The following is a 230,686-nucleotide window of genomic DNA, read 5'->3' as shown; positions in this document are numbered from 1 at the left end:
GTTCAATGATGGTGTCGGCGTCGTAGGCCCACAGCGGGCAGCCGAAGCGCTCCGGCAGCGCGCGCAGGCTCTGCACGTTCAGTGCATGAGAAAGGTCATTCAGATCGTGTGGCATGGATATATTACCGAGACGTTATCAGATACCTGCATTGTGCTGGCCCACAGACTATAATTCCAATATCCTTTTTCGCAGACTCTATTCATTTTTGATATGGAATGAACCGCCTATGACCGCCGTCTCCCTGCGCCACATTGAGATTTTTCACGCGGTGATGACCACCGGCAACCTGACGGAAGCGGCGGCGCTGCTTAACACCTCGCAGCCCACCGTCAGCCGCGAGCTGGCAAGGTTCGAACATCTGGTGCAGATACCGCTGTTCGAGCGCGTGCGCGGGCGCCTGTATCCCACCACCCAGGGGTTGCAACTGTTTGAAGAAGTACAGCGCTCTTATTACGGATTGGATCGCATCGTCAGCGCGGCGGAGGACATCCGCCACTATCGGCAGGCGCAGCTCTCCATCGCCTGTCTGCCGGTGTTCTCGCAGTCGCTGCTACCCGCGGTTTGTCGGCCGCTGCTGGCAAGCTATCCCGAACTCAACTTGCACGTCATTCCACAGGAGTCGCCGCTGTTGGAGGAGTGGCTGTCGGCCCAGCGCCACGATCTGGGGCTGACCGAAACCACCACCACGCCGGCCGGCACCGAACGGCAGACGCTGATGCAGCTCAACGAAGTGTGCGTGCTGCCGGCCGGGCACCCGCTGGCGGACAAACCAACGCTGACGCCGGAAGATTTTCGCGGCCAGCCGTTTATCAGCCTCTCCAGCACCGACAGCTACCGGCAACTGCTGGACCCTCTGTTCCAGGAACGCCGCATTGCCCGACGCATGGTGGTGGAAACCCACAGCGCCGCCTCCGTATGCGCCATGGTACGCGCCGGCGTGGGCGTCTCCATCGTTAACCCGTTGACGGCGGTGGATTACGCCGACAGCGGCGTGGTCGTTCGGCGTTTTAGCCTCGACGTTCCGTTCACCGTCAGCCTGATCCGCCCGCTGCACCGCCCGTCGTCGGCTTTGGCGGCGCAATTCACCGAACAGTTAATCGCCTTCGCCGAAAAATTTCCCGTGCGGTTACAGCGTTGGCTGGCGCACAATCTCTGACCCAAAATAGACTTGACGAAAGGAAAGCGCTTTCGCAACCTCAATCCAGTTAATCGGCTGAGAAATGCTTACTGTTGACTCCCCTGATAATATATGTAGAAACCTTACCCTCACAAGGTGATGGATTTTGTGAAAACGCATGGACACAGCGAGGGATTGATATGGCAAATATTATTTATTTGAAGCTTACGGGTGAGAAGCAGGGGCTTATATCTGCCGGATGTTCGACCGCAGATTCTATCGGTAATAAATACCAGTCGGCACACGAAGACGAAATCTTCGTCTATGAACTGATAAATCAGGTAACAAGGGTAGAGAATGTATCTTTACACCCTGTAGAAATCAGGAAGCCTGTAGATAAATCCACACCACTTCTGGCTCAGGCACTAAACGATAATGAAAAGCTGAAATGTGAATTTCTTTTTTACCGGACTTCTCTATCTGGTGGTAATGAACTTTATTTCAAAGTTAAACTGAGTGATGCCGTCATTACGGACCTTCGCTTTTTTTATCCCAATTCATTAACGAATAATGAGATGCAACCACAAGAGAATGTTTCTTTCAAATTTGCATCAATAGAATGGGAACACGTTGTTGCCCGTACCAGCTCTTATATATTATGGAATAATGTAGAGTACTGATATGACAGCAGCAGCCTTGCTATATGGATTTTATGATGAGAGTGAGCGACTGAGAAGGATCGCTCTTCTTGCATCTTCTTTTTTCATTGAAGATAAAACTATTCGCATGGAGTATATTAAAGAAATAGATGATTTCATTAATACACTCCGCGTAAAAATCACCTCTTCCACATCAGAGCTTAACGAACAGAATGCTATTTTAGAAGAGATAAGAAAAGAACGAGAATCCACAGAAAAAGAGTATCAGAGATTAAGAACAGGCGATTATATAAAATATATTGTTACCGACATATTTGAAGATCAGGGTGTACTAAAATATGCAAAAATCGCATCAGGTGTAGTATCAGGCGGATTCCAGACATTTGCAGGGTATAAACTAAATCAGTTTGGAAAAACGTTCCATATAAAACATTTTAAATCTTTTGGCGTTTTACTAATAGCGCACGGCGCTAATAATATGTACGAAGCGGCATCTCCGTTATTTAATGATGGAATACATAAATCTGGCACATTAAGAAATATATATAGATATATTACAAATTCTTTTGGGTATAACAACGATGATGGTGATTTACTTTATAGCGCAGGAGATCTTTCATTAACCTTATACGCTGCATTCAGAACACCAGTACTATTTGAAAATCCAAACCGCCTTGTATCCAGAGATTTTATGGATAGCCCAAGAACTATAAAACTATTCTACTACGTGAATAAAGATCATATTTCTAAATTTTCATCAGCAAACAACCTGATGAAAATGTATATGGTCGGTAATTCGGCCAGAAAAGTTTACGCCGAATTCAAGGACGGAAATTACATCTATAGTAAAAATTAGCATTCATTCACTAAAAATGGAATGTTTCAAGCACTGGATTATTCCATCGGATAAAACAATAGCATGACTCTGAGAAACATCAATTTCAGAGTCATTTTCATGCTAATCTTGAAAAATACGTTTTTACTTTTAATAAAACAAATCATCATTACAATAAAAAGAAAGGAAAAAACCTTTAAGCTTTTCATCAAAAATTTATCTTCTAGATAATCACCTATTGCAAAAAAAAGACATAAAGCAATGGTAATCACGATTCCGTCCCAGCATGAATATGCTGTTAAAAAAATATACTCCCGCAATGACTCTGCGGCTTTTACATTCCGACTTTTTCTGTAAGGATTCTCTTTAGTAGTCATATAATTTTTTTTGAGAACAAGCAACTCTCTCCTGGAGAGTCCTGCTTTTGCGATCAAATTCCGTTTATTCATCATTACTATCCTTTTTCTCCATTAAACCCTTACTATCAAATCTAGGCTCAATCCTGATCATTGAACTTTCCAATGGACCAATTTTTTAAAGCAAGTATCCCAGACTCATCCCTGTATTCGCCACCGTTTCCTCCAACAATTTGCACAGCGACGAGGCTATACCAATCTGAAAAGTCGAGAATTTACTAGATTTCACTGGTCATGGTTAGCAATCAACATACTTCAGTCCTGAGATTAAATTGTGCAAACAGATCAGCCCCTCCCCAAAGTCACCTGAAAATCGCGTCCATCCAAAAAAGTATTGCAGTACCAGACCGGGGCTAACCACAACGTTATAAGGACTAACGCTTAAGAAGGGCAACGTACTGCCCAGCTTCTCATTCAGTTGATCTTCATACCCTACATCGTTCGAGTGGCAGAAAAACGGCAAGAAAATCCCCCGTTACGCCACCTCACGCAGCGCGCCCAGGTCAATCTGCACCCCGACCCGGCTGCCAGTTGGGCGCAGGCTCGCCACCGAGCGGTTCAGTTCGTCCACTGATAGCTCGATCGCCTTCACCCGTACCCGGTAACGCACGACGTTGCCCAGCAGGCTATGGCTGAGCACTTCGCCCGGCATCCCCTGCGCCGGTGCGCACAGCAAAATCGACTCCGGCCGCAACGCCACCTGCCCGGCATAGCGCTCGCCGGTCAGTTGCATCGCCGCCTCCGGGCTCAACAGGTTGTAGCTGCCGATGAAACTGGCCGCGAACAGGCTGGCAGGCTGGGTATACAGCGCTTCGGCATCGCCGTTCTGGACGATTTCGCCTTTGTTCATCAGGACGATACGGTCCGACATGGTCAGCGCTTCTTCCTGATCGTGGGTGACGAAGATCGCCGTCAGATTCAGTTCCTGCTGAATGCGGCGAATCTGCTCGCGCAGATGCCGACGGATGCGGGCATCCAACGCCGACAGCGGTTCATCGAGCAGCAGCAGGCGTGGGCGGGTTACCAGCGAACGCGCCAGCGCCACGCGTTGACACTGCCCGCCGGACAACTGATGCGGGTAACGGCGAGCGTAATCCCCCAGTTCCACCAGCGCCAGTGCGTCGGCGACGCGCTGACGAACCGCCTCCGCCGCCAGTTTTTGCATCTTCAGGCCGAACGCAACATTGCCTTCCACCGTCATATTGGGAAACAGCGCATAGTTCTGGAACACCATGCCGATATCGCGCTTCTGCGGCGACAACGGCACGATGTCGGTGCCCTGTAGCAGGATTTGCCCGCTGTCCACCGGGGTCAGCCCCGCCAGACAGCGCAGCAACGTGGATTTGCCGCAGCCGCTCGGCCCCAGCAGGGTGACGAATTCCCCTTCGTCCGCCGAAAAATGGATATCGTGAAAAACCCGGGTCGGCCCGTAGTGTTTATTGAGATTTTTGACGTCAAGGTAGGCCATATCAGCGTTGTCCTCGGTTCAGGTAGTTAGACAGCCAGGTCACCAGCAGCACCACCAGGAAATAGGAAATCACCAGCGCACTGGTAAAGTGCCCGCTGTCGTTGCGTTTGTTGTAGAGATAGACCTGCAACGTTTCATAGTTGGTGCCGGCCAGCAGATTGGCGAACACGAATTCGCCGATCAGAAACGAGAACGACAGCAACACGGCGATCATCACGCCCTTGCGCAGGTTGGGCAGCACTACCCACAGCGCGGCCTGCCAGGTGCTGGCACCCAGCAGGTGAGCGGCATCCAGCAGTTCCTGCAAATTAATCGCCTGCATATTGTTGGCGATGGCGCGGTAAATAAACGGCAGCGCGATGGTGAAATAGCAGCCGATCAGGATCCACGGCGTTCCGGTGATCGCCAGCGGCCCGGACGAATACATCTGCAGCAGCCCGACGGAAGAGACCACCGGCGGCACGGAAAACGGCAGCAGGATCAGCACGTTCATCAGCGCGTCCAGCCGCGGGAACGCCCAGGCGATCACGAACATGGCGGGCAACACCAACAGCAGCGAAAACAGCAACGCGCCAAAGCAGATCAACATCGAGTGGCCGAGGGACGCCAGAAAGCGTGCATCGCTCCACAATTCCACAAACCACCGTAGCGTCAGGCCGCGCGGCAGAATGGTCGCCCCCCACTCGGTGGCCAGCGCGTAGCCCAGCGTAGCCAGCAGCGGCAACATCAGGATCAACAGCACCAGCCAGACCACCATCTGGTGGTAGCGCTGTTCAAAACGGGACATGGCGTCCTCCGGTCAGGCCGTTAGCGGGCGGCAGATTATCGTGAAGCATAGGTATAACTCCGGCGCAGCAACCACTGGTGCGCCACAGTAATCAGCGCCATCAGCAGTACCAGCAGCATAGAGAGCGCGCTGCCCAGGTTGGGGTCGAGCGTGATGTCGCCGGAAACCAGCGACGCAATGCGAATCGGCACCACGTTGAAGTTGCCGGTGGTGAGCGCATAGAGCGTGGCGTACGCCCCCAGCGCGTTGGCCAGCAGGATCACGAAGGTGCCCAACAGCGCCGGCGTCAGCACCGGAATGCCGATGTGCAGCCAGTAGCGCCAGCGGCTCGCGCCCAGCAACGCCGCCGACTCTTGCCACTCGTCGCGCAGGCCGTCGAAAGCCGGATAGAGCAACAGGATACCCAGCGGGACCTGAAAATAGGTGTAAATCAAAATCAGGCCATCCCGCGAATAGAGGTTGAAACCGTCAATCAGCCCGTAATGCTTCAGCAGCAGAGTAAGAAAACCGTTCAGCCCCAGCATGATCACAAAGGCGAACGCCAGCGGCACCCCGGCGAAATTGCTGGTCATGTTGGAAAACGCCATCACGAAGCGCTGTAAGCCGCCCTCGCCCAATTGGCGCAGCGAATAACCGCCGATGAGCGCGATGACCAGGCCGTACAGGCTGGACCAGAAAGCAATATCCAGCGAGAAACGGATCGCCTGCTGGTAAAACGGCGACGTCAGGATATCGACATAGTTCGCCAGCCCCCAGGCGCTTTCGGTTTCGCTGTAAAAACTGTTGACCGCAATCCAGATCAGCGGCGCTATCTGGAACGCGAAAAACACCACAAAGAATGGCAGCAGAATCAGCGCCGCCAGCCAGCTTTTTCTCACGCGTCGGCCTCCATCCCGGCGTCGGCGAGCAACGCCCGGCACCAGGGTTTATCGTGTTTCACCCCCAGCAGTCGGCACACCGTGCCGCACAGTTCGGTCTGTTGCGGGTTGGCGTCCGGTTGCAGTGAAAAGCCACGCCCGAACACATACAACGGCACCTGCCGTTCCTCCGGCAGAATGCCGCCGTGGGTACGATCATCGTTCATGCCGTGATCGGACGTCACCAGCACCTGGTAGCCCTCTTCCAGCCAGCGCGGCATCCAGTGGGAGAGGTAACCGTCCGCCATGCGCGCCCGGTTGCGGTATTGCGGCGTGGACAGGCCGTGGCGGTGGCCGGCGTCATCGATATTCATCGGGTGAATCAGCAGAAAGTCCGGCTGATGGCGCAGCCGCAAGCTTTCCGCGTCTTCGAACAGATGGGAGTCGGGATAGCTGTCGTCATGGTAAAAGTGGCCGTACTGGATGGGCAGCGCCGGCTCGACCGTGTGGCGATCCCGCGCGGCGTCAAACGGCGTGCGGTTATACAACTCGCTGACCCAATGATAAGCCGCCGCCGCGGTAGTCAGCCCGGCGTCGCGGGCATAGTGGAAAATACTGCGCTCGCGGCTCAGCCGGGACACGCCGTTATGGACGATGCCGCTTTGCACCGGCGCGATGCCGGTGAGAATGCATTCGTACAGCGGGCGCGACAGCGACGGCAGCTCGCACTCCAGTTGATAAAGCTGCCCGCGTTCCGCGGCGCATTCCGCCTGCAGATACCCCATCGCCTCGCGCCCCACCTGGAACGAGAGGCCGTCCAATATGACCAGAATCGTTTTCATCCCGAACTCCAGACCGCAATTACTGCTTCATATTGATAATGACGTTTTCCTGCCACAGGCGCGGCAGCATCTTGACGGTCTTGTCCCAGGCTTCGCCGTCGGCGATCGGACGGGCGCTCTGGTACTGAGCTTCCGGCAGCAGTTTGGCTTTTACGTCATCCGGCAGCGTAATGTACTGAGCGCGGATCGGGCGGGCGTAGCCGCGTGCCAGGTTGATCTGGCCGGCGTCGGAGAAGATGTATTCGCGCGCCAGTTTAGCGGCGTTCGGGTGCCTGGCGTATTTGTTGATGATGGTGGTATAGCCGGAGATCACCGAGCCATCGGACGGGATCAGCACGTCGAAACGATCTTTGTTGATCTTGTCGCGGTAATTAAGGCCGTTGAAGTCCCATACCACGCCGACCTGCACTTCCCCTTTCTCGATATTGGCGATGGCCGGGTTGGTCAACCCCAGACGCCCTTCCTTCGCCAACTGGCTGAAAAACGCCAGCGCCGGTTTCAGATTCTTTTCATCGCCGCCCAGCGCGTAGTTGGCGGCCAGCACGCCGGTGGAAGCCTGAGACGCCGCGCCGACGTCGCCGATGGTAACCACATACTTGCCTTTCAGCAGATCGGCCCAACTGTGCGGAATCTCTTTCACCTGCTGTTTATCAACGATAAAGGCGATGGAACCGGTATAAGCCAGCGCCCAGTGACCATCTTTGTCCTTCGCCCAGTTCGGCACCTGCTCCCAGGTGGTCGGCTTGTAAGGCTGGGTGACGCCTTTCTGCACCGCCACCGGGCCGAAAGCGATCCCCACATCGCCGATATCCGCGCTGGCGTTCTCTTTTTCGGCGGCAAATTTGGCGATTTCCTGTGCCGAAGACATGTCGGTATCGCTGTGCTTCAGGCCGTATTTGGCGGTGAGGTCGCTCCAGGTGTCTTTCCAGTTGGCCCAGCTGTCCGGCATCCCGACGCTGTTCACTTCACCCTCGGCGCGAGCCGCCTTCTCCAGCGCCGCCAGATCCTGCGCCAGGGTCACGGAGGAAAACAGCGCGCTGCTGATTAATACGGAAGACAACAATTTTTTCATCATCATGCTCCAGATTGAGAAAATGTTCGCTATTCTGGTCTAGTCCAGCAATAACCAAGCCAATTCATCACACGGCGATGAAGTTTTTATGTCGCCGTTATGACAACGGCGTTGCAGCCGAATGTCGCCCAACGCGGACAACAGGTTCTCCCGACCAGCAATCCCTGCTATGGTGCAGGTTGCACTAGGTTAAGGCTTTCAGGCGATGACAAAACACCCCACCACCGCCGTCACCCAGATTGGCGATGCATTAACAGCGCGGATTCGTCAGGGCGAGTTCGCCGGCAGCCGTCTGCCGTCCGAGCGGACGCTGAGCGAGCAGTTTTCCACCACGCGCATTACCCTGCGCGAAGCGCTGACGTTGATGGAATCCCAGGGCATCATCTACCGCGAGTTGCGGCGCGGCTGGTTCATCTCGCCGCCGCGGCTTAGCTATAATCCGCTGCACAGAAGTCACTTTCATGAAATGGCGGAAAAGCAGGGTCGCCGGGCGCAAACCGATGTGCTGGACGCCGGCGTGATACCCGCCGGCACCGCCGTCGCCCGGCACCTGGAGGTGGCGGAAGGGACGGAAATCTATTGTATTCGCCGTTTGCGCCGCCTCGACGGGCGCGCGGTGCTGTATGTGGAACACTACCTCAATCCGGCCTATTTTCCGGACCTGCTGAGCGGCGACCTCACCCAGTCGCTCACCAACTACTATCTGTCGCAATACGGTATTCGCTATGGTCGGGTGCGTTTCATCATGCTGCCTACCCCGCTGCCGAGCGTCGCCGCGCCGGTGCTAAAGCTGGCGCCCGGCAGCCCGGCGCTGTTTATCACCCGCATTAACCGCGACCAGCACGACCGCATCATCGACTGCGACTACGAATACTGGCGTTACGATGCGCTGTATATCGACGTAGAGGCGTAAACCGTAACGGCCGCCAGGCGGCTGGAAAGAGCAGACAGGCGCAAGCGCGCCCGTCCGATAGCATGAAAAAGCGTAAATGGAGGTGTTGAATCGGTTAGTGCGAGGTCAGCGGCGAATGGAGACAATCGATAAAAGCGCGCTGGAATTCGCCAAGCTCGTTCTGGCTTTTCCCCATCGCCTCAAAGAACGCCAGCGGCGGGTTGTAGCTCATGCCGATGTAATAGGCGCTGGCTTTCATCGGCGTTAATACCTCGTCCATGGTGCTTTTGATAATGCCGTCAGCCGAATAGGTGAATGCCGTCGCGCCGGCGGTCACCACCAGTTGCATCTCCTTGCCCTTCAGTTTCCAGCCGGAGCCAAACGCCCAGCCGTAACTCCATACCTGGTTGAGGTAGGCTTTGAGCATCGGGGTCAGGTTGAACCAGTGAATGGGGAACAGGAAGACGATACGGTCGGCCTGCCCGGCGGCCTGCTGCTCGGCAGCCACATCAAAGCGACTGATGTCGCTGCCATAAAGACTTTCCAGATTACGCACCACCACATCCTGATGCTTACCCGGCACGGGTGAGACAGTGAACACATTGATGACGCCGCGGGTGCGCGCCACCCTCGACTATCTGCCGGCGGCATTCGCCGGCGATAACGCGCTCCATGTGCCGCTGCACACGCTGAATGATTATGTCTACACCGCCTAACCCGGCGGTATGCAAACCTGACGGCAACGCCATCGTGGAAAATACGGCGCCAGTCAACCGCTCACCGAAGCGGGCTTGAGCCGCCCGCCGTTTCCGACCACCAGCGACGCCGCGACCAGCAGCAAAGCGCTGCCCATAAACGTCGCGCTGATAGAAAGCGAATCCAGCAGCCAGCCGCCCAGCGCCGCGCCCAGCGTAATCGCCAGTTGAATCGCGGCAATAATTAATCCGCCGCCGCTGTCGGGGGAATCCTCAATGCCCTGGGTGATCCAGGCCGACCAGGCGACCGGGATCGCCGAATTCAACGTCCCCCAGAGCACCAATACCAGCGCCACGCTCCAGAAAAGGTGCCCGACGGCCAGCAGACCGAGTGTCATCACCGCCAGCACCAGCGGCAACCAGCGCAACATCCGATAGAGATGCCGGCTCAACATCAGGCTGACTGCCGTGGTGCCGACAAAACCGGCCAGACCCAGTGCGAGCAGCAGCGAGGATAACTGCGGCAGGCTCACGTGGGTGTAGGTTTCCAAAAAAGGCCGAAAATAGGTAAAGGCGCTAAAGGCACCGGCGAAGGTCAGCATCACGCCCATCATGGCGAAGAGCACATGGGGCCGCCGCATCAACCGAAAGGGATTCTCCGGCCGTGACGTCGAACGCATAGACGGCACGCTGCCAGCTATCCACAACAGGTTGACGGCCACCAGCGGCACCAACAGCCAGAATACCCCGCGCCAGCCGATGATGCCGCCCAGATAGCTGCCGATCGGCGCGGCAAACGCCGTCGCCACCGCGTTCCCGGTATACATGATACCCAGCGCCTTCGGGACGGCTTCAGCCGGAACCAGACGCATAATCGTGGCGGCGGCCAGCGCCCAAAACCCGCCGATGACCATGCCGAGCAATGCCCGCGCCACCATCAGCACCGCAAAATTGGGGCTCAGCGCGATCACCACCAGCGACAGTAACATCAACGTCGCTAACCCCATCAGCACGTGGCGTCTGTCCAGTGTGCGGCAAAGCGAGGCAATCATCAGGCTCGTCGGCACGGCGAACAGGCCCGAAATCGAGATAGCGAGGCCCGCCATGCCGTCGCTGGCCCCCAGATCGTCGGCGATCGGCGTCAACAGGCTAACGGGCATAAACTCGGCGGCGATCAGCAACGCCACGCACAGCGACATGGCGCCAACGGCGGACCACCGCCCGGTGCCCGCCGCAACAGAGCCGGAGGCATCCGGCGATAAACGAGAAGGAGTCATAACATTACCTGAAACTAAAAAACCCTGGATGTGGCGTCACTTGACGGCTTCAACGGTGACGGTCGCGGAAGGGTGAGCGGTCAGATGCGCTATGCCCGACTCGATTCGCCCTAATTTGATCAGCCCGGTTGAATAGCCGAAATCTCGATAGAAAATGGCCAGGTTTCCCCATGGCGCGTAATAAGTCAGATAGCCGACGTCGGGGTCGATGCCTTTGGGCGCCCCTTGCGTGGTTAATTTTCGCGGCAGATAGGCAATCTTCTCGGTGCCGGCATAGTCCTCCAGCGTCAGCGTCAGCGGCAGCATGGAGAAAAAATCTCTGGCGCTCGGGCTCTCTTCCAGCGTGGCGATAAGCGTCTGGCCGGCCAGGGTCATCTTGATTTTCATGGTGTCTTTCACCGTCGGGTTATCGATACGGTAGCGCACGTCGGCGGCTACCGCGCCGGTGCTCGCCTCAGACGAACGGATAAACACGCCCGCCACGGTAATCAGCGCGACAATGGCCAACAGAAACACCGCCATCGTGTTGCGTGCAGAGAAAATCATCACTCTCACTCCTGCAAGGGAATCACTCCTGCAAGGGAATCACCCACGGCAGACAAAACCGGGTATCGGACGCGATAACCAAGCGGCGGGAATTCCCCCGCCGCCCCGAACCGGCCTTACTTCAGATTGCTTTTAAAGAACTGCTCAAACCTGGCGAACGGGATCTTGCCGGCCTGATTGTCGTACAAGTCCACATGATTGGCGCCGGGCACCACCACCAACTCCTTCTGCTTGCTGCCAACGGCCTTGAAAGCATCCTCGGCAAAATAACGCGAGTGGGCGTTTTCACCGGTGACTATCAAGGTCGGAATGGTGATTTCGCCGGCATAGCTCAGCAGCGGCATATTCATAAACGAGATAGGCGTCGTCGCTGTCCAGGCACCGGTTGAGTTCACGGAGCGCTCATGGAAGCCACGAGGCACGCGGTAGTAATCGAAAAACTCTTTGAGCACCGGATGTGGGTTCGCGGGTAATGTTTCCGGCAAGATGCGCTCACCAGCGGTGACTTTCCCGTCTTTATCGACATAGATATCGTGAGAAGCATGAGCAAAGGTGCCGCTTTCCGCATCTTTCCAGCGCTGCTCATTGAGGTATTGCAACACGGCGCGGCGGTCAGCGGTGGTGTAGCGATCTTTACCATCGCCGACACCGTGCCCCATCGCCCGGCTCATGTCGTACATCACGCTGGTGGCGACCGCTTTCACGCGCGTATCGGCAGCGGCCGCATTCAACGCCATACCACCCCAACCGCAGATACCGAGCAAACCGATACGGTTACGGTCGACTTCTTTTTGCAGGCCGAGAAAATCAACGGCGGCGCTGAAGTCTTCGGTGTTGATGTCGGGAGAGGCGACATTACGCGGGCTACCGCCGCTTTCACCGGTGTAGGAAGGGTCAAACGCCAGCGTGACAAAACCGCGCTCGGCGAGGGTTTGCGCGTACAGGCCGCTTGATTGTTCTTTTACGGCGCCGAACGGCCCGCTCAGGGCGATGGCCGCCAGTTTACGGTCGCCCCTGTCTTTCGGGAGATAGAGATCGCCGACCAGCGTAATGCCGTATCGGTTTTGAAACGTGACCTTGCGGTGATCAACCTTGCTGCTTTGCGCAAAGGTTTTATCCCACTGAGTCACCATAGAAACAGGTTCATTAGGGTTGCTGCTGTCTGCATAGCTCATAGAAGAAGCGCCGGTCAATACCGCGCCCAACAACAAGGCTGAGGCGATAGCCGTCAGTTTCTTTGGGAGGACATTCATGAAAAAGCTCCTTTAAAAACACATCATGGGTTCGTGGTCTGGGTGGGAGGGCGGGCGATTTTTCAGCCTGCGAACCGCATTGTAGTTAGCACACACGGTGATGATTAGAGGGGTTAATTTGATAACATTAATGTGTTTATGTTATGAATCCTCATGCCGGACAGAAAGCGACATCAATGTCCCCTACATGCAAAAAGGCACATAACGATGGCAAATCGAGAAAACTACAACGATCTCTATCTGTTTATGCTGGTGGCGCGGGAAGGCAGTTTCACCCGAGCCGCCACCCGGCTTGGGCTGGCGCAATCGGGAGTCAGTCGCGCCATACGTGAACTGGAAACGCGTCTGGGCGTGCAGTTGTTAAGCCGTACCACCCGCAAACTGTCGCTAACGCAGGCGGGAGAGCAGTTGTATCGCACTGCGCTGGCGGGTTTTGATTCGCTTGATCTGGGCCTGGCTACCCTCGCCCATTTCCGCGATACCCTTTCCGGCACGGTGCGTATTAATGCCAGCCAACATGCCATCGACAAGGTGCTGCTGCCGAAACTGGCGGCATTCAGGTTGCGCTATCCGGATATTCAGTTGGAGCTCATCAGCGAGAGCCGTTTTGTGAACATCATTGACGAACGGTTTGACGCGGGGATCCGCTTAGGCGCCGAGGTCGATGAAGGCATGATTGCGGTGCGAATAGCACCGGATATGGAGATGGTCGTGGTGGCGACGCCGGATCACTTTCGCCATTACGGCTTTCCGCAAACACCGGCGGATTTGGTGGTGCACCCCTGCATTGCGTATCAGCTTGCCGACGGCAGCCTTTACCACTGGGAACTCTGGCAGGATGGAAAACCGTTGAAGCACAAGCCGCAAGGGCAATGGGTCCTCTCCGACAGCTATATGGAAGTCGCCGCCGCCCGGTTGGGGCTGGGGCTGGCGTATGTCCCCGAGGAACTGGTGGCCGATGATCTGGCACGAGGGACACTGATCCGGGTACTACAGCGTTACAGTCACCGTCTGGCGGGATTACACCTCTACTACCCCCACCGTAATGTGTCGCCGGCACTGAGAATGGTCATCGATGCGTTGAAACTCTGAGCCTGCCTCGCATCCGATTGGTAAGGGGATGCGATGGCGCGGAGCGTGTTCTCCGGTTACCACGCGGTCTGCCAAAGAAATGGGATTCCCGCTATACCCATCATACTTCACGTTGCAGGTGTGTTGACTTTCCTCACTCACCCCGGTCACTTACTTGTGTAAGCTCCCGGGGATTCGCTGCGTCGCCGCGTTACAAGGCTCAATGAGCCTTGCCCTGACGGGCCAACGCTTTGCGTTGTTCAACACGTGAGCGTGTTGTCCTGCAACTCGAATTATTTTGGGTATATACTACCGCTTCGCCTGTATATTCCCTGATGGTACGGCCATAGCGTTTTGCGCCTTTGCCGACGTGACGTTTTTATCTAGTCACCCGCCATAACGACCGAGAGGCGTGCCGCCGCCCGGAGCAGCGAGGGGGACGATTTAATCAACACCTGTCTGGAAACACCCGTAAATGACTCAAAAACCCATCAGTGAAAACCCGGTGAAATCAGGCGCTGAGACCGTATCCGTCAAGCCTGCCCACCGTCAGAGATTCTCCATCGCCCCGATGTTGGATTGGACTGACCGCCACTGCCGCTACTTTCACCGGTTGCTGAGTCAGCACGCGTTGTTGTACACCGAGATGGTGACCACCGGTGCAATTTTGCACGGCAAGGGCGATTATCTGGCCTACAGCGACGAAGAGCATCCGCTGGCATTGCAACTCGGCGGCAGCGACCCGGCAGCACTGGCGCAGTGCGCGCTACTGGCGGAACAACGCGGTTATGACGAAATCAACCTCAACGTCGGTTGCCCGTCCGACCGGGTGCAAAACGGCCGTTTCGGCGCCTGCCTGATGGCGGAAGCGCAACTGGTGGCCGACTGCGTCGCCGCCATGCGCGAACGTGTCGGCATTCCGGTGACGGTGAAAACCCGTATCGGCATCGACGATCAGGACAGCTACGAATTTTTATGCGATTTCATCCGCACAGTGTCCGAACAGGGTAGCTGCGATACTTTTATCGTGCATGCCCGCAAAGCCTGGCTTTCCGGCCTGAGCCCGAAGGAAAACCGCGAGATCCCGCCGCTGGATTATCCGCGTGTCTACCAGCTTAAACGCGATTTTCCGTCGCTGACGGTGGCGATTAACGGCGGCATCAAAACGTTGGCCGACGCGCAGCAGCATCTGCAACACGTGGATGGCGTGATGGTAGGCCGCGAAGCCTACCAAAATCCCGGTATGCTGGCGCAGGTCGACAGCGAACTGTTTGGCGTCGACCGTGCGGTGCCGGATCAGGTGGCGGTAGTGCAGGCGATGTACCCGTATATCGAACGCGAACTCTCCGGCGGCGCTTCGTTAGGCCACATCACGCGTCATATGCTCGGTCTGTTTCAGGGCATACCCGGCGCACGTCAGTGGCGGCGTTATCTGAGTGAAAATGCCCACAAACCCGGTGCCGATGCCGCGGTGGTGGAACGCGCATTAGCGCAGGTCAAACGATGAATGTTCGGCGGACAGGTTCTAAACACCAAACTGTGCGCCAGTAAATATTTTTTCTTTACTGAGGCTGCTAACATGCCGCCCATCGTCCGGTTCGCTGTGTTGCAGGCAGCCGGACACACCCTTTCATCATCGTCAGGAAAACAATAGCCGCCCAGCGGCACTCTCCTGACGGCTCCCCACTGTACCCTACATACAGTTGATGAAATTAGGCTGATGGCAAAACCGCCGGCGGAATAATACCGGCTCTTAACGAGCCGGTATTATTTCAACTCGGTTTACCACAACACCTCCCCGGTAACGCCCATGCTTTCTTATTCTGCCGTTAACGTCGCCGTCTACGGGCGTTTATGCAGCCTTACGCGAAAACCGGCCGGGGTCATGGTGAAGGCAAAACTCTCGATAACGTCCGACGCCGGCTGTTGCGCCTCAACGCGAAACTGGCTGCATAGCGCATGAAACCCCAGCTTGATTTCCATTAACGCCAGCGACCGCCCTGGGCACATGCGCGGGCCGCCGCCAAACGGCTGAAGGTCGGAAAACGACGCCTGCCCGCGCTCAAGCCAGCGTTCAGGCATAAAATCGCGAGGTTGCTGAAATAACGTCTCATCAAATCCATTCGCATGTAGCATCAGAAACAGATACGTCCCTTTCCGGATAAAGAAATCAGCAATCACGGTGTCCTTCACCGGCTCAAGGTAAAGCAGTGGCGCCACCGGTTTCAGTCGCATGGCTTCATACATCACGGCGGTGAGCACCGGCATCCGGGGTAAAGGCCACGGCAACACGCCCCCAGAATCTTCAGTCGCCTGGCGGCATTCCTCAACAACCTGCGCCTCCATTGACGGTGACGAGCAAAGCAGAAAACTCATCCAGGCCAGCGTATTGGCGGTGGTATCTTCCCCCGCCAGCAGCAACGTGAACGCATTCGCCAGAATGTCTTCATCTGTCAGCGACCCGTCTTTTTTCTGCTCGTTAATCATAATTTGCAGCATATTTTCAGGGGCATCGGTAAGTTGCGGGTTCTGCTCAAGGCGTTCACGCTGATGATCAATAAAGGCGTAAAGGCGCTCACGAATCAGGCTCAGGCTGGCATCAAACTGCTTGTCCCGCTCTCTCCTGATATAGCGCCAGAGCGGAATGGGAGATCCACAGCGCTGATTAATGACGGGAAACATGCGGCGTAAACTTTGCGACAGCGGATTTTCTCCCTGCTCGAGAATGTTGATGTCCTCACCGAAGGCCAGCAACGACGTTACATCCACCGTATAGCGCTTAAACTCATCCACCAGCGAAAACACCTCCCCGGTTTGCGCCAGCCTGGCGAAACGTTCGGATAAGCGCGCGGTGATCTTCCTGAGACTCGGGTAGAAATATTTCAGATGCGCCGGCTGGAACATCGGCTCCGTCAGTTTCCGCTGATGCTCCCATCGGGCGCCCTCGGAAGAAAAAACACCGTTCAACCCGGCTTCCTGAAACACCGATTCAATACTGCTTCTGCGTCGAAACTCATCGGGGCGGGCCTTCATGATGGTACGAATCCACTCCGCATCCGCGATCACCATCGCCGGTTTCCATCCCAGCCTCAAACGGTAAAAAGGGCCGTAATGCTCTTTCCATCGCAACAACTGTAAGTGGACGTCATGCCGCTTTAAATACTCAACATGCCCGAGGAGGCCCCTGGTCGGGGGCGTCGGCAGTCGTTTGATCGATTTCATACGCGATATCCTTCCTTGTTCAGGTGATACATAACCAGTGAAAAAGCCGCTATCGGGATCCCAAAGAGATAAAGAAAACAACAAGGAACGACATAACGACGCCGCAGTAGACGGCGGCAAAAACCGGTGCCCGGTTTTTGCAGGCATGATGTTGGATGTTATCGACAAGAACAGCAGGCAAAGCCTGAATCTCGGCCAGATGGTAGCGATGGATGATGAAAAAACAAACAGTCTGCTACGGCTTTTTTGTTAACAAGTGAGACACCGCCGGGGAAACCGGGAGGTTAAGCGGGGGCGCCTTTCCCAGCCTGGTCATGCCGGGTAAGGCGCACGTTCCGATGTTTTAACGCTTATTGCATCATGACGCGGAGCCGGGAATCAGCAGGCATGACCCTTGCGTACTGCGGCTTTCCAGCGCCCGATGGGCAGACTGCGCATCTTCCAGCGCAAATTTCTGGCTCTCCGGTACATCCACATTGATAGCGCCGCCGGCAATCAGCCCAAACAGCTCGCGGCTGGCGTGCTCCAGCTCCTCGCGGCTCGTAATGTAGCTGAACAACGACGGCCGGGTTACGTACAGCGATCCTTTCTGGTTGAGGATGCCGAGATTCACCCCGGTTACCGGGCCGGACGCATTGCCGAAGCTGACCATTAACCCGCGCCGCTTCAGACAGTTCAGCGAAGCTTCCCAGGTATCCTTGCCGACAGAGTCATACACCACCGAGACTTTCTCTTCACGCGTCAATTCCATCACCCGCTGGGCGATATCTTCCTTGCGGTAGTTAATGGTAGCCCAGGCCCCCGCCTGTTTCGCCAGTTCTGCTTTCTGGTCGGAACCGACGGTACCGATCAGTTTCGCCCCCAGCGCCTTCGCCCATTGGCAGGCGATAAGCCCGACGCCGCCGGCCGCCGCGTGGAATAAAAACACCTCGCCCGGCTTGACTTCATAGGTCTGGCGCAGCAGGTAATACACCGTCAGCCCTTTCAGGAACGACGCGGCCGCCTGCTCAAAACTGATGTTATCCGGCAACAGCGCCGCCTTATCCGCCGGCACGTTATGCCGCTCGCTGTACGCCCCCAGCGCCGACTGGGCATACACGACGCGATCGCCCACTTTCAGGTGTTTGACACTCGCCCCGACTTTTATCACCACCCCGGCCGCTTCCGTGCCCAGACCTGAAGGCAGCGATGGCGGCGAGTACAACCCGGAACGAAAATAGGTATCGATGAAATTGATGCCGATGGCGCGGTTTTCTACCTGCACATCGTTAAGACCCGGCTCACGCGGCGTATAATCCACATACTCCAGCACACCAGGACCGCCGTGGTCGCTGAACTGAATACGTTTAGCCATGATTCTCTCCTCGCTCTATTTTGTCTGCCCGGTGATGTTATCGGACGATATGTCATTCCTGTATTAGGATATACAATGCTCCCACCCCTTAAGGTAAATCAACCGGTAAAGAACGCGTTTCATGGCAGAAAAAAAACCAACTAAACCAGCAGAATTCCGCGACCGTCAGGTAGAAGGGCTCAAACTCCCGCCCCATTCCATCGAAGCGGAGCAGTCGGTGCTAGGGGGATTGATGCTCGACAACGAGCGCTGGGACAACGTTGCCGAGCGCGTCAGTGCCAATGACTTTTTCAACCGCGCCCACCGGATGATCTTCAACGAGATGCAGCGTTTGCTGGAAATGAGCAAACCCATCGACCTGATCACCCTGTCGGAGTCGCTGGAGCAAAAAGGCGAGCTGGAATCCGCCGGCGGGTTCGCCTATCTGGCGGAATTAGCCAAAAACACCCCCAGCGCCGCCAATATCGGCGCTTATGCCGACATCGTGCGTGAACGTGCGGTGGTGCGTGAAATGATCGCCGTCGCCAACGAAATCGCCGACGCCGGCTACGACCCGCAGGGCCGCAGCAGCGAAGATCTGCTGGACCTGGCCGAATCGCGCGTGTTTCAGATAGCGGAAAACCGCGCCAGCAAAGATGAAGGCCCCAAAAGCATCGACCGCATTCTGGAAGACACCGTTTCACGCATCGAGCAGCTTTATCAGCGCCCGCACGACGGCGTTACCGGCGTTTCCAGCGGTTATCAGGATCTGGACAAGAAAACCGCCGGCTTGCAGAAATCCGACCTGATTATCGTGGCGGCGCGTCCTTCCATGGGGAAAACCACCTTCGCCATGAACCTGTGCGAAAACGCCGCCATGACGCAGGAAAAACCGGTGCTGATCTTCAGTCTGGAGATGCCCGGCGAGCAGATCATGATGCGTATGCTGGCGTCGCTGTCGCGCGTGGACCAGACCCGCATTCGTACCGGCCAGCTCGACGACGAGGATTGGGCGCGTATCTCCAGCACCATGGGATTGCTGCTGGAAAAACGCAACATGTACATCGACGATTCATCCGGCCTGACGCCGACCGAAGTGCGCTCGCGTGCGCGCCGGGTGTTCCGCGAACACGACGGCCTGAGCCTGATCATGATCGACTACCTACAGTTGATGCGGGTACCGTCGTTGTCGGATAACCGAACGCTGGAAATCGCCGAAATTTCCCGTTCACTCAAAGCGTTGGCAAAAGAATTGCAAGTACCGGTCATCGCGCTGTCGCAGCTTAACCGCAGTCTGGAACAGCGCGCGGATAAACGTCCGGTCAACTCGGACTTGCGTGAATCCGGCTCCATCGAGCAGGACGCCGACCTGATCATGTTTATCTACCGTGATGAGGTTTATCACGAAAACAGCGATCTGAAAGGCATCGCGGAAATCATTCTAGGGAAGCAGCGTAACGGGCCGATCGGCACCGTTCGCCTGACCTTTAACGGGCAGTGGTCGCGTTTCGACAATTACGCCGGGCCACAATATGATGATGAATAAACTACGATGATGCATAAACCACGCGGACAAATCCATCACCGTCGATAATACATACACGCACTAAGGACTCAGAATGAAAACGGCAACCGCCGTCATTGATCGTCAGGCTTTACGCCATAACCTGCAACGTATCCGGCAGATGGCGCCGCAAAGCCGGCTGATCGCCATCGTCAAAGCCAACGCTTACGGGCACGGCGCGGTAGAAGCCGCCCGCGCTTTTTCCGATGCCGACGGTTATGGCGTCTCCCGCCTCAGCGAAGCGCTGGCGCTGCGCGCCGCCGGCATCACCAAACCCATCCTGCTGCTGGAAGGCTTCTTCGCAGCCGATGAGTTGCCGTTGCTGGCCGAACATCAGTTGGAAACCGCCGTACACTGTGAAGAACAGCTCGCCGCGCTGGAACAGGCGCACCTGCCGCATCCGCTGACGGTATGGATGAAGCTCGATACCGGTATGCACCGTCTCGGCGTGCTGCCGCAACAGGCCGAAGCGTTTTATGCCCGGCTCAGCCGCTGCACCAACGTGGTGCAGCCGGTGAATATCATGAGCCACTTTTGCCGTGCGGATGAACCACAAACAGACACCACCCAACGCCAGCTCGACTGTTTCGACGCCTTTGCACGGGGCAAGCCGGGCCGCCAGTCGATCGCCGCCTCCGGCGGGATTTTGCTGTGGCCGCAGGCCCACCGCGACCAAATCCGCCCCGGCATTATCCAGTACGGCGTCTCGCCGCTGGCCGAAGGCGACGCCAGCCAATGGCAGCTTAAACCGGCGATGACGTTAACCTCACGTCTGATCGCAGTCCGCGAGCACCCTGCCGGCGAGCCGGTGGGATACGGCAGCACCTGGAGCAGCCCGCGCGACACCCGCCTCGGTGTGATCGCCATCGGCTACGGCGACGGCTACCCGCGCGATGCGAAAAGCGGCACCCCGGTGTGCATCAACGGTCGCGAGGTTCCGCTGTCCGGACGGGTGTCGATGGACATGATCACCGTCGATCTGGGACCAGACGCCCAGGACAAGGTTGGCGATGAGGTCATCTTGTGGGGCGGGCCGCTGCCGGTGGAGAAAATCGCCGCCCACAACGGCATCAGCGCCTATGAATTGATTACCCGCCTGACCGCCCGTACTCAACTGGAGTACATCGGCTAACCCCGGCGTTATCGGTTATTGCCGCGACGTAAAAAGCCCGAGCCCCGGATCATCCGGGGCTCGGGCTTTCTCCATCACCGCTGACGCGATCAGCGCAGCGGTTAAACAATCAGTGACTCAACACCCCATCACTGAGCGTTCAAGGATTAGTTATACAGCTCGGCAACGGCACGCATCTGATCGTCGCCGGTGGCGGAGATGATGTGGAAAGATTTAGCGCCGGCGGCATCGGCTTTGGCCGCCAGTTGATGCTGCAAATCGTCCAGGCTATAGCCGGTCACGGATACGGTTCCCTGAACACGGCTCTGTGCTGATTGCACTTCGGTAGCGGCCAACGCACCGAAAGAAACGGTAGCCAGAGCAATAGCGGCAACAACGGTTTTGATTGATTTCATGGTAAGCCTCTTCACATTATTCGAGTTGGGAAGGCGTGCTTGCCTTCGATGTGAAGCAGAATAGCGCCATTATCAGGCTGTTAAAATCGAGTTAATTTGCCGACGGCGCTCAAAAAAACTGAACAAAAAAAGCACCAAAAGATAAGTAAAAAGTATCTCATGGTGCGCAATAACGGTTCATTATCCCAAAATATACCGTTAACTATATTTATTTACGTTACATTACGCAACAAAAGCAAACTTTTATTCTGATTTACCCAACCATTCAGAAATTATATTCCGGTACTCTCCGGTCGATTTGGACAAATGCAGCCATTGATCCACATATAACTTCCAGCTCAGGTCGTCACGCGGCAGCATGTAGGCTTTCTCACCATATTGCATCGGCGAGGCGGGGTTCACCGCGCACAATTGCGGATAACGTTTCTGCTGGTACAACGCTTCCGAAGCATCGGTCATCATCACGTCCGCCTGTTTGTCCACCAGTTGCTGGAAGATGGTCACATTGTCATGCAATGCCAGACTGGCCTTCGGCAAATAAGCGTGAACAAAGGCTTCGTTGGTGCCGCCGGCAGGCTCAATCACCCGCACCGACGGCTGGTTAATCTGCTCGACCGTCTGGTATTTATCTTTGTCGTCGCAACGCACCAACGGGATCTTGCCGTCAACATCCAGAGGGTTGGAGAAAAAGGCTTTTTTCTGGCGTTCCAGCGTGACGGAAATCCCGCCCATGGCGATATCGCACTGACCGGACTGGAAATCCGGCATCAGGGTTTTCCAACTGGTTTTCACCCACTCCACCTTCACGCCCAGGCTTTTCGCCAGCGAGCGGGCCATCGCGATGTCGATCCCTTCGTAATCGCCATCAGCGCGCAGCGACGTGTAAGGCTTGTAATCGCCGGTGGTACACACTTTCAGCACGCCACGTTCCTGCACCTGGTCAAGATGAGACGCCGCGCCGGCACTGCCGGCCAGCCCCAATAACAACATCAGTGAAAATCGTTTTTTCATACACGTTCCTTACACGCCTGTCTGACAAAAACGCCACTGTAGCACGCCGTTTCCACCGATGCCGGTTTTGACCCTTTTTTTTCACTCCGTTATAACTCATTGATTTTTAATGACGATAAAGAACGACTTAAAAAAAGGGTTTCGCAGGGAAAAACGCTATTTTTCCTTTTCACATCAAGCCATAAGCGATAAATTGCTACGGTGCACTGCCGTATAGGCAGCTTAGAAAATATTCGTCAGTCAATTATCGACATCCTGACCGTGCACTGCCGTATAGGCAGCTTAGAAAGACAATCTGATAACGGCGCACCTCTCCACCGCGTGCACTGCCGTATAGGCAGCTTAGAAAATCTGATTCCGCCGACGCACTGGTGACGGTTTGTGCACTGCCGTATAGGCAGCTTAGAAAACGGTGATGTAGATCGGATTCGGCGCATCATCGTGCACTGCCGTATAGGCAGCTTAGAAATGACCAGTGCCGAGCAGGAACGCCTGGAGACGGTGCACTGCCGTATAGGCAGCTTAGAAAAATTGACCATCGCGCAAGCGGTAACGGATTCGGTGCACTGCCGTATAGGCAGCTTAGAAAATGCTGACGTTTGGGGGCAGGTTGCTGAGTCGGTGCACTGCCGTATAGGCAGCTTAGAAAGGGGTGTGGACTATCGGATATGGTTGGACGCAGTGCACTGCCGTATAGGCAGCTTAGAAATCGCCTACTTCAAGAAGCGCATTCATTTCGATGTGCACTGCCGTATAGGCAGCTTAGAAATTGGAACCGTTAAGTATCAGGAGTTCTGGGTGGTGCACTGCCGTATAGGCAGCTTAGAAAAGGGTGTCGGCGGCGTAGTTTAGCCATCAAGCCAGTGGTCAAGGAGAGGTGGCGCTTGCACCTCTCCTTGTCGTGCGTGCGATGAAATAGTAGAGATACGCGATTGCCTATCCCGCACGAAACCGCTCACCGCCCCAACATAAATCAGGCCGCAGCAAAATCCTTGCTGTTTGCCAACAGCCCGAAAACACTATTCCGCCGCCAGTACCGACTGCGCCCCTTTGCGCTTTTTGATGGCATAACCCGCGCCCAACGCCAGCAGCCAGAACGGAATCAGCCACACGGAGATCTGAATGCCCGGCGTCATCGCCATGATCACCAGAATCCCGGCCAGAAACAGCAGGCACAGAATGTTGGTCAGCGGGTAGCCCAGGCTTTTGAAGCGGGTTTCCTGATGCGCACGCTGCTTCGCCTGACGGAATTTCAAATGGGTAATGCTGATCATCGCCCAGTTGATCACCAGTGCAGACACCACCAACGCCATCAACAGTTCAAACGCTTTGCCCGGCATCAGGTAGTTGAGCAGCACGCACAGCGCCGTCGCCAGCGCAGAAACGCCGAGCGACACCAGCGGAATGCCGCGGCGGTTGACCGTGAGCAGCGCGCGCGGCGCATTGCCTTGCCGCGCCAGCCCGAACAGCATCCGGCTGTTGCAATACACACAACTGTTGTACACCGACAACGCAGCGGAGAGCACCACCAGATTCAGCACGTTCGCCACCAGATTGCTATCCAGTGCGTGGAAAATCAGCACAAACGGGCTGCCGCCCTCCACCACTTTCTGCCACGGATACAGCGACAGCAGCACCGCCAGCGCACCGACATAAAACAGCAGGATGCGATAAATCACCTGATTAGTGGCGCGAGGAATGCTCCTGTGCGGGTCGTCCGCCTCGGCCGCGGTGATCCCCACCAGTTCCAGCCCGCCGAAGGAGAACATGATCACCGCCATCGCCATCACCATGCCGCTAATACCGTTCGGGAAGAAACCGCCGTGCTGCCACAGGTTGGCGACGTTGGCGTCCGGCCCGCCGTTGCCGCTCAGCAGCAGATAGCCGCCGAACACGATCATGCCGATAATCGCCGCCACCTTGATGATGGAAAACCAGAACTCCAGCTCGCCGTAGACCTTCACATTAGTCAGGTTGATGGCATTAATGGCGACAAAAAACACCGCCGCCGAGACCCAGGCCGGCACTTCCGGCCACCAATACTGAATGTAGATGCCCACCGCGCTCAGTTCCGCCATGCTCACCAGCACATACAGCACCCAGTAATTCCAGCCGGACATAAACCCGGCGAAATTGCCCCAGTATTCATTGGCGAAATGGCTGAATGAACCGGCCACCGGCTCCTCCACCACCATTTCGCCCAGTTGGCGCATAATAAAAAACGCAATCACGCCGGCGATGGCGTACCCCAACAGCACCGACGGCCCCGCCATGCGAATCGTCTGTGCAATACCAAGAAACAACCCGGTTCCTACCGCTCCGCCCAGCGCAATCAGTTGGATATGGCGATTTTTCAGCCCGCGTTTGAGCTGGCTGTGTTGTTGTGTGCCCATTTGCCCTGTCTCCCCAGAAAGTGGGTGAATATATTTTATGTCACCTCATTCCGAGCAATTATCAGGCCAACTAGCGCCACCGCTGCCGGTCTCGCCTGTTTACAGTACTTAACAAACTGAATCGGTTTTGAAAAAACATTAAATTCACATTTCTTGCAGCAAACCGGCGATGACATTCATCCAGCGCAAGAAACATTAAAAACCTGCATGTAATCCACAAAAAATCAGCCGGAGATACACAATAATGAACCAAGGCGGTGCAACGCCGCCGGCGGAAAAACAGGCTGGTAGCATCACGATGCCAAACAACGAACTTCCGGCAGTGAAAAAAGCTGCTAGTCTGTAGGTTTGGTACTTCTGGCAAGGCAGGGTTATGTACAACATTGATGATTTTGATTTGAAGATCCTCACACTGCTGCAGGCAAACGGACGCCTGACCAATCAGGAACTCAGCGATCTGGTTGGGTTGTCTGCATCCCAGTGCTCTCGTCGTCGCATTGCCCTTGAGCAGGCGCAACTGATCCTCGGGTATCACGCCCGGCTGGCGCCGGATGCGGTGGGGCTGGAGTTGATGGGGTTGATTGAAGTACGGCTGATCAATCACACCCAGGAATGCGTAGACAGCTTTCACCAAATGCTGGGCGAAGTCGACGCGATTATCGATGCCTACAAAACCACCGGCGACGCGGATTACATGCTCAAGGTCGCAGTGGCGGACTTGCCCGGCCTGAGCGCGCTGATCAGCGAAATTCTGGCACGTAACAAAAGCGTGGCGCACCTGAAAACCTCGGTAGTGCTCAACCGGCTGAAAGAGAACGGATTAATGGCGCCGCCCGTCTCTCCGCTCTAATTCGGTGCACAGGTTGCTTCATTTCGGTGCAGGAAAACACGATTCCCGCATGAAAAACCAAAATCACGCACAATAATTACGAAAACCACACACAATACGCACAATACGTGCAAAAATTTTCATTCAGTGCTTTCAATACGTTAAGGCTTTTTTCGCCTAAAAAAACAACGACACGCCCGACCGGGTGCGGCAACTGGTGTGCTTTTTGCTTGAAAAGACAGGGTTTCCTTCTTTTATCAGGCACGTTTCCATGGATAACGTCATTACACCACCACCCGTTTCACACACACTGCTGGAAGACGTTCTGGCGCTGCTTATCGGCACCCTAATGGTCTCTTTCGGGGTGATTCTGCTGCGCCAGGCGGGCGCGCTGACCGGCGGTACCGCCGGGATGGCTTTCCTGCTGCACTACGCGACCCATATCTCGTTCGGCACCGCGTTCTTTCTGCTGAATCTGCCGTTTTATTACCTCGCCATTCGGCGTATGGGCTGGCAGTTCACCCTCAAAACGTTCTGCGCGGTGGCGCTGGTTTCGCTGTTTTCCGACCTGCACCCGCTTTTTATCCACTTTGATCACCTGCAACCGATTTACGCCACGCTGTTCGGCAACCTGATCATGGGGCTGGGGTTTATCGTACTGTTCCGCCACCGCGCCAGCCTGGGCGGGGTGAACATTCTGGCGCTCTATTTACAAGACAAAAGTGGAATCCGCGCCGGAAAATTCCAGATGGCGGTAGACGTGAGCATTGTGCTGACTTCCCTGTTCGTGGTAAGCATACCGATGCTGATCGCCTCGGTACTGGGTGCGGCGGCGCTGAATCTGATTATCGCTATGAATCATCGCCCTGGCCGTTATACCGCCTAGCGAACAGCCTGACTTTTTATACCTGAGGAGAGTGACCAACGTGTTCCAGAATGTCGACGCCTATGCTGGCGACCCTATCCTGTCCCTGATGGAGAAGTTCAAGCAGGACCCCCGTACTGATAAAGTGAACCTCAGCATCGGGTTGTATTACGACGGGCAGGGCGTCATTCCTCAGTTGCAGGCGGTCAGTGCCGCAGAAACCCAGTTGCAGGCCGAGCCGCAACACGCCTCGGTCTACCTGCCGATGGAAGGTCTGGCGCCTTACCGCAGCGCGGTGCAGACGCTGCTGTTCGGCGAGCACCACCCGGCGCTTACCGCACAACGCGTCGCCACCATCCAGACGCTGGGCGGTTCCGGTGCGCTGAAAGTGGGTGCGGATTTCCTCAAACGCTATTTTCCGGATTCCGAAGTCTGGGTCAGCGACCCGACCTGGGAAAACCACATCGCCATTTTCTCCGGCGCCGGTTTTCAGGTGCATACCTACCCCTATTTTGACGCCGACACGCTGGGCGTGAACGTGGACGCGATGATAAGCGCGCTGAAACAGCTGCCGCCGCGCAGCATCGTGCTGCTGCACCCGTGCTGCCACAACCCGACCGGCTCAGACCTGACTCACGCCGAGTGGGACAGGGTTATCGAAGTGTTGATCAAAGGCGAGCTGGTGCCGTTTCTTGATATCGCCTATCAGGGCTTTGGCGGCGGCATGGACGACGATGCCTACGCCATTCGCGCCATCGCCGGTGCCGGCCTGCCCGCGCTGGTCAGCAACTCGTTTTCCAAAATTTTCTCGCTGTATGGCGAGCGCGTCGGCGGGTTGTCCGTCGTGTGTGAAGATCAGGACGCCGCCGGCCGGGTGCTGGGCCAGTTGAAAGCCACCGTGCGCCGCAACTACTCCAGCCCGCCGAACTTCGGCGCGCAGGTGGTCTCACGCGTGCTGAACGACGGCACGCTCAACGCCAACTGGCACGCAGAAGTGGAAGCGATGCGCCTGCGTATTCATGAAATGCGCCAGACACTGGTGGACGAGCTGAAAAAAGCCTTGCCGGGCCGCAACTTCGACTACCTGCTGACCCAGCGCGGCATGTTCAGCTACACCGGTTTTAGCGCCGCGCAGGTAGACCGCCTGCGGGAAGAGTTCGGCGTGTATCTGATCGCCAGCGGCCGTGTCTGCATCGCCGGGTTAAACCACCACAACGTACAGCGCGTCGCCGCTGCCTTCGCCGCCGTACAGTAAGTTATTCCTTTCACTTTTTTTACGCCCTTTCCCCCAGCCGGTAACGGTTGGGGGATTTTTTATTCCTGCGCGGGAATAAGGCTGTTGACACACAGCCGGGGTATGGCTGACAAATACGTTTGTCGAATGTATGAGAGGGCGGTGGTTCATTTCGTGCGGGATAAACCGTGTCGCTTCTTTGCTACATCATCGCACGCACGACAAGGAGAGGTGCAAGCGCCACCTCTCCTTGACCTCTGGCTTGATGGCTAAACTACGCCGCTGACGCGGTGCCTTCGGCGTTCGCCTTCGCTGTTCGGACCGCCCATTACGCGTTTACTCGCCCCATCCCTGGGGCTCGCCCTTCGGGCCAGCGTAAACGCTGTTCAAAAACGCTCCCGGCGTTTTTGTCAGACGCGGAATGGGCTTGCACGGCATCCATGCCGTGCATCCGGCGAAGTCGCCCACCTCAGCGTAGTTTTAACGCCAGTAACCCCGTCAACCGCTGCCTGTGCGGCAGTGAATCCGGCGGTGCTACGACCAGCTCTCCGCGTAATTTCTAAGCTGCCTATGCGGCAGTGAACATGGAAACATTCGTGTTCGCGTAGATGCCTTGTTTCTAAGCTGCCTACTCGGCAGTGAACTTCTGGTCAGCAGCAATACCGGTGTTTGAATATTTCTAAGCTGCCTACTCGGCAGTGAACCATGGATAGACAGTCATTTCTGGGAACGTTTTTTTCTAAGCTGCCTACTCGGCAGTGAACCAGTTCGTGATCCATGGCATCATCGTGTAGCGTTTCTAAGCTGCCTACTCGGCAGTGAACACCATTACGACCAGCGGCGCGGATAGACGCGCTTTCTAAGCTGCCTACTCGGCAGTGAACGTCGGCGATGTTCCGGTGTATGACGAAGAGCTTTTCTAAGCTGCCTACGCGGCAGTGAACTTACAGCAGCAATAAATCAGGCTCGAAGCGAATTTCTAAGCTGCCTACGCGGCAGTGAACGCTGGGGTACGGGACATCTGACAATAGTAACGTTTCTAAGCTGCCTACGCGGCAGTGAACAGCTAGAATTCACAATCAGCTTTCGTGCTGGATTTCTAAGCTGCCTACGCGGCAGTGAACGCCCGTTAGGCGCCATCGCTGGCGCTGAGATATTTCTAAGCTGCCTACGCGGCAGTGAACGCACAGTCTGGAACTTCGTACGCCTGCCAGGCTTTCTAAGCTGCCTACGCGGCAGTGAACCTGGGTAACCTGTTCACTCAGTTCATTTCCCATTTCTAAGCTGCCTACGCGGCAGTGAACTCCAGTAATCATTTCAGGATGTGCGCCAACCGTTTCTAAGCTGCCTACGCGGCAGTGAACGCATTTCATTGATTGCGGTCGCAGGCCGATCATTTCTAAGCTGCCTACGCGGCAGTGAACCCGGTATGAGCGTTTTCACTGCGCTGCGCACATTTCTAAGCTGCCTACGCGGCAGTGAACTGTAGCGAATAATCGCTTATCACCTGATTGTTAAAGAGAAATAGCCGTTTTCCCGGAAAAACCCTTTTTTCTGGCGGCCAGATTGCGGTATTAAAAATCAATACGTTACAACTGGCCGCAAAAAAAGGGTCAAAACCACGGGATGGTGGCGATGGCGCTTAAGCCGTAGCTGGAGAACACCCCGGCGACTGGTTTCTCCTGCAACGGGCCGTGCTCGACAAACAGTAAAAACGTTTGTCCGCTGGAAAGGCTGCGCAGCGGCAGATACGGCAGCGAGGTGCGTTTTTCCGCCGCATAGGGAATGCGGGCGGCGGCTTCATCCGCAGTCATTCGGCCTTTACTCACCGCCCGGCGGCGCAGGCGTTCAGCGCTGCTTTTTACCTGCACCCGGCGCACGGTGCGGTACTGCGCACCCGTTGGCACCGTTAATACATCGGTGATGGTGCTATAGTCGCGCAGCCCTGTGCGCCAGCCGGTTTGTTCCAGTGCCGTCAGTGCCTGCACGCTGCCGTGCAACCGCAGCCGTTCCCCCAGCGTTTTGCCCGCATCCGGAAAGCTCACGCCAATATCGCCGGTCGCACGCTGCCCCAGCGTCCGGTGCAACTTGGCGAACAGCGCGCTCAGCAACTGCACCGCGCTGAACTCCAGATCAGGCAACACCCGAATCTCGATATAGTGATCCATAGGGTTACTCGCCTTTCTCGCCGAACACCCCGCCGCGAATCAGTGTGGCGATCACGTAGTGCTGCTGCGCCACCTCCGGCACGTTGCCCTTGATCACCCAGTTATCCAGCAGGGTGTAAAAATCCATCTTGTCTTTCGGCTGGCGATACGCACGGCCACGGCTGGTGACGGAGCCATAGGGTTCAACCGCAATCGGCCCGGTTTCCGCCGCTTCCGGGTGCCAGTCATCCACCGTGCGCAGCGCATTGCCGATTTTCTGCGAGTGCATCGCCGCCACGCCGTTAACCTGATACAGAATTTTGCTCTTGCCGTTGCGGGCGCGCTCATCCAGCACCAGTTCCTGCGACGGGAACACCTCCTGCCCGTTGCCCAGTTTCACCTGCGCTTCCACGCGGAAAAACGCCGAATCGCTGCCCGCCAGCGCCTGCTCAATGGCGTGGGCCAATTCGGCCAGTGCGTCTGAAGGTTGGCTAAACTGGCGCAGCGAGTAGTCTTCGCCGTTGAATTCCCAGCGCTTATCGTCGTGCGTCACCACCACCTGCACCGCTTCTGCGCCGATACGGTTGCGCCACAAAAAACGACCACTGGCGATATTCTCGGCGTAACGTGCCGCGAGCACGCCAAAGCCCTGCTCGCGGGCGTAACCGTTAATCAGGTCAGTCAGCGCCTGTTGATAATCCTGATCGTTACAGACCGACGGCAGCGCCAGATTACCCAGCACCCGCAGGGTGAAGGCCACTTTCAACGTGTCGGCATCAAACGGCAGCGCCGCCACATCCACCGTTTGCAGGTTGGGTTTTTGAATTTCGGCATCCAACTTGGCCGGGTCACTGCTGATGGCGTTTTTTAACCGGTTGGAGATGGTGCCGCGTACCGATTTTTCCTGAATTACCACCGGCTGCCAGTTCTCCTGCTGCCAGTTGCCCGCCAGCATCAGCGCATCGGAATTCGCCAGTTTGCGCTCAAACGCCAGTACCGATGCGGTTTTCAAGGTAGTTGCTGCTTTTGCCATGGTTTCAATCCTTGTCTCAGTAGTTGAATTCAAGTTCTGGGTAATCATCATCTGCTGCGCTGCCTGCGTCGTTGACGGTTTGCAGGCAGCGGTAGGTGTGGTGTTGATAGTGATAACGCCAAAAGAGGCGGTCGATGTCGTCAATGCGGTGCACGCCGCACCACTCACCAACGCCGTAAATCGCTTCGGCAAAACAGAACGGGGTGGACGGGTCGCGGGTTTTCTCCACCTCGCCGGGGTTGTACAACGGCGAAATGGCGCGGTAGCCGGTCATCAGCGGCACCAGATAACCTCTGTCAGGCTTGGGCAGCGGTTGCCAGCTCACCGCATCATCAGAAGATCGCACCGCCTGATATTTCAGGGCGGCGAAATCGAGCCAGGCATCCAGCATGTCGGCCTGCGGATTGGTCTGTTGCAGGGTTTCAAGATGCGACGGCAACAGCGAGGTGCAGTCCAGCAACACAAAGCCCGGCAGTAAACGGCGCATCAGGCTGCGGGTGGCTGCGCCCCTGGCGGGGATGTCGTGGAAGCTTACCTGTTCGATATCCACAATCAGCCCGCCTGCCAGCCGCTGCTGTTGCGCCTGTTGCCGCACCTGCTGGCGAAGCGCCTCACGCCCGTCTTCACCGGGCAACATGCCGTGGCATTCGATAAGCAGCGACACGGTGAGGTGCATTCGCCCCTCTTCGTTAAAAGCGGCGGTTTTTTCCTCTTTAGTCAGCGGGTTACGCGTCAGCGCAAAGCTACGGTTCCAGCCGCTGCCGTAAGCATGAACCTGATACTGATGGCACACCACACCGCAGCCTTCCAGCCGCAAACCGTGAGATGCCTGCAACTGGCGCGACAAGGCGTGGGTAAAGCCGAGAAAATGGCTGATGGCGGGAAAGCCGTAGGTGTGCCCGGCAATGGCGTTGGCGTTTTCCACCTGAATACGCCGCAAAATCATCAGGCTGCTCATGCCCGTTCCTCCTTCAGCGCGCGTTCGGTTTCCCGCAGGCGCTGCTTAAACAGCGCGGCGGTTGACCACTCGCGGCGTTCCACCTCGCCGAAAATCAGTTTATCGTGGTGCAATCGTGCATTCAGCCATTGGCCAAATTCATGGGCGACCTGTTCTTTCCAGTCCCCGCCGTCGCGTGCATAGCGAAAAGCGTCATCATGCCGACAGCGCCTTGGGTCAAGCCACAATCGCAGAGGGAAATTCAGTTGGGAATACGTGCTCCAACCCGCCTTGCCCAGGTTTTGTACCGTGGCGACATAGTCAAATAGGGCGTTGATCAACCGGTCGAGGTAACGCCTGCGCTGGTTGCGAATCTCACGGTTGTTTTCCACCTCTTTGACGCTGAGCAGGAATTGCTGCATCTCCCGGCGCGCAGTGTAGGTCAGTGCATCCACCTCACCCCGTTCACGGAAGATGGTGTCATGCTCCAGCGGCAGTTTGATTTGGCTGAGCCACTGTGACGGCGCGCTGCTGAGCAGATAGGAGCGACCACTGCGGGCAGAATTAAGCGCGGAAATATTTTGCGGCTTGGTGCCGCCCATATTCTGCACCGCAATACCGGGGTAGCTGACATCAACTTCATCGTGCCAGCGCTTTTGTCGCCGGGCCTCGCGGATGGCTTTAGCCTGCTCGGCAAAGCGCACCGCGTTCAGGCGTTGGTCCAGCGCCTGCGACAGCGAAGAGGAATAAAGCGGACTGAGTAAGTGGTATTCGCCGTCACCCACCGGAAAATAGATCTGCTTTGCCAGCTTGTGGGAGCTGGGTTGTTTATCGCTCAACACCTGCCCGAACCCAGCCAGCCACTGTGCAAGCTGCTCTGCGTTTTCCGCCAGCGCTTCCAGCGCGCGGTGGTCACCCCGCTGTAGCGCCGCCACCAGCGAATCACCCTGATGCTCGGTTTGCAGCAGTTTGGCCACATCCAGCGCCGCCGCGTTGCCGACCGCATCAATCGCCGGTTGCGCCAGCGACGCGGTAGAGAGCACATCCGTAGCCGTTTCAGGTTCAGTGCTGAACACACTGCTGCCTTTGGCATCACTGTGGGTGAATTTCAGCGCGTGGGTCACCAGGCTAATCTGCCCGGCGCGGCTGGCGGCATCCGTCAGCCAGGTGCGCGCCTCGTAAGCCTGTTCTATCTCGCGCCGCTGCTGCAAAAGCGCCACTTCCGCTGCGGCCAGCGCTTCGCCGCTTAACGCCGCCCGCTGCTTATCAGCGGCTTTATCGAAGGCATCCAGCTTGGCCTGCTTTCGGGTTTCGATATAACTGACAATAAACTGCGTTAATTCACTCTCTTCCATGCCTCCTCCTGTCATCATGATTGTTCCCCAAACACCCCGAGCCACTGATGCCAGCACCACGCCCGGTTGTCGCGGGTGCTGATACTGATTTCACCAAAGCGGTCGCTGACTCTGGCGAGTTCCCACTGTTTTTCCTCGGCCAGTTGCAGATAAAGCGCGGTGTAATCCATCTCTACCCAGAGGCTGACGCCATCGGCCATGGCCTGTTCCACTGAGCGAATCTCATCGATTTTTTTCCAGCCGCTCGGCCCGTCGTCCTGCAACATAAAGACCGGATCGTCGCCTTCATCTTCCAATCGCAGCCAGTAACGCTGCTGCGGGTCTGAACGGCGAAACGGCGTGTGCCGTTGCAGTTCGCCGTTCCAGTGCAGCGGTTTGCGCCACCACAGCACAGCCGTTGGTTGTGAAGACGACCCGTTTTTTGGCCCAAACAGTTTTGTTGCCAGCGCCGCGTGCTCCAGCGAAATCAACGTAAACGGTTCTTTCAGTACCGGTGGCTGTTGAATTCGCGGCGCAGCGCTGATGGTCTGGTAATCCTCCGGTTTGAGGATCTCCCGCAGATCGTGACTGGCGAGTGTGAAGCCGTGCTCCGATTCAAAACCGGGGCGAAGGAACACCACTTTTTCGCCTTTCAGCGCCCGCACGTTGTGGCTTAGCAAATAAAAATTGGGTGAGGTCGGCACATACTCGTCACGCTGGCGGTGGCGCAGAATACGCCCGGCTAACTGAATAACAGAACGCATCGAGCTGGGTTCGGCGATGGCCCAGTCGTAATCGTGGTCTCGCCCCACTTCCGCCACCGAGGTGGCCAGCACCACAAACAGGTGATGCTGCTGCGGCTGCTGTTCGATGGCGTCACGAATTTCCGCCACCTGCCACAGTGCCTGCGGGTCTTTGCGCATCAGTGCTGCATCCAGCCGCGCTTCGATGTGGGAGCGCATCGCCAGCGGGTGCTGGCTGTGATAAACGCAATAATGCACGCAGTAATCCGGCGGGGAAGGCATCTCCATCAGCGCACGCGCTACTGCCACCAGCGGGTTGATGTTTGCCATGCGAATCAGCCCCAGCGACACGGTTTTGCCGCCGGAATGCGTCTGGTGATGGTGCTGATGCAGCGCAAACACCCGCTGGTGCAGGGTTTGCGCCAGCGCCCGGCACACCGCGCTCGCCTCTCGCGTCGGGCTTGCCACCGGTTCAATCTCCGCCCAGCGCAGCCGCTGCTCCTGCTGATGCAGCTTGTCGATGCGCCCGGCGACAAACGCCTTGTGTTGATCGGCAAAAGCCTGGGTATCGGCAAGCTGATGGCACTGGCTGTCGAATTCATCAAACCAGCCGCAGCAAATACTCAGCGGCGTGCCCGGCTCGCCGTACGCCTGCTGCCAGGCTGCGCGGCCTTTCAGGTAGGCTTCGAACAGCGCGCGGATCAACGCCGGCGGCAGCGTGGCGGATGACAGTAATACCCGTGAGCCGAGCATCCCCGCCCAGTTCACCAGCCGACACAGCGCGGGCAGGTCTTCCAGCCCAAAATCGTCCGGCTCGTCCAGCACCAAATCCGAGGTGAGTAGCCGCAGCATCGGCGCAATCTGGTGGCCGCCGCGCAGGCTTTCGGTCGCGGGCATCAGGTGGTCGATGGTGGTGACCAGCACCGGCGCACTCAGCAGTTGATGCAGCGTCGGCGATTTTTCCAGCCAGGTTTTCAGCCGACCGTCATCCAGCGAGCCGTCGTAACTGACGTACTGATGCTCGCTAAACAGCGACTCAGCCGATTCGCTGCCGGTTTGCACCACACGCGTTTCCTGCTCCTGCTGGCGTAGCTCATGCAGTTCCTGCACCGCTTGCGAGCCAATCAACACCGCCAGGTCGTCTTCATCCAGCGTCAGGCGCTGGCGCAATGCGTCGCCGGTTTGCAGCGTCAGGGTGCGCAGGCCGAGCGCCACCGAAAAGCGGCACCCGACGGATTCCTCTGCCAGCGCGTACATAATGCGGGCATTCGCCAGCGTCTTGCCGCGCCCGGTAGAGGCCATGTTGACGCCAAAGAAACCGTGGCGGGCCGCCTGCTCACGCATGGCGCAGACCTGATCAAATGCTTTATCCTGCCAACGGAAACGCGCATCGGTGCTGCGCTGGCGAAAGCCTTTGTGGCGGGTGATGGCCGGCAGCGTATCGCGCAGGTGCGGCAGGCTGCGCCCAAGCAGCAGCGCATTCTGCGCCACGCCGACGCAGTGTTCGTCCAGTTGCTGTTTGAGCTTGCCGGTCTTTCTATCGGTATTAGCCCACACGGTATAGCGCGGGTCTTGCCAGCCGGAGGTGGCATCGGAAGAGGAGTAATGGTGGTCTGCCAGCATCAGCGACAGCCGTGCCAGATGCACCGTCAGCCGCTGGTCCAGTTGGCCGAAGGTCATCAACGAGGGTAACTTCAGCGCACGGGCAGCGAACTTGCGCGCCTTTTCACACCAGACGCGGCTTTGCAGCGGCGTGCCGTGCGGGAACTGCCACACCTGTTGCCATTCCTGCTGGCTGATATCCGGGCGCAGGTGATTAACGGCATTCCAGCAGGGCGATACCTGCCCAGTCAGCCACTGACTCACATCGGCTAGATCAGGGCTGGGATTGTCGCTCTTGTCATCCCAGAACATCGGCAAACGGTGGTGCGAGACAATCAGCCAGCCCACCACCTGCGCCAGCGGCGGCAGGCTTTTAAACGGTGAGGAGTGGGGGATTTTCTCATCCTGCTGCACGCGCGCCAGCAACGCCGCTTCCCCCTCCGGGCGGATGGCGGCCAGCGCCGTCAGCCAGCCGGTATCGTCCCGCTCGCCGACAAACGCCTGAAACAGCCGCAGCGACACCCACTCGTGGCGAAGCGGCTGGCTGCGCGGCCCCTTGCCCCGCAACCCGGCCTGAAACAGCGCATTGGCCTTGCCGATGTCGTGAAACAGCCCGGCAATCGCCGCCAGCAGGCTGAAGGCTTCGGCGCTGTGCCACGGATTTTCATCCTGGCTGCGCAGAATATCACGCTCGGTGCGGTTGGTCGGCACGCTGCCTTGCGGGTTGAAACGCCGCAGGTTGCCGACAATCCACAGCAATTCGGTGTGATTGGCGCTGCGAATCCAGTGGCAGGCCACCGCCGTGTTGCGCCGTGCGGTTTTACGCAGCAGTGTGCGTAGCGTTTTCAGCCCCTCTTCGGTGATGGCGGTCTGCCAGGTGCGTTCCCCTTTGCGCTCGGCGAACTGGTCCAGCACCCGGCGGGTTTCCACCAGCGCCCGCTTGTTGCATTCGGAAATCAGCAGGATGTTCATTGCGCCCCCTGACTCCCGGTTTTCGCCACCTGGCTTAATTGCTGCGCCACCTGTTGCAGGCTGTCGATCATCACATCCAGCGCCTCGGCCTGACGAAACGACGTCAGGCAGCGCTGGCGAAATTCCTGCTCGTCTTCCCCTTCCATCGCGGCGATAAACGCCTGCGGCAGAATCAGCGCGTCTTTAATCAGGTCCGCCACATCGAACACCAGCCCGCCACGGCGGGTTTTGCCGTGCAGCACCGCCAGCCCGTGCGGCAATCCCAACACCCACAGCGCCACCGCCGCCAGCCCGTAAGCCAGATAATTACCGTGGTCGAGAAAACGGTTCGCCAGATCGGTGCCGCCGCCGCGTTTGGCGCGGGTAAAATCACCGTAACTCACCGCATTGGCCGCCAGCCGGTACAGCGATTTGGTCATCATCGCTTCCTGCACCAGCACATCGTTACTGGTGCGACAGTTCGCCAGCCCTTGCTGATAGCGGTTAAGCAGCGCTTCCACATGCTCGGGTTTGATGGCGAAACGCGACTCACGCGCCAGCCGCCCGCTCAGCCAGTGCTGACGAATCTGGCCGATGCGCACCTGCTGAAAGGCAATCGCCGCCGCCAGCCGCTGCTCTTCGTTAAACCAGAAGCTGACCCAATCCTGCAAATAGCCGGTGGGGCGGTATTCGCTCTGCGGCGACAGCCACGACACCGCCACCTCCGCTTCATTGGCGGCGAACAGCGGCGTGCCGCCACTACCGCAAAACCCGACCATCACCCCGGCACGGGCAAATTCCCGCATCGCCGCCTGCGTGACCGAGGTACCGGTGCCGAGCATCACCACGCTGGTATTGGCAATCGGGATATTCCAGTACAACGACTGATTCCCTTCTTCAGTGACATATTCCACCCGCCCGCCATTGACCAAAATACGGCAATGCTGGAGGTAATAAATATTGGCGCGTTTGGAATGCAGAATGGTTTTTAAATCCGACGGGCTGAATACGTTATCCATAAAACCGTTTCTCTGTTGTCGTGATAAAGCAAACCCACCCGCGTAATAACACGCAGGCTAATAATTAATTGGGAAATACGGATACCCAAAATAATTCGAGTTGCAGGAAGGCGGCAACGCAGCGAATCCCCGGGAGCTTACCCAAGTAAGTGACCGGGGTGAGCGAGGAAAGCCAACACACCTGCAACTTGAAGTATGACGGGTATAATCTACTGGAAAGTAACGAGAATTAACCTATCACAGCCACAACGGGAAAGTGAATGGCGCCGAAAAGACTTTTCTTATTTTTATACCCTTTTTTTCAGCCGCTATTTTCGGCACTGAAAAATCAATCAGTTACCGACAGCCGAAAAAAAAGGGTCTGACGACGAAAATCGACAATTGCGGGTCAGAATACAAAGGGTTAGAGTCAACGGGCTACAGTTCACTGCCGAGTAGGCAGCTTAGAAAGGCGCGCAGCGTATGGCGTGCCATCCGGGTTTGTTCACTGCCGAGTAGGCAGCTTAGAAAGACATTGAGCGTTATCTGTCTATCGACATCAAGTTCACTGCCGAGTAGGCAGCTTAGAAAAGTGCGGGTTTCTTTTTGCCGGAGATTTTATGGTTCACTGCCGAGTAGGCAGCTTAGAAACCCAGATAACAAGGTGACAACCGATGATCCTCTGTTCACTGCCGAGTAGGCAGCTTAGAAAGAGTATAAAAACCTCATTGATATCATCACGCAGTTCACTGCCGAGTAGGCAGCTTAGAAAAGCAAGTATGCACGTCACAAACTGGCGAATGAGTTCACTGCCGAGTAGGCAGCTTAGAAAGGTGAAACAGTCAGCGCCTTGTAATCGAGATCGTTCACTGCCGAGTAGGCAGCTTAGAAAAGCGAGAGACTCTGCGGGCCGAAACACTACAAGTTCACTGCCGAGTAGGCAGCTTAGAAATGAACAAACGCGCACCCTTCAAGGCACTGAATGTTCACTGCCGAGTAGGCAGCTTAGAAAAAAATCTTTCGGGCAGACAGAAAAACTTTTGCCGTTCACTGCCGAGTAGGCAGCTTAGAAATGGGGTAATTCACCGAGATTGTATGACATTTAGTTCACTGCCGAGTAGGCAGCTTAGAAACCGCACTGCCTGTAGTGCCGGATGGATTGCACGTTCACTGCCGAGTAGGCAGCTTAGAAAGGAGCGTTGTTCCTGCTGTCAGATTGGCTATTGTTCACTGCCGAGTAGGCAGCTTAGAAAAGCATTGAGCCGACATCCGTCGACGATAACGGGTTCACTGCCGAGTAGGCAGCTTAGAAAATGCCGTTGTCCAGCACGATAACGGCTTCACCGTTCACTGCCGAGTAGGCAGCTTAGAAAAGACTCGGCGGGAACCCGCTCGACCCATGGCAGTTCACTGCCGAGTAGGCAGCTTAGAAATGAGTCAGTTTGGCGGCGGTTAAGGCGGCGGCGTTCACTGCCGAGTAGGCAGCTTAGAAAGAAGTCACTGGAGTCTTTGCGGGTACCCGAAGGTTCACTGCCGAGTAGGCAGCTTAGAAACACTCGCGGCACTGGTAGGCTGGGTATTAAGGGTTCACTGCCGAGTAGGCAGCTTAGAAATGTCTCTAAAACTGTCACTAACCTTGACATGTGTTCACTGCCGAGTAGGCAGCTTAGAAAGTCAATCCACCCCTGATAATTAGGCAGTAGTTGTTCACTGCCGAGTAGGCAGCTTAGAAAGGTCGAGATTACCATGAGCACCAATATCTTATGTTCACTGCCGAGTAGGCAGCTTAGAAATCTGAGTCTTGTTTATAATGACTATTCTTCTGGTTCACTGCCGAGTAGGCAGCTTAGAAAACCCTGGCCAACCCGATGAAACCGCAGTGGAAGTTCACTGCCGAGTAGGCAGCTTAGAAAACCATATCCAGCTGTGGTTGCATCGCGGAACTGTTCACTGCCGAGTAGGCAGCTTAGAAAAAGCAGATGCTCAACACGCCAGTGTGTTGCCGGTAACGCGAATTATTTAGGTTATGCCGACTGATTTAAATTAAAACAGGGTTTCTTTTTATTACTTCGACCACAAATTCTACCTCCTTGGTTGACACTATTTTAAACCTTGACTACTACTTAACTATTAAGGCTAGATTGACGTCCACCCTTAACGGAAAAAGAAATGAATTGCACATTTTGTGCAACCAGAAATGGTCATCACCGGTAGCTATAACTAAATGCGAATAAAAAAACTGATACAAATAAATCTTTTGCATTTAATCCTATTCATTTCTCTTGCCAGTATGTTTGTTACGCTATTGAATAGCTATTTAACTTTTTATCACGTTCAAAAAAAACTACTGTTTGAACAAGCCACTAAAGTCAATGCCAGTTATTCAGCCAAACTCGCCATGACTGTGGATAATTTTTTTTCTGTTTCAGAAGAGCAATTATCTTATAGCGCCAGGTTGATCGTCAGTCATATCCAGTCGGGTAATTTACGTGCCCTGCAAACTGACTTGCAACGTATTCATCAGTTAAGCCATGCGTTTAATTCAATGGTGGTGGTGACAGCAACCGGCCAGATCATTGCCGCGTCGCCAATATCGCTGAATTTGACCGGCATCACATTAACCTCCAGCCAGCATCTTATTGCACAAAAAGAAAAAAATTTATTATCAGCTCTCCCTATACCTCGTTGAGCGGCAATTATATTATTTTTATTTCCCAGCCTATTTTCGATGACATGGGTAATTATCTTGGTTATATCGGCGGCTCGCTGTATTTAAATAACCGCCGCATTCTGAATGAGTTCATGAATACACAATTCAGTAACGATAGTTTCAATACTTATGTGATTGATAAAGAAGGCACGATAATTTATCACCACGATCTCACACAAGTTGGCACCAAATTTAGCGACCCCGCGACTTTGTCTTCGGTTAACGGTCAGGATAAAGGCAGCTTTATGATGCCGGATGAGCAGGGCATTCCCTCGCCAGCTTCATTTATCCGTACGCAAAAATCAGGCTGGATTATTATCACTCAGCAGTCATTTCATTCCATCAAAGAAGCGCTGAATAACGTGATGGTCAATGTACTCAAACAAGGTACGCCGCTGGGGATCGTGACATTGATGATACTCAGCATTTTGACCTATTACATCGCCAAACCGCTGCGCCAGTTGGCTAAATCCGCCAGCAGTATGGAACAACCGGGGGTGATAAACAAAATACGCTCAGTCAAAGCCTGGTATCTGGAAGTAGAGCAGCTCAAGCGGGTATTGCTGATGGGTACCGTGCTGCTGCACAAACGTATCGGCCGCCTGAGCTCCGAAGCCCATACCGATCCGCTTTCCGGCATGTTAAACCGGCGAGGAATGCTGGAAAGCATGGAAGAGGTTCGCGGCGAATATAAAAAAGTCTCGGTAATCGCTATTGATATCGACCATTTCAAAGTGATCAATGATTCTTTTGGTCATGACATGGGTGATGAAGTGATCCGTAAGCTGAGCCAACAAATCCGTAAAAATTTCCGGAAAACCGATTTGGTCTGCCGAATCGGCGGCGAAGAGTTTTTAATCCTGCTGCCGGGCGCCGACATCCATGTCGCGACGGTGATCGCCGAACGGCTGCGTAATAATGTCGCCAATACCATTTATATGCCGAGATCACAGCATCATCAGGTCACGATCTCGGTTGGCGTAACCACCTTTAACCCGCAAAAATCAACGCTGGATGTTGCGATCAAAACTGCGGATAACGCGCTGTACAAAGCGAAAAACAGCGGGCGTAATCAAGTCGTGGTGGAATATCTCTCCGACGATATATCGCTGGTACAGCATTAAACATCGCGCCAGGCTGTCGGCCCCCCGCACAGACCATTAACCCTGCTTATTCCCCCTGCAACGTCACCACCAGCGATCGGCTGCCGCCATGATTGCGATGCTCGCACAGATAAATCCCCTGCCAGATACCGACATGCAGCCGACCGTTACGCACCGGCAGCATCAGGCTGCTGCCCAGCAAGCTGCTTTTCAGATGGGCCGGCATATCGTCGCTGCCCTCATAGGTATGGCGATAATAAGGCTCGTCTTCCGGCACCAGGTGGTTAAACGCGCTTTCGAAATCCTGCCGTACCGTCGGATCGGCATTTTCATTGAGCGTCAGCGACGCGGACGTGTGGCAGATAAAGACATGCAGCAACCCCACCTTCACGGTACGCAAATCCGTCACCTCTCCCAGCACCTCATCGGTGATCAAATGAAAACCACGGGAGCGGGGTTTCAGCCGAATATCGTATTGTTTCCACATTTCGCGTCTCCTGTGGTGGTGAATCATTGGCATAAAAAAGCGCGGCAAGCCGCGCTTAACAACCCATTTTGGTCTGGAAGGCTCAGCCGCGCGCCAGAATCGGTTTCAGGAAACGGGCGGTGTGGGATTGCTCGCACTGCGCCACCGTTTCCGGCGTGCCGGAAACCAGAATCTCGCCGCCGCCGCTGCCGCCTTCCGGCCCCAGATCGACAATCCAGTCGGCAGTTTTGATCACATCCAGATTGTGCTCAATCACCACAATGGTGTTGCCCTGATCGCGCAACTGATGCAATACCTCCAGCAGTTGCTGGATGTCGGCGAAGTGCAGCCCGGTGGTGGGCTCATCCAGAATATACAGCGTCTGACCGGTGCCGCGTTTCGACAGCTCACGTGCCAGTTTCACGCGCTGCGCTTCGCCGCCGGACAACGTGGTGGCGGACTGCCCCAGCCGGATGTAGGACAAACCGACATCGATCAGCGTTTGCAGCTTACGCGCCAGCGCCGGAATGGCATCAAAGAATTCACGGGCGTCTTCAATGGTCATCTCCAGCACTTCGTGGATGCTCTTGCCCTTGTATTTAATCTCCAGCGTCTCGCGGTTATAGCGTTTGCCTTTGCATTGGTCACAAGGCACGTAAATATCCGGCAGGAAGTGCATTTCCACCTTGATCACACCGTCACCCTGGCAGGCTTCGCAGCGCCCGCCGCGCACGTTAAAGCTGAAACGTCCGGGGTTATAACCGCGGCTGCGCGCTTCCGGCACGCCGGCGAACAACTCGCGGATCGGCGTAAACACGCCGGTGTAGGTAGCCGGGTTGGAGCGCGGGGTACGGCCGATCGGGCTTTGATCGATGTCGATCACCTTATCGAATTGCTCCAGCCCCTGAATGTCACGGTACGGCGCCGGTTCGTTCAGTTCGCCGCCGTTGAGCTGGCGCTGGGCGATTGGGAACAGCGTATCGTTGATCAGCGTCGACTTGCCGGAGCCGGACACCCCGGTAATGCAGGTGAACAACCCGACCGGCAGCGTCAGGGTGACGTCTTTCAGGTTGTTGCCGCGCGCGCCAATCAGCTTAAGCACTTTAGCCGGGTCCGCCGGTACACGCTGCGCCGGGATCTCGATTTTGCGCGCCCCACTCAGGAACTGGCCGGTCAGCGATTCCGGCACCGCCATGATCTGCGTTGCCGTCCCTTCGGCAATCACCTGCCCGCCGTGCACGCCTGCGCCGGGGCCGATATCGATGATATGGTCGGCGGCGCGGATGGCGTCTTCATCGTGCTCCACCACAATCACGGTGTTGCCGAGATTACGCAGGTGGATCAAGGTCTCCAGCAGGCGTTCGTTGTCGCGCTGGTGCAAACCAATAGACGGCTCGTCCAGCACGTACATCACGCCGACCAGGCCCGCGCCGATCTGGCTGGCCAGACGAATACGCTGCGCCTCGCCGCCGGACAAGGTTTCCGCCGAGCGCGACAGCGACAGGTAATTCAACCCGACGTTGACCAGAAAACGCAGACGATCGCCGATTTCCTTCAGCACTTTTTCGGCGATTTTCGCCCGTTGGCCGCTCAGCTTGATGTTATGGAAAAACTCCATCGCATGGCCGATGCTCATATCGGCAATCTGCGGTAGCGTGGTCTGTTCTACATAGACGTGGCGCGCCTCTTCACGCAGGCGGGTACCGTTACAACTGGCGCACGACCGGTTGCTGATGAATTTCGCCAGTTCTTCACGTACGGCTGTCGATTCGGTTTCTTTGTAGCGGCGCTCCATATTGTTGAGCACCCCCTCGAACGGATGACGGCGCACCGAGGTATCACCACGATCGTTGATGTACTTAAACTCGATATTTTCTTTGCCGGAGCCGTACAGAATCACTTTTTGAAGCGCCGGGCTGAGGCTATCGAACGGCGCTTCGACATCAAACTCGTAATGCTCCGCCAGCGAACGCAGCATCTGGAAATAGTAGAAATTACGGCGATCCCAACCGCGGATCGCGCCGCCGGCCAGCGACAGCTCGCCGTTTTGCACCACGCGCGCCGGGTCGAAAAACTGCTGCACGCCCAGCCCGTCGCAGGTCGGGCAGGCACCCGCCGGGTTGTTGAACGAAAACAGCCTCGGCTCCAGCTCATGCATGCTGTAACCGCACACCGGGCAGGCGAAATTGGCGGAGAACAGCAGTTCCGGCGCGTTCGGGTCATCCATATCCGCCACCACGGCGGTGCCGCCGGACAGCTCCAGCGAGGTTTCAAACGATTCCGCCAGACGCTGCGCCAAATCGTTGCGCACTTTAAAGCGATCGACCACCACTTCGATGGTGTGCTTTTTCTGCAACTCCAGTTTCGGCGGGTCCGACAGGTCGCACACTTCACCGTCGATACGGGCACGGATGTAGCCCTGCGTCGCCAGGTTTTCCAGCGTTTTGGTGTGTTCGCCCTTGCGTTCTTTCACGATCGGCGCCAGCAGCATCAGCCGTTTGCCTTCCGGCTGCGACAAGACGTTATCCACCATCTGGCTGACGGTCTGGGCATCCAGCGGAATATCGTGATCCGGGCAGCGCGGCTCGCCGACGCGGGCGAACAGCAGGCGCAGGTAGTCGTGGATTTCCGTGATGGTGCCGACGGTGGAACGTGGGTTGTGCGAGGTGGATTTTTGCTCGATGGAAATGGCGGGTGACAACCCTTCGATATGGTCCACATCCGGCTTTTCCATCAACGACAGGAACTGGCGAGCGTAGGCCGACAACGACTCCACATAACGACGCTGCCCTTCGGCATACAGCGTGTCGAACGCCAGCGAGGATTTGCCAGAACCGGATAACCCCGTCACGACGATCAGTTTGTCGCGTGGAATAATCAGGTTGATATTCTTCAGGTTATGGGTACGGGCACCACGAATTTCGATCTTATCCATGCACACTTTTCCCGCAATAGACGCTGTTTTTTATCCTTTATCTAAAAAAGGAAGCCAGTAGAAACGGCCGATTATGGCACAAACAAAACTGAATGGATATCCAGTACCTGACAGCAATTTCTGCAACAGTGGAAAAAAGAATGCGGTTCGCCTCGCGGGTATTATCTGGCTCAATGGCGTGATATAGTTTTTCGTTTAAAATTTAAATATGTGATTGTTCAGGAGACACCAACATGGCCAGCAGAGGCGTTAATAAAGTGATTCTTATCGGGAATCTGGGTCAGGACCCGGAAGTCCGTTACATGCCGAACGGCGGCGCGGTCGCTAACCTGACTCTGGCCACGTCGGACAGCTGGCGCGACAAACAGACCGGCGAGCAGAAAGAGCGCACCGAGTGGCACCGTGTCGCACTGTACGGCAAGCTGGCTGAGATCGCCGGCGAATACCTGCGCAAAGGCTCCCAGGTGTATATCGAAGGCCAATTGCGTACCCGCAAATGGCAGGATCAGGGCGGTCAGGACCGCTACACCACTGAAGTCGTGGTTGATATCTCCGGCAGCATGCAAATGCTGGGCGGCCGCGCTGGCGGCGGCGCTGGCGCTCCGGCCGGTGGCAACATGGGCGGCAATACGGGTGGTGGTAACGCGCCACAAGGTGGTTGGGGTCAGCCGCAACAGCCGCAGCAAGCCAACCAGTTCAGCGGCGGCGGCGGTCAGTCCCAGTCCCGTCCGCAGCAAAGCGCGCCGATGCCGAGCAACGAACCGCCGATGGATTTTGACGACGACATTCCGTTCTGATAACCATCATCAATACCGGGGCCGACACAGGTTCCGGTATGGATGAACAGGTTCAAGGATGAACCCAGTTAGCACATGAATCAGGAAAAGGATGAGGATACTGCTTATGTCACGTTCATTTGAATTACAGAGAATTTCCGAAGCTCATCGTCAGGCAATGTTGCAATCTGTTGAGCAGTCATCAAACCGTGTTGGTGCAGCAGGTATGGCAGCAGCAACCGTCAGAACACTCTCCCCATCAGATCTGAATTCACTGATTAATCAAGCAATGAATCAGGTGCTACGCTCCAGTGAATGTGAGCGATAAAAGTAAAATTAGCTTACTGACAGAAAAACTTTCAGGTTAACAAGGGACGTTATTTTAGATCGATGGAAAACGATAATTCGTTGGTTATAACTAATGAAAAATCATGGGTTTTTCAATTACTGGTAAAAAATCCAGAAGACAGTATTGGCCTGATAGCCTACTCGTTCTATAAACTTGAAAAAAACCAATTCGCTGAAAAACTGCGCGCTAATGGTCAATCCCTTTACCGCCAATAGAAAACAGTAAACCACAATAAATAGAGCCATATTAATTATGGGCCGAACGCCCTGCTCTTGCAGGGCATTGGTTTATATGGTCACGATTCTTTCGCATCCATCGCATCACCAATAGCGTAATAATGCCCGCCCGCCACATGATGCAGGCTGCGCCATTTTGGGTCAGCCGTTTCAAAATGCCAGTGACCCTCACTGAATACGCGTGAATCGGCCCAGGCACCGATAACTTCTCCGATAAACAGATCGTAGGTTTGCTGGTTGTGCGGCTCAGGGATCAGTTTGCACAGCAGCCAGGCGGCGCAACCGGCCACCAGCGGCACATCCAACTCGTGAGTGCGAAACAGCTCCACCTGACAGCGCGCCAGCTTGTCCGGAGTATCCCGCAGGCTGATACTGCCGAGCTGATTGGTCAATTCCAGTTGTGCCGTCGTCGGCACCTGAATGGCAAAATAGCCGCTGTTTTCCAGCAGTTCACGCGTTTTAGTCGCTTTATCCAACACCACGGTCAGCTTAGGCGGTGCAAAATCCAGCCCACAGCACCAGGCTGCCGCCATCACATCTTCTACCCCATCATGGCAGGCCGACACCAACACCGTCGGCCCGTGGTTAACCAGCCGATAGGCTTTTGCCAGCTCAACCGGTGACATCGTGCTATTCATAGTGGCTCCTGCGTTATGCACATTGCTCTCCACTTTACACCAGATGCTCAGAGCCAATCACCTGCACACCTCCAACCGGGTTCAACGCCGCCGCCAACAAAGCGTCCGCAATGTTTTCCGCAGGGTTAATACGCAAAGCCCGTGGTAGCACCGGATGCAATACATGCAACAGCTGTTGTGCCGCCCATTCACCAGCACGTCGATCGTGTCGCTCGCCGCCAATCAACCCTGGGCGCACCAGCGTCAGTGAAGAAAACCCCACCCCAGCCAGATCGCGTTCCACTTCACCTTTCACCCGGTTGTAGAAAAACCGCGACGTGACGCTCGCCCCTCTGGCTGAATTCAGCACGTAGGCAGGCGTACCGTGCTCCTGAGCCAGCCGCGCGACTGCCAGCGGGTAGTCGTGATCGACCCGGTAAAACGCCGCCTGACTGCCCGCCGCTTTGATGGTGGTGCCCAGCGTACAAATCACCGCATCCGCCCGCCACCAGTCGGCATCTTGCGGCAAGTGTTCAAAATCCACCTGCGGCGCCAGCAGCTTGTCGTGAGCCGGTAATTCACGCCGCACCGGTGCCGTCACCTGCGTAATACGCTTGTCTGACAGCGCGTTTAATAACACCTGATGGCCGACCAGCCCGGTTGCGCCCACGAGTAGTAATTTCATGCGTATTCTCCCTGTTTGGCGGTGAACCTCGATCAGGTATGATAATTCATGTTTAACAACAGCTCACCAGCGAAATAATGCTGAATACAGCAGTGAAAAGATAAGGTATCGCCAGCCACTTAACGACCTTATCACTTAAAAAAACATGAAATTTCTTTTTTCATCACGTTACCCCACCATTCATCATGGCTAATTTACGTATTATGCCGTTTAACTTCCGAATACTCTTTTCAGCTCGCACATCATCAGCAATACTGTCTTTTATTAACTATACCCAAAATAATTCGAGTTGCAGGAAGGCGGCAATCGAGCGAATCCCCAAGAGCTTACACAAGTAAGTGACTGGGGTGAGCGAGGGCAGCCAACGCACCTGCAACTTGAAGTATGAAGGGTATAAACCTCTGCACTAAAAATAGGGTAAAGAGGGTCATTCAATAAAGGAAACCCCATGCTCCACGCCGCTATCCATTACCTGACAAAACAATTGAATCAATACCTGAAAAATACCCTAAATCTGCATGATGACGTCGTGGTGATTGCTAATCCGGCCGATGACGACGGCAAAATGTTTCCGCTGACGAAAAATAAACTGGTGGTCTTTCTGTCGAATATTGAAAAAGAAACCGTGACGTATCGGAATAATGCCGCTAATCCTGGGAATCGTTTTGCTGTCAGTACGCCGCCGTTATTTGTACGGGTGTCGATAGTGGTGGCGGCAAATTTTACCGGCACGCAATACGCGGAAGGATTGCAGGTGATCGCCCATGCGATGGCATTCCTTCATAAAAACGCCTTGCTTAACCGTTATAACGCCCCAGATATGGATCAGGAAATTGAGCAACTATTACTGGAAATGGACAGCCTGCCGCGTCATGAGCTCGGAAATATGTGGACGATGTTAGGCAGCCGTTATTTGCCGTCGGCGGTATATCGCCTGCGGGTAAAAATCGCCGACAGTCAGGCCATTCAGGCTCAGGCAGACGGCATCAGGCAATTGCAGACCACCGTAGCCAAGGATTAACCGCCATGAGCGATTACAGCCCGTTATTTCAATTGCGTATCGAGCATGAGTTTTTTGCCGGCGGTAGCGGGCTGCCGTTTTATGGCGAATTATCGGCCTCCAGTCAACAGGCTGCGGCGCACGCCGGGCTGCTGATTAAGCCGTTGGCAGACGGGCTGCTGGTGCTGGCGGATCGGGCGCAGCGCGCCGCCTTGCAGATAACCGACGCCCTGATGCTGCGGTGGTGGTTTGGCAGCCGGGAGCCCGACTTTTTCAGCTATACCGCGTTGAGTGGGTCGATGGAACGCGAAACGCCGTACTTTCATTACACGCTAAGCGGGGCGGAAACCGGCGAAGTGCGTCTTCAGGCGGCCGACAACACGGCACCGAAGGATGAGATGCCGTTGCCCCTAAATCTGCGCTCCCGGCCAAAAGAGCGGGCCTGGCTGGTCGATATCGATATTCGCGCGGCGGCGATAACGGCATTCCTTAACCAGCGAGCCGCGCCGTTATTGATTATGCCGTTTCGCAGCCAGCGACGGCGCTGGAAATATCTGTTCACCGCGCCTTATGTGAATAAGTACTCGCGTATTCAGGATAGTCGCCAGAAGAATCGGTTCGATTATCTCGGCACGGAAGTACTGGCTAATGGTCAACACGCTCAGGCATTTATTTCCCGTGAGCCGTTAATAATACAAAAAAGGTCTGATTATTATTTTCAGCTTTATCAGCAAGACACATTATTAATGGAGCGATTACCGGTAGCCATGCCACGACATCAATGTCGGTTGAATACCCATATATTATCTGAAAGCGTATTTGAAATTATTGTTAACTGACGCGACCCCAAAAATAACAGGGCAATAAGAAATATCGGCGCAAGCACTATCCTCTTTACTGGTATCGCAAGGCGCGGGTGGTGATACCCAAAATAATTCGAGTCGCAGGAAGGCGGCAAGAGAGAGAATCCCGATGAGCTTACTCAGGTAAGTGATTCGGGTGAACGAACGCAGCCAACGCACCTGCAACTTGAAGTATGACGGGTATATATATCAAGCAGAAGGAATAAAACTATGGGCGTGATGAAAACCCCAGGCGTTTATATTGTTGAAAAAAATGCCTTCCCTAATTCAGTGGTAGAAGTCGCTACCGCGGTGCCGGCATTTATCGGTTATACCGAAAAAGCGGAAAACGGCGGCGTATCGCTACGCAATAAAGCATGGCGTATTACCTCGATGTCCGATTTTCGCCATTATTTCGGCGGCGCGCCGCTGCATAAATTCGATATCGTTGAAAAGACCGATAAAGTCTCGGGTGATGCCGCCTTCAGTCAGGCCGGCAAAACCTATGCCCTGACGCTGGCGAATACCCGCTATCTGCTGTACTACAGCATGCTGTTCTTTTTCCAGAACGGCGGCGGCCCTTGCTATATCGTCTCGGTAGGTGGCTATCAGAACGCCATCGACGCCGATGCGCTGAAAAACGGCATCACGCCGCTGCTCAAAGAGCCGGAACCCACTATGGTACTGACGCCGGAAGCGGTGTGTCTGAAAGAGGACGACTGCATCAACGTACAGCAGGCGGTGCTGGCGCATTGCGGCGGCACCATGAAAAACCGCATCGCGATTCTCGACGTTTGGGAAGGCTATAAAGACAGGCAAGACCCCAGCGGCGACTGTATCGCCAACTTCCGTTCCAAACTGGGCATCAATTATCTGGATTACGCCGCCGCGTACTACCCGTGGCTGAATACCTCGATTATTCAGGACAGCGACATTAACTTCACCCATATCAACAATCTGGACATTCTGACCACCGCGCTCAATGCCGAGATTGCCGGCGCGTTCAAAGAGCTGGACGGGCTGAGCCCCGAGCAGTTAAACAGCGGCAGCAACAAGTTAAAAGCGGCCAAAAAACAGCAAATGCTGGATGAAGTCGCCAAACTGACGGTGGAACAGAGCGACGCGGAAAAAGCGCTGCTGCATAAAATTCTGTTCTCTATCAGCCCTATCTACAAAAGCGTACTGGAGAACATCCGGCGTCAACAAAACCTGCTGCCGCCCGCCGCGTCGATGGCGGGCATCTACACCATGGTGGATAACGCTCGCGGCGTGTGGAAAGCCCCGGCCAACGTCAGCCTGAACGCGGTGGTATCGCCCAGCGTGAACATCAGCGCCGACGAACAGGAAGACCTGAACGTCACCACCCAGGGGAAATCGATCAACGCGCTGCGTACCTTCACCGGCGAAGGCACGCTGGTGTGGGGCGCACGCACGCTGGACGGCAACAGCCTCGACTGGCGCTACGTCAACGTGCGCCGGACCATGATCATGCTGGAGGAGTCAATCAAACAGGCGGCCAAAGCCTACGTGTTCGAACCCAACACCGCCAATACCTGGGTTTCGATGGAGAGCATGATCGAAAACTTCCTGTTCGGTATCTGGAAACGCGGCGGGCTGGCCGGCGCATCGCCGGAAGATGCCTACAGCGTGGATGTCGGGCTCGGCAAGACCATGACGCCGCAGGACATTCTGGAAGGCATTCTGCGTATTACCGTGCTGGTGGCCATCAGCCGTCCGGCCGAGTTTATCGAAATCACCTTCCAGCAGCAGATGCAGAAATCCTGACGCTGACGGCATCACGTTTTGACGACTGTAGGTTTTTGATGACTTCAGGTTTTTGATAACAACAGGTATTTGATAACTAAAGGTTTTATCACCCTCTTCAAGGAGAACACTTATGGCAGATGACGGTTCCGCTCAGTCAAACACCGTATGGCCGATGCCCAAATTTCACTTTGAAGTGAAATGGGACGGCGGCGCGGGCGCCAGCATGGTGGCGTCGTTTCAGGAAATTACCGGCCTGGATATCGAAGCCCAGATAATCGAATACCGCGCCGGCAACAGCCCGGTATTTTCCACCATCAAAATGCCCGGGATTATCAAATCCGGCAATGTGACGCTGAAAAAAGGCATTTTCGTCAAAGATAACAACTTCTACGACTGGTTTTCGAAAATCAAGATGAACACCATCGCCCGCACCGCCGTCACCATCAATTTGCTGGATGAAAGCGGCAGCCCGGCCATGACGTGGAAGCTCAAAAATGCCTGGCCGACCAAAATCAGCGGGACGGATTTGAAATCAGACGGCAATGAAGTGGCGGTTGAAACCATCGAACTGGCGCACGAAGGGCTGGAAGTCGCGGTGTAATCGCCTATTCGCGGCGTGAGGGCCGGTTAATGCGGCGGGTCGCCGCCGCGTTAATTCGCTATAACCCATTGAAGTATAAACACGGTAATACCGATGCAAACACAATCGCCCGGCGGCGACTGGCCGCTACCCGCGTTTTATTTCAGCGTGAACATCGACAACAGCGGCGACGACCAGGCGTTTCAGGAAGTCTCCGGCATCGAAGCGCAGATTGAAACCGAGCCCTTCACCGAAGGCGGCAATAGCAGCGTCTACCATTTGCCGACTGCGGTAAAACAAGGCCCGCTGAGGCTACGCCGCGGCCTTGGCGCCACCGACTCCCCCCTGGTGCGCTGGTGCAAAAGCTGTTTTGAAGGGTTGTTGAATAGCCCGTTGGTCACCAAAGAGGTGAGCGTCAGCCTGTTGGACGAACGGGGCGACCCGTTGCGGGTATGGCTGTTTTATAACGCCTACCCCATCAGTTGGAAGATCGAGAGCTTTCACGCCACCCGTAATGCAGTAGCGATTGAAGAGATTGTCCTGTGTTTCAGCCGTTCCAAACGCAAACAGTAACCGCAAACCATATAAGGCAGCCCCATCATGACGATAGAAGTACGACAACTGACGATTTACTCCCGTGTCATCCCGCCGCATGACGCCGAGGAAACGGCGCAACCGCAACCGGGCGCGGAAAACCGCGACGACGGCAGCCAAACCGGCCCGCACGCCGCCGCGTCGGGCACCCTTGCGTTGCATCATCTGCACACCGAGCCGCGGGAACGCTAACCGGAGCCGTCTATCATGCAGAAGCTGACCATCCGCACTCTCGATAAAAAACAGCAATTTGACGTGATGCTCAATCCCGCCAGCCTCCGTCATGAGCATGGCATCAATTACACCAACCGGCTGGCGGCGGGTAACCGCACGCTCGGCAGTCTGGCACCGCGCCTCGATTTTGCCAGCTACCAGAGCGAGAGCCTCAGTTTCGAGCTGATGATTGACGGCACCGGCGTGGTGGAACAGCCGCAGAAAACGGACGTCGCCGGCTACATCACCCGGCTTAAAAACGTGGTGTACCGCTATGTCGGCGACAAACACGAACCCAGCGTGGTGGTATTAACCTGGGGCACGCTGTCATTCAAAGGGCGACTGACCCGCCTTGACATCCGTTATTCGCTGTTCGATGCCGCCGGAGCGCCGCTACGCGCCACCGTCGGGTTGCGTTTCGACAACTATCTGGACAGCAGCGAGCAGGCGCTGCGCGCCAATCGCTCCTCGCCCGATCTTACCCACAGCGTGGTGGTCAAACAGGGCGATACCCTGCCGCAACTGTGTTACGCGGTCTATCAGGGCAGCGCCTATTACATGGCGGTCGCCCGTTATAACGACCTGAACAGCGTGCAGCATCTTGTGCCGGGCACCCGGCTCTATTTTCCCCCACTGGCCTGATGGAGCGACGACATGGCGGATTCCCCGGCAACACGCAGCGACGGCGTAGTGACCTACACCATCAAGAGCAACGGCACCGAGGTAGGCAACGCGATTCAGGTGTTGTCGATTCACATCTGTAAGCAGGTGAATCATATCGCCCGCGCGGAGCTGACGATTCAGGACGGCGATATGCCGCAAAACCGCTTTTCGCTCAGCAGCGGCGAGCTGTTCAAACCGGGCAACATGCTGACCATCGCCGCCGGTTACGCCAGTCAGGAACAGGTGTTGTTCGAGGGCATCATCATTCGTCACGGCATCAGCCTCGGCGGCGACGGTCATTCGCGACTGCGGATCGAATGCCGGGACAACGCCATCGGCATGACGGTGGCGCGGCGTAACAACAACTACCTTCGGCAGAAAGACAGCGATATTTTCAGCCGCCTGATTCGCGCCTGCGCCGGGCTCCGCGCCCGTGTCGACACCACGCAAACACAGCACGACGAACTGGTGCAGTTCAACTGTACCGACTGGGATTTTCTGCTGACCCGAGCGGAAGCCAACGGGCTGGTGGTGTGCAACGACGACGGCACCGTCGCCGTCACCGCCCCGCCCCTGAGCGCCTCGCCGGTGTTAACCCTCACCTACGGCGACGACCTGATGTCGCTGACGGCCGACATCGACGCCCGTCATCAGTTTAGCGCGGTCACCGGCGTCGGCTGGGACATCAAAAACCAGCAGCCGTTGCAGGAAAAAGCCGCCGCGCAGTCCGTCAGCCGGCAGGGCAACCTGAGCGCCGACCAACTGGCCGGCGTGCTGGGGCTGACGGAGTTCCGGCTGCAAAGCGCTACGCCGTTACCGGCTACCGCACTGCGGGAGTGGGCGAGCGGTCAGCAAGTGAAATCCGCCCTGTCGCGCCTGCGCGGCACCCTGACTTGTCAGGGCTGCGCCCGCGCCCGCATCAACACGCTGATCGAACTGGCCGGGGTCGGCGCGCGTTTCAACGGCCACCTCTATGTCGGCGGTGTTCGCCATCATATTCAGGACGGACAATGGCTGACCTACATCGATTTCGGTATGCCGCCGGTCTGGTCGGCCGAACACCGGGACCTGACGCCGCCGCCCGCTGCCGGCCTGCTGCCCGGCGTGGACGGGTTACAGATAGGCATCGTCAAAAAAACTGGACGGCGACCCGCAACAGCAGCACCGCGTTCAGGTGTCGGTGCCGGTGATGCAGGCGGAAAACGACGGGGTGTGGGCCCGGCTGGCCAGTTACTACGCATCGGCCGGCATCGGGGCGCAGTTCATGCCGGAGGTGGGCGACGAGGTGATTCTGGGTTACTTCAACAATAACCCGTCGGACCCGGTGATCCTCGGCAGTCTGTACAGCAGCAAGAACCCACCGCCGGTCACGCCGGAAGCCAAAAACACCCTCAAAACGCTGCTGACCCGCAGCCGGTTAACGTTGCAGTTCAACGAAGAGGACAAGGCCATCACCCTGACGACCCCCGGCGGCAATCAGGTGATGCTGAGTGACAAAGACAAAACGGTGACGTTACAAGACCAGAACGGCAACCGCGTCACGCTGGATTCATCCGGCATCACGCTGGATAGCCCGAAAAACATCACCCTCAGCGCCAAAGGGAAAATCGAACTCAGCGCCGGGCGCACCGTCGATATCAGCGCCAAAGCCGACGTCACCGCCGCCGGGATGAACGTCAGCCTGTCGGCTAAAACCGGCCTGACCGCCAAAGGCAACGCCACCGCCGAACTGTCCGCCTCCGGCCAAACCGTGGTGAAAGGCGGCATAGTGATGATCAACTAGCGCCAGACAGGTACAGCACGCAACAAGACAACGTTGTTGGTTATCGACAAAAAATCAGGAGAAACACCTTATGCCGCCCGCCGCTCGCCTGACTGATTTACACGCCTGCCCGATGGTAACGCCGGGGTTGCCGCCGGTGCCTCATGTCGGCGGGCCGGTGATCGGCCCCGGCGTACCGACGGTGTTGATCGGCAAGCTGCCGGCGGCGGTGCTGGGCGATAACTGTGTGTGCGTCGGGCCGCCGGACGCCATCGTAAAAGGCTCCGCCACCGTGCTGATCGGCGGGAAACCCGCCGCCCGTCTCGGCGATACCACCGCCCACGGCGGCAACATCGCGCTGGGCGACTTTACCGTATTGATAGGAGGCTAACCGTGGATAACGATAACGCGTTTCTCGGCACCGGCTGGGGGTTCCCGCCGCAATTCGATGCCGCCACCCAGAGCATCGTCATGGCCAGCGGCGACGACGATATCCGGCAAAGTCTGGCGTTGCTGCTCTCCACCCGACCCGGCGAACGTATCATGGCACCGGAATACGGCTGCGATATTCAGGGCATGGTATTTGAAGACCTCACCCTCTCCACGCTGACCGACATAAAAAGCCGGATTGAGCAAGCCATCCTGTTTTTTGAGCCCCGCATCCGGCTACAGGCTATCGCCATCGATAACCCGCCGGCTCCCGACGGCACCGTATTAATTCGCCTTGATTACACCCTGATCGCCACCAATACCCGCAGCAACATGGTGTACCCGTTCTATCTGCGGGAAGGCACGCTGGTCGTCGCGCCCTAGCGGATGTTTCCCGCCAGCGCCGTTTTGCCCCTATCCGACCCTGTTTAATCTATCCGACCTTGTTTAATCGAGACCGATGCCCATGACCGTACACTGGAATCCACCGTTGCCGCCCCCCGCCGCCTCGCAACGCCGGCGCCTGCCGCCCGCGCTGGAAGAAGGGGCGTTTCTGGCCGATGAAATGTCGTTTGAAACGCTGCTGGTGCTGGCCAGCGACATCGCCGCACAGCTGAGTTTCGACGCCGGCAACGGCCCGACGGCAGGCAACTGGCAGACGCTGTTTGCCAAAAGCGAAGTCACCGGTATGGCGATCATCCTGTCGTTCGACACCGCACTGGAACAGAGCCGGTTTCGCCAGGCGCAGTCGCACGGCATGGGTAACACGCTGGCTTACCTGATTGCGCTCTACGCCAATCTGGATCGCTGGTATCGCGCCTTCCTTCCCGTCCACACCACCAGCGCCGACCACATTAAGCTGACGATCCAGACGATCCTGAAAACACAACTGGTGAGGCCGTTCCAGTACGTGGTGATTCTGGCGCAGGCGCTGGACGGTTACCGCCAATCGTTGCTGGCCGACCCGCGCCTGACGGCCCTCGACCCGCTGTGGGGCATTCGCCATGACAACGGGCGGTTTATCGCCAGCGAGCAGCAACAGTTGCTCCAGCAGCAGTTGCCGGGCATCCAGGTGCTGGAAGAGCAGCTACAGCTCTGCTTTTCCGCCGCGATCAACGCCGTCAGCCAGTTGCAGGCCGACTGCCGAAGCCATCTGCAACAGGCGTTATCCCATGCCGATCACTCGCCGGAAGTGGCGCTCTACCTGACGTTTCTGACCTTGTTTACCCGGGCGCAGGCCCGGCTCAACCGGTTCACTACCCGGCATCTCGACTTTTACTACCGCCGGGTGCTGCGCCAGCAACCGCAACCGCTCGCGGCCGACGCCGTATTTCTAAAATTAACGCTGGAATCCCCCTCGGCATCGCCGGTATTACTTGAACGCGGCGTCGTTTTCAGCCGCGGACAGGATTCGCGGCTGCACGACAGGCTTTATTGCAGCGATCAGCCGTTGCGGGTCACCGACGCCGAAGTCAAACAGGTGCATTCGCTGTTGCTCAAGCGCGACCCGCTGATGTCGCCGGAACGAGAGTTGGATTTCATCACCGCCATCCACAGCGACAGCCTGTGGCCGTGGGACCATCAACAGCCCCGCTCCCGTACCTTGCTGTCGCTGTTTGGCGAAACGCCGGCGTTGCAGCGTCACCCGTCACCGTCTGCGCCGGGTTTCGCCATCATCGACCCGGTGCTTTACCTGCCCGAAGGACGGCGGCAGGTCAGCCTCACCGTCACGCTGGTCGATGCACAACGGTCACAGTTGGCGCAACAACTCTACTTGCTACGGGATGCCGCCTCTGCGGCGGTACTGCGCAAGCGGCTGACAACGCTACTGCTGACGCTGGCGCACGCCATGGCGCCGTTACTGCCGGACGCCGCCGCGCCGGCGCTGCTGGATGCGCTGACGGCGGCGTTATCCTCCCGCCAGTTGCAGGCGTTGCAACAGAGCGATGACGACGACGCCATCAGCCTGTTGTACCAGTATTTTTTGACCGGCGTACTACGCCAGACCCAGGACCCGGCCTGTTACTGCCGGGCGCTGGGGCATCTGTTCAGCCGTCAATGTCTGAGCCGCCGCCGCTGGCTCAATGACGAAGAGCAACGCCGCATTCTGGCGCGCAGCCGCCGGTTACTGCCCGCCGCCAGCCAGTTGCTGCTGGAAAAGTTGTTCAACGGCCACCGCCAGGCCAACTTTTACCGCCTGTGCAGCGAGCTGTTCACGCTGCGCATCAGCACCGAAAACGGCTGGCAACCCATCACCGCGTATCGTCTCCATCCGCTGTGCGCCGACGACGACGGCCGGTACGGTTTTCGGCTGACGTTTACCCTGTTGCCGGGGTTCGACGCGGTGATCCCCTGCGATCCGGCGCTGCACGGCGACATCTGGCATTATCACGCCCCGGCATTGCAACTGGCCATCAAACCGGAAACGCCGTTTTTCCCTTACTCGGTATTGCGTGATTTTGTGCTCGGCCCGCTGACGCTCAGCACGCAGGTATCCGGCGTTCGAACGTTACAGCTTTACACGCCGGATGGTCAGGCCGACGCCGGCAAGCCGTTTTATCCCTTCGGCGCACAACCCGTCGGCCAGTCGGCGCTGACGATCGCCAGCTACGAATTGGCCCGCAAGCAGGTGCAGGAGGTGACGCTAGCCATCGACTGGGCCAATCTGCCGGGCGGCAGCGGCGGTTTTCGTCAGCACTATCGCGGTTATCCCGGCGATGACGATAACCGCCGCTTCAATGCACAGCTCTCGGTGCTGCGCGAAGGCGAATGGCGCCGGGTCGGCGCTCCGACGGCGCTGTTTGCCGAAACGGCCGGCAGCGAGCGGTTACGCCCCGACATACAACTGCACGCCGACCTGAAACAGACGTTTCAGCCGACCCGCCCGGCCATCGACGCCGACGATTTTCGCTTTGACCACACCAGCCGCAACGGTATGCTCCGCCTGTCGCTATGCGAGCCGGAACACGCCTTCGGTCATCATCAGTACGCGTTGTTGCTGAGCCAAACGTTGCTGCACAACGCCAAACGCCGCACACCGCTGCCGTTGCCCAATCCGCCGTATACCCCGGCGATAAACCGGCTGACACTCAGCTACCGCGCTTGCTCGCGCCTGTACCCCGGACGTACCGACCCTACGCCCGCGCCCGATAGCCATCTGCTGCATCTGCATCCGTTCGGCCACGAGGTGCGGTATCCGGCGGCCAACGGCGACGACGCAGCGCGCGCCGTCACGTTTTTTCCCCGCTACGACGATGACGGCAGCCTGTTTATCGGGCTACAGGCTTCATCGCTCACCGGTATGCTGAACCTGTTTTTCCAGCTTGATGATCAGGCCGCGCCCACCGCTATCCGCCATCGGCAGGCGTTTCAGTGGTGTTATCTGGTGGATAACGTCTGGCGCGAGTTACCGCCGCATCAGGTCATCGCCGACACCACCTGCGGCTTTATCACCTCCGGCATCATCACGCTGGAGCTCCCGCCGGACATCAACGATCGCCACACCATCATGCCGGACAGACTTTATTGGTTGCGGGTGAGTACCCGGCAGGGCATCGGCGAATACGCCAACTGCCTGCACGTCGCCACCCATGTGGTGCGGGCACGCCGCCAGTGGCCGCAAGGGCAGGACGATGACGACGACGTCACGCCGCCGCCGGCCGTCGAGCCCGGCTGGCGGGCGCTGTCCCCACCGGCCGGGCTCGGCCCCCTCAGCCTGATGCTGCCGCTCAACGACGGTGCGCCGCGTGAATCCACCCGGCAATTCCGCCAGCGCGTCAGCGAACGACTGCGCCACAAAGGACGGGCGTTAACCGGCTGGGACTATGAACGACTGGTGTTACAGCACTTTGCGGATATCGAGCAAGTGCGTTGTTTTCCCCATACCCGTTTCGGCGTTCCGGGTCATCACCCCGGACAGGTGTTGCTGCTGGTGCGCCAGCGGCATTCGCCCTGCCGGCACCAGCCCTGCGATGCCCTGCACACCAGCGCCGCATTGCTGCACCGGATACAAAGCTGGTTGCAGACCATCGCGCCGCCGGGCGCCGACATTGCCGTCCGTTCGCCGGTGTACGACAGGGTTCAGGTACGCTGCACCGTCGCCTTCCAGCCAGGGCACCATCCGGGGCAGGCGCTGCGCCGCCTGAACCGTGATATTTCCGCGTATCTCTGCCCGTGGCGCGAAGACAGCATCAGTCAGGGCTTTGGTTTCCCGGTGGCGCTGCATCAAATCGAGTCGTTCATCGCGCATCTGGATTACGTGCGTTTCGTCACCGGCTTTTCGCTGATTACCCTGCGCCAGCGCAGCGCCGACACGCACGACAGCCGGGCGTTGCAATGGCAACTGTTTGACAGCGCGGCAGGCGCGCCGAAAAACAATACCGGCGTTCCCACCGCAAACAGCCCGCATCTGACCGGGCTAAGTCCGCGCTATCCCTGGAATATTATCCTGCCGGTTGAACAGCATGACCTGCGGCTCAGTGCAGATCTCAGGCCGCTGCCGCCGGAAAAAATCGGTATTGGCGATCTGATCATCGGCGACAGCTTTATCACCGTCCGGTAATCCGTGATGACGGCACGCCCGGTGCGGCAACACGGCAGACAGCGAAACAAGGAGTAGGTAAGTGGCAAAACGAAATCGCGGCACCTTGAAAAACTACTTCCGTCAGGGCGCTATGCCGTCGGCCGAACACTTTGCCGATCTGATCGACTCGTCAATCAACGCCCTCGAAGAAGGGTTCGATAAAACGCCGGAACAGGGGGTGAAGATCGCCGCGTTGGAGCCTCACGCCAGACTGATGACGTTTTACCGCGACAGCGATCCCACGCGGGCGTTGTGGTCGGTCGGCCTGCAACCGGACGGCGATCAGTTGCGAGTCCACCGCCACCCAAGCGATGAGCAGGACAACACGGCGGATACCGATCCGCTGCTGACGCTTACCCCGGATGGCCGGGCGGGTATCAACACCACGGCACCGCGCCACGCGCTGGATGTCAACGGGGTGATCGGTGCGCAAGGGCGGGCCGGAACGCAATGGGCCGACAGGCTGCCCGCCGACGGCGAATGGCACGATCTCACGCCGAAACTGGAAGGGTGCCAGGCTTTTGAGGTGGTGGCGGGCGTCGGTATTCGTCATTCCGGACGCTACGCGCTGATCCATGCCATCGCGCTGAATACCTGCGCCCCCAGCGGTTTTTGGTTCAACCTGTTCGGCCGCAAAAACCGCATCAGCGCCCGCCACGCCTATTACCATTCGCGGGCCGACAAGCTGACGCTGCGCTGGCTGCGCGACGACACGCCCGCATACGGCCAGGACGGCGTGCGCCCTTATCGGTTGCAAATCCGCACCCACACCGGCTATGGCGACGGCATCGTGATTCGCTATCACCTCACCCGGCTGTGGCATGACGCCTACATGCACGACTGCCTGCTGCCGACGGACGAGGAGTGAATATGGCGCAACCGTCATGTATTCCACGGCAAACGCCGCTTGACGACCCCGACGGCGTCGCCAGCCTGGTGCGCACCGGGCTGGCGCAACTCCAGCGGCTCAGCGGCAACCGCTGGACCGACTACAACCTCCACGACCCCGGCGTGACCCTGCTGGAGCTGTTGTGCTTTGCCCTCACCGACTTGATGTATCGCGCTGATTTCGACGTCGCGGATTATCTGACGCAGCCCGATGGCCGGCTCGATTTCGCCGCACAGGGGCTGATGCCGCCGGAGAGGATTTTTCCGGCGCGCCCCTGTACCCGGCAGGATTATCAGCGTGTGATACAGGATGCGGTGGACGACGTGGAGCGGGCGTGGGTCACGTCGGATGCCCAGGGCCGCCACCGGATCGACCTGCTGCTGAGCGAATCGGCGCGTCAACGTTGCGAGCGCTATCCGGCGCTGCGCGACGATATCATCACGGCGGTGACGCAGGTTTACCACCGCAACCGCAACCTGTGCGAAGACCTCGCCGACGTTCGCATCATCGATAGCCGCGGGCTGACGCTGTACGCCGATATCGAGCTGCAACGCCACGATAATGCCGAGGTGCTGGCGGCGGAAATTTACGTGCAGGCCGCTCAGTGGCTGCGGGGCGAAAGCGTCACTAACGGCAGCGTAACGGATGATCGTCACGATGAAGCGTCGTTGATCGACGATCACCCGACGCCCGACGCCGACCCGATTGCCGCCGCCAAACCGGTATCCGCACTCTATACCCGGCTCATCAGCATTGAGGGCATCAGCCACATCCGGCAATTACGGTTGCTGCCGTCGTTGGCTGACGAAACGGCTGCCGACGGTGCCGTGACGCATCTCAATCCCGGCGACTGGATCCTGCTGCCGAAAAAGCACGACGACATTCACCTCAGCCTGACCCATCAGGGTCACCCGCTGCCGATTGATTTCAGCGCCATGAGCATCCGGCTGGTGCGGCGTCAATTGCAAAGCGGCACCCTGCGTGAGCAAGTCCGCCGTCAGGCCGCCGCGCTGACCCCGCCGCCGCAAGGCCGCTGGCGTGCGCTGGCGGACTATCGCTCTATTCAGGCGCTGTTTCCCGCCGTCTACCGGCTGGACGCCCCGCGCTTTCCTGCCGCGATGAACCAGCAGGAACAGCGCCAGATACAGCAATTTCGCGGTTACCTGCTGCTGTTTGAGCAACTGATGGCCAATTTTTGCGCCAATCTGGCTAACCTGCGCGCCCTGTTTTCGCCCGCCATCGATACCGGGCGCAGTTATGCCTTCGGCCTACTGAACGATGAGCAGTTCCGCGGGGTGGATGACCTCTACCCGGACGACGCGGCGTCGCGCTTTTCCGCCCTGCTGGCCGCTATCGACCACTATCCGGACCGCAAAGGGCGAGTGCTCGACTACCTGCTGGCGTTGTACGGCGAAACACTGGACGCCCGGTTGTGGCATCAACCGGGCGATGCAGCGGATGACGATGCCCACAACCACCGGCAGCTTGATTATCCAGGCCGGTTTATTCAGTCTATCGACCACCTGACCCGCGATCGCGGCGCCGGTTTCAATACCTGTCGGCCGATGACTCACCGTAAAAATCGCGGCGGGTTCGCCGAGCGCATAGCGCTGCTACTCGGTATGGATGATGCCGGGGCCTGGCCCTATAGCCAGGCGCTTACCCGGCAAGGATGGCGGTTCAGCGACGCCGCCGAGGTGCCGCACCACGCCGGAAGCCCGTCGCCGCTGCAATCGCTGGACCCGCCCGCGCTCGACAGGTTGCTGGATGTCCCGTTGCGGGAAGCGCCGGTGCCCGGCAGCGCCGAGGCGGCGGCAACGGCACGCGATCTACATGCACTGTGCCGCCATCTGTTACCGGTCACGCTGTTGCAACACGGCGTGACGCTGGCGCGCTACCGTATTGCGCCGCCGCGCACCGGCAGCCGCTATCAGGCGTTGTTCCGGCTATCGCCGACGGCGGACGCACGCAACACGCAGTGGCTGTATCTGGGCGACAGCAGCCGGCCGGCGCAACTGGTGCACTTCATCAATCAATTACGCCGTACGCTGATTCAGCTTAATCAACAGTGCGAAGGGGTGTATGTGGTGGAGCATCTGCTGCTGCGCCCGACGTTGCATCCCGGCCACCTCGGCGGCGACCGGTTTAACGGGCAGCTCAGTCTGATCCTGCCCGGATATACCGCCCGTGGCGGCGATCCGGTCTTCCGGGGGCAGGCGGAGGCACTGATCGCCCGTCAGTGCCCGGCGCATCTGTTGCCGCGCTGCCACTGGCTCGGTCTGGATGCCATGAACACGTTCGAACCCTTATGGCTGACCTGGCTCGACGCCCGGCGTCACGTCCCCGGTCAGCCACCGTGCGACGAGGCCGCCGCCCGGCTGATGGCGTTGCTGCAATCGTTGAGTTCGCCCTCGCCCTTTTCTCAACCCTCATTTTCTCAACCCCCATGTTCTCAACCACAAGGACCGGACGCATGACGCAGCCACACCGGATTCACACCGCCAGCCTGACGCTCGATTTTTGCCATCCGTCCGAGGCGGAACGATTCGAGCGCGATGCCCCGCATTTCGTGCAACACCAATTGTTGCCGTTGATTGACGCGCTGTTTGATCAGTCTTCGCCGCCGCATCAACTGTGGGTTATCGACCAGCTAACGCTCGATCTGGGCGCGCTGCCCGCGTCGGATCTGGCATCAGCGCTGCTGGCGGCGCTACAACAACAACTGGCGGAGGCGTTGCGCGCACAGCAACCTGCCGCCGCACCTGCCAGCCACGCGCACGAAGCTGAGACGACGGAAATTGAGACGACGGAAATACAGATACTGGACCGCCCGGCGGCACAATGGCGTCAGCTACAGTTTTTCCTGCAACACGGCGTGATGCCCTGGCATTATGCCGATCGGCACGGCTGGCGGCAGGCCACCCACCACCGGCACTGGCTGGCCGATGCCGTGCGCCGACATTACGGCGATATCAACCGGTTACTGAGCGCCAGCGCCCGACCGGCCGACCTGATCGCCCGGCTGGTATCGCAACTGCCGGCCACCGCGCTCCACAGTTGGCTGGAACAATTGACGCCCGCCCATCAGGACATGGCGCTGTGCTGTCTGGCGGCGCAGCCGGAACCCGAGGCGATGCCCGCCACGCTGCGGGGACGGTTGCATCGCTACTGGCACCGGCGCATCCATCAGGCATTAAGTCGGCACCGCCTGCGTCAGGAATTACTGCCCGTCTGGGCGACGCTGCTCGGCACCCAGCGCCCCCGGTTTCTGCTGGCGCTGTATGCCTGCGGGCAACAACCCGACGTCGTACGCGCTATGGCGCAGGCGCTGGATGACAACGCGTTCAACGACTTGCTGACGCTGCTGGCGCCACAGGCGCAGCCGTTTATTCAGCAGGTGCTCGGGCAGCCGGCATGGTTTAGCCGGCCCGACGAGGCGAGCGCGACAGAACAGCCGCCCTCGCCGCATCCACTGTTGCGGGAGTTCACCCTGCATTACCTGCTGGTACAACGCGGCGGCCAGTTCAACAAACAGCGTTACATGGCCGGGCTGATTGGCCGACTGGCGGCGCACCACAATATGGAGCGAACCGACGTGCTGCAAACGCTCTATCTGCGCCTGGCCGCCTGGCCGGGCGATCGTGCGCTGAAACAGCCGTTGCTGTCGCTGCTGACGACCTTGTGGGCAGAAATGGCTCCGCTTGCCCGACCGCTGCCGCGCCGGTCGGCGCTCATGCCGGGCGCACAGCCGGTACAGCGTCCGGCAACGGTCTGCGCTATCACCGGGCAACCCGACGCCGATATCGACGCCCGTCTCCAGAGGCTCCGGCGCCAATGGGCCGCCGCGCTGCAACAGGCGGATGAGGCGGCGCTGAATCAGGTGTGGCGCCAATGCCCTCCGGCGATGCTATCGCTGCTACGCCCGGCATTGATCGCCAGTGGGCAGCAGAGCCAACTGCGTCAGCGCTGGGCGGTGCGTTTTTCCGCCGCGGCGCGTTATCGCCTGTTGACCCTGCTGGAACCGGCAGACGCCCCCTTTATCCGCGACCTGCTGGAAGAGGTGCGCGTCGGCCAGTCGGCTATCGCCGCCCGCTCGCCTCAGTCGCCCGGCGACCCGTTGCTGACGCATAGCCTGTGGAGCCTCACGTTCAGTTACCTGCTGGCTGGGCGCGGCGGCGAGTTTAACCGCAACAGTTATCTGGAAACGCTGCTGCGGCAACTGGCGGCGCACCATAACCTGTCGCATTCGGCGTTAGTCGACGCGTTGTTGCAGCATGTACGCCATACCCCGGCCGATACCGAGGTACGCCGGGCGTTACTCTCGCTGCTCCACCGCCTGCACGACGACGAAACACCGGCCGCAACACCGCTCTCGCCGCCGTCGCCCCCCACACCGCCACCTGCCGCGGCACCGTGCCGGATCGATGCCGATTTCCCGACGTCGCCGCACCCATTACTGGATGCCGTCTGCTACCAATACCTGCACGAGGTATTGGTCCACGGCGATCCGGCACGCCGTTATGTTTCGCCGGACCGGGCGCGCGCCGCATCAGCGCCTGCCGGTGTCGACCTGTTGCGCTGCCTGCAACAGTTACAGGCGCATCACCCGTTGCTGGTGCAACGTTGGCTGGCGGTCTCGACACACTATCCTGCCGGTTGGCAACGACTGTGCGCGGCGCTGCGTCCATCGCACGCCGCCCGGTTGCTGGCGCTGTTGATCATGCTGCGTCAGCCGTCGGCCAGCCTGCGTAGCCTGGCAGCGGCGCTCGACAACGCGACCCGACGCCTGAGCCTGGCCCAACAGCAGGCGTTTTATGGGCAGATGATCGCATCCCTCGCCGCCAACCATACGCCGGATTGGGTGGCGATACGCGATGCGGTCAGCCATGCCGCTCCGCACGCCGCCATGACGCCGCCACAAACGGCACCTGCCGACCAGCCGACGGCCACGATGCCGGCGCAAACCCAACCCCCCCGCCGCCGACACTGGACGACGACGGCGCGCTGGCCGTGTTGCAGCAGTTCGCCGGGGGCACCCCGGCAACCCTGACCGACCGCGAGATAGCCGCGCTCTGCGCCGCGCTGGCGCGCCTGCTGCCCTCGCAGCCGGAGGCGATCCGCCGCATTTTGCTGCCGGTGCTGCATTCCGCCGCGCATAGCGAACGGCTGGCGACAGCGTTGCCCGACACCCTGCACACCGCCTTACTGCTGCTGTTACGCCGCAGTGATTTTCTGGCGTTGCAGCCGTACGGCCGGTTTATCGCTAACCTCTGTCATCGCCACCCGGCCTACTACGGTGCGTCGCAGGCACTGGAGCATCTGCTCTGGCGCGCGCTGTATCACTCGCTGTTCACTGCCGGTTCATCGGCCGATATCGCCACGTTTATACGCGACTTTCTGCACCGGTTAGCCGCCGACTGGCAAACACGCCACCACACGTCATCACCGGCGGTGTTTTACCGCTTTCTGCTGGAGCAGGCGCAGACTGAACCATTACCGGCCACCCGCACGCTGGCCGATCGTGTGCAACGGCTGATTACCGATGCCGGCCTGCATCAGGACACACCGCCTGCCGCTACCGCCACGGCCGTACCGTCGCCCGAACAGACTCTCGCGTTGCCGCCGCCCGCGGACCTCGCCGACAACGACCAGATAGCGCCGCCGGTAACGACCGCCACCCTCCCCGACTGGCGGGGTGACGACGCCCTGCCCGCCGACGAACCGATCGCCATCGCCAACGCCGGGCTGGTGCTGGCCTCGCCCTATCTTGCCCGCCTGCTGACGCGGCTGGCGCTGGTGCAGGACGGCGCGTTTCCCGAGGAACTTGCCCGCTATCAGGCCATTTACTGCCTGCAGTATCTGGTCGACCCGCAACCGTTGTACGCCGAATACCAACTGGCGCTGAATAAGCTGCTGTGCGGCCTGCCGCTCAATGCACCGTTACCGTTAACCATGCCGCCGGACGCCGCCGCCCGCGACACGTTGGACGCCTTGCTGGCTGCCATCCTGCAACACTGGAACGCGTTAGGCCATACCACGGCGGACGGGCTGCGTCAGACCTTTTTGCAACGCGAAGGTACCCTGTGGCGACAGGCGGATAGCTGGAAACTGGAGGTGATGCCGGGCCCGTTCGACATGCTGCTCGACCGGCTGCCGTGGGGATATTCGACCATTAAATACCCCTGGATGGACAGGCCGCTGCACGTGGTCTGGCGCTAAACGCGACAGACGGCCCCATCTCACGGATTACCGCCAGGAGCCTATCCCAGTAGGCGTTATTGGCGCAGCCAGTTTGGACTCGGACAGCGCGCAGAAACCGGAGCGTACACGCAGTACGTGAGGATTTCGAGCACTGCCCAGGGCCAAAATGGCCAGTGAAATAGCCCTAATGGGATAGGCTCTAAGAGAGAACCTTTAAAATGAGCATTCATCGCATCACCCGGCACAATGCAACGCCGGCGCGGCCGTCGGCATTACGGTTTTCATGGAAAGTACTGCTTGCGTGGGGAGCACTGCTCTCACCGGTCGTCGATGCTGCGCCGATGCCTGTCGCACCGGCCCCCGCCGCCGTAGCACCAGCGCCGACTTACACCCAGTGCCGTCAGGCGCTGGAACGGATGGATAGCCGACGTTTTACCCATATTACGCAAGATACACTGGCGCTTATTTATCACGATGACCCGGCGTATCAGGCAGGCAACCCGGTTGCCGACGGGCGGCCCGGCCCCAGGACTCGTCAATGGCTGGCGACGTTCTGCGGCGAGTTCAACATCACGCCGCCGCCCAATAACAACGCCTTCGCCGACACCTTGCTGGTGTCGATGAGCAAGGTGTCGGAGCTGGGTCAGCTCTTTCCTTACTGGCGCAGCCACATGAGCGCACCGGAACTGTTGCAGTGGCCGATGCGGCAAACCATCGCGTTCCTGACGGCGCAGGCTGACGAAGACGCCCCGCCGCCGGCAGCAACGCCGTTGCAGTACTACGCGTTAACGGGGGATGACCTGCGCACGCTGACGGCGTACTCGCTCAATCAACCCGCGCTGGAACAGTGGTATCAGACGCCCAATCTGGTCGCGCCGGATAAAGAGACGCTGGCACGGCTGACCACGCTGAAAGATATGCCGTTTGCCGACCATTATCAGTGGGAGGTGGCGATGAAGCTGGCCGGGCTGAGCCGCCTCAGCCCGCAGGACCGGCAACGCATTGAGGCGATCGCCCGCAAAGACGGCGTACCCACGTTAGCGACAGCGCCGATGGTCTGGCGCGCCCCCGCTGACTGTGGTTGTGAAGATAGCACCCCAAACATTAACGGCGACGACGCCACCTTCTATGGTTTTTATCCATACTGGCAACCGCTGGCCGAGGGACAAACGCTTAACTTTCGCCAACTGGACCGTATCGGCTATTTTTCCGCGGCGATCGTGCCGGCTACGCGCGGCCCACAACTGGTGTTGCCGCCCAACTGGCGGGAAAACCGCCCCTATTCCGATTTCATCCGGCTGGCGCACCGCTACCGTACCGCTATCGACCTGGTGGTGTCCTCGCCGAGGGCGTTGTCGCCGTCAGCGCTCGCCGGCCTGTTCACCCCATCGCTGGTGGCCCAGTTGAGCAACAGCGTGCAGACGCCGCTTGACGGCTGGGCTAACCGGGCCAAGCCCTGGCTCACCTTTGGCGTAAGCACGCGGGATACGATGGCGGACGGCGTCACGCTGGACGTCGACCTGACGCCGCTCGCCGGTCGCGCCGGTCAACTGCGCTTTATTCGCTTTGTGCAGGCATTACGGAACGCGCTCACGCCCGCCGGACACGACGACAATGCGCCGCCGCGCTACGCCATTAACCTGATGGTGCCGGTGGAGTCGCTGCTAAAGCAACAGGGGTTCTATACGCTGGATAATCTGCAAGCGCTGCTGCCGTATATCGACCGGTTTATTCTGCAATCGGATACGCCCGATGGCGCGGGGGAATCGCGCCGGACACGCGACCAGTTGAGCGACCTGCGCCAGTTTCTCAGTCAGCAACCGCAAACCGGCGTTGCCGAATTGTACCGCAAAATGGTGCCTGTCCTGATTACCGACGCCAACCGCCGACAACCCACCGAACTGGCGGAACTGGTGCGCTACAGCAGTTGGAGCTTTCTCAGTGCGGCATACTGGCCGCTGCCGCTCGACGACGCCAGCCAACAACTCATCAGCCGCACCTACTACCCCGCCGCCAGCCTGCCGACCCCGCTGGCGCAGTTGGTTTCCGCCGCCAATGCGGTGATCGACGTCGTCTGCCCCAACCGCTGGGTGCTACGCCTGATCCTGTTTATCACCTTCTGGGGGATTGTCGTTACCGGAGTCGTCAGCCTGTGGCTGTTCCCGGTGCGCAAGGTCACCGAGTCGCTGTGGTTCGCAGGGTTTGTGGTGCTGTTCGCGGCAACGCTGATGCTGGCGCTGGTGGCGGATCCGTACTGGCAGCAATACCAAACGCTAATCCTGCTGCTGTTCGCCGCCGTGGTGGTCGCCATCGCCATGCTGCAGCGCGTGCGGAAAAACCGGCGGGAGCGAAATCCGTGAGTACGAAAGCAGCGACAGGGAAATGACCCGGAGCATTATCGTCCACGATTCAACGGCCGGGAGATGCTCTTCCCCTGCTGCTGCCCGATGCACACCCAACTGCCATGATGCGCGGGATACCAGACAGGGAGCCGTGTCGGAACGATTAACCGCTTTTTTTCTTGCTTTCCGATACGGCAAAATCCATCACAAACTTCCGCAGTAATCTTGTCAGTTCCGTGCGTTCATGATCCTGCCATTCTTCAAAAACATGGCGGTATATCTGCGCGCGCGTGGCGTCAATTTTATCGGTCATCGCTTTGCCCGCTTTAGTAATAGCGGCTTCATTCACCCGCTTATCCTTGATGTTCTTCTGGCGTTGCGCCAGCCCCGTCGCCTCCAGCTTCGCGACCTGACGGCTCACCGTGGTGTAATCGCGGCCAACACGGTCGGCGAGTTCGACTACGCCAATTGGGCCAAAACGGCTTATCTGCACCAGTAGCGGAAACAGCGCGCGATCAAGCTGAATGCCGGATTCTTTTATCATCAGTTCATCGCGTTGAGGGCGGTTAAACGCACCGACGATAGTCAGCAGCGCATCATGCAAGTCATCGAAGGTTTCACAATTATGTGTATTTTGCACATTTTCCATTGACATTATCCCAGGGCAAACATAATGTGTGCATAATACACGCATTATCCTATTAACTGAAGGTGATAACATGAAAGCAGCCATTGTTACTGAAAAAGGGAAACTGCCGGTGTACGGTGATTTCCCTGAACCCCAAGCCGATGACAAGCATGTGGTGGTCTCGGTGAAAGCATCCGCGGTGAGCCAATTGGCCAAATCACGCGCGGCAGGCACCCATTACAGCGCATCGCTACAGTATCCTTTTATCGCCGGGATTGACGGCACGGGATACCTCAGTAACGGCGATCCGGTCTACTTTCTGGCGTTTACTTCGCCCTGGGGAAGCATGGCGCAGAGAACGCAGGTGCCAGTCGAGGGTATCGTGCCGCTACCTGCCACAGTGGATCTGGTGCAAGCCGCCGCGCTGGCCAACCCCGGAATATCTTCCTGGACGGCATTAACGCGCCGGGCGCAACTGCGCAAAGATGAAACGGTACTGATAAACGGCGCAACCGGTACATCCGGCGGACTGGCCGTCCGCATCGCACGTCACCTTGGTGCCGGAAAAGTGATTGTTACTGGCCGCAACCATGAAGCGCTGGAGAAACTGCGTGCGGAAGGTGCCGATGTGGCGATTACGCTGGATGCATTGCCAACAAAACTGCCGGCATTGATGGCTGAGGGTATCGACGTGGTTCTGGACTATCTCTGGGGCCAGAGCGCACTCGATATCATGACGGCTGCCATTGCCGGCGGGGAGAAAGTGGTGCGTTTTGTCCAAATCGGTTCGCTGAGCGGGCAGGATATTCCGCTACACAGTAAATTATTGCGTTCTTCAGGGCTGACGCTGATGGGTAGCGGGCTTGGCAGCGTATCGAATTCAGAACTGGTTGCTTCTGTCGGCGAACTCCTAGACGCCGCCGCACGGAGCGATTTCTCCATTCCATTCCAGCGACGTCCGTTAAGCGAAGTGAATCACGCCTGGGTTGAGGATGACAGCCGCTGCCGCACGGTGTTTACCCTCTGATAGTAAGCGGGTTAGGTTGGGATTTTGTCGACACGGTATCCTCTCCCCTGAACAGCAATAGCATGTTTCTGGCACATCGGGAGGCGAACTACGATGGGTGGGCTAACACACCATTAAGCGTAAGATCCAGATGGGCTTCTACTAACGTTTGTTTATTGATACGTCGGCGGCCGGGGACATTAATATGCAATATCATCAGATGCAAAATCGAGCCCATTATCACCTCGGGGGTGCTTGTTGCCGGCCCGGCACGAAACTCCCCGGCTGCAACGCCATCAGCCAGTAGTTTACCTATTGCTCCGGCGAGCGGCCCGACAAACTCTTGGTAATAGCGGTCAACGATCTCCGGAAAACGGGAGCCTTCAGTCAGTGACAATCGTAGCAATTGTTGGATTTTTTTATCTTTGGAGATCTTTTCGAAGGCAAACAAAAGCAACGCTCGCAGACGCTCAGAGCAACTGCCTTTAAAGGATTCTGCGGTGGTCAGAACGTCCCGGTAAGGCTGAGAGTGGTGATGAGTCATCGCCTCGAATAAGGCTTCTTTCGTCGGAAAGTAGAGGTAAATGGTCCCCTTACTGATACCGATACGTTTGGCAATGTCATCAAGCCGGGCTGCGGCATAACCTTTGATGCTGAACTCTTCAAAAGCGGCTTCCAGAATTTCATAGGGACGCTGCGCTTTTTGTTCAGCCCGCGTCATCTTGTTTAACATTTAACCGTACTCCTTAAGGTTTTCGTGTGTCGGCGCTCGCTCATGTCCCGCTACGATCATGACACACTTCAATACCACTGAAAATCAATACGAAAAAGTGAAGCCATTTTTAACGGGCATCAAACGTGTTGCACAGCTACGATGTATTGCGCGTTTAATTGACTGACCAGTCAGTCAATGATACATATAACGTCTATTTTCTACGGTTTCAATGATGAGGATCCCATGCAACGGTTTTCGATGATCGCGTACGGGTTAGCCTGGATAGCACTGACAGGGTGTGACGGGCAAAAACAGGCGCTGACGCCACCTCCGCAGCCGGTAAAAGCACTACAGGTGCAAAAGGTCCGGTATCAAAATGAGGCTCAAATATCGGGGGAAGTGACAGCGCGCTTTCAGGCCGATCTGGCATTCCGCACAGAGGGACGGGTTATTGCACGTCTGGTTGATGTCGGAAGCCGGGTTCAGAAAGGACAGGTCCTTGCCCGCCTTGACGATATCGAAAAAAAAGCAGACGTGGATGTTGCCCAGGCAACGTTGCATTCGGCACGCGCAACGCTTCAGCTAAAACAACGTATTTTTAGTCGCGACCAAAAGTTGCTGACAATCCACGCTATCTCACAGGCCGAGTGGGATCAGGCGCGTGAGGATTTAAGCAGTGCGCAGGCTGGGGTGGTCAGCGCGCAGTCTTCACTTGATACGGCGAAGGATGCACTAACGTATACCGAGCTCAAGTCCGATGCTGATGGTGTGATTGTTTCGCGGCAACTGGAAGTCGGACAGGTAGTCGCTTCAGCGCAAACCGTGCTCACTCTGGCTCATGATGGCCCCCGTGATGCGGTATTTGATGTACCGGAAGCCATTTTACTCAATGAGCACCCCGGAGATGACATCAGAGTGAGATTGATCTCGGCGAGAGAGGGAGAGGCTTTAACCGCGAAAGTGCGGGAAATTGCACCGATGTTGAATGAGGCCAGCGGCACCGTGCAGGTTAAAACGACATTACCCGTCTCTGCGCAATGGCCGCTCGGCGCACCAGTTGTCGGCAACATCGTGGTCAACGAGCAACCGGGCATTTTACTGCCACCCGGTGCGCTGACATCACATCAGGGCAAACCCGCTGTCTGGGTGATAGAGGAAGGGAAAGATACGGTTTCCCTGCATGAGATCTCGGTTGCACGCTATCGCTCGCAAGACGTTGTCGTGACCGCCGGTCTTACGCCCGGTGCGTGGGTGGTGACTGAAGGCAGCAAGTTTCTGATAGCAGGGCAGCACGTTTCCAGGGAGCTACCGTGAAATGAACCGACAACAATGGTTTTTGATAGGTACTCTGGCAATAGTACTGGCATCAATCGCGGGGTGTGATGATAAAGCAGCCGTCAATCCCTCGCCGCGTTATGTGTTATCTGCCACGGCGCTTAAGGAATCCGCCGGCGGGATGAGCCTGGCCGGGACGGTGCAACCGCGTATCACGTCCGCGCTTTCCTTTCAAACGCCGGGCCGGGTCGTGTCCCGGCATGTTGAGGTGGGCGATGAGGTGAAAGCCGGGCAGGTACTCGCCCGGCTCGACCCCCTGGCGTTGGCGTTCGCTGTACAAAGTGCGCAGGCTAGCGTGCAAGATGCCCAGGCAAAACTGCAAAACGCCGTTATCACGGCGAAACGTCAACGGAGTCTTGCTGCGGTAAACGTCACCAGCGTTGAGAACCTTGAGGAGGCCGAACAAAGCCTTACCGCCGCTCAGGCGGCGGTCGATGTGGCACAGGCCAGACTACGCAAAGCCAGTGAGCAGTTAAGTTATGCAGAACTGAAAGCACACTTTGATGGTGTCATCACCTCAGTGTCGGTTGAGACCGGGCAGACGGTGGCTGCTGGTCAGACGTTATTGCAGATAGCTTATCTGGGTGAACGCGATGCCGTGGTTGACCTGCCGGAGTCCCAGCTAAAAGACGTGACTCTGGGCCATCGGTTTGAGGTCGCGCTGCAGATGGATCCCGCCGTGAAATGGACTGGAGAACTGAGAGAGATTGCCCCGGCGGCAGATGCGGCGACGCGCATGCGCCGGGTGAAAATTGCCATTAATGACGCGCCTGAGGCGTTTCGTTTAGGCACCGTGGTGACCGTTTCCCCCCTGATGGCACGAAATACTGACAAGCCGCTGATTGTCCCCGCTACCGCCATCCTTGAACGACAGCAGGCGCATTTCGTCTGGGTGATTAACCCATCCAGCCTGACCGTCAGCCTGAGAGAAATTCAGTTAATGCCTGCGTCACAGGGGGATTAGGTACGTGTATTGGGTGGATTGCAGGAAGGTGAGCAGATCGTTATTGCCGGTGTGAACAGCTTGCAACCAGGGCAAAAAATCCGCATTGAGAGGACGTCTACGCTGTGAACAAATTTAACCTTTCGGACTGGGCGCTGGAGCACCGTTCCCTGGTGTGGTATTTCATCATTATTTCTGCGGTGATCGGTTTCTTTTCCTATCAGGAACTGGGAAGAGAAGAAGATCCCGCATTTACCATCAAAACGATGGTCATACAGGCGCAGTGGCCCGGAGCCACTGCGGAAGAAATGACGAATCAGGTGACTGACCGTATTGAAAAAAAACTACAGGAAATCGATACATTAGATCACACCCGCAGCCAGACAACGGCTGGACAAACCATTATTTTCGTCGATCTGAAGGAAGATACGCCGTCAAAGGACGTTCGTGCCGTCTGGCAACGGGTCCGCAATATGATGGCGGATATCCAGGGCAATTTTCCTGTCGGTATACAGGGCCCTTTTTTAAACGACCGCTTCGATGACGTGTTCGGTAATATTTATGCCTTCACCAGCGATGGCATCAGCCAACGCCAGTTGCGTGATTATGTCAACGATGTGCAAAAGAAAGTCCTGACCATCCCCAACGTCGGACGCGTTGATATCCTTGGCGCGCAGGATGAAGTGATTTACCTTGAGTTCAATCCCCGCAAAAGTGCCGAACTGGGCGTAAGCCGCAGTGACGTTATCGCGGCATTGCAGGCTCAGAATGCCGTGACTGCGTCCGGCTTTATTGAAGCGGGATCGGACCGTATTGCATTACGCGTGGATGGAGGCTTCGCCTCCGAGCAAAGCCTGCGACACATCAACTTACGTATTAATAATCGCTTCTTCCCGCTTACCGACGTGGTCAACATTACCCGTGGTTATGTTGATCCACCGACCTCGCTATTTCGTTACGACGGCAAACCCGCCATCGCGCTGGCGGTAGGCATCAAGTCAGGCAGCAATTTGCTAGTGTTCGGCCATGCGCTGGATCGGATTATCGACCATATTATGCACGACCTGCCGGCCGGGGTGTCGGTGTCCAAAGTGTCCGACCAACCCGCGATTGTGGATGACGCCGTGTCCGGCTTTACCCGTGCCTTATTTGAAGCGGTGGTCATTGTGCTGGCGATCAGTTTTATCAGCCTCGGCGTCAGGGCTGGCCTGGTGGTGGCCATTTCCATTCCGCTGGTGCTGGCCATCACTTTCCTGGTGATGTATTACTCCGGCATTTCATTACAACGCATATCCCTGGGTGCACTGATTATCGCGTTAGGACTGTTGGTGGATGATGCGATGATTGCGACAGAAATGATGGTGGCCCGTCTGGAAATGGGGGATAGCCTCAGAAAAGCGGCAACGCATGTCTACACCTCCACCGCTTTTCCGATGTTAACCGGAACGCTGGTCACGGTAGCCAGTTTCATTCCCGTCGGTTTTAATGCCAGTAATGCAGGCGAATTTCTGTTCACGTTGTTTGTGGTGATCGCTGTTTCACTGATCGTGTCCTGGGTTGTCGCGGTACTGATCGCCCCGCTGTTGGGCGTAGCACTGCTGCCGAAGACGATAACAAAGAAAGCCGAGCACAAGAGCCGTACCGACCACGCGTTTTCCCGCATGCTGCAATATTGTTTGCGCCATCGGTGGTTAACCATTGGCAGTACCTGTGCGGCCTTTATCGTTTCCGTTCTGTGTATGTCGCTGGTGCAACATCAGTTTTTCCCCAGTTCTGACCGGCCGGAGCTGATCGTGGACTGGAACCTGCCGCAAAACGGCTCGATCGAGGAAACCAGCCGACAAATGGCGCAATTCGAGCGGGAGAAATTGCAAAATAATCCCGATGTCGATCATTGGTCGAGTTATATCGGCACCGGCGCACCGCGCTTTATTTTATCCTTCGATATTCAGCCTTCTTCGGTGTCGTTCGGCCAGATGGTGATTGTGGCGAAAGACATCAAAACCCGGGACCGTTTGCAAAAAGAGTATCGCGCCTACTTTGCACGCACATTCCCCGGCACGGATGCCTACGTCAAACTGCTGGACGTAGGCCCGCCAGTGGGTAAGCCGGTGCAGTACCGGGTCGCCGGGCCGGACATCCAGACAGTACGTACCGAGGCGCATAAACTGGCCGCTGTTATCGGACAGAACCCCTCATTGACCAACCTGGCGTTCGACTGGAATGAACCTGCCCGAGTGGTCAAGGTAAACGTACTGCAGGATAAGGCCCGTCAGATGGGGGTTTCCTCGCAGGCTATTGCCCAGGCGCTGAATGGTCTGACCGGTGGCGAGGTGGTCACGCAGGTTCGCGACGATATCTATCTGATCAACGTATTGTGGCGAGGTCAGGCAAAAGATCGCGGTTCGGTGGACGCGTTGCTGGATTTGCAGCTCGATGGAAACAATGGTCGGCAGGTCCCACTATCCTCCGTCGCGACGTTCAGTTATCAGCTTGAGCAACCGACTATCTGGCGGCGCGATCGGGCTGCCACCATCACGCTGAAAGCGGGCGTCAGCGGAGATATTCAACCTGCAACCATTGTGCAGGCTCTTGAGCCAAACGTGGAGGTGTTACGACAGAGCCTTCCTCAGGGCTATACGATAGAAACAGGAGGAGCGGTTGAAGAGAGTGCGAAAGCACAGGCACCGATAGTGAAGGTGGTCCCCGTCATGCTTTTTGTCATTGCCACCATTTTGATGATTCAGTTACAAAGTTTTCATCGTCTTTTTTTGGTGTTTTCTGTGGCCCCGTTGGCCTTGATCGGCGTGGTGGCGGCATTGCTGCTGAGTAATGCCCCTCTGGGCTTTGTCGCCATTTTGGGTGTGTTGGCGCTGGTGGGTATTTTAATCCGCAACTCGGTCATTCTGGTCGTGCATATCGACACCTTACGTTCCGAAGGAATATCGCCCTGGCAGGCAGTTGTACAGGCTACCGAACATCGTATGCGGCCGATCATGTTAACCGCCGCCGCCGCCACGCTTGCTCTCATTCCCATCGCGCGCGAGATTTTCTGGGGGCCAATGGCTTATGCCATGATGGGCGGCATTATCGTCGGCACCGTCCTGACGCTGTTATTCCTGCCCGCGCTTTATGTCACCTGGTTCAACATTACACGTGAGGAGCCGACGAAATGACGCGTTTGACTGTTTATCCCGACGGCGGTAACCGCCGCGCCTTCGCCCTTTGTCAGGTGGCAATGGTATGAACGTTTCCATGATCTCCCAAGCGTCATATTTGTCCAGACACATCCTGACGCTAGTGACGGCAGCCATCATCACCTCATTGTGTGCAGGCTGTACGTTGACACCGGAATATCATCGTTCCGCCATGCCTGTAGCGACGCAGTGGCCGGTAAAAGAGGCGCATACTGCGTCGCCCGTTGCGACGGTATCCTGGCAAGAATTATTTGCAGATCCTAAGTTACGGCAGGTCGTGCAACTGGCATTGGATAACAATCGGGATTTGCGGATTGCGGTGTTAAATATCCAGAAAACCCATGCACAGTATCAGATTCAGCGAGCTGAACTGGTGCCGCAAGTAGGCGTTTCGGGCGCGGAGAAAGCGCAACGTACCCCTGCGTCGGTTTCTTACACTGGCATTGGCGGTGTAACCCGAGCCTACAGCCTTGATGTCGGTATCAGCGCGTATGAGTTGGATCTTTTTGGCCGCGTCCGCAGCCTCAAGGAAGAAGCACGGCAGGCCTATTTATCGACCGACTGGTCCCGCCGGGCCACGCAGATTAGCCTGATTGCCGACGTGACAGGAAACTATATGTCTCTTGCTGCGGATCAGGATTTACAACGTCTGGCGCACGAGACATTACGCAGTCGCCAGGAGGAATATGATCTGCAAAAGAGTCTGACCATCGAGGGTAAATCCTCACCACTGCCGTTGCATCAGGCGGAGAGTGAGCTGGAAAGCGTGCGATATCAGACACTCCTGGCCGACAAGCAAGTCATCTCCGATCGCAATGCGCTGGAGTTGCTGGTGGGTAAACCCTTGCCTGAGGATTTGTTACCCTCGGCATACTCGCTCACCGGAATGACGAGCGCAAAGCCCGTTTCTGCCGGATTGCCCTCAGACCTGCTGCAACAAAGGCCGGACATCGTTGCCGCGGAACACAGTTTGCTTGGTGCGAATGCCGATATCGGTGCTGCCCGTGCCGCTTTCTTCCCTAGTATTAGTCTGACCACCTCAGCAGGACGGGCCAGCAACGCACTGGGTGAGTTGTTTGATGCGGGTGGGCGCAACTGGAATTTTGCGCCGCAAATCAACCTGCCGATTTTCAGTGGTGGCCGACTTATGGCGCAGTTAGAGACGTCCAACGTTGAACGCGATATTGCCGTGGCGAAATATGAAAAAACCATCCAAACCGCATTCCGGGAAGTGGCGGATGCGCTGGCTGAACGCAGTGTCGTGGATAGGGAAACCGACGCACAGCAAAAAAATGTGGCGGCTTCTCAGGCGGCGTTCGATTTTGTGCAGGCACAGTATGCCAATGGTGCAACGGGCTATCTGAACGTACTGGATGCGCAGCGCACGCTATACGCCGCTCAGCAATCCCTTATTCAGAGCCGACTTTCACAGCAACACAGCCAGATAACCTTGTATAAGGCGTTGGGTGGGGGATGGACGCCCGGTACCCTGCAGGATTCGAATTAGCTATCGCATGATCGTTACTTGTCTGCGTCTGACCACCATTGCTGCCAGCCGTTGCCTGTGAGCATCAGGTAAGAATATCGCTGTATCCCTCCCCCGTCAGATACAGCGATTTATCTTCTGGCAATCCCCCGCACCGATTCCCTGACAACCAGATGCCCGGCCAGCTCGATACGCTGAGCGACGCCAAGGGCCTGTGCAGGCAGCAGTTGTTGAGTCAGCAGGTGCAGCGCGGCGCGCGCCATCTCTTCGAACGGCAGACGCACCGTGGTGAGCGACAGCGGCAACATATCGAGCGGCAGGATGTCGTCCATCCCCATTACCGAGATATCGTCCGGCACCCGCAGACCGTGCTGGCTGAGCGCATCGGCCACGCCGATAGCCTGATTATCGGCGGCGCAGAAAATGGCGGTCACGCCCAGCCGGTCCGGATGGCGCACCAGCCAGTCGAGCAGCGCGTCACGGGCAGTCAATGGCTGAAAATCCGGCAGTGACAGAACCAATCGCTCATCCGGTGCGATAGCGGCCTCTGCCAACGCGCTGCGATAGCCGCGCTCACGCTCGCGGATGGTCTGACGCGAAGGCCAGGTCAGGTGCAGGATACGACGATGCCCCTGTGCTATCAGATAGCGCACCGCCGCCGTCGCCGCATAGTAGTTGGCCGGCATCACGGTGTTAAGCCGCATGGTCGGGTCTTCGCCGTTGATCAATACCGCCGGTACGCCGCTTTCCGCCACCGCGTTCAGCAACGTAGGATGGTCGTCATTGACGATCAGAATGCCGTTGGCCTTGCCGCCCCGCAGCGCCTGCAACAATTGCTGTTCGTTGATGCTGTCCGGCTCGCCGACAAACGGACTGAGCTGGATATTGCGCTGCTGGCACAGGGTTTTCAGCCGGTTAATCAGCGTCAGCGACACCAGATTAAGGTCGCTTTCCAGCATCAGATTCCGTGGCGTCGCCAGCATAATGTGCCGCAGCGGCTCCGGGGCCTCGGCCGTTTTGTTCATCTTATGCAGCGGATAGCCCTGCTCAACGGCGATCGCCATAATCTGCTGGCGTACTTTGGCGCTGATGGGCGCAGTGCCGTTCAGTACCCGCGATACCGTACTGATCGACACGCCCGCGCGCTCGGCGATGTCCTTAAGCGTCGTCATTTATTTCATTCCTGTGCTGGCGATACCGGTGGTGATGTATTTTTGCAGGAACACAAACACCGCCGTCACCGGCAGCAGCGACAACATGGTCATCGCCAAAATATAGTGCCACTGTACCGAGAACTGCCCCTGAAACGCATTCAAACCGATTTGCAGCGTGAAGTTATCCTGGCTGGACAACACAATCAGCGGCCACAGGAAATCGTTCCAGCGCCAGATCACCGAGAAGATCGCCAGCACCGCCAGCGCCGGCGCGGTGAGCGGCAGAATGATCTTCCAGTAGATGCGGAACTCGCTGGCGGCATCGATACGCGCGGCTTCGATCAGCTCATCCGGAATCGTCAGCATGTACTGGCGCAGCAAGAATACCCCGGTGGGCGTGGCGACCGTCGGGATAATCACCCCCCACAAGTTGTCGCCCATCCGCAGGCCGATCACCACCAGAAAGGTCGGCACCATCACCACCGACAGCGGGATCATCATGGTAGACAGAAACAGCGTCAGCACCGTGCCGCGCCCACGAAACTCGTATTTCGCCAGCGCAAATGCCGCCATCGAACTGAGCAGCAGCGTCAGCAACGTCGCCATCACCGTCACGAACACGGTGTTCTTCAGGTAGGTGGTGAAGTGGAATTTCGACATCGGCGTGGTGTAGTTGTCGGTTTCCAGATGTAGGGTTTTCTGCGGCGTCAGGTTTTGCACCGGCACCCGTATCACCTCTTGCGGCGCTTTAGGATCGACCATTTGCGCCAGCAAACCAATGCGCCGCACCATCGCCAGCGTCTTGTCGCTGCCGTCGTCCTGCTTCGCCTGCCACAGTTCCAGCGGTTTCGGGTAGTCGGGCAACGTGATGGTACTGGCGGCCTCCGGCAGAAAACTGGGCGGAAAACGGTTGATTTCCGACGGCGTTTTCAGCGACGACATCGCCGCCCACATCACCGGAATCAACACCAGCAACGTACCGACCACCAGCCACACCCAGCTCAGGATGTCGGTGATGTGAATCCGCCCCGGATAACGGGTGCGGGTAAGAAACGTGATGATCTTCATCATGCCGACTCCCGGTTATTTTTTGCCTTCCAGACGGCGGGTGAGCAGAAACTGCAACGCCGTCAGGATCATCAACACCAGCCCCATCAGCACCGAGGCCGCAGACGCCAGCCCGTACAGCGACGCATTGGACGAAAACGCGGTCTGATAGATGTACTGCACAATAAAGTTGTTGGCGGTGCCCGGCCCGCCGCCGTTGGTCAATACCCAGGCTTCATCGAAAATCTGCACGCTGTGGATGGTCAACAGGATCACCACCACCAGGATATTCGGCGCCAGCAGCGGCAGCGTCAGCGTATAGAAACCGCGCCAGCGCGAGGTGCCGTCCACCGCCGCCGCCTCATAGATATCGCGCGGAATGGCCTGTAACCCGGCCAGCAGGATCAGGGTATAAAAGCCGACGTGGAACCATACCGACACGAACACCACCCAGAAACGCGCCAGCGACGGCTCCAGCAAAAAGGTCACCGGCTGACCGCCCAGCGACGACAACACCAGATTCAGCAACCCGTTGCGATTGAGGAACCACTGCCACACCAGCCCGACCACCACCGGCGACAGCAGCACCGGGTAAAAGAAGATGGCGCGAAAAAAACCGCGGGCGATGATCTTACGGTTGAGGATCAGCGCGGTCACCAGCGCGACGCCGAGCGTAAAGACTACATTGAAAAAGGTGAAGGAGGCGGTGTTGTAGATCCCGGTCCAGAACAGATCCTGCTCGCAGGTCGACGGCACCGTATACTGCTCGCAGCGCAGCAGGGTGGCAAAGTTCTGCAACCCGACGTACGGCCGGTCCCACAGCAGGATGTTGGTGCCGCCGGTGAAGGCGTAGCACACTGCCAGTAGAATCGGAATGAATACGAACACGGCGAACAGCAACATGTTCGGTGCGATGAAAAACCACGGCATTACCCGGCGACCGCCGAATTTTTGCAGCAGATTGACCGATCTTTCCACCGGCGTCACCAGCGTATCGATCAATGACGCACCGGGCTGAATCAGCGATTTTCGGTTCATGGTTGTCTCCTGCAATCAGGCGAGTTGTTCAGTCAGGCGCGGCAACGTTTGACCGCTTTCGGCGTCAAACAGGTGGCAATAGCCCTCAGGGAAGCGAACGAACACCAGCTCGCCGGTACGGAATTCGTGGTGCCCCGGCAAATGCACGATCATCTCATCCTCGATGCCGGCACAGCGGCCATAGATAAAGGTTTCATGCCCCATCATTTCGCAGCGGTCGATGCACAACGACACGCCCTCGTCATGCTCTTTCACCAGTTGGCAGTGCGACGGCCGAATACCCAGCTCCACCGTTTTTCCCTCTTCGCCGCGAAACGGCAGGCGCAGCAGGTCGCCGGACGGACAACGCACCTCTACCCCGTCGTCCGAGGCACTGCTGATGGTGGCGCGAAACATGTTCATGCGCGGCGAACCGATGAACCCGGCGACGAACTTGTTTTTCGGCCGGTTGAACAGCTCTAGCGGCGTCCCTACCTGTTCGATGCGGCCGCCGTTGAGTACCACGATACGTTGCGCCATCGTCATCGCCTCAATCTGATCGTGGGTGACGTAAATCATGGTGGTGCGTAACTTTTGGTGCAGGCGGGTCAGTTCACCGCGGGTTTGCACCCGCAGTTTGGCGTCCAGGTTGGATAAGGGTTCGTCGAACAGGAACAGGTCCGGGTCGCGTACGATGGCGCGGCCGATCGCCACGCGCTGCTGCTGACCGCCGGACAACGCCCGAGGCTTGCGATCCAGATAGGGTTCCAGCCCCAACATGCGGGCGGCCTCCTCAATGCGCCGCTCGATTTCATCTTTCGGGAAATGCAGATTTTCCAGCCCGAACGCCAGATTTTTACGCACCGACAAATGCGGATACAGCGCGTAAGACTGAAACACCATCGCGATTTTTCGCTCCGCCGGGCTGAGGTCGTTAACTTTACGATCGCCGATCCACAGCTCGCCGTCGGTGATGGGCTCCAGGCCGGCGATCATCCGTAATAGCGTGGACTTGCCGCAGCCTGACGGCCCGACAAACACCATGAATTCCCCGTCGCGGATGGTCAAATCCACGCCTTTGATAATCTGTATCGACCCATAGCTTTTATGGACGTTTTTCAGTTCCAGACTCGCCATCACCGTTTCCTCCAACCTGTTTCTGTTTTCAAACCCAGTTCTGTTTTTCAAACAGAATGTCGCTGCGCCAGCAGCATCAGCATGACCAGCGCCTGCCCGTACGGCACGGCGACATTGGGGATATCGTGATAAAACTGCAGGTCGTGCCCCATCGCCGTCCCATCCGACACGCCCTGCACCACACCCTGTTCATCAATTTGCGCCACTACCGCCGCCAGCCCTTTATCCAGCACCTCCTGCGGGAAATCCGCCAGCATACCGAGCCGACGCGCCGTCAAAATACCGGCGATGAAGCCGGCGCTGGCGGACGTTTCCAGCGGTGAATCCGGATCGTTAAGCAGCGTGTGCCACAACCCCGACGGGTGCTGACACACCGCCAGCGCGCGCGTCTGCTGGGTGAGAATCGCCTCCAATGTGCGGCGTACCGGCACCGAGAGCGGCGAATCCGCCAGAGAGCAAATTTCCGGCAGCACCAGCGTGACCCAGGCATTACCGCGCCCCCAGAAGGCACCGGCGTAATGATGGCGGCCCAGGAACGTCCAGCCGTGATACCACAGCCCGGTGGTGGCATCCGCCAGGTAGCGGGCATGGGTCAGCAACTGGTACTCCGCCTCTTCCAGCAGTTCGCGGCGTTTGAGCACCCCGGCGCTGACCACCAGGAACAGCCCGGCCATAAATAACGTGTCGTCCCACAGTTGCCCGGTATTGGGGCGCTCTTTCACCGTGTGCTGGAAACCGCCGTCCTCGGTTTTCGGCAGCGAATGCAGCAGCCAGTCGGCCCACTCTTCCACCGCCGCCAGCCAGTGTGGACGCGGGTTATCGCGACACAGCAACGCCAGCACCAGCATCGGTGCGGTGGAGTTGATTTGGCGCGGCGGCAGCCCGGCCTGCAATTTTTGTTCGTACCACTGCTCCAGCGCCGCCAGCATGGCGTGGTCCTGCCGCTGTTGCGCCAGTTTCCAGAAGCCGTACAACCCGACGCCGACTTCCCAGTCCCACTCTTCAAACTGGATAGTCAGCGCGTCGCGGGTCTGTGCACCGTCGGTCACGCTCACGCTGTTGATGGCCTTCAGGCGGCAGAACGCCAGCGCCACCTTGTCCAGCAGCGCATCAATCTGCCGGCTGCCGGCGGCTGCGCTCATAGCTTGTGTTGTCATGTTACCGATCCTCCTCGGTACGCTCGGGAATCACCGACACCGTGTCGGGAAAAACAAAAGGATGATGATTGACGGCAAAACCGCTCGCCGGATGCCAGCGCATCAGGCCGTAATCCGGGTCGTCGAACTGTACGGCGCCGTCGTCCGTCCACTGTGCCTGACGGCGGCGAAAGCGCGCGATAAACGCCGGAAAATCCGCCGCGCCCTGCCCGCTATCCACCGCGATATACCAGACGTTGCGCTCGCCTTCGGCACGCAATTCGCTGTCCGGCTGCCCGCCGTCCGGCGTGTAAGGTTGCAGCCCGGCCGGATTGTGCAGCGCCGCGTAACCGTTGCCGCCGCGCACAAAGCACCAGTTCGGCTCCACGACGACCTCGTCCAGCGCGGTACGCGGCAGGTAAAGGTGAGTCCAGCGACGCAGATCCTGCTGCAAGTCGAAGACAATCCAGCCGCGATTGCGGTGCTGCATCACATGCGGCAGGCGGCCGTTACCCGCCCAGTAAGACGGGCGATGCACGCCGTCCGGGCGATCCTCGCCGGGATGGTTCACCCACAGCCGCGCGGCATAATGACGGCCGAGACGGATATCCAGCACATGCTGCTGATGCCCCGGCTGGCCGGGGTGGTGGTCGAATACCGAAGAAAACGCCACGTCCGGCTGTTTCCAGGCGATGACGCGGGCGCTGCGGTTCAACCCCTGCACCCAACGCGCCTGCGCCCCCTGCGGCAATTGCCAATCAGCAATAGCGTAGGTTTCCTCCGGCGGCTGGTACTGACTCAGGCACAGCAACGGCAAAGCCGCGCAATGCGGAATCAGCCAGCCTTCGCCCCAGACAAGCGCGCACAGCCCGGACAACTCGGTCAACATGCCGGAGCGCAGCTCCTTGTCGTACGCGCGCCCCATCGTGCCGACCGCCACACCGTTTTGATGTACCCAGGCGGTCATCAGCATAATGCGGTCGATCACCGTGCGGGCGCGTTCGCGCAGGCTGTCGTCGCAGGCCAGCTCGGCTAACGCCACCAGCCCGATTAAATCGATGGGGTAGTACGCCGCGGAATTCCACTCCACCAGCCCGTGTTCCAGAATGGCGTCGAACCATCTGTCCAGCCGTTGACGGGCGATGGCCTGCTGTTCGCGTCCTTTACGGCCGCTGCACACGAACACCGCATCGGGAAAGTTTTGCCCGGCCAGATACTGCGCGACGTGGAAGCACAGGCAGTGGTTTTCGCTCCAGAACCACATGGTGTCGTTGCCCGGTTCGTCGATCCAGTAACGAAAACCCAGGATTGCGCTGCGTACGCGCCGCCAGTCATGGGCGGCCAGCCGCTGGCCCTGATAGCGTTGCCACAGCCAGATCAGCGGCACCAGTTGAAAGTCGGCGCAGTCTTCCCGGCGGCTGATTTTATGCAGCGCCTGATTGAGGATAGGCATCATGTTCGCCGTTCCTTCGCCGGTGGCGAACATCGCCAGTGCCCGGCCGATGCGCTCAAAGCCGTGCAACGCGGTGTGGCGCAGCAGGTAATCGCGCCGGGCGGCCAGCGTCGCCAATGCCGGCATAGCGCGTGCAGACAACGTTTGCGTCGGCAGACGCCCGAAACTGACCGTGCGCGTCAGGGTCATGCCGTCACACAGCACACGGCAAACCAGGTCGTAATAGCCGACCAGCCCCGTCGGCAGCGTGACCTGCCAGCCGCTATTGCCCGCCGCCAGCGACAACGCCTGCCGCCAGGGCGGCATCGACTCGTTAACGTTGCACACCAGTTGATGATGTACCTCGACCGCTTCCGGCAAGGGGGCGGCGGCACGCAAGGTCAGGGTGTCGCTGTCGGTCAGGTTCTCGACCAGCGACAGGTTGTTGATCCAGTTGTCCAGCGCCCACATGCGTTCGCTGCAGGACGCATCCGGCGCCACCTGCCAGCGCAGCGGCGTTTCGCCGAGATAGCGCAGGCTGAATAAATAGTCGGTATCGCGCTCGCATAGCTCTTCGGCATGCACCACCAGCGTGTTCAGCCCCAGTTGTAAGGGCAGCGTCAGCTCGCATTGCTGCTCGGTGTTGCGGCTGAACGGGGTAAAACGGCAAATCCGTCGGCCATTCAGCCAGAGGGTCACGCCGCCGCAGGTGGAGAGCTGGAAGGGCGCTGTTTGCAGGCTATCGCTGTACAGATAACACCGGGCGAAGCGTTGTACATGGGTGGGGCACGGCCAGAAATCGCTGAAATTGACCGACTGGCTGCCATCGCCGCCGCTCCACAGCGTGCGAAAACGCAGTTGCTCCGGCAGGTTGACCTCACGCAGCGCCGTTTCCCGCAAAAAACGGACCCGACAAGGCAAGACGCCGACATCGACAAAGCCATTAATAAAGCGATAGTTGACATTATCCGGCAAGGTATCCGCTTCTGCAGGATAATATTTTTCCTCCAGGTCGGTAATCATAAACCGGTTAACCACGCTGTTTTTCTTTAACATCCAACCGATATTCATGGTGAATCCTTGTTACCGAGCGAATGAATAAATGAAATATCCAAAAATTTATTACCCAATAAAAAATACCAATGGCTAAGAAATACCTGATGAACTTTATTTGCACTGTTATTGTGCGCACTGCGCCTTTATTTGGCGCAACTATTTGGCGCAACGTCTTTTTCAATACCAGACTCAATATGAGCACGCAATTAATGCAAATTTGCATAATTTGGTAATTTGCATGTTAACATCGTATTTTTGCATTATAGAGTAAATTATCGCGTGAACAATATGCGATTCTTATCACAAAAAGACATTGACTCAGCGATTAGTCGAAATATATTTAATATGCTTCACAAAAAAGGACGCTATTTTTGTTCATGATGAGTCGCCAAATGGGCCATTCATGCAAATTTGCATTAACACCCAAAATAATTCGAGTTGCAGGAAGGCGGCAAGAGAGAGAATCCCGATGAGCTTACTCAGGTAAGTGATTCGGGTGAACGAACGCAGCCAACACACCTGCAACTTGAAGTATGACGGGTATATACATCAGGGACTGTCGGATATATCCGGGGTCATCAGTCAATAATGCCAACGCGCCTGCAACCTGACCCATGCCGGGTCAGCTATTTATAATGGGTGGGAGAGAATGATGAATCGCTATCAGCACGCACTGTTGTTTTCCTTCATGACGCTGGGCGCCGTTGCCAGCAGCAATGCCATCGCCGAAAAAACACAGATTACGTTTTTATATAGCGACGATGACCCGGAACTGGTCCATTTCATGGAACAGAAGGTGAAGACGTTTTCACAAAACAACGATCACATCGACGTGAATTTCGTCAGCACCGGCTATAACGCACTGCAAACACAATTGCCGATGCAACTGGCCGCCGGTCTCGGGCCGGATATCGCCAAAACCACCCAGATGGGCCTGCTCTCCTACACGCTTGACCTGCGCCCGTATCTGGCCGACCCGGCCGGTTTTGAAAAACGCTACGGTGCCGGCATTGAAAAAATCATGCGCATCAAAGGGGTACACAAGGATAACGCGCTGCCCGGCTTCGTCGCTTCCTGGACGGCCGACCTGCCGTTCGTTAACGTCACGCTGTTCCAGCAGGCCGGCGTGCCGCTGCCGCAACCGGGTTACACCCTGGAACAATTGATGCAGGCGTCAAAACAGGTGGCGGCCAAAACCGGCGTCGCCATTCCCTTTACCATCGATCGTAGCGGCTTTCGTTTCTCCGGTCCGGCTTATTCTTACGGCACGCGCTACGAAAAAGACGGTCTGATCAACTTCCCGGATGCCGCCGCGCAGGCGTGGATCAAGGATTTGAAACGTTGGTCGGACGAGGGCATTTTCCCGCGTGAAATGTGGGGCGCCGCCGGCGGCGGCCAGTACAAGAGCATGGCGGATGACTTCGTGAACGGCAACATCGTCACCTACTTCTCCGGCAACTGGCAGTTGAACCAGTTCAGCAAGCAAATCGGCAACGGTTTCGACTGGAAAATGCTGCCGGCTCCCTGCAAGGAAAAATGTATTTCGATGGGCGGCGCCACCTTTATCATGCCGTTTAAGACCAGCAAACACCCGAAAGAAGTAGCGGAGTTTATGGAATGGCTGGGCAGCGACGCCATCCAGCGTGAAATCGGCGAGCACTTCAACATTATTGTCGGCGCCGATATTCCCGATCTGCACTATCAGACCAAGGATCAACACGTGATCGACGGGTTGAACACCGCCCGTGCCGAGATCGCCAACATCCCGGCTTACGTATTCGACTGGGAAAAAATGGAAAGTCTGGGCGGCAACGAGCTGTACCCGATTATCCTGACCCGTTTCACCCAATATCTGAACAATCAGGTGTCCTACGACGAGTATCTGCGCCTGACGGAAAACGACGTGAAACGCCTGAACCAGACCATCGCCGCCAACCGGCAGCAGCAGAAAGCCCAGTAACGGACCAGTAACGGAGAAGTATGAAACACCCGTTGATTCAGTTGCCGATTGATGGCGATGTCCCGTTTGACTGGCAGAGGGAAAGCACCCTCTGCCTGCAACGGTGGCCGAATGAAGACCGTTTTCTGGTTGTCACCGGCACCTTCACCCGGTTGCTGTGCTGGCGGCAGGGACGGCTGCAACACTACGGCGGCAGCCTGTTTCCGGTAGGCGACCCGGCCAGCCAGGCACGTCTGGGGTTATGGGGCGTACAGGCGATGTTGCAGGCGGTAGAGGGCATGACGCCGATGACGCCGCTGGCCGGCACCTTGTTTACCCGTTTCAATAACCATATCGAACAGGTCGTCGAGTGGTCAAAACAGGCCAAAGGCGACGATTACGCCGCACGGGCAAACGATATTCTCGCGCAGCCGGATGACCCGCTGGCAGTACCGTTACTGCAACGCTGCGCCCGCGAGCTGGCGGCGCTGTTGCGCCTGCCGGAGGTTCAACCGCCGGAGCTGGTCTGCTTTAGCGGCGCGCTGGCGGCGGCCTGTCTGCCTTATTTTACCCTGGAGGCACGCCCATGACCGCCGCACCTTATGCCGGAGAAAGGCCTTATACCGATGAAAGGCTTTACGCCGGTGTCGATGGCGGCGGCACCGGCTGTCGGGCGCGCATCTATCGGGCTGACGGCACGCCGCTCGGTCAGGGCGTGGGCGGGCGCGCCAATCTGTTGCTGGGGGTAGAAACGGTGCGTCAGGCGGTGGATGACGCACTGGTGCAGGCCCTGAAGCACAGCGGATTGCATGAGCAGGACCGTACGCGCCTGCATGTCGGGCTGGCGCTGGCCGGCGCCGAACACCGCAGCGCTTATCAGGCATTTCTGGCCCTGCCGTCGTCTGATGCCGTACAGGTATTAAATACCGATGCGTTGGGCGCCTGTCTGGCGGTCAATCAGGGTGACGATGCCGGGGTGGTGATCGCCGGCACCGGTTCTTGCGGGCTGGCCTGGCACCAACGCACCATCACCGCCTACGGCGGCCATGAATTTCCGATTTCCGATCAAGGCAGCGGGGCGCGCCTCGGGCTCGCCGCCCTGCAATACCTGTGGGGCGTCAGGCAAGGTTGGGCCATGCCGTCGGCATTAAGTCAGCAACAGGCATTACCGTTTGATAACGACGCGGACGCCGCAGTCTGGCTGGATCAAGCCAGGCCGGGCGACTACGCCCGCTTTGCGCGGCCGGTGTTTGACTGCGCCCGTCAGGGCGATGCACTGGCGACCAGCCTGTTACAGCAGACCGCGTACGAAATTGAAGGGCTGCTGGCCGCGGTGGCGACGCAGTCACCGCCCCGGATGGCGTTGATGGGCAGCATCGGTCTGAACATCCGCCCCTGGCTGGCCGAACGCTGGCAACAACGGCTGTCGCCGCCCGATGGCGATGCGCTGGACGGCGCGCGGCTGATCGCCGTGCACGGCTACGCGCTCTACGCCTGATGCCTCGCTCCTGACCTTCACTTCCCCTGCGCCACCCAGGGGCGAGCGGCTACATGCCTCGCGCCCCTGTACGCCAACACCACTCAAATCAAACCAGAATAACGACGATGACATCATGCGGTCGTGCTCTCCCGGCAAGTTAGACACCTCATTCCCCTGATGTGTCAGACACATTTTTTTACTTCTCCCGCCTCCTCATCAAAATTGTTATGTTATAACATTTAAATAAATGGGAGGACGATGTGACCAGTCTTTACGCTTTTTCCGCTGTGGCCCGGCTGGGTATCGCCGGTGTTGTGCTGGCGCTGTTATGGGGTTTGATTCATTGGGCGGTAGCGCTGGCATGATTGCACCATACACGATCACACTGCATACACTGATGTTTGGTTACCCAGGCCAGCCCCCGCTGGGCACGCTGGACGGATGCTTTGACAGCGGTTCGCTAACCGCGATTATCGGCGCTAACGGCACCGGCAAGTCTACCCTGCTCAAAACGCTGGCGGGTCTGCTGCCACCGCTCGGCGGTCATTTCTGTATGGCGCCGCAGGCACGCCGTCAACTGGGCTACCTGCCGCAACTGACCGAGTTCGATCGTCAGTTTCCGCTCAGCGTCAACGATCTGGTGCTGATGGGCTGCGCCCCGCATTGCGGTATGTTCGGCCGTATCTCCGATGCGTGGCGAAAACACGCCCTCGAGGCGTTGGATACCGTCGGTATGGCGGCATTCGCACAGGCACACATCGGCACGCTCTCCGGCGGCCAGTTGCAACGCGTACTGTTTGCCCGGCTGCTGGTGATGCAGTCGCCGGTTATCCTGCTGGATGAGCCTTTTACCGGTATCGATGCCCAGACCACCCGTACATTGCTGACGGTTGTCCGGCAGTTGCATCAGGAAGGACGCACTATTCTGGCGGTGCTGCACGACCTGGAACAGGTGGAAACCCACTTCCCCCGCGTACTGATGCTCCGCCCGGAAGGCCATCGCTGGGGCGACAGCCACGAGGTGCTGCCCTCCTCATCGTCTTCCACGGCTACCCCGCCGCAACTGAGGCTGGTGCCATGACGTTGATACACCTGTTGACCGAACCGTTCGGCGATTTCGGTTTTATGCGTCGGGCGCTGGTGGGCTGTCTGGCTCTCACCCTGAGCGCCGCGCCGCTCGGCTGTTTTTTGCTGCTGCGCCGCATGAGCCTGATCGGCGATGCGCTGTCTCACGCGGTATTGCCCGGCGTAGCGGCCGGCTACCTGATTTCCGGCATGTCGCTGGTGGCGATGGGCGTGGGCGGCTTTATCGCCGGGCTGGCGGTGGCGATGCTATCCGGCGTGGTCAGCCGCCACACCGAACTGAAGGAAGACGCCAGTTTCGCCGGGTTCTATCTCGGCTCGCTGGCGCTGGGGGTAACGCTGGTGTCGCTGCGCGGTTCCAGCGTCGATCTGCTGCACGTGCTGTTCGGCTCTATTCTGGCGATCGACGCCGATGCACTGATCACCATCGGCCTCATCAGTTCCTGCTCGGTGCTGGTGCTGGCGTTGATCTACCGGGCGCTGGTGATCGAATCGTTCGACGTCACCTTTCTGAAGATCCTGTCGCGCCGATCACGAGCGCTGATCCACGGCCTGTTTTTATCGCTGGTGGTGCTGAATCTGGTGGCGGGCTTCCAGTTGCTCGGCACGCTGATGGCGGTCGGCATGATGATGTTGCCCGCCGCCTGTGCCCGCTTCTGGAGCCAGCGCCTGCCGGTCATGCTGTTGACCGCGGTGGGTATCGGCGCCTGCGCCAGTCTGGTGGGGCTGACCTGGTCGTATTACGCCGACTTGCCCGCCGGCCCGGCGGTGATCCTCACCACCACGCTGTTGTTCTGTTTTTCGGTACTGTTTGGTTCCAATGGCGGCATGTTGCGTACGCGCCGCTGACACCGGATGGTTGTGCATGGCAAAGAGACAAAGAGGAAAAAATGAAACGTTCTGTTTTGGTTATGACGCTGTCCAGCCTGCTGCTAAGCCCGCTGGCGATGGCAAAAGATCTGAATGTGGTGGCCAGTTTTTCGGTGCTGGGCGACATGGTCAGCCATATCGGCGGCCAGCACGTCCACGTGACCGACCTGGTGCAACCGAACGGCGACCCGCATGAATTCGAACCGTCGCCGAAAGACAGCAAAACCCTGTCGCAGGCCGACGTGGTGTTCGTCAACGGGCTGGGGCTGGAAGGCTGGCTGGACCGGCTGGTGAAAGCCTCCGGTTACAAAGGCGAGGTGATCACCGCCGCCAAAGGCATCAAAACGCTGAAAATGGAAGAAGACGGCAAAACGGTGACCGACCCGCACGCCTGGAACAGCATGAAAAACGGCATCACCTACGCCAACAATATCGTCGATGCGCTGGTCAAAGCAGACCCCGAGCACGCCGACGATTACCGCAAACAGGGCGACAGCTATATCCAGCAGCTACAACAACTGGATGAGTATGCTACCCAGACGTTTTCCGCCATGCCTAAAGAAAAACGCAAAGTGCTGACCAGCCATGACGCATTCGGCTATTTCGCCGCTGCCTACGGCGTGCATTTCCTGTCGCCGGTCGGTTATTCCACCGAGTCGGAGGCCAGCAGTAAAACCGTGGCTAAACTGATCAAGCAGATCAAGAAAGAACAGGTGAAGCTGTACTTTATTGAGAACCAGACCGACCCGCGCCTGGTGAAACAGATTGCTGACGCCAGCGGCGCGCAACCGGGCGGCGAGCTTTACCCGGAAGCCCTGACCGACGGCAACGGCCCGGCCGCCACCTACACGGCCGCGTTCAAACATAATGTCGATACCCTTGCCGCCGGCATGAAGTAAGCGAGTAAGTCGTCATCAGGTTGCCCGGTATCGCCGGGCAACCCGGAACGTGCCCCTTGCCGCCGCACCACGCCAGCACCTCACTCACTATCTGCTTATCCAATCTGCTTATCCAATCTGATTATCGTCCGATAGCCCCTCATACCGGTTTCGATTATGCTGATAGCGCGATAACGCTCCGGTTCATCGTGCGAAGGCCTACCACACTCGCTCCCGCCGTCATCTGACAGACAGCATCGATAAACTCAGGTCACAGAAGGAATACTATGTTGAAGTTCGGCGTATTTTGCGGTTCAGCTCCCGGTAACAACGCGATTTATCAGCAACAGACGCAATCTCTCATCCGCTATCTGGTCAGCCAAAACGCCGGTCTTGTCTACGGCGGCGGTAAAGTGGGCCTGATGGGACTGGTGGCGGATACGGCACTGGCTTGCGGCGGTCAGGTAACCGGGGTTATCCCTCAGCATCTGGTGAATAAAGAACTGGCACACCCGGCGCTGACCGAGCTGGTGATCACCGAAGACATGCACGAACGTAAAGCGAAAATGGCAGAACTGGCGGATGTGTTCATCGCGTTACCGGGCGGCGCCGGTACGCTGGAAGAGATCATCGAGCAATGGACCTGGGCGCAACTGGGGCTGCACCATAAAGCCTGCATCCTGTACAACGTCAACGGCTACTACGACGGCTTTATCGAATTCGTGGCACGCACCGTTCGAGACGGGTTCATGAAACAGGATTACCTCGACATGCTGATCGTCTCCGACAATCCTGAAACGGTGTTGGACAAAGCCTTGTCTTACCAACCGCCGAAAGCCAAGTGGGATAAATAAGCGGCGCGCGGGCTGAGAAGCCTCCGCCTATGCTCGTCATACTTCGTTAGCCAAACGCGCCGGTTCCCTCAAAAAGAGCCGGGAAAACCGCAGAACAATCACCACCTCCCGAGGAGGTGGTTTAAAGCTGACAAGAAAAGCCGCTGTTCAGCGGCTTGCTACATTGACCAGTTGCAGATTGAACGGCTGCGCCCGTAACTGGCGCTCTACGTCTGGCGGCAATGCGCTGTCGGTAATGATATCGGTCAGTTCAGACAACGGCGAGACGCAAAACAGCGAGTAAGCGCCGTATTTGCTGCTATCGGCCAGCAACACCCGGCGACTGGCGTTCATGCCCAGATCCTGCTTGATGCCGGCTTTTTCTTCGGTAGGCGTGGTGATGCCTTTTTCCAGACTCCAGGAGTTACAGCTGATAAACGCGATATCCGGATAGACGCTACGCAGCAAACGGCGACCGTGCTCGCCGATGCAAGACTGGCTACTGTCGTCGATACGTCCGCCGATGATCGTCACTTCAATCTGCTTAAACTCGGAGAGAAACAGCGCAATCTGCAAATCGGCGGTGATCACCCGCAACGGCAGATGCGTCAGGTTACGCGCCAGCTCCAGCATGGTGGTGCCGGCATCCAGCACCACCGCGTTGCCCGGCTGCACCAGTGTGGCGGCCTGCCGGGCGATAGCCTGTTTTTCCGCCAGGCTACGCTGCAGCTTTTCATTGGTGGTCGGCTGGGAAGGGATAAAGCGGTTGAGCGTCACCCCGCCGTGGCTACGGCTGATGACGCCCTGCTCATCAAGCTTGATCAAATCGCGGCGAATCGTCGCCGGAGACGCATCAATGACCGTCACAAGTTCATCCACCGTCACCAGATTATGGCTTTTCAGATAATCCAGAATCTGATCCAGACGGCTTTGTCCTTTCACTCGTTCTCCATTTACACGCAACGTATCAGTCAATGTGTACCCCACGACATATTCAACGGATTCTCGACTCCACGATTCTATCAGGCCAGTTGCATCGCCAGTTTGATGGAGATCGCCATGCTGTCAGACTTCGCTTTACCTGTCCAGGCGATATCAAACGCGGTGCCGTGGTCCGCGGAGGTGCGGATAAACGGCAACCCGGCAGTGATATTCACGCCATCATAAAAGCCCAGCAGCTTAAGCGGAATATGCCCCTGATCGTGGTACATCGCCACCACCATGTCGTATTGCCCCTCATACGCCTGCAGGTAGACGGTATCCGGCGGGCACGGGCCGTACGCGTCGATGCCTTTGGCTTTCATCGCCTCGATGGACGGGCCGACAATCTTAATTTCTTCATCACCGAACAAGCCGTTTTCGCCTGCGTGCGGGTTGACCCCGGCTACCGCAATGCGCGGCGCCTGATAACCCACGCGTTTCAGGAACGTATCCGCCATCGCTATTACGGTTTCCACCCGCTCGCGGTTCAGCGTATCCAGGAATTTGCGCAGCGCAATATGGGTAGTAACGTGAATCACTTTCAGTTTGTCGGTGTACAGCACCATCGCGTAGTCACGGCTGTTGGTCAGTTTCGCCAGCAGCTCGGTGTGCCCCGGATAAAGATGCCCGGCGGAGTGCAGCGCTTCCTTGTTGAGCGGTGCGGTGGCAATGGCATGTACCTCACCGGCCATCGCCAGCTCGGTCGCACGTTTTACGCAACGATACGCCAGATCGCCGGCCTGTGGCTGCACCACCCCTTGCTTCAGGCCCTGCGGGTCGTCCAGCGGTTCGTTGATCACGTTAATGACGCCGGGCGCGAAACGTGCATCGGCAGGACGTTCGATTTCATTGAGCTCCACCTGCGGCACAACGCCTAACGCCAGAATACGGCGCAGCGTCTGTACGCAGCCCACCACCACCGCCGGCGCGCCGGACAGATCACCTTCGGCCAGTGATTTGATGATGATCTCCGGACCGATGCCCGCCGGGTCGCCCATGGTTACCGCAATAATTTTACTCACACACGCTCTCCTCAATAAAACGCAATACATTCAGCAGGGTGGCTTCATCGCCAAACCCGCCCGCTTTCGTCATTACCGGAATATCGCCCACCAGACTGTCCAGCAAACGTCCCCAGGGGACGCAGGAAGCAATCTGTCCTTTGATGCGGAATCCGCTGGCCCGTAGCGCGGTCGCCGCTGCAATGGCGATATCCCCACCGGATAAATAGAGCCCGCCCGGTCGTTGCCGCTGCACAATACGCCGCGTCAATTCCCCCAGACGACGGCTGATGGTCTCGCCCAGTTGCTGGCGACTCATGCCGTAGCGCTGACACAGACTGTCTACCTCAAACCGCTGATTATCGTCGCGGCAGGTTCGAATCACGCAGTGACGCCCCGCCGCCAGCACCGCCGCCGCCTGCCGACCGGTCTGCGCCAGCATCCCTTCGTCGGCCGTCAATAACCCGGCGATATCCAAATCGATCAGCTCGACATCAGGCCGCTGGCTGACCGCCTTAATCTGCAATTGAGCGATTTCGCTCATCGAACCAATCACCGCCAGCAAAGCACGGCACGGTGTCGGAAACGCCAGCGACTGCGCCAGCGCCTCGCTCAACCCGGCCGACCCGACCAGCAACGGCTTTTCTGCCAACCGGGCGGCGGCGGCAACAATCCGCTCGAGATCCTGCTGACACTCCGCATCCAGCACCACCAGCCGGACTCCGCTATCGCTGAGTTGTTGCAGCCGCGCGGCCAGAAAGTCGGCGCGCACCTCGTGCAGAGAGAGCGTCGCCTGAGCCAGCGCCGTCTGTTCCGCCAGCCGCTCACCGATAGATGCCGAACGCACCGGCGTTTTCGGGTCGCTGGCGAACTCGGTATCCGTCAGTAATACGCCATGCACCCATACCTGACCATCGCGGGTAATGCGGCCCAACGCCGGGGCGGCAGGGGCAATCAATGCCAGCGATAAATCGGCGGCGTTCAATACCGCTTCAATTTCTGCACCTGGGTTACCACGCAAGGTGGAATCCACTTTTTTAACGATCCAGCCGCGGGCGCCGGTTTTACGCCACAGTGCCACCGCCTGCGCGGTGCGCTCCGCCGCCAGCGACGCCGTAACAGCACGGCTATCGGTATTGACCACCAACGCGTCATCCGCCTGCCCGGTATGGATCGCCGTGGCGTCAAACATCACATTCACCCGCGCCCCTTGCAGCGCCAGCCCGACGCCTGCATCGTTCGCGCCGGTAAAGTCATCCGCCACCACCATGATGCGGGTGAGGTCACGCCCGTCGTCCGGCATAGCCGTTCTCCAATCAGTTCGATTACCTGAAAATGATTATATTGAATCACGTTTGATTATATGTGAGCAACATCAAATTATTCAAAACCAATTTAACCTATAAATTAGCCCACAGAATGCGAGAAAAACGATTTTTTTCCGTCACAAAATGGAGATGTGATTGAAAAAAATCACATCTATCCAGCTGAAGTCACAGCAAAAAGACAAGGTATCAGTATGAATATCAACAGCACCCTCATCAGCGGTTATCAGGCACTTCAGGATCTGAGCTACCTCCTGCGCGGCAGGCAGCACGTACTGTTGGTGACGGACAGGAATATCGTGGGATTGGCCGGAGTACAGGCGTTGATCGCACAACTGAAGGCCGGCGTGCCGCAATTTTCCCTGATTGATAACGTGCCGGCCGAACCCAGCCAGCATGATGTAGCCGCCGTGCTGCAGCAGTTGCCCGCCACACAGCCGGACCTGATCGTCGGCGTGGGCGGCGGCAGCGTACTGGACGTCGCCAAACTGCTGTCGCTGCTGTGCGCCGGCGAGGAAGGCATCACGCTCGATAGCCTGCTGGAAGGTCGCAAACCGACGCGCCGCACCACCTCCCTGCTGATCCCGACCACCGCCGGCACCGGCTCCGAAGCCACGCCGAACGCCATTCTGGCGATTCCGGAGAAAGAAACCAAAGTCGGGATTATCACCCCGGTGATGCTGCCGGATTACGTCGCACTGGTGCCGGAACTGACCACCAGTATGCCGGCGCACATCGCCGCGTCGACCGGCATTGACGCCCTGTGCCATCTGATCGAATGCTTCACCGCCACCATCGCCAACCCGGTGGCCGACAACTATGCGCTGATCGGCATGAAAAAGCTGTTCGCCAATATCGAAACCGCGGTGAACGAGCCGGACAATCTGGAAGCCCGCCTGAATATGCTGTGGGCCTCTTACTATGGCGGCGCCGCTATCGCCCATTCCGGCACCCATCTGGTACATGCCATGTCTTACCCGTTGGGCGGCAAATACCACATTCCACACGGGGTGGCGAATGCCATTCTGCTGGCGCCGTGCATGCGCTTTGTGCAGCACGCCGCAGCAGAAAAATTCGCGCAAGCCTATGACCTGCTGCCGGACGCCGACCTGTCGCTCTCTACCGAACAGAAAGCCGCGGCGCTGGTGGATTACTTCACCGCGCTGGTGAAACGACTAAACCTGCCGTCTTCGCTGCAACAGTTGGGGATAAGCCCGGATCACCTGCCGTATCTGGTGGAATCCGCCTTGCAGGTACAACGGCTGATGAAGAACGTCCCGACCGCCGTGACGGCGCAAGACGTTCACGCCATTTATTCCACACTGTTTTAACTGTTTGTTTTAAAAGCGTTTGTTTTAAAAGCGCTTGTTTTAAAAGCGATTGTTTTAAAAGCATTTGCTTTAACAGTATTTGCTTTAACAACGTCGCTCTGGATGATGAAAATACCGAGGAACAATAACGATGACTAGACCGATTACAGGCGTACTGACGGCAATCGTCACGCCTTTTGACCATCAGGGGGAATTTAGCCCCACCGCCATGCGCCAACAGGTTCAACGCCAGATGCGTTACGGCAACGGCATTTTCTGTAACGGCACCAACGGTGAATTCTTTGTGTTGCACACCGATGAAAAAGTCGCCGTTACCGAAACCTGTGTGGATGAAGTCGCCGGCAAGGTGCCGGTCGTCGCGCACATCGGCGAAATCTCCACCCGAGAAACCATCAAGCTCGGCAAACGCATCGCCGCGCTGGGCGTGGATGCCGTCTCCGTGATCACCCCTTACTTCGTGCCGCTCAAACAAAGCGAACTGATCGACCACTACCGTGCCGTGGCGGACGCACTGCCGGTGCCGGTATTCATGTACAACATCCCGGCGCGCACCGGCAACACCCTGCAACCGGAAACGGTGCGGATGCTGGCGGAGCACCCGAACATCATCGGCATCAAGGACAGCGCCGGCAGCTATGAAAGCCTGAGCGGCTTCCTGCAGGCGGTGAAAGATATGCCGAACTGCGACGTGCTCAACGGCCCGGACTCACTGATTCATCAGGGGTTTGTCGATGGGTGCTCCGCCTGTATTTCCGGTCTCGCCAACGTAGCGCCACAAGCCATCAGCCAGATTTGGCACCGTTTCCACGCCGGCGACATCGAAGGCTCCCGTCAGGCGCAAGAGCAAGTGAGCGAACTGCGTAAGACGCTGTACGCGGTGGCGTTCTCGCCTGCCGTGGTGAAAAAGGCGCTGGTATTGATGGGGCAGGACGTCGGGGTCAGCCGCTACCCGATTGCGTTCTCAGCACAAGACGAAGAAACCATTCGCACCATTATCAAACCGTTCTCGCAGTGAATGAACACTTACCCTTACTCTTACAGGATCGAAAACCATGAACCATTTTGATCTGACAGACACACTGATCATCGTCGGGATGATTGTGTTCTATATTGCCTTGACTTCCTGGCTGACGCTCAAGTTACGCAGTAACTCCAGCTCGGAGTTCATGGAAGGCTCACGCTCGCTGCCGGCCTTTATCGTCGGCATCCTGCTGATGACTGAATTTATCGGCGCAAAATCTACGGTAGGTACGGCGCAAGCCGCCTTCGAAAGCGGCATCGCGGCCTCCTGGTCGGTGATCGGCGCCGCCATCGGCTTCCTGTTGTTCGGCATGATCCTCGTTAAGAAGATCTATAACACCGGCCAGGTCACCATTTCCGCGGCCATTGCCGAGCGTTACGGCACCTCCACCAAAAACATTATTTCGATCATCATGATCTACGCCCTGCTGTTGGTGAACGTGGGTAACTACGTCAGCGGCGCGGCGGCGATCGCCACCGTATTGAAGATCTCCCTGCCGGTCGCCGCGCTGATCACCGCGATCGTCAGTACCTTCTACTTCTACTTCGGCGGGTTGAAAGGTGTTGCCTACGTCACCCTGATCCACAGCGGCCTGAAATACATCGGGGTGATGATCATCCTGTACGTGGCACTGAAAATGACCGGCGGCATCACGCCGATGGTCGAGAAGATGCCGGAATACTACTGGACCTGGGACGGTGCGATCGGCGCCGGCACCATTTTCGCCTGGCTGATTGGCACCATCGGTTCCATCTTCTGTACTCAGTTCGTTATCCAGGCTATCTCGGCCACCAAAGACGCGGCTTCGGCCAAACGCGCCACCTGGATCGCCTTCTTCTTCTGTATGCCAATCGCACTGGCGATTGCGGTGATCGGCGTCGCCGCCAAGTTCGTGCACCCGGAAATCAAGAGCCTGTATGCGATGCCCGTCTTCCTGCAGGATATGAATCCGTGGCTGGCAGGTCTGGTAACCACCTCACTGGTCGCGTCCATCTTCATCAGCGTGAGTACCGTAGCGCTGGCGATCGCTTCCCTGATCGTGAAAGATTTCTACGTACCGTACTACAAGCCGACACCGGAAAAAGAGATGAAGATGACGCGCGTATTCTCGCTGATCATCGGATTCCTGCCGCTGATTTTCGTACTGCTGGTGCCGGAAGTGCTAAAACTGTCGTTCTTCACCCGCGCGATTCGTCTGTCCATCTCGGTGGTGGCGATGATCGCCTTCTACATGCCATTCTTTAACAGTGCCCGCGGCGCGAACGCCAGCCTGATTTCCGCCTGCGTCGCGACCTCAGTCTGGTATGTGCTCGGCAACCCGTACGGCATCGACAACATGTATGTCGCTCTGGCTACCCCGGCTATCGTGATGTGTCTGGATCGCCTGATCCCGAACAAGAACGCCGGAAAGCAAGAAAAGAAAATATCCGCCTCTCAAACAGGAGCCTAATCCGTCATGACGACTGAAGAAACCATTACTATTGAACGTGACGGCCTGGTCCGCCCGGCAGACGCCGATAACCAGCGTATTGACGCCTACATCCCGTCCGAATGCCCGCAGAACCATGCCGCTAACCTGCTGCATCTGCCCAACGGCGATGTGCTGTGCGTCTGGTTCGGCGGCACCCAGGAAGGGGTGTCGGACATCTCGATTTATCTGTCGCGACTGGTGAAAGGCAGCGGGCAATGGACGCCCGCGGTTAAACTCTCCGACGACCCGACCCGTTCCGAGCAGAACCCGGTGTTGTTCCTGGCACCGGACGGCGTACTGTGGTTGCTGTATACCGCGCAGAAATCCGGCAATCAGGACACCGCCATCGTGCGTTACCGCCAGTCGCTGGATCAGGGCTACACCTGGGGCGAAATCGGCGTACTGCTGGAGCAGCCCGGCACCTTTATCCGCCAGCCGATTACCGTGCTGCCCAACGGCGACTGGCTGCTGCCGGTGTTCTACTGCCGCATCCAGCCGGGTGAAAAATGGGTGGGCAACGATGATATCAGCGCGGTGAAGATCTCCAGCGATCAGGGAAAAACCTGGCGTGAATCAGTGGTGCCGAACAGCACCGGCTGCGTGCACATGAACATCACCCTGCTCAAAGACGGCACCCTGTTGGCGCTGTTCCGCAGCCGCTGGGCCGATTTCATCTACCGCAGCCACTCCACCGACGGCGGCGAAAGCTGGTCCGAACCGGAGGCGACGGAACTGCCGAACAACAACTCGTCCATTCAGGTGACCACGCTGGACAACGGCCATCTGGCGCTGGTGTTCAACGCCATGAACGCCGACGGCGCCACCGAGCGTCGCCTGTCGTTGTATGACGAAATCGAGGACGAAGAAGAAACCGACGCCAAAATGCCGGATATCTCGTCCGGACGCAGCGCCTTCTGGGGCGCGCCGCGTGCGCCGATGACGCTGGCGATTTCCGAAGACGGCGGAAAAAGCTGGCCGTGGCAGCGCAATCTGGAAGTGGGCGACGGTTACTGCATGACCAACAACTCGACCGACAAACGCAACCGCGAGTTCTCCTACCCCAGTATCAAGCAGGGGCCGGACGGCAAGCTGCACATCGCCTTTACCTACTTCCGCCAGGCGATTAAGTACGTCTGCGTCAGCGAAGAGTGGGTCAAAGGCTAATAGCGCTACCCGCACCTCCCCGTTTCCGGGGAGGTAATCAGTGGCTACCCACACCTCGCCCGGCCCGCTGCCGGCAAGATAGCGCGGGTAGCCGCACTGTTCATTCCCGTTCAGGGAGACTCTCGCCGCCTCCCTTCTACTTGCTCACTACTTGCTCACTACTTGCTAAGGAACCGCTTATGATCGCCGGTAATCTAAATCATCTGCCGCTGGCAACGTTGCCTGAACCGCTGTTTCGCATTCTTTCCGGCTTCACGCTCGCGCAGTTAAACGCACTGCCGGAAGGCAAATACCAGCCGGACAACGTCGACTGGTTCTATTCCATCGGCACCGTATCCACCGCCCCGAAAGCCGAACGCCATACCGAATTCCATCGCCGTTTTCTCGATATTCAGTTGATTCTCGAAGGCGCAGAGATCATCGGCTACGACCTGAACGACGCCGGCTTGCGCCCTGCCACCGAGCGCAAACCGGACCTGTTCATTCTGGAGCAACCGCAGGTGCCGCACGCCATTCGGCTGGCCGCCGGTGATTTCGTCACCTTCTATCCGGGCGAACCGCATCAGGCGCTGTGCGCCATCAATGACCAGCCGGCTCCAGTGAAAAAAGCGGTGTTCAAAGTACCGGTTGAATTACTGAACACGCAGGGGTAAGCCGTATGTCAGCACAGAAACAGGCGGTGATCACCGGCAGCAGTTCCGGGATCGGTGCCGCCATTACCGCTACCCTGTTGGCGGCGGGGTGGAGGGTTATCGGACTGTCGCGCCAGCCCGGCCCGCATCAGCACCCGAACTTCACGCATTGTCCGCTGGATATCACCGATACGCCGGCGCTTATCACCTTACTGGACAGCCTGCCCGCCGTCGATGCGGTGATTCATGCCGCCGGGGTGATGAAAGCCGCCACGCTGGGTTCGCTGTCCTACGCCGACAGCGAGCAGTTGTGGAAGCTGCATATTCAGGTAGCGGAAATGCTGGCCGACCGGCTGGTGAGCAAACTGCCGCAGGGCGGGCGCATCATCCTGCTGGGCAGCCGCACATCCAGCGGCGCCGCCGGGCGTAGTCAGTACGTCGCCACCAAATCGGCGATGATCGGCATGGTGCGAAGCTGGGCGGCAGAGCTGGCGCCGCGCGGCATCACCGTGAATATCGTGGCGCCGGGCGCCACCGAAACACCGATGCTGAAACAGCCGGGGCGGCAAAGCTCGCCGCCGAAACTGCCGCCGATTGGCCGGTTTATCCAGCCGCAGGAAGTGGCGGATCTGGTGGCCTATCTGCTGTCGCCTTCGGCGTCGGCCATTACCGGGCAACAACTGGTTATCTGCGGCGGTGCGTCGCTATAACGCAGTCATGCTGGCCGCACGCTTAGCGGCCGGCATGGCCCAACGCCAGCCGCGGCATGGTATCTGCCGCCATCGAACCGGCAATGGTAAACCGGCTGACGGATTGCTTCAGCTCATGTGAATGGGTTTCCAGATAGGTGGTATCCGTCGCAGTTTGCTCGACCATCGCAGCGTTTTGTTGCGTTGTGCGTTCCATCTCAGCCAGTGACTGGGCGATTTCCTGCGTGGCGATGGACTGCTCCGCCGAGGTATCGGCAATCTTCCTGATGAATTCGCTCGACAGATCCACCGCCTGATTAATTTTCTGCATCACCTCGGACGCCTGGCTGATTTCACTATAGCCTTCGCCAATTTTCCCTGACGACGCATCAATCAGGCTTTTTATCTGGTGCGCCGATGCGGTGGTTTTCTGCGACAACATGCGGATTTCCGCTGCAACCACCGAGAAACCGCGCCCCACTTCCCCGGCCCGCGCCGCCTCTACCGCCGCATTGATCGCCAGGATATTGGTTTGGAATGCAATATCTTCAATCACTTTGGTGATCGACGAAATGCTGTCGGAATGCTGCTTGATGTTTTCCATGGTATTCACGATTTTACTCACCAGTTGGTAACCCTGATGCGTTTCACCGGCCGCATTTTCGGATAACTGGCTGGCCTGTCTGGCGCTGGCGGCATTGTCCTTCACCGACTCCGATACTTGCCCCATTGCGGCTGAAGTCTGCTGCAAGGCCGAGACTTGCATGTCGGTACGTTGCGACAACGCCACGCTGCTTTTGCTGATATTCTCGCTGGCCACCGTTACGCCATCGGCGTGCTCCAACACATTAGCGACAATCGCGATTAATGACTGGCGCATGGTTTCAATCGCGGCCATGACACTGTGCTGCTGTTGATCATGAATAACGGTTTTCTCGGCTAAATTACCGGATGCGATGGCACGGGTCATCGACAGTAATACTGCGGGCTCCGCGCCCAATGACTGGAAAATCCGGCGTCGCGTCGTCAGCATCGCCAGCGCACCCAATAATATAGCGACGATTAAAATAATCGGCATTGCCACGGTAAAATATCTTGCGGTTTCTCTTGCAGTATGTGTCAGCCGATTGTTTTGTGCGGCTTCATAATTAATAAAGGCATTCACATCGGCCAGCCATTGCACAAATGCGCCACGCCCGTCATTCAGCAAGACATTACGGGCTGCATCCACATTGCCTTCATTTTTCAACGCAATCAACCGCGCAATAATCGCACTGGTTTTATCATTTGAACGCTGTATGTTCTGGTATAACGATTTTTCCTGATTATCGGTCGGCAGTTGGCCCAGCATGGCATCAAGCTTGACATCAGACTGTTGATAAAATGCCGACAGCTCATTGATATGATTAACTATTCCCGGAAGCTCCTGCTTATCGGCAATCAATAAATCCCGCACAGCGATTGACCGATCATGAACGCTGCCACGCAAATTCACCGCATAGAATTGCTTAACGCTATTCTCATCATTAATTTCAGTTAATGTATTACTAATATAACGAATGGTGAGCAGCCCTAAAACCCCTAACAATACACTCACTAATATCGGAATAATAAATCCGATGACAATTTGTTTTTTTACCGTCATGGTATTTTTCATATTTCCTCCGGTGCCAACTTAACCGCTTACTGTGTGTTTTAATAATATGATAACATTTTTAGCTCATACTAAGCCAAATGCACACCATAATCGATAGCTCAGAACATCGACTCACACTATTAATACAATTGGAGACAATTGTCATATAACCAGAATAATTCGAATGATGGCAGGAGATATGCGCTACTTTTCAATTTTCCAGGTAATTTCTCGGTATGACTCAACCCATCCATGGGTCTCACGACGTTATATCCGCAGAGGAATAATCACGGCGATGGCTTCATACCGTACATCGGCTTATGCCTCACCGCCCCTATTCTGCGGTAGATCGCGTCAGACGGTATTCCCTCAATAATCACCCTTTATCCACAAATGCCCGGTATTTCTCCAGCAATTCCAGAAAGTCCTCCAGACCGCATAACGACAGGCTTTCTTCATCGTAATAACTCATGCCTTCTTCCAACTCATCGGTTTCAAACGCCAGTTGGTTGGCACGAACCATCACTTCTTCGCTATCCAACAATAAGGTGTATTCATGACCGGCGCGCTCCCACTGACGCTCACTGCCGGAGAGCTCACGCACCGCCGCTTCCACTTCGTCCAGCACGGCCTGTTGGCCCTTAACCTCTTCATTTAGCCAATGCCCGACTGCTTCATGGCCCATCGACATCCGGACCACCACCTGCCCGGTTACACCACGCACAAACTCATAGTCCATGATCGTTCCCCTCTGCCTGATTCACTATCGCGTGCCACAACAGTAAAAAAAGGGAGACCTTTCGGCCTCCCTTCCTTTTATCGCGACGAACTATAGCGGTTTACACGGCGGTCTGGAAGATCACCTTGTCCGCTTTGTTGGTGTACTGCTGCAACTGGTCGAAGTTCAGATAACGGTAAGTGTCATCCGCCGTCTTGTCCACCTGCGCCATATACTGCTGGTACTCATCCGGCGTAGGTAAACGCCCCAGCAGCGAGGCAACCGCAGCCAGTTCAGCAGAGGCCAAATAGACATTGGCACCCGCACCCAAGCGGTTCGGGAAGTTACGGGTGGAGGTCGACACGACGGTCGCACCGTCTGCCACGCGCGCCTGGTTACCCATGCACAGCGAACAACCGGGGATTTCGATACGAGCGCCGCTCTTACCGAATACGCTGTAGTAGCCTTCTTCGGTCAGTTGTGCGGCATCCATACGGGTCGGCGGCGCTACCCACAGACGGGTCGGCAACTGTCCTTTATACTGATCCAGCAATTTACCGGCGGCACGGAAGTGACCGATGTTGGTCATGCAGGAACCGATGAATACTTCATCGATTTTATCGCCCTGCACCGTGGAGAGCAGACGCGCATCATCCGGATCGTTCGGCGCACACAGAATCGGCTCTTTGATCTCGTTCAGATCGATGTCGATAACCGCGGCATATTCCGCATCGGCATCGGCTTCCAGCAACTGCGGATCCGCCAGCCATTTCTCCATGCCCTCAATACGACGCTCCAGCGTACGGCGGTCGCCGTAGCCTTCAGCAATCATCCACTTGAGCAGAATGATGTTGGAATTCAGGTATTCGATTATCGGTTCTTTGTTGAGCTTGATGGTACAGCCCGCCGCAGAACGCTCCGCCGAGGCGTCGGTCAGTTCGAACGCTTGCTCAACCTTCAGATCCGGCAAGCCTTCGATTTCCAGGATACGACCGGAGAAGATGTTTTTCTTACCTTTCTTCTCCACGGTCAGCAAACCTTGCTGGATAGCGTAATACGGGATCGCATGTACCAGATCGCGCAGGGTGATCCCCGGCTGCATCTGGCCTTTAAAGCGCACCAGTACCGATTCCGGCATATCCAGCGGCATCACGCCGGTTGCTGCGGCAAACGCCACCAGACCGGAACCCGCCGGGAAGGAAATGCCGATCGGGAAACGGGTATGGGAGTCGCCGCCAGTGCCGACGGTATCCGGCAACAACATACGGTTCAACCAGGAGTGGATCACGCCGTCGCCCGGACGCAGCGACACGCCGCCGCGGTTCATGATGAAATCCGGCAGGGTGTGATGGGTACTCACGTCAACCGGCTTAGGATAAGCGGCGGTGTGACAGAAAGACTGCATCACCAGATCGGCGGAGAATCCCAGACAAGCCAGATCTTTCAGTTCGTCGCGGGTCATCGGGCCGGTGGTATCCTGAGAACCGACCGAAGTCATCTTCGGCTCGCAGTAAGCGCCCGGACGAATACCGTCGGTGCCGCAGGCACGGCCGACCATCTTCTGCGCCAGCGAGAAACCGCGGCTGCTCGGCACGACGTCTTTCGCCTGGCGGAACACATCGCTGTGCGGTAAACCCAGCGACTCGCGCGCCTTAGACGTCAAACCGCGACCGATAATCAGCGGAATACGGCCGCCTGCGCGAACCTCGTCCAGCAGGACATCGGTTTTCAGTTCAAAATTGGCCAGCAGTTCGTTGCTGTCGTGGTGACGGACTTCACCCTTATACGGATAAATATCAATCACATCGCCCATATTCAGTTGGGCAACGTCGACTTCGATCGGCAGCGCACCGGCATCTTCCATGGTGTTGAAGAAAATCGGCGCAATCTTGCCGCCCAGCACCACACCGCCGCCGCGCTTGTTCGGCACGTTCGGGATATCGTCACCCATGAACCACAACACGGAGTTAGTCGCGGATTTACGGGAAGACCCGGTACCGACGACGTCGCCGACGTAGGCTAACGGGAAGCCTTTTTTGCTCAGCGCGTCGATCTGCTTGATCGGGCCGACCACACCAGCCTGATCCGGCTCGATGCCTTCGCGGGCGTTTTTCAGCATGGCCAGCGCGTGTAGCGGAATATCCGGACGCGACCAGGCATCCTGCGCCGGGGAGAGATCATCGGTATTGGTTTCACCGGTCACCTTGAATACCGTGACGGTAATTTTTTCCGCCAACTGCGGGCGGGAGAGGAACCACTCGGCATCAGCCCAGGATTTGACAACCTGCTGCGCGTGGGCATTGCCGGCTTTGGCTTTTTCTTCCACGTCGTAGAAATTATCAAACATCAGCAGGGTGTGGGATAACGCTTTGGCGGCAACCGGAGCGAGGGCAGGATTATCCAGCGCTTCGATCAACGGCTGAATGTTGTAGCCGCCTTGCATGGTGCCCAATAATTCAGTGGCTTTCTCAGGGGTGACGAGGGGAGAAACCGTCTCGCCTTTGGTGATGGCAGCCAGGAAACCGGCTTTGACGTAGGCCGCCTCATCAACACCCGGCGGAACACGATTAACTAACAAATCGACTAAAAATTCTTCTTCTCCGGCGGGGGGGTTTTTCAACAATTCCACCAGTGCCGCCATCTGCGAAGCCTCTAGCGGTTTGGGTACGATCCCTTGTGCAGCCCGCTCGGCTACGTGCTTGCGATAATCTTCTAGCACGACGTTCTCCTCGCTCTCATTGTCTAATTATGCCCGGCGCTCAGTTCCAGCTTTAGGCTGATTATCAGCGTATGGATAGGTAAGGTCAGAGTGCCCGGTCCAGCCCGTCCACCATATCAGAGTTTGAACCGTTTGTTAATTCGTTTACATTAAGGCAACATTTCCACTTGCCGCCTAAGGTGGTATGTTGCGTTTAGCCGCGAGTCCGAACCTTCTGCCTTGAGGCCAGCATAGCAGTTGGCGGTAAAATCAACCACCGACTACCCCACAGAAATGATAAGGATAATAAAAGAAAATACGCGGGCAACACCGGCTACCGGCTCAACCGTCAGGGTATACTGCGTCGTCAGTCGATCGGTGCAAAGCAGAAAAAATGACTATGCTTTACGCGCCATTCACGGCATTGTCTTTCTTCACATTTTAGCCACAGTACAGAAACCATCATGTCCGCCGATAGCCCTATTACCCACTCGTTGGCACAGCTGATTGCCACTTCTCAACCTGATGCCGCAACCCTTGAACTCGCTCGCGATGGCGTGACGGATTTTCTCGCCTGCGCGCTGCCGGTCTGGTACGGCGCGGTGGCAGACAGCGGGCTTGCGCCGTTGAAAGCGGTTTATTCCGGCCACGACAGCCAGACTCGCAGCCTGCTGCTCGGGTATGCCGGGCACGCGCTGGATTTTGACGATTTTCACTCCGGGTTTCGCGGCCACCCCGGCACGGTGATCCTGCCGGCGTTGCTGGCGCTGGCCGGCGAGCAACCGGCGATCGCGGAAGAACAGTTTCTCACCGCTTATATTATCGGCGTCGAAACCGCCGGACGGCTGGGGCTGGCGGCCGGGCCGCGTCATTACAGCCTGGGTTATCACAATACCGCGACGTTAGGCGCTATTGCAGCGGCGGCGGCCAGTTGCCGTCTGATGAATGCGACAACCGCTCAAACCGCGAATGCGCTCGGACTGGCGGCGTCGCAGGCGGCCGGGCTGCGCGCGCAGTTCGGCTCCGCCATGAAGCCGCTGCATGCCGGGCTGGCGGCACGTGCCGGGTTAAGTGCCGCGCAACTGGCGCTGGCGGGATTCCACGGCAACCCCGATACCGTGCTGGAGGCGTTTCTCGCCGCCCACGGCGATGGACGGCACCACGATGACGCATTAGTCACCGGCTGGGGCGCACCGTGGCGTATGGCGTCTCCCGGGCTGACCTTTAAACGTTACCCGACCTGTGGCGGTACCCACAGCGCGGCGGAGGCGGCGTTTCTTCTGCGGGAACAGTGGCTAACACGTTCTGGACGACAGCCAGGCGACCTGCCTGACGCCGTTGATGGTATTACCGTGATGTTTCCCGCCGGCGGCGACGCAGCGCCGTTTATCCGACAAGCCGCCACCGGCGTTGAAGGGCGTTTTAGCCTCGAATACGTGATTGCCGCCGCGTTGCTGGAAGGGGAATTACGGTTGGAACGCTTTACCGAGGGGCCGGTTGATCTTCGCATCGCCGCACTGGCAGACAAGGTATCGCGCCGGGTGGACCCCAACGCACCGCCGGATGAGCAGAACCCCGACGCCCGCTTCCATGACGTCAGTATGCTGATGAAAGATGGGTCATGTTTTAACGCCAGAGTCAGCTGGCAACAAACCGCCGCGGTAAAAACTGATGTCGCGGCCAAGCTGCGTCAGACGCTGAGCCTGCTGCCGTGGCTGGCGGCAGATAAGGTGCTTAGCCACAGCCCGTTACGCACGCCCGGTTCTTTGGCCGCGCTGGTTCAGTTGCTGTCATAACCGGCGGCGCTACTCCAGCGCTATTCTTCATCTGGGCGCCCGTTTGGTCGGCGCCCGGTACTCACCGCTGCGCCGGCGACGCTACCAGCCAGCGATCCAACCACTGGAACACCGCCTCTTGTTGTTGCTGATAAAACACATGCCCCAACTCCGGCCAGATACGGGTTTCCAGCCGTTCATCGGCATGTTGCGACCGCCACACCTGATGCATTCGATCATAGGCCGCCTGCACCGCCTGCTGCGGGAACAAGTTATCTTTGCCGCCGTTGAAGAACAGCATCGGCCGGGGTGCAGCGATACTGGCGACATCAGGGAAATCAAGATGTGCAGGTAGCCCGGGATGCAACATATAGAAGGCGGATTGACCGCGCAGTACATTGTTGCCGGGCACCATCAACCCCTCATAGGTGCCGATCCAGGAAATGGCCGCCGTGGCGGCCGCCTTATCCGACAACGCCGCCAGTTGCCAGGCACGGTAAGCTCCCATGGAAAACCCGACGACACCCACGCGTTGCGGGTCAACCGAGTGCAACGACGCCAGAAAATCCAGCGATCGCATATCCTCGTAGGCCATGTTGCCAGCCAGTGAGCGCCCCAGATTGAAAAAATTACTGGCCAGTGCCTGCTGTTGTTCGTACTTAAGCGGCCCCCGGTCGCCCCATCCCAGCGCATCTACCGCCAGCACCACATATCCCCGCTTCGCCAGCTCATCGCCGACAAACCGGCCGGTGAAGTAACGGTCAGCCCACGCGTTGGCGGAAGCGACTCGCGTATCGTCGCCCCATGGGCGGATCATTTTCTCTTTGCCGATATCGAATTTCGAACCGTGATCATGCAGCAACAATACCGCCGGATGCGGCCCCGGCGTTTTTGGCGTCAACAGTAGACCCGGCACCCGGCTTTCATCGGTAAGGTTGAATGCAACCTTTTCGGCCACATAACTCTCACGGTCCAGCCTGTCGACAACCTGCGGTTCAAAAGCACGGTGAGAATCGGGCGTCAGCAGCAATGAACGCACCACCTGGCGGGCATGTCGTCGCCATTGGTCGAAGTGGTCATAACGCCCGGACGACCACGCATCAGGGTACGTCAGTTGCTGCTTCAGTTGCGGGTAGAACGTGGGCAACGCGTCATCCGTCACCGACGTCGTTGTATAGGAATGATCATTTGCCATAAGCGGGGCACTCGCCAGACAGCACATCAGAACACAGAGGGTACGACGTAATCCGCATCTTTTCATTCTTCTCCCCCTAAAATAAAACACCGTTTCTTTTCGGTGATTTGGATTGTAAGTGAAGCAGATAACACGGGCATGACGAGATCGGAATTCTGGGAGGCAGGTAAAAAAATCCGGCAACAAGTGCCGGATAGACATTGAAATGACAAGACGTATCGCGCCCCGCCGCGCTGGCGACGGGGCAACGGATTATTTCTTCTTGGCTTTCGGGTTCGGCAGGTCGGTGATGCTGCCTTCAAACACTTCAGCGGCCAGACCTACGGATTCATGCAAGGTCGGGTGAGCGTGGATAGTCAACGCAATATCTTCCGCATCGCAACCCATCTCAATCGCCAGACCGATTTCACCCAGCAGTTCGCCGCCGTTGGTGCCGACAATCGCCCCACCGATCACACGGTGCGTTTCTTTGTCGAAAATCAGCTTGGTCATACCGTCGGCGCAGTCGGACGCGATCGCACGACCGGAAGCGGCCCACGGGAATACGGCAGTCTCATAGCTGATGCCTTTTTCCTTCGCTTCTTTCTCGGTCAGGCCGACCCAAGCCACTTCCGGCTCGGTATACGCGATGGACGGGATCACCTTCGGATCGAAGTAATGTTTCTTACCGGAGATAACTTCAGCCGCGACGTGGCCTTCATGCACGCCTTTGTGCGCCAGCATCGGCTGGCCGACGATATCGCCGATAGCATAGATGTGCGGCACATTGGTGCGCATCTGTTTGTCGACGCGGATGAAACCACGGTCGTCAACTTCCACGCCAGCCTGACCGGCATCCAGCAGTTTGCCGTTCGGTACACGACCGATAGCCACCAGCACCGCATCATAACGCTGCGCTTCCGCCGGCGCTTTCTTACCTTCCATCGACACGTAGATGCCGTCTTCTTTGGCTTCTACCGCGGTCACTTTGGTTTCCAGCATCAGGTTGAATTTCTTGCTGATGCGTTTGGTGAAGACTTTAACGATGTCCTTGTCGGCAGCCGGGATCACCTGATCGAACATTTCCACTACGTCGATCTGCGAACCCAACGCGTGATACACCGTACCCATTTCCAGGCCGATGATACCGCCACCCATCACCAGCAGACGGCCGGGAACGGTTTTCAGCTCCAGCGCGTCGGTCGAATCCCACACGCGCGGGTCTTCATGCGGAATAAACGGCAACTGAATCGGGCGGGAACCGGCTGCGATAATCGCGTTGTCGAAATTCACCGTGGTGCTGCCGCCTTCACCTTCCACTACCAGGGTGTTCGGGCCAGTGAATTTACCGAAGCCGTTGACGACCTTGACTTTACGGCCTTTCGCCATACCAGACAGACCACCGGTCAGTTGATTAATGACTTTTTCTTTCCAGGTGCGAATTTTATCGATATCGGTTTGCGGCTCGCCAAACACGATGCCGTGCTCAGCCAGTGCTTTCGCTTCTTCGATAACTTTCGCCACATGCAGCAGTGCTTTGGAGGGAATACAGCCTACATTCAGACATACGCCGCCCAGCGTGGAATAGCGCTCGACCAGCACGGTGTCCAGACCCAAATCTGCACAACGGAACGCCGCGGAGTAACCAGCAGGGCCCGCGCCAAGTACCACCACCTGAGCTTTAATTTCAGTACTCATCATGACCTCTTAATTAATTTCCGGCGGGTCTGTGACGTCATTATTGTTGAGTCTTAACGCCCTCTTCCACCGGGACGTGTCTTCGCCGCAGTAGTTTACAAAATTGTTAATAACTTTGAAACGACAAGCGACTAACGATTTGTCCTTAATCACTGATAGCTGTAACACATGACAGCTTATCAGAAAAAAGCCGGCCGTCAGGCCGGCTTTTCGATTACATCACCAGACGGCGAATATCGGACAAGGTGTTGTTGATGATGGTAATGAAGCGTGCACCATCGGCACCGTCAATGACACGGTGGTCGAAGGACAGAGAGATCGGCATCATCAGACGCGGAACAAACTCTTTACCATTCCAGACCGGTTCCATGGCAGACTTGGACACACCCAGGATAGCCACTTCCGGCGCATTGACGATCGGTGCGAAATGCGTCGTACCGAGGCCGCCGATGCTGGAGATGGTGAAGCATCCGCCCTGCATTTCGCCGGCGGTCAACTTACCGTCACGGGCTTTCTTGGAGATAGTCATCAGTTCACGAGACAGCTCGATGATACCTTTCTTGTTCACATCTTTGAACACCGGAACCACCAGGCCATTCGGCGTATCGACCGCCACACCGATGTTGATGTATTTCTTCAGCGTCAGACGCTGGCCGTCTTCAGACAGTGAACTGTTGAAGCGAGGCATCTGCTCAAGCGCAGCGGCAACGGCTTTCATGATGAACACGACCGGCGTGATCTTCACATCCAGCTTACGCTTCTCAGCTTCCACGTTTTGCTGTTTACGGAACGCTTCCAGGTCGGTGATATCGGTTTTATCGAAGTGCGTAACATGTGGGATCATCACCCAGTTACGGCTCAGGTTGGCACCGGAAATTTTCTGGATGCGACCCAATTCCACTTCTTCAATTTCACCAAACTTGCTGAAATCGACTTTCGGCCACGGCAACAGACCCGGCAGAGAACCGCCGGTTGCACCCGCCGCCGGAGCAGATTCGGCGCGTTTCACGGCTTCTTTCACATACGCCTGTACGTCTTCGCGCAGGATACGACCTTTACGGCCAGTACCTTTCACTTTCGCCAGATTGACGCCGAATTCGCGTGCCAGGCGACGAATCACCGGGGTAGCATGAATGTAAGCATCGTTCTCGGCGAACTCGCTCTTGCCGTCGGTTTTCGCCACAGCCGGAGCTGATGCAGCCGCCGGTGCGCTGGCAGCCGGAGCGGCTGCCACTGGCGCAGGAGCCGCAGCCGGTGCCGCGCCTTCCACTTCGAACACCATGATAAGCGACCCGGTTTTTACCTTGCTGCCGGTGCTAACCTTGATTTCTTTCACAGTACCCGCGAACGGTGCCGGCACTTCCATTGACGCTTTGTCGCCTTCCACGGTGATAATCGACTGTTCTGCCGCCACTTTATCACCGACTTTCACCAGCACTTCGGTCACTTCGACTTCATCGCCGCCGATATCCGGCACATTGACGTCTTTAGCACCACCGCTCACCGCCGGCGCGGCGGCAGGGGCCGGAGCAGCAGCAGGCGCTACACCCGCAACCTCAAACACCATGATAAGCGAACCGGTTTTCACCTTGTCGCCGGTCTTGACGCGAATTTCTTTTACCGTACCCGCGAACGGCGCCGGCACTTCCATCGACGCCTTATCGCCTTCCACCGTAATCAGCGACTGCTCTGCCGCCACGGTGTCGCCGACTTTCACCAGTACTTCGGTCACTTCAACTTCGTCGCCGCCGATATCCGGTACTTCAACTTCTTTCACAGCGCCGGCAGCGGCTGGCGCCGCGACAGGTGCTGGCGCAGCAGCGGCCGGAGCCGGTGCGGCAGCCGCCGCACCTTCTGCTTCGAAGACCATGATCAGTTTGCCGGTCTCGACTTTGTCGCCTACCGCCACTTTAATCTCTTTAACCACACCCGCCTGCGGAGAGGGGACTTCCATCGAAGCCTTGTCGCCTTCTACAGTAATCAGCGACTGCTCGGCTTCCACTTTGTCACCCACTTTAACCAGCACTTCGGTGACTTCAACTTCATCTGCACCGATATCCGGTACCTTGATTTCGATAGCCATTACTCTTTCCCTCTTATGCTACGCGCGGGTTAACTTTTTCAGGGTTAATGTCGAATTTCTTGATGGCTTCAGCCACGACAGATTTTTCAACTTCACCGCGTTTAGCCAGTTCGCCCAATGCAGCAACGACCACGTAGGACGCGTCCACTTCGAAGTGGTGACGCAGGTTTTCACGGCTGTCGGAACGGCCGAAACCATCGGTGCCCAGTACGCGATAATCGCTGGCCGGAACGTAGGTACGTACCTGCTCGGCAAACAGTTTCATGTAGTCGGTAGACGCCACTGCCGGTGCGTCGTTCATCACCTGAGCGATGTACGGTACGCGCGGCGCTTCGGTCGGATGCAGCATGTTCCAGCGCTCGCAGTCCTGACCATCGCGGGCCAGTTCCGTGAAGGAGGTGACGCTATACACATCGGAACCGATGCCGTAATCCTTCGCCAGAATCTGTGCGGCTTCACGCACATGACGCAGGATAGAGCCGGAGCCCAGCAACTGAACCTTACCTTTGCTGCCCGCCACGGTTTCCAGCTTGTAGATACCTTTGCGGATGCCTTCTTCGGCGCCCTGCGGCATCGCCGGCATGTGGTAGTTTTCGTTCAGCGTAGTGATGTAGTAGTAAATGTTTTCCTGTGCTTCGCCATACATACGAACCAAACCATCATGCATGATGACCGCTACTTCATAAGCGAAAGCCGGGTCGTAGGAAATACAGTTCGGAATAGTCAGCGACTGAATATGGCTGTGACCATCTTCATGCTGCAAACCTTCGCCGTTCAACGTGGTACGGCCGGAAGTACCGCCGATCAGGAAGCCACGCGCCTGCTGGTCGCCCGCTGCCCAGCACAGGTCGCCGATACGCTGGAACCCGAACATGGAGTAGTAAATGTAGAACGGGATCATCGGCAGATTGTTGGTGCTGTAAGACGTTGCCGCCGCCAGCCAGGAGGAGCCTGCACCCAGTTCGTTGATCCCTTCCTGCAGGATCTGGCCTTTCTGATCTTCTTTATAGTAAGCGACCAGTTCGCGATCCTGCGGGGTGTACTGCTGACCGTTCGGGCTGTAGATACCGATCTGACGGAACAGACCTTCCATACCGAAGGTACGCGCTTCGTCGGCGATGATCGGAACCAGTCTGTCTTTGATAGACTTGTTCTTCAGCATCACGTTCAGTGCACGAACAAAGGCGATGGTGGTGGAGATTTCTTTGGTCTGCTCTTCCAGCAGAGAGCTGAAATCTTCCAGCGTCGGCAGGTCCAGCTTCTCATCAAATCGTGGCTGACGGGACGGCAGGTAGCCTTCCAGCGCCTGACGACGTTCGTGCAGGTATTTGTACTCTTCGGAGTTCTTGTCGAAGGTAATGAACGGCAGTTTTTCGACATCAGCGTCAGCAACCGGCACATTGAAACGGTCGCGGAAATAACGCACGCCGTCCATGTTGATTTTCTTGACCTGGTGAGCAATGTTCTTGCCTTCAGCCGCATCACCCATACCATAACCTTTGATGGTATGAGCCAGAATAACCACCGGCTTACCTTTGGTTTCCTGTGCTTTTTTCAGTGCAGCGTAGACTTTCTTCGGATCATGACCACCACGGTTAAGAGCCCAGATATCATCATCGCTCCAGTCTTTAACCAGTGCGGCGGTTTCCGGGTATTTACCGAAGAAATGCTCACGCACGTAAGCACCGTTTTTGGATTTGAAGGTCTGGTAGTCGCCATCAACGGTTTCGTTCATCAGCTGAATCAGCTTACCGCTGGTGTCTTTACGCAGCAGTTCATCCCAACGGCCGCCCCAGATAACCTTGATCACTTCCCAGCCCGCACCACCGAAGATGCCTTCCAGCTCGTTAATGATCTTGCCGTTACCGGTAACCGGGCCATCCAGACGCTGCAGGTTACAGTTGATGACAAACACCAGGTTGTCCAGCTTCTCACGGGTCGCGATAGTGATAGCGCCCTTAGATTCCGGCTCATCCATTTCACCGTCGCCCAGGAAGGCGTAAACGGTTTGTTTGGTGGTATCTTTAAGACCGCGGTTATTCAGATACTTCAGGAACTTGGCCTGATAAATCGCGTTGATTGGGCCCAGGCCCATCGATACAGTCGGGAACTGCCAGAATTCCGGCATCAGTTTCGGATGCGGATAGGAAGACAGGCCGTTGCCATGAACTTCCTGACGGAAGCTGTTCATTTGATCTTCGGTCAGGCGACCTTCCAGGAAGGCACGCGCGTAAACGCCCGGGGAGATATGTCCCTGGAAGAACACCAGGTCACCGCCGTCCTGTGCGTTGCGCGCACGGAAGAAGTGGTTAAAGCACACTTCATAGAAGGTGGCGGAAGACTGGAAAGACGCCATATGACCGCCCAGCTCCAGATCCTTCTTAGACGCACGCAGTACCGTCATCACGGCATTCCAGCGGATTGCGGAACGAATACGGCGCTCCAGATCAAGGTTCCCCGGATAAGCGGGCTCATCTTCTGCCGCGATGGTGTTGATGTAGTGACTGCCGGCACTGCCCGCAGCCACTTTCACACCGCCTTTGCGTGCTTCGGACAGTACCTGATCAATCAGGAACTGAGCGCGCTCAACACCTTCTTCACGGATAACCGATTCGATCGCCTGCAGCCAGTCACGCGTTTCGATCGGATCCACGTCATTGTTCAAACGTTCTGACATGGTGTATTCCTTATCTGTTTCTAATCAGTGGATTTGTCTGGAGCCTGTCTTCTTGTACTCTGTTCCTGTAGGAGAAAGCACAGGAAGACAGGCCCTTCGTCTTGTTACCGCAAACGACCGCCGGTCGGCGGCCTAATCCTTGCGTTGCTGGAGCCGACGCAACGATCGTTCCCGTCGGCTATGTTCCCGGTTAAGTTCCAGCAATACTTCCTCAATAAAAGCCAAGTGACGATGTGATGCTTCGCGGGCTTTTTCCGGCTCACGAGCGACAATCGCTTCAAAAATCCTGGCTCGATGGCTACTCACCTGCGTCAGAACTTCACGACTCAGATAAAGCAACTCAAAATTCTGCCGGACGTTTTGTTCCAGCATCGGCCCCATACAGCGCAGCAGGTGCAACAACACGACGTTATGCGCCGCCTCGGTCACCGCCACCTGATAGTGCATGACCGCCTCGGATTCCCCTTCCAGATCGCTGGCTTCACGCGCCGTTTCAATCTGGGCATGGCAATCACGAATACGCTGCAGATCTTCTTCCGTGCCACGCAAAGCGGCATAGTAAGCAGCTATCCCTTCAAGGGCATGGCGGGTTTCGAGGAGGTCGAACTGAGATTCCGGATGATTACTTAATAGTTCCGCCAGCGGATCGCTAACGCTCTGCCAAAGGTTGTTCTGGACGAAAGTACCGCCGCCCTGACGGCGCAACAGTAACCCTTTGGCTTCCAACCGTTGAATCGCCTCGCGCAGCGAGGGGCGGGAAACATCAAACTGTTTTGCCAGTTCGCGTTCCGGCGGTAGCTTCTCTCCGGGGCGCAAGGTTCCCTCAAGGATCAGAAACTCCAGTTGCTGTTCAATCACATCTGACAGTTTTGGTTGACGGATCTTGCTGTAGGCCATGTGAATTCTTCCCGGCGAAAAAGCGCGGAGTCAATTGGTAATACCAATTTTAAAAACGTGAGGCACAAAGTAACAAAGTATTCACCTTCTGTCCATACGGACGTTGCGCGAAATCACCAATCACCCCACTTTTTAACAAATGCCTCAATTCTTGTGGCAAAAGCACGAATCGGTCAGTGGTATGACCATTCTGGAAAGGTCTTCGTTTTAACTTTTTTGAAACCCTAATCAGGCAAAGCTGAACCGTTCAACCGTCGACAAATTGACTAAAAATTCACAAAAAAAGCATACCCATTCAAACACAACAATAAGTCGGACCTTTTTATTCTATAATATTCCTAAATATTCCTAACATATCGCACCGTTATGACAGCGAAAAGGCAACCACGCCGATTGGGCCCCCTATCTCAATAAAATCGTAAAACCTTACCGTACAGATGACGCGGATCATGACATCACACTTTTACGTCATGCCCCGTAAGAAATCAGTGCAATTCTCTGCACTTATCACTATTCTCTGACGCGCGATAGCGTTGGCGGCGATTTAAGTTTGTCAGCGTCGTAAATATAAAATTACACACACGTAAAAAGACAAACAAACCAACGCCCACTGTCGGTGAACGGTTTGTCTTTTCATCGGCAGAGGGTAGAAAGCATGCAAGATCAACAAGACGGTACGCTGCAACGCGGCCTAAAAAACCGTCACATACAGTTGATTGCTCTGGGGGGAGCGGTTGGAACCGGGCTGTTCCTCGGTATCGCACAAACGATCAAAATGGCCGGGCCGTCTGTTCTGCTGGGTTATGCTATCGGCGGTTTGATTGCATTTTTTATCATGCGCCAGTTGGGTGAAATGGTAGTGGAAGAACCGGTAGCGGGTTCATTCAGCCACTTTGCCTATAAATATTGGGGTAATTTCGCTGGTTTCGCCTCCGGCTGGAACTACTGGGTACTTTACGTACTGGTTGCCATGGCGGAGTTGAGCGCCGTCGGCATCTATGTTCAATACTGGTGGCCGGGTGTTCCCACCTGGGTTTCCGCTGCCGTATTTTTTGTGCTGATTAACGCCATTAACCTCGCCAACGTGAAAATGTACGGTGAACTGGAGTTCTGGTTTGCCATTATTAAGGTCGTGGCCATTATTGGTATGATCGCATTCGGCAGTTGGTTATTGCTGAGCGGGCATGGCGGGCCAGAGGCATCCATTACTAACCTCTGGGCCCAGGGCGGTTTCTTCCCCAACGGCATCAGCGGCCTGGTGATGGCGATGGCGGTGATCATGTTCTCTTTCGGCGGCCTGGAATTGGTCGGGATTACCGCTGCTGAAGCAGACAAACCGGAAGAAAGCATTCCGCGCGCCACCAATCAGGTCATCTATCGCATCCTGATTTTCTACGTCGGCTCACTGACTGTTCTGCTCTCGCTCTATCCGTGGGGCAAAGTCGTCGAAGGCGGCAGCCCGTTCGTGATGATTTTCCATGCGCTGAACAGCGATTTGGTCGCCAACATCCTGAATGTCGTGGTGCTGACGGCGGCGCTGTCGGTATACAACAGTTGCGTTTACTGTAATAGCCGCATGCTGTACGGCCTGGCTAAACAGGGGAACGGACCGCAATCGTTGCTGAAAGTAGACCGCCGCGGCGTGCCGGTAGTAGCGATTGGTATTTCTGCGCTGGCAACCGCGCTGTGCGTACTGATCAACTACCTGATTCCGGGCAGAGCGTTTGAGCTCTTGATGGCGCTGGTGGTATCCGCGCTGGTCATTAACTGGGCGATGATAAGCCTGGCGCACCTGAAATTCCGCGCCAGTAAAGAGCGAGAAGGCGTGCAGACTCGCTTTAAAGCGCTATGGTACCCGTTTGGTAACTATCTGTGTCTGGCTTTTATGGTCGGCATTCTGGTTATTATGTCCCTGACGCCGGGCATTCAGATTTCCGTGGTATTGATACCCGTCTGGCTGTTGGTACTGGCCATCGGCTATCGTTTCAAACCGCGTCAATAATCCTTTCTATTGTCAGCATGGCCGCCAGGCCATGCTGTTTCCAAGCCGTTATACCAGCGTACCGTAGATAGTCAGCAACGCGACCACCACCACCAGTACCAACGTTACCTTCTTCGCCAGCGACACCGCCGCCCTCGGCGTAGCAATCGGGTCGTCATGCACTTCCCGCTCCAGAGAAAACTGAGCCAGTTTGGTCAGCACCCAGTATTGAGAAGAGCGGGCGTCCATCATGGCGGCAAACCAAGCCGGCAACGCCTTCTCACCATGCCCTAATAGCGCATAAGCGGCACCGGCCAGCCGAACAGGAATCCAGTCCAGCCAATGCAGCAGAGTATCAACGCCGGAATTCGCTCTTTCCAGCGGTGTATGATGACGAGCCAGGCAGCACTGTCGGGCACGCAATACCGTGTAGCCGACCAGTGCCACCGGGCCATAAGGACCGGCGGCGACGAACCAGAATAACGGCGCCAGATAAAAACGAAAATTTAGCCACAACAGCGCGTTTTGTAGTTCCCTTAGCCGCTCACGCTCGCCGGCATCACGCGGCAGGCCATGCACTAATGCCAGTTCCTCGGCCATTTCCCGGCAGGCATCCGCTTCACCGCGCTGGGCAGCCTGAATATAGCGATGATAGTGCCGACGTATTTCCCCCGCGCCAATGCACAATAACCCGACGGCAATCCACAGAAGCAAAATCGGCAAACCAAACAACCATCCACTGAGTAACCACTGCGCCGCCAGGACTACCGCCATACCCACGATGGTCAACAACAACGTTTGCGCCAGTGATGGCGCAGAAAGATGACGGAACACCCGCTCCAGATGGTGATCCAATTGCCAGTGGTCGCCACGCTTAAACAACCGCTCCCACCCCAGGACCAGCAATAGGCTAAACAGCGTCATCAGTAATTACTCCCCTTGTTCCGGTGGTGTCTGCCATAACCGTTGATATCGATCCCAGTCGAACGCAGGGCCGGGGTCGGTCTTGCGTCCTGGTGCGATATCGCTATGCCCGGTAATGCGATCAGGCGTAATGCCATAGGCCGCGCTCAGCAACTGCGTAACCTCGGCCAGACAGGCATACTGTTGAGTGGTAAACGGCAGCGTATCGGTGCCTTCCAGCTCAATACCAATCGCGAAATCATTACAACGCTCTCGCCCTTCAAATTGCGATACCCCGGCATGCCAGGCCCGTTGATCGAATGCCACATACTGTACAATTTCGCCGTTACGACGAATCAGACAATGCGCAGATACCCGCAGGTGGCATATTGACGCGAAATAGGGGTGAGTATTCCCATCCAGCGTACCGGTAAAGAGTTGATCAATGTAGGGTCCGCCAAATTCGCCTGGGGGCAAACTGATGTTGTGAATCACCAGTAATGAAGGGAGTTCACCTTCCGGACGCGCATCCTGATGCGGTGACGGAACGCGTCTGACATCGGTCAGCCAGCCTTGTTCGACTTTCATCAATGCTCCTGTTATCTGACGTGCCATTCGGTAAACCTTCCACACCACGGCCTGTTGCCTTGTAACCCCCTGCCATCGAACTGCCAGGCCTGCCCGGTTGGCGCGCTCATTATCCAGATATCTTACCGCATCCGCCCTATTCCTGACGTGTTAAAAAACCATTTCGGTTTACCAACGAATATCCTGTCAAAATATACCCACAACCCATGATGTTCTGCTGTTCTTCTGGTATGCTGCGCCCCTTCTTTTCGGCAGAGCAGCGATCGGCTTGCCGCCACAGGCAAACGTTTTCGTTGCTTATTCATCGCCGGAAAGCTTTTCAGCTTTTATTTTGTCATTACAGCCCGAATCGTTCTCCGTCGCGCCAGCATATTGTGCTGCTGACAGTGCTTTGGGCAACAGAGAGAATCGCCATGAAGAAAATCCTTGCCGCCTGTGCAATCAGCACATTGTCATACAGTTTGCCCACCGTTGCGCAAGAGCGCGCGCCGCAATACCTCTCCGACTGGTGGCACCAGAGCATCAATGTGGTAGGCAGCTATCACACTCGTTTCGGACCTCAGTTAAACAACGATGTGTATCTGGAATATGAAGTGTTTGCCCGTAAGGACTGGTTTGACTTCTATGGCTACATTGACGTACCGAAAAGCTTTGGTGCGGGCAACACGCCTGATCGTGGTATCTGGGACAAAGGCTCTCCATTATTCATGGAGATCGAACCTCGTTTCTCGATTGATAAGTTGACCAACACACAGTTAGGTTTCGGCCCGTTCAAAGAGTGGTACGTTGCCAACAATATTATCTACGATCAGGGCCGCAATAATGACTCACGTCAAAGCACCTGGTACGTAGGTCTGGGCACCGATATCGATACCGGTACTGACCTGTCGCTGTCCGCCAATATCTATGCCAAGTACCAATGGCAGAACTACGGCGCGCTGAATGAAGATCAGTGGGATGGCTATCGTTTCAAAATCAAGTATTTCTATCCGCTCACCTCATTGTGGGGCGGTAAGCTGACCTATATCGGCTTTACCAACTTCGACTTCGGTTCAGACCTGGCTAATGCAGCGGGCCCGTCGCGCACCAGCAATGCCATCGCTTCCAGTCATATCCTTGCGTTGAACTACGATCACTGGCATTACTCAGTGGTTGCCCGTTACTTCCATAATGGCGGCCAGTGGGCAGACGGCACCGAGCTGGATTTTGGCCGCGGTCCGTTTAATGTTCGCTCTACAGGGTGGGGCTACTATCTGGTCGCGGGCTACAACTTCTAATCGTGACTATTATGTATCCCGGCTACGGCCGGGATATTAAAACCCACCGCAATAGATTATGTTACTTGCCATCCGGAAACAGGGTTGTGCTCGACATCTCTGCCGACGCCTGTACGCTCCGGTTGAACGGCAGTGCCAGTGACGCCGGGCAAACGCCACAAAAAAACAACACACTGAATTACAATAGCTTTAAAAAGATATCACTCACTAAACGGGATAATAGACATTCCGGATTTCCGTCGGAGTAGCATGATGACAACACGTCGTTATAGTCAGGAACAGCGCCAGGCCGAACTGCTCAGCCGTATTGAGCAAGATATCCCAGCCAACGTACATCTGGCCTTATGTGAAGATCTGGGGGGCGAACTCAACCCGGAACACGACATCACCGCCCAGTTATTGCCGGCGGACACCGCCGCCAATGCGGTCATTATTACCCGGGAAGCCGGTGTTTTCTGTGGCTGTCGCTGGGTGGAGGAAGTTTTCCGTCAGTTGGGTCACGGCGTGACCATCGACTGGCTGGTCCGTGACGGCGATGCCCTGACAGCAAACCAGCCGCTGTGCCGACTGCAAGGCCCCTCCCGCCAACTGCTCACCGGTGAACGCACGGCCCTGAATTTCCTGCAAACGCTCTGCGGTGTGGCAACCGAAGTCGGCCGCTATGTCGCACAACTGACAGGGACCAAAACCCGATTGCTGGACACGCGAAAAACGCTGCCGGGTCTGCGTACCGCGCTTAAATACGCGGTACTGTGCGGTGGTGGCAGCAATCACCGCCTTGGTTTGGCAGATGCGTTTCTGATCAAAGAGAACCACATTATTGCCGCCGGCTCCATCAAACAGGCCGTTGAAAACGCCCTCCAGTTGCGCAGCGACGTGCCGGTAGAAGTCGAGGTAGAAACACTGGAGGAACTGCAACAGGCACTGAACGCCGGTGCAGACATCATCATGCTGGATAACTTCACGCTGGCCGCTATCCGCGAAGCCGTCACCCTGACCAATGGCCGTGCGTTGCTGGAAGTATCCGGCAATGTGACGCTGCAAACGCTGCCGGATTACGCCGCCACCGGTGTCGACTACATCTCGGTAGGCGCGCTGACCAAGCATGTCCAGGCGCTCGATTTGTCGATGCGCTTCAGTTAATCCTTCCCGCTCCATCATCATTTCGCTCCATCAGCCCGGCCTCGCCCGGGTTGATGATTATCCTCGCGCCGTTATTGCTTTTCCGCCAGCACCGTTCGCTTTACACCACGCATTTTGCGAGCCGACTCGCCTGTTTTCTGTAACGACATACCGCTGAACACTGCCGTTTACCAAACGGATTCCTGATTAAAAACATCACTATCGCCAGCTATGTCGATGGTCATTATCCTGCCGACACCAAGCCACACCAGGGAACCAATAACATGACACAACAAGGATTTTCACTGATTGAACTGATGGTCGTTATCGTCATCATCGCTATTTTGAGTGCACTGGGTATTCCGGCCTATCAGGGCTATCTGCAAAAAGCCGCCATGACCGACATGCTGCAAACTATGAGCGCCTATAAGACCGCAGTCGATCTTTGCAGCCTCAGCAATGCTGGATTGGGCGAATGCAACGCCGGTAGCCAGGGCATTCCCACATCGGCGACATCGCGTTATGTCAGCGCGGTCACCATCAACCAGGGTGTGATTACTCTCACCGGCCAGTCGACCTTGCAAGGGCTGAGCGTGGTTATGACGCCGACGCTGGATACTCAAAACGGAGCATCCCGCTGGACAAGAACCTGCCGTACCAGCACCGAGTCCGATAGCCTGCGGCAGGCATGTGAAGATGTCTTCCGTTTTGACGCGACGGCCGGGTGATAAACATGACGCAAGATAAACAACACCAGGAGCTACAGCTACTTTGCCGTCGCTATCATGCCTTACTGCTGGATATGGACGAGCAAGTCATTTCCGTTGCCGTAGCCGGGCCGGTTGCAGAAGAGCTGGTCGCCGCGCTACGTTTCGCCAGCCACCGGCGGGTTCTGGTAGAACAATGGCCCGCCGCACGACTGGAACAACAGCTTACTTCGCCACAGGCCGAAGAAACGGCGGCACCTTATCAAACCGATACGGCAATATCCGAAGAACAGGATGATGCGCCGGTTGTCCAGTTCATCAATCAAACGCTGAAACTGGCGATCCAGCGTCGTGCTTCCGATATCCATCTGGAACCGCTGCCTGCCGGTTATCGCGTCAGGTTGCGTATCGACGGGGTGTTGCATGAAATTCCATCCGAGCAGGATTTGCCGACAAACCGTATGATCGCTCGGCTGAAAATCCTGGGGAAACTCAATATCGCCGAACGGCGTTTGCCGCAGGATGGCCAATTCACTCTCCGACTGGAGACGGATACCTATTCGCTGCGCATTGCCACCCTACCGGTCCAGAACGGTGAGAAAGTTGTGCTCAGGATATTGCAGACTCAGCAACAGGCGCTGGAACTGGACGAACTCGGCCTGCCTGAGCAATGGCTGCAACACTTCAAGCAAACACTCAGTCTGCCGCAAGGTCTGATTCTGGTTACCGGCCCTACCGGTAGCGGTAAAACATTTACGCTGTATAGCGCTATCCGCTGGTTAAATGACGTCACCCGCAATATTTGCAGTGTGGAAGATCCGGTAGAGATTCCATTAGCCGGCATCAATCAAACGGCTATCCATACACAGGGTCAGTTGGATTTCGCCCGGGTATTACGCGCGCTACTACGCCAGGATCCCGATGTTGTCATGATTGGCGAAATCCGTGATGCCGAAACCGCCGAAATCGCCGTTAAGGCCGCTCAAACAGGCCACCTGGTACTCTCCACCCTGCATACCAACTCGGCTCTTGATACGCTGATCAGGCTGGGACACCTCGGCATTCCCGGTTATCTGCTGGGTGCGGCACTCAAACTGGTGATAGCCCAACGGCTGGTAAGGAGATTATGCCCACACTGTCGGCAGTGGGTGGCAGACATCACAACCCTGCCGGACAGTCTATGGCAAGGCCCACTGCAACATTGGCAGGCAACAGGATGTGAACACTGTTTTTCCGGTTACTACGGCCGGGCGGCCATTTATGATTTATTGCCGATCACCCCTGAGCTTCAGCAGGCTTTATCCTGTTCTCCATCGCTATCTGATAACAACCCAACGCGCGCTCTGCACCGGGAAAACCGATTATTCTCCGCCGGGTTAGCGTTGGTTCATGCAGGCATCACCTCACTGGAAGAACTCTACCGTGTTGTAGGCAATCACATTGAATAGGGGCGTTTATGGCAGTACAAAAACTCTACTACTGGCAAGCACTACGCAGCAATGGCGAGCACTGCTCAGGCGAACGTATCGGTACCGGACGAAGTGAGATTTACCAGTATCTGCTGGAACTGGGCTACCAGCCGCTACGGCTGAAAACCGGGCAATACCTGACCCAGCGTTACTGGCAAGGCCCCCAGCTCGCTATCATCATCCGGCAACTGGCGACCTTGCTGCAAGCCGGATTGCCCTTACTGGATGCATTGGACTTGCTTGGGCGCCGGCACGAGAAAGCCGGCTGGCGCTGCCTGTTGCAGGAAATTCGCCAACAAGTCAGTCAGGGGCGCGCACTCTCAGAAGTGCTATCGGATTATCCCGCCGCCTTCCCGGTCATGTGCAGTTCACTCATCTCCGTTGGCGAATTAACGGGAAAACTGGATGAATGCTGCGCCAGATTGGCAAACTATCAGGACATGCAACGCCAGTTGACGGGAACAGTGATAAAAGCCTTACGCTATCCCGCGTTTGTGATTGCGGTGGGGATACTGGTTACATTACTTATGCTGACGTTGGTATTGCCTGAATTCGCTGAGCTATACGCCTCTTTTGACGCGCCGCTTCCCTGGCTAACACGAATGTTGCTGGCGTTATCCGATGTCCTGGGCCGCTATGGCGTGTTATTTATCGCCCTTAGCGGCGTAATATTACTGGCTTACCGACGATTGCGGCGGCGGCAAGTCGAATGGCAAAAACGGGAACAACGACTATTACTGAAGCTACCGTTGCTCTCCACACTGATACAAGGCCATTGCCTAAGCCAGATCTTTCATACACTGGCGATGACGCAGCAAGCGGGATTGACGCTCTTATCTGGTCTCAGCGCCGCAGCCACCTTGAACAACCCGGTGTATCGGCAATCGCTAACGGAAATCCAAAAGCAACTCGAGCAAGGCATTCCACTGGGGCAAGCCATCCATAACTATCCGGTGCTTTATCCCGCTCCCTGCCACCAACTTATCAGTGTTGGTGAGGAAACCGGGGCTCTCGATCAGTTATTTGCCCGGCTGGCAGGCTGGTATGAGAGTCATACACGACAATTTGCAGATACGCTAACGCAAACACTGGAGCCATTGTTGCTGGTCATCGTTGGCGGATTGGTGGGAACACTGGTTATCGCCATGTATCTGCCGATTTTCCAGTTGGGCAATGTACTGGCAGCCACCTGAGCCCGCCAGTACATAACCATGCCGATCAACCGTTAAATACGGGGTTTTCCTGCTCGGCGACACGAATAAAAGTGGTGCGTTTAGTCAATTCCTTCAGACGCGCTGCTCCCACATAGGTACAGGCGGAACGCAATCCACCAAGAATATCACGGACCGTATGTTCTACCGGGCCACGCAACGGCAGACGCACCGTCTTCCCTTCCGCCGCACGGTATTCAGCAACGCCACCGACATGACGCTCCATCGCAGAAGCAGAACTCATGCCGTAAAACAGCATCATTTTACGACCCTCTTCCTCAATAATCTCGCCGCCGCACTCTTCATGGGCCGCCAGTAACCCACCCAGCATCACGAAATCAGCGCCGCCGCCAAACGCCTTGGCCACATCACCCGGCACAGTACAGCCCCCGTCACTAACAATCTGTCCGCCCAGACCATGTGCAGCATCGGCACACTCGATCACCGCCGACAATTGCGGATAACCGACACCGGTTTTGACTCGCGTAGTGCAAACAGAACCGGGACCAATCCCCACTTTGACGATATCCGCCCCCGACAACAACAGTTCCTCAACCATTTCACCCGTCACCACGTTACCGGCACAAATGACCTTGTCAGGAAAAACGTCGCGCACTTTCTGGACAAAATTGACGAAATGCTCCGAATACCCATTAGCGACATCAATGCAGATAAACTTCAGTTCCGGCGATAATGCCAAAATCTGCGTCATTTTCTCGAAATCATTATCAGAGGTTCCGCTCGATACCATGACATAATGCAGCACGTCAGCAGCAGTACCGTCGATGAACCGTCGCCACTCGGCCACGGAATAGTGCTTATGTACGGCGGTCAGCAACTCAAATGACGCCAATGCCTGCGCCATTTGGAAAGTCCCCACCGTGTCCATATTAGCCGCAATCACAGGGATACCTGACCAGCCACAACCGGCATGCAAAAAACTAAACTCACGCGTCAGTTCAACGTCGGCACGGCTTTTCAATGTCGAGCGTTTGGGGCGGATAAGCACATCTTTAAAACCCAGTTTAATATCTTCTTCAATACGCATGATGAACGACCTGATGAAGTGAGGATCCTGATCCAGGGAGGAATGCGCGATAATCTGCCATTCTTGATGATCATACGCCCGAATAATCCAGCAACAAGACTGCGATTTTTCCGCAATTTGGGCTAGAATCCGATAAATTTACCCGGCCATTTCCGGTTGATTATCATGACATACATCGTCGCGCTAACAGGCGGCATAGGAAGCGGAAAAAGTACAGTTGCTCAAGGCTTTGCCACACTTGGAGCAACCATCATTGACGCGGACGTCATCGCCCGTCAGGTTGTTGCGCCGGGACAACCGGCATTGGCAACCATTGTGGAACATTTTGGCCGGGAAATATTACAACCCGATGGTGTATTAAATCGACGCGTCCTGCGTGAACGTATTTTTTCCAGTCAGGAAGACAAGCGCTGGCTCAACGCTTTACTGCACCCGTTGATCCAGCAAGAAACTCGGCGTCAGTTGGCAGCGGTTGCCACCCCTTATGCCTTATGGGTGGTTCCATTGCTGGTGGAAAACCAACTGCAAGGAAAAGCACACCGCGTTTTGGTGGTGGATGTTCCCCTGGAAACGCAAGTGCAGCGCACCATGGACAGGGATGGCGTATCCCGCACACAAGCGGAAAAGATTTTGGCTTCACAAGCCAGCCGTGAACAGCGGCTGGCTTGTGCCGATGATATTATCGACAATAACAGCAATCCGAGCTTACTGGCTCCGCGGATTGCCGCTCTACATCAGCATTACCTTGAGCTGGCCGCATCCGCAACCGACAGGACGACCCATAATGAGTGACGTTTCCTCAACAGTTCTTTTTGAGTATCCGCTGAATGAAAAAATGCGTACCTGGCTACGCCTGGAGTTTTTACTGCAACAAATGTACGACAATTACGATTTGAAGGATATTGGCATTGCTTTGACCTTCTTCCGTGCCGTGTCGGAATTACTGGATATTCTCGAGCGGGGAGATGCCCGCCCAGACCTGCTCAAAGAGCTGGAACGCCAGCAACAGAAACTGGCGCAATGGGGTGAGTTGCCGGAAGCGGATATCATACGTATTAATACCCTGCGCCAGAAATTACGCAATCTGTCAGCCGAACTGATTGCCGCGCCGCGCATGGGGCAAGGGCTACGTGAGGACAAGCTAATCGGCATGGTGCGTCAACGCCTGAGCCTGCCAAGCGGGTGCTGCAGCTTCGATCTGCCCACATTGCATATCTGGTTACACCAGTTACCCGAGCAAAAGCAACGACATACCAACATCTGGCTGGATAGCGTATCGCCACTGAAGCGTTCACTCGACAGCATACTAGAGCTGATTCGCCATGCAGGCGCGTTCAAAGAGCAAATCAGCCTGAACGGCTTTTATCAGGATAATGCGACTGATGCCGACCTGCTGCGCTTACGGATCAGTCTTGAACACCAACTCTACCCACAAATATCCGGCCATAAAACCCGTTATGCCATCCGTTTTCTGCCATTAGAGAGTGATGGGCAAACCCCTGCCCGTCTGGAATTCGAGCTGGCATGTTGTTAGTCAACACCTTGTGTTCTGGAGAGAAATATACCGTGGATAACGAGATGACCGTTGTAAAATGCCCAACCTGCGCCAAACCGGTGGAGTGGTGTGAAAATAGCCCTTACCGGCCATTTTGCAGTAAACGCTGCCAGTTGATCGATTTAGGCGAGTGGGCCGACGAAGAAAAATGCATACCCAGTAAGGAAGACATCTCAGACAGCGATATCTGGGGTGAAACGAACCACTAGTCCGGCAATCATCCGCTCCGCTATTCATACCGCGATTCATGCCTATTGGCATGAATCGTTGCTGAAAAAACAGGTAACCGTGTTTACACGATACCCGCTTTCAACTGGCGAATCATCTCAGCATTGGCCGGCGGAAATTCTTGTTCATCCAGCTCGTCAGCGGTTAACCAACGAGAGGGCTGACCTTCACGACCATACGGCTCACCATGCCACTGCTCGACTAAAAAGAAATGCAGTGTAATCAGTCGCTCTCCAGCCGAAAACGTTTTACTGCCCAGCGGCGTCGGATGCATTACGTCAATCCCGGCCTCTTCGTGTAGCTCACGCACCAGCGCTTGTTCCGGTGTTTCACCCTCTTCAACCTTGCCGCCTGGGAACTCCCATTTACCGGCCATGTGCACGCCGGCCGGACGACAGGCAATGAAGAACTCCCGCTGCGGATTGCGGATAATCCCCACCGCCACAGATAAAGTTTTTTGCATCATTATCCTTTCTACCAGTAAAAAGGCGGTCGATGACCGCCTTTGGGATATGTCATTACATTATCCGCCTTACTTCTGAAGGCGACCGTGGCACTGCTTATATTTTTTGCCCGAACCACATGGACAAGGATCATTGCGACCAATTTTACGATCGGCATAAGGTGAAGTGCCAGCGGCTTCATCCTGATGACTCAGCTGCTGTTGGCGAGCCAGACGCTCAGCTTCTTCACGACGTTGCTGTTCCATCACTTCAACTTCTTCCGGCATACGCACCTGAACCTTGCTCAGGGTACTGATCACTTCATATTTGAGACCTTCCAGCATAGAAGCAAACATCGCGAAGGACTCACGCTTGTATTCCTGTTTCGGATCTTTCTGGGCATAACCACGCAGGTGAATCCCCTGACGCAGATAATCCATCGCGGCCAGATGCTCTTTCCATAGCGAATCCAGCGTTTGCAGCATCACGCCTTTTTCAAAATTGCGCATGATATCGCTGCCGACAATGTCTTCCTTACGACGATAAACTTCGACCGCCTGCTCGTAGATCCGCTCACGCAGCGTCTCTTCATGCAATTCCGGCTCTTTATCCAGCCATTCTGCAATCGGCAGTTCGAGATCAAAATCATTTTTCAGACGCTGTTCCAGCCCCGGAATATCCCACATTTCTTCCAAAGACTGAGGCGGTATATGTGCGTCGATGGTGACCTTGAACACATCCTCACGAATACTGTTAATGGTTTCGCTGATATCAGAGGCATTCAACAGCTCATTACGCTGGGTGTAGATAGCACGACGCTGGTCGTTAGCCACATCATCGTACTCAAGCAGTTGCTTACGAATATCGAAGTTGCGGTTTTCTACCTTGCGCTGTGCGTTGGCGATGGCCTTGGTGACCCATGGGTGTTCAATCGCCTCGCCCTCTTTCATACCCAGTTTACGCATCATATTGGAAACACGATCCGATGCAAAAATACGCATCAGCGCATCTTCCATCGACAGGTAGAAGCGGGAAGAACCCGGGTCCCCCTGACGACCGGAACGACCACGTAGCTGGTTATCAATACGGCGGGATTCATGACGCTCGGTACCGATAATGTGCAAACCACCTGCGGCCAGCACCTCATCGTGACGTTTTTGCCATTCCGCTTTGAGCGCCGCAATCTGCGCATCATCCGGACCTTCCAGTTGCGCTATTTCAGCCTGCCAACTGCCGCCCAGCACGATATCGGTACCACGGCCCGCCATATTGGTAGCAATAGTCACAGCCCCCGAGCGACCGGCCTGCGCTACGATATCTGCCTCCATGGCATGGAATTTGGCGTTCAATACGTTGTGCTTGATGCCCGCTTTGGTCAACGCATGCGATACCACTTCAGATTTCTCGATGGAAATGGTCCCCACCAGCACCGGCTGCCCCTTGGTGGAACGCTCCTTGATATCTTCAATGATAGCGTTGATTTTTTCCTGTTCGGTCATGTACACCAGATCCGGCATGTCCTTACGGACCATTGGCCGGTTGGTCGGCACAACTATCGTATCCAGCTTGTAAATAGAGCTGAATTCAAACGCTTCGGTATCTGCCGTACCGGTCATCCCGGCCAGTTTTTCGTAAATACGGAAGTAGTTCTGGAAGGTGATCGAAGCCAGCGTCTGGTTTTCATTGTTGATCTTAACATTTTCTTTGGCTTCCACCGCCTGGTGTAAACCATCAGACCAACGACGCCCCTGCATGGTTCGGCCGGTGTGCTCGTCAACGATAATGACTTCGTCATCTTTCACAATGTAGTCGACGTCGCGGGTAAACAACACATGAGCACGCAACGCCGCCGTTACGTGGTGCATCAGCATGATATTAGCGGGCGAATACAGTGACTCGCCTTCCTCCATAATGCCGCCTTGCACCAGCAACTCTTCGATTTTGACCAGGCCGCGCTCGGTCAGGTTGACCTGACGGGCTTTTTCATCCACCGAGAAATGACCTTCACCGTGGAAGGTATCGGAGTCTTCTTTTTCCTGACGGATCAAATACGGAATGATTTTATTCACCCGCATATAAAGCTCGGAGCTATCCTCTGCCGGACCCGAGATGATCAACGGAGTACGCGCCTCGTCAATCAGGATCGAGTCCACTTCGTCCACCAGAGCATAGTACAGCTCACGCTGCACACGTTCTTCCGGGCTGAACGCCATATTGTCACGCAGGTAATCGAAGCCGTATTCGTTGTTGGTGCCGTAGGTGATATCAGCAGCGTAGGCCTCGCGTTTGGCAGGTGCCGGCATACCCGGCAGGTTGATGCCGACGGTTAACCCTAAGAATTCGAACAACGGACGGTTATTTTCGGCGTCGCGCTGCGCCAGATAGTCGTTGACCGTCACCACATGCACACCACGCCCCGTCAAGGCATTGAGGTAAGCCGGCAACGTAGCCGTCAGGGTTTTACCTTCACCCGTACGCATTTCTGCGATGCAGCGCTCATTCAGCACCATACCGCCTATCAGCTGTACGTCGAAGTGACGCATACCAAAAACGCGTTTACTAGCCTCACGTACCACAGCAAAGGCTTCCGGCAACAGCGACTCCAGGGTTTCCCCCTTCTTGATTCGGTCACGGAATATCTGGGTTTTCGCCTTCAGCTCATCATCGGAGAGTTTCTCCATATCAGGTTCGAGGCGATTGATCACATCCACAATTTTGCGCATACGGCGCAATGCACGGTCATTACGGCTACCGAAAACTTTGGTCAATAACTTGATTAACATAGTAATTTTAATCTCAAACAGTGCCGGTTTATTGATGCCGGCACGACATCAGAAAAGGGATCTACGGCCACAGCCGTAGCATAAAACACGAGCGGAGTCAGGAAACAACAGGCCCGGCACGAATGCCCTGCACCTGTGCCAGCCACAGGCCTGTATGGTGAGAAGGTAAACAATAAGTGGGTATCTGATCGGTACAGACAGCATTTTGCGGCGTCGCCTCACGCGTGAGCAGTGCATTCAGCGTTTCCAACAGTACCTGATGGTGCAATCGGGAAACATCTGCTGCTTCAATGACCGTAACAGGTGGGGTAAACGCAAACGACAGGTGACGGATCACCGTCCGGATGGCATGCTGATGCCAGAAATCGTTACTGAATGGCGAACGGCGACGTGAATCTTTTAATGCCGCCAGATCAGTAAGATTGAAATACGATACGTTTGGACGACTGATTGCCGCAGCCGAATTAGGCTCAGTAGCGGCGTCGCGCGATTCCGTGAAGTTAGCAGGTAGGCCAAGCGTCGCCGCAACCATCCCTAGCAGCAGGTGAGGCCAGAAATAACGTCTGCCAAATTGTCGCCAACGATTTAAAATACCAATCACAAGTTTCTTTCCGTCGGAGCCTGCGTTATGCGTGATAATCGTCCACAATCACTGGAATCATTTTTCGATGGCGCATCACAACTCGGGTCGGGGCCGCTGCACAATATTCAGCAACGTGCGCTCGCTCTGCTGAAACTCAATCGAGCAGTGCATGCTCTGCTGCCCACAGCCCTGCGCCCATATTGTCGGGTAGCCAATTATCGCAACGGGCTGTTGGTACTGGAAACCGCCAGCGCCAACTGGCTAATGCGACTACGTTATGAACACCCCGCGCTGCTTTCCGCGCTGCGCGCACAAATACTACCATCATTGGTCACAATCGACATCAGGATTAATCCAGCACTGGCCGCAAAAATGCGTGAAAACGAGAAAACGCACGCCGCATCAACAGTGGATGAAACCACTATAACAACGCCGGCGAGAACGCTTAGCACACAGAGTGCGGAGATATTGAAGGAACTGGCGGAGCAAAGTCCGGAACGACTACAGAAAATATTAAAACGACTGGCTTCGCTGGCCGGAGAGAATACCAGCAAAAACCAGTCGTCATAATGTTATATCGCGGTAGGCTCAGGCCAGAACGGTAGACGGTGCTTTGAAAGCCAGCGGCATTTCCGCTTCATCTTCAAAGGTTACGTATTCCCATGCTTCCTGTTTAGCCAATACAGCCTGCAACAGTTTGTTGTTCAGGGCATGACCAGATTTGAATGCGGTGAATGCGCCGATAATATTGTGACCACACATAAACAAGTCACCAATCGCGTCCAGCATCTTATGGCGAACGAATTCATCGTCGAAACGCAAGCCGTCTTCATTCAGCACACGATAATCATCCACGACGATAGCACTATCGAGACTGCCGCCCAGACACAGGCCACGGGACTGTAAATACTCGATATCGCGCATAAACCCAAAGGTACGCGCACGGCTAATCTGGCGCACAAACGCATCCGCGGAGAAATCCAGCTTGAAGCGTTGCGAGCCGGCATCAATAACCGGATGTTTAAAATCGATCGTGAAATCAAGGCTGAACCCGTTGAACGGCTTCAGTTCCGCCCATTTGTCGCCGTCTTCTACGCGCACAGGCTGCTTGAGTCGAACAAACTTCTTGGCACAGTTCAGTTCTTCGATACCCGCATCCAGCAGCAAGTAGACAAACGGGCTGGCACTACCGTCCATGATCGGAATTTCAGGCGCATCCACTTCAACAACGATGTTGTCGATACCTAATCCCGCCAGAGCGGCATTCAGATGCTCCACCGTCGAAATACGCACGTCATGCTCATTAACCAGGCAAGTACAGAGCATGGTATCACGCACGGATTTGGCATCAGCCGGAAAATCAACCGGTGGATTCAAGTCAGTACGACGATAGATGACCCCGGTATTCGCCGGTGCAGGACGCATAGTCAGGGTGACTTTTTTGCCGGTATGAAGACCGACCCCTGTCGCCTGTACGATACGTTTTAATGTACGTTGTTTGATCATCGTATTATCTCGCATTCATCTGAACCTACGGCCTTAGCTTACACTAAGGCCGGCGGCACAGTTTAGCACAAAGAGCGGAGATTCCAAACCAGACCTTAGTCAGCCTGCTTACGCAGGAAAGCAGGAATATCAAGATAGTCCGGCTCTTTGTTGGTCTGTGCGCTCTGGTCATTGACTACTTTGGCCGCAGGTTTTTCCTGCGTCAGCGGCGCCATGCCATGTTGCTGATAGCGATGATCCATCACCGGCTGGCTGCTCTGCTTGTTGGTAACCAGCGTGATTTCAGGACGTTTGTCCATGCCGATACCGGTAGCCACCACGGTCACACGCAGTTCGTCGTTCATATCCGGATCCAGCGACGTACCAATCACTACCGTTGCATTATCAGATGCAAATGCACGAATAGTGTTACCTACCGTCTCAAACTCATCCAGACGCAGATCGAAGCCGGCGGTGATGTTAACCAGCACGCCACGTGCGCCGGAAAGGTCGATATCTTCCAGCAACGGACTGGAAATCGCCATTTCCGCCGCCTCTTCCGCACGATCTTCACCGCGAGCCACACCGGATCCCATCATGGCGTAACCCATTTCGGACATCACGGTACGCACGTCGGCAAAGTCTACGTTCATCAGACCCGGACGAGTAATCAGCTCGGCAATACCCTGTACCGCGCCTTTCAGCACGTCGTTAGCTGCACCGAACGCATCCAGCAGGGAGATGCCGCGTCCCAATACTTTCAACAGCTTGTCATTGGGAATCGTGATCAGTGAATCGACATGCTTAGACAGCTCCGCGATCCCCTGCTCGGCAAACGCCATGCGTTTTTTGCCTTCAAAATTAAACGGCTTGGTGACGACCGCGACCGTCAGGATACCTAAATCCTTAGCGACTTCCGCTACCACCGGTGCAGCACCAGTACCCGTACCGCCGCCCATGCCGGCTGCGATAAACACCATGTCCGCACCTTCCAGAGCAGAACGCAACGCTTCGCGATCTTCTTCAGCGGAATTGCGACCTACCTCTGGGTTAGCGCCGGCACCCAAACCTTTGGTAATACCGCTACCGATTTGGATAGTCTGGCCAACCGCTGTTTTGCGCAGTGCCTGGGCATCAGTGTTAACCGCAAAGAATTCAACACCTTCGATGCGTTCACGCACCATGTGTTCGACAGCGTTGCCGCCGCCACCACCGACGCCGATGACTTTAATCACCGCGTCGTTGGTTAACTCCATTGGTTCAAACATAGTTTCTCTCCGTCTTGTGCCTGTATTACTTCAAGATCAAAAAAGTCGTGCTAATGATCTCTTTTGATAACCGTCAAAATTCTTTTCTCAGCCAGCTATTCAGGCGTTTAAACCAGTTGCTGACCGAAGTCCGTTTCTCAACCTCGTGTTCGCCACTCAGATGAGACTCTTTTCCGTAGTGCAGCAGCCCCACCGCTGTCGAGTAATAGGGCTCCTGCGCATAATCCGTTAATCCGGTGATATTCAGCGGCTGACCAATACGCACCTGTGTATGGAACACACGTTGCGCGCAGGCCGCCAGGCCGTCAATTTGCGCCGCACCACCGGTCAGCACGATGCCGGCCGCCAGATGATGTTTTACGCCTTGCTGACGAAGTTGCTCTTGTAGCTGCAACAACTCGTCATTCACCAGATTCAATAACTCGGTATAACGAGGTTCAATCACCTCCGCCAAAGTCTGACGCTGTAGACTACGCGGCGGGCGCCCGCCGACGCTCGGTACTTCCACGGTTTCGTCCTTGCTGACGATAGAACCGAGCGCGCAACCGTAACGCACCTTGATTGCTTCAGCATCCGTCGGCGGCGTGCCGAACGCATAGGCTATATCGCTGGTGACAACGTTGCCAGCATAAGGAATCACTTTTGTGTGGCGCAGCGCGCCGCCGGTATATACCGCCATATCCATGGTGCCGCCGCCGATATCCACCACGCATACGCCCAGTTCACGTTCGTCTTCGGTCAGCACCGCATAGCTGGATGCCAGCCCGGCGAAAATCAGTTGATCAACTTTAAGGCCGCAACGCTCCACTGCCTTAACAATGTTCTTCGCCATATCATTATGACAGGTGATCAGGTGCACCTTGGCCTGCATCCGAACGCCGGAGAGACCGACCGGGTTTTTAATCCCTTCCTGATAATCAATGGCATATTCCTGCGGGATAACATGCAGAATACGGTGCTCATCACGAACCCGGACAGATTTAGCCGTATGCACCACGCTTTCTACATCATCCTGCGTAACTTCTTCTTCGGATATAGGCACCATGCCAATCTCGTTCTGGCAGCTGATATGCTTGCCGGACAGCGCCAGATACACGGAAGAGATCTGGCAATCAGCCATCAGTTCCGCCTGATCGATGGCGCGCTGCACGCATTTCACCACCGATTCCAGATCGTTGACGCCGCCTTTATCCATGCCCCGTGACGGGCAACTTCCCACACCGATGATATTGATCATGCCATCAGGCAGAACTTCACCGACCAGTGCAGCGACTTTTGCTGTACCGATTTCCAGCCCAACTACCAGTTTTCTGTCCGTCGACTTGATCATTGCTGTTTAGCCTGTGCCTGATTCTGTTGCTGATTACCGTTCTTTTGCTGATCAATGTCTTTTTGCTGATCAATAAATGCCGGGCTCCAACCTACTGCAGCGCCGGTGTCATACCGTAAATCCACATAATCAATCCGCTTGTTTTCATTTTGAGCCTGCCGCTGCAGCAAAGGGTAAAGCTCCAGAAAACGCGCCAGACGACGATTTCGGTCATCACGCCCCAATTCAAGGCGAATATCATCGTCCAAACCAACCTGCCATGAGTGACGCGCGGTCATCGCCACCATCTTCACCGCAAACTTTCCTGCCGCGAGCGTCTGGCTTATCTCGCGATATCCCTCCAGCACATCCTCCTCACTCCCTTCGGGACCGTATAGCATCGGCATCTTTTTATTACCGATACGTTCGGCCGGCACGCTAAACGCGTTTCCCTCACTGTCTACCATAAGCTGGTCATTCCAGCGCGCAAAGGGAGCAAATTCAACCAGATGAATCTTTAATTCATCCGGCCACTGCTTACGTACGCTGGCCTGTTTTATCCAGGGCACACGTTCTATCTGCTGCTGGATGACATTCACGTCCTGGGTCATAAACGTACCTGGCGACCCGAGCGACAAAATCGCCTGACGAATATCATCATTGGTGGTGTAGTGCCGCTCTCCGGTCACCACCAATTTGGACAGCGGCAAACGGCTGGCATCTTTCATCCACCCCAACACCATCCAGCTTCCCCACAAGATAGTGCCGGCCACCATCAGCAGGAAAAAGATGCCCGCCAACTGGCCGCCATTACTGCGTCGCGCGCCTTTTTCCTGCTCACGTCCGCGTGTATTCAACGCCGCCTGCGACATACTAATTCGCTAACGCCACAACAGGTACGCGGCGGTCCCCGTTGTCTGCCATGACTGAGCACGAAATGTCGACGCAACCAGCCTCAACCGGCCATAGGCCGGTTTCGTAGCAGTCAGCGGCGCGTTTCGTCATTACCATCACTAACTCAGTCATCCTGTTCTCAGTCTTTGGCCGCTGCCTGCAGGCGATTTTCCGCCAGCCGACGAGCCAGTTTGCCAATGTTGCCGGCGCCCTGAACCAGCACCAGATCATCGCCCTGCAGCGCTTGTGCCAGCAGTTCAGGCAGCGTCTCCACATCCGGCACCATAATCGGGTCGATTTTGCCGCGACCACGAATAGTGCGACACAACGACCGGCTATCTGCGCCGGGAATCGGCGCTTCGCCAGCCGGATACACATCCAGCATCAGCAGCACATCCACTTGCGACAGCACGTGCGCAAAATCATCGTACAGATCCCGCGTACGGGTATAACGGTGCGGCTGAAAAATCATCACCAGACGTTTATCCGGCCAGCCGGCACGCGCCGCTTTAATGGTGGCGTCCACTTCCGTCGGGTGATGGCCGTAATCGTCCACCAGCATGGCGCTGCCACTTTTACCGTTCACCGGCTGCAACGGGAATTCGCCCAGAAAATCGAACCGCCGTCCCGTCCCCTGAAAACGCGCCAGCGCCCGCAGAATAGCCTCGTCGTCGATGCCTTGTTCCGTTGCCACGGCAACTGCAGCAGCGGCATTAAGCGCGTTATGGCGCCCCGGTGCATTCAGCGTTACATTCAGCAGCGGTTTACCCTGACGAGCCAACGTAAACAGTCCCTGAGCACCGACTTGCCGGTAGTCGGCAACCCGTACATCCGCATCGTCGCTAAAACCGTAAGTCGTAATGTGGCGCCCGACTTTCGGCAACAGCTCCCGAATCACCGCATCGTCAAGGCACATCACCGCATGACCGTAAAACGGCAGGTTGTGCAGGAAATTGATGAACGTCTGCTTGAGGTTCTCAAAATCGCCCTGATAGGTATCCATGTGGTCAGCTTCGATGTTAGTCACAATGGCGACCATCGGCTGCAAATGCAGGAACGACGCATCACTCTCATCGGCCTCTGCAATCAGGTAACGGCTCGACCCTAAACGAGCGTGCGTTCCTGCCGCCTTAACCAGACCGCCATTGACAAACGTCGGGTCCAGCCCCGCTTCCGCGTAGATGCTGGTGACCATCGCGGTCGTCGTCGTCTTGCCGTGCGTCCCGGCAATGGCGATGCCATGACGAAAGCGCATCAATTCTGCCAGCATTTCTGCCCGGCGAATCACTGGAATACGGGCCTCATGTGCCGCGATAATCTCCGGGTTGTCCGCCGCAATAGCGCTGGACACCACCACCACGCTCGCCTCGCTCACATTTTCCGGACGATGGTGGAAATAGATTCGGGCCCCCAAATCAGTCAATTGCTGCGTCACGGCATTAGGCGCCAGATCGGAACCGCTGATTTCGTACCCTTCATTAGCCAGGACTTCGGCGATACCGCCCATGCCGGCACCGCCGATGCCGACAAAATGGATGTGCCGGACGCGGTGCATCTCGGGCACGATTGAACGCAGTTTCGCCAGTTCTTGAGTATTCACTATCTTCTATCGCAACCTACATCAATGCCGACAACGGTCGGCCATCATCAATTAATTCCGGACGGCCTGAGCCGACCGCTGCATCGCCGCTGCCGCTACTTCAGCCGCTACCCGCTCCGTCGCATCGGGGATCGCCACCGTTCGGGCTCTCTGCGCCATATCGCGTAACGTGGCCCTATCCCAGGCGGACAACACCACGCTTATCGCCTCTACGCTCAGAAAGGCCTGCTCGATAATCTTCGCAGCCCCCGCTTGTTCCAGTGGCAATGCATTCCAGTACTGCTGCCGATCCTTATGCTGGAACGGCACAAACAACGCTGGCAACCCGGCTGCGGCAATCTCGCTGACCGTCAGCGCGCCGGAACGGCACACCACCACATCAGCCCACGCATACGCCGCCGCCATGTCGTCGATAAACTCGGTGATCCGGTGCTGAGGCTCGCCCGCTTTCTCATAAGCCGCCTGCACCTCCGCCTGTGCGCCTTTACCGGTTTGATGCCAAATGGTAACCGCATCATGTAATCGCGCCGCGACACCAGGCAGGGTTTGATTCAGCACTCGAGCTCCCTGGCTTCCACCAACGACTAGCACCCGCACCGGACCGCTGCGCTCAGCCAGCCGCTCTGTTGGGGAAGGCAGCGCCAGCACATCGCTACGCACCGGATTTCCCACCACATCCGCATCAGGAAAAGCGCCGGGAAATGCCTGTAATACTTTTTTGGCAATGCGCGACAACCAGCGGTTAGTCAATCCGGCTATCCCGTTTTGCTCATGCAGAACAACCGGGATACCACATAACCAGGCCGCCAGACCGCCGGGGCCGGACACATAACCGCCCATGCCCAACACTACATCCGGCTGATAACGACGCATAATCGCCTGCGCCTGCCGTACCGCCAGGAAGATACGCACCGGTGCCAGTAACAACGCTTTCAATCCCTTGCCGCGCAGACCGGAAATGCGAATAAAATCGATGTCGATGCCGTGTTTCGGCACCAAATCCGCTTCCATCCGGTCCGCCGTGCCCAGCCAGCGCACCTGCCAGCCTTGCGCCATCAGATGATGCGCAACCGCCAGACCGGGGAACACATGCCCGCCGGTGCCGCCAGCCATCACCATCAAACGCTTGCCTTCGCCACTCATCGGGCACCTCTCGTAAACGCCTGCGCTTTGGTCAGGCGCGTTTCATAATCAATTCGCAACAACAACACAATGGCCGTCGACATAATCAGCAAACTGGAACCGCCGTAACTGATCAGCGGCAATGTCAGCCCTTTGGTAGGCAACATGCCGGCGGCGGCACCAACGTTCACTAACGTCTGAAAACTGAACCAGATACCGATGGAGCAAGCCAAAAAGCCTGAAAAACGCTGATCGATTTCCAGCGCCCGCCGTCCGATCGACATCGCCCGAAAAGCGACGAAGAATATCATTAACAACGCCAGAACCACACCGATATAGCCCAGCTCTTCCCCCAAAATGGAGAAGATAAAGTCGGTATGTGCTTCCGGCAGATACTCCAGCTTCTGGATGGAATTGCCGAGTCCTTGCCCCCACAATTCACCGCGACCAAACGCCATCAACGATTGCGTCAACTGATAGCCGCTGCCGAACGGGTCGTCCCACGGATTCCAGAACGAGGTGACGCGGCGCACGCGGTACGGCTCCGCAACAATCAACAGCCCGACGGCGAAGATGCCACAGCCGATGATCGCCAGGAATTGCCACAGTTTTGCCCCGGCCAGAAACAACATCGCCAACGTCGTAATAAACAAAACGACCACGGTACCGAGGTCCGGTTGAGCCAGCAGCAGTACCGCCAACACCACCATGACGCCCATCGGCTTGCAGAATCCCCAGAAATTGTTCCGCACCTCATCCACTTTGCGCACCATGTAGCTGGAGAGGTAGCAGAACAACGACAACTTCGATAACTCGGCCGGCTGAATACGCAACGGCCCAAGGGAAATCCAGCGTGAAGCCCCGTTTACCGAGCTACCCACCGCCAGCACAATCAGCAGCATCACCAGAGATACCAGCAGCAAGACCACGCTGTAACGCTGCCAGACTTCCATCGGCACCCGCGTGGTCACCAGCGACAAACCGAACGCCAGCCCGAGATACAGCGCGTCGCGCTTAGCGAACAGAAACGGGTCGCCGGCCAACCGCTGCCCAACCGGCATCGACGCCGAGGTCACCATGACAAAGCCGATCACCGCCAGCCCCAGGGTCAGCCATAGCAACGTCCGGTCGTACAGCACGGTGCTGAGGCCATCGCTTTCGCGCGTCCCCATCACCCAGCTTTTCAGACGTTCGACCACGCCGGCCCCGATAACACGCATTATCCCAGTTCCTCCGCCAGACGAGCGAACTCGTCGCCGCGCTGTTCAAAGCTGCGGAACTGATCAAGACTGGCGCAAGCCGGCGACAACAACACCATATCGCCGGGCTGAATACGACCGGCGATGAGCGTCATCGCCTGCTCCATGGTATCGGTCCGTTCAGCGATGTCCGGGCGCAACGCCGCCAGTTGTCCACCGTCCCGGCCAAAGCAATACAGCCGGATACGGTCGCCTTGCAGATAACGCAGCAGCGGTGAGAAATCCGCCGATTTTCCGTCGCCGCCCAACAGCAAATGCAACAAGCCATCGACGTGCAACCCGCTCAACGCCGCTTCGGTGCTGCCAACGTTGGTCGCCTTGGAGTCATTAACCCAGCGCACACCGTTACGCTCCAGCGCCAGTTGGAAACGATGCGGCAGACCGGTAAACGTGGTCAGCGCAATCAACGCCGATGGCCGGGGAATACCCACTGCATCCGCCAGCGCCAGCGCCGCCAGCGCATTGGTGTAGTTATGCTGACCGACCAGTTTGATTTCTCGGGTATTCAGTACCCGTTCGCCTTTCACACGCAGCCAGGTTTCCCCCTGCTGCCGATTCAGATGATAATCGCCCACATCCACGCCGAAACTCAGACAGCGGTCATCAGCGCCGCGCACCGGCATCGTCAGGGCGTCGTCCGCATTGACAATACAAACCTTGGCGTTTTCATAAATACGCAGCTTGGCGGCGCGATATTGCTGCAACCCCAACGGGTAGCGGTTGGTATGATCCTCGGTAACGTTGAGAATCGTGGCAGCCGCAGCATGCAAACTGTAGGTGGTTTCCAGTTGAAAACTCGATAACTCCAGCACATACAACCGGCTTTCTTGCTTGAGCAATTCCAGCGCCGGCACGCCGATGTTGCCGCCCACGCCGACGGCCCATCCAGCGGCACGCGCCATTTCGCCCACCAGCGTAGTCACCGTGCTTTTGCCGTTGGAGCCGGTAATCGCGACAATCGGTGCCTGCGCTTCACGGCAGAACAGTTCGATATCGCCGATAATCTCGATGCCGGCCGCCGCCGCGTCGCACAACACCGGTGTCGCCAGTGCGATGCCTGGGCTGGCGATAATCAAATCGGCGGACAGCAACCACTCTTCATTTAGGCTGCCAAGATGACGTTCAACGGACTCAGGCAATTTATCCTGGCCCGGCGGACTGATACGGGTATCCACCACGCGCGGCACCACCCCGCGTGCAAGGAAAAAATCAACACAGGAGAGCCCTGTCAGCCCTAACCCGATAATGACAACCTTTCTACCCTGATAGTCCATTTTTACCGCACCTTGAGCGTTACCAGACCGATGAGCATCAGCATCAGTGAAATAATCCAGAACCGCACGATCACCCGCGGCTCCGGCCACCCTTTCAGTTCATAGTGGTGGTGGATAGGCGCCATACGGAAAATCCGCTGGCCGCGCAGTTTGAAAGACCCCACCTGCAAAATCACCGACAGGGTTTCCACCACGAAGACCCCGCCCATGATCACCAGCAAAAACTCCTGACGCAGCAGTACGGCGATAGTGCCCAACGCGCCGCCCAGCGCCAGTGAACCGACATCGCCCATAAACACCTGCGCGGGATAGGTGTTGAACCACAAGAACCCGAGCCCGGCGCCGACAATCGCGGTACACACCACCACCAGTTCGCTGGCGTGCCGGATATACGGAATATGCAGATAGCTGGCAAAATTCATGTTGCCGGTCGCCCAGGCCACCAGCGCAAAACCGACCGCCACAAACACCGTCGGCATAATGGCCAGCCCATCCAGGCCATCGGTAAGGTTAACCGCGTTGCTGGTACCGACAATCACGAAATAGGCCAGCACGATATACATCACGCCCAATTGCGGCATGACATCTTTAAAAAACGGCACCACCAGTTGCGTCGCCGGCGTGTCTTTGCCAATCGCGTACATGGAAAACGCCACGGCCAGCGCCAGTACCGACTGCCAGAAATACTTCCAGCGGGCAATCAACCCACGGGTGTCTTTACGCACCACCTTGCGGTAGTCATCCACAAACCCGACGATGCCGTAACCCACCAACACCAGCAGTACGCACCAGACGTACGGATTAGCCAGATTGACCCACAACAGCACCGAAATAATGATCGACGCCAAAATCATCACGCCGCCCATGGTCGGCGTACCGCGCTTGCTGAAATGGGACTCCGGCCCTTCGTTACGTACCACCTGACCGATTTGCAGACGTTGCAGCCAGGCAATCAGGTGCGGCCCCATCCACAGAGAAATGATTAATGCCGTCAGCAGGCTGACAATGGCCCGAAACGTCAAATACGAAAAGACGTTAAAGCCGGAATAAAACTTGACCAGATGCTCGGCCAGCCAAACTAACATGTAGCATTCTCCTGTAATGCGCGTACTACCTGTTCCATCGCAGCGCTGCGTGAACCTTTAATCAACACGGTAATGGTATTATGTTGTGTTACCAGTGCCCGCAAACGGTCAATCAACGCCGTTTTATTATCAAAATGCTCGCCGGTGCCGCTGGTTTCGCCAATCAGCGCACTCAGCGAACCCACACTCAGAACCTTATCGATATTCGCCTTGCGCGCCGCTTCGCCCACCTGACGGTGACAGGCCTGCGCGTCTTGTCCCAGCTCAGCCATATCGCCCACGACCATGACCCGGTAACCCGGCATCTCTGCCAGCACGTGCACCGCCGCCGTCATTGAGCCGACATTGGCGTTGTAGCTGTCGTCCAACAACAATTTTCCCGGCGCCAGCGCAATCGGGAATAACCTCCCCGATACCGCCTGTAATTGCGCCAGGCCGGTTTTTACGGCTTCCGGCGTTGCGCCCACCGCCAGCGCCAACGCCGCCGCCGCCAGTGCGTTAGCAATATTGTGACGCCCCGGCAACGGCAAGGTCACCGGTATATCGCCCATCGGCGAATGCAGGACGAAATCCGTCCCCCGTTCGCTGATACGAATATCGCCAGCGTGAAAATCGACGCCGTCACGCTCCTGCGGGGAAAAACGCCACAGCGTTTTCCCTGCCAGCACCTCATGCCAGCGGGTCTCATCGTGGCTGTCCGCATTGATAATCGCCACGCCCTGAGCCGGCAAACCGCCAAAAATCTCGCCTTTGGCCTGCGCGACCCCTTCCAGCGAACCAAATCCTTCCAGATGCGCGGCGGCCAGGTTATTCACCAGCGCCGCTTCCGGTCGCACCATCGCCGTAGTGTAAGCAATCTCGCCAATATGGTTGGCACCCAGCTCAATCACGGCATAGTCATGCTCTGGAGTCAGACGGAACAGCGTCAACGGCACGCCGATGTCGTTGTTGAAGTTGCCGGCGGTGTACAGCACATTGCCGCACTGACGCAAAATGGATGCGGTCATTTCCTTGACGGATGTTTTTCCTGACGACCCCGTCAGCGCGACTACGCGCGCCTGACTTTGCTGCCGCACCCAGCCTGCCATCACGCCCAGCGCCAGACGCGTATCGTCTACCACCAATTGAGGCACTTCTATTGGTAAGTGCTTACTCACCAATAATGCGGCTGCCCCATAATTAACGGCATCAGCCGCGTAATCATGAGCGTCAAATTTTTCGCCACATAACGCGACGAACAAACACCCCGCCGTGAGTTTGCGGGTATCCGTAGATATATCACTGATAATCAGGTCTTTTCCCATCAGGCGGGCACCCAACACATCAGCTAACTGCCGCAGCGAGACGCGGATCATACGATAACCCCCAGCAAACGAGCGACCGTAATACGATCCGAATAATCCAACCGCTCATTTCCAACCAGCTGGTAGTCTTCATGCCCTTTACCGGCGACCAGCACCACATCGTCGGCCACCGCCTGCATCACGGCACTGGTAACGGCTTCCGCCCGACCGGCAATCACCTGTACCCGACCGGCATCCAGCAGCCCGCTCAGAATATCGGCCACAATCGCCTGCGGGTCTTCACTGCGCGGGTTGTCATCGGTCACGATCACCCGGTCCGCCAGTTGTTCTGCAATCGCCCCCATAAGTGGGCGCTTACCTCTGTCGCGATCACCGCCACAACCGAAGACGCACCATAGCGTTCCCCGGCAATGCAAACGTGCCGCCGCCAGGGCTTTTTCCAGCGCATCCGGCGTATGGGCGTAATCGACCACCACCGTTGGGCGCCCGTCGGCAAGAAAAACTTCCATTCGACCGCAGACCGGTTGCAGCGCAGAACCCGCTTCCACTAGCTGTTCCAGCGGGTATCCCAGCGACAACAACGTCGCCAGCGCCAGCAACAGGTTACTGACGTTAAATTCTCCCATCAGGCGGCTATTGATCGTACCGCCGCCCCAACTGGAGTCGAACGCAACAGTAAAACCGCTGTCGTGATAATCGATGCGTGTGACTTTGAGCCAGCGTGCACGGGCGCCGTCAATCTCACCGGTTACACTTACCGCCACCGCATCCGGCAATCTGCTTAACCAACGACGCCCCACCTCGTCATCAGCATTGATAATCTTCTGCCCCACCTGATGTTCGGCAAACAGCCGCCATTTGGCAGCCTCGTAATTCGCCATGTCGCCGTGGTAATCAAGATGATCGCGACTCAGGTTAGTAAAGACCGCGGCGGCAAACGACAATGCCTCTACGCGATGCTGCACCAGACCATGAGAAGACACTTCCATGGCGGCGAAATTAGCCCCTTGCGCGACCAGCTGGCTCAGAATCTGCTGAACATCCACCGCGGAGCCGGTCGTGTTTTCCGACGGCACGACATGCCCCAGCAACCCATTACCCACAGTCCCCATGACGGCGCTGGTTTTACCCAATGCCTGGCTCCACTGCGCCAGCAACTGGGTGGTGGTAGTTTTGCCGTTGGTGCCGGTGACGCCGACCAATTGCAACGAAGACGATGGTTGACGGTAAAAACGTCCGGCCAGCGCGGATAAACGCAAGTTCAAGTCATCAAGATAAATCACCGGCACACCGTGCATTTCGGTCAGGGTGCCATCGGGCGTGGCATCATCCGCCTGCGCGACAACCGCCGCGACGCCTTGCGCAATGGCCTGCGGAATATAGTGCCGCCCATCCGTTTTATGGCCGACTATCGCCACAAACAGATCCCCGGCAGCCGCCACGCGGCTGTCTAATGTCATTTCCCGCAGCGCGCGCTCTGGGGCATCTTTCACCCACGGAGCCAGGACATCGCGCAAGTTACGATCTGTCACCTGAACCCTCTTTTCTGTTGATTACAAACTCACTTTTTTCGCCCGTCTGCAACGCATCCGGTTCGATATTCATGGTGCGCAGAACACTCCCCATGATCGCCCCGAATACCGGCGCCGACACCGCACCACCATAGTATTTCCCCGCCTGAGGGTCATTAATCACCACTACCAGCGCAAAGCGCGGGTTACTGGCTGGCGCCACCCCAGCGGTATAAGCGATGTATTTATTGATATATTTGCCATCCGGGCCGACTTTTTTCGCCGTACCGGTTTTAATCGCGATGCGATAGCCTTTCACCGCCGCCTTGGTGCCGCCGCCGCCCGGCAACGCGACACTCTCCATCATATGCACCACGGTACGGACAATCTGTTCGGAAAAGACGCGCTCTCCCGGCACCGGCGGATCCACCTTGGTGATGGAAAGCGGGCGGTAAATACCGAAGCTACCGATGGTGGCGTAGACGCGCGCCAGTTGCAGCGGTGTGACCATCAGGCCATAGCCAAACGAGAAGGTAGCGCGTTCAATATCCGACCAACGCTGCCGATTCGGGTACAACCCCAGACTTTCCCCCACCAGCCCCAGATTGGTGGCTTTGCCCAGACCGAAACGGGAGTAAGTGTCCACCAACGCGGAAGCCGGCATCGCCAGCGCCAGATGCGATACGCCGACGTTACTGGATTTTTGCAGTACCCCGGTCAGGGTGAGTTCGCTGTAACGCGCCACGTCCTTGATCTCATGGCCGTTGATGTAATACGGCAATGTGTTGAGTACCGCATTTTCCTTGACCACATTGCGTTGCAGCGCCGTCATCACCACCATCGGTTTGACGGTGGAACCGGGCTCGAAAATGTCGGTAATCGCACGGTTACGGATCACATCGGTTGGCGTACCGGTCAGATTATTCGGGTTGTAGGAAGGGCTGCTGGCCATGGCCAGCACTTCACCGGTGTTCACATCGACCAGTACAGCAGTACCTGATTCAGCCTTATTGAACGCCACGGCGTTATTCAGTTCACGGTATACCAGCGCCTGCAGACGCTCATCGATACTGAGCATCAGGTTGTGCGCCGCCTGACTGTCCACCGAAGAAATATCTTCAATGACCCGCCCAAAACGGTCTTTGCGCACGGTACGCTCACCGGGACGGCCAGTCAGCCAGCGATCAAAACTTTTCTCAACACCTTCAATGCCCTGACCATCGATGTTGGTAAAACCAATCAGGTGTGAGGTGACCTGACCGGAAGGATAGTAACGACGGGACTCCTGACGCAGGTTGATACCCGGCAGCTTCAGCTTATGGATGTATTCGCCGATCGCCGGGTTCACCTGACGAGCGAGATAGACAAAACGGCCGTTCGGGTTAGCGTTCACTTTAGCGGCAATCTGATCCAGCGGGATTTCCAGCGCATCCGACAACGCCTTCCAGCGCGTATCCAGCGAGATACCGCCATGATCATTGACGTCTTTCGGATCGGCCCAAACGGCGTTGACCGGCACGCTGACGGCCAGTGGGCGCCCGGCGCGATCGCTGATCATGCCGCGGGCAGTGGGAATTTCCTGCACGCGCAGGGAACGCATATCACCTTCACGCACCAGCTTGTCGGGCGCGATCACCTGCAGGTAGGCCGCACGCAGCATCAACCCGACCATGCACAACAAAATACCGCCGCAAAGCAACGCAAAACGCCAGCTGACGAAGCTGGCATGTTCTTCCTGACGTTTCAGTTTTCCCGGTCGCGCTGCTTTCATAATTTAGGCGATACCTGTCAATTCATTGTTGTTTAACCACAATATTTTCTTGTGAAGGATCTACATGCACCATATGCAGTTTCTCGGTGGCGATCTGCTCGACGCGGCTATGATCGCCCAAGGCGTTTTCTTCCAGAATCAGGTTGCGCCACTCGATATCCAGCGCATCGCGCTCCAGCAACAGCCGCTCGCGCTCAGCCGTCAGCAGGCGCGTACGGTGTGCCGTGGTCACCACCATGATGGCGGACACCAATACCGCTATCAGCAGCAACAAAGGCAACTTGCCATGGCGCAACAAATCTTCGCCGATGACACCGCCCAACGAATGGCGCTCGTTGCCGATCACGACGGCAACCGCTCGGCAAAGCGCAGCACCGAACTACGTGCCCGCGGGTTATCCGCCACTTCATCATCAGGCGGCATCATTTTACCGACCGATTTCAGCGTCGGGCCGCCCTGGCTGCGCAGTTGCGCTTCCGTCAACGGCAAACCGGCAGGCACCTGCGGCCCCCGGCTATGCTGGCGAATAAAACGCTTCACAATCCGGTCTTCCAGCGAGTGGAAGCTGATCACCGACAGTCGACCTCCCGGCGCCAGTACCTTTAACGCACCATCCAGCGCCCGCTCGATCTCTTCCAGTTCACTGTTGACATAGATACGGATGGCCTGAAATGACCGGGTCGCCGGGTGCTTGTGTTTCTCGCGAATCGGACTGGCGGCGGCAATCAGTTCCGCCAGCGCTTTGGTGCGGGTCAGCGGGTCGATGCGGTTGCGCTCCACAATCGCGCGAGCGATACGTTTAGCAAAACGCTCTTCGCCAAATGTCTTCAGCACCCAGGCAATATCGTCTGCTTCAGCTTTCATCAGCCATTCGGCGGCGGACTGGCCTCGCGTCGGGTCCATACGCATGTCCAGCGGACCGTCGCGCATGAAGGAAAACCCCCGCTCAGGATCGTCAAGCTGAGGCGAAGAAACCCCCAAATCCAGCAAAATACCGTCGATTTTGCCGGTTAGCCCCCGCGCCTCGACGTACTCAGCCAGTTCGGAAAATGGTCCGTGAATAATAGAAAAACGTGCATCATCAATGGTATTGGCAACTTCAACCGCCTGAGGATCGCGATCGATAGCTAACAAACGGCCTTCCGGCCCAAGATGGGACAGAATAAGACGGGAATGGCCGCCACGGCCAAATGTACCGTCAATATAGATACCGTTGCTGCGAATGCTCAGGCCGTTAACCGCCTCATCCAGCAACACGGTAGTGTGTTTAAACGTTTCTGCCATGACTATAGTGATAAGTCCTGCAGCCGCTCAGATAAGGGTTCCTGAGTTGACTGCTCAGCGTCAATATCTTCCTTGACTTGTCGATACCAGGTCTGTTCATCCCACAGTTCAAACTTGTTGAACTGCCCAACCAGCATCACTTCTTTCGTAAGACCCGCATGCTGCCGCAGCGTAGATGCAATCAGTATCCTTCCGGCGTTATCCATCTGGCATTCGCTGGCATGCCCAAGCAACAAGCGCTGAACGCGGCGTTCAGCAGGGTTCATACTCGACAGGCGAGAAAGTTTCTGTTCGATAATTTCCCATTCGGGTAGCAGGTAAAGCAGCAGGCAGGGCTGATGCAGGTCAATGGTGCATACCATTTGCCCTTGCGCTTCCTCGTTCAGTAAGTCCCGATAACGGGTAGGAACGGCAAGCCGCCCTTTACTATCGAGGTTGACCAGTGTCGCCCCACGAAACATGACAGTATTTAACCCTTCATGACCCTTTTTACCACTTTGCCCCACAAATCCCCACTATATGAGAGTTTACGGAGGGGATGAAAAGCTTGTCAAGCCAGCACGGATGCGCCCGGGCATTATTTCCAGCGGAATCAGAGAGTGAAAAAACCGCAAAAAAATCGCCTCGAAAAAATAATGCGGATTAACGCTGTGATTATTTAAGGAAAATTAATGGCTTTCAGGAAGACACATAAAGATATAGGATTTTTCATACGCAGCAATATTATTTTGCCTGTCACAGTTCGATACGTATTTCTTAAATCCCCTCACGCCGTCGAAATATTTTTATTGGCTGATTTTCAAGCATTTTTAAAAACAATCCTTCCTGGCGGCACAACGTACGACGGGAAAAATGAAATTATTGAAGCCGTAACCTCATTTTTTTGACCTAAACCACACTGTCAGTTACTTCAACTCAGATTATCTATTCATAGTTGAAACATTAACCCGCTGTTTCACCGCCGACAGACAGAATAACTGGTTTTATTTCCAGTATCATTCACATTCACTTGCACTTTACCGTTCAGTAACCTTTTCGCTGCAATCCCCACGTTTTTCAGCCTGTTTTGTCCTCCCTCGCCTCAAAAAAACTAATCATTTGTTTTATATAGAAATAAATACAGGACTCATGATAAACAAATGAAAAAGATGATTTGCGACCATAAAGTTGCGTTACCGAACAAAAAACGAACAAAAATAAGTTTTTTCAGCTAGTTAAAATATAATAAACAGTTATGTAAACTACAAATAAACTAATAAAGCAAAACTAAACACCAATAAATCACGCCAACCATGGCGTTATTGTCCATCACCATGGAGCCATACGATATGTTTTCTCCTCTCTCCCGCATGCGTGGCATCGTTGCCGATACCGTTGCCATGGTGGTGTATTGCTTCCTGACCGGCATGGCGATTGAAATCGTGTTGTCAGATATAAGCTTTCAGCAATCGCTCTCTTCACGCTTGCTGTCGATTCCGGTCAATATTGTCATTGCCTGGCCTTACGGCCTTTATCGGGATCGTATCGTCGCGCTGGCATTACGCCTGAACGCGGATTCTCGTTGGGGGAAAAATATAGCGGACCTGTTTGCCTACGTGAGTTTTCAATCACCGGTTTATGTCGCTATTTTACTGACGATTGGCGCTGAGCCATCACAAATCCTGAAAGCCGTTGCCAGTAATGCGGTCATATCCATGGTGATGGGAATCGCCTATGGCTATTTTCTGGAATATTGTCGTCGGCTGTTCCGGGTCAGTGTTTCACCTCGTCCGCAAATTGTCAGCCATTAATCCTGCTCAATAAACGGTCGTAGGCATAATATTAAATAAATAAAAAATCAGGGAAAAATAAGAATTATCTCATGCGGCGTGGAATAAAAATTACTCCAACGCCGCATGATATCGATCAACAACGGCTCAGAAAACCGCGACGGTAGAGATTACGGCGAATGCGATATAAGCCCGGCTTCGGCTTACGCGGTTCATCCAGGCTGGCCAACACCAGTTCCAGCACCCGCTCCGCCACCTCACGATGACGTTGCGCCACCGCCAGCACCTGACATTCCAGAAAATCCAGCAACTCATTATCGCCGAATGTGGCGATCGCCAAATTATTCGGCAACCGCCCGCTCTGTTTGAGCGTCACGTCCATCACCCCTTGCAACAGCGGAAAAGAGGTCGTAAACAACGCTTGCGGCATCGGATGATGTTTCAGGTGTTCTTCAAATACTGCCGCCGCCGCACTGCGTTCATAGCTGTTGGCATAGATATAATTCACCTGACGCGGATCATCAGCCCAGGCGCGTCGGAATCCCTGCTCACGCAGAAAGCTGACGGACAGTTCCGGTAGCGCACCAAGATACATGACCGATTCAGCAGGCACCTTGCGCAACTCCTGCGCCAGCATTTCCGCATCTTCCATGTCCGCCCCGACCACGCTGGTGAAATGCTCACGATCCAACGCACGATCGAGCGCGATCACCGGCAACGGATCATTGGCCCAACGCTGATAGAATGGGTGCTCCGGCGGCAATGCCGTCGAAACAATGATCGCATCCACCTGACGTTGCAACAGATGTTCGATGCAACGCATCTCATTATCCGGCTGATCTTCAGAGCAGGCGATCAACAACTGATAGCCGCGCTGACGAGCCTGACGCTCCAGATAATTGGCGATGCGGGTGTAACTGGTGTTTTCCAGATCCGGAATGACCAACCCGATGGAACGGGTACGCCCGGCACGCAGACCGGCTGCGACGGCGTTCGGATGGTAGTTGTGCTCCCTGACCACCGCCATCACTTTCTCAACGGTCTTATCGCTGACACGATATTGTTTCGCTTTACCGTTAATCACATAACTGGCCGTCGTACGCGAAACTCCAGCAAGACGCGCGATTTCATCCAGTTTCACTGGCAACCCCTTAATAAGCCGGACAAAAAACAAAGAATGGAAAGATAACCATGCAGTAACCGTGGATATGATACCGATCTAAGCGCAGAAAACACTGACGGGCAACCGCTTTTATTATTTACACCTGTCAGGATCAAAAAAGCCCGGCATCATGGCCGGGCTAGATATTATCATCAGAAAAGCAACTATTGCTGTATGAAAGTCAGCAAATCGTCAGACTATCGACTGTATTTCAGCAAAGCGTCAGCGCATCACGCGATCACCGCGCGAGACGCCCACGATGCCGGAGCGCGCCACTTCCACAATCTCGGCCACTTCCCGCACGCTATTGAGAAACGCATCCAGTTTTTCGCTGGTCCCCGCCAGTTGCACGGTGTAGAGCGATGCGGTGACATCGACTATCTGCCCGCGGAAGATTTCCGCACTGCGCTTGACCTCTTCCCGGCCATAGCCGGTGGCCTGCAATTTAACCAGCATCAGTTCACGCTCAACGTAAGCACCCTGACCCAGCTCGCTGACCCGCAGCACATCCACCAGCTTGTGCAGTTGCTTTTCAATCTGCTCCAGCACTTTCTCGTCGCCCACCGTCTGGATAGTCATCCGCGATAACGTCGGGTCGTCCGTAGGGGCGACGGTCAGGCTTTCAATGTTGTAACCACGTTGAGAAAACAGGCCAATCACGCGTGACAGAGCACCTGATTCGTTCTCCAGCAATACCGACAAAATACGACGCATGATCAGGTCCTCTCCGTTTTGCTTAGCCACATCTCATCCATTCCGCCGCCGCGGATCTGCATCGGGTAAACATGCTCGCTGCTATCCACCCGCACATCCACAAACACCAGACGATTTTTCTGCTCCAGCGCCGCTTTCAGCTTCGGCTCCAGCTCATCGGGGGTATCAATAGTGATGCCAACATGGCCGTAAGCTTCCGCCAGTTTGACGAAGTCCGGCAGAGATTCCATGTAAGAACTGGAGTGACGGCCGGAATAGATCATGTCCTGCCACTGTTTCACCATGCCAAGGAACCGGTTATTCAGGCTCACCACCACAATCGGCAGGTCATATTGCAGTGCGGTGGACAGCTCCTGAATGTTCATCTGGATACTGCCATCGCCGGTAACGCAAATCACCGTTTCTTCCGGCAACGCCAGCTTGATACCCAGCGCGGCAGGCAAGCCGAAGCCCATCGTCCCCAAACCGCCGGAGTTGACCCAACGGCGCGGCTGGTCAAACGGATAATACAGCGCGGCGAACATCTGGTGTTGCCCCACGTCGGACGCCACGTAAGCCTTGCCTTCCGTCAGGCGGTGCAGGGTTTCGATAACCGCCTGCGGTTTGATGGCGTCACCATCAGTGTTGTATTTCAGGCAATGACGGGAACGCCACTGCTCGATACGTAGCCACCAGTCGCGCATCGCGTCAAATTTCTGTTGTACCTCACCGCCTTGCGTCAGCAGCTCTAGCATCAGACTGAGTACCTGACGTGCATCGCCGACGATCGGAATATCCGCCGCCACCGTTTTAGAGATGGAGGCCGGGTCGATATCAATATGCAGAATAGTGGCGTTCGGACAGTACTTCGCGAGGTTATTGGTGGTTCGGTCGTCGAAACGTACCCCGACGGCGAAGATCACGTCGGCGTTATGCATCGCCATGTTCGCTTCGTAGGTGCCATGCATACCGAGCATACCCAGACTCTGGCGATGGGTCCCCGGAAAGCCGCCCAGCCCCATCAACGAGCTGGTCACCGGCAGATTGAGTTTTTCCGCCAGTTCGCGCAATTCCTGATGGCAATTGGCGTTAATCACCCCGCCGCCGCTGTAAATGACCGGGCGCTCAGCAGCCAGCAAGGTCTGCAACGCACGTTTAATTTGGCCTTTGTGCCCCTGCACCGTCGGGTTATAAGAACGCAGGCTGACCTGATCGGGATACGCATAGGGCAGCTTTTTAGCCGGGTTGAGGATATCTTTCGGCAAATCCACGACGACCGGACCAGGACGGCCGGTAGACGCCAGATAGAAGGCTTTTTTCAGTACGGTGGGAATGTCTTCGGTCTGCTTGACCAGATAACTGTGTTTCACCACCGGGCGGGAAATCCCCACCATGTCGCATTCCTGAAAGGCATCGTAACCAATCAGCGAAGTCGCAACCTGGCCGGAAATCACCACCAGCGGAATGGAATCCATATACGCGGTGGCGATACCGGTAATGGCGTTAGTCGCGCCCGGACCCGAGGTCACCAGTACCACACCCACTTCGCCGGTCGCTCTGGCGTAGCCGTCGGCCATATGTACCGCGCCCTGCTCGTGGCGCACCAGAATGTGTTCTATGCCGCCAACGGTGTGCAGTGCATCGTAAATATCCAGCACTGCGCCGCCCGGATAACCGAACACATGTTTTACGCCCTGATCGATCAGCGATCGAATCACCATCTCGGCGCCTGACAACATCTCCATGGGTTTGCCTCTTATTGTTCAGATAGCGAATTGTTCAGATAGCGAATCGCTTCTGCATTGACAGGGGAACACCCCGCGCTCATTAGACGATGTCCGGTGAATCAAGCAGGAGCAAGTTCGGGTTTTACTCGCACTCCAGCTCTTTCGCCGGACATCGCCCGGTTTTTTACATATAACTTATTAACATAACGCTAGATTATGAAGCAGGCAAACGCCGCGGCCGGGCAGGCCGTGACGCAATAATGGTAAATCAACTGTTAAAAGAGGAACGAAACAGATAAAACGCTGAGGAGTGACCACGTCGTTAAAAATTATCCCGCCGTGGTCAGGCATTACAGAGTGAAATATTGACGATAAAATTGTGGCTTAAAGCGTGCCGTCACCGTCGAAACGTCTGCTAATCGGCGTACATGGCTTCAATTTCCAGCTGATAACGCTGATGAATGACCTTCCGGCGGAGTTTTAACGTCGGGGTCAATTCGCCGTCTTCCTGGCTAAACGGCGCCGACAGTAAGGTAAATTTCTTCACCTGCTCAAACCGGGCAAACTCTTTTTGCACCTCACGCAGCCGCTGTTCGAACAGCGACAGAATGTGACTGTGGCGCAGCAGTTCCAGGCGGTCCTGATAGCCCAGATTGATAGAGCGGGCGTACTCCTCCAGTGCCTCGAAGCAAGGAACGATCAGCGCAGACACATATTTACGGGCATCTGCAATCACCGCAACTTGTTCAATGAAGCGATCCTGCCCCAGCGCCCCTTCCAAATGCTGCGGCGCAATGTATTTGCCGCCCGAGGTTTTCATCAGATCCTTGAGGCGTTCGGTGATAAACAGATTGCCGTTGCCGTCCACCTCGCCCACATCGCCGGTTTTGAACCAACCGTCTGACGTAAAGGCGGCCTCCGTATCTTGCGGACGATGATAGTAGCCGCGCATTACGGTAGCGCCGCGCACCTGAATTTCATTTTGCTCGCCGATACGCACCTCGATGCCCGGCAGCGGCGTACCCACCGACCCGAGCCGGTCCTGATTCGCCTCCCAGCAGGACACGGTGGCGCAGGTTTCCGTCAGGCCGTAGCCATAAACGATACGCACCCCCATAGCCTGAAAGAAAGCGATGATATTATCATCCAGACGCGCACCGGCCGCTGGCAGAAAGCGAACCTTTCCTCCCAGCAACTGACGCAGGCGCGACAACACCAGTCGATCGGCGAGCTGGCAGGTCAGCGCATTCCACACACCAGTGCGTTTTCCGGCCTGCTGGCGTAAAAAACGCTTAGTGCCCTGGGCGATTCCCCAGTGAAACAGCGCCCGCCGATGCCACGGCGCCTGCGCCACTTTTTCATGGATAGCGCTAAACACCTTCTCGTAAAAACGCGGTACGGCACACATCACCGTCGGGCTGACCGCCGCCATCGCCGCACGCACCTGATTGGTATCGCGCAGGTAAACATTCTGTGCGCCGCAGTGCATGATAAAGAAGCTCCAGGCACGCTCGAACACATGCGATAACGGCAAAAAGCATAGCGACACGTCCTGTTCGCCCATCTGCAACCGCTCATCATGCAGCATCAGTTGAGTCGCCATGTTGGCGTAATCCAGCATCACGCCTTTCGGCTCGCCGGTAGTGCCGGAGGTATAGATGAGCGTGAACAGATCGCTCAAATCCCGATCGGCTACGCGCCGGCGCAGCACGGGCTCCCACACTGCGACCTCGGCACTCTCTTCGAAATCCTGCAACGACACGGCAATATCACAGCCCCGTCGGCGAATACCGTTATCCAGCAGGATAATCGTACGCAACTGCGGGCAGGTATCGCGCAGCGACATCAACAGATCAAACTGCGCCTGACCACCCACAAAAACGGTACGGATATCCGCCTCGTTGAGAATGAATGCCGCTTGCGCCGCCGCGCTGGTGGCATAAAGCGGCACGGTGATTGCCCGCAGGTGCAACAACGCCAGATCCGCCAGCGACCAGTTGATCGAATTATCGGAGAAGATCGCCACTCGATCCTGAACGTCAACGCCTAACCCCAACAAGCCACAGGCGATGCGGCGGATGCGTTCACCCACCTGATGCCAGTCGAGTTGCTGTTCCTGTTCAGGTTCCCATTCGCGAAACGCTAGCGCGTCAGGACGTTGAGCAATCTGTTGTTGAATGCGGTGAACCAGATGGTATTGCGGGAGTGAATTCGTCTTCATGCGCGTACGGGCCTGACAATATCAAAAATAGGCGTAAAAATTGGGCAGGCAGTCTACCGCGCCCATCCACGTCGTCAAAGCCATTTCCACCGCTTTTCCACCGAGAATGTGACGGATAAAACATCAGGTACGCCGCTGCCGTATGAGATCTCGAGGTTGACATCACTGCGGGAATCAAGTACCAATAAAGGCAGAACTACGTTTTCAACTTATTTGGATGATGAAACAGCATGTTTAATTTTGCTCAGCTACTAGGCCTACTACTAAACGCATCTCATGTGCGCGGTATGCCGGTGGGCGAAATTCAGAGCTGATTTCTCGTCACACACCATAAAAAACCCGCGCCGTTGCGCGGGTTTTTTTTACTCGCCGGGCGCCCAGGCAAACAGAACAAAGGAAGAAGACCGATGAACCAACAAGTGATTATTTTCGATACGACGTTGCGTGACGGTGAGCAAGCGCTGCAGGCCAGTCTGAGTGTGAAGGAAAAACTCCAGATCGCACTGGCGCTGGAAAGGATGGGCGTTGACGTAATGGAAGTGGGTTTTCCGGTTTCCTCTCCCGGTGATTTCGAATCGGTGCAGACCATCGCCCGCAACATCAAAAACAGCCGCGTCTGCGCCCTGGCCCGTTGCGTTGAAAAAGACATTGATGTGGCAGCCGAATCCTTGCGCGTCGCCGAGGCGTTCCGCATCCATACCTTTATCGCCACCTCGCCAATGCATATCGCCACCAAATTACGCAGCACGCTGGATGAGGTGATTGAACGGGCGACCTACATGATCAAACGCGCCCGCAACTACACCGACGATGTGGAATTCTCCTGCGAAGACGCCGGCCGTACCCCGATAGAGGACCTGAGCCGGGTAGTGGAAGCGGCTATCAACGCCGGCGCCCGCACCATCAACATCCCGGACACCGTCGGTTACACACTGCCGCACGAATTCGGCAACATCATCGCTTCACTGTATCAGCGTGTACCTAACATCGATAAAGCCATCATTTCCGTGCATACCCATGATGATCTCGGTCTGGCGGTGGGCAACGCCATGGCGGCGGTGCACGCCGGCGCACGTCAGGTGGAAGGCACCCTGAACGGCATCGGCGAACGCGCCGGTAACTGCTCGCTGGAAGAAGTGATCATGGCGATCAAAGTACGCAGCCAGTTGATGAACCTGCACACCGGCATCAACCATCAGGAAATCTACCGCACCAGCCAAATCGTCAGCCAGATCTGCAACATGCCGATCCCGGCCAACAAAGCGGTGGTTGGAGCCAACGCCTTCGCCCACTCATCCGGTATCCATCAGGATGGTGTACTGAAGAACCGCGAAAACTACGAAATCATGACGCCGGAATCCATCGGCCTGAAAGAAGTGCAGTTGAACCTGACTTCCCGCTCCGGCCGTGCCGCCGTGAAACACCGCATGGAAGAAATGGGCTATAAAGAAGGCGACTACAATCTGGATACGTTGTACGCCGACTTCCTCAAACTGGCCGACAAAAAAGGCCAGGTATTCGACTATGATCTGGAAGCGCTGGCGTTCATCAACAACCAGCAGGAAAGCTCAGAATTTTATCATCTGGACTACTTCAGCGTGCAGTCCGGTTCCAGTGTGATGGCTACAGCGTCCGTCAAATTGTCATGCGGCGAAGAGATATTGTCTGAAGCCGCGACCGGCAACGGCCCGGTCGATGCCGTGTATCAGGCCATCAACCGCATTACCGGCTACCCGATCAATCTGGTCAAATACCAGTTATCCGCCAAGGGGCAAGGTAAAGAAGCACTCGGTCAGGTGGACATCGTGGTGGAATATCAGGGACGCCGTTTCCACGGCGTGGGCCTGGCGACGGACATCGTCGAATCCTCCGCCAATGCGATGGTTAACGTATTAAACAACATCAAACGTGCGCAACTGGTTGAAAAAGAAGTGCAGCGTTTGCAGCAACACAACAAACACAACAGTCAGGAAACAGTGTGATGAGCAAGAGTTACCATATTGCCGTCTTACCCGGTGACGGCATCGGCCCGGAAGTGATGGCTCAGGCGTATAAAGTATTGGATGCGGTTCGCCAGCGTTTTGGTCTGCGCATCACCACCAGCGAATACGACGTCGGCGGCATCGCCATCGATCGTCAGGGCACGCCGCTGCCGCAGGGCACGATTGAAGGCTGCGAACAGGCCGACGCCATTCTGTTCGGTTCGGTCGGCGGCCCGAAATGGGAGCATCTGCCGCCGGCGGAGCAACCGGAACGAGGAGCGCTGCTGCCGCTGCGCAAACACTTCCGCTTGTTCAGCAACCTGCGCCCGGCGCGCCTGTATCAGGGTCTGGAAGCCTTCTGCCCGCTGCGCAGCGATATCGCCGCCAAGGGTTTCGATATCCTGTGCGTGCGCGAACTGACCGGCGGTATCTACTTCGGCCAGCCGAAAGGCCGTGAAGGCAGCGGCATGTACGAACGCGCCTTCGATACCGAGGTGTATCACCGTTTCGAAATCGAGCGCATTGCCCGCATCGCCTTTGAATCGGCACGCAAACGCCGCAGTATCGTCACCTCGATCGATAAGGCCAACGTGCTGCAAAGCTCGATTCTGTGGCGCGAAATCGTCAACGAAATCGCCCGCGACTACCCGGATGTTCGCCTGAATCATCTGTATATCGACAACGCCACCATGCAGTTGATTAAGGACCCGTCCCAGTTTGACGTGCTGCTGTGCTCCAACTTGTTCGGCGACATTCTGTCCGACGAGTGCGCGATGATCACCGGCTCGATGGGGATGTTGCCGTCGGCCAGCCTCAACGAGCAGGGCTTTGGTCTGTACGAACCGGCAGGCGGTTCCGCACCGGATATCGCCGGCAAGAACATCGCCAACCCTATCGCCCAGATTCTGTCCGCCGCGCTGCTGCTGCGCTATAGCCTGGGCGCAGACGATGCCGCTACCGCCATTGAGCAGGCAGTCAATCAGGCGCTGGCGGAAGGTTACCGCACCGGCGATCTGGCTAGCGGCGGCACCGCCGTCACCACTGATGAAATGGGCGATGCGATTGCCCGGTTTGTAGCAGAAGGGGCGTAATCATGGGTAAAACCTTATATCAGAAGTTGTTTGATGCGCATGTGGTACACGAAGCGCCGAATGAAACCCCGCTGCTGTATATCGACAGGCATCTGGTGCATGAAGTGACTTCACCGCAGGCATTCGACGGCCTGCGCGCCATGGGCCGCAAAGTCCGCCAGCCGGGCAAGACCTTCGCCACCATGGACCATAACGTGTCCACCCAGACGCGTGACATCAACGCCAGCGGCGAAATGGCGCGCATCCAGATGCAGGAACTGATCAAGAACTGCGCCGAGTTCGGCGTGCAGCTGTATGACCTGAACCATCCGTTTCAGGGCATCGTGCACGTTATCGGGCCGGAACAAGGCATGACACTGCCGGGGATGACCATCGTCTGCGGCGACTCCCACACCGCCACCCACGGCGCGTTCGGCTCGCTGGCATTCGGCATCGGCACCTCGGAAGTCGAGCATGTGCTGGCGACGCAGACGCTGAAGCAAGGCCGTGCTAAAACCATGAAGATCGAGGTGGCTGGCGATGCCGCCTCCGGCATCACCGCCAAAGACATCGTACTGGCGATCATCGGTAAGACCGGCAGCGCCGGCGGCACCGGCCATGTGGTGGAATTCACTGGCAAAGCTATCGAAGCGCTGAGCATGGAAGGCCGTATGACCCTGTGCAATATGGCGATCGAAATGGGCGCCAAAGCCGGTCTGGTGGCACCGGACGACACCACCTTCGCTTACCTGAAAGGCCGCCAGTTCGCGCCTACCGGCAGCGATTGGGATGCCGCGGTGGAATACTGGAAGACCCTGCGTTCCGATGCCGATGCGCACTACGACACCATCGTCACACTGAATGCCGCCGACATCGCGCCGCAGGTAACCTGGGGCACCAACCCCGGCCAGGTGATCGCCGTCGATCAAATCATCCCGGCGCCGGAATCCTTCAGTGATCCGGTAGAGCGCGCGTCGGCGGAAAAAGCGCTGGCGTATATGGGCCTGCAATCGGGCGTAAAACTGACGGAAGTGGCAATCGACAAAGTGTTTATCGGTTCCTGCACCAACTCCCGTATTGAAGACTTGCGTGCCGCCGCCGCCATCGCCAAAGGGCGCAAAGTGGCCGCCGGCGTGCAGGCTTATGTCGTCCCCGGCTCCGGCCCGGTCAAAGCCCAGGCGGAAGCCGAAGGTCTGGACAAAATTTTCCTGGATGCCGGTTTCGAATGGCGTCTGCCCGGCTGCTCAATGTGTCTGGCGATGAACAACGACCGTCTGAATCCGGGCGAGCGTTGCGCGTCCACCAGTAACCGTAACTTTGAAGGGCGTCAGGGCCGTGGCGGCCGCACCCATCTGGTCAGCCCGGCGATGGCGGCGGCAGCGGCGATCACCGGCCGTTTCGCAGACATTCGTGAACTGAATTAAGAGAGGCACTCCATGGCTAAATTTACCCAACACACTGGTTTGGTGGTGCCGCTGGATGCCGCCAACGTCGATACCGACGCGATTATCCCGAAGCAGTTCCTGCAAAAGGTGACCCGCACCGGTTTCGGTCAGCATCTGTTTCACGACTGGCGTTTTCTGGATGACGCCGGTCAGCAGCCTAACCCGGATTTCGTGCTGAACCAGCCGCGCTATAAAGGTGCGAGCATTCTGCTGGCACGCGAAAACTTCGGCTGCGGCTCTTCCCGCGAGCACGCACCGTGGGCGCTGACCGACTACGGTTTTAAGGTGGTGATCGCCCCGAGCTTCGCCGATATTTTCTACGGTAACTCGTTTAACAACCAGTTGTTGCCGGTCAAACTGAGCGATGCCGACATCGACGACCTGTTCAAACTGGTAGCCAGCCATGAAGGCATTACCTTCACGGTCGATCTGGAAGTACAGCAGGTTAAAGCAGGCGAGAAGACCTACTCGTTTGAAATAGACAGCTTCCGCCGTCACTGCATGATCAACGGTCTGGACAGCATCGGCCTGACGCTGCAACACGACGCATCCATCGCCCGCTACGAGCAGCAACAACCAGCGTTTCTGCGCTAGTTCAGCCTTACTGTTTTATTGTTCACACAAAGCCTACTTCGGTGGGCTTTGTTGCTTGCAACCTCAATGAACCTCAATGAGAACGCGGACCACGGCTCCAGTAGGCCATAAAGGTGATGGACTCCTGCGCGATACCTTTTTCCGCCAGCAGATAACGCCGCAACGCCTTCACCGCCGAGGATTCAGTCGCCACCCAGCCGAAGAACTGGCCTTGCTGCGCACTGGCGGGTTCCCAGACCTTCTCGCCATCGGCAATATCCGCCACCGCAACAGGGTGTGCCGCTACCTGCGCTGTCGGGCATGACCAATGGCGCGCCGCCTCCAGCAAACGCTCGCCATAGGTCGCGCCAGTGCCTTCGCGTGGCAACCACACCACCTCGGCGAACGGCAAATGGCGATAATCGTCAACGCAATCCGCCTGTAACGGTACTTCAATAAAGGCCTGCACCTGCGGCGGGTTATCCTGCTGCGACAACTGCTCCAGAATGCCTTTGATCGCCGGCAACGCGGTTTCATCGCCCATCAGCAGCACCTGACGGGTGTTTTCCGACAACGCCCACTCGTAGCCGCCGTTATCGCCGGCAAAGTCGCCGCGCGGCGCTACCATCTGCAACTCGGCGCCGGGCTGCGCACTCATCACCCAGGCCGAAGCCGGGCCTTCGGTGCCATGCACCACGAACTCCACCACCATTTCGCCGGCTTCGGTGTCCAGACTGCGCAGCGTGTAGGTGCGGGGAATCGGGCGTTGTTGCTTAGGCATGGCCTGCACCAGCTTATACCACTCGCCGACATCCGGCAGACGCGGCGGCGTGCCGTCCTCAGCAGGCAGCAACACTTTAATACGCTGATCCGGCGCACAGATTTTCATCTGTTTCACCGCTTCGCCACTGAATACGCAGCGCATCAGCGATGGGGTAAGCAATGTCTTATGGGCCAACGTAACATCAAACACTTTATATTCCTTTACCCCAGCCATAACCCGCCTTTACCTCTCTGGTTGTGATTCCCCGGCAATGTGCCGCCTGTCGATATTTGTGCCGATAACGGCTTCAAACTCCGCACAGTTTTATCACTTACCTTCGATAATGAGAAACATTATTGACTCAATTTCCATTCTCAAACCAATGATCGCCCGCCATCTCCGGATTGCCTGTGGGATCACGGTTTTGCCCGGCGTTTTTCGCCTACCCTGACCGTCCGGTATTCACGAGATAAGGAGACCTCATGACACGCATCATCCGGTGTTATCGCCAGAGCCTCTCCGGCGATTGTCGCCCCTGGTTCAACATCGATCACCGCCTCACCAACGATTTCCCACGCCCGTTTCATGCCTGATTCAGCTTTGCTCTGATTTTTTCCTGTTATTTCAATTTATTTTTGACGTCATACAGCGACGGCGATGTCTGCTGACGGGCGTCGTGGAGATATTGCATGAAACGCATCCCCGAACCTTTTCGCATCAAAATGGTAGAAAACATCCGTATGACCACCCGCGACGAACGGGAGCGCGCCCTGCAGGAAGCAGGCTATAACCCGTTTTTGTTGCGCAGTGAGGATGTCTACATCGACCTGCTGACCGACTCCGGCACCGGCGCCATGAGCGATCGCCAGTGGGCCGGGCTGATGATGGGCGACGAAGCCTACGCCGGGTCGCGCAACTACTACCATCTGTGCGATCAGGTCAAAGCGCTGCTGGGTTATCCGTTCACCATTCCGACGCATCAGGGGCGCGGCGCAGAACAAATCCTGTTCCCGTGTCTGATCGCCAAAAAGCAGCGCGCCGGCGGCGGCAAGAAACCGGTGTTCATTTCCAACTTCCATTTCGATACTACTGCCGCTCACGTGGAGCTGAACGGCGCGCGCGCCATCAACGTGGTGACGCCAAAAGCCTTCGACACCACCGCTTATTACGACTGGAAGGGCGACTTCGACCTTGACCTGCTGCACACCACCATTGAACAGCACGGCGCGGATAACGTGGTGGCGATCATCACCACCGTCACCTGCAACAGCTCCGGCGGTCAGCCGATTTCGATGAGCAATATGCGCGAGGTGTATCGCATCGCGCAGCAGCACGGCATTCCGGTGGTGATCGACTCCGCCCGCTTCTGTGAAAACGCCTGGTTCATCAAACAGCGTGACCCCGGCTACGAAAACCGCTCGATCAAAGCGATCGTCCACGAGATGTACCAATACGGCGACATGCTTACCATGTCGGCGAAGAAAGACCCGATGGTGAACATTGGCGGCCTGTGCTGTTTTCGTAGCGACGAAGAGCTGTTCAACGAAGTGCGCATCCGCTGTGTGCCGATGGAAGGTTTCGTCACTTACGGCGGGCTGGCCGGGCGCGACATGGAGGCGCTGGCCATCGGTCTTGAGGAAGGCATGAACGAAGACTACCTGACCTACCGCATCGGCCAGGTGACCTACCTTGGCGAGCGCCTGCGCGCCGGCGGCATCCCGATTCAGTACCCGGTGGGCGGACATGCGGTATTTGTCGATGCGAAAAAACTGCTGCCGCATATCCCGGCGGAACAGTTCCCGGCACAGGCGCTGAATAACGCGCTTTATCTGGAAGCGGGCATCCGTAGTGTGGAAATCGGTTCATTGCTGCTGGGGCGCGACCCGGATACCGGCGAACAAAAACCGTCGCCGCTGGAACTGCTGCGCCTGACCATTCCGCGCCGGGTGTATACCAACGATCACATGGATTACATCGCCGACTCGTTGATCGCACTGAAGGAGAGAGCCAGCGATATTAAAGGACTGACCTTTACCTACGAGCCGCCGGTATTACGCCACTTTGTGGCTCGCCTGAAACCGGTGGAATAACGCGCCACCATAAAAAACGGCTATAAAAAAAGCCAGCGGAGCACTCCGCTGGCTGGTGAACAGCACCATTACTCAGAACACTGTGGCGGTTTCCCGCCGACGTTCTCACTCTCATTCGATGGCCGCCGGCCTTATAACCAGCGGCGATACTCTTCCTCATCCATTTCCCGGATCTGCCATTGGGTAACCTGCAACAACAACGCCATTCGTTGTGCGGCGGCGAGTGCGCCCCATCCCCGGCGACAGCCCTGGCAAAGCCAGTAACGATAAAAGCGCAATAACCGGCACATATTCATATTGCTGCCTCCCCTTCACGGCGGTTCACGCACTGAACCATTCACTGACTGAAAGTATCCGCGTAATATAGGGAAAAATATATTGATGACCTTGAGTCGTGGAGTTCCCCTTTTATGTCCTCGCCACGTCTGCAACAGCAGTTCATCCGGCTATGGCAATGCCTGCAGGGTCAGGATACCGACACCACGCTGCAAGAGCTGGCGCTGCTGCTCAACTGCTCCCGCCGCCATGTCCGCTCCCTGCTGAGCGCGATGCAACAACAGGGCTGGCTCACCTGGCAGGCGGAAGCCGGGCGCGGTAAACGCTCGCGCCTCGGCTTTCTCTACACCGGGTTAGCCCTGCAACAGCAGCGGGCTGAAGACCTGCTGGAGCAGGACCGCATCGAACAACTGGTGCAACTGGTGGGCGACAAAGAAACCGTGCGCCAGATGCTGCTGTCACACCTCGGTCGCAGCGTACGGCAAGGGCGCCACCTGCTGCGCATCCTCTATTACCGCCCAATGCATAACCTGTTGCCCGGCAGTGCGTTACGCCGCTCGGAAACCCACATCGCCCGCCAGATATTCAGCGGGCTGACCAGCCTAAATGAGGAAAATGGGGAACTGTTGCCGGATATCGCCCACCACTGGCAGGCGCTGTCGCCGCTGCACTGGCGTTTCTATTTGCGACCGGCCATTCGTTTTCACCATGGCCGGGAACTGACGATGGAGGACGTGATCGCCTCGTTGTCCCGGCTGACTGCGCAGCCGCTGTTCTCACACCTGACCGCTATCTCCTCCCCCACGCCGTTCGTGCTGGATATCCGGCTCAACATGCCGGACAACTGGCTGCCGTGGCTGCTCGGCAGCGTACCGGCGATGATCCTGCCGCAAGAGTGGCAAACGCTGCCGGACTTTATGCGCCAGCCTGTCGGCACCGGGCCGTATCAGGTGGTGCGCAATTCGCCCAACCAATTGAAAATCGCTGCGTTTGACGACTATTTCGGCTACCGGGCGCTGATTGACGAAGTCAGTATCTGGGTACTACCCGATGCGCCGACCATCCCCGCCTGTACCGTCACGCTACAAGGCGACGACACCACGGACAATGAACTGGAGAACCGGCTGGAAGAAGGCTGCTATTTCCTGTTGTTCGACCGCCGCTCGCCGCAGACGGCGGACTCGGAAGTCCGCCACTGGTTGTGTCAGGTACTGAGTCCGGTGGCGATGCTCGCTTTGGCCGACACGCCTTACCAGAGCGACTGGTCCCCCGCTTACGGTTTGTTGCCACGCTGGCATCACAGCCCGCCACGGGCGGTGCGGGAAAAACCAGTCGGCCTGACGCACCTCACCCTCACCTGCTACCGTGACCACCCCGAATACGAAGTGATAAGCGGCATTATGGGCCGCCTGCTGGCATCGCACGGCGTCACGCTGACGCTGCGCAGTCTGGAGTTCGACGCCTGGTGCCAGGGCGACGAAGCCAGCGATCTCTGGCTCGGCAGCGCCAACTTCTACCTGCCGCTGGAATTTTCGCTGTTCGCGATGCTGTACGAACTGCCGTTACTGCGACACTGCCTGGGAGAGGACGAGCTGGAACACACCGCCCATCAGTGGCGTCAAGGCGCCCTGTCGCTGGCGGAGTGGTGCCAGTCGCTGGTCAGCCGCCAGCAACTCCATCCGCTGTTCCATCACTGGTTGCGGTTACAGGGACAAGCCAACATGCGGGGGCTACGCATGAACACGCTGGGCTGGTTCGATTTCAAATCGGCCTGGTTCGCGCCGCCGGACCCAGCATCATGACCGCTTGCCGCTGGTCGTGATGCTTTTCCTGATGTGACAAACACTTTACAATAGCGCTGTTCTCAACGGGGTGCGGCCAACATTCATGTACCAGTCGTCATGCACGAAGAGTCATGCACGAACAACCATGCACGTTTGCGTCGCTGAGAAAATACCCGTCGAACCTGATCCGGTTAATACCGGCGAAGGGATTTGAGACTGCATCCTGCTTGCTCAAAGACCTTTGCCGCCTTCAACAATGGGAGCGCAAAGTGTTAAAGAAATTATTGTCCTGCCTGTTACTGCTGTCCGCCCCTGTATTCGCCAAACCGACTCTGACGGTCTACACCTACGATTCGTTCGCCTCGGAATGGGGCCCCGGCCCGGCTGTCCAAACCGCCTTTGAAAAAGAGTGCGACTGTGAACTGAAATTCGTGGCGCTGGAAGATGGCGTCGCTCTGCTCAACCGCCTGCGTATGGAAGGCAAAAACACCCCGGCGGACGTGGTGCTGGGGCTGGATAATAATCTGGTGCAGGCGGCGGCGCAGACCGGCCTGTTCGCCCCACATGCCGTCAATACCAGCACGCTAACCGTGCCCGGCGGCTGGCGCAACGAGACTTTCCTGCCCTTCGATTACGGCTATTTCGCCTTCGTCTATAACAAAGACAAGCTGAAAAACCCGCCGAAAAGCCTGCATGAGCTGGTGGAAAGCGGCCAGCGGTGGACCGTTATCTATGAAGATCCGCGCACCAGCACGCCGGGTCTGGGGTTGTTGCTGTGGATGCAGAAAGTCTACGGCGAAAAAGCGCCGCAGGCCTGGCAGAAACTGGCGGCCAAAACCGTCACCGTCACCAAAGGCTGGAGCGAAGCCTACGGCTTGTTTCTGAAAGGCGAAGCCGATCTGGTACTGAGCTACACCACCTCACCGGCTTACCACCTCATCGCCGAGAAGAAAGACAACTATGCCGCGGCTAATTTCAGCGAAGGCCACTACCTGCAGGTGGAAGTCGCCGCACAACTGGCCGGCAGTAAAAATCCGCAACTGGCGGCACGCTTTCTGCAATTTATGGTAAGCCCGACCTTCCAGCAGATCATCCCGACCACCAACTGGATGTACCCGGTTGTCAAAACCGAGCTGCCGACGGGCTATAACACCCTGTCTCTGCCGGCTACCGCGCTGGAATTTACCCCGCAGCAGGTGGCGGAACAGCGGGCGAATTGGGTTCAGGCATGGCAACGCGCCGTCAGCCGCTAATTCCAGGTTGGCTATGGCCGGGGCTGCTGGCGGCGGTGCTATTGATTAGCACCGCCGTGCTGGCGTTCGGCGCGCTGTGGCTGGACGCGCCCGCCACGCCCTGGCAGTCGCTGTGGGATGACGGCTACCTGTGGCATGTCGTTCGCTTCAGCTTCTGGCAGGCGCTGCTGTCGGCGTTGCTTTCCACCTTACCCGCGCTGTTTCTGGCGCGGGCATTGTACCGCCGCCGTTTTCCCGGCCATCGCCTGCTGCTGCGCCTGTGCGCAATGACGCTGGTGCTGCCGGTGCTGGTGGCGGTATTCGGCATTCTCAGCGTCTACGGTCGGGAAGGCTGGCTGGCGCGTCTGCTGATGCAGTTCGGTATCGAATACCGTTTTTCGCCTTACGGTTTGCAGGGCATCCTGCTGGCTCACGTCTTTTTTAACCTGCCGTTGGCAACCCGGCTGTTTTTGCAGGCGCTGGAAGGGATTGCCACCGAGCAGCGTCAGTTGGCGGCCCAGCTCGGCCTGCGCGGCTGGCACTTTTTCCGGCTGGTGGAATGGCCGTGGTTGCGCCGCCAGTTGTTGCCCGCCGGCGCGCTGATTTTCATGCTGTGCTTCGCCAGCTTCGCCACCGTGCTGGCGCTGGGCGGCGGTCCGCAAGCCACCACCATCGAACTGGCTATCTATCAGGCGCTCAGCTTTGACTATGACCCGGCGCGCGCCGCTCTGCTGGCGCTGTTGCAGATGGTCTGTTGTCTGGGGCTGGTGTTACTTAGCCAACGGCTCGGTCGGCTGCTGGCAGTAGGCGTCAGCAACCGTCAGCGCTGGCGCGACCCGCAGGACAGCCTGTTCAGCCGGGTTGCCGATACGCTGTTGATTGCGGCAGCGCTGTTGCTGCTGCTGCCGCCGCTGCTGGCCGTCGTGGCGGATGGCCTGAACCGTTCGCTGCCTGACGTGTTGCGCCAGCCCGCACTATGGCAAACGCTCTGGACCTCGCTGCGCATTGCGCTGGCCGCCGGAGCGCTCAGCGTGGTGCTGACGCTGATGCTGCTGTGGAGCAGCCGGGAGCTGAAACTGCGCCGGCAGCGGCTACCCGCGCAATGGCTGGATCTGAGCGGAATGCTGATTCTGGCGATGCCGGGGATTGTGCTGGCGTCCGGTTTCTTCCTGCTGTTCAATCGCACCATCGGGTTACCGTCTTCCCCTTACGGGCTGGTGGTGTTGACCAACGCGCTGTTGGCCATCCCTTATGCGATGAAAGTACTGGAAAACCCGATGGTTGATACGGCGGCGCGTTACGGCTTGTTGTGTCAGTCGCTGGATATCCGCGGCTGGCATCGCCTCAGGGTAGTAGAACTGAAAGCGCTGCGCGCACCTATCGCACAAGCGTTGGCCTTTGCCTGTGTGCTATCGGTGGGTGATTTCGGCATCATCGCCTTGTTTGGCAACGAGCAGTTTCGCACTCTGCCGTTTTACCTTTACCAACAAATTGGCGCTTATCGCAGCGCCGATGGCGCGGTAACGGCGCTGTTGCTGCTGCTGCTGTGCTTTATGCTGTTTACCCTGATTGAGAAACTGGCAGGCATGAATGATCGCGCTCGATAAGTTGACCTACCTCTACCAACACCTGCCGATGCGCTTCGATTTACAGGCGCAACCCGGCGAACGCCTTGCCATTCTGGGCCCGAGCGGCGCGGGGAAAAGTACCTTGCTGAGCCTGATCGCCGGTTTCCTGCCGGCCGACGGCGGCCAGCTACGGCTCAACGGACAAGATCATTACGCCACGCCGCCGGCGAAACGCCCGGTATCGATCCTGTTTCAGGAAAACAACCTGTTCCCTCATCTGACGCTGGCGCAGAATATCGCGCTGGGCCTGCACCCCGGCCTGAAACTGACCGAGGAGCAACGGGATACATTGCGCGATATCGCCTGCCGCATGGGGCTGACGGACCTGCTGGAACGCCTGCCGTCACAGGTTTCCGGCGGTCAACGGCAACGGGCGGCGCTGGCGCGTTGTTTGATTCGTCGGCAACCGATCCTGCTGCTGGACGAACCGTTCTCCGCGCTCGACCCGGCGCTGCGTCAGGAAATGCTGTCGCTGGTGGATGAGATTTGCCGCGAGCGGCAGTTGACGCTGCTGATGGTATCGCATCAGTTGGAGGATGCCATGCGCATCGCGCCGCGCAGCGTGCTGGTGGTGGACGGCCACGTCTATCACGACGGCCCGACCGGGGAACTGGCGCGCCACCCGAATGCGGCACGCATCCTGGGTTTGCGGTGACGGCTCGCGCTGAAATAACGGAATGAAATCCTTACTAAATAAATGTGATCTTACGCACGATTTTGCGTTTTCAGCGCGACAGAGCCTTGTCTGATTTTCCGCACTCATGGTTATATGAGAGCGCAGATTAACCAAAACGAACATAAGGTTCCCCGTGAAACACACCACCTCTACTTTCGCACTACTCAACAACACCGCGCTGCTTGACGCGGTCGTCGTCGTGCGCGTGGTGGTCGTGGTCGGCAGCGCGCCGTAACGGGTTCCGAATCAAACCTAGATTCCCAAACCCCGCCGGCGCAAGCCGAGCGGGGTTTGTTTTATCCACCCACCCCGCTCCTCCTGACACCGGCTCTGATAAAGGATATGACTATGCGTTATACAGGAGCTGAGCTGATCATCCGTCTGCTGGAGCAGCAAGGCATCACCACAGTGACCGGTATTCCGGGCGGCGCAGCATTGCCGCTGTACGATGCGTTGGGAAAAAGCCGTACTCTTCGCCACGTACTCGCCCGCCATGAACAGGGAGCCGGATTCATCGCTCAGGGGATGGCGCGCGCCAGCGGTAAAGCGGCGGTTTGTCTGGCCTCCAGCGGGCCCGGCGCCACTAACCTGCTCACCGCCATCGCTGACGCCAAGCTCGATTCCATTCCGCTGGTGTGCATCACCGGTCAGGTGCCGTCAAGTATGATCGGCACCGATGCCTTTCAGGAAGTCGACACCTACGGCATCTCAATCCCGGTCACCAAGCACAACTATCTGGTACGCGACATCAGCGAGCTGCCGCAGGTGATTAACGATGCCTTCCGTCTGGCGCAATCCGGCCGTCCCGGCCCGGTCTGGGTGGATATTCCCAAAGACGTGCAAACGGCTACCATTGAGCTGGCGGAGCTGCCCGCACCAGTCGCGTTGTCCCCGGCTCCCGCCATCGACGCCAACGCCCTGCACGCCGCCGCTGCGATGATCAATCAGGCCAAACGTCCCATTCTGTATCTGGGCGGCGGGATCATCAGCGCCGGGGCGCATCAGCAGGCTATCGAACTGGCAGAGCGTGCCGGGCTGCCGACCACCATGACGCTGATGGCGCTGGGCGCCATGCCGGTGGATCACCCGCTGTCGCTCGGCATGCTCGGTATGCACGCCGCCCGCTATACCAACCTGATCCTGCAACAGTCGGATTTGTTGATCGTGCTGGGCGCGCGCTTTGACGATCGCGCCATCGGCAAAGCGGAAGAATTCTGCCCGGATGCCCGCGTTGTCCATATCGATATCGATCCGGCCGAACTCGGCAAGATCCGCCAGCCGCACGTGGCGCTTCACGCCGATGTGGCGCAGGCGCTGGATCAATTACTGCCGCTGGTCGAGCGTCAACCGCGCACCGAGTGGCTCGAACAGGTTCGCACCCTGCAACGTGATTTCCCGTTCAACATGCCGAACGTCGACGATCCGCTCAGCCATTATGGGTTGATCCGTGCGGTGGCCGACCAACTGGACGATCAGGCCATCATTACCACCGATGTGGGCCAGCACCAGATGTGGGTGGCGCAGGCCTATCCGCTGCGGCGTTCACGCCAATGGCTCACCTCCGGCGGTTTCGGCACCATGGGCTTTGGCGTACCGGCCGCTATCGGCGCGGCGTTGGCGGAACCGCAGCGCACCGTAGTCTGTTTTTCCGGCGACGGCAGCCTGATGATGAACATTCAGGAAATGGCTACTGCTGCGGAAGAGAACCTGAACGTCAAAATCGTGCTGATGAACAACCAGTCGCTGGGGCTGGTGCACCAGCAACAGGAACTGTTCTACAAACAGAACTTTGTGGCCTCAGATTACCGCTACCAGACCAACTTTCTGGCGATTGCCGCCGGCTTCGGCTTCGCCACTTGCGATCTGAACGCGGCTGAAAACCCGCAAGCCGCACTGCGCGACGCACTGCAACGACCCGGCCCTGCATTGATTCACGCCGCTATCGATATCAACGAAAAAGTGTTTCCGATGGTACCGCCGGGTGCCGCCAACATTGAGATGATTGGAGAGTAAATTATGCAGACTTCATCGACAACTGGACAGGTCACGCTGGAACTCTCGGTACGCAACCACCCGGGCGTGATGTCGCACGTGTGCGGGCTGTTCGCCCGTCGCGCGTTCAACGTAGAAGGCATCATGTGTATGCCGCTGCCAGGCAACGAGCAAAGCCGCATCTGGCTATTGGTGAAAGACGATCAACGCCTGCCGCAGATGATCAGTCAGGTAGAAAAGCTGGAAGACGTATTGCAGGTAACTCGCCACGGCGAAGAGATGAAAATCTTTGATCAGGTCGCGGAGTTTTACCGCTAACCTCAGGTGCGATACCGGGCAAACCGGTATCGCGTCGGCTCATTTATCCATTCAAAATCTGCCACAACAGACGCCGATACACCGGCATCAACGGATGCTGCCACAACTGCCACAGACTAACGGCGGCGATAACCGATAACAGTGGCGCCAGCCAGCGCAGACGCGAAGCCGTCAACCAGCTGGTTGATGCGGCATCTTCCCCACGAGGGACGCGCCACCAACGCCACAGCAACCAACCCGCACACCACAGCAGGATAGCCGTGACCAACAGCAGCCATTTAAAGCTGCCGCTATCGGCCTGTTTGGGAATATCAATCGCCACCCCCGCCAGAATGCCGGGCATCAGGTATACCGGCGGCCAGGTGAGGCAGCCGATGATATTCGGCAGCGCAAAGCGCCGGGGCGACAACTCCAGCATCCCCGCCACCATCGGAACCAGCGGGCGGGTCGGGCCAAAAAACCGCCCGATCAGAATCGTCGCCATATTATGCTGGTGCAGCATTTTTTCCGTGCGATACAGATACGCCCGATGCTTTTGCAGGAACGACCAGTTATGCAACCGGTCCTTAAAACGCCAGCCAATGAAGTAGGAGATCCAGTCCCCCAGCAGGCAACCGATGATGCCCATGCCCCAGGCCGGGTATAGCCCCATATTACCGCTACCGATCAACGCCCCCAGCGACGCCATCATCAGCGTGCCGGGCAACAGCAGCCCCACCAGCGCCAGTGACTCCAGAAACGCCACCAGCAATACCGCCGTCAACGAATACGCTAACGATTGTGTGATCAGATGCTCCAGCCAGGCTTCCATAAACCTCTACATTTCTGCTTTTTTATGAACAAAGATAACGGGATGATAGCAGGAAACGGCAGGAATATGGCAGATCGTAGTAAAAACGCGGCTGAGGCGAAGCTCACCATGACTGGACAGCCATGTCCTTGAAGCAGCACCCTTTTGTTGTTATAAAAGCATCACTTTAAGAAAATAAATGGATTGACTCATGGAAGAAGCGAGGATTGCTTTTCCTGTTGGCAAAGGGCAAGTCAACAGGGTTGAGGACGTAAAAACCGTTCAACAGTTACTGAACAGCCGCTCAAACGGAACACTGAGCGTTGACGGTATTGTCGGCATCAGAACACAGGCAGCCATTATCCACTTTCAGCGCCAGATAGTAGGAATGGGTACGCCTGACGGTATTGTCTCCCCGCACGGACCTACACTGAGCAAATTAAACCATCTTCACACCCGACGCCCGGCAACCTCTCAGCCATCGTTCTCTGCCAATTCCGGCGACAGCGTTTCCGAAGAGCTCTACCTGAATGCAGCCAGAGAGCTAAACTGCGAAGTGGCGGCAATTAAAGCGGTTGTTATGACCGAAACCGCGCTAAATAGCGCATTTCTCAGTCCAGGCAAACCCAAAATACTTTATGAACGGCACTACTTCCGACGGCTAACTCAAGGTAGGTATGATCGGTCGCATCCGGATATATCGGGTGATCAATACGATCGTTATGGTTCAAATAACCGTCAATACGAGCGGCTTGAACAAGCAATAAGACTAGACAGGCGAGCAGCATTAATGTCGGCCTCATGGGGAGCTTTCCAGATTATGGGGGCAAATTATAGAACAGCTGGCTTTGATGATATCGAAAGTTTCGTAGCCGCGATGAGTCATATTAATGGGCAAGTATTTGCCTTCATCAATCATATAAAAAGCTCAACAGTTCTACTTTCAGCGCTACAACATAAAGACTGGAAAAAATTTGCAAGACACTATAATGGCAAGGATTACGAAAAGAAAAAATATGATTTAATTATAGCTAACAACTATAATCTACTAACAAATAGATAAGGATAAAAAATGAAAAAACTCCTGACATACTTAATCATATTATTATCATTCGAATCTTACGCATCTATAAACTTAAAAAAACCTGAAAACATTGATTTTTCCAGGCAACTTACTGAAAAAACAAAACCATTAGAGATAAGCGATATCAACATAGAAAAAGATCAAACATTTGAAATAGAAAAGGATGGGCTATATCTAGGAACACTAATTCCTGCCGAAGGGTACTATAAACAATATAATCCACTATGTTTTATTGGTTGGTCGATAGACAAAAAAGAAATCAGCAATATTGTGCCATCTATTGGTCAGGGTGATTTTGAAAATTCAACCTGTTTAAGCCTCGATGCAGTGGGGAAAATAGACGTTAGCGATAAAACATATATAGGCTTCGTTTATACTGTTGGGTTAAGAGATAGACGAGCAAAAAACTACTTTTTGCTTGAGCTGGATAAAGATAAAAGAACGATCGTAGATAAAAGTACAGTTATTGATGAACTACAGAATAATGGTGAGAAAAAAAGCATTACTGCACTCCGAAAATATCTTGAAAACACCAAGGAGAAAAAAGAATGAGAGCGATATCAATGATATTCTTTATGGTAATATCGTTGCACTCTTACGCATCAATTAACTTAATAAAAAACAATGAAGAGTCACTGACAAAACAAGCCATTGAAGATGCAAATCAAAGAGGCATTATTGATATAAAAATACAAGAAGAGCAAATTTTTGACATTAATGAAAACAATAAAAACATAGGAACAATAATACCAGGAAAAGGATTTTATAAAAATTACTATCCGGTTTGTTTTATTGGCTGGTCTACTGACAAGAAGACAATATCCAATATTGTCTTATCAATGGGGAATGGTGACTTTGAGTTTTCACAATGCGAAACCCTTGACGCGCTAGGAAAAATAGAATCCGCAGGAAAGGTATTCATTGGATTTGTTTATTCAGTCGGTTTACCTGATGATAGAACGGAGCAAAATTATTTTTTATTGACGCTAGATCAGGATAGAAGAGCTATTGTAGATAAAAGTAAACTTGTAGAACCTCTGCAAAATACCAATGAAAGAAAAAGTATTTCTGCAATCAGAAGACATCTTAAAAAGGTGATGGAAGATAAAGAATGAAAGTTCTGTTGGCAATACTCATATTAATAATTCCATTGAGTTCATATTCTACTATTAAACTAACTAAAATTAATGAGAGTAGCATATTGAAGAAATTGATAATAAAAGGCCAAGCATCAGATATCAGCCGCATAAAAATACAGAAAGATCAGACTTTCGACATCAGCGAAAACGGAAAATACATAGGCACTATCGTACCCGCAGAAGGATATTACAACAACATTGAACCGCTCTGTTTCATTGGATGGTCTTCAGATAATAAAAATATCTCAGATATAAAAGTCTCTATCGGTCGGGGATTTTTTGAAACGGTGACCTGCCTGAGTCTCGATGCGGTAGGAAAAATTGAAGTTAAAGGAAAAACGTTCATTGGTTTTGTTTATACCGTAGCATTACGCGACAGAACATCGCAAAACTATTTTTTACTTGAATTAGATAAAGACAGAAAAACAATAGCAGACGTAAGTCATATAATTGAAAAACTACAGTTTTACTCTGAGAAGAAAAGCATTATCGACCTCAGGAAATACCTCGAAGAAAACTAGAATTCCATACCCGATTAAAGTCATTCAATTATCAGGCACCTGAATTAAATTAGGTGCCTGACAAGCTAACAACATGACTGCCAGTTAAAACAGCTGGCTTTCCCAAATACAATAAGCACTGGTTCCGGCTTTGACATGTTCGCATAACATGTTTTTATAAGTAAAAGAGATAAACTCTTCTGGTTGATATTCATTGTGCGTTATTGAACTGGGATAGTGCATTCTGATATTTTTTACTTTTGCATCGGTCAATTTTATTGAGAAATATTGCTCCACCCCCCCATTCTCTGAGGTTCGATAGAAAATGAAAGCACAGGTTAAATATTCATTCTCGTTTAATGCGCTCAATAATAATGGTGTCGATTTATCAATGGGCTTCCTAATTTCAACAGGTTGATATGCAACATTATCGATGCGCTCTGCTGCATTGTTTAGCTCATAGACAAAAATCTCATTTTCATGACCTTTTTGCCATTTATTCCCCATTGAGTCATAAGATCCACACCCCGAAGAGATCAGCCCCTGATTTTTACCTTCTATTTTCAGATAAATGATATTGGCCATGAAATGCCCTTTAATTCCATATTATGGATGATATAAAAAAGTAGCGAGGTCACTATAATAATTTAATGCTTAACCAGCAAGTGGACAGCTCTATTGAAACAAGTCCTGAAACTGGACAAGGACTGTATATATATCCATAATTCATTGCATTACTCCACTTACTCATCCGACAATACGCCATGACCCTTTCCCCACCGCGTCAGGGATTTGTACTGACCCGCCACTGGCAGGACACGCCCGCCGGCGTGCTGGTCGAATGCTGGCTGGCAACCGACACCGGCCCCTGCCGGGTCAGGTTATCTCCACAGCAGGCGGTGGCGTTTGTCCCCGTGCGCCATCAGGCGCAGATTAGCCGGTTATTGAGCGGTGAAAAGCACTGGCAACTGCGGCCGCTGACGCTGAAAAACTTCCACCACGAACCGCAACTCGGGCTCTACTGCCTGCACTACCGCCAGTTGCTGCGTCTGGAGAAGAAACTGCAGGAAGCGGGAATTCCGGTGTACGAGGCAGATATCCGCCCGCCGGAGCGGTTTCTGATGGAGCGGTTTATCACCGCACCGGTCTGGTTCAGTGGCGAAGAGACTGCCGACGGCTTGATCGATCACGTGAAGCTAAAACCCGCACCGGATTATCGCCCACCGCTGAAAACCGTGTCGCTGGATATCGAAACCAGCCGTCACGGCGAGCTTTACTGTATCGGCCTGGAAGGGTGCGGCCAGCGTCAGGTGTTTATGCTGGGGCCAGAAAATGGCAACAGGGATGATGCTGGCGACCTGACGCTGGAGTACGTCGCCAGCCGTCCACAACTGCTGGAAAAACTCAATCAGTGGCTGCACACCTATGACCCGGACGTAATCATCGGCTGGAATCTGGTGCAGTTCGATCTACGGGTACTGCAACAGCACGCTGAGCGTTACCGTATCCCGCTGCGGCTCGGACGCAGCGGCCAGGAACTGGAATGGCGCGAGCATGGTTACCGGCCGGGGCATTTTTTCGCCGGTGCGCCGGGTCGATTGATCGTCGATGGCATCGAAGCGCTGAAGTCCGCCACCTGGAATTTTGCCTCGTTCAGCCTGGAATTCGTCTCCCAGTCGCTGCTGGGTGAGGGGAAAGCCAGTGATAATCCTTACCAGCGGCTGGAGGAAATCGAACAGCGCTTTCAGCAGGACAAACCTGCATTGGCGCGTTACAACCTGAAAGACTGCGAACTGGTGACGCGTATCTTCGAGAAAACCCATTTGATCGATTTTTTGCTGGAACGCGCCAGTGTCACCGGACTGGTGGCGGACCGCAGCGGTGGTTCCGTAGCGGCGTTTACCCACCTCTACCTGCCGCGTATGCACCGGGCCGGGTTCGTGGCGCCCAACCTCGGCGAGGTGCCGCCGGAAGCCAGCCCCGGCGGCTACGTGATGGATTCCCGCCCCGGCCTGTACGATTCAGTGCTGGTGCTCGACTACAAAAGCTTGTACCCCTCCATCATTCGCACGTTTTTGATTGACCCGGTTGGGCTTATCACCGGCTTGCAGCAACCCGATGAACAGCATGCGGTAGAGGGTTTTCGCGGCGCCTGGTTTTCCCGCCGCCAGCACTGCCTGCCCGCCATCGTGGAAGAAATCTGGCATGAACGCGACCTCGCCAAGCAGGAAAACAACAAGCCGTTATCACAGGCGTTAAAAATCATCATGAATGCGTTTTACGGCGTGCTGGGGTCCAGCGGTTGCCGCTTTTTCGATCCACGCCTCGCCTCCTCGATCACCCTGCGTGGCCATGAGATCATGCGTCAGACCCGTTCCCTGATTGAAGCCAAAGGTTATCAGGTGATTTACGGCGACACCGACTCGACCTTCGTCTGGCTGAAGCACGCCCACGGCGAGGACGAAGCGAACATCATTGGGCATGAACTGGTGGCGTATATCAATGACTGGTGGCAGCAGCATCTGCACCAGCAACACGGGTTGATCAGCGCGCTGGAGATGGAGTACGAAGCCCATTTTCACCGTTTTCTGATGCCCACCATCCGCGGTGCCGAACTGGGCAGTAAAAAGCGCTACGCCGGCATGACAGTAACGGCACAGGGCGAACAGATGGTGTTCAAAGGGCTGGAAACGGTGCGTTCCGACTGGACGCCGCTGGCACAGCAGTTCCAGCAACAGCTTTACCAGCGCATCTTCCACCGCGAACCGTATCAGGAGTGGGTACGGGAGTACGTGGCGAAAACGATGAACGGCGAGCACGACGACCTGCTGGTATACCGCAAACGTCTGCGTCATAAACTGAGCGACTATCAGCGCAACGTGCCACCGCAGGTACGCGCCGCCAGAATGGCCGACGACTACAACCGCCGGCACGACCGCCCTTTGCAGTACCAGAGCGGCGGCTGGATAAGCTACGTCATCACGGTGAACGGCCCGGAACCGCTGGAGAATCGTCACTCAATGCTGGATTACAATCACTATGTGGAAAAACAGCTGCAACCGGTGGCCGATGCTATCCTGCCTTTCATTCACGATGATTTTGCTACACTGATTACCGGACAGATGGGGCTATTTTGACAATCCGGTGGTGCCTGACAGGTGACGAACAGGTCACCATCCAGTACCATAGCGCCCTTTCAAAAATATCAGGCGTGGGCCCACGTCTGTCATTTAGACAACGGTCATTTAGACAACGGTCAATTACATCCGGGGCGCTCCCCACACCCGCATCACAGGCTGTGCACGACATCATCATTGTCGCGCAGGGCGGGTAAGGTATTGCCGGACGCAGGGGTCGGCGGCCTCCTGTTCAGACATTCTCCGACAACGACGAGTATCGAGCTTAGAATTTATGCCTTTTACACTTGGTCAACGCTGGATCAGCGACACAGAAAGCGATTTAGGATTGGGTACGGTAGTGGCGATGGATGCCCGCATGGTGACTCTGCTGTTTCCGGCCAGCGGCGAAAACCGCCTCTATTCCAGGAGTGACGCGCCTATTACCCGTGTCATGTTCAATCCCGGCGATACCGTCACCAGCCACGAGGGCTGGCAGTTACGGGTGGAAGACGTTCGTGACGAAAAGGGTCTGCGCACTTATCTAGGTCAGCGTCTGGACACCGATGAGCCCGCCGAACTGCGGGAAGTGTTCCTCGACAGCAAACTGACCTTCAATAAACCGCAAGACCGGCTGTTCGCCGGCCAGATTGACCGGATGGATCGCTTCGCGCTGCGTTATCGCGCGCATCGCCACCAGCACGAGCAGGCGCTGCAACCCTGGGGTGGATTGCGCGGTATGCGCGCCAGCCTGATTCCGCATCAGTTGCACATCGCCCGTGAAGTAGGTCAGCGCCATGCGCCGCGCGTACTGCTGGCGGACGAAGTGGGTCTGGGCAAAACCATCGAAGCCGGCATGATTATCCATCAGCAGTTGCTGGCAGGTCGCGCGGAACGCGTACTGATCGTGGTGCCGGAAACGCTGCAACATCAGTGGCTGGTGGAAATGTTACGCCGCTTCAACCTGCTGTTCTCGCTGTTCGACGATGAGCGTTACGCCGAAGCCCGCCTCGACAGCGACAACCCGTTTGAAACCGAGCAGCTGATCATCTGCTCGCTGGATTTTGTGCGCCGCAATCCATCACGCTTCGAACAACTGCTGGACGCCGATTGGGACCTGCTGGTCGTGGACGAAGCGCACCATCTGGCATGGAGCGAAGCGGCACCCAGCGCCAGCTATAAAGCGGTTGAGCGTCTCGCGCGCGCCATCCCCGCCGTGCTGCTGCTGACGGCAACGCCGGAACAATTAGGTCAGGAGAGCCACTTCGCCCGTCTGCGTCTGCTCGATCCGAACCGTTTCCATGACTACCACGAGTTTATCGCCGAACAGCAGCAATACCGCCCGGTCGCCGACGCGGTCACTCTGTTGCTCAGCGGCAACCGTATCAGCGACAGCGAACGTAATACGCTCGGCGAGATGCTGGGCGAGCAGGATATCGAGCCGCTGCTGAAATCCATCGCCAGCGACAGTGAAGATAGCGCCGCTGCGCGTCAGGAACTGATCACCATGTTGATGGACCGGCACGGCACCAGCCGCGTGCTGTTCCGTAACACCCGTCAGGGCGTAAAAGGCTTCCCGAAACGCGAGTTGCATCAGGTAAAGCTGCCGTTGCCCACGCAGTATCAGACGGCGATCCGCGTATCCGGCATTATGAATGCCCGTAAATCCGCCGAAGATTGCGCACGCGACATGCTCTACCCGGAGCAGATTTATCAGCAGTTTGAAGACGACAACGCCACCTGGTGGAGTTTCGATCCGCGCGTCGAGTGGATGCTGGAATTTCTGACCAGCCACCGCGATGAAAAGGTGCTGGTGATCTGCGCCAAGGCCGCCACCGCACTGCAACTGGAACAGGTGCTGCGCACCCGCGAAGCCATCCGCGCCGCGGTGTTCCACGAAGGGTTGTCGATCCTCGAGCGCGATCGCGCCGCAGCGTATTTCGCCTCGGAAGAGGAAGGCGCACAGGTGTTGATCTGTTCCGAGATCGGTTCCGAAGGCCGCAACTTCCAGTTCGCCAGCCATCTGATCATGTTCGATCTGCCGTTTAACCCGGATCTGCTGGAACAGCGTATTGGTCGTCTGGATCGTATCGGTCAGAGCCGCGACATTCAGATTCTGGTGCCTTATCTGGAAAACACCGCTCAGGCGCTGCTGGTGCGCTGGTATCACGAAGGGCTGGATGCGTTCGAGCATACCTGCCCAACCGGTCGAGCGATCTATGACAACCACTACGAGCAGTTGATCAACTTGCTGGCGAAACCGTCCGAACAAACCGGGCTGGATGAGTTTATCCATACCTGTCGCCAGCAGCATGACACGCTGAAAGCCCAACTGGAGCAAGGTCGCGATCGCCTGCTGGAGATGCACTCCAACGGCGGCGAGCGAGCGCAGGCGCTGGCCGGGGCGATCGCCGAACAGGATAACGACGTCAATCTGGTGAATTTCGCCCTCAACCTGTTCGACATTATCGGCATTCATCAGGACGACCGCAGCGATAACCTGATCGTGCTGACGCCGTCCGATCATATGCTGGTGCCGGATTTCCCGGGCCTGCCGCAAGACGGTTGCACCATTACGTTCGATCGCGATCAGGCCTTGTCACGCGAAGACGCTCAGTTCGTCAGTTGGGAGCATCCGCTGATCCGCAACGGACTGGATCTGATCCTCTCCGGCGACACCGGCAGTTGCGCCGTCTCGCTGCTGAAAAACAAGGCATTGCCGGTCGGCACCCTGCTGACGGAACTGATCTATGTGGTGGAAGCGCAGGCGCCGAAGAAACTGCAGTTGACCCGTTTCCTGCCGCCGACGCCGATTCGCGTCCTGCTGGACCGCAAAGGCACCAATCTGGCGGCGCAGGTGGAATTCGAGAGCTTCAACCGTCAACTGAGCGCGGTTAATCGCCACACCTCCAGCAAGCTGGTGAACGCGGTGCAGGACGAGGTACACGACATGCTGCAGAAGGCCCAGCCGCTGGTGGAAGCACAGGCGCAGGCACTGATCGCCGATGCGCAGCGTAATGCCGAAACGCAGTTGCGCCGCGAACAGGAACGACTGGAGGCGCTCAAAGCCGTCAACCCGAACATCCGTGACGACGAACTGGAAGCGCTGGAAGAGCAGCGCGAACAGGTGCTGCTTAACCTGCAGCAGGCCAACTGGCGTCTGGATGCCATCCGTCTGGTGATGGTGGCGCACCAGTAAGCCCCATCGGTTATCTACCTACTTCGCGGCAGGGCCTGCCCTTGCCGCGATGCCGGAGCCTTCATGGAACCCTATAACCCGCCCCGCGATCCCTGGCTGCACATCCTGTACCAGGATCAGCACATCATGGTGGTGAACAAACCCAGCGGATTGCTCTCCGTTCCCGGCCGTGCCGAAGAACATAAGGACAGCATCATGACCCGCATTCAGGCCGACTTTCCTACGGCCGAATCCGTCCATCGTCTGGACATGGCCACCAGCGGCGTAATGGTGGTGGCGCTGACCAAAGCGGCGGAACGGGAATTGAAACGCCAGTTTCGTGAACGGGAACCGAAGAAATCCTATATTGCACGCGTCTGGGGGCACCTGACGCAGGATGACGGGCTGGTCGATCTACCGCTGATTTGCGACTGGCCGAACCGCCCAAAACAAAAAGTCTGTTTTGAACAGGGCAAACCCGCCCAAACCCACTATACCGTGTTATCACGAGACAACGACGGTACCACCCGCGTGAAGCTGATGCCGATCACCGGGCGTTCACACCAGTTGCGCGTCCACATGTTGGCGCTCAGCCATCCGATTCTGGGCGACGGGTTCTACGCCCACCCAGAAGCTAAAGCGCTGGCTCCTCGTTTATTACTGCATGCACAGGAACTGGCGATCACCCATCCGGTCTTTAACACACCGATGCATTTTCGCTGCGAAGCAGATTTCTAATTCGCTGCGAAGCAGACTTCTAAGCCCTTCTTCAGGCACGTATTCCTCTTTCTGAAAACGGTGATTCTTTAGAAAGGGCTGCGTTGAAAGCGCAGGCAATCGGAAGAAGAAGGCAAGTGTTCGGGAAACAAGAGAAGTCAGCGAGAAAACTTATTGATCTTCAGAAACTCATAGGCGGCCTGAATATCCTGCGCCTTGCGCTTGGCCATATCAATCATGCGCGGCGACAGGCCCTTACCCATCATTTTGTCCGGATGGTGCTCGCTCATCAGCTTACGATAAGCACGTTTTACCGTCGCGGCGTCATCCGTGCTACGAACCCCTAATGTACGGCAGGCGCTTTCCAGCGTCGGCCCACGCGACGATATCGGCGGCCGCTGACCGTAGGATTGCCCGCCATAGGATTGATTACGTCGCTGATAAGATTTATTGCCCTGCCGCGATGACTGCTGGCTATTCTGCCAGGACTGATGGCTGCTCCCCTGTCGCGACTGGTAGGTATTGCCCTGCCGTGACTGGTAGCCATTATTACTGTTTTGTTTTGATGATTGATGAGTGTTGCGCTCTATGTTGCGTATAAACAGTTCGAACTGTTCACGGGTCACCCCCAGCTCATCGGCGAAAACATACAACAGCCGCCGCTCGTTCGGATGTAACGCACCGTCCACAAACGCAGCCTGTAACTGGATCTCCAGAAACATGCGGATTAAATCGAAACGCCCGATACAGGCATCACGTAACTTGCGTAATTTATTGCGTACCGGAAACTGGCTGGCCTTACCTTCACGAAACGCCCGCTGTGCGGCATTACGCGCCTCGCCATGTAGCTCCAGCCGGTCCATCATAGAGGTAGCGATACGAATATCAGACTCCGTCACCCGCCCTTTCGATTTCGCCAGGTGCCCCATCGCCTGAAAGGTCGTCAGGCAGAACAGCGCCTGTCGGGTGGCTTGCGCGGAAAAAAAGTCGCGCTGACGGGATGCACGGACTCTGTCAAGCAAATGACCCAGCAGGAGTCCGATTATCAACCCGCCGACACCGGCGCTGGACGCAATCCCCAACGCGAGTCCCAGCAACTTTCCCCAATACCGCATATACTCCTCAAATCCCCATGCCGTCGGCCAAAAATTGCTTTATCATACCCGTCATTTATCTTTGCTCCTAACGGCAACGCATAGAAAATGGCGGGGATTTTGCGCTGGCGCCACGCTGGCGACTGATATAGTCTCTGACCGTTTGCCGGCATGATGCCCTTGATGACGGAACACCTGATACCGCGTATGAAAAAAAGTTTTCCAACCCTGCTGGCCTCATTAATTGGGTCGGCGCTGTACAGCCAGCATGCGCTGGCCGATCTCGCCTCTCAGTGTATGTCGGGCGTTCCCGTATATAATCGCCCGCTGGTGACCGGAGATACCAATCAGTTGCCGGTGCACATCAAAGCCGATCAGTCTCAGGCGAACTACCCGGATAGCGCCGTTTTTACGGGTAACGTCAATATTGAGCAAGGTAACCGTGTGCTGACCGCAGATCAGGTGCAGTTGCATCAACAGCAACAGGCCGGTCAGGCTGACCCGATTCGCACCGTAACGGCCATCGGTAACGTGCACTACGATGACAATCAGGTCATCCTGAAAGGTCCGCGCGCCTGGTCCAACCTCAATACCAAAGATACCGACGTCGAAAACGGCGACTATCAGATGGTCGGGCGTCAGGGTCGTGGCGACGCCGACAAAATGAAACAGCGCGAAAATAACCGTTACACCATTCTGGATCATGGTTCATTTACGTCCTGTCTGCCCGGTGATGATAGCTGGAGTGTGGTCGGTTCGGAAGTGATCCAGGACAGACAGGAAGAAGTGGCGGAAATCTGGAACGCCCGTTTCCGCATCGCCGGTGTCCCGGTGTTCTATAGCCCTTACATGCAAATGCCGATTGGCAATAAGCGCCGTTCCGGCTTCCTGATCCCCAACGCTAAATACGGCAATAGTAATGGCTTTGAGCTGGTTACGCCTTATTACTGGAATATCGCGCCTGACTATGACGCTACCATCACGCCGCATGTACAAACCAATCGCGGCACTCAGTGGCAGAACGAATTCCGTAATCTGTCTCGTTTTGGTTTTAGCGTGGTCGAATTCGACTGGTTGCAAAACGATAAACAGTATAAAAACGATGTGCTGTCTGGAAAATCGGGCTACGCCCCTGACGACGATTACACTCGCTGGTTGTTCCACTGGCAACATACTGGGGTAGTCGATCAGGTCTGGCGTATTAATGTCGACTATACCAAGGTCAGTGATCAGAACTATTTCACCGATCTGGACTCCGTCTACGGCAACACCACTGACGGCTATGCCACTCAGAAATTCAGCCTGGGTTACGCCACCCGTAACTGGGACGCCACAGTATCAACTCGCCAGTATCAAATATTCAGCAACCTGGCTAATCGCGATGTATACCGTGCTATGCCGCAGTTGGATATCAATTTCGCCCAGAATGACATCGGCCCCTTTGATTTATACCTTTATGGCCAGGCTGCCAAATTTACCAACGTTAATCCGAGTCTGCCGGACGCCACTCGATTCCACATAGAGCCGACGCTGTCGTTGCCCATGTCAAATCAGTGGGCCAGTCTGAATACCGAAGCCAAGCTGATGGCGACTCACTATCAGCAGGAAAACCTGGATACCTACAGGGCCAATCCGAATAATACCTCCGCCCAGCAATTGGAAGCGCAGCAACTAAAAGACAACGTCAACCGTGTCATGCCGCAGTTTAAAACTGACGGTAAGATGGTGTTTGAGCGCGATATGGATTGGGCGAAAGGTTATACCCAGACGCTGGAACCACGGATGCAATACCTGTATATACCGTACCGTGACCAGTCTTCGGTTCGTGCTTATGACTCTACGCTGCTGCAGGCCGACTATGCCGGTCTCTTTCGCGACCGTACCTTCGGCGGTTTGGATCGCATCGCCTCCGCCAATCAGGTATCAAGCGGTGTGACGACGCGCTTGTATGACGATACGTTAACAGAACGGTTCAATGCCTCTCTGGGGCAGATTTATTACTTTGATCACCCACGCACAGGCTCCAATTCGAGCATCGATCAGAACGACGACCGTGGCAGCCTGAGCTGGGCGGGCGACAGCTACTGGAAGTTTGCCGACAATTGGGGCATCCGCGGCGGCGCGCAGTACGATGAACGTCTGAAAGATTTCACGCTCGGCGATGCGGTTCTGGAATACCGCGGCGGCGGCGAACGTATGTTCCAGTTGAACTATCGTTTCGCCAGCTCGAAATATATTCAGGCAACGCTGCCAACCATAAACAACCCTGGTTTCCAGCAAGGCATTTCTCAGGTAGGCGCAACCGCCAGCTGGCCGTTGTCCGATCGTTGGGCCATCGTCGGCGCCTACTACTATGATACCAAGGCAAACCAGCCGGCCGACCAGTTAGTGGGCTTGCAATACAATACCTGCTGTTGGGCCGTCAACATTGGTTATGAGCGCAAAATCACCAAATGGGACAATGTCACCAGCAAAAGCCTTTACGACAATAAGCTCGGCTTTAGCTTTGAACTCCGCGGTCTGAGCAGCAATTACAGCCTGGGAACGGAAAAAATGCTGAAAACCGGTATTTTGCCTTACCAGCGTGCGTTCTGATGATGTAACGCCGGGAACTCTGGCGACAAGAAACGTCTAATGACCGGTAGCGATTAAACATTTAACCCGCCCTGGCGGATAAAATTAACGGGAAAGGTATGAAGAACTGGAGAGCGCTTGTTCTGGGACTGGCACTGAGTGCCAACATGGCGTTTGCGGCCCCGCAGGAGGTCAACAAGATCGCCGCGGTCGTCGACAACAGTGTGGTTCTGGAAAGCGATATCAATAGCCTGCTACAGTCCGTCAAACTGAACGCGCAAGAAGCCGGTCAGCAGTTACCGGACGACGCTACGCTCCGTCATCAGATTCTGGAGCGCTTGATCATGGATAATATTATTCTGCAAATGGCGCAGAAGATGGGCGTACAAGTCACTGATGAACAACTGGATCGCTCCATTGCCAACATTGCGGCGCAAAACCGTATGAGCATCGACCAATTGCGCAGCCGTCTGGCGGCTGAAGGCGTCAGCTTTGACACTTACCGCGGCCAAATCCGTAAAGACATGATCATTGCCGACGTGCGGAACAGCGAAGTGCGCCGCCGCGTTACCGTGCTGCCGCAGGAAGTGGACTCACTGGCGCAGCAGCTCGCCAGCCAGGGAGCAAACGGCCCGGAGGTCAATCTGAGTCAGATTCTGCTGCCGTTGCCGGAAAACCCGACGCAGGATCAGGTTGATAAGGCAGAAAATCTGGCTAATCGTCTGGTAAAAGAAGCGTCTCAAGGCGCTGATTTCGGCAAACTGGCCATCACCTATTCCGCCGATCCGCAAGCGTTGAAAGGCGGGCAAATGGGCTGGGGGCGTCCGCAGGAATTGCCAACGCTGTTCGCCGAGCGTTTGACCAATCCACAGAAGGGGCAGATCGTCGGGCCGATTCGTTCCGGCGTCGGCTTCCATATCCTGCGTGTGAACGATACCCGTGGCGGTGCTCAAGCCGTTTCCGTAACCGAAGTGCATGCCCGTCACATCCTGCTGACGACGTCGGTAGTCATGAATGACGCGCAAGCGAGAGCCAAACTGGAAGAGGTAGCCGGCCAAATCAAGAACGGCAAACTCAGTTTCGCCAATGCCGCCAAACAGCTGTCACAGGATCCGGGGACCGCTAATCAGGGCGGCGACCTGGGTTGGGCATCGCCGGAGATGTATGACCCGGCGTTCCGCGACGCGTTGACCCAACTGAAAAAAGGCGAAATCAGCACGCCGGTACACTCCTCTTTCGGCTGGCACCTGATTCAACTGCTGGACACCCGTGAGGTGGACAAGACCGACGCGGCGCAGAAAGAACGTGCTTATCGCATGTTGTTTAACCGTAAATTCGCCGAGGAAGCGCAAACCTGGATACAGGAAAAACGCGCCGCGGCTTATGTGAAAATCCTGAATGGCCAGAACTGATGCCAACTGAAATGCAGGTGCAGCGAGTGGTGATCACCCCCGGCGAACCCGCCGGGATTGGTCCTGATTTAGTGGTGGCGCTGGCTCAGCAAGACTGGCCGGTGGAGCTGGTGGTATGTGCTGACGCAGAGCTGCTGCTAAGCCGTGCGCTGACGCTGAAACTGCCGCTGACATTGCGTGAATTTCAGCCGCAGCAGGCGGCGCAGCCACAAATCGCAGGAACGTTAACGCTGCTGCCTGTTTCCACCGACGCCGCCGTGGTGCCGGGGCAACTGAACGTGGCGAACAGCCGCTATGTGCTGGATACGCTAACCCGTGCTTGCGACGGTTGTCTGCATGGCGACTTCGCCGCGTTGATTACCGGCCCGGTGCACAAGGGCATTATCAACGAATCGGGTATTCCGTTTTCCGGTCACACCGAGTTTTTCGCCGAGCGCAGCCACTGCGCGCGCGTGGTGATGATGCTGGCGACCGAGGAGCTGCGCGTCGCGCTGGCGACTACCCATCTGCCGCTAAAAGCGGTATCGGATGCCGTCACCCGTGATAGCCTGCACGAAGTCATCACCATTCTGCATCAGGACTTGCAGCGCAAGTTCGGCCTCGCCCAGCCGGTCATCTACGTCTGTGGGCTGAACCCGCACGCCGGCGAAGGCGGCCACATGGGACGTGAAGAACTGGATGTCATTATTCCGGCACTGGATGAACTTCGTCAGTCCGGCGTCCAGTTGGTCGGTCCGTTGCCGGCCGATACCTTGTTCCAACCCAAGTATCTCGAACACGCCGACGCCGTGCTGGCGATGTATCACGATCAGGGCCTGCCCGTGTTGAAATATCAAGGCTTCGGCAGGGCCGTCAATATCACGCTGGGGCTGCCGTTTATCCGCACGTCCGTCGACCATGGCACCGCGCTGGAACTTGCCGGTAGCGGCCAGGCCGATCCGGGCAGCTTCCGCACCGCATTAAACCTCGCTCTACATATGATTGCTAACCGTAATGAATAATCGCGTCCATCAAGGTCACTTCGCCCGTAAGCGTTTTGGCCAAAATTTTCTCAACGATCAGTTTGTGATCGACAGTATTGTTTCCGCCATTCACCCGTTGCCGGGTCAGGCCATAGTGGAAATCGGCCCAGGCTTGGGGGCGCTCACCATTCCGGTCGGCGAACGTATCGACAGCTTTACCGTGGTGGAACTCGACCGCGATCTGGCCGCCCGACTGGAAGTCCACCCAACGCTCAGGGATAAACTGACCATCATCCAGCAGGATGCGATGACCGTAGATTTCGCCGCACTGTCACAACAGGCGGGACAACCGCTGCGGGTTTTTGGTAACCTGCCGTATAATATTTCAACACCGCTGATGTTCCACCTGTTCAGCTATACTCAGGCTATTCGCGACATGCACTTCATGTTGCAAAAAGAGGTGGTCAATCGGCTGGTCGCAGGGCCGGACAGCAAGGCTTATGGCCGTCTGACTGTAATGGCGCAGTACTATTGTCAGGTTATTCCGGTGCTTGAAGTGCCGCCGACCGCCTTCAAACCGGCCCCGAAAGTGGATTCTGCGGTAGTGCGACTGGTGCCGCACACGACGTCGCCGTATCCGACCGTCGATACCCGTATTTTGAGCCGGATTACCACGGAAGCCTTTAATCAGCGGCGCAAGACACTGCGTAACAGCCTGGGTAACCTGTTCACACCGGAGCAATTAACCGCTTTGGAAGTTGATCCGAACGCCCGGGCGGAAAACGTCACCATTGCGCAATACTGCCGTCTGGCCGAGTGGCTGACCGCGCATCCCACATCGCAGGAATAAGCTGGAGTTGTCGTCATGATGAATGCGCCCCGAGTGTGTATACAGGTTCAGAGCTTCTATGTGGAAGCACAATCTCAGCCGGAAGAAGGCCGCTTCGTCTTCGCGTATACCATCACTATCCGCAATCTGGGTCGTCATGATGTCAAGCTGCTTAGCCGTTACTGGGTGATTACCAACGGTAACGGCAAGCAAACCGAAGTCCAGGGTGAAGGCGTAATCGGCCTGCAGCCTGTAATCCAACCGGGCAGCGAATTCCAGTACACCAGCGGTGCTATTCTGGAAACCCCGATGGGCACCATGGAAGGCCACTACCAGATGATTGACCATCAGGGTGAAACATTTCAGGTTCCTATTACGGTATTCCGTCTGGCCATCCCTTCACTGATACACTGAAAGATTATGGCGACCTATCTTGTTGGCGATGTTCACGGCTGCGCCGTCGAGCTCAAAGCGCTGCTGGCGCAAGTTTCCTTTAATCCCGAGAGCGACGTACTGTGGCTGACCGGTGATCTGGTTGCCCGCGGCCCGGATTCACTGGACGTGCTGCGCTATGTCCGTTCGCTGGGTGATGCGGTACGCCTGGTACTCGGCAACCACGATTTGCATCTGCTGGCGGTCTACGCCGGTATCAGCCGTAATAAACCCAAGGATCGGTTGGATCCGCTGTTGTCGGCGCCGGACGTGGACGACCTGATCAACTGGTTGCGCCGTCAGCCGCTGTTACAGGTGGATGAGGAACGCAAACTGGTGATGGCCCATGCCGGCATTACGCCACAGTGGGATCTGGATACCGCCAAAATGTGCGCCCGGGAAGTGGAAGCGATCCTCAGCAGCGACAGTTACCCACTGTTTCTGGATGCCATGTACGGCGATATGCCGAATCACTGGAGCCCGGAACTGAGCGGGCTGGCACGTCTGCGCTTTAGCACCAACGTATTTACCCGCATGCGCTACTGCTTTTCCGGCGGTCAGCTCGATATGCTGTGTAAAGAGGCGCCGTCACAGGCACCGTCGCTGCTCAAACCCTGGTTTGATCTGCCGGGCCCGGTTCCAGCCGAATACGCCATCGCGTTCGGCCACTGGGCATCGCTGGAAGGAAAAGGCACGCCGGAAGGTATCTACGCGCTGGATACCGGCTGTTGCTGGGGCGGGGCGCTCACCTGTCTGCGCTGGGAAGATCAGCGCTATTTTACCCAGCCATCACTGATGGCGCCGCAGGCCGATGCGGCCTCCGTCATCATCTGATACGACCGGCGGCATCGCCGCCGGTGAAACACGCCTCACGCCATTACGCCCCGATCACACCGCCATCTTCACGGGTGATCATGACAACCGATGAACGAGGCCGCACGCTGTTATTGGGGAAATGCGAATCCCCTTTTTCGCCGGGGTGCTGCACATTCACGAACATCGTGCGGTAATCAGACGTAAATGCAATGCCGGTTAGCTCACAGGATTTAGGCCCGACCATAAAACGACGGATCTCGCCGCTGGTCGGATCGCCCGCCAACATCTGGTTATTACCCTGCCCGACGAAATCACCTTTGTTGCTGTAATTACCGTCGGTCAGGATCCACAAACGGCCATCGTGATCGAACCCCAACCCATCGGGGCTGTTGAAACTGTTTTCCACCGTGATATTCGGCGTACCGCGATTAATGCCGTCCGGATGCGCTGCCGGGTTGCCGCACAATGCATACATGTCCCAGCCGAATACCTCCGCTGTCGCATCGCCGTTTTCGTCCCAGCGAATGATCTGACCATAGATGTTGTTCGGTCGGGGATTGGCTGCATTAACCGGCATACCTTCTTCACCGCGTTTGCTGTTATTGGTCAGCGTACAATAGGCGCGGCCATCATGTGGATTAACCGCAATCCATTCCGGGCGATCCATACGCGTCGCATTCACCTGCGAAGCCGCCTTACGGGCAAAGATCAGCACTTCAGCCTGACTGTTGAATCCGTTCTCCGGCGTCAATCCATTCTTGCCGAACTCCAGCGCTACCCAGTGCCCTTTGCCTTTCAGCGGCGTACCGGATGCATCGCCGTCAAACTGTGCCACGTACAGCACGCCGTCATCCAGCAAACGAGAATTAGCCGAGGGATTGGCATGATCCACCTTGCCGTTGGACACGTATTTGTAGATGAATTCACCGCGTTCATCATCCCCCATATACACCACCAAATGGCCGCTCTTCGCCACCGTCACCGCCGCGTTCTCATGCTTAAAGCGCCCCAGCGCAGTACGTTTCACGGGGGTGGACGTTGGGTTCAGCGGGTCGATCTCCACAATCCAGCCATGCCGGTTGAATTCGTTGGGGTGCTTCGCAACATCAAAACGCTCGTCAAAATCCACCCAGTTGCGTTCCGGTTCATGAACTTTGAGTGTATAGCGCTTCTGTTCCGGCGTTGTCTGGTAATCGGCTTGTCGGGTACCGAAATAAGTATCGAAATTCTCTTCACAAGTCAGATAAGTGCCCCAAGGCGTTTTACCGTTGGCGCAGTTGCCGAAGGTGCCTGACACGTTCATCCCCTGAGGGTCGGCGGCGGTTTTCAGCAATGCATGACCCGCCGCCGGGCCGCTGAACGTCATCGCCGTATTTACCGTGATACGCCGGTTATAACGTGAAGGGCGCTCCACTTCCCAGCGTGCCGATTCCGCGACGCGTTTCACTGCAACCACCGATACACCATGCGCCGCCTGAGATTTACGGACATCTTCCAGGCTGGCGGCTTTGGCACCGCCATGCGCAAACAGATACTGCTCGTTCACATATTCGTTGTTGATCGCCATCACGCCGTGACGATCATCAATCGGGAAAAAACTCATGCCATCGTTGTTATCGCCAAACTGTTTTTCCTGATCGGCAGCACTGTTCTTGCCTTCGGCATGGAACGCCGGGGCGCCATCTACCAGCGGATCGCCCCAGGAGATCAACACCTCAGCCCGGTAGCCGGGCGTAATGACGATATGATCCTCGGCGGAAGCCGCAATCCCCTTGAAACCCAACAGTTTGCTGCCAGCCGGCTGGCCTTCCGCCAATCCCGTTACCGGAAAAGACCAGATACCGCCGCCCAGGAAACCTGCCAGTCCCAGCGCGCCCGCATTGCCTAACAATTTACGACGGGCGGGATTACTCAGGCGATCGACATTCAGCGCATCGGCGCTCAGGTGCTTAATCTTGTCAGTCATGCTCGACTATGTCCTCTTGCTCTCATTCCGGTTCTCGCGCGACTCCCCGTTCGGTACTCACGCAATGATGACAAATACAGACATATGTTATGCAATTAATGTGACTAAATAGTTACATATAGGTAAGCACCTTGTTCAGACCACCTTTCATTCCTCGTCTTATCCCCTACCATGGACATTTTCGCGAACGTGGATACTAAGGTGGACAGAAAGTGCGCGAGGCAGAGGGGCTGGGTAAGAAGCATGGCCAGGTACTCCCGCACGCTGCCATCAGCAGAAAGTGCATGCCAGACGTCTAAGAGCAGTTGGAACGCATCAGCAACACCTTTAAGGTAATCGAAACGCAGCGGCCAAAGCTCGCCTGCGAGCCATGGAAGGCTAACCTGTCACCAGCGCAATACCTATATCCTCCCTGCTCCCCAAGCCAATATAGCTAAAGCTCAAGGCTGATAAGATCTCATCCTCGTAGATAAAATTCCCGCTATCTTTTTCCCTGACCGAATTGAAGGCATTTCAACCCATATGAACATAACTGATGATATTACGATACTGATAGCAATAGAGAGGATAAATATTGTCACTCTTTCGGTGGATGCAGTAGTGTCTGATAAATAGTTTCTGAAAAAAACCATTACAGGATAGTGAACGAGATAAAGTGAATAGGAGATATCCCCAAAGAAAGTCAGTATCCTATTATATTTGGTCTCATTATTATCACTCAATAGAATAGCCGAAATCATGATAATCAACGCTAACCAGAAACCACCGCTTAAGCCAAAAACCTGTGGACCAATAATAACGGCGCTTACCATTGCAATAGTAAATACTATTTTTGCCACTATTCTGCGATAAAGAAACTGGCTGATTCTGCTCCTGACCATGAATTCAGCCAGCAACATACCGGCGATGAATTCAAACACGATGGTATTACTTATCAACTTAATCCAAGCCTGCCACCAGTGTATAACACTCATATTTGGCGATACCTGTGATGAGAAATCAAAGCTACCGTTGTAATACCATTGAAAACCTGTCATGGCAGCCACGAAAACCAACGTGCAGATGTAACTGCGATAGCGATGGCTAATGCTCATTGAAACGGCAAAAATGAAGTAAAACATTATTTCGTAGGATAACGTCCATGGCGGGCCAAGAGCACTGTAACCAAAGGTTGGACCCGGCTGGCTATAGTCCTGAAGACAAAAATAAAGTGTACACGCCATCTGACTGAAACTTCTTTCATAGTACACGAAGATAAAGGAAAGCAGCCAAACGAGAAAAAAAACGGGCCATATGCGAAAGAAGCGTTTAACTATAAATGCAACCGGACCATCAGGCGTATGGTGGGTAATGAATGTCATAATAAAACCACTAATTATAAAAAAAACATCCACACCAAGAGCCCCAGGGATATGCTTTGTCCAGTTACCCACCAACAGGGAAGAATTATGCGCTACGACTACAAGCAAAGCAGCCAGCCCGCGCAAATACTGAATTGATGTGATTTTCATATACCTGACAGCCTGTTATCTTCAAATTGCTTTTAATTTTCCACAGATTCATTTTATAGGCTATTTTTCAAAGTATTAAAATAGCGCAAGCAAAGAAATATTAGAGACATTGTAAGGAATTAAAGTGAATAGGATATGCCGCGATCAGCCTGTTTACTGCCAGGTTTCAGATTCTTTGACGAGTAAGTCAGATCATTAATCTTATGAATAAGCTGGACTTCATTTTATTTAAATAATGTTCTTCCTTGGCATGACCCGGTTGAAATAGGAAGACGGTCCTAGTGTAACGCTTACACATATAGATACATTAAAAACCCGCTCGGTGAGCGGGCTTGAGATGAGGCAATCAGCGACGATCGAGGATTTCGAAGCAATAACTGTGGGAGTTTTTATCATCTGCATCATGGAATTCGCTGAAGGTAGAAACCCACTCATCCGGCTCGTAATCCGGAAAATGGGTATCACCTTCAATCTCAGCATCAATATGCGTCAGATAGAGGCGGCTGGCTTGCGGCAACATCTGCTGATAAATGCTGCCGCCGCCGATCACCATCACTTCATCTACATCACCGGCGGCAGCCAGCGCCGCCGCAAGCGATGTCACCCAGGTGACACGCTCATCGTCGCCCGGTTGGCTACTGACGACAATATTCAGCCGTTCCGGCAAGGGTCGGCCGATGGCGCGGAACGTATTGCGCCCCATAATCACAGGTTTGTTGAGCGTATTGCGCTTAAACCACGCCAGGTCGGCCGGCAGATGCCACGGCATGGCATTCTCCATTCCGATAACACGATCCACTGCCAGTGCGGCAATCAAACTAATCACCATGGTAAAACCCTACAGGCTACAAAATTGGTGCCACTATACGGAAAGCCCGGGCAGGCGTCGATATGATTACCGGAACGCCGACCACTATTTAAGAGAACACCTCAATCCCTATACTCCCGGACGTTTACGGTAGATCCAGATCCCCGGCAGCGATAGCCCGATTGAAAGCGCACCAACGATAAAACTGGCCTTCAAAAAGTTGGTGATCAACGTTTGCATCAACGCTTCGCTGTACCCCTGATGGGAAAGCTGTACCACCGAAATCATCGCCGTATAGGCCGAAATACCGGGGAACATCGGAATAACGGCGGCGACGGTAAATACTTTGGGATGGGCCAGAAACCAGCGGGACCAACGAATACCGATGATACCCACCATGATCGATGCCACAAATGTCGCCCACTCGATAGGGATGCCGAAACGAATCATTAGAAAACGCACACCATGCCCTAGTCCGCCCAGCAGCGCGCAATACGGTAATGCCTTCACCGGTACGTTAAATACCATCGCAAACCCTACCGCCGGGACCGCTGCCAACACCATGTCCTGAATCAGCGCCCAAATCAGTTCAATGACCATCCGTGCAGCCCCCATATCGCCATTGCCGTTACCACACCAATACAGGTCGCCAGCGTCAGCAGGCTGGCCATCGTCCAGCGCGCCAGCCCGGTATTGACATGGCCTTTGAACATATCCGCCACCGCATTGATGAGCGGAAATCCCGGCACCAGCAGCAACACGCTGGCGGCCATCGCCACGGAGGAACTCTGTTCCAGACCGGGCACGCGCATCAGCAGCCCGGACGCCGACGTCGCCACAAAGGCGGTAATACAGAAATTAATCAACGGATTAAGATGCCGTGCGGTCAGTACCTGTCGGACATACATCGCCATGCCGCTGGCAATCAGCGTCACCAGAAACGCATCCCAGCCACCGCCGTTCAGACGACTAAAACAGCCGCACGATAACGCCACGATCGTGACCATCAGCCAGCGTGGATAACGCAACGGCTTGATATGACTGAAGCGTTTTGCCACTCCGGCCACATCCAGCAGCTTATGTTCAGCCATGATCACCACATGCTGAACTTCCGTTACGACGTGCATGTTGATGCCGCGATCGACATTTTTACGCGTGGACGTCAGGCAATGCCCTTGCATAATGGTGGTCAGCACTATCGCGTTGGCCGAGATAGAACTCTCCACACTGTCCATCCCCAATGCCACGCCAAGTCGTGACGACAACTGTTCGACCAGCATACTTTCCGCGCCATGTTGTAACAGCAACAGTGCGCATTGAATACACAACCGGGTAATATCCCGCTGCTGTGTGGTTTCATTTACCATGTTACGTTCCCGTCCCCTGCTCTAAAAACAACCACTATATGCGTGGTTTTTATAAGTTTATTAACATTTCAAATCGATGATTGATAGTGCGAAAACATGCCACTGACGGTATTATGCCCACCTTTTTCCGACGAATCCTTGATTGTCATACATAATCCATCATGCTTGAGACTTCTTTATTCGTGGCGACCATCGCCGCACTGGGAATGATTTCTCCCGGCCCGGACTTCTTTCTGGTGATCAAAAACGCGATACGCTACCCGCGACTGGCCGCCATGATGACCGCTATCGGCGTGATTGCCGGGGTTGCCACACACATGGCTTACTGTGTCGCCGGCCTGGCCGTCGTCGTCACCACTACGCCCTGGTTGTTTAGCCTGCTGAAATACGTCGGCGCCGCCTACCTAATCTGGCTGGGCATTCAGGCGCTGCGCTCGCGTGGCGGCAGCAAACTGGATTTATCCGGCCTGACGCCGCAACGCATCGGCCTCTGGAAAGCTTTTATGCAGGGCTACCTCTGTAACCTGCTGAACCCGAAGGCAACGCTGTTCTTTCTGGCAGTCTTTACCCAAGTGCTGGGGCTGGACTCCAGCATGGGCGAAAAACTGTGGTATGCCGGGATTATCCTGGGGTTGACGCTGATCTGGTGGCCGTTGCTGATTGTCCTGATCCAGAGCGAACCGGTGCGTCGCGGTCTGAGTAAAGCCCAGAAACTGATCGACAAACTGCTTGGCGGCGTGTTGATTACACTGGGGATAAAGGTCGCGTTAAGCTAAACCGCCCCTGATAACTGACGAAAAAAACCGGCCTGATGCTACGCACCAGGCCGGTTTTATCTTTCATGATTTACCTTTCACGACAGCGCGCCTGAATCCAGACGCGTTTTTAGCCGTTATCCCTGAATACGGGCATGCATTTCCTGAACGGAAATCACCTGCTCGGTGGGATCAGCATTCAGCGACATGGCCGTCGCGAAACCGCCGTTCATGGTGGTGTCGTAATGCACTTTATATTGCAGCGCACTGCGGCGAATCAGTTTGGAATCTTCAATCGCCTGACGGCCCGCCGTGGTGTTGACGATGTAGGTGTACTCGCCATTCTTGATGCGATCCTGAATGTGCGGACGGCCTTCGTGCACCTTGTTCACCAGACGCGGATTAATACCCGCTTCCCCCAGCACCACCGCGGTGCCGTGAGTGGCGTCCAGTTCAAAACCGTGCTTGAGCAGTTTAGCGGCCAAATCCACTACCCTCGCCTTGTCGCCTTCACGCACCGACAGCAGTGCACGACCGGTTTTCTTCATCGGCGAGTTGCTGCCCAACATCGCCTTGGCAAAGGCTTCGGCAAAGGTACGCCCTACCCCCATCACCTCACCGGTGGAACGCATTTCCGGCCCGAGGATCGGGTCCACACCCGGGAATTTATTAAACGGCAACACCACTTCCTTGACGGAATAGTACGGCGGGATCACCTCTTTAGTGACGCCCTGCTGAGCCAGCGTTTGCCCAACCATCACGCGGGCTGCCACTTTCGCCAGCGGCACACCGGTCGCCTTGGAAACAAACGGCACGGTACGCGCCGCGCGCGGGTTAACCTCAATCAGGTACACTTCGTTGTTCTTCACCGCAAACTGCACGTTCATCAGGCCGCGTACGGAAAGTTCGAACGCCAGTTTTTCCACCTGACGACGCATCTCATCCTGAATCTCTTTGCTCAGGGTGTAAGCCGGCAGCGAACAGGCGGAGTCGCCGGAGTGCACGCCGGCCTGCTCGATATGCTCCATGATGCCGCCAATCAGCACCCGCTCGCCGTCGCAGATAGCGTCCACATCCACTTCCACCGCGTCGTCCAGGAAGCGGTCCAGCAGTACCGGCGCATCGTTGGAAACACTAACGGCGGTCTGGAAGTAACGGCGCAAATCGACTTCGTCATAAACAATTTCCATTGCCCGACCGCCCAGCACATAAGACGGACGCACCACCAGCGGATAACCGATACCGACCGCCTTTTCCACCGCCTGATCGATAGTGCTGACGGTGGCGTTGGCCGGCTGCTTCAGGCCGAGACGGTTGACCGCCTGCTGGAAGCGTTCACGGTCTTCTGCGCGGTCGATGGCATCCGGGCTGGTGCCAATCACCGGCACACCGGCGGCTTCAAGCTGACGCGCCAGTTTCAGCGGCGTCTGTCCACCGTACTGCACGATCACGCCTTTCGGCTGCTCAATACGTACAATCTCCAGCACGTCTTCCAGCGTTACCGGCTCGAAGTACAGGCGATCGGAGGTGTCGTAATCGGTAGAGACGGTTTCCGGGTTACAGTTGACCATGATGGTTTCATAGCCGTCTTCACGCAGCGCCAGCGCCGCGTGCACGCAGCAATAGTCGAACTCGATGCCCTGACCGATACGGTTCGGACCGCCGCCCAGCACCATTATCTTGTCACGGTCCTGATTCGGGTTGGCCTCACACTCCTCGTCATAGGTGGAGTACATGTAGGCGGTATCGGTGGCGAACTCGGCAGCGCAGGTATCCACGCGCTTGTAGACCGGGTGCAGGTTGTATTTGTAACGCAGCTTGCGAATTTCGCCTTCAGACACGCCGGCCAGTTTTGCCAGACGGGCATCGGCAAAGCCTTTGCGTTTGAGCAAACGTAGGAACTCCAGCGTCAGGCCATTAGCGCCTTGCTCCACCACTTGCTCTTCCAGACGCACCAGTTCTTCAATCTGCACCAGGAACCAGCGGTCGATGTTGGTCAGGTTGAATACGCCGTCAACCGACATCCCGGCACGGAACGCATCCGCCAGATACCAGATACGATCGCCGCCGGCATCTTTCAACTCACGGCGGATTTTGGTCAACGCTTCCGGATCGTCCAGACTCACTTTAGGATCGAAACCGGTAGCGCCCACTTCCAGGCCACGCAGCGCTTTCTGCAACGACTCCTGCTGGGTACGGCCGATCGCCATCACCTCACCCACCGACTTCATCTGTGTAGTCAGACGATCGTTGGCGCCGGCGAATTTTTCGAAGTTAAAGCGTGGGATCTTGGTCACCACATAATCGATGGACGGTTCGAACGATGCCGGGGTACGCCCGCCGGTAATGTCGTTCATCAGTTCATCCAGCGTATAGCCCACCGCCAGTTTGGCGGCGATCTTGGCGATCGGGAAGCCGGTCGCTTTGGAAGCCAGCGCCGAGGAGCGAGACACGCGCGGGTTCATTTCGATAACGATCAGACGACCGGTTTTCGGGTTGACCGCAAACTGCACGTTGGAACCGCCGGTTTCCACCCCGATTTCACGCAGTACCGCCATCGAGGCGTTACGCATGATTTGGTATTCCTTGTCGGTCAGGGTTTGCGCCGGTGCGACAGTGATAGAGTCACCGGTGTGGATCCCCATCGCATCGAGGTTTTCGATCGAGCAGACGATGATGCAGTTATCGTTTTTATCCCGCACCACTTCCATTTCATACTCTTTCCAGCCGATCAACGATTCGTCGATCAGCAGTTCCTTGGTCGGCGACAGATCCAGACCACGGGTACAAATCTCTTCGAACTCTTCACGGTTGTAAGCGATGCCGCCGCCGGTGCCGCCCATGGTGAAAGACGGGCGGATAATGCAGGGATACCCCACATCCGCCGCCACCGCCAGCGCTTCGTCCATATTGTGCGCGATACCGGAACGCGCGGTTTCCAGGCCGATTTTCTTCATCGCGATGTCGAAACGGCGACGATCTTCCGCTTTATCGATGGCATCGGCGGTCGCGCCGATCATGGTCACGCCGAACTCCGCCAGCACGCCCTGACGTTCCAGTTCCAGCGCGCAGTTCAGCGCCGTCTGGCCGCCCATCGTCGGCAATACGGCATCCGGACGTTCTTTTTCGATGATTTTGCGCACCACTTCCCAGTGAATCGGTTCAATATAAGTGGCGTCGGCCATCTCCGGGTCGGTCATGATGGTGGCCGGGTTGGAGTTCACCAGAATCACGCGGTAGCCTTCTTCACGCAGCGCCTTACACGCCTGAGCGCCGGAGTAGTCAAACTCGCACGCCTGACCGATCACGATCGGACCGGCACCGAGGATCAGGATACTTTTTATGTCTGTACGTTTTGGCATTTTTCGCTCCTGCGAACCCGTTTACTCACCGCCGCGCCGGCGCTTTCGCCTTGTTCTTTTATCGCAGCGTGACTAAACGGATTCTGATTATTTGGTATGACTACGGTAAGACTCAATCAGCTCGATGAAGTGATCAAACAGCGGCGCGGCATCATGCGGGCCAGGGCTGGCTTCAGGGTGCCCCTGGAAGCTGAATGCCGCTTTATCGGTGCGGTGAATGCCCTGCAGCGAACCATCGAACAGCGATTTGTGCGTCGCGCGCAGCGTGGCGGGCAGCGACGTTTCATCTACCGCAAAGCCGTGGTTTTGCGCGGTGATCATCACCCGATTACCATCCAGATCTTTCACCGGGTGGTTGCCGCCGTGGTGGCCGAACTTCATTTTGACGGTTTTCGCGCCACTGGCCAGCGCCAGCAACTGGTGGCCCAGACAAATGCCGAATACCGGAATATCGGTTTCCAGGAAGGCTTTAATCGCGTTGATGGCATAATCGCACGGCTCCGGATCGCCAGGGCCGTTGGAGAGGAAAATGCCGTCCGGATTGAGTTTCAGCACCGCTTCCGCCGGGGTTTGCGCCGGTACCACCGTCAGGCGGCAGCCGCGATCCACCAGCATACGCAGGATATTACGCTTCACACCGTAGTCATACGCCACCACGTGGTACGGCAGTTCACTCTCTTCTTTCGCCGCCGGCAGCTCGCCTTCCAGCGTCCAACTGCCTTGCAACCAGCTATAGCTGGAACGGGTGGTGACTTCTTTCGCCAGATCCATCCCTTTCAGACCGGGGAACGCTTTGGCCTTTTCCAGCGCCAGCGCCGCATCCGGCGCATCGCCCGCGATGATGCAACCGTTCTGCGCGCCTTTCTCACGCAGCAACCGCGTCAGTTTGCGGGTGTCGATATCGGCAATTGCTACAATATTGTTGCGTTTGAGGTAATCAGACAGGCTTTCTTCGCTGCGGTAGTTACTGGCGATTAACGGTAAATCGCGGATGACCAAGCCCTGAGCATGAACGGTGGGGGATTCTTCATCGGCTTTGTTGGCGCCGACATTTCCGATATGGGGATAAGTAAGAGTGACAATCTGGCGGGAATAGGAAGGATCAGTGAGGATTTCTTGATAACCGGTCATTGACGTATTGAAAACGACTTCCCCCACTGCCGTTCCCTCTGCCCCAATGGCCCGACCGTGGAATTGGGTTCCGTCTTCCAGAACCAATAGCGCTGACTTAATCAAAACACCCTCCAAGGAATAAAAAATCATGTTATTTGCATATTAATTCAGATTTGACGCACTAAATCAACGCAAAAACCACCTGTAAGGCAAATTTTTGGCAAATTGCGCGCATTTTAATGATGCCCCTGACTGTTGTCTAGCCAAACCGGATTTTTTTTCACTATTTTATGGCTTAAGAAGATAATGCACAGCTATACCCGCAAAAACACACATCAACTAGCGAAAGTAAACGGTTGCCAGCGTCAATGAGTGATGAAATGATTAAAATCACACCAAAATCGGTAGATGGAATGATAAATGTCTGACGCACAGATAGGAAAAAGACAGATAACAGCAATAAAAAACAGATTAGCAAAAAATAAAGCATTAAACCGGTATTTTTTATTGAAATATAATGGCGCTAATTTTAGCGCCATTAAAATCAATGAATTAAAAAATAAAAATAATTTTCTGCTATATATCATCAAGCCCAAGCACATCTCTCATATCAAAAAGACCATGCTTTCTGGCGCTTACCCATAATGCGGACCTGACTGCGCCGTTTGCGAACGTCATCCGGCTGGAAGCCTTGTGTGTTATCTCTATACGCTCGCCGACGTCCGCAAACATCGCGGTGTGTTCTCCTACGATATCGCCGGCCCGGATAGTGGCAAAACCGATGCTTTTCGGATCACGTTCGCCGGTGTACCCCTCACGTGCATAAACCGCACATTCTTTCAAATCGCGTCCCAGCGCGCCGGCAATCGCCTCGCCCATCGCCAGAGCCGTGCCCGACGGCGCATCCACTTTATGGCGGTGGTGTGCTTCGATGATTTCAATATCCGTGTAATCACCCATCACTTTAGCCGCTTTTTCCAGCAGCTTGAGCAACACATTAACCCCAACGCTAAAGTTTGCGGCAAACACAATCCCAATGTCGGTCGCCGCTTGCTGAATCGCCGCTTTACCGGCATCGTCAAAACCGGTGGTGCCGATCACCATCCCTTTACCGTGCTGACGACAAAAAGCCAGATGCTTGAGCGTCCCTTCCGGACGAGTGAAATCGATAAAGACATCGAAATCGTTCACTACCGCCTCAAGACTGCTCTGTACGGTAACATCCGTTTTCCCGGCACCAGCCAGTTCCCCGGCATCACTGCCGAGCAACGACGCCCCTTCACGCTCCAGCGCCGCACCCAGTACGACGCCTTCCATCTGCAACGCAGCCTGAATCAACTGCCGCCCCATGCGACCACCCGCTCCCGCGATGGCGACGCGGATTTGTGCATCACGCATATTCGTACTCTTTATCTGTTGATGAATGAGAAAAGGCTCTCAGGTTAACCAGCCCGCACAAGCGCTGCCAGCCGAAAACACCCATAATTAGAAATTTACGACAAAACAGCCGGGATATCAGTAAAAGCTATCGTTTAGTAAAGACATCCCGGCCGCTGCTCAGCAGAGACTTCGCGACCGCGTATAGGCTGGCACGGCAGCCTGTTAAGGCGCCAAAGCCAACACCTGCGCAACCCAGGCGCGGAAACCCGCTACATCCAGCGCTAGCGCCACTTGCGCATTAGCCGGTCGATTCAGCCGATACTCGAGATCCACCACCGTAGTGCCGGCGGTATATTCCCCCTGCGTTTCCACCGCGACAAAACAGTGCTGCAGGGTAAACAATGACGGTTTCACCAGATAAGCAATAGCGCACAGGTCATGCATACGCAAACCGGTCGCCATACTGCCGCTACGATAGTGACTGAACAACGCATGCAACATGGCACCGGTACGGTTCATTCCCGGCAATGCCGCCAGATACTCCGGCAACAGCATGGCGTAATTCGTCACATCCAGGCCGCACATCACGATATCGATTCCGCTGCCGAATACGCGCCCCGCCGCCTCCGGGTCAATCGCGATATTGAATTCCGCATTCGGCGTGAAATTCCCACGCCCTGACGATCCCCCCATCATGACCAGACGTTTGATCTGTTTTTTACACTGCGGATAGAGGGTTAACAGCAAGGCAATATTGGTGAGCGGCCCGATGGTCACCAATGTAACAGGCTCCAGGCTACGATTCAGACACTCATAGATTGCCTGCACCGCGGATTTTTCCAGCGCAGTGCGCTCATGCGCCACAAAGTCGTAGCCCTCCATCCCTGACTCGCCGTGAACATAGGCGGCGTCGCGCACCGGACGCACCAGCGGCGTCGCCGCCCCTTGCGCCACCGGCACTTCGGCATCCCAAAAATGCAGCAGTTGCAACGCATTGCGGGTCGTTTTTTCCACATCCACATTGCCGGCGACCGTCGTAATCAGTTGCAGATCCAACTCAGGAGCGAACAACGCTGCGGCAATGGCGACGGCATCATCAATGCCGGGGTCGGTATCCAGAATAATGGGGATTCGATTCATGCGCTTTCTCCAAAAAAATGCCAGCCGATTTTCATCGGCTGGCATCGTCTCAATATGGTAGCGCGAAGGGGCTATTCCACTTCACGAACATCCATACGCAATTCTTTCGGCACTTCGAACACGATGTTCTCTTCACGCCCTTGCATCTCCATGGCAACTTTCCCCCCATGGCTTGCAAGCGTTTAATCACCTGTTGAACCAGCACATCCGGCGCGGAGGCGCCTGCCGTCACCCCGACGCAGGCGACATCCTTCAGCCACTCTTCCTGAATATCATCAGCAGAATCAATCAGGTATGACGGCTTACCGACACGCTGCGCCAGCTCGGCCAGGCGATTGGAGTTGGAAGAGTTTTTCGAACCGACCACCAGCACCACGTTGGCCTCCGCCGCCAGATTGCGTACCGCTTCCTGACGATTGGTAGTGGCGTAACAGATATCATCTTTACGCGGCCCGATAATCTGCGGGAAACGCGCACGCAGTGCATCGATCACCGCCGACGTATCGTCTACCGACAGCGTCGTCTGGGTCATGAAACAGAGATTGGTTTCATCTTTTACCTGTAACGACCAGACATCTTCAGGCCCTTCCACCAGATACATACCGCCGTTGGGGTTGCTGTACTGACCCATGGTGCCTTCCACTTCAGGATGCCCGGCATGGCCTATCAGAATAGCTTCCGTTCCCTTACGGCTGGCGCGCGCCACTTCCATATGCACTTTCGTCACCAACGGACAGGTGGCATCGAAAATCGTCAGTTCGCGGCTTTTGGCTTCCGCCCTCACGGCTTGCGATACGCCATGCGCGGAAAAAATCAGAATCGCGCCATCCGGCACGTCTTCAATTTGTTCGATGAAGACGGCGCCGCGTTCGCGCAACCCTTCCACCACATAGCGGTTATGCACCACTTCATGGCGGACATAAATCGGTGCGCCATACACTTCCAACGCCCGCTCGACAATACTGATGGCGCGATCGACGCCAGCGCAGAACCCACGAGGATTAGCCAACAGGATTTTCATGCGTTGCCTCCGTCAGAAGGGGGATGAATCTCCAGCACCTCCACGTCGAACGTGATGGTGTGTCCGGCCAGCGGATGGTTGAAATCCACCGTCACCGACTCTTCCGCGACCTCGCGGATGATGCCCGGCATATCATTACCGGCCATACCGCTGAACAACATGATGGTGCCCACTTCGGGCACACCGGTTTGCGCAAAATCGCGACGCAGGAAGAACTGGATCAAATCGGGATTCGATGGACCAAAAGCGGACTCCGGCGGCAGACTGAATTGACGCTTATCGCCGACCTGCAAACCCAGCAGTTGAGCCTCCAGCGCCGCCGACAGGCTACCGTCTCCCAGCCGAAACATCGCCGGTTTACCGCTGTCGCGGGTGGCTTCCGCCACAGAACCATCTTCCAGCATCAGTGTAAAATGCACCAGCACTCCACTGCCGTTCGTCACGAATTCCGTCATGCGTTATTTACCTTCCGCCTGCTTTTTTTGCGGAGAGGCCAAAAACCCTTCCAGCACAATCAGCAGTGCGCCGACAACAATCGCGCTATCCGCCAGATTAAAGGTCGGGTAATGCCAACCGCCGGCATAAAAATCCAGAAAATCGATCACATACCCATGTACCAACCGATCCGCCAGATTGCCGATCGCGCCGCCGATAATCAGCGAATAGGCAATGTTATTCAACTTCTGGCTGGCACTGGAGCGATACATCATCGCCAGCAACGCCACGATAATCACCAGTGCGATCGCCGCAAACAGCCAGCGCTGCCAGCCGCCTTTATCGGCCAGAAAGCTAAACGCCGCACCATAGTTATGGGCGTAGGTGAAATTGAAGAACGGCACCAGTGGTATCGACTCGCCCAGCTGAAAGTGAGTCATCACCCACTGCTTGCTGCCGATATCGACCACCAGTACCAGTGCGGCCAGCCATAGCCAGCGCAGACCTGTTGCCGTTGTTCCAGTAGATTTACTCATCAGACAAATTTACGCTCTTCGCCATTGCCGCCAACATTGGTCGCACAGCGACCGCATACATCCGGATGCGCGGCATCGCTGCCGATATCCGTTTCATAGTGCCAACAACGCGGGCATTTGTCCCCGTCAGCTTTAGTAAGGACAACTTTCAGGCCCGGTAATTCACTCTGCTGGGCATCAGCCGGTGCATTTTCATAATGCGCCAGATGCGCTTTAGAGGTGAGCAAAGCAAAGTGTAGTTCGCCCTGCAAACGGCCGAGCTGCGCAAACAGCGCGTCATCGGCATACAATGTCACCGCCGCTTCCAGCGAACCACCGATACGCTTGTCATTACGCGCCTGTTCGATCACCTTATTGACTTCACCGCGCACGTTCAGCATTTCAGCCCAGAAGGCATCGTTCATCGACTCGCTGTCGGCCAGTCCGAATAAACCGTCATACCACTCTTCGGTGAAAACAAACTGCGCACGCTCACCCGGCAGATACGCCCAGATTTCATCAGCGGTAAACGACATGATCGGCGCCATCCAACGCACCAGCGCTTCGGCGATGTGGAACAGCGCAGTCTGGCAACTGCGACGCGCCACGCTATCGTGTTTCGCGGTGTACTGACGATCCTTGATGATATCGAGATAGAACGAGCCCATCTCAATGGAACAAAACTGCATCAGGCGCTGCACTACACGGTGGAAATCGTAGCTCTCGTAAGCTTCGACGATCTCATCCTGCGCCGCTTTGGCACAGCCCACCGCCCAGCGATCCAACACCACCATGTCTTCCGGTTTTACGCTGTGCTGCGCCGGGTCGAAACCGTTCAGGTTGGCCAGCAGGAAACGCGCGGTGTTACGAATACGGCGATAGGCATCAGCGGAACGCTTGAGGATCTCATCGGATACCGCGATCTCGCCGGAGTAGTCGGTCGAACCGATCCACAGACGCAGAATATCCGCCCCCAGCTTATCCATCACATCCTGCGGGCTGACGGTATTGCCGATGGATTTCGACATTTTGCGGCCCTGACCGTCCACGGTGAAGCCGTGGGTCAGTACCTGGCGGTACGGCGCCTTGCCTTTGATAGCGGTAGAAATCATCAGGGAAGACATGAACCAGCCGCGATGCTGGTCGGAACCTTCCAGGTACATATCCGCCGCATGGCCGCTGAATTCAGGACGCACATCCACCACCGAAGCGTGGGTCGATCCGGAATCGAACCAGACATCCAGCGTATCCGGCACTTTTTCATAATCGGCGGCTTCCGCGCCCAGCAAATCGGCAGGGTTGAGATCCCACCATGCCTGAATACCGTCCTGTTCAACGCGTTTCGCGACGGCTTCAATCAGCTCCGCCGTGCGAGGATGCAACGCTTGCGTTTCTTTATGCACGAACAGCGACATCGGCACGCCCCAGGTACGCTGACGGGAAATACACCAGTCAGGACGGTTCGCCACCATCGATTCAATGCGCGCCTGACCCCAATCCGGGATCCACTGCACGCCCTTGATTTCGGACAGCGACTGCTTACGCAGGCCGTTCTGGTCCATGCTCACGAACCACTGCGGCGTAGCACGGAACAGGATCGGCGACTTATGACGCCAGCAGCACGGGTAGCTGTGCTGCAGCTTTTCATGGTGCAGCAAGGCGCCGCGTTCACGCAGCAACTCAACGATCTTGTCGTTGGCTTTAAACACGAACAGACCATCCAGCCCCGGGAAGGTGCCCGGCAAGTAGCAGCCGTTGGGTCCAACGGGATTAGCGATTTCTAATTGGTATTTCTGGCTGATGACATAGTCGTCCGGGCCGTGACCACCGGCGGTATGTACCGCACCGGTACCGGCGTCCAGCGTGACGTGATCGCCCAGAATAGCCGGCACATCGAAATCCAGGAACGGATGGCGGAAACGCAGCAATTCCAGATCGCTACCTTTGACGGTATGGCCCAACAGGAGGCTGGCGTCATTTCCGGCAACACGTTTAATCACCGCGTCGGCCAACCCTTGCGCAACGATAATCGCTTTACCGGCAACCTGAATCAGCACGTAATCAATGTCGGCATTCAGGGCAATCGCGCGGTTAGCCGGCAACGTCCAGGGCGTAGTCGTCCAGATGACCAACGCCACATCGCCGTCGACGGCATCAGCCGTCAGGCCGAATTTCGCCAGCACGGCGGCGCGGTCAACCGCATTGAACGCCACATCAATGGCCGGAGAGGTTTTGTCGTAATACTCCACTTCCGCTTCCGCCAGCGCGGAACCACAGTCGGCGCACCAGTGCACCGGCTTGGCGCCTTTGTGCAGATGGCCGTTTTCGATGATGCGACCCAGCGCGCGAATAATATTGGCTTCGGTTTTGAAATCCATCGTCAGGTAAGGACGATCCCAGTCGCCCAGCACGCCCAGACGGATAAAATCTTTCTTCTGCCCGGCCACCTGCTCGGCAGCATACTTGCGGCACTCTGCACGGAACTGTGCGGCGCTGACTTTCTCGCCGGGTTTGCCGACCAGTTGTTCCACTTTCAGTTCAATAGGCAGACCGTGGCAGTCCCAGCCCGGCACATACGGCGAGTCATAGCCCGACAGACCTTTGGACTTGATAATAATGTCTTTGAGAATCTTGTTAACTGAGTGACCAATATGAATATTGCCGTTTGCATACGGCGGGCCATCGTGAAGGATAAAGGTTTTTTTACCCTTCTTGGCGCCACGGATAATCCCGTACAAATCCTGCTCATACCAACGTTTCAGCATGTCAGGTTCGCGCTTGGCCAAATCGCCACGCATCGGGAACCCTGTTTCCGGCAAATTCAGGGTAGTTTTATAGTCACTCATTCGCTTCTCGATTTCGTTTTCGGCTAGAGAAAAATTAAACCGGTGCCTTCAACCCAAAGAACTCACGGGCGGCCACCACATCGTTGGCGATTTGCTGCTTCAGCGCATCCAGCGAAGCAAACCGCTGCTCACTACGTAATTTTTTACACATCACCACATCTATATGTCGACCATACAGATCCAGCGTGACATCCAGTAAATGTACTTCCAGTTGCTGGCGTTTATCGCCCGTTACGGTAGGACGCGTGCCGATATTGGCGACACCGGGCAATGGCGTCTCGCCCAGCCCATACACCTGGACCGCATACACGCCGCTGACCGGCGATACCTGACGTTTTAGCGGCAAATTAGCCGTTGGAAAACCGATGGTGCGCCCCAGCTCATTACCATGCACCACCCGACCAGAAATGCTGAATGGATGCCCTAACAGCTCCTGCGCCAGCGTCAGACTGTCCTGCGCCAACGCCTCGCGTACAGCGGTACTGCTCACGCGCTTACCGCTGCTGCAGAATGTAGCGGTGCTGATCACCTCGAAATTCTGCTCGGCACCCGCTTTCTGTAATAACAGGAAATCCCCCTCGCGGCCAGCCCCGAAGCGGAAGTCATCGCCCACCACCAAAAACTTCACCCCCAGCTTCTCTACCAGCAGGCTGGAAATAAAGGTATTGGCATGGTTAGTGGCAAAGCCGGCGTCAAAGGTCACACACAACAGATAATCCACGCCGGCCTGCGCCAGATATTTCACCTTATCGCGCAGCCGGGTCAGACGCGCCGGCGCTTTCTCCGAGGCAAACAATTCCAGCGGCTGAGGTTCGAAAATCATCACCATCACCGGCAACCCACGCGCCTGCCCCTCTTGCTTCAGGCGTTCGAGCAGTGCCTGATGCCCGCGGTGGACACCGTCAAAGTTACCAATTGTTAGCACACAGCCGTAATGGCAGGCCTGAAGATTGTGTATACCGCGTATTAGCTGCATAACTGGCTCAAAACAGTGGAAATCGGCGGATTATACCTTGTACAGCGAACAAGGTTAACCCGCGATTCATGCCTTTTATTGCCGCTCCGGCGGATTTCACCGCCTTGCGGCAATGAGAATTTTTCATGTACGCAAAAATCCGGCGTATCGCCGGGCGCACGGCTTTTAACCCGTAATCAAACGCTTGACGCAACAACAGCGGCAAAGGGCGAATTAATGACGCGAAAGGCTGTATTCCCGACGCTTAAGCTGCTAAAATCCCGCGCCATCACAACGTACCAAGCGCTGGCGTACAAACGGCGCTTATTTGCACAAATCCATTGACAAAAGAAGGCTAAAAGGGCATATTCCTCGGCCTTTGAATTGTCCTCGATAGAATATATTTGGGAGTTGGACCTTGGCTAATATCAAATCAGCTAAGAAACGCGCCGTACAGTCTGAGAAGCGCCGCAAGCACAATGCAAGCCGTCGCTCCATGATGCGTACTTTCATCAAGAAAGTGTATGCGGCCATCGCCACCGGCGATAAAGAAGCTGCGCAGAAAGCATTTAATGACATGCAACCGATCGTGGACCGTCAGGCCAGCAAAGGTCTGATCCACAAAAACAAAGCTGCTCGTCATAAATCCAATCTGACTGCGCAGATCAACGCGATGCAGTAATCACGTTTACGTGATGAATCGCTAAAGAAACCGGCTCAGGCCGGTTTTTTTGTACCCGCCCCCCAGCAAAAACGCGCTATTCACGAAACAAGGAAGAGAAATCCTCGTTGCAGACGCGTTGCACCGCCGGATGCTGAATCATCCGCTCTGCGAAAATAACGTAATACTCATCCTGAATATTATCAATGCGGCCGATTTCCATAATCTCGCCTTGCGCCGCCATTTCATCCGCATGCAGCGACGGCGCGACAAAAATCGCATCGTGACTCATGCCGAAAGCAGTCATCAACGCCGCATCATCGAACTCGCCCATGATATCCACTAACAGATTCTGCTCACTAAACCAATTGAGCAACTTGCGGCCCAGCATGGTACGGCGAGCCGGGATCAATAACTTGCTTTGCGACAAACAAGCGGGAAAAGGCACATCCGGGCCTGGCCGACGGCAGTAGAAACTCACTCCGCATTCGCCCAGTTTGCGAGAAAATAACCCCGCCTGTTGGCCGGAATCCACCGGGCAATCCGACAGGATCATATCCAGCTTGTGCTGACTCAGCTGTTCAATCAGCATTTCATGGGTCGACTCGAAGCAACGCAGGTGAATCGGCATTTGTTCATTCACTACGGTTTCCAGTACCCGACTCACCAATCGTTTGGACAACGCATCCGCCACACCAACATCAAACAGCAGGCTGGATTCCTTACGGTAATTCACGATATCCAGCATTTCCTGGCTCAGTGCAAACATCTTGTCCGCATAGCGAAACACCAACTGCCCCAACTCCGTCGGCTCCAGCCCACGCCCTTTACGCTTGAACAACGTTCCCTGTAGCCGCTCTTCCAGCAACTTGATTTGCCCGGTAATGGTCTGCGGCGTCAAAAATAGCCGTTCGGCGGCGCCCGCCACCGAACCGGTCTTGCACACTTGCCAGAAATAATAGAGATGATTGAAGTTGATGTGCGACATAGGTTCGCGCCCCTATTCACATTCAGCGTTGTGCAGCAGGCAGCACCGAGCGCAACGTCAGGTAGCCCAACACCGCCGTGGTCAGCGACGTCAGCAAAATCGCTAATTTGGCGTACAGAATATCCTGCTCGGCCACCTCACCAAACGCCAGCAACGTAATGAAGATGGACATGGTGAACCCAATACCGCACAGCACCGATACCGCCATGACCTGACGAAAATCCACGCCTGCCGGCAGTCGGCCCAACCCCAGACGAATCACCAGCCAGCTAAACAACGAGACGCCAATCGGTTTGCCCAGCAGCAACCCGCTGGCGATGCCCAACGTTAATGGCGATAACAAGTGCCTAACCTCGACACCCTGCAACGAAATACCGGCATTGGCGAAGGCAAACAGCGGGATCACCAGCAACGCGACCCAACTCGTCAGCCCGTGTTCCAGTGTACCGGCAGGTGAGGGATGGCCTGACGGAACACGCAACGGAATAAAAAATCCGACGATGACGCCGGCCAGTGTGGCATGCACACCTGATTTCAAAATACACACCCACAACACCATGCCGACTAACAGATAAGCCGAGGTTTTCATTACCTGCTGATGATTCATGTACGCCAGCACCACGATCGCCGCCAGCGCTCCGGATAGCGCCATCCAGTGAAGTTGCTGAGTATAGAACAAGGCAATAATGACGATCGCGCCCAGGTCATCAATAATCGCCAGCGCCAGCAGAAACACTTTTAATCCTGTCGGCACTCGCTTGCCCAACAGCACCAGAATACCGACCGCAAAAGCAATATCCGTCGCCGTAGGGATCGCCCAGCCCGAGCGGGTTTCCGCTTCAGTGGCATTGAACAACAGGAAAAACAGCGCGGGAACCAGCATCCCGCCGAACGCCGCTACCACCGGCAGAATCGCCTGGCGTCGGCTCGCCAGCGCGCCGACCACCAGTTCGCGTTTCACTTCCAGGCCCACTTGCAGGAAAAACAACGCCATCAAGCCGTCATTGATCCACAGCAGCAGCGGTTTGTTAATCTCCAACGCGCCAATCCCCATTATCACCGGCATCGCTAAAAATGACTGATACCACGATAAGGTCGCCGGTATATTGGCGACCAGCAGCGCCAGCAGCGTTGCAATAATCAGAATCATACCGGCAGCCGCTTCCTGGCCGGTCAAATAGCGAAATAGCTTTATCACGTTTTTTCTCCCTTACTGCATCGGCAGGCATCACTGCCTGATAATGAGAAGCAAGGTTAAGCCACACCACTCATCGTTAAAAGCAGTTTTAAACTGGATTAATACTCGGTAAAGCCGAGCTTTCAGAAAACGCCTGTAAAAAAACCAGCCGGAGTTAACCTGGCTGGTTTTTATTAAGACTGGCTAAACAGAGGCTCAGCGCGTCAGGTCATCAAAGAATTTCTTCACACCGTCGAAGAAACTTTTAGAACGAGGGCTATTGCTTTCACCCGTCGGCCCGCCGAAGCTTTCCTGCAGTTCCTGCAACAGCTGTTTCTGACGATCGTTCAGATTGACCGGAGTTTCCACCACAACGCGGCACAACAGGTCACCCTGAACGCCGCCGCGTACCGACTTCACCCCTTTACCGCGCATACGAAACAGCTTGCCGGTTTGTGTTTCCGGCGGCACTTTCAGCATGACCCGGCCATCCAGCGTCGGCACTTCAATTTCTCCGCCCAACGCCGCCATGGCAAAGTTGATCGGTACTTCGCAGTAGAGGTTATTGTCTTCACGCTGGAAGATCGGATGCTCACGCACCTGAACCTGTACATACAAATCACCCGCCGGAGCGCCAAACTCTCCCACTTCGCCTTCGCCGGCCAGACGAATACGATCGCCGGTATCTACGCCGGCAGGGATCTTGACCGACAGCGTTTTACTTTTCTCAACACGCCCGTGGCCGTGGCATTTGGTGCAAGGATCTTTGATGATTTTGCCGCGACCATGACAATGCGGACACGTCTGCTGCACCGTGAAGAACCCCTGGCGCATCTGTACCTGTCCATTGCCGTGGCACGTCGGGCAGGTCACCGCATTGCTGCCGGGTTTGGCACCGCTGCCATGACAAACATCGCACTCCTGCAACGTCGGGATACGGATCTCTTTGGTGACGCCGCGTACCGCCTCTTCCAGCGTCAGCTCCATGGTATAGCGTAAATCAGAGCCGCGGCTGGCACGTTGACGGCGGCCGCCGCCAAAGATGTCGCCAAACACATCGCCGAAAATATCCCCGAAATCAGCGCCGCCGAAACCACCGGCACCGCCGCCGCCCATGCCACCCTGCTCAAACGCGGCATGTCCATACTGATCGTAGGCGGCGCGTTTCTGAGCATCGGTCAAAATCTCATAGGCTTCTTTGACTTCCTTGAATTTGGCTTCCGCCTCTTTATCACCGGGATTGCGGTCCGGGTGATATTTCATCGCCAGCCGTTTATAAGCCTTTTTGATGTCGCGTTCATCAGCGCCTTTCGCAACACCCAGAATCTCGTAGTAGTCTTGCTTCGCCATTCTTTTTTTCCTGCCCTCAACATGCGTGCACGGGCGCAGAGTTTCCCCGACGCCCGTGCTGGTTGCCAGCAACAGTATGAGCTACCGCTACTGCGCCCGCTTAAGGGCGATTATTTCTTGTCTTTGACTTCTTCGAATTCAGCGTCAACGACATCATCATCCTGACGGGCGGCATTGTCGGCGCCGGCAGCACCGGCCTGAGCCTGTTGCTGCTGAGCCGCTTCCAGCAATTTGGTAGAGACTTCCGCCAGCTTCTGGATTTTCGCGTCGATGTCCGCTTTATCTTCGCCCTTCAGCGCGGTTTCCAGCGCTTTCAGTGCATCTTCGATAGCGGTCTTGTCAGCGGCAGCCAGCTTGTCACCGGTTTCTTCCAGTTGCTTACGGGTGCTGTGCAGCAGGTGATCCCCCTGGTTGCGTGCCTGTACCAGTTCTTCAAATTTACGATCCGCTTCGGCGTTGGCTTCAGCATCGCGCACCATCTTCTGAATTTCTTCCTCGTTCAGGCCGGAAGAGGCTTTGATGGTGATCTTCTGCTCACGACCGCTGTTTTTGTCTTTAGCGGACACATGCAGAATACCGTCGGCATCGATGTCAAAGGTGACTTCGATCTGCGGCATACCGCGCGGCGCCGGCTGGATGCCGTCCAGGTTGAACTGGCCCAGCGATTTGTTGTCGTGAGCGCGTTTACGCTCGCCCTGCAATACGTGGATGGTGACCGCAGACTGGTTATCTTCCGCCGTCGAGAACACCTGACTGTGTTTGGTCGGGATGGTGGTGTTCTTGGTAATCAGCGGAGTCATCACGCCGCCCATGGTTTCGATACCCAGAGACAACGGCGTTACGTCCAGCAGCAGCACGTCTTTCACATCACCGGCCAACACACCGCCCTGCACCGCAGCACCGACTGCCACAGCTTCGTCCGGGTTCACGTCTTTACGCGGTTCTTTACCAAAGAAATCAGCGACTTTCTTCTGAACCAACGGCATACGCGTTTGACCGCCGACCAGAATCACGTCATGGATTTCGGACACGGACAGGCCGGCATCCTGCAGCGCTACCTTCAGCGGCTCCAGCGAACGGGTTACCAGATCTTCAACCAGCGATTCCAGTTTGGCGCGGGTCACCTTGATATTCAGGTGTTTCGGACCAGTCGCGTCCGCCGTGATGTACGGCAGGTTAACGTCGGTCTGCTGAGCGGAAGACAGTTCAATCTTCGCTTTTTCCGCCGCCTCTTTCAGACGCTGCATCGCCAGCGGATCGTTGCGCAGGTCAAAACCCTGCTCTTTTTTGAATTCGTCAACCAGATAGTTGATCATGCGGCTGTCGAAGTCTTCCCCACCCAGGTGGGTATCACCGTTGGTCGCCAGCACTTCAAACGTTTTTTCACCGTCCACATCATCGATTTCGATGATGGAGATATCGAACGTACCGCCGCCGAGGTCGTACACGGCGATAGTGCGGTTACCAACGCCTTTGTCCAGGCCGTAAGCCAGCGCCGCCGCCGTTGGTTCGTTGATGATACGCTTCACTTCCAGACCCGCGATACGACCGGCATCTTTGGTCGCCTGACGCTGGGCATCGTTGAAGTAAGCCGGTACGGTGATTACCGCTTCGGTAATGGTTTCACCCAGATAATCTTCCGCTGTTTTTTTCATTTTTTTCAGCACTTCAGCGGAAATCTGCGGCGGAGCCAGTTTCTGGTCTTTCACTTCGACCCAGGCGTCACCGTTGTCGGCCGGAATAATTCTGTACGGCATGATATTGGTGTCGCGCTGTACTTCTTCATCCTGGAAACGACGACCAATCAAACGCTTGATAGCAAACAGCGTATTTTTCGGGTTAGTCACCGCCTGACGTTTAGCCGGTTGGCCAACCAGAGTTTCACCATCTTGCGTATAAGCAATAATGGAAGGCGTGGTGCGATCACCTTCGCTGTTTTCCAGTACTTTGACCTGCGTACCGTCCATAATCGCTACACAAGAGTTGGTTGTACCCAAGTCGATACCAATAATCTTACCCATCTAAACATCTCCACTTAAAAGTCATATTCGGTGTGGTGGTTTAACCTACTATGCGGGCGAAATGCTGCTTTTCAACACTCCAAAATCGTCGTTATTTTTTCAGTCAAACCGCTTTGATGACTCTAAGATGGGGACGACAATCCCGGCATCAAGGGGGACTAACCAAAAAAACTGCATCTTCCCGGTTTTTGATCAAATTATTCGCAACCTATCTGGTTGTATCGCCCATTGCCGCCCGTTATGATGCCGCGCTCGCCACAGAAAAGGGATTCACCCAGCCTGGTAGCGGGTAACGGCGACGCGCCGTTCATCTCAGAGGCGCGTCCGCCGGGCAACCCTTGAGACACAACAACACATTGACCATTTTGTTATTGCAGAGGATGTATGCACGTTAAAACGTTGGCGAACCCGGGCCCACTGGGGCTGATGGGCTTCGGGATGACCACCATTTTGTTAAACCTGCACAACGCAGGCTTTTTTCCACTGACTTCTATTATTCTGAGCATGGGCATTTTCTACGGCGGTATCGCCCAGATCCTGGCCGGCCTGCTGGAATATAAAAAAGGCAATACCTTCGGCGTCACCGCCTTTACCTCCTACGGCGCATTCTGGCTGACGCTGGTCGCTATCATCATGCTGCCGAAAATGGGCCTGGCGGAAGCCGCTGATGCACAGTTCCTGGGGGTATTCCTGGCACTGTGGGGCATCTTCACCCTGTTCATGTTCTTCGGCACGCTGGGCGCCAACCGCGCACTGCAGTTTGTTTTCGCCAGCCTGACCGTACTGTTCGCCCTGCTGGCGATCGGTAACATCACGGGTAACCACGCGCTGCTGACCTTCGCCGGTTACGAAGGCATCATCTGCGGCGCCAGCGCCATCTACCTGGCGATGGCTGAAGTGCTTAACGAACAGTATGGCCGCACCGTACTGCCGATTGGCGCACGCGGCGCACACTGACGGACAAACACGGCTAACGCCATGACATAAAAAAGAGAGGCGCTTTTTCGTGCCTCTCTTTTTTTGTTACATCACGCCCCCATCACGCCTATACACTCGCAGGGGATACCATCTCCGCCTTCGCTTCTACTTCCTCCGCCTTCGCTTCTACTTCGCGATAGGTGTGACTTTGCAGATAAATCCCCAGCACCAGCCCTAATGAACACAGCGCCAGCACATAGAACGCAGGAGCCAGCGGCGTTAATTTCATCAGTAACGTGACGAAAATAGGCGTCATGCCGCCAAAAATAGCGTACGCCATGTTGTACGAGAAAGAGATACCAGAGAAACGCACCGCCGCCGGAAACACCCGCACCATCACGTAAGGCACGGCACCGACCACACCGACGCCCAATCCCGCCAGCGCATAACTGATAAACAGCAAGTAATGACTCTGCGCGGCATAGGAATAAAAGAACCAACTCGTTATGGCAAACAATAGGCTACCGATGACAAAGGTACGGCCGACGCCAAGGCGATCCGCCGCCAGCCCGGCAAGAATGCAGCCGACCATCAAGGTCACCGTGGCCAGACTGTTGGCCTGTAATGTCAACGCCGCCGGGATGCCGTGCAACTTCTGCAAATACACCGGCGCCATCAGGATCACCACCACGATCCCGGCAGACAGAATCCAGGTCAACAACATGCTGACCAGCACCGCTTTTTTATGACGAAATACGATGGTCTTAAGCGGCAATTCGGCAGCCAGCGCCTTGCGTGCCTGCATCTCGCGAAAAATCGGCGTTTCCTGTAACCAGCGACGCAGATACAACGCAATCAGCCCGAAAATCCCCCCGATAAAGAATGGGATGCGCCAGCCACCGGCAGAGATTTGTGCAGGCAGCAACAGGGTATTGAGCAACGTAGCAATCATCGAACCAAACAGGATGCCGAGCGTCAGGCCGGCGGTCAGCGTACCGCAGGCGATACCGATACGTGAACGAGGAACATGTTCCGCGACGAATACCCAAGCTCCCGGCACTTCCCCCCCAATCGCCGCCCCCTGCAGCACCCGCATCAGCAACAACAGCAATGGCGCGGCGATGCCGATGGAAGCGTACGTCGGCAACATCCCCATTCCCAGCGTAGGCAAGGCCATCAGCAAAATACTCAGGCTAAACATTTTCTTGCGGCCAACCCGATCGCCGAAGTGCGCCATTACGATACCGCCCAACGGACGGGCCAGATAACCGGCGGCAAAGATGCCAAAGGTCTGTACCTGTCTCAACCACTCGGGAATGTCAGTTGGAAAAAAGAGATCGCCGATAACAGCGGCAAAAAAGACGAAGATGATGAAGTCGTAAAACTCCAGCGCGCCGCCCAACGCCGCCAAAGAAAGGGTTTGATAATCGTGTCGATTCAATCGACGATGCTGTTCACCAGCCATAAATCACCGCGCAATACCAGTACGAATAAGAAAATAAATTCATATTTTCGCGTAAATAAAATATTACTATAGCGGAAGATTTTCGACACATCAGCACCGCGCGATGATTCTGAATAAAACGGGATAACTTCAGCCTTTTATATCGCGTATCGCGCTTTTAGGACGAAAAGCCGCTACCACATCCGGATTGGTTTCGATGTAAGGCCCTTCCAACAGTTGGATGCAGTAAGGAACACTGGCGAAAATACCCGGCACGATAACCTGCCCCGTTGAGTCCTTCAGACCGGAAAGGGTTTCACGGATAGACTTCGGCTGGCCGGGCAGGTTGAGAATCAACGCTTGTTTGCGAATAACCCCGATCTGACGCGACAAAATAGCCGTAGGAACAAAATGCAGGCTGATCTGCCGCATCTGCTCACCAAACCCCGGCATTTCACGATCGGCTACCGCCAGCGTGGCGTCCGGCGTCACATCCCGCCGCGCCGGACCGGTACCGCCGGTGGTCAAGACCAAATGGCACCCACATTCATCTACCAGCTCACACAGCGTCTGTTCAATCAGCGGCTGTTCATCCGGTACCAGACGTGTTTGTACCTCAAAAGGCGTTGTCAGTGCTTCCGTCAACCATGCCTGTAGAGCCGGGATCCCCTCATCCTGGTAGACACCACTGGACGCGCGATCAGAAATGGATACCAAACCAACACGTAGACCGTTCATAAGCCCCTCTTGTTTATCAAAAAATTTATTCTATCAGCCCGATTAACTATCCGATGCATTAAATCCATTCAAAAATTTGCTTACTAATGAGACAATGCTCAAGATCTGCGCGGCTCCCAAAAACAGCGCGATACAACCATGAATAATATCTAATGATTCAAGGGGTTAATCCTCAATCACCGATTAATATTTTTGACCATAACAATAATTAAGAGTCTATCCCAGACGGCATGATTGTCGCAGCCAGATTGAACAGGGAAAGTGAACGGAAACCACAACGCGAATACCGTGTGCTGATTCCGGGTGCCGCCCGAATGTTCTCCGGCAGGCACAACACCTTCACGGGCAGACTCTGCAAGCCATTCCGGGTTTCCGGGCAGAGCAGGAAAAGTGAATGAATATAATTAAAAGTCACGTTGTAAGATTGTTTGCCAATCCGTTTTCCGCTTTCGTGCTGTTCGGTTTGTTCTCGGTTGCCCTGATTAGCCTGTTGTTGCTTAACTCCCATCAAAAAGACTGGCAGGAAGAAAAGCGCAATTTCGACAATACTATTCGTCTGTATGAATCCTATAATGCCGTTAGCGACGTCACTGAAAGCGACCAATACTACAAAGTCGGCAACGCGATGTTATCGCAGGTGCGTATTATGGCGTTCAACACGCGTGACGCCAGCCATGAATGCATCAACCGCTTGTCGGAGTTCAACCTGCCGCTCAACGACATGGCGATCATCCGGGTCTGTCAGAATCTATTGCCTTCATCTGGTAACGCGCAGGAAAAAGATCAACTCATTACCATCATGCCAATTCTATCGCCAACCGATAAACTGATTGGCGCACACATACGCATCACCACATTAAGCCCCGCTCCCGGCGTTGGCACGCTCCTCACGTCCTCCCCAGAAACCATTACGTTGGGTTGCATTAGCCTGATGATTGCCGTTATGGGCAGCCTGCTGTCGCTAGTGGCGAAAAAATATTTGATTGAACTCCCTGCTACCGCTCGCTATGACGATCTCACCGGTTTTCTGCGCCGGGATGCATTTTATCAGTTATCTCAACGGGCGCTGAAAACCGCGGATCAGGAAAACTCGCCTCTCTGCGCGATGCTGATTGATATCGACCACTTCAAGCAGGTGAACGACTCGCTGGGGCATGCGGCTGGCGATAAGGCGTTAAAAGCCGTTGCGGATATCATTCGGCACTCATTTCGCAATCGCGACATTATTTGCCGACTGGGCGGCGACGAATTCGCCGTCGTATTGCCCAACATCACGCAGGAAAATGCGATACGTGTGGCAGAGCGCGTCAGAGAAGGTATCTACGAATTCGGGCAAAGCGCTTCATCAATATCGCCGGGAATTTCCGTCAGCATCGGGCTGGTGGCTGCCGAATTACCGGATGAAGAGCTGGATGAAATCATCCGCCGTGCGGACGTCAACCTGTATCGGGCAAAGCGAACGCGCAACTGTACCGTCACCACGCCGCCCGCGCTGGCCCGGCAGGATATGACGGAAACAAAAACGGCCAGCATTGGCTGACCGTTTTCTGCCGTCTGATGTCAAATTTACAGCAGTTCAGCGATCATTTTTCCAGTTTTTCCTGGTCTACGGCAAACTTACGGATGCCGTCGGCCAGTTTGTCTACCGCCATCGGATCCTGGTTGTGCTGCCAGTAAAACTCGGATTCGGTCAACTTAGCCGGACGCGCTTTCACCTCGCCCTGATAAGACAGTTTACGCACTACGTCGCCCTGGCTTTCCGCCAGTTCTTTGAGCAGGGTCGGCGCAATGGTCAGACGGTCGCAGCCCGCCAGTTCCAGAATTTCACCGACGTTACGGAAGCTGGCTCCCATAACCACGGTTTCATAACCGTGTTCTTTATAGTACTCATAAATCTCGGTCACGGAGATAACGCCCGGATCTTCGTGCGGGGCAAACTCTTTCTTGTCGCCGTTGGCCTTGTACCAGTCCAGGATGCGGCCCACGAACGGAGAAATCAGGAACACACCGGCCTCTGCGCAGGCACGCGCCTGGGCGAACGAGAACAACAGGGTCAGGTTACAGTTGATGCCTTCTTTTTCCAGTTGCTCAGCCGCGCGGATCCCCTGCCAGGTGGATGCCAGCTTGATCAGAATACGGTCATTGCTGATACCGGCGTCGTTATACAGTTTGATCAGACGTTTCGCCTTGGCAACACTGGCTTCGGTATCATAGGAAAGACGGGCGTCAACTTCGGTAGAAATACGACCTGGGATCAGCTTGAGAATTTCCAGACCGATATTAACCGCCAGTTTATCCGTCGCATCAATAACCTGCTGCTCACGTTTGTTGCTCTGTGCACGTGCCCAGGCCACCGCGTCATCAATCAGCGCACGGTATTGTGGAATTTGTGCGGCATTCAGAATCAGGGAGGGGTTGGTAGTGGCGTCCTGCGGCTGGTAAAGCTTCATTGCCGCGATATCGCCGGTATCCGCCACTACAGTGGTGAATTGGCGTAGGGAAGTCAGTTTATCCGTCATGTTGGCCTTTCTCATTGTTTGTGCATGAACTGGTGGCAGGAACTGTCGCCAGAGCCTGATAATAACACGCGCCTAACACCGCGCAAGCGGACCAGCAAAAAACCGGAAAGATGAATAAATAAAAAATTAAGATTAAAAATCAATAAAATAAACGCTATTCATTTTTATTTTTTCCTGTTTTTAACCAAAAATCGCACGGCTCCCCACACAACGCTGATTTATCACGCCTGTCACAGCTATCGCCCCTTTTTTACCGGCTTTTGCTACAGTAAGGCCATTCAAGACACCAACGGGATACGTCTATGCTTATCACGCTTTCACCTGCCAAAACGCTGGATTACACCAGTCCGCTGCCTACTCAACGCTACACGCAGCCCGCTCTGCTGGCGTATTCCCTGCGATTAATACAGCACTGCAAACAACTGACGCCGGCGGAGATCGCTTCGCTGATGGGGATCAGCGACAAACTGGCAGACCTGAATGCCGCTCGTTTTCAGGAATGGGATCCGGAATTTTCACTGGATAACGCGCGTCAGGCGCTGCTGGCCTTCAAAGGCGATGTCTACACCGGGTTGGCGGCGGAAGCGTTCGACGAAGCGGATTTCGATTTTGCCCAGCAACACTTACGTATTCTGTCCGGCTTGTACGGCGTGCTGCGGCCGCTGGACCTGATGCGGCCTTACCGGCTGGAAATGGGTATCCGTCTGAAAAACGACGTGGGCAACGACTTGTATCAGTTTTGGGGCGATACCATTACCGAAACGCTCAATCAGGCGTTAGCCGCACAGAACGACGATGTGCTGATCAATCTGGCCTCAGACGAATATTTCAAATCCGTCAAACCGACCAGACTCCAGGCACGGCTGATTAAACCGGTCTTTCTGGATGAAAAGAACGGCAAGTTTAAGGTAATCAGTTTTTACGCCAAGAAAGCACGCGGCCTGATGAGCCGTTTCATCATTCAAAATCGTCTGACGCAACCGGAACAACTCAAACAATTCGACAGCGAAGGTTATTACTTTGATGCCGCCGCTTCCTCGGCGGACGAACTGATCTTCAGGCGACACGAGCGCAACGCCGAATAACACCGGCGCGCAGCGCCATAAACGAGTACGGCCGGAACGCGGTTTCCCATTTTCCGGCCGTATTACATTTCCGACTGAGCGACCTTGCAGCGTTAGCGCGGCAGTTCCATCAGGAATTTACGCAGCTGCGCAAAATCCGGCGCGAAGTGGTGCGACAGCAACGCCTGTTCGGCACGCTCGGCCAGCGCCGGCGGTAACGGCAATGTTTTACCGAGAATCGCTTCCACGCTCTCTTTGAATTTCGCCGGATGGGCGGTTCCCAGGAACAGACCGTATTCGCCCGGCTGCAACTGATCGCGCAACAAACGGTAAGCGATCGCCGCATGCGGCTCAGAGGTATAACCCAGCGCATCCAGCTCCAGCATGGTGGTTTTGGTGGTTTCATCGCTCACCGCACCGAACGCCAGCTCTTTCAGTTGCCAATTCTTGCGGCGGAACAGCTCTTCCACGCGCGGCCAGTTGTTCGGCTGGCTCACATCCATAGCGTTGGAGAGCGTCGCCACCGTTGGGTTCGGCTGCCAGGCGCCGCTTTGCAGAAAGCGCGGTACGGTGTCATTGGCATTGGTGGCGGCGATAAAGCGTTTCACCGGCAAGCCCAGCGATTTCGCCAGCAAACCGGCGGTCAGATCGCCGAAGTTGCCGCTCGGCACCGATACCACCAGTTGATTACGCGCGTCCTGCGGCAACTGCGCCACCGCTTCGAAATAGTAGCTGATCTGCGCCAGCAGACGGCTGATGTTGATAGAGTTGGCGGAATTCAGCCCAATGGTACGTTTCAGTTCTTCATCATCGAACGCCTGCTTCACCAGCGCCTGGCAGGCGTCGAAATCGCTGTCGATAGCGATGGTGTGAATGTTGCCGCCCAGCGTACAGAACAGTTTTTCCTGCAACGGACTGATCTTGCCGTTCGGATACAGGATCACCACCCGTACATTCTTCAGGCCGTAAAACGCGTGCGCGACGGCGGCACCGGTATCGCCCGAGGTCGCGGTCAGAATCGTGATCTGTTGATCGCCCGCCACTTCCGTCAGCATCTGCGCCATCAGGCGGCCGCCGAAATCCTTGAATGCCAGTGTCGGGCCGTGGAACAGCTCCAGCGCGGCGATGTCCTCACTCACCGGCACCACCGGCGCAGGGAAGCGGAATGCCGCTTTAACGCGCTGGTAGACGATTTCATCGGACATTTCATCACCAATGAACGCCGACAGAATACGGCTGCTGCGGGTGACAAAATCCTGCTCCAGCAGCTCATCAATCGTGGTGCGGTCGAATTCCGGCAGTTCCAACGGGAAAAACAGGCCCTGATTGCTTCCCAGCCCTTTGCGGATCGCTTCGGCGAAATTCACCTGTTCATTGTGATCTTTCAGATTGTACAGTTTCATGCGTTATCCCAATTGTCGCGCGCCTGCGGTATCCAGACGGCAAATATGAACAAAACCTTCGTCGTTCTGCAGATAGTTTTCCCGCAGCCAGCTTGCCAGACGCTGCGCAACACCCATGTCATTGCACACGGAAAACAGCGTCGGCCCGGAACCGGAAATGCCGCAGGCCAGCGCGCCTAATTCGTCGGCGGCCTGACGCGCCTCGGCAAAACCGGGCAACAGACGTGTGCGATACGGCTCGGCGATCACGTCTTTCATCAGTTTCACCGCCAGTTCCGCCTGGCCGGTATGGCAGGCATGGATGAAGCCCGCCAGATAACGACCGTGGCTGATGCAGTCCTGACGGCGATACTGCGCCGGCAGAATCGCCCGCGCTTCAGCCGTGGATACCTTGATGCCCGGATAGGCCATCACCCACAACCAGTCGTCGAATCCCGGCACTGGCTGACTGATGATGCCCATCTCTTCCACCATCAGTTGAATTCCGCCCAGAAAGCACGGCGCCACGTTGTCATAATGCACACTGCCGGAAATGCGCCCTTCCAGCTCACCCATTAGCGTCAGCAACCGGGTATCATCCAGCGGCTTGCCGCAGAATTCGTTCATCGCCATCAGCCCGGCAACCACCGAGCAGGCGCTGGAACCTAGCCCAGAGCCAATCGGCATATTTTTTTCCAGCGTCATCGCGACCGGCACAGTCTTGCCAATCTCCTGACAGAAGCGTTCCCAGCATTGATAAACGATGTTTTCTTTCGGATTATCCGGCAGCTTGCTGACAAAACGCCCTTCATTGTGCAGGCTGAACAGATCCGCTTGCCGCACGGTGACGCAATCGCCCAGCAGCGAGCCGTCCACCGGCGATACCGCCGCGCCCAGCACATCAAACCCCACGCTGACATTCCCGATGGATGCCGGGGCATAAATCTTCACCATTCTCACACTCCCACCTTCCACGACAGCGTACGCAGCAGATCTGCAAATACCCCGGCCGCCGTCACATCATTACCTGCCCCGTACCCTCGCAACACCAGCGGCAACGGCTGATAATAGCGGCTATAAAACGCCAGCGCATTCTCACCGTCTTTCACCTTAAACAGCGGATCGTTACCGCCTACGGCGCTGATCGTTACCTGACATTTACCGTCTTCGATTTTACCGACGTAGCGTAACACTTTACCTTCTGCGCGCGCCGCCTCAACCCGACGGGCAAACTCGGCGTCCAACTCCGGCAGGCGCGACAGGAAACCGGCGACATCGCCTTGCGCATACTCCGGCGGCAGCACAGAATCGACCTGAATGTCGTCCAGTTCCAACTCATAACCGGCTTCACGCGCCAGAATCAGCAGCTTACGCGCCACATCCATACCGGACAGATCGTCACGCGGGTCCGGCTCGGTAAAGCCTTTTTCTTTTGCCAGCAGCGTTGCGGCGGACAGCGACATGCCCTCATCCAGTTTGCCGAAGATAAAGGACAGCGAACCCGACAAAATACCGTTGAAACGAATCAACTCGTCACCGGCGTTCAGCAGGTTCTGTAAGTTTTCGATCACCGGCAAGCCAGCGCCAACGTTGGTGTCATACAGGAATTTACGGCGTGACTTCGCCGCCACCTGGCGCAACTGGTGGTAATAACGCAGCGTGCCGGTGTTGGCTTTCTTATTGGGCGTGACGACGTGGAAACCTTCCGCCAGGAAATCGGCGTATTGGTCGGCAACCGCCTGACTGGAGGTACAGTCAATGATCACCGGGTTCAGCAAGTGATACTCTTTTACCAGGCGGCTAAGCGCGGCCGGGCTGAACGGTTCACGCGCACGCGCCAACTCGTCACGCCAGCGATCCATAGGAATGCCGTGCATGTTGGTCAACATCGCTTTGGAGTTGGCGATGCCGCATACCCGCACATCGATATGTTTTTGCTTGAGCCACGACTGCTGGCGTTGGATCTGTTCCAACAGCGCGCCGCCGACGCCGCCGACGCCGATCACGAACACGTCCAGCGCCTGATTGGTGTTGAACAACATCTGGTGCGCTACCCGCACGCCGGTGGTCGCGACATCATTATTCACCACCACCGAAATCGAGCGCTCGGATGAGCCCTGCGCGATGGCGACAATGTTGATATTGGCGCTGGCCAGCGCGGTAAACAGGCGCGCCGACAGGCCACGCAGCGTGCGCATACCATCGCCCACCACGGAAATGATCGCCAGCCGCTGCACCACATCGAGCGGCTCCAGCACGCCTTCTTTCAGTTCCAGGTAGAATTCGTCTTCCAGCGTTTTGCGCGCACGCGGCAACTCATTCTGGGATACGCAGAAGCTGATGCTGTATTCAGAAGAAGACTGGGTAATGAGCACCACCGAGATACCGGCGCGGGACATCGCGGCGAATACGCGCGCCGCCATCCCGACCATGCCTTTCATACCAGGGCCGGAGACGTTGATCATCGCCATGTTATTCAGGTTGGTGATACCTTTGACCGGATATTGCGTATCGTTGCTTTCCAGCCCAATCAGCGTGCCGGGGGCCTGAGGGTTTTCGGTATTCTTGATAAGGCAGGGAATCTGGAACTGGGCGATGGGGGCGATAGTGCGGGGGTGGAGAACTTTGGCGCCGAAGTAGGATAATTCCATCGCCTCCTGATAGGACATCGACTTCAGCAATCGCGCATCCGGTACCTGACGCGGGTCGCAGGTGTAGACGCCGTCAACATCAGTCCAGATCTCACAACAATCGGCCCGCAGACACGCCGCCAGCACCGCCGCCGAATAATCGGAGCCGTTACGCCCCAGCACCACCAGTTCGCCCTTCTCATTACCGGCGGTAAAGCCCGCCATCAGGATGACATGGTCATCAGGGATCGCTTGTTCGTTAATCCGACGAGTAGATTCGGCGATATCTACCGTAGACTCCAGGTAATGCCCCTGCGCCAATAAGCGGCGCACCGGGTCGATGACCGACACCTGATAGCCACGCGCCTGAAATACCGCCTCCATAATGGCGATGGAGAGTTTTTCGCCGCGGCAGATAATAGCGGCATTAACGCTATCCGGGCACTGCCCCAGCAAGGCAATGCCGTGCAGTACCTGTTTGAGCTGGGCAAATTCTTCATCCACTCGCGCTTTCAGCCGGTCATGCGCAAAACCGGGCTGAGATTGCGCCAACCCCTGCAATAAATCGGCAAAAATGACTTCCGCTTCGATGATATTTGGCTGGATATCCTGTTTAGCCACCGTTTTTTCAATCATGGCTACCAGATGGTTGGTGATTTTCGCCGGTGCCGACAGTACCGTAGCGACCTGTCCCTGACGTGCATTGCTTTCGATGATATCGGCGACACGCGCAAATCGTTCTGCGTTGGCTACCGAGGTCCCGCCAAATTTCAGCACTCGCATTTTTGTCTATTCTCCTGAATTTTCAGTGGTCAAAAACGCCGGTAGCGTTTTTGAAAACCGTTTGCAAACGGCCTTGTCTCGTTGACGGGCCAAAATTAAACCCGCAGTAACTGTTAAAAAAAAAGCCCGCACTG

The 230,686-nt window shown here is 56.1% G+C and carries 194 protein-coding genes, 1 pseudogene, 3 CRISPR repeat arrays and 1 riboswitch (1 of these 199 cut by a window edge); of the genes and pseudogenes, 96 read left to right on the top strand and 99 right to left on the bottom strand.

All coding sequences use genetic code 11. The annotated features are described in order from the left end of the window. Positions 1 to 115 carry the start of a diaminopimelate decarboxylase gene (gene lysA, locus DCH402_RS03595; protein ID WP_039999745.1) on the bottom strand. Its footprint begins 1,148 nt before the window's first position, so only the first 115 of its 1,263 coding nucleotides appear in the window; the start codon lies at positions 113 to 115; its stop codon lies beyond the left edge, outside the window. Positions 116 to 227: 112 nt separating this feature from the next. Between lysA and DCH402_RS03590 the strand changes: the two genes are divergently transcribed. The 3 genes from DCH402_RS03590 (at position 228) to DCH402_RS20715 (ending at position 2,633) form a co-directional block, all read left to right on the top strand. Further along, positions 228 to 1,157: a LysR family transcriptional regulator gene (locus DCH402_RS03590; RefSeq protein ID WP_039999743.1), complete on the top strand. Its 930-nt coding sequence runs from the start codon at positions 228 to 230 to the stop codon at positions 1,155 to 1,157. A 161-nt stretch (positions 1,158 to 1,318) separates the two neighbouring features. Then, positions 1,319 to 1,798, top strand: coding sequence for an Hcp family type VI secretion system effector (locus tag DCH402_RS03585; RefSeq protein ID WP_039999742.1), 480 nt, complete (start codon positions 1,319 to 1,321; stop codon positions 1,796 to 1,798). Position 1,799: 1 nt separating this feature from the next. Further along, a complete protein-coding gene (locus tag DCH402_RS20715; protein ID WP_050583253.1) occupies positions 1,800 to 2,633 on the top strand; it encodes a DUF4225 domain-containing protein in 834 nt (277 codons plus the stop codon). Positions 2,634 to 2,671: 38 nt separating this feature from the next. On the opposite strand, the gene DCH402_RS03575 is transcribed toward DCH402_RS20715, so the two are convergent. The 6 genes from DCH402_RS03575 to DCH402_RS03550 all read right to left on the bottom strand — a co-directional run bounded on the left by DCH402_RS03575 (position 2,672) and on the right by DCH402_RS03550 (position 8,054). Continuing rightward, positions 2,672 to 3,064 (bottom strand): hypothetical protein, encoded by a 393-nt coding sequence (locus DCH402_RS03575; RefSeq protein ID WP_152486892.1) that lies wholly within the window; start codon positions 3,062 to 3,064, stop codon positions 2,672 to 2,674. A gap of 439 nt (positions 3,065 to 3,503) precedes the next feature. Beyond that, a complete protein-coding gene (locus tag DCH402_RS03570) occupies positions 3,504 to 4,496 on the bottom strand; it encodes an ABC transporter ATP-binding protein (RefSeq protein ID WP_039999740.1) in 993 nt (330 codons plus the stop codon). 1 nt (position 4,497) lies between these two features. Beyond that, positions 4,498 to 5,283 (bottom strand): ABC transporter permease, encoded by a 786-nt coding sequence (locus DCH402_RS03565; RefSeq protein ID WP_012768489.1) that lies wholly within the window; start codon positions 5,281 to 5,283, stop codon positions 4,498 to 4,500. A gap of 35 nt (positions 5,284 to 5,318) precedes the next feature. After that, positions 5,319 to 6,161 (bottom strand): ABC transporter permease, encoded by an 843-nt coding sequence (locus DCH402_RS03560; RefSeq protein ID WP_039999739.1) that lies wholly within the window; start codon positions 6,159 to 6,161, stop codon positions 5,319 to 5,321. Beyond that, a complete protein-coding gene (locus tag DCH402_RS03555) occupies positions 6,158 to 6,982 on the bottom strand; it encodes an alkaline phosphatase family protein (protein WP_039999738.1) in 825 nt (274 codons plus the stop codon). Before DCH402_RS03555 ends, DCH402_RS03560 begins: the two co-directional genes overlap by 4 nt. A gap of 19 nt (positions 6,983 to 7,001) precedes the next feature. Next, positions 7,002 to 8,054 carry an ABC transporter substrate-binding protein gene (locus DCH402_RS03550; protein ID WP_039999736.1) on the bottom strand — a complete coding sequence of 351 codons (1,053 nt, stop codon included), beginning with the start codon at positions 8,052 to 8,054 and terminating at the stop codon, positions 7,002 to 7,004. Positions 8,055 to 8,259: 205 nt separating this feature from the next. Between DCH402_RS03550 and DCH402_RS03545 the strand changes: the two genes are divergently transcribed. Then, on the top strand, positions 8,260 to 8,967 hold the full coding sequence (locus tag DCH402_RS03545; protein WP_039999734.1) for a UTRA domain-containing protein: 708 nt from the start codon (positions 8,260 to 8,262) through the stop codon (positions 8,965 to 8,967). A gap of 94 nt (positions 8,968 to 9,061) precedes the next feature. On the opposite strand, the gene DCH402_RS03540 is transcribed toward DCH402_RS03545, so the two are convergent. After that, the gene (locus DCH402_RS03540) at positions 9,062 to 9,547 is read right to left on the bottom strand and encodes an NAD(P)H-dependent oxidoreductase (protein ID WP_233276317.1); all 486 of its coding nucleotides are present in this window, start codon (positions 9,545 to 9,547) and stop codon (positions 9,062 to 9,064) included. On the opposite strand from DCH402_RS03540, the gene DCH402_RS23235 reads away from it, so the two are divergent. Next, the gene (locus DCH402_RS23235) at positions 9,540 to 9,662 is read left to right on the top strand and encodes a hypothetical protein (RefSeq protein WP_264085373.1); all 123 of its coding nucleotides are present in this window, start codon (positions 9,540 to 9,542) and stop codon (positions 9,660 to 9,662) included. The genes DCH402_RS03540 and DCH402_RS23235 overlap by 8 nt on opposite strands. 53 nt (positions 9,663 to 9,715) lie before the next feature. Here the strand turns inward: DCH402_RS23235 and DCH402_RS03535 are convergent, their stop codons facing one another. From DCH402_RS03535 to DCH402_RS03525, 3 genes are all read right to left on the bottom strand, one after another. Continuing rightward, positions 9,716 to 10,918 carry an MFS transporter gene (locus DCH402_RS03535; RefSeq protein WP_039999732.1) on the bottom strand — a complete coding sequence of 401 codons (1,203 nt, stop codon included), beginning with the start codon at positions 10,916 to 10,918 and terminating at the stop codon, positions 9,716 to 9,718. Positions 10,919 to 10,954: 36 nt separating this feature from the next. After that, positions 10,955 to 11,464, bottom strand: a complete 510-nt coding sequence (locus DCH402_RS03530; RefSeq protein ID WP_200864876.1) for a cyclophilin-like fold protein — start codon at positions 11,462 to 11,464, stop codon at positions 10,955 to 10,957. Between the two features lie 116 nt (positions 11,465 to 11,580). Further along, positions 11,581 to 12,717: an alpha/beta hydrolase gene (locus tag DCH402_RS03525; protein ID WP_039999730.1), complete on the bottom strand. Its 1,137-nt coding sequence runs from the start codon at positions 12,715 to 12,717 to the stop codon at positions 11,581 to 11,583. Between the two features lie 207 nt (positions 12,718 to 12,924). Between DCH402_RS03525 and DCH402_RS03520 the strand changes: the two genes are divergently transcribed. After that, positions 12,925 to 13,809 carry a LysR family transcriptional regulator gene (locus DCH402_RS03520; protein ID WP_039999728.1) on the top strand — a complete coding sequence of 295 codons (885 nt, stop codon included), beginning with the start codon at positions 12,925 to 12,927 and terminating at the stop codon, positions 13,807 to 13,809. A gap of 454 nt (positions 13,810 to 14,263) precedes the next feature. Beyond that, positions 14,264 to 15,295, top strand: coding sequence for a tRNA dihydrouridine(20/20a) synthase DusA (gene dusA, locus DCH402_RS03515; protein ID WP_039999726.1), 1,032 nt, complete (start codon positions 14,264 to 14,266; stop codon positions 15,293 to 15,295). Between the two features lie 335 nt (positions 15,296 to 15,630). Here the strand turns inward: dusA and DCH402_RS03510 are convergent, their stop codons facing one another. Continuing rightward, a complete protein-coding gene (locus tag DCH402_RS03510; RefSeq protein WP_039999724.1) occupies positions 15,631 to 17,010 on the bottom strand; it encodes a cytochrome P450 in 1,380 nt (459 codons plus the stop codon). A gap of 37 nt (positions 17,011 to 17,047) precedes the next feature. Between DCH402_RS03510 and DCH402_RS03505 the strand changes: the two genes are divergently transcribed. Beyond that, positions 17,048 to 17,263 carry a hypothetical protein gene (locus DCH402_RS03505; protein ID WP_039999722.1) on the top strand — a complete coding sequence of 72 codons (216 nt, stop codon included), beginning with the start codon at positions 17,048 to 17,050 and terminating at the stop codon, positions 17,261 to 17,263. 105 nt (positions 17,264 to 17,368) lie between these two features. Here DCH402_RS03505 and DCH402_RS03500 read toward each other — a convergent pair whose 3' ends face one another. After that, a complete protein-coding gene (locus DCH402_RS03500; protein WP_039999720.1) occupies positions 17,369 to 18,364 on the bottom strand; it encodes a quinone oxidoreductase in 996 nt (331 codons plus the stop codon). 121 nt (positions 18,365 to 18,485) lie between these two features. Here DCH402_RS03500 and dnaB point away from each other — a divergent pair, with 121 nt between their 5' ends. Together dnaB and alr are read left to right on the top strand one after the other, a co-directional pair. After that, positions 18,486 to 19,889, top strand: coding sequence for a replicative DNA helicase (gene dnaB / locus DCH402_RS03495; RefSeq protein ID WP_039999718.1), 1,404 nt, complete (start codon positions 18,486 to 18,488; stop codon positions 19,887 to 19,889). A 73-nt stretch (positions 19,890 to 19,962) separates the two neighbouring features. Further along, the gene (alr, locus tag DCH402_RS03490; RefSeq protein WP_039999717.1) at positions 19,963 to 21,039 is read left to right on the top strand and encodes an alanine racemase; all 1,077 of its coding nucleotides are present in this window, start codon (positions 19,963 to 19,965) and stop codon (positions 21,037 to 21,039) included. 146 nt (positions 21,040 to 21,185) lie between these two features. Here alr and bhsA read toward each other — a convergent pair whose 3' ends face one another. From bhsA to DCH402_RS03475, 3 genes are all read right to left on the bottom strand, one after another. Then, positions 21,186 to 21,434: a multiple stress resistance protein BhsA gene (gene bhsA / locus DCH402_RS03485; RefSeq protein WP_027710965.1), complete on the bottom strand. Its 249-nt coding sequence runs from the start codon at positions 21,432 to 21,434 to the stop codon at positions 21,186 to 21,188. Between the two features lie 243 nt (positions 21,435 to 21,677). Further along, positions 21,678 to 22,445, bottom strand: a complete 768-nt coding sequence (locus DCH402_RS03480; RefSeq protein ID WP_039999716.1) for a transporter substrate-binding domain-containing protein — start codon at positions 22,443 to 22,445, stop codon at positions 21,678 to 21,680. Positions 22,446 to 22,646: 201 nt separating this feature from the next. Then, positions 22,647 to 23,274: direct repeats of the CRISPR family, unit length 28 nt; unit sequence GTGCACTGCCGTATAGGCAGCTTAGAAA. A gap of 190 nt (positions 23,275 to 23,464) precedes the next feature. Next, the gene (locus DCH402_RS03475; protein ID WP_039999715.1) at positions 23,465 to 24,838 is read right to left on the bottom strand and encodes an amino acid permease; all 1,374 of its coding nucleotides are present in this window, start codon (positions 24,836 to 24,838) and stop codon (positions 23,465 to 23,467) included. Positions 24,839 to 25,211: 373 nt separating this feature from the next. Between DCH402_RS03475 and DCH402_RS03470 the strand changes: the two genes are divergently transcribed. The 3 genes from DCH402_RS03470 to DCH402_RS03460 all read left to right on the top strand — a co-directional run bounded on the left by DCH402_RS03470 (position 25,212) and on the right by DCH402_RS03460 (position 27,787). Beyond that, positions 25,212 to 25,688, top strand: a complete 477-nt coding sequence (locus tag DCH402_RS03470) for an Lrp/AsnC family transcriptional regulator (protein ID WP_012768465.1) — start codon at positions 25,212 to 25,214, stop codon at positions 25,686 to 25,688. Positions 25,689 to 25,938: 250 nt separating this feature from the next. After that, positions 25,939 to 26,553 carry a YitT family protein gene (locus DCH402_RS03465; RefSeq protein WP_039999713.1) on the top strand — a complete coding sequence of 205 codons (615 nt, stop codon included), beginning with the start codon at positions 25,939 to 25,941 and terminating at the stop codon, positions 26,551 to 26,553. 40 nt (positions 26,554 to 26,593) lie between these two features. Continuing rightward, the gene (locus DCH402_RS03460; protein WP_040003335.1) at positions 26,594 to 27,787 is read left to right on the top strand and encodes an amino acid aminotransferase; all 1,194 of its coding nucleotides are present in this window, start codon (positions 26,594 to 26,596) and stop codon (positions 27,785 to 27,787) included. Between the two features lie 535 nt (positions 27,788 to 28,322). Further along, a CRISPR array of direct repeats spans positions 28,323 to 29,250; the repeat unit is 28 nt; unit sequence TTTCTAAGCTGCCTACTCGGCAGTGAAC. A 129-nt stretch (positions 29,251 to 29,379) separates the two neighbouring features. On the opposite strand, the gene cas6f is transcribed toward DCH402_RS03460, so the two are convergent. From cas6f to cas1f, 6 genes are read right to left on the bottom strand one after another with little or no spacing between them, the layout of a single operon-like run. Next, a complete protein-coding gene (cas6f, locus tag DCH402_RS03455; protein WP_039999711.1) occupies positions 29,380 to 29,934 on the bottom strand; it encodes a type I-F CRISPR-associated endoribonuclease Cas6/Csy4 in 555 nt (184 codons plus the stop codon). A gap of 4 nt (positions 29,935 to 29,938) precedes the next feature. Further along, positions 29,939 to 30,946, bottom strand: a complete 1,008-nt coding sequence (gene csy3 / locus DCH402_RS03450; RefSeq protein WP_039999709.1) for a type I-F CRISPR-associated protein Csy3 — start codon at positions 30,944 to 30,946, stop codon at positions 29,939 to 29,941. A gap of 16 nt (positions 30,947 to 30,962) precedes the next feature. Beyond that, complete coding sequence (gene csy2 / locus DCH402_RS03445) at positions 30,963 to 31,904, bottom strand: type I-F CRISPR-associated protein Csy2 (protein WP_039999708.1); 942 nt, start codon at positions 31,902 to 31,904, stop codon at positions 30,963 to 30,965. Beyond that, complete coding sequence (gene csy1, locus DCH402_RS03440; protein ID WP_039999707.1) at positions 31,901 to 33,238, bottom strand: type I-F CRISPR-associated protein Csy1; 1,338 nt, start codon at positions 33,236 to 33,238, stop codon at positions 31,901 to 31,903. The genes csy2 and csy1 overlap by 4 nt, the downstream gene beginning before the upstream one ends. Before the next feature lie 14 nt (positions 33,239 to 33,252). Beyond that, positions 33,253 to 36,534 (bottom strand): type I-F CRISPR-associated helicase Cas3f, encoded by a 3,282-nt coding sequence (cas3f, locus tag DCH402_RS03435; protein WP_039999705.1) that lies wholly within the window; start codon positions 36,532 to 36,534, stop codon positions 33,253 to 33,255. Beyond that, positions 36,531 to 37,532, bottom strand: coding sequence for a type I-F CRISPR-associated endonuclease Cas1f (cas1f, locus tag DCH402_RS03430; protein WP_039999703.1), 1,002 nt, complete (start codon positions 37,530 to 37,532; stop codon positions 36,531 to 36,533). Before cas1f ends, cas3f begins: the two co-directional genes overlap by 4 nt. 422 nt (positions 37,533 to 37,954) lie before the next feature. Then, positions 37,955 to 39,484: a CRISPR direct-repeat array (repeat unit 28 nt; unit sequence GTTCACTGCCGAGTAGGCAGCTTAGAAA). Positions 39,485 to 39,735: 251 nt separating this feature from the next. Between cas1f and DCH402_RS22970 the strand changes: the two genes are divergently transcribed. Then, positions 39,736 to 40,200, top strand: a complete 465-nt coding sequence (locus DCH402_RS22970) for a hypothetical protein (protein ID WP_233276316.1) — start codon at positions 39,736 to 39,738, stop codon at positions 40,198 to 40,200. Positions 40,201 to 40,313: 113 nt separating this feature from the next. After that, positions 40,314 to 41,345, top strand: coding sequence for a sensor domain-containing diguanylate cyclase (locus DCH402_RS22965; protein WP_233276315.1), 1,032 nt, complete (start codon positions 40,314 to 40,316; stop codon positions 41,343 to 41,345). Between the two features lie 46 nt (positions 41,346 to 41,391). On the opposite strand, the gene DCH402_RS03420 is transcribed toward DCH402_RS22965, so the two are convergent. Continuing rightward, positions 41,392 to 41,811 (bottom strand): secondary thiamine-phosphate synthase enzyme YjbQ, encoded by a 420-nt coding sequence (locus DCH402_RS03420; RefSeq protein WP_039999702.1) that lies wholly within the window; start codon positions 41,809 to 41,811, stop codon positions 41,392 to 41,394. A gap of 82 nt (positions 41,812 to 41,893) precedes the next feature. After that, positions 41,894 to 44,725, bottom strand: a complete 2,832-nt coding sequence (gene uvrA / locus DCH402_RS03415; RefSeq protein WP_039999700.1) for an excinuclease ABC subunit UvrA — start codon at positions 44,723 to 44,725, stop codon at positions 41,894 to 41,896. Between the two features lie 233 nt (positions 44,726 to 44,958). Here uvrA and DCH402_RS03410 point away from each other — a divergent pair, with 233 nt between their 5' ends. Further along, positions 44,959 to 45,522, top strand: coding sequence for a single-stranded DNA-binding protein (locus DCH402_RS03410; RefSeq protein WP_039999699.1), 564 nt, complete (start codon positions 44,959 to 44,961; stop codon positions 45,520 to 45,522). A 106-nt stretch (positions 45,523 to 45,628) separates the two neighbouring features. Next, positions 45,629 to 45,829, top strand: coding sequence for a hypothetical protein (locus tag DCH402_RS21020; RefSeq protein ID WP_233276314.1), 201 nt, complete (start codon positions 45,629 to 45,631; stop codon positions 45,827 to 45,829). Positions 45,830 to 46,145: 316 nt separating this feature from the next. On the opposite strand, the gene DCH402_RS03405 is transcribed toward DCH402_RS21020, so the two are convergent. Together DCH402_RS03405 and DCH402_RS03400 are read right to left on the bottom strand one after the other, a co-directional pair. Continuing rightward, positions 46,146 to 46,724 (bottom strand): flavin reductase family protein, encoded by a 579-nt coding sequence (locus DCH402_RS03405; protein WP_039999698.1) that lies wholly within the window; start codon positions 46,722 to 46,724, stop codon positions 46,146 to 46,148. Positions 46,725 to 46,758: 34 nt separating this feature from the next. Then, complete coding sequence (locus DCH402_RS03400; protein WP_039999696.1) at positions 46,759 to 47,388, bottom strand: Rossmann-fold NAD(P)-binding domain-containing protein; 630 nt, start codon at positions 47,386 to 47,388, stop codon at positions 46,759 to 46,761. Positions 47,389 to 47,836: 448 nt separating this feature from the next. Here DCH402_RS03400 and DCH402_RS03395 point away from each other — a divergent pair, with 448 nt between their 5' ends. From DCH402_RS03395 to DCH402_RS03325, 16 genes are all read left to right on the top strand, one after another. Further along, the gene (locus DCH402_RS03395; protein WP_039999695.1) at positions 47,837 to 48,409 is read left to right on the top strand and encodes a DUF4255 domain-containing protein; all 573 of its coding nucleotides are present in this window, start codon (positions 47,837 to 47,839) and stop codon (positions 48,407 to 48,409) included. Between the two features lie 5 nt (positions 48,410 to 48,414). Next, positions 48,415 to 49,227, top strand: a complete 813-nt coding sequence (locus DCH402_RS03390; RefSeq protein ID WP_039999694.1) for a hypothetical protein — start codon at positions 48,415 to 48,417, stop codon at positions 49,225 to 49,227. Between the two features lie 234 nt (positions 49,228 to 49,461). Continuing rightward, entirely contained in the window at positions 49,462 to 51,015 is a 1,554-nt protein-coding gene (locus DCH402_RS03385) for a phage tail sheath family protein (RefSeq protein ID WP_039999693.1), read from the top strand. A 112-nt stretch (positions 51,016 to 51,127) separates the two neighbouring features. Beyond that, a complete protein-coding gene (locus DCH402_RS03380) occupies positions 51,128 to 51,598 on the top strand; it encodes a phage tail protein (RefSeq protein ID WP_012768442.1) in 471 nt (156 codons plus the stop codon). Positions 51,599 to 51,691: 93 nt separating this feature from the next. Further along, the gene (locus DCH402_RS03375; RefSeq protein ID WP_071604662.1) at positions 51,692 to 52,150 is read left to right on the top strand and encodes a phage tail protein; all 459 of its coding nucleotides are present in this window, start codon (positions 51,692 to 51,694) and stop codon (positions 52,148 to 52,150) included. A gap of 27 nt (positions 52,151 to 52,177) precedes the next feature. Further along, complete coding sequence (locus DCH402_RS03370) at positions 52,178 to 52,363, top strand: hypothetical protein (RefSeq protein WP_039999690.1); 186 nt, start codon at positions 52,178 to 52,180, stop codon at positions 52,361 to 52,363. 15 nt (positions 52,364 to 52,378) lie between these two features. Then, on the top strand, positions 52,379 to 53,026 hold the full coding sequence (locus DCH402_RS03365; RefSeq protein ID WP_039999689.1) for a CIS tube protein: 648 nt from the start codon (positions 52,379 to 52,381) through the stop codon (positions 53,024 to 53,026). Positions 53,027 to 54,236: 1,210 nt separating this feature from the next. After that, entirely contained in the window at positions 54,237 to 54,830 is a 594-nt protein-coding gene (locus tag DCH402_RS22960) for a phage baseplate assembly protein V (protein ID WP_233276349.1), read from the top strand. Between the two features lie 70 nt (positions 54,831 to 54,900). Further along, positions 54,901 to 55,200, top strand: a complete 300-nt coding sequence (locus tag DCH402_RS03355) for a PAAR domain-containing protein (protein WP_012768437.1) — start codon at positions 54,901 to 54,903, stop codon at positions 55,198 to 55,200. A 2-nt stretch (positions 55,201 to 55,202) separates the two neighbouring features. Next, complete coding sequence (locus DCH402_RS03350) at positions 55,203 to 55,622, top strand: GPW/gp25 family protein (RefSeq protein WP_012768436.1); 420 nt, start codon at positions 55,203 to 55,205, stop codon at positions 55,620 to 55,622. Positions 55,623 to 55,704: 82 nt separating this feature from the next. Continuing rightward, positions 55,705 to 59,799 carry a baseplate J/gp47 family protein gene (locus DCH402_RS03345; protein WP_039999687.1) on the top strand — a complete coding sequence of 1,365 codons (4,095 nt, stop codon included), beginning with the start codon at positions 55,705 to 55,707 and terminating at the stop codon, positions 59,797 to 59,799. Between the two features lie 61 nt (positions 59,800 to 59,860). Then, positions 59,861 to 60,688, top strand: coding sequence for a hypothetical protein (locus DCH402_RS03340; RefSeq protein WP_039999685.1), 828 nt, complete (start codon positions 59,861 to 59,863; stop codon positions 60,686 to 60,688). Positions 60,689 to 60,690: 2 nt separating this feature from the next. Continuing rightward, positions 60,691 to 63,186, top strand: a complete 2,496-nt coding sequence (locus tag DCH402_RS03335) for a hypothetical protein (RefSeq protein WP_039999684.1) — start codon at positions 60,691 to 60,693, stop codon at positions 63,184 to 63,186. Beyond that, entirely contained in the window at positions 63,183 to 65,759 is a 2,577-nt protein-coding gene (locus DCH402_RS03330) for a contractile injection system tape measure protein (protein ID WP_233276313.1), read from the top strand. Before DCH402_RS03335 ends, DCH402_RS03330 begins: the two co-directional genes overlap by 4 nt. Then, the gene (locus DCH402_RS22955) at positions 65,720 to 66,928 is read left to right on the top strand and encodes a contractile injection system tape measure protein (protein ID WP_233276312.1); all 1,209 of its coding nucleotides are present in this window, start codon (positions 65,720 to 65,722) and stop codon (positions 66,926 to 66,928) included. The genes DCH402_RS03330 and DCH402_RS22955 overlap by 40 nt, the downstream gene beginning before the upstream one ends. A 200-nt stretch (positions 66,929 to 67,128) precedes the next feature. Next, on the top strand, positions 67,129 to 69,270 hold the full coding sequence (locus DCH402_RS03325; RefSeq protein ID WP_039999683.1) for a hypothetical protein: 2,142 nt from the start codon (positions 67,129 to 67,131) through the stop codon (positions 69,268 to 69,270). A gap of 145 nt (positions 69,271 to 69,415) precedes the next feature. Here DCH402_RS03325 and DCH402_RS03320 read toward each other — a convergent pair whose 3' ends face one another. Next, entirely contained in the window at positions 69,416 to 69,901 is a 486-nt protein-coding gene (locus tag DCH402_RS03320; protein ID WP_039999681.1) for a MarR family winged helix-turn-helix transcriptional regulator, read from the bottom strand. A gap of 70 nt (positions 69,902 to 69,971) precedes the next feature. Between DCH402_RS03320 and DCH402_RS03315 the strand changes: the two genes are divergently transcribed. Continuing rightward, positions 69,972 to 70,907 carry a quinone oxidoreductase family protein gene (locus tag DCH402_RS03315; RefSeq protein ID WP_039999680.1) on the top strand — a complete coding sequence of 312 codons (936 nt, stop codon included), beginning with the start codon at positions 69,972 to 69,974 and terminating at the stop codon, positions 70,905 to 70,907. Between the two features lie 88 nt (positions 70,908 to 70,995). On the opposite strand, the gene DCH402_RS03310 is transcribed toward DCH402_RS03315, so the two are convergent. Continuing rightward, a complete protein-coding gene (locus DCH402_RS03310; RefSeq protein ID WP_039999678.1) occupies positions 70,996 to 71,619 on the bottom strand; it encodes a TetR/AcrR family transcriptional regulator in 624 nt (207 codons plus the stop codon). 225 nt (positions 71,620 to 71,844) lie between these two features. On the opposite strand from DCH402_RS03310, the gene DCH402_RS03305 reads away from it, so the two are divergent. From DCH402_RS03305 to DCH402_RS03290, 4 genes are all read left to right on the top strand, one after another. Further along, complete coding sequence (locus DCH402_RS03305; RefSeq protein WP_039999677.1) at positions 71,845 to 72,915, top strand: efflux RND transporter periplasmic adaptor subunit; 1,071 nt, start codon at positions 71,845 to 71,847, stop codon at positions 72,913 to 72,915. A 1-nt stretch (position 72,916) separates the two neighbouring features. Next, entirely contained in the window at positions 72,917 to 73,900 is a 984-nt protein-coding gene (locus DCH402_RS03300; RefSeq protein ID WP_050583250.1) for an efflux RND transporter periplasmic adaptor subunit, read from the top strand. A 104-nt stretch (positions 73,901 to 74,004) separates the two neighbouring features. Then, a complete protein-coding gene (locus tag DCH402_RS03295) occupies positions 74,005 to 77,055 on the top strand; it encodes an efflux RND transporter permease subunit (RefSeq protein WP_039999675.1) in 3,051 nt (1,016 codons plus the stop codon). Positions 77,056 to 77,122: 67 nt separating this feature from the next. Next, a complete protein-coding gene (locus DCH402_RS03290) occupies positions 77,123 to 78,583 on the top strand; it encodes an efflux transporter outer membrane subunit (RefSeq protein WP_039999673.1) in 1,461 nt (486 codons plus the stop codon). Between the two features lie 110 nt (positions 78,584 to 78,693). Here DCH402_RS03290 and DCH402_RS03285 read toward each other — a convergent pair whose 3' ends face one another. The 6 genes from DCH402_RS03285 to DCH402_RS03260 are packed head-to-tail and all read right to left on the bottom strand — an operon-like array spanning position 78,694 to position 86,556. Continuing rightward, the gene (locus DCH402_RS03285) at positions 78,694 to 79,734 is read right to left on the bottom strand and encodes a LacI family DNA-binding transcriptional regulator (protein WP_039999672.1); all 1,041 of its coding nucleotides are present in this window, start codon (positions 79,732 to 79,734) and stop codon (positions 78,694 to 78,696) included. Beyond that, on the bottom strand, positions 79,735 to 80,787 hold the full coding sequence (locus tag DCH402_RS03280; RefSeq protein ID WP_039999670.1) for a carbohydrate ABC transporter permease: 1,053 nt from the start codon (positions 80,785 to 80,787) through the stop codon (positions 79,735 to 79,737). Positions 80,788 to 80,799: 12 nt separating this feature from the next. Next, entirely contained in the window at positions 80,800 to 81,801 is a 1,002-nt protein-coding gene (locus DCH402_RS03275; RefSeq protein ID WP_039999668.1) for a carbohydrate ABC transporter permease, read from the bottom strand. A gap of 15 nt (positions 81,802 to 81,816) precedes the next feature. After that, the gene (locus DCH402_RS03270) at positions 81,817 to 82,917 is read right to left on the bottom strand and encodes an ABC transporter ATP-binding protein (protein ID WP_039999666.1); all 1,101 of its coding nucleotides are present in this window, start codon (positions 82,915 to 82,917) and stop codon (positions 81,817 to 81,819) included. A 47-nt stretch (positions 82,918 to 82,964) separates the two neighbouring features. Further along, positions 82,965 to 84,074 carry a beta-galactosidase BglB gene (bglB, locus tag DCH402_RS03265; RefSeq protein ID WP_039999665.1) on the bottom strand — a complete coding sequence of 370 codons (1,110 nt, stop codon included), beginning with the start codon at positions 84,072 to 84,074 and terminating at the stop codon, positions 82,965 to 82,967. 1 nt (position 84,075) lies between these two features. Next, complete coding sequence (locus tag DCH402_RS03260; RefSeq protein WP_039999664.1) at positions 84,076 to 86,556, bottom strand: hypothetical protein; 2,481 nt, start codon at positions 86,554 to 86,556, stop codon at positions 84,076 to 84,078. Between the two features lie 637 nt (positions 86,557 to 87,193). Between DCH402_RS03260 and DCH402_RS03255 the strand changes: the two genes are divergently transcribed. From DCH402_RS03255 to DCH402_RS03225, 7 genes are all read left to right on the top strand, one after another. After that, positions 87,194 to 88,501 carry an ABC transporter substrate-binding protein gene (locus DCH402_RS03255; RefSeq protein ID WP_040003333.1) on the top strand — a complete coding sequence of 436 codons (1,308 nt, stop codon included), beginning with the start codon at positions 87,194 to 87,196 and terminating at the stop codon, positions 88,499 to 88,501. Positions 88,502 to 88,521: 20 nt separating this feature from the next. Continuing rightward, positions 88,522 to 89,070: a glucosamine kinase gene (locus tag DCH402_RS03250; protein WP_039999663.1), complete on the top strand. Its 549-nt coding sequence runs from the start codon at positions 88,522 to 88,524 to the stop codon at positions 89,068 to 89,070. Then, positions 89,067 to 89,978 (top strand): glucosamine kinase nucleotide-binding domain-containing protein, encoded by a 912-nt coding sequence (locus tag DCH402_RS03245; RefSeq protein ID WP_039999661.1) that lies wholly within the window; start codon positions 89,067 to 89,069, stop codon positions 89,976 to 89,978. The genes DCH402_RS03250 and DCH402_RS03245 overlap by 4 nt, the downstream gene beginning before the upstream one ends. 343 nt (positions 89,979 to 90,321) lie before the next feature. Next, entirely contained in the window at positions 90,322 to 91,041 is a 720-nt protein-coding gene (locus tag DCH402_RS03240; protein WP_039999659.1) for a metal ABC transporter ATP-binding protein, read from the top strand. Next, complete coding sequence (locus DCH402_RS03235; protein WP_039999658.1) at positions 91,038 to 91,892, top strand: metal ABC transporter permease; 855 nt, start codon at positions 91,038 to 91,040, stop codon at positions 91,890 to 91,892. Before DCH402_RS03240 ends, DCH402_RS03235 begins: the two co-directional genes overlap by 4 nt. Before the next feature lie 41 nt (positions 91,893 to 91,933). Next, positions 91,934 to 92,812: a metal ABC transporter substrate-binding protein gene (locus DCH402_RS03230; protein ID WP_039999657.1), complete on the top strand. Its 879-nt coding sequence runs from the start codon at positions 91,934 to 91,936 to the stop codon at positions 92,810 to 92,812. A 266-nt stretch (positions 92,813 to 93,078) separates the two neighbouring features. Then, positions 93,079 to 93,645 carry an LOG family protein gene (locus tag DCH402_RS03225; protein ID WP_039999656.1) on the top strand — a complete coding sequence of 189 codons (567 nt, stop codon included), beginning with the start codon at positions 93,079 to 93,081 and terminating at the stop codon, positions 93,643 to 93,645. Between the two features lie 147 nt (positions 93,646 to 93,792). Here the strand turns inward: DCH402_RS03225 and DCH402_RS03220 are convergent, their stop codons facing one another. Genes DCH402_RS03220 through dtnK form a run of 3 tightly spaced genes read right to left on the bottom strand, consistent with a single transcriptional unit; the run spans position 93,793 to position 96,909 of the window. Further along, a complete protein-coding gene (locus tag DCH402_RS03220; protein WP_039999655.1) occupies positions 93,793 to 94,611 on the bottom strand; it encodes a DeoR/GlpR family DNA-binding transcription regulator in 819 nt (272 codons plus the stop codon). A gap of 35 nt (positions 94,612 to 94,646) precedes the next feature. After that, positions 94,647 to 95,627, bottom strand: a complete 981-nt coding sequence (locus tag DCH402_RS03215) for a D-threonate 4-phosphate dehydrogenase (protein ID WP_012768412.1) — start codon at positions 95,625 to 95,627, stop codon at positions 94,647 to 94,649. Continuing rightward, the gene (gene dtnK / locus DCH402_RS03210; protein ID WP_039999654.1) at positions 95,620 to 96,909 is read right to left on the bottom strand and encodes a D-threonate kinase; all 1,290 of its coding nucleotides are present in this window, start codon (positions 96,907 to 96,909) and stop codon (positions 95,620 to 95,622) included. Before dtnK ends, DCH402_RS03215 begins: the two co-directional genes overlap by 8 nt. Positions 96,910 to 97,125: 216 nt before the next feature. Here dtnK and DCH402_RS03205 point away from each other — a divergent pair, with 216 nt between their 5' ends. The 6 genes from DCH402_RS03205 to DCH402_RS03180 all read left to right on the top strand — a co-directional run bounded on the left by DCH402_RS03205 (position 97,126) and on the right by DCH402_RS03180 (position 103,260). Then, positions 97,126 to 98,262, top strand: a complete 1,137-nt coding sequence (locus DCH402_RS03205; protein WP_039999652.1) for an iron-containing alcohol dehydrogenase — start codon at positions 97,126 to 97,128, stop codon at positions 98,260 to 98,262. Positions 98,263 to 98,392: 130 nt separating this feature from the next. Next, positions 98,393 to 99,277, top strand: a complete 885-nt coding sequence (locus DCH402_RS03200) for a dihydrodipicolinate synthase family protein (RefSeq protein ID WP_039999650.1) — start codon at positions 98,393 to 98,395, stop codon at positions 99,275 to 99,277. Positions 99,278 to 99,314: 37 nt separating this feature from the next. Next, on the top strand, positions 99,315 to 100,733 hold the full coding sequence (locus DCH402_RS03195; protein WP_039999648.1) for a sodium:solute symporter family protein: 1,419 nt from the start codon (positions 99,315 to 99,317) through the stop codon (positions 100,731 to 100,733). A gap of 6 nt (positions 100,734 to 100,739) precedes the next feature. Further along, positions 100,740 to 101,918, top strand: a complete 1,179-nt coding sequence (locus tag DCH402_RS03190; RefSeq protein WP_039999646.1) for a sialidase family protein — start codon at positions 100,740 to 100,742, stop codon at positions 101,916 to 101,918. Between the two features lie 179 nt (positions 101,919 to 102,097). Then, entirely contained in the window at positions 102,098 to 102,571 is a 474-nt protein-coding gene (locus DCH402_RS03185; protein WP_039999645.1) for a YhcH/YjgK/YiaL family protein, read from the top strand. Positions 102,572 to 102,576: 5 nt separating this feature from the next. After that, positions 102,577 to 103,260 carry an SDR family NAD(P)-dependent oxidoreductase gene (locus DCH402_RS03180; protein WP_039999644.1) on the top strand — a complete coding sequence of 228 codons (684 nt, stop codon included), beginning with the start codon at positions 102,577 to 102,579 and terminating at the stop codon, positions 103,258 to 103,260. Positions 103,261 to 103,282: 22 nt separating this feature from the next. On the opposite strand, the gene DCH402_RS03175 is transcribed toward DCH402_RS03180, so the two are convergent. The 3 genes from DCH402_RS03175 to acnB form a co-directional block, all read right to left on the bottom strand. Further along, the gene (locus DCH402_RS03175) at positions 103,283 to 104,896 is read right to left on the bottom strand and encodes a methyl-accepting chemotaxis protein (protein WP_039999643.1); all 1,614 of its coding nucleotides are present in this window, start codon (positions 104,894 to 104,896) and stop codon (positions 103,283 to 103,285) included. A gap of 355 nt (positions 104,897 to 105,251) precedes the next feature. Beyond that, on the bottom strand, positions 105,252 to 105,614 hold the full coding sequence (yacL, locus tag DCH402_RS03170) for a protein YacL (protein WP_039999642.1): 363 nt from the start codon (positions 105,612 to 105,614) through the stop codon (positions 105,252 to 105,254). A gap of 100 nt (positions 105,615 to 105,714) precedes the next feature. Further along, a complete protein-coding gene (gene acnB / locus DCH402_RS03165; protein WP_071604660.1) occupies positions 105,715 to 108,312 on the bottom strand; it encodes a bifunctional aconitate hydratase 2/2-methylisocitrate dehydratase in 2,598 nt (865 codons plus the stop codon). Positions 108,313 to 108,755: 443 nt separating this feature from the next. Between acnB and DCH402_RS03160 the strand changes: the two genes are divergently transcribed. Further along, positions 108,756 to 110,087, top strand: coding sequence for an MmgE/PrpD family protein (locus tag DCH402_RS03160; RefSeq protein WP_039999640.1), 1,332 nt, complete (start codon positions 108,756 to 108,758; stop codon positions 110,085 to 110,087). 61 nt (positions 110,088 to 110,148) lie between these two features. Here the strand turns inward: DCH402_RS03160 and DCH402_RS03155 are convergent, their stop codons facing one another. The 5 genes from DCH402_RS03155 to pdhR all read right to left on the bottom strand — a co-directional run bounded on the left by DCH402_RS03155 (position 110,149) and on the right by pdhR (position 118,595). Then, a complete protein-coding gene (locus tag DCH402_RS03155; RefSeq protein WP_039999639.1) occupies positions 110,149 to 111,327 on the bottom strand; it encodes a dienelactone hydrolase family protein in 1,179 nt (392 codons plus the stop codon). 186 nt (positions 111,328 to 111,513) lie between these two features. Then, a complete protein-coding gene (lpdA, locus tag DCH402_RS03150; RefSeq protein WP_040003331.1) occupies positions 111,514 to 112,938 on the bottom strand; it encodes a dihydrolipoyl dehydrogenase in 1,425 nt (474 codons plus the stop codon). Between the two features lie 214 nt (positions 112,939 to 113,152). Further along, entirely contained in the window at positions 113,153 to 115,021 is a 1,869-nt protein-coding gene (gene aceF / locus DCH402_RS03145; RefSeq protein WP_039999638.1) for a pyruvate dehydrogenase complex dihydrolipoyllysine-residue acetyltransferase, read from the bottom strand. A 13-nt stretch (positions 115,022 to 115,034) separates the two neighbouring features. After that, a complete protein-coding gene (gene aceE, locus DCH402_RS03140; protein WP_039999637.1) occupies positions 115,035 to 117,698 on the bottom strand; it encodes a pyruvate dehydrogenase (acetyl-transferring), homodimeric type in 2,664 nt (887 codons plus the stop codon). A gap of 132 nt (positions 117,699 to 117,830) precedes the next feature. Continuing rightward, positions 117,831 to 118,595, bottom strand: coding sequence for a pyruvate dehydrogenase complex transcriptional repressor PdhR (gene pdhR, locus DCH402_RS03135; RefSeq protein WP_039999636.1), 765 nt, complete (start codon positions 118,593 to 118,595; stop codon positions 117,831 to 117,833). A gap of 655 nt (positions 118,596 to 119,250) precedes the next feature. On the opposite strand from pdhR, the gene DCH402_RS03130 reads away from it, so the two are divergent. Further along, the gene (locus DCH402_RS03130; protein WP_039999634.1) at positions 119,251 to 120,597 is read left to right on the top strand and encodes an amino acid permease; all 1,347 of its coding nucleotides are present in this window, start codon (positions 119,251 to 119,253) and stop codon (positions 120,595 to 120,597) included. A 48-nt stretch (positions 120,598 to 120,645) separates the two neighbouring features. Here DCH402_RS03130 and ampE read toward each other — a convergent pair whose 3' ends face one another. Both ampE and ampD read right to left on the bottom strand, forming a co-directional pair. Next, a complete protein-coding gene (gene ampE, locus DCH402_RS03125) occupies positions 120,646 to 121,500 on the bottom strand; it encodes a beta-lactamase regulator AmpE (protein WP_039999633.1) in 855 nt (284 codons plus the stop codon). A gap of 6 nt (positions 121,501 to 121,506) precedes the next feature. Beyond that, positions 121,507 to 122,067 carry a 1,6-anhydro-N-acetylmuramyl-L-alanine amidase AmpD gene (ampD, locus tag DCH402_RS03120; RefSeq protein ID WP_039999631.1) on the bottom strand — a complete coding sequence of 187 codons (561 nt, stop codon included), beginning with the start codon at positions 122,065 to 122,067 and terminating at the stop codon, positions 121,507 to 121,509. Between the two features lie 413 nt (positions 122,068 to 122,480). Between ampD and DCH402_RS03115 the strand changes: the two genes are divergently transcribed. From DCH402_RS03115 to hofC, 5 genes are all read left to right on the top strand, one after another. Continuing rightward, positions 122,481 to 123,344, top strand: coding sequence for a nucleoside-specific channel-forming protein Tsx (locus DCH402_RS03115; protein WP_039999629.1), 864 nt, complete (start codon positions 122,481 to 122,483; stop codon positions 123,342 to 123,344). A 252-nt stretch (positions 123,345 to 123,596) separates the two neighbouring features. Further along, positions 123,597 to 124,487: a carboxylating nicotinate-nucleotide diphosphorylase gene (gene nadC / locus DCH402_RS03110; protein ID WP_040003330.1), complete on the top strand. Its 891-nt coding sequence runs from the start codon at positions 123,597 to 123,599 to the stop codon at positions 124,485 to 124,487. A 263-nt stretch (positions 124,488 to 124,750) separates the two neighbouring features. After that, entirely contained in the window at positions 124,751 to 125,194 is a 444-nt protein-coding gene (gene ppdD, locus DCH402_RS03105; protein WP_039999628.1) for a prepilin peptidase-dependent pilin, read from the top strand. A gap of 5 nt (positions 125,195 to 125,199) precedes the next feature. Beyond that, the gene (gene gspE, locus DCH402_RS03100) at positions 125,200 to 126,621 is read left to right on the top strand and encodes a type II secretion system protein GspE (protein WP_039999626.1); all 1,422 of its coding nucleotides are present in this window, start codon (positions 125,200 to 125,202) and stop codon (positions 126,619 to 126,621) included. An 8-nt stretch (positions 126,622 to 126,629) separates the two neighbouring features. Beyond that, complete coding sequence (gene hofC / locus DCH402_RS03095; protein WP_039999624.1) at positions 126,630 to 127,835, top strand: protein transport protein HofC; 1,206 nt, start codon at positions 126,630 to 126,632, stop codon at positions 127,833 to 127,835. Positions 127,836 to 127,860: 25 nt separating this feature from the next. Here hofC and DCH402_RS03090 read toward each other — a convergent pair whose 3' ends face one another. Continuing rightward, the gene (locus DCH402_RS03090) at positions 127,861 to 128,901 is read right to left on the bottom strand and encodes a GMP reductase (protein WP_039999623.1); all 1,041 of its coding nucleotides are present in this window, start codon (positions 128,899 to 128,901) and stop codon (positions 127,861 to 127,863) included. Between the two features lie 165 nt (positions 128,902 to 129,066). Between DCH402_RS03090 and coaE the strand changes: the two genes are divergently transcribed. Genes coaE through yacG form a run of 3 tightly spaced genes read left to right on the top strand, consistent with a single transcriptional unit; the run spans position 129,067 to position 130,665 of the window. After that, entirely contained in the window at positions 129,067 to 129,693 is a 627-nt protein-coding gene (coaE, locus tag DCH402_RS03085; protein WP_039999621.1) for a dephospho-CoA kinase, read from the top strand. After that, positions 129,686 to 130,435: a cell division protein ZapD gene (zapD, locus tag DCH402_RS03080; RefSeq protein ID WP_039999619.1), complete on the top strand. Its 750-nt coding sequence runs from the start codon at positions 129,686 to 129,688 to the stop codon at positions 130,433 to 130,435. The genes coaE and zapD overlap by 8 nt, the downstream gene beginning before the upstream one ends. Positions 130,436 to 130,467: 32 nt before the next feature. Next, the gene (yacG, locus tag DCH402_RS03075) at positions 130,468 to 130,665 is read left to right on the top strand and encodes a DNA gyrase inhibitor YacG (RefSeq protein ID WP_081642207.1); all 198 of its coding nucleotides are present in this window, start codon (positions 130,468 to 130,470) and stop codon (positions 130,663 to 130,665) included. Between the two features lie 83 nt (positions 130,666 to 130,748). On the opposite strand, the gene mutT is transcribed toward yacG, so the two are convergent. The 3 genes from mutT to secM form a co-directional block, all read right to left on the bottom strand. After that, the gene (gene mutT, locus DCH402_RS03070; protein WP_081638998.1) at positions 130,749 to 131,150 is read right to left on the bottom strand and encodes an 8-oxo-dGTP diphosphatase MutT; all 402 of its coding nucleotides are present in this window, start codon (positions 131,148 to 131,150) and stop codon (positions 130,749 to 130,751) included. Positions 131,151 to 131,216: 66 nt separating this feature from the next. Further along, on the bottom strand, positions 131,217 to 133,910 hold the full coding sequence (secA, locus tag DCH402_RS03065; RefSeq protein WP_039999618.1) for a preprotein translocase subunit SecA: 2,694 nt from the start codon (positions 133,908 to 133,910) through the stop codon (positions 131,217 to 131,219). A 97-nt stretch (positions 133,911 to 134,007) separates the two neighbouring features. Continuing rightward, entirely contained in the window at positions 134,008 to 134,511 is a 504-nt protein-coding gene (gene secM, locus DCH402_RS03060; protein ID WP_039999617.1) for a secA translation cis-regulator SecM, read from the bottom strand. Between the two features lie 27 nt (positions 134,512 to 134,538). Here secM and DCH402_RS03055 point away from each other — a divergent pair, with 27 nt between their 5' ends. Next, a complete protein-coding gene (locus DCH402_RS03055; protein ID WP_039999616.1) occupies positions 134,539 to 135,063 on the top strand; it encodes a DUF721 domain-containing protein in 525 nt (174 codons plus the stop codon). A gap of 18 nt (positions 135,064 to 135,081) precedes the next feature. On the opposite strand, the gene lpxC is transcribed toward DCH402_RS03055, so the two are convergent. The 15 genes from lpxC to mraZ form a co-directional block, all read right to left on the bottom strand. Then, positions 135,082 to 135,999 (bottom strand): UDP-3-O-acyl-N-acetylglucosamine deacetylase, encoded by a 918-nt coding sequence (lpxC, locus tag DCH402_RS03050; RefSeq protein WP_039999615.1) that lies wholly within the window; start codon positions 135,997 to 135,999, stop codon positions 135,082 to 135,084. Between the two features lie 95 nt (positions 136,000 to 136,094). Further along, on the bottom strand, positions 136,095 to 137,246 hold the full coding sequence (gene ftsZ, locus DCH402_RS03045; RefSeq protein ID WP_012768378.1) for a cell division protein FtsZ: 1,152 nt from the start codon (positions 137,244 to 137,246) through the stop codon (positions 136,095 to 136,097). Positions 137,247 to 137,319: 73 nt separating this feature from the next. Next, positions 137,320 to 138,576 carry a cell division protein FtsA gene (gene ftsA, locus DCH402_RS03040; protein ID WP_012768377.1) on the bottom strand — a complete coding sequence of 419 codons (1,257 nt, stop codon included), beginning with the start codon at positions 138,574 to 138,576 and terminating at the stop codon, positions 137,320 to 137,322. Continuing rightward, on the bottom strand, positions 138,573 to 139,427 hold the full coding sequence (ftsQ, locus tag DCH402_RS03035) for a cell division protein FtsQ (protein WP_039999614.1): 855 nt from the start codon (positions 139,425 to 139,427) through the stop codon (positions 138,573 to 138,575). Before ftsQ ends, ftsA begins: the two co-directional genes overlap by 4 nt. 161 nt (positions 139,428 to 139,588) lie before the next feature. After that, the gene (gene murC / locus DCH402_RS03030) at positions 139,589 to 141,049 is read right to left on the bottom strand and encodes a UDP-N-acetylmuramate--L-alanine ligase (protein ID WP_039999613.1); all 1,461 of its coding nucleotides are present in this window, start codon (positions 141,047 to 141,049) and stop codon (positions 139,589 to 139,591) included. A gap of 51 nt (positions 141,050 to 141,100) precedes the next feature. Then, on the bottom strand, positions 141,101 to 142,192 hold the full coding sequence (murG, locus tag DCH402_RS03025) for an undecaprenyldiphospho-muramoylpentapeptide beta-N-acetylglucosaminyltransferase (RefSeq protein WP_039999612.1): 1,092 nt from the start codon (positions 142,190 to 142,192) through the stop codon (positions 141,101 to 141,103). Then, positions 142,189 to 143,391 carry a cell division protein FtsW gene (gene ftsW, locus DCH402_RS03020; RefSeq protein WP_039999611.1) on the bottom strand — a complete coding sequence of 401 codons (1,203 nt, stop codon included), beginning with the start codon at positions 143,389 to 143,391 and terminating at the stop codon, positions 142,189 to 142,191. The genes murG and ftsW overlap by 4 nt, the downstream gene beginning before the upstream one ends. Next, positions 143,391 to 144,704, bottom strand: a complete 1,314-nt coding sequence (murD, locus tag DCH402_RS03015; RefSeq protein WP_039999610.1) for a UDP-N-acetylmuramoyl-L-alanine--D-glutamate ligase — start codon at positions 144,702 to 144,704, stop codon at positions 143,391 to 143,393. Before murD ends, ftsW begins: the two co-directional genes overlap by 1 nt. Positions 144,705 to 144,706: 2 nt before the next feature. Then, positions 144,707 to 145,789, bottom strand: a complete 1,083-nt coding sequence (gene mraY, locus DCH402_RS03010) for a phospho-N-acetylmuramoyl-pentapeptide-transferase (RefSeq protein ID WP_012768370.1) — start codon at positions 145,787 to 145,789, stop codon at positions 144,707 to 144,709. After that, positions 145,783 to 147,144 (bottom strand): UDP-N-acetylmuramoyl-tripeptide--D-alanyl-D-alanine ligase, encoded by a 1,362-nt coding sequence (gene murF, locus DCH402_RS03005; RefSeq protein ID WP_039999608.1) that lies wholly within the window; start codon positions 147,142 to 147,144, stop codon positions 145,783 to 145,785. Before murF ends, mraY begins: the two co-directional genes overlap by 7 nt. Next, positions 147,141 to 148,625: a UDP-N-acetylmuramoyl-L-alanyl-D-glutamate--2,6-diaminopimelate ligase gene (murE, locus tag DCH402_RS03000; RefSeq protein ID WP_039999607.1), complete on the bottom strand. Its 1,485-nt coding sequence runs from the start codon at positions 148,623 to 148,625 to the stop codon at positions 147,141 to 147,143. Before murE ends, murF begins: the two co-directional genes overlap by 4 nt. Further along, positions 148,612 to 150,375: a peptidoglycan glycosyltransferase FtsI gene (locus DCH402_RS02995; RefSeq protein ID WP_039999606.1), complete on the bottom strand. Its 1,764-nt coding sequence runs from the start codon at positions 150,373 to 150,375 to the stop codon at positions 148,612 to 148,614. Before DCH402_RS02995 ends, murE begins: the two co-directional genes overlap by 14 nt. A 22-nt stretch (positions 150,376 to 150,397) precedes the next feature. Beyond that, positions 150,398 to 150,721, bottom strand: coding sequence for a cell division protein FtsL (gene ftsL, locus DCH402_RS02990; RefSeq protein WP_039999605.1), 324 nt, complete (start codon positions 150,719 to 150,721; stop codon positions 150,398 to 150,400). After that, the gene (gene rsmH, locus DCH402_RS02985) at positions 150,718 to 151,659 is read right to left on the bottom strand and encodes a 16S rRNA (cytosine(1402)-N(4))-methyltransferase RsmH (RefSeq protein WP_039999604.1); all 942 of its coding nucleotides are present in this window, start codon (positions 151,657 to 151,659) and stop codon (positions 150,718 to 150,720) included. Before rsmH ends, ftsL begins: the two co-directional genes overlap by 4 nt. Positions 151,660 to 151,661: 2 nt before the next feature. Further along, positions 151,662 to 152,120, bottom strand: a complete 459-nt coding sequence (mraZ, locus tag DCH402_RS02980) for a division/cell wall cluster transcriptional repressor MraZ (protein ID WP_012768364.1) — start codon at positions 152,118 to 152,120, stop codon at positions 151,662 to 151,664. Between the two features lie 210 nt (positions 152,121 to 152,330). Here mraZ and DCH402_RS02975 point away from each other — a divergent pair, with 210 nt between their 5' ends. Both DCH402_RS02975 and DCH402_RS02970 read left to right on the top strand, forming a co-directional pair. Further along, complete coding sequence (locus DCH402_RS02975; protein ID WP_039999603.1) at positions 152,331 to 152,546, top strand: hypothetical protein; 216 nt, start codon at positions 152,331 to 152,333, stop codon at positions 152,544 to 152,546. 441 nt (positions 152,547 to 152,987) lie between these two features. Continuing rightward, positions 152,988 to 153,449: an L-alanine exporter AlaE gene (locus DCH402_RS02970; protein WP_040003326.1), complete on the top strand. Its 462-nt coding sequence runs from the start codon at positions 152,988 to 152,990 to the stop codon at positions 153,447 to 153,449. Positions 153,450 to 153,564: 115 nt separating this feature from the next. Here DCH402_RS02970 and cra read toward each other — a convergent pair whose 3' ends face one another. From cra to DCH402_RS02950, 4 genes are all read right to left on the bottom strand, one after another. Continuing rightward, positions 153,565 to 154,569 (bottom strand): catabolite repressor/activator, encoded by a 1,005-nt coding sequence (gene cra / locus DCH402_RS02965; protein ID WP_039999602.1) that lies wholly within the window; start codon positions 154,567 to 154,569, stop codon positions 153,565 to 153,567. Positions 154,570 to 154,812: 243 nt separating this feature from the next. Beyond that, positions 154,813 to 155,304 carry an acetolactate synthase small subunit gene (gene ilvN, locus DCH402_RS02960; RefSeq protein WP_013319477.1) on the bottom strand — a complete coding sequence of 164 codons (492 nt, stop codon included), beginning with the start codon at positions 155,302 to 155,304 and terminating at the stop codon, positions 154,813 to 154,815. Positions 155,305 to 155,306: 2 nt separating this feature from the next. Continuing rightward, positions 155,307 to 157,028: an acetolactate synthase 3 large subunit gene (ilvI, locus tag DCH402_RS02955; RefSeq protein ID WP_039999601.1), complete on the bottom strand. Its 1,722-nt coding sequence runs from the start codon at positions 157,026 to 157,028 to the stop codon at positions 155,307 to 155,309. A 397-nt stretch (positions 157,029 to 157,425) separates the two neighbouring features. Further along, positions 157,426 to 159,231, bottom strand: coding sequence for an AMP-dependent synthetase/ligase (locus tag DCH402_RS02950; protein ID WP_039999600.1), 1,806 nt, complete (start codon positions 159,229 to 159,231; stop codon positions 157,426 to 157,428). A 230-nt stretch (positions 159,232 to 159,461) separates the two neighbouring features. On the opposite strand from DCH402_RS02950, the gene leuL reads away from it, so the two are divergent. The 5 genes from leuL to leuD all read left to right on the top strand — a co-directional run bounded on the left by leuL (position 159,462) and on the right by leuD (position 164,322). After that, positions 159,462 to 159,545 carry a leu operon leader peptide gene (leuL, locus tag DCH402_RS23345; RefSeq protein WP_107760451.1) on the top strand — a complete coding sequence of 28 codons (84 nt, stop codon included), beginning with the start codon at positions 159,462 to 159,464 and terminating at the stop codon, positions 159,543 to 159,545. 93 nt (positions 159,546 to 159,638) lie between these two features. Next, positions 159,639 to 161,213, top strand: a complete 1,575-nt coding sequence (gene leuA / locus DCH402_RS02945; protein WP_039999599.1) for a 2-isopropylmalate synthase — start codon at positions 159,639 to 159,641, stop codon at positions 161,211 to 161,213. Continuing rightward, entirely contained in the window at positions 161,213 to 162,304 is a 1,092-nt protein-coding gene (gene leuB / locus DCH402_RS02940) for a 3-isopropylmalate dehydrogenase (protein WP_012768356.1), read from the top strand. Before leuA ends, leuB begins: the two co-directional genes overlap by 1 nt. 2 nt (positions 162,305 to 162,306) lie before the next feature. Beyond that, entirely contained in the window at positions 162,307 to 163,707 is a 1,401-nt protein-coding gene (gene leuC / locus DCH402_RS02935) for a 3-isopropylmalate dehydratase large subunit (RefSeq protein WP_039999598.1), read from the top strand. Positions 163,708 to 163,719: 12 nt separating this feature from the next. Then, complete coding sequence (gene leuD, locus DCH402_RS02930) at positions 163,720 to 164,322, top strand: 3-isopropylmalate dehydratase small subunit (RefSeq protein ID WP_039999595.1); 603 nt, start codon at positions 163,720 to 163,722, stop codon at positions 164,320 to 164,322. A 73-nt stretch (positions 164,323 to 164,395) separates the two neighbouring features. Here the strand turns inward: leuD and DCH402_RS02925 are convergent, their stop codons facing one another. Further along, positions 164,396 to 165,298 carry a siderophore-interacting protein gene (locus DCH402_RS02925; RefSeq protein ID WP_039999593.1) on the bottom strand — a complete coding sequence of 301 codons (903 nt, stop codon included), beginning with the start codon at positions 165,296 to 165,298 and terminating at the stop codon, positions 164,396 to 164,398. 248 nt (positions 165,299 to 165,546) lie between these two features. Here DCH402_RS02925 and tnaC point away from each other — a divergent pair, with 248 nt between their 5' ends. Together tnaC and tnaA are read left to right on the top strand one after the other, a co-directional pair. Beyond that, on the top strand, positions 165,547 to 165,657 hold the full coding sequence (gene tnaC / locus DCH402_RS21005) for a tryptophanase leader peptide (RefSeq protein WP_071601325.1): 111 nt from the start codon (positions 165,547 to 165,549) through the stop codon (positions 165,655 to 165,657). Between the two features lie 96 nt (positions 165,658 to 165,753). Next, a complete protein-coding gene (tnaA, locus tag DCH402_RS02920) occupies positions 165,754 to 167,154 on the top strand; it encodes a tryptophanase (protein ID WP_039999592.1) in 1,401 nt (466 codons plus the stop codon). A 131-nt stretch (positions 167,155 to 167,285) separates the two neighbouring features. Here tnaA and sgrT read toward each other — a convergent pair whose 3' ends face one another. Further along, a complete protein-coding gene (sgrT, locus tag DCH402_RS02915) occupies positions 167,286 to 167,450 on the bottom strand; it encodes a glucose uptake inhibitor SgrT (RefSeq protein WP_071604659.1) in 165 nt (54 codons plus the stop codon). A 114-nt stretch (positions 167,451 to 167,564) separates the two neighbouring features. Here sgrT and sgrR point away from each other — a divergent pair, with 114 nt between their 5' ends. The 7 genes from sgrR to ilvN (DCH402_RS02885) all read left to right on the top strand — a co-directional run bounded on the left by sgrR (position 167,565) and on the right by ilvN (DCH402_RS02885) (position 175,060). Next, entirely contained in the window at positions 167,565 to 169,232 is a 1,668-nt protein-coding gene (gene sgrR, locus DCH402_RS02910; protein WP_039999590.1) for an HTH-type transcriptional regulator SgrR, read from the top strand. Between the two features lie 56 nt (positions 169,233 to 169,288). Continuing rightward, positions 169,289 to 169,441: riboswitch (TPP riboswitch) on the top strand. Positions 169,442 to 169,483: 42 nt separating this feature from the next. After that, positions 169,484 to 170,467, top strand: coding sequence for a thiamine ABC transporter substrate binding subunit (gene thiB, locus DCH402_RS02905; protein WP_039999588.1), 984 nt, complete (start codon positions 169,484 to 169,486; stop codon positions 170,465 to 170,467). Next, positions 170,443 to 172,053, top strand: a complete 1,611-nt coding sequence (gene thiP / locus DCH402_RS02900) for a thiamine/thiamine pyrophosphate ABC transporter permease ThiP (RefSeq protein WP_039999587.1) — start codon at positions 170,443 to 170,445, stop codon at positions 172,051 to 172,053. The genes thiB and thiP overlap by 25 nt, the downstream gene beginning before the upstream one ends. Beyond that, positions 172,037 to 172,729 (top strand): thiamine ABC transporter ATP-binding protein ThiQ, encoded by a 693-nt coding sequence (gene thiQ / locus DCH402_RS02895; protein ID WP_039999585.1) that lies wholly within the window; start codon positions 172,037 to 172,039, stop codon positions 172,727 to 172,729. Before thiP ends, thiQ begins: the two co-directional genes overlap by 17 nt. A 154-nt stretch (positions 172,730 to 172,883) precedes the next feature. Next, complete coding sequence (locus DCH402_RS21000) at positions 172,884 to 172,985, top strand: ilvB operon leader peptide IvbL (protein ID WP_024107303.1); 102 nt, start codon at positions 172,884 to 172,886, stop codon at positions 172,983 to 172,985. A gap of 113 nt (positions 172,986 to 173,098) precedes the next feature. Continuing rightward, entirely contained in the window at positions 173,099 to 174,763 is a 1,665-nt protein-coding gene (gene ilvB, locus DCH402_RS02890) for an acetolactate synthase large subunit (protein WP_039999584.1), read from the top strand. A gap of 3 nt (positions 174,764 to 174,766) precedes the next feature. Continuing rightward, positions 174,767 to 175,060, top strand: a complete 294-nt coding sequence (gene ilvN, locus DCH402_RS02885) for an acetolactate synthase small subunit (protein WP_012768344.1) — start codon at positions 174,767 to 174,769, stop codon at positions 175,058 to 175,060. A gap of 43 nt (positions 175,061 to 175,103) precedes the next feature. Here ilvN (DCH402_RS02885) and DCH402_RS02880 read toward each other — a convergent pair whose 3' ends face one another. Continuing rightward, positions 175,104 to 175,871, bottom strand: a complete 768-nt coding sequence (locus tag DCH402_RS02880) for a DedA family protein (protein ID WP_039999582.1) — start codon at positions 175,869 to 175,871, stop codon at positions 175,104 to 175,106. A 190-nt stretch (positions 175,872 to 176,061) separates the two neighbouring features. Between DCH402_RS02880 and DCH402_RS02875 the strand changes: the two genes are divergently transcribed. From DCH402_RS02875 to DCH402_RS02860, 4 genes are read left to right on the top strand one after another with little or no spacing between them, the layout of a single operon-like run. After that, the gene (locus tag DCH402_RS02875; protein ID WP_039999581.1) at positions 176,062 to 176,913 is read left to right on the top strand and encodes an N-acetylmuramidase domain-containing protein; all 852 of its coding nucleotides are present in this window, start codon (positions 176,062 to 176,064) and stop codon (positions 176,911 to 176,913) included. A 9-nt stretch (positions 176,914 to 176,922) separates the two neighbouring features. Further along, a complete protein-coding gene (locus DCH402_RS02870; RefSeq protein ID WP_039999579.1) occupies positions 176,923 to 177,486 on the top strand; it encodes a hypothetical protein in 564 nt (187 codons plus the stop codon). Continuing rightward, positions 177,483 to 178,049: a hypothetical protein gene (locus DCH402_RS02865; RefSeq protein WP_039999578.1), complete on the top strand. Its 567-nt coding sequence runs from the start codon at positions 177,483 to 177,485 to the stop codon at positions 178,047 to 178,049. Before DCH402_RS02870 ends, DCH402_RS02865 begins: the two co-directional genes overlap by 4 nt. Beyond that, positions 178,046 to 178,594, top strand: a complete 549-nt coding sequence (locus DCH402_RS02860) for a hypothetical protein (protein ID WP_039999576.1) — start codon at positions 178,046 to 178,048, stop codon at positions 178,592 to 178,594. Before DCH402_RS02865 ends, DCH402_RS02860 begins: the two co-directional genes overlap by 4 nt. Before the next feature lie 84 nt (positions 178,595 to 178,678). Here the strand turns inward: DCH402_RS02860 and DCH402_RS02855 are convergent, their stop codons facing one another. Then, positions 178,679 to 179,158, bottom strand: coding sequence for an Hcp family type VI secretion system effector (locus DCH402_RS02855; RefSeq protein WP_039999575.1), 480 nt, complete (start codon positions 179,156 to 179,158; stop codon positions 178,679 to 178,681). Between the two features lie 179 nt (positions 179,159 to 179,337). Here DCH402_RS02855 and DCH402_RS02850 point away from each other — a divergent pair, with 179 nt between their 5' ends. The 3 genes from DCH402_RS02850 to rluA all read left to right on the top strand — a co-directional run bounded on the left by DCH402_RS02850 (position 179,338) and on the right by rluA (position 185,605). After that, a complete protein-coding gene (locus tag DCH402_RS02850) occupies positions 179,338 to 181,710 on the top strand; it encodes a DNA polymerase II (RefSeq protein WP_039999574.1) in 2,373 nt (790 codons plus the stop codon). 274 nt (positions 181,711 to 181,984) lie between these two features. Continuing rightward, positions 181,985 to 184,888, top strand: coding sequence for an RNA polymerase-associated protein RapA (gene rapA / locus DCH402_RS02845; protein ID WP_039999572.1), 2,904 nt, complete (start codon positions 181,985 to 181,987; stop codon positions 184,886 to 184,888). 63 nt (positions 184,889 to 184,951) lie between these two features. Beyond that, positions 184,952 to 185,605 (top strand): bifunctional tRNA pseudouridine(32) synthase/23S rRNA pseudouridine(746) synthase RluA, encoded by a 654-nt coding sequence (gene rluA, locus DCH402_RS02840; protein ID WP_039999571.1) that lies wholly within the window; start codon positions 184,952 to 184,954, stop codon positions 185,603 to 185,605. Between the two features lie 137 nt (positions 185,606 to 185,742). Here the strand turns inward: rluA and djlA are convergent, their stop codons facing one another. Continuing rightward, positions 185,743 to 186,699, bottom strand: a complete 957-nt coding sequence (djlA, locus tag DCH402_RS02835) for a co-chaperone DjlA (RefSeq protein ID WP_039999569.1) — start codon at positions 186,697 to 186,699, stop codon at positions 185,743 to 185,745. Between the two features lie 150 nt (positions 186,700 to 186,849). On the opposite strand from djlA, the gene lptD reads away from it, so the two are divergent. The 6 genes from lptD to apaH all read left to right on the top strand — a co-directional run bounded on the left by lptD (position 186,850) and on the right by apaH (position 193,721). Beyond that, complete coding sequence (lptD, locus tag DCH402_RS02830; RefSeq protein ID WP_081642121.1) at positions 186,850 to 189,273, top strand: LPS assembly protein LptD; 2,424 nt, start codon at positions 186,850 to 186,852, stop codon at positions 189,271 to 189,273. Positions 189,274 to 189,371: 98 nt separating this feature from the next. Continuing rightward, positions 189,372 to 190,664, top strand: a complete 1,293-nt coding sequence (gene surA / locus DCH402_RS02825; RefSeq protein WP_039999568.1) for a peptidylprolyl isomerase SurA — start codon at positions 189,372 to 189,374, stop codon at positions 190,662 to 190,664. Continuing rightward, positions 190,664 to 191,665: a 4-hydroxythreonine-4-phosphate dehydrogenase PdxA gene (gene pdxA / locus DCH402_RS02820; RefSeq protein WP_039999567.1), complete on the top strand. Its 1,002-nt coding sequence runs from the start codon at positions 190,664 to 190,666 to the stop codon at positions 191,663 to 191,665. The genes surA and pdxA overlap by 1 nt, the downstream gene beginning before the upstream one ends. After that, positions 191,658 to 192,476 (top strand): 16S rRNA (adenine(1518)-N(6)/adenine(1519)-N(6))-dimethyltransferase RsmA, encoded by an 819-nt coding sequence (gene rsmA / locus DCH402_RS02815; RefSeq protein WP_039999566.1) that lies wholly within the window; start codon positions 191,658 to 191,660, stop codon positions 192,474 to 192,476. Before pdxA ends, rsmA begins: the two co-directional genes overlap by 8 nt. 15 nt (positions 192,477 to 192,491) lie before the next feature. Then, complete coding sequence (gene apaG, locus DCH402_RS02810) at positions 192,492 to 192,869, top strand: Co2+/Mg2+ efflux protein ApaG (protein ID WP_039999565.1); 378 nt, start codon at positions 192,492 to 192,494, stop codon at positions 192,867 to 192,869. A gap of 6 nt (positions 192,870 to 192,875) precedes the next feature. After that, entirely contained in the window at positions 192,876 to 193,721 is an 846-nt protein-coding gene (apaH, locus tag DCH402_RS02805) for a bis(5'-nucleosyl)-tetraphosphatase (symmetrical) ApaH (RefSeq protein WP_039999564.1), read from the top strand. Between the two features lie 43 nt (positions 193,722 to 193,764). Here the strand turns inward: apaH and DCH402_RS02800 are convergent, their stop codons facing one another. The 5 genes from DCH402_RS02800 to DCH402_RS02780 form a co-directional block, all read right to left on the bottom strand. Then, positions 193,765 to 195,669, bottom strand: coding sequence for a PhoX family protein (locus DCH402_RS02800; protein WP_039999563.1), 1,905 nt, complete (start codon positions 195,667 to 195,669; stop codon positions 193,765 to 193,767). A gap of 440 nt (positions 195,670 to 196,109) precedes the next feature. Next, positions 196,110 to 197,180, bottom strand: a complete 1,071-nt coding sequence (locus DCH402_RS02795; protein ID WP_039999562.1) for an acyltransferase family protein — start codon at positions 197,178 to 197,180, stop codon at positions 196,110 to 196,112. A gap of 346 nt (positions 197,181 to 197,526) precedes the next feature. Then, the gene (gene folA / locus DCH402_RS02790; protein WP_033575408.1) at positions 197,527 to 198,009 is read right to left on the bottom strand and encodes a type 3 dihydrofolate reductase; all 483 of its coding nucleotides are present in this window, start codon (positions 198,007 to 198,009) and stop codon (positions 197,527 to 197,529) included. A gap of 108 nt (positions 198,010 to 198,117) precedes the next feature. Beyond that, entirely contained in the window at positions 198,118 to 198,588 is a 471-nt protein-coding gene (locus DCH402_RS02785; protein ID WP_027710856.1) for a threonine/serine exporter, read from the bottom strand. Next, complete coding sequence (locus DCH402_RS02780; RefSeq protein WP_012768321.1) at positions 198,573 to 199,355, bottom strand: threonine/serine exporter family protein; 783 nt, start codon at positions 199,353 to 199,355, stop codon at positions 198,573 to 198,575. Before DCH402_RS02780 ends, DCH402_RS02785 begins: the two co-directional genes overlap by 16 nt. Before the next feature lie 161 nt (positions 199,356 to 199,516). On the opposite strand from DCH402_RS02780, the gene DCH402_RS02775 reads away from it, so the two are divergent. Next, positions 199,517 to 200,131, top strand: coding sequence for a LysE family translocator (locus DCH402_RS02775; RefSeq protein ID WP_039999561.1), 615 nt, complete (start codon positions 199,517 to 199,519; stop codon positions 200,129 to 200,131). A gap of 116 nt (positions 200,132 to 200,247) precedes the next feature. On the opposite strand, the gene carB is transcribed toward DCH402_RS02775, so the two are convergent. The 9 genes and pseudogenes from carB to ribF all read right to left on the bottom strand — a co-directional run bounded on the left by carB (position 200,248) and on the right by ribF (position 212,898). After that, entirely contained in the window at positions 200,248 to 203,472 is a 3,225-nt protein-coding gene (gene carB / locus DCH402_RS02770; protein WP_039999559.1) for a carbamoyl-phosphate synthase large subunit, read from the bottom strand. Positions 203,473 to 203,559: 87 nt separating this feature from the next. Further along, the gene (gene carA, locus DCH402_RS02765) at positions 203,560 to 204,708 is read right to left on the bottom strand and encodes a glutamine-hydrolyzing carbamoyl-phosphate synthase small subunit (RefSeq protein WP_040003321.1); all 1,149 of its coding nucleotides are present in this window, start codon (positions 204,706 to 204,708) and stop codon (positions 203,560 to 203,562) included. 453 nt (positions 204,709 to 205,161) lie between these two features. After that, positions 205,162 to 205,983, bottom strand: coding sequence for a 4-hydroxy-tetrahydrodipicolinate reductase (gene dapB, locus DCH402_RS02760; RefSeq protein WP_039999557.1), 822 nt, complete (start codon positions 205,981 to 205,983; stop codon positions 205,162 to 205,164). Positions 205,984 to 206,187: 204 nt separating this feature from the next. Further along, positions 206,188 to 207,105 (bottom strand): ribonucleoside hydrolase RihC, encoded by a 918-nt coding sequence (gene rihC / locus DCH402_RS02755; protein ID WP_039999555.1) that lies wholly within the window; start codon positions 207,103 to 207,105, stop codon positions 206,188 to 206,190. Between the two features lie 71 nt (positions 207,106 to 207,176). Continuing rightward, positions 207,177 to 208,126: pseudogene (gene ispH / locus DCH402_RS02750) on the bottom strand (4-hydroxy-3-methylbut-2-enyl diphosphate reductase). Continuing rightward, entirely contained in the window at positions 208,123 to 208,581 is a 459-nt protein-coding gene (gene fkpB, locus DCH402_RS02745; protein ID WP_039999550.1) for an FKBP-type peptidyl-prolyl cis-trans isomerase, read from the bottom strand. Before fkpB ends, ispH begins: the two are co-directional and overlap by 4 nt. Positions 208,582 to 208,584: 3 nt before the next feature. Further along, a complete protein-coding gene (gene lspA, locus DCH402_RS02740) occupies positions 208,585 to 209,097 on the bottom strand; it encodes a signal peptidase II (protein WP_039999549.1) in 513 nt (170 codons plus the stop codon). Next, positions 209,097 to 211,922, bottom strand: coding sequence for an isoleucine--tRNA ligase (gene ileS, locus DCH402_RS02735; RefSeq protein WP_039999547.1), 2,826 nt, complete (start codon positions 211,920 to 211,922; stop codon positions 209,097 to 209,099). The genes lspA and ileS overlap by 1 nt, the downstream gene beginning before the upstream one ends. A gap of 34 nt (positions 211,923 to 211,956) precedes the next feature. After that, positions 211,957 to 212,898 carry a bifunctional riboflavin kinase/FAD synthetase gene (gene ribF / locus DCH402_RS02730; protein WP_039999545.1) on the bottom strand — a complete coding sequence of 314 codons (942 nt, stop codon included), beginning with the start codon at positions 212,896 to 212,898 and terminating at the stop codon, positions 211,957 to 211,959. A 397-nt stretch (positions 212,899 to 213,295) separates the two neighbouring features. Between ribF and rpsT the strand changes: the two genes are divergently transcribed. Next, positions 213,296 to 213,559, top strand: coding sequence for a 30S ribosomal protein S20 (gene rpsT, locus DCH402_RS02725; protein WP_012768310.1), 264 nt, complete (start codon positions 213,296 to 213,298; stop codon positions 213,557 to 213,559). Positions 213,560 to 213,635: 76 nt separating this feature from the next. Here rpsT and nhaR read toward each other — a convergent pair whose 3' ends face one another. The 4 genes from nhaR to dnaK form a co-directional block, all read right to left on the bottom strand. Next, positions 213,636 to 214,526, bottom strand: a complete 891-nt coding sequence (gene nhaR, locus DCH402_RS02720; RefSeq protein WP_039999543.1) for a transcriptional activator NhaR — start codon at positions 214,524 to 214,526, stop codon at positions 213,636 to 213,638. A 22-nt stretch (positions 214,527 to 214,548) separates the two neighbouring features. After that, the gene (nhaA, locus tag DCH402_RS02715; RefSeq protein WP_039999542.1) at positions 214,549 to 215,724 is read right to left on the bottom strand and encodes a Na+/H+ antiporter NhaA; all 1,176 of its coding nucleotides are present in this window, start codon (positions 215,722 to 215,724) and stop codon (positions 214,549 to 214,551) included. A 195-nt stretch (positions 215,725 to 215,919) separates the two neighbouring features. Further along, positions 215,920 to 217,053 (bottom strand): molecular chaperone DnaJ, encoded by a 1,134-nt coding sequence (gene dnaJ, locus DCH402_RS02710; protein ID WP_039999540.1) that lies wholly within the window; start codon positions 217,051 to 217,053, stop codon positions 215,920 to 215,922. Positions 217,054 to 217,163: 110 nt separating this feature from the next. Beyond that, positions 217,164 to 219,074: a molecular chaperone DnaK gene (gene dnaK, locus DCH402_RS02705; protein ID WP_033575403.1), complete on the bottom strand. Its 1,911-nt coding sequence runs from the start codon at positions 219,072 to 219,074 to the stop codon at positions 217,164 to 217,166. Between the two features lie 384 nt (positions 219,075 to 219,458). Between dnaK and satP the strand changes: the two genes are divergently transcribed. After that, positions 219,459 to 220,031 (top strand): acetate uptake transporter, encoded by a 573-nt coding sequence (satP, locus tag DCH402_RS02700; RefSeq protein ID WP_027710844.1) that lies wholly within the window; start codon positions 219,459 to 219,461, stop codon positions 220,029 to 220,031. An 88-nt stretch (positions 220,032 to 220,119) separates the two neighbouring features. Here satP and DCH402_RS02695 read toward each other — a convergent pair whose 3' ends face one another. Further along, the gene (locus DCH402_RS02695) at positions 220,120 to 221,457 is read right to left on the bottom strand and encodes an MFS transporter (protein WP_039999538.1); all 1,338 of its coding nucleotides are present in this window, start codon (positions 221,455 to 221,457) and stop codon (positions 220,120 to 220,122) included. A 129-nt stretch (positions 221,458 to 221,586) separates the two neighbouring features. After that, positions 221,587 to 222,174 (bottom strand): molybdopterin adenylyltransferase, encoded by a 588-nt coding sequence (mog, locus tag DCH402_RS02690; RefSeq protein ID WP_039999537.1) that lies wholly within the window; start codon positions 222,172 to 222,174, stop codon positions 221,587 to 221,589. A gap of 394 nt (positions 222,175 to 222,568) precedes the next feature. Here mog and DCH402_RS02685 point away from each other — a divergent pair, with 394 nt between their 5' ends. Then, a complete protein-coding gene (locus DCH402_RS02685) occupies positions 222,569 to 223,714 on the top strand; it encodes a GGDEF domain-containing protein (RefSeq protein ID WP_039999535.1) in 1,146 nt (381 codons plus the stop codon). Between the two features lie 43 nt (positions 223,715 to 223,757). On the opposite strand, the gene tal is transcribed toward DCH402_RS02685, so the two are convergent. Beyond that, on the bottom strand, positions 223,758 to 224,693 hold the full coding sequence (gene tal / locus DCH402_RS02680) for a transaldolase (protein WP_039999533.1): 936 nt from the start codon (positions 224,691 to 224,693) through the stop codon (positions 223,758 to 223,760). Positions 224,694 to 224,995: 302 nt separating this feature from the next. Between tal and yaaA the strand changes: the two genes are divergently transcribed. Further along, positions 224,996 to 225,778 (top strand): peroxide stress protein YaaA, encoded by a 783-nt coding sequence (gene yaaA / locus DCH402_RS02675; RefSeq protein ID WP_039999531.1) that lies wholly within the window; start codon positions 224,996 to 224,998, stop codon positions 225,776 to 225,778. Positions 225,779 to 225,870: 92 nt separating this feature from the next. On the opposite strand, the gene thrC is transcribed toward yaaA, so the two are convergent. The 3 genes from thrC to thrA are packed head-to-tail and all read right to left on the bottom strand — an operon-like array spanning position 225,871 to position 230,552. Then, a complete protein-coding gene (gene thrC / locus DCH402_RS02670; protein WP_039999529.1) occupies positions 225,871 to 227,160 on the bottom strand; it encodes a threonine synthase in 1,290 nt (429 codons plus the stop codon). Between the two features lie 3 nt (positions 227,161 to 227,163). Beyond that, complete coding sequence (thrB, locus tag DCH402_RS02665) at positions 227,164 to 228,093, bottom strand: homoserine kinase (RefSeq protein ID WP_012768298.1); 930 nt, start codon at positions 228,091 to 228,093, stop codon at positions 227,164 to 227,166. Positions 228,094 to 228,095: 2 nt separating this feature from the next. Next, positions 228,096 to 230,552, bottom strand: a complete 2,457-nt coding sequence (thrA, locus tag DCH402_RS02660; RefSeq protein WP_039999527.1) for a bifunctional aspartate kinase/homoserine dehydrogenase I — start codon at positions 230,550 to 230,552, stop codon at positions 228,096 to 228,098. Between the last annotated feature and the right edge of the window lie 134 nt (positions 230,553 to 230,686).

This window comes from Dickeya chrysanthemi NCPPB 402 (genome assembly GCF_000406105.1).
Lineage (GTDB): Bacteria > Pseudomonadota > Gammaproteobacteria > Enterobacterales > Enterobacteriaceae > Dickeya > Dickeya chrysanthemi.
This window is presented reverse-complemented; position numbering and strand designations above follow the sequence as displayed.

What these genes read in the sequence shown, in the direction of transcription:
- DCH402_RS03590 (WP_039999743.1), top strand. Translation starts at nt 228, where the DNA reads ATGACCGCCGTCTCCCTGCGCCACATTGAGATTTTTCACGCGGTGATG.
- DCH402_RS03585 (WP_039999742.1), top strand. Translation starts at nt 1,319, where the DNA reads ATGGCAAATATTATTTATTTGAAGCTTACGGGTGAGAAGCAGGGGCTT.
- DCH402_RS20715 (WP_050583253.1), top strand. Translation starts at nt 1,800, where the DNA reads ATGACAGCAGCAGCCTTGCTATATGGATTTTATGATGAGAGTGAGCGA.
- DCH402_RS03575 (WP_152486892.1), bottom strand. Translation starts at nt 3,064, where the DNA reads ATGATGAATAAACGGAATTTGATCGCAAAAGCAGGACTCTCCAGGAGA.
- DCH402_RS03570 (WP_039999740.1), bottom strand. Translation starts at nt 4,496, where the DNA reads ATGGCCTACCTTGACGTCAAAAATCTCAATAAACACTACGGGCCGACC.
- DCH402_RS03565 (WP_012768489.1), bottom strand. Translation starts at nt 5,283, where the DNA reads ATGTCCCGTTTTGAACAGCGCTACCACCAGATGGTGGTCTGGCTGGTG.
- DCH402_RS03555 (WP_039999738.1), bottom strand. Translation starts at nt 6,982, where the DNA reads ATGAAAACGATTCTGGTCATATTGGACGGCCTCTCGTTCCAGGTGGGG.
- DCH402_RS03550 (WP_039999736.1), bottom strand. Translation starts at nt 8,054, where the DNA reads ATGAAAAAATTGTTGTCTTCCGTATTAATCAGCAGCGCGCTGTTTTCC.
- DCH402_RS03545 (WP_039999734.1), top strand. Translation starts at nt 8,260, where the DNA reads ATGACAAAACACCCCACCACCGCCGTCACCCAGATTGGCGATGCATTA.
- DCH402_RS03535 (WP_039999732.1), bottom strand. Translation starts at nt 10,918, where the DNA reads ATGACTCCTTCTCGTTTATCGCCGGATGCCTCCGGCTCTGTTGCGGCG.
- DCH402_RS03530 (WP_200864876.1), bottom strand. Translation starts at nt 11,464, where the DNA reads ATGATTTTCTCTGCACGCAACACGATGGCGGTGTTTCTGTTGGCCATT.
- DCH402_RS03525 (WP_039999730.1), bottom strand. Translation starts at nt 12,717, where the DNA reads ATGAATGTCCTCCCAAAGAAACTGACGGCTATCGCCTCAGCCTTGTTG.
- DCH402_RS03520 (WP_039999728.1), top strand. Translation starts at nt 12,925, where the DNA reads ATGGCAAATCGAGAAAACTACAACGATCTCTATCTGTTTATGCTGGTG.
- dusA (WP_039999726.1), top strand. Translation starts at nt 14,264, where the DNA reads ATGACTCAAAAACCCATCAGTGAAAACCCGGTGAAATCAGGCGCTGAG.
- DCH402_RS03510 (WP_039999724.1), bottom strand. Translation starts at nt 17,010, where the DNA reads ATGAAATCGATCAAACGACTGCCGACGCCCCCGACCAGGGGCCTCCTC.
- DCH402_RS03500 (WP_039999720.1), bottom strand. Translation starts at nt 18,364, where the DNA reads ATGGCTAAACGTATTCAGTTCAGCGACCACGGCGGTCCTGGTGTGCTG.
- dnaB (WP_039999718.1), top strand. Translation starts at nt 18,486, where the DNA reads ATGGCAGAAAAAAAACCAACTAAACCAGCAGAATTCCGCGACCGTCAG.
- alr (WP_039999717.1), top strand. Translation starts at nt 19,963, where the DNA reads ATGAAAACGGCAACCGCCGTCATTGATCGTCAGGCTTTACGCCATAAC.
- bhsA (WP_027710965.1), bottom strand. Translation starts at nt 21,434, where the DNA reads ATGAAATCAATCAAAACCGTTGTTGCCGCTATTGCTCTGGCTACCGTT.
- DCH402_RS03480 (WP_039999716.1), bottom strand. Translation starts at nt 22,445, where the DNA reads ATGAAAAAACGATTTTCACTGATGTTGTTATTGGGGCTGGCCGGCAGT.
- DCH402_RS03475 (WP_039999715.1), bottom strand. Translation starts at nt 24,838, where the DNA reads ATGGGCACACAACAACACAGCCAGCTCAAACGCGGGCTGAAAAATCGC.
- DCH402_RS03470 (WP_012768465.1), top strand. Translation starts at nt 25,212, where the DNA reads ATGTACAACATTGATGATTTTGATTTGAAGATCCTCACACTGCTGCAG.
- DCH402_RS03465 (WP_039999713.1), top strand. Translation starts at nt 25,939, where the DNA reads ATGGATAACGTCATTACACCACCACCCGTTTCACACACACTGCTGGAA.
- cas6f (WP_039999711.1), bottom strand. Translation starts at nt 29,934, where the DNA reads ATGGATCACTATATCGAGATTCGGGTGTTGCCTGATCTGGAGTTCAGC.
- csy3 (WP_039999709.1), bottom strand. Translation starts at nt 30,946, where the DNA reads ATGGCAAAAGCAGCAACTACCTTGAAAACCGCATCGGTACTGGCGTTT.
- csy2 (WP_039999708.1), bottom strand. Translation starts at nt 31,904, where the DNA reads ATGAGCAGCCTGATGATTTTGCGGCGTATTCAGGTGGAAAACGCCAAC.
- csy1 (WP_039999707.1), bottom strand. Translation starts at nt 33,238, where the DNA reads ATGGAAGAGAGTGAATTAACGCAGTTTATTGTCAGTTATATCGAAACC.
- cas3f (WP_039999705.1), bottom strand. Translation starts at nt 36,534, where the DNA reads ATGAACATCCTGCTGATTTCCGAATGCAACAAGCGGGCGCTGGTGGAA.
- cas1f (WP_039999703.1), bottom strand. Translation starts at nt 37,532, where the DNA reads ATGGATAACGTATTCAGCCCGTCGGATTTAAAAACCATTCTGCATTCC.
- DCH402_RS22970 (WP_233276316.1), top strand. Translation starts at nt 39,736, where the DNA reads ATGCGAATAAAAAAACTGATACAAATAAATCTTTTGCATTTAATCCTA.
- DCH402_RS22965 (WP_233276315.1), top strand. Translation starts at nt 40,314, where the DNA reads ATGAATACACAATTCAGTAACGATAGTTTCAATACTTATGTGATTGAT.
- DCH402_RS03420 (WP_039999702.1), bottom strand. Translation starts at nt 41,811, where the DNA reads ATGTGGAAACAATACGATATTCGGCTGAAACCCCGCTCCCGTGGTTTT.
- uvrA (WP_039999700.1), bottom strand. Translation starts at nt 44,725, where the DNA reads ATGGATAAGATCGAAATTCGTGGTGCCCGTACCCATAACCTGAAGAAT.
- DCH402_RS03410 (WP_039999699.1), top strand. Translation starts at nt 44,959, where the DNA reads ATGGCCAGCAGAGGCGTTAATAAAGTGATTCTTATCGGGAATCTGGGT.
- DCH402_RS21020 (WP_233276314.1), top strand. Translation starts at nt 45,629, where the DNA reads ATGTCACGTTCATTTGAATTACAGAGAATTTCCGAAGCTCATCGTCAG.
- DCH402_RS03405 (WP_039999698.1), bottom strand. Translation starts at nt 46,724, where the DNA reads ATGAATAGCACGATGTCACCGGTTGAGCTGGCAAAAGCCTATCGGCTG.
- DCH402_RS03400 (WP_039999696.1), bottom strand. Translation starts at nt 47,388, where the DNA reads ATGAAATTACTACTCGTGGGCGCAACCGGGCTGGTCGGCCATCAGGTG.
- DCH402_RS03395 (WP_039999695.1), top strand. Translation starts at nt 47,837, where the DNA reads ATGCTCCACGCCGCTATCCATTACCTGACAAAACAATTGAATCAATAC.
- DCH402_RS03390 (WP_039999694.1), top strand. Translation starts at nt 48,415, where the DNA reads ATGAGCGATTACAGCCCGTTATTTCAATTGCGTATCGAGCATGAGTTT.
- DCH402_RS03385 (WP_039999693.1), top strand. Translation starts at nt 49,462, where the DNA reads ATGGGCGTGATGAAAACCCCAGGCGTTTATATTGTTGAAAAAAATGCC.
- DCH402_RS03380 (WP_012768442.1), top strand. Translation starts at nt 51,128, where the DNA reads ATGGCAGATGACGGTTCCGCTCAGTCAAACACCGTATGGCCGATGCCC.
- DCH402_RS03375 (WP_071604662.1), top strand. Translation starts at nt 51,692, where the DNA reads ATGCAAACACAATCGCCCGGCGGCGACTGGCCGCTACCCGCGTTTTAT.
- DCH402_RS03370 (WP_039999690.1), top strand. Translation starts at nt 52,178, where the DNA reads ATGACGATAGAAGTACGACAACTGACGATTTACTCCCGTGTCATCCCG.
- DCH402_RS03365 (WP_039999689.1), top strand. Translation starts at nt 52,379, where the DNA reads ATGCAGAAGCTGACCATCCGCACTCTCGATAAAAAACAGCAATTTGAC.
- DCH402_RS22960 (WP_233276349.1), top strand. Translation starts at nt 54,237, where the DNA reads ATGCAGGCGGAAAACGACGGGGTGTGGGCCCGGCTGGCCAGTTACTAC.
- DCH402_RS03355 (WP_012768437.1), top strand. Translation starts at nt 54,901, where the DNA reads ATGCCGCCCGCCGCTCGCCTGACTGATTTACACGCCTGCCCGATGGTA.
- DCH402_RS03345 (WP_039999687.1), top strand. Translation starts at nt 55,705, where the DNA reads ATGACCGTACACTGGAATCCACCGTTGCCGCCCCCCGCCGCCTCGCAA.
- DCH402_RS03335 (WP_039999684.1), top strand. Translation starts at nt 60,691, where the DNA reads ATGGCGCAACCGTCATGTATTCCACGGCAAACGCCGCTTGACGACCCC.
- DCH402_RS03330 (WP_233276313.1), top strand. Translation starts at nt 63,183, where the DNA reads ATGACGCAGCCACACCGGATTCACACCGCCAGCCTGACGCTCGATTTT.
- DCH402_RS03325 (WP_039999683.1), top strand. Translation starts at nt 67,129, where the DNA reads ATGAGCATTCATCGCATCACCCGGCACAATGCAACGCCGGCGCGGCCG.
- DCH402_RS03320 (WP_039999681.1), bottom strand. Translation starts at nt 69,901, where the DNA reads ATGGAAAATGTGCAAAATACACATAATTGTGAAACCTTCGATGACTTG.
- DCH402_RS03315 (WP_039999680.1), top strand. Translation starts at nt 69,972, where the DNA reads ATGAAAGCAGCCATTGTTACTGAAAAAGGGAAACTGCCGGTGTACGGT.
- DCH402_RS03310 (WP_039999678.1), bottom strand. Translation starts at nt 71,619, where the DNA reads ATGTTAAACAAGATGACGCGGGCTGAACAAAAAGCGCAGCGTCCCTAT.
- DCH402_RS03305 (WP_039999677.1), top strand. Translation starts at nt 71,845, where the DNA reads ATGCAACGGTTTTCGATGATCGCGTACGGGTTAGCCTGGATAGCACTG.
- DCH402_RS03300 (WP_050583250.1), top strand. Translation starts at nt 72,917, where the DNA reads ATGAACCGACAACAATGGTTTTTGATAGGTACTCTGGCAATAGTACTG.
- DCH402_RS03290 (WP_039999673.1), top strand. Translation starts at nt 77,123, where the DNA reads ATGAACGTTTCCATGATCTCCCAAGCGTCATATTTGTCCAGACACATC.
- DCH402_RS03285 (WP_039999672.1), bottom strand. Translation starts at nt 79,734, where the DNA reads ATGACGACGCTTAAGGACATCGCCGAGCGCGCGGGCGTGTCGATCAGT.
- DCH402_RS03280 (WP_039999670.1), bottom strand. Translation starts at nt 80,787, where the DNA reads ATGATGAAGATCATCACGTTTCTTACCCGCACCCGTTATCCGGGGCGG.
- DCH402_RS03275 (WP_039999668.1), bottom strand. Translation starts at nt 81,801, where the DNA reads ATGAACCGAAAATCGCTGATTCAGCCCGGTGCGTCATTGATCGATACG.
- DCH402_RS03270 (WP_039999666.1), bottom strand. Translation starts at nt 82,917, where the DNA reads ATGGCGAGTCTGGAACTGAAAAACGTCCATAAAAGCTATGGGTCGATA.
- bglB (WP_039999665.1), bottom strand. Translation starts at nt 84,074, where the DNA reads ATGACAACACAAGCTATGAGCGCAGCCGCCGGCAGCCGGCAGATTGAT.
- DCH402_RS03260 (WP_039999664.1), bottom strand. Translation starts at nt 86,556, where the DNA reads ATGAATATCGGTTGGATGTTAAAGAAAAACAGCGTGGTTAACCGGTTT.
- DCH402_RS03255 (WP_040003333.1), top strand. Translation starts at nt 87,194, where the DNA reads ATGAATCGCTATCAGCACGCACTGTTGTTTTCCTTCATGACGCTGGGC.
- DCH402_RS03250 (WP_039999663.1), top strand. Translation starts at nt 88,522, where the DNA reads ATGAAACACCCGTTGATTCAGTTGCCGATTGATGGCGATGTCCCGTTT.
- DCH402_RS03245 (WP_039999661.1), top strand. Translation starts at nt 89,067, where the DNA reads ATGACCGCCGCACCTTATGCCGGAGAAAGGCCTTATACCGATGAAAGG.
- DCH402_RS03240 (WP_039999659.1), top strand. Translation starts at nt 90,322, where the DNA reads ATGATTGCACCATACACGATCACACTGCATACACTGATGTTTGGTTAC.
- DCH402_RS03235 (WP_039999658.1), top strand. Translation starts at nt 91,038, where the DNA reads ATGACGTTGATACACCTGTTGACCGAACCGTTCGGCGATTTCGGTTTT.
- DCH402_RS03230 (WP_039999657.1), top strand. Translation starts at nt 91,934, where the DNA reads ATGAAACGTTCTGTTTTGGTTATGACGCTGTCCAGCCTGCTGCTAAGC.
- DCH402_RS03225 (WP_039999656.1), top strand. Translation starts at nt 93,079, where the DNA reads ATGTTGAAGTTCGGCGTATTTTGCGGTTCAGCTCCCGGTAACAACGCG.
- dtnK (WP_039999654.1), bottom strand. Translation starts at nt 96,909, where the DNA reads ATGCCGGACGACGGGCGTGACCTCACCCGCATCATGGTGGTGGCGGAT.
- DCH402_RS03205 (WP_039999652.1), top strand. Translation starts at nt 97,126, where the DNA reads ATGAATATCAACAGCACCCTCATCAGCGGTTATCAGGCACTTCAGGAT.
- DCH402_RS03200 (WP_039999650.1), top strand. Translation starts at nt 98,393, where the DNA reads ATGACTAGACCGATTACAGGCGTACTGACGGCAATCGTCACGCCTTTT.
- DCH402_RS03195 (WP_039999648.1), top strand. Translation starts at nt 99,315, where the DNA reads ATGAACCATTTTGATCTGACAGACACACTGATCATCGTCGGGATGATT.
- DCH402_RS03190 (WP_039999646.1), top strand. Translation starts at nt 100,740, where the DNA reads ATGACGACTGAAGAAACCATTACTATTGAACGTGACGGCCTGGTCCGC.
- DCH402_RS03185 (WP_039999645.1), top strand. Translation starts at nt 102,098, where the DNA reads ATGATCGCCGGTAATCTAAATCATCTGCCGCTGGCAACGTTGCCTGAA.
- DCH402_RS03180 (WP_039999644.1), top strand. Translation starts at nt 102,577, where the DNA reads ATGTCAGCACAGAAACAGGCGGTGATCACCGGCAGCAGTTCCGGGATC.
- DCH402_RS03175 (WP_039999643.1), bottom strand. Translation starts at nt 104,896, where the DNA reads ATGAAAAATACCATGACGGTAAAAAAACAAATTGTCATCGGATTTATT.
- yacL (WP_039999642.1), bottom strand. Translation starts at nt 105,614, where the DNA reads ATGGACTATGAGTTTGTGCGTGGTGTAACCGGGCAGGTGGTGGTCCGG.
- DCH402_RS03160 (WP_039999640.1), top strand. Translation starts at nt 108,756, where the DNA reads ATGTCCGCCGATAGCCCTATTACCCACTCGTTGGCACAGCTGATTGCC.
- DCH402_RS03155 (WP_039999639.1), bottom strand. Translation starts at nt 111,327, where the DNA reads ATGAAAAGATGCGGATTACGTCGTACCCTCTGTGTTCTGATGTGCTGT.
- lpdA (WP_040003331.1), bottom strand. Translation starts at nt 112,938, where the DNA reads ATGAGTACTGAAATTAAAGCTCAGGTGGTGGTACTTGGCGCGGGCCCT.
- aceF (WP_039999638.1), bottom strand. Translation starts at nt 115,021, where the DNA reads ATGGCTATCGAAATCAAGGTACCGGATATCGGTGCAGATGAAGTTGAA.
- aceE (WP_039999637.1), bottom strand. Translation starts at nt 117,698, where the DNA reads ATGTCAGAACGTTTGAACAATGACGTGGATCCGATCGAAACGCGTGAC.
- pdhR (WP_039999636.1), bottom strand. Translation starts at nt 118,595, where the DNA reads ATGGCCTACAGCAAGATCCGTCAACCAAAACTGTCAGATGTGATTGAA.
- DCH402_RS03130 (WP_039999634.1), top strand. Translation starts at nt 119,251, where the DNA reads ATGCAAGATCAACAAGACGGTACGCTGCAACGCGGCCTAAAAAACCGT.
- ampE (WP_039999633.1), bottom strand. Translation starts at nt 121,500, where the DNA reads ATGACGCTGTTTAGCCTATTGCTGGTCCTGGGGTGGGAGCGGTTGTTT.
- ampD (WP_039999631.1), bottom strand. Translation starts at nt 122,067, where the DNA reads ATGAAAGTCGAACAAGGCTGGCTGACCGATGTCAGACGCGTTCCGTCA.
- DCH402_RS03115 (WP_039999629.1), top strand. Translation starts at nt 122,481, where the DNA reads ATGAAGAAAATCCTTGCCGCCTGTGCAATCAGCACATTGTCATACAGT.
- nadC (WP_040003330.1), top strand. Translation starts at nt 123,597, where the DNA reads ATGACAACACGTCGTTATAGTCAGGAACAGCGCCAGGCCGAACTGCTC.
- ppdD (WP_039999628.1), top strand. Translation starts at nt 124,751, where the DNA reads ATGACACAACAAGGATTTTCACTGATTGAACTGATGGTCGTTATCGTC.
- gspE (WP_039999626.1), top strand. Translation starts at nt 125,200, where the DNA reads ATGACGCAAGATAAACAACACCAGGAGCTACAGCTACTTTGCCGTCGC.
- hofC (WP_039999624.1), top strand. Translation starts at nt 126,630, where the DNA reads ATGGCAGTACAAAAACTCTACTACTGGCAAGCACTACGCAGCAATGGC.
- DCH402_RS03090 (WP_039999623.1), bottom strand. Translation starts at nt 128,901, where the DNA reads ATGCGTATTGAAGAAGATATTAAACTGGGTTTTAAAGATGTGCTTATC.
- coaE (WP_039999621.1), top strand. Translation starts at nt 129,067, where the DNA reads ATGACATACATCGTCGCGCTAACAGGCGGCATAGGAAGCGGAAAAAGT.
- zapD (WP_039999619.1), top strand. Translation starts at nt 129,686, where the DNA reads ATGAGTGACGTTTCCTCAACAGTTCTTTTTGAGTATCCGCTGAATGAA.
- mutT (WP_081638998.1), bottom strand. Translation starts at nt 131,150, where the DNA reads ATGATGCAAAAAACTTTATCTGTGGCGGTGGGGATTATCCGCAATCCG.
- secA (WP_039999618.1), bottom strand. Translation starts at nt 133,910, where the DNA reads ATGTTAATCAAGTTATTGACCAAAGTTTTCGGTAGCCGTAATGACCGT.
- DCH402_RS03055 (WP_039999616.1), top strand. Translation starts at nt 134,539, where the DNA reads ATGCGTGATAATCGTCCACAATCACTGGAATCATTTTTCGATGGCGCA.
- lpxC (WP_039999615.1), bottom strand. Translation starts at nt 135,999, where the DNA reads ATGATCAAACAACGTACATTAAAACGTATCGTACAGGCGACAGGGGTC.
- ftsZ (WP_012768378.1), bottom strand. Translation starts at nt 137,246, where the DNA reads ATGTTTGAACCAATGGAGTTAACCAACGACGCGGTGATTAAAGTCATC.
- ftsA (WP_012768377.1), bottom strand. Translation starts at nt 138,576, where the DNA reads ATGATCAAGTCGACGGACAGAAAACTGGTAGTTGGGCTGGAAATCGGT.
- ftsQ (WP_039999614.1), bottom strand. Translation starts at nt 139,427, where the DNA reads ATGTCGCAGGCGGCGTTGAATACACGCGGACGTGAGCAGGAAAAAGGC.
- murG (WP_039999612.1), bottom strand. Translation starts at nt 142,192, where the DNA reads ATGAGTGGCGAAGGCAAGCGTTTGATGGTGATGGCTGGCGGCACCGGC.
- ftsW (WP_039999611.1), bottom strand. Translation starts at nt 143,391, where the DNA reads ATGCGTGTTATCGGGGCCGGCGTGGTCGAACGTCTGAAAAGCTGGGTG.
- murD (WP_039999610.1), bottom strand. Translation starts at nt 144,704, where the DNA reads ATGGACTATCAGGGTAGAAAGGTTGTCATTATCGGGTTAGGGCTGACA.
- mraY (WP_012768370.1), bottom strand. Translation starts at nt 145,789, where the DNA reads ATGTTAGTTTGGCTGGCCGAGCATCTGGTCAAGTTTTATTCCGGCTTT.
- murF (WP_039999608.1), bottom strand. Translation starts at nt 147,144, where the DNA reads ATGATCCGCGTCTCGCTGCGGCAGTTAGCTGATGTGTTGGGTGCCCGC.
- DCH402_RS02995 (WP_039999606.1), bottom strand. Translation starts at nt 150,375, where the DNA reads ATGAAAGCAGCGCGACCGGGAAAACTGAAACGTCAGGAAGAACATGCC.
- rsmH (WP_039999604.1), bottom strand. Translation starts at nt 151,659, where the DNA reads ATGGCAGAAACGTTTAAACACACTACCGTGTTGCTGGATGAGGCGGTT.
- mraZ (WP_012768364.1), bottom strand. Translation starts at nt 152,120, where the DNA reads ATGTTTCGTGGGGCGACACTGGTCAACCTCGATAGTAAAGGGCGGCTT.
- DCH402_RS02975 (WP_039999603.1), top strand. Translation starts at nt 152,331, where the DNA reads ATGGCTTTCAGGAAGACACATAAAGATATAGGATTTTTCATACGCAGC.
- DCH402_RS02970 (WP_040003326.1), top strand. Translation starts at nt 152,988, where the DNA reads ATGTTTTCTCCTCTCTCCCGCATGCGTGGCATCGTTGCCGATACCGTT.
- ilvN (WP_013319477.1), bottom strand. Translation starts at nt 155,304, where the DNA reads ATGCGTCGTATTTTGTCGGTATTGCTGGAGAACGAATCAGGTGCTCTG.
- ilvI (WP_039999601.1), bottom strand. Translation starts at nt 157,028, where the DNA reads ATGGAGATGTTGTCAGGCGCCGAGATGGTGATTCGATCGCTGATCGAT.
- DCH402_RS02950 (WP_039999600.1), bottom strand. Translation starts at nt 159,231, where the DNA reads ATGAAGACGAATTCACTCCCGCAATACCATCTGGTTCACCGCATTCAA.
- leuL (WP_107760451.1), top strand. Translation starts at nt 159,462, where the DNA reads ATGTTTAATTTTGCTCAGCTACTAGGCCTACTACTAAACGCATCTCAT.
- leuA (WP_039999599.1), top strand. Translation starts at nt 159,639, where the DNA reads ATGAACCAACAAGTGATTATTTTCGATACGACGTTGCGTGACGGTGAG.
- leuB (WP_012768356.1), top strand. Translation starts at nt 161,213, where the DNA reads ATGAGCAAGAGTTACCATATTGCCGTCTTACCCGGTGACGGCATCGGC.
- leuC (WP_039999598.1), top strand. Translation starts at nt 162,307, where the DNA reads ATGGGTAAAACCTTATATCAGAAGTTGTTTGATGCGCATGTGGTACAC.
- leuD (WP_039999595.1), top strand. Translation starts at nt 163,720, where the DNA reads ATGGCTAAATTTACCCAACACACTGGTTTGGTGGTGCCGCTGGATGCC.
- DCH402_RS02925 (WP_039999593.1), bottom strand. Translation starts at nt 165,298, where the DNA reads ATGGCTGGGGTAAAGGAATATAAAGTGTTTGATGTTACGTTGGCCCAT.
- tnaC (WP_071601325.1), top strand. Translation starts at nt 165,547, where the DNA reads ATGACACGCATCATCCGGTGTTATCGCCAGAGCCTCTCCGGCGATTGT.
- tnaA (WP_039999592.1), top strand. Translation starts at nt 165,754, where the DNA reads ATGAAACGCATCCCCGAACCTTTTCGCATCAAAATGGTAGAAAACATC.
- sgrT (WP_071604659.1), bottom strand. Translation starts at nt 167,450, where the DNA reads ATGAATATGTGCCGGTTATTGCGCTTTTATCGTTACTGGCTTTGCCAG.
- sgrR (WP_039999590.1), top strand. Translation starts at nt 167,565, where the DNA reads ATGTCCTCGCCACGTCTGCAACAGCAGTTCATCCGGCTATGGCAATGC.
- thiP (WP_039999587.1), top strand. Translation starts at nt 170,443, where the DNA reads ATGGCAACGCGCCGTCAGCCGCTAATTCCAGGTTGGCTATGGCCGGGG.
- thiQ (WP_039999585.1), top strand. Translation starts at nt 172,037, where the DNA reads ATGATCGCGCTCGATAAGTTGACCTACCTCTACCAACACCTGCCGATG.
- ilvB (WP_039999584.1), top strand. Translation starts at nt 173,099, where the DNA reads ATGCGTTATACAGGAGCTGAGCTGATCATCCGTCTGCTGGAGCAGCAA.
- ilvN (WP_012768344.1), top strand. Translation starts at nt 174,767, where the DNA reads ATGCAGACTTCATCGACAACTGGACAGGTCACGCTGGAACTCTCGGTA.
- DCH402_RS02880 (WP_039999582.1), bottom strand. Translation starts at nt 175,871, where the DNA reads ATGGAAGCCTGGCTGGAGCATCTGATCACACAATCGTTAGCGTATTCG.
- DCH402_RS02875 (WP_039999581.1), top strand. Translation starts at nt 176,062, where the DNA reads ATGGAAGAAGCGAGGATTGCTTTTCCTGTTGGCAAAGGGCAAGTCAAC.
- DCH402_RS02870 (WP_039999579.1), top strand. Translation starts at nt 176,923, where the DNA reads ATGAAAAAACTCCTGACATACTTAATCATATTATTATCATTCGAATCT.
- DCH402_RS02865 (WP_039999578.1), top strand. Translation starts at nt 177,483, where the DNA reads ATGAGAGCGATATCAATGATATTCTTTATGGTAATATCGTTGCACTCT.
- DCH402_RS02860 (WP_039999576.1), top strand. Translation starts at nt 178,046, where the DNA reads ATGAAAGTTCTGTTGGCAATACTCATATTAATAATTCCATTGAGTTCA.
- DCH402_RS02855 (WP_039999575.1), bottom strand. Translation starts at nt 179,158, where the DNA reads ATGGCCAATATCATTTATCTGAAAATAGAAGGTAAAAATCAGGGGCTG.
- DCH402_RS02850 (WP_039999574.1), top strand. Translation starts at nt 179,338, where the DNA reads ATGACCCTTTCCCCACCGCGTCAGGGATTTGTACTGACCCGCCACTGG.
- rapA (WP_039999572.1), top strand. Translation starts at nt 181,985, where the DNA reads ATGCCTTTTACACTTGGTCAACGCTGGATCAGCGACACAGAAAGCGAT.
- rluA (WP_039999571.1), top strand. Translation starts at nt 184,952, where the DNA reads ATGGAACCCTATAACCCGCCCCGCGATCCCTGGCTGCACATCCTGTAC.
- djlA (WP_039999569.1), bottom strand. Translation starts at nt 186,699, where the DNA reads ATGCGGTATTGGGGAAAGTTGCTGGGACTCGCGTTGGGGATTGCGTCC.
- lptD (WP_081642121.1), top strand. Translation starts at nt 186,850, where the DNA reads ATGATGCCCTTGATGACGGAACACCTGATACCGCGTATGAAAAAAAGT.
- surA (WP_039999568.1), top strand. Translation starts at nt 189,372, where the DNA reads ATGAAGAACTGGAGAGCGCTTGTTCTGGGACTGGCACTGAGTGCCAAC.
- pdxA (WP_039999567.1), top strand. Translation starts at nt 190,664, where the DNA reads ATGCCAACTGAAATGCAGGTGCAGCGAGTGGTGATCACCCCCGGCGAA.
- rsmA (WP_039999566.1), top strand. Translation starts at nt 191,658, where the DNA reads ATGAATAATCGCGTCCATCAAGGTCACTTCGCCCGTAAGCGTTTTGGC.
- apaG (WP_039999565.1), top strand. Translation starts at nt 192,492, where the DNA reads ATGATGAATGCGCCCCGAGTGTGTATACAGGTTCAGAGCTTCTATGTG.
- apaH (WP_039999564.1), top strand. Translation starts at nt 192,876, where the DNA reads ATGGCGACCTATCTTGTTGGCGATGTTCACGGCTGCGCCGTCGAGCTC.
- DCH402_RS02800 (WP_039999563.1), bottom strand. Translation starts at nt 195,669, where the DNA reads ATGACTGACAAGATTAAGCACCTGAGCGCCGATGCGCTGAATGTCGAT.
- DCH402_RS02795 (WP_039999562.1), bottom strand. Translation starts at nt 197,180, where the DNA reads ATGAAAATCACATCAATTCAGTATTTGCGCGGGCTGGCTGCTTTGCTT.
- folA (WP_033575408.1), bottom strand. Translation starts at nt 198,009, where the DNA reads ATGGTGATTAGTTTGATTGCCGCACTGGCAGTGGATCGTGTTATCGGA.
- DCH402_RS02785 (WP_027710856.1), bottom strand. Translation starts at nt 198,588, where the DNA reads ATGGTCATTGAACTGATTTGGGCGCTGATTCAGGACATGGTGTTGGCA.
- DCH402_RS02780 (WP_012768321.1), bottom strand. Translation starts at nt 199,355, where the DNA reads ATGGTAAATGAAACCACACAGCAGCGGGATATTACCCGGTTGTGTATT.
- DCH402_RS02775 (WP_039999561.1), top strand. Translation starts at nt 199,517, where the DNA reads ATGCTTGAGACTTCTTTATTCGTGGCGACCATCGCCGCACTGGGAATG.
- carB (WP_039999559.1), bottom strand. Translation starts at nt 203,472, where the DNA reads ATGCCAAAACGTACAGACATAAAAAGTATCCTGATCCTCGGTGCCGGT.
- dapB (WP_039999557.1), bottom strand. Translation starts at nt 205,983, where the DNA reads ATGCGTGATGCACAAATCCGCGTCGCCATCGCGGGAGCGGGTGGTCGC.
- rihC (WP_039999555.1), bottom strand. Translation starts at nt 207,105, where the DNA reads ATGAATCGAATCCCCATTATTCTGGATACCGACCCCGGCATTGATGAT.
- fkpB (WP_039999550.1), bottom strand. Translation starts at nt 208,581, where the DNA reads ATGACGGAATTCGTGACGAACGGCAGTGGAGTGCTGGTGCATTTTACA.
- lspA (WP_039999549.1), bottom strand. Translation starts at nt 209,097, where the DNA reads ATGAGTAAATCTACTGGAACAACGGCAACAGGTCTGCGCTGGCTATGG.
- ileS (WP_039999547.1), bottom strand. Translation starts at nt 211,922, where the DNA reads ATGAGTGACTATAAAACTACCCTGAATTTGCCGGAAACAGGGTTCCCG.
- ribF (WP_039999545.1), bottom strand. Translation starts at nt 212,898, where the DNA reads ATGCAGCTAATACGCGGTATACACAATCTTCAGGCCTGCCATTACGGC.
- nhaR (WP_039999543.1), bottom strand. Translation starts at nt 214,526, where the DNA reads ATGTCGCACATCAACTTCAATCATCTCTATTATTTCTGGCAAGTGTGC.
- dnaJ (WP_039999540.1), bottom strand. Translation starts at nt 217,053, where the DNA reads ATGGCGAAGCAAGACTACTACGAGATTCTGGGTGTTGCGAAAGGCGCT.
- dnaK (WP_033575403.1), bottom strand. Translation starts at nt 219,074, where the DNA reads ATGGGTAAGATTATTGGTATCGACTTGGGTACAACCAACTCTTGTGTA.
- satP (WP_027710844.1), top strand. Translation starts at nt 219,459, where the DNA reads ATGCACGTTAAAACGTTGGCGAACCCGGGCCCACTGGGGCTGATGGGC.
- DCH402_RS02695 (WP_039999538.1), bottom strand. Translation starts at nt 221,457, where the DNA reads ATGGCTGGTGAACAGCATCGTCGATTGAATCGACACGATTATCAAACC.
- mog (WP_039999537.1), bottom strand. Translation starts at nt 222,174, where the DNA reads ATGAACGGTCTACGTGTTGGTTTGGTATCCATTTCTGATCGCGCGTCC.
- DCH402_RS02685 (WP_039999535.1), top strand. Translation starts at nt 222,569, where the DNA reads ATGAATATAATTAAAAGTCACGTTGTAAGATTGTTTGCCAATCCGTTT.
- tal (WP_039999533.1), bottom strand. Translation starts at nt 224,693, where the DNA reads ATGACGGATAAACTGACTTCCCTACGCCAATTCACCACTGTAGTGGCG.
- yaaA (WP_039999531.1), top strand. Translation starts at nt 224,996, where the DNA reads ATGCTTATCACGCTTTCACCTGCCAAAACGCTGGATTACACCAGTCCG.
- thrC (WP_039999529.1), bottom strand. Translation starts at nt 227,160, where the DNA reads ATGAAACTGTACAATCTGAAAGATCACAATGAACAGGTGAATTTCGCC.
- thrB (WP_012768298.1), bottom strand. Translation starts at nt 228,093, where the DNA reads ATGGTGAAGATTTATGCCCCGGCATCCATCGGGAATGTCAGCGTGGGG.
- thrA (WP_039999527.1), bottom strand. Translation starts at nt 230,552, where the DNA reads ATGCGAGTGCTGAAATTTGGCGGGACCTCGGTAGCCAACGCAGAACGA.